Annotated in this window: 202 protein-coding genes, 1 tRNA gene and 2 pseudogenes (2 of these 205 cut by a window edge); 70 read left to right on the top strand and 135 right to left on the bottom strand. The window is 44.0% G+C overall.

All coding sequences use genetic code 11. The annotated features are described in order from the left end of the window. From GKS34_RS09495 to GKS34_RS09470, 6 genes are all read right to left on the bottom strand, one after another. On the bottom strand, nt 1–143 hold the beginning of the coding sequence (locus GKS34_RS09495; protein WP_163384557.1) for a cob(I)yrinic acid a,c-diamide adenosyltransferase. The gene continues 406 nt to the left of window position 1, outside the view; 143 of the gene's 549 nt are visible here — the first part of the coding sequence; the start codon lies at nt 141–143; its stop codon lies off the left edge, out of view. A gap of 21 nt (nt 144–164) precedes the next feature. Beyond that, on the bottom strand, nt 165–881 hold the full coding sequence (locus GKS34_RS09490; protein ID WP_290228485.1) for an ABC transporter ATP-binding protein: 717 nt from the start codon (nt 879–881) through the stop codon (nt 165–167). Nucleotides 882–954: 73 nt separating this feature from the next. After that, nucleotides 955–3,729 (bottom strand): tetratricopeptide repeat protein, encoded by a 2,775-nt coding sequence (locus tag GKS34_RS09485; RefSeq protein ID WP_163384556.1) that lies wholly within the window; start codon nt 3,727–3,729, stop codon nt 955–957. A gap of 14 nt (nt 3,730–3,743) precedes the next feature. Beyond that, the gene (gene gatC / locus GKS34_RS09480; protein WP_162419353.1) at nt 3,744–4,031 is read right to left on the bottom strand and encodes an Asp-tRNA(Asn)/Glu-tRNA(Gln) amidotransferase subunit GatC; all 288 of its coding nucleotides are present in this window, start codon (nt 4,029–4,031) and stop codon (nt 3,744–3,746) included. Next, a complete protein-coding gene (locus tag GKS34_RS09475; RefSeq protein WP_163384555.1) occupies nt 4,028–4,783 on the bottom strand; it encodes a lysophospholipid acyltransferase family protein in 756 nt (251 codons plus the stop codon). The genes gatC and GKS34_RS09475 overlap by 4 nt, the downstream gene beginning before the upstream one ends. Nucleotides 4,784–4,965: 182 nt before the next feature. Continuing rightward, complete coding sequence (locus GKS34_RS09470) at nt 4,966–6,285, bottom strand: NfeD family protein (RefSeq protein WP_435380130.1); 1,320 nt, start codon at nt 6,283–6,285, stop codon at nt 4,966–4,968. Nucleotides 6,286–6,480: 195 nt separating this feature from the next. Between GKS34_RS09470 and GKS34_RS09465 the strand changes: the two genes are divergently transcribed. The 4 genes from GKS34_RS09465 to rpmF all read left to right on the top strand — a co-directional run bounded on the left by GKS34_RS09465 (nt 6,481) and on the right by rpmF (nt 9,715). Beyond that, nucleotides 6,481–7,686, top strand: coding sequence for a DPBB and LysM peptidoglycan-binding domain-containing protein (locus GKS34_RS09465; RefSeq protein WP_240459255.1), 1,206 nt, complete (start codon nt 6,481–6,483; stop codon nt 7,684–7,686). 179 nt (nt 7,687–7,865) lie between these two features. Beyond that, nucleotides 7,866–8,888, top strand: coding sequence for a 4-hydroxythreonine-4-phosphate dehydrogenase PdxA (pdxA, locus tag GKS34_RS09460; protein WP_163384552.1), 1,023 nt, complete (start codon nt 7,866–7,868; stop codon nt 8,886–8,888). 66 nt (nt 8,889–8,954) lie between these two features. Next, nucleotides 8,955–9,506 (top strand): YceD family protein, encoded by a 552-nt coding sequence (locus GKS34_RS09455; RefSeq protein ID WP_163384551.1) that lies wholly within the window; start codon nt 8,955–8,957, stop codon nt 9,504–9,506. Between the two features lie 17 nt (nt 9,507–9,523). After that, the gene (rpmF, locus tag GKS34_RS09450; RefSeq protein WP_162344242.1) at nt 9,524–9,715 is read left to right on the top strand and encodes a 50S ribosomal protein L32; all 192 of its coding nucleotides are present in this window, start codon (nt 9,524–9,526) and stop codon (nt 9,713–9,715) included. A gap of 67 nt (nt 9,716–9,782) precedes the next feature. Here rpmF and GKS34_RS09445 read toward each other — a convergent pair whose 3' ends face one another. Beyond that, nucleotides 9,783–11,342, bottom strand: a complete 1,560-nt coding sequence (locus tag GKS34_RS09445) for a hypothetical protein (RefSeq protein ID WP_205602044.1) — start codon at nt 11,340–11,342, stop codon at nt 9,783–9,785. Nucleotides 11,343–11,485: 143 nt separating this feature from the next. Here GKS34_RS09445 and GKS34_RS09440 point away from each other — a divergent pair, with 143 nt between their 5' ends. The 3 genes from GKS34_RS09440 to GKS34_RS09430 all read left to right on the top strand — a co-directional run bounded on the left by GKS34_RS09440 (nt 11,486) and on the right by GKS34_RS09430 (nt 15,182). Beyond that, nucleotides 11,486–12,658, top strand: a complete 1,173-nt coding sequence (locus tag GKS34_RS09440) for a 2-isopropylmalate synthase (RefSeq protein ID WP_163384550.1) — start codon at nt 11,486–11,488, stop codon at nt 12,656–12,658. A 204-nt stretch (nt 12,659–12,862) separates the two neighbouring features. Next, nucleotides 12,863–14,137 carry an amidohydrolase/deacetylase family metallohydrolase gene (locus GKS34_RS09435; protein ID WP_317167971.1) on the top strand — a complete coding sequence of 425 codons (1,275 nt, stop codon included), beginning with the start codon at nt 12,863–12,865 and terminating at the stop codon, nt 14,135–14,137. A gap of 16 nt (nt 14,138–14,153) precedes the next feature. Further along, complete coding sequence (locus GKS34_RS09430; RefSeq protein WP_163384549.1) at nt 14,154–15,182, top strand: metallophosphoesterase family protein; 1,029 nt, start codon at nt 14,154–14,156, stop codon at nt 15,180–15,182. Nucleotides 15,183–15,198: 16 nt separating this feature from the next. Here GKS34_RS09430 and GKS34_RS09425 read toward each other — a convergent pair whose 3' ends face one another. Then, nucleotides 15,199–15,549, bottom strand: coding sequence for a Spx/MgsR family RNA polymerase-binding regulatory protein (locus GKS34_RS09425; RefSeq protein ID WP_163384548.1), 351 nt, complete (start codon nt 15,547–15,549; stop codon nt 15,199–15,201). A 104-nt stretch (nt 15,550–15,653) separates the two neighbouring features. Between GKS34_RS09425 and GKS34_RS09420 the strand changes: the two genes are divergently transcribed. Next, nucleotides 15,654–16,151: a DUF4168 domain-containing protein gene (locus GKS34_RS09420; protein WP_240459253.1), complete on the top strand. Its 498-nt coding sequence runs from the start codon at nt 15,654–15,656 to the stop codon at nt 16,149–16,151. 175 nt (nt 16,152–16,326) lie between these two features. Next, nucleotides 16,327–19,461 carry a DUF5107 domain-containing protein gene (locus tag GKS34_RS09415; protein WP_163384547.1) on the top strand — a complete coding sequence of 1,045 codons (3,135 nt, stop codon included), beginning with the start codon at nt 16,327–16,329 and terminating at the stop codon, nt 19,459–19,461. 149 nt (nt 19,462–19,610) lie between these two features. On the opposite strand, the gene GKS34_RS09410 is transcribed toward GKS34_RS09415, so the two are convergent. From GKS34_RS09410 to GKS34_RS09380, 7 genes are all read right to left on the bottom strand, one after another. Further along, complete coding sequence (locus tag GKS34_RS09410; RefSeq protein ID WP_163384546.1) at nt 19,611–20,150, bottom strand: hypothetical protein; 540 nt, start codon at nt 20,148–20,150, stop codon at nt 19,611–19,613. A 217-nt stretch (nt 20,151–20,367) separates the two neighbouring features. Then, nucleotides 20,368–21,771 carry a serine hydrolase gene (locus tag GKS34_RS09405; protein ID WP_317167970.1) on the bottom strand — a complete coding sequence of 468 codons (1,404 nt, stop codon included), beginning with the start codon at nt 21,769–21,771 and terminating at the stop codon, nt 20,368–20,370. A gap of 467 nt (nt 21,772–22,238) precedes the next feature. Then, nucleotides 22,239–23,198: a hypothetical protein gene (locus tag GKS34_RS09400; protein ID WP_163384545.1), complete on the bottom strand. Its 960-nt coding sequence runs from the start codon at nt 23,196–23,198 to the stop codon at nt 22,239–22,241. 187 nt (nt 23,199–23,385) lie between these two features. Beyond that, the gene (locus GKS34_RS09395; RefSeq protein ID WP_163384544.1) at nt 23,386–23,826 is read right to left on the bottom strand and encodes a DsrE family protein; all 441 of its coding nucleotides are present in this window, start codon (nt 23,824–23,826) and stop codon (nt 23,386–23,388) included. Between the two features lie 7 nt (nt 23,827–23,833). Then, nucleotides 23,834–24,241 (bottom strand): DoxX family protein, encoded by a 408-nt coding sequence (locus GKS34_RS09390; protein WP_163384543.1) that lies wholly within the window; start codon nt 24,239–24,241, stop codon nt 23,834–23,836. Between the two features lie 196 nt (nt 24,242–24,437). After that, nucleotides 24,438–24,779: a hypothetical protein gene (locus GKS34_RS09385; protein ID WP_163384542.1), complete on the bottom strand. Its 342-nt coding sequence runs from the start codon at nt 24,777–24,779 to the stop codon at nt 24,438–24,440. Nucleotides 24,780–25,035: 256 nt separating this feature from the next. Continuing rightward, the gene (locus GKS34_RS09380) at nt 25,036–25,407 is read right to left on the bottom strand and encodes a DUF6567 family protein (protein ID WP_163384541.1); all 372 of its coding nucleotides are present in this window, start codon (nt 25,405–25,407) and stop codon (nt 25,036–25,038) included. A 365-nt stretch (nt 25,408–25,772) separates the two neighbouring features. Here GKS34_RS09380 and GKS34_RS09375 point away from each other — a divergent pair, with 365 nt between their 5' ends. Next, complete coding sequence (locus tag GKS34_RS09375) at nt 25,773–26,849, top strand: nickel-binding protein (RefSeq protein ID WP_163384540.1); 1,077 nt, start codon at nt 25,773–25,775, stop codon at nt 26,847–26,849. A 119-nt stretch (nt 26,850–26,968) separates the two neighbouring features. After that, entirely contained in the window at nt 26,969–27,343 is a 375-nt protein-coding gene (locus tag GKS34_RS09370; protein WP_163384539.1) for a group I truncated hemoglobin, read from the top strand. 119 nt (nt 27,344–27,462) lie between these two features. Here the strand turns inward: GKS34_RS09370 and GKS34_RS09365 are convergent, their stop codons facing one another. From GKS34_RS09365 to GKS34_RS09310, 12 genes are all read right to left on the bottom strand, one after another. Beyond that, nucleotides 27,463–28,365, bottom strand: coding sequence for an NAD-dependent epimerase/dehydratase family protein (locus tag GKS34_RS09365; RefSeq protein ID WP_163384538.1), 903 nt, complete (start codon nt 28,363–28,365; stop codon nt 27,463–27,465). Nucleotides 28,366–28,698: 333 nt separating this feature from the next. Beyond that, nucleotides 28,699–29,781, bottom strand: coding sequence for an AAA family ATPase (locus GKS34_RS09360; protein WP_163384537.1), 1,083 nt, complete (start codon nt 29,779–29,781; stop codon nt 28,699–28,701). Nucleotides 29,782–29,898: 117 nt separating this feature from the next. Beyond that, nucleotides 29,899–31,185, bottom strand: a complete 1,287-nt coding sequence (gene hemL, locus GKS34_RS09355; protein ID WP_163384536.1) for a glutamate-1-semialdehyde 2,1-aminomutase — start codon at nt 31,183–31,185, stop codon at nt 29,899–29,901. A 7-nt stretch (nt 31,186–31,192) separates the two neighbouring features. Then, entirely contained in the window at nt 31,193–32,848 is a 1,656-nt protein-coding gene (locus GKS34_RS09350; protein ID WP_163384535.1) for an ABC transporter substrate-binding protein, read from the bottom strand. A 150-nt stretch (nt 32,849–32,998) separates the two neighbouring features. Beyond that, nucleotides 32,999–34,528 (bottom strand): glutamine-hydrolyzing GMP synthase, encoded by a 1,530-nt coding sequence (gene guaA, locus GKS34_RS09345; protein ID WP_163384534.1) that lies wholly within the window; start codon nt 34,526–34,528, stop codon nt 32,999–33,001. Nucleotides 34,529–34,606: 78 nt separating this feature from the next. Continuing rightward, entirely contained in the window at nt 34,607–35,629 is a 1,023-nt protein-coding gene (locus GKS34_RS09340; RefSeq protein WP_240459252.1) for a ligase-associated DNA damage response exonuclease, read from the bottom strand. Continuing rightward, nucleotides 35,592–35,993: an HIT family protein gene (locus GKS34_RS09335; RefSeq protein WP_163384532.1), complete on the bottom strand. Its 402-nt coding sequence runs from the start codon at nt 35,991–35,993 to the stop codon at nt 35,592–35,594. The genes GKS34_RS09340 and GKS34_RS09335 overlap by 38 nt, the downstream gene beginning before the upstream one ends. A 62-nt stretch (nt 35,994–36,055) precedes the next feature. Beyond that, nucleotides 36,056–36,529, bottom strand: a complete 474-nt coding sequence (gene greA / locus GKS34_RS09330; protein WP_163384531.1) for a transcription elongation factor GreA — start codon at nt 36,527–36,529, stop codon at nt 36,056–36,058. Nucleotides 36,530–36,670: 141 nt separating this feature from the next. Then, entirely contained in the window at nt 36,671–37,603 is a 933-nt protein-coding gene (locus GKS34_RS09325) for an NAD(P)-dependent oxidoreductase (protein ID WP_163384530.1), read from the bottom strand. Between the two features lie 189 nt (nt 37,604–37,792). Then, nucleotides 37,793–39,160, bottom strand: coding sequence for a magnesium transporter (gene mgtE, locus GKS34_RS09320; RefSeq protein ID WP_163384529.1), 1,368 nt, complete (start codon nt 39,158–39,160; stop codon nt 37,793–37,795). Then, nucleotides 39,148–39,930, bottom strand: coding sequence for a 16S rRNA (adenine(1518)-N(6)/adenine(1519)-N(6))-dimethyltransferase RsmA (gene rsmA, locus GKS34_RS09315; RefSeq protein ID WP_163384528.1), 783 nt, complete (start codon nt 39,928–39,930; stop codon nt 39,148–39,150). Before rsmA ends, mgtE begins: the two co-directional genes overlap by 13 nt. A 139-nt stretch (nt 39,931–40,069) precedes the next feature. Then, the gene (locus GKS34_RS09310; protein WP_163384527.1) at nt 40,070–40,597 is read right to left on the bottom strand and encodes a septal ring lytic transglycosylase RlpA family protein; all 528 of its coding nucleotides are present in this window, start codon (nt 40,595–40,597) and stop codon (nt 40,070–40,072) included. A gap of 185 nt (nt 40,598–40,782) precedes the next feature. On the opposite strand from GKS34_RS09310, the gene GKS34_RS09305 reads away from it, so the two are divergent. Continuing rightward, complete coding sequence (locus GKS34_RS09305; protein ID WP_163384526.1) at nt 40,783–42,009, top strand: metallophosphoesterase family protein; 1,227 nt, start codon at nt 40,783–40,785, stop codon at nt 42,007–42,009. Beyond that, nucleotides 42,006–45,044 (top strand): AAA family ATPase, encoded by a 3,039-nt coding sequence (locus GKS34_RS09300; protein WP_163384525.1) that lies wholly within the window; start codon nt 42,006–42,008, stop codon nt 45,042–45,044. The genes GKS34_RS09305 and GKS34_RS09300 overlap by 4 nt, the downstream gene beginning before the upstream one ends. A gap of 88 nt (nt 45,045–45,132) precedes the next feature. Here the strand turns inward: GKS34_RS09300 and GKS34_RS09295 are convergent, their stop codons facing one another. From GKS34_RS09295 to GKS34_RS09275, 5 genes are all read right to left on the bottom strand, one after another. Continuing rightward, nucleotides 45,133–46,341, bottom strand: coding sequence for a glycoside hydrolase family 57 protein (locus GKS34_RS09295; protein WP_163384524.1), 1,209 nt, complete (start codon nt 46,339–46,341; stop codon nt 45,133–45,135). A gap of 3 nt (nt 46,342–46,344) precedes the next feature. Continuing rightward, entirely contained in the window at nt 46,345–47,625 is a 1,281-nt protein-coding gene (locus tag GKS34_RS09290; RefSeq protein WP_163384523.1) for a glycosyltransferase family 4 protein, read from the bottom strand. Nucleotides 47,626–47,635: 10 nt separating this feature from the next. After that, entirely contained in the window at nt 47,636–49,552 is a 1,917-nt protein-coding gene (locus tag GKS34_RS09285) for an amylo-alpha-1,6-glucosidase (protein ID WP_163384522.1), read from the bottom strand. Between the two features lie 556 nt (nt 49,553–50,108). Continuing rightward, nucleotides 50,109–50,185, bottom strand: a tRNA-His gene (locus GKS34_RS09280). A gap of 77 nt (nt 50,186–50,262) precedes the next feature. After that, nucleotides 50,263–51,606, bottom strand: coding sequence for a dihydroorotase (locus GKS34_RS09275; RefSeq protein WP_163384521.1), 1,344 nt, complete (start codon nt 51,604–51,606; stop codon nt 50,263–50,265). Between the two features lie 70 nt (nt 51,607–51,676). Between GKS34_RS09275 and GKS34_RS09270 the strand changes: the two genes are divergently transcribed. The 3 genes from GKS34_RS09270 to GKS34_RS09260 all read left to right on the top strand — a co-directional run bounded on the left by GKS34_RS09270 (nt 51,677) and on the right by GKS34_RS09260 (nt 54,493). Continuing rightward, nucleotides 51,677–53,029, top strand: coding sequence for a DEAD/DEAH box helicase (locus GKS34_RS09270; protein WP_163384520.1), 1,353 nt, complete (start codon nt 51,677–51,679; stop codon nt 53,027–53,029). Nucleotides 53,030–53,342: 313 nt separating this feature from the next. Beyond that, nucleotides 53,343–53,990 carry a hypothetical protein gene (locus GKS34_RS09265; RefSeq protein ID WP_163384519.1) on the top strand — a complete coding sequence of 216 codons (648 nt, stop codon included), beginning with the start codon at nt 53,343–53,345 and terminating at the stop codon, nt 53,988–53,990. 65 nt (nt 53,991–54,055) lie between these two features. Continuing rightward, on the top strand, nt 54,056–54,493 hold the full coding sequence (locus tag GKS34_RS09260; RefSeq protein WP_163384518.1) for a nucleoside deaminase: 438 nt from the start codon (nt 54,056–54,058) through the stop codon (nt 54,491–54,493). A gap of 38 nt (nt 54,494–54,531) precedes the next feature. Here GKS34_RS09260 and GKS34_RS09255 read toward each other — a convergent pair whose 3' ends face one another. Continuing rightward, nucleotides 54,532–55,398 carry an alpha/beta hydrolase gene (locus GKS34_RS09255; RefSeq protein ID WP_163384517.1) on the bottom strand — a complete coding sequence of 289 codons (867 nt, stop codon included), beginning with the start codon at nt 55,396–55,398 and terminating at the stop codon, nt 54,532–54,534. Nucleotides 55,399–55,698: 300 nt separating this feature from the next. Between GKS34_RS09255 and GKS34_RS09250 the strand changes: the two genes are divergently transcribed. Together GKS34_RS09250 and GKS34_RS09245 are read left to right on the top strand one after the other, a co-directional pair. After that, the gene (locus tag GKS34_RS09250; RefSeq protein ID WP_163384516.1) at nt 55,699–56,190 is read left to right on the top strand and encodes a TlpA family protein disulfide reductase; all 492 of its coding nucleotides are present in this window, start codon (nt 55,699–55,701) and stop codon (nt 56,188–56,190) included. Nucleotides 56,191–56,197: 7 nt separating this feature from the next. After that, nucleotides 56,198–56,815 carry a thioredoxin family protein gene (locus GKS34_RS09245; RefSeq protein ID WP_240459251.1) on the top strand — a complete coding sequence of 206 codons (618 nt, stop codon included), beginning with the start codon at nt 56,198–56,200 and terminating at the stop codon, nt 56,813–56,815. A 54-nt stretch (nt 56,816–56,869) separates the two neighbouring features. Here GKS34_RS09245 and GKS34_RS09240 read toward each other — a convergent pair whose 3' ends face one another. From GKS34_RS09240 to GKS34_RS09220, 5 genes are all read right to left on the bottom strand, one after another. Beyond that, nucleotides 56,870–58,417: a glycoside hydrolase family protein gene (locus GKS34_RS09240; protein ID WP_163384515.1), complete on the bottom strand. Its 1,548-nt coding sequence runs from the start codon at nt 58,415–58,417 to the stop codon at nt 56,870–56,872. Between the two features lie 141 nt (nt 58,418–58,558). Further along, on the bottom strand, nt 58,559–61,012 hold the full coding sequence (locus tag GKS34_RS09235; protein ID WP_163384514.1) for a carboxylesterase family protein: 2,454 nt from the start codon (nt 61,010–61,012) through the stop codon (nt 58,559–58,561). Between the two features lie 274 nt (nt 61,013–61,286). Next, nucleotides 61,287–62,252, bottom strand: a complete 966-nt coding sequence (locus GKS34_RS09230; protein ID WP_163384513.1) for an HNH endonuclease — start codon at nt 62,250–62,252, stop codon at nt 61,287–61,289. Between the two features lie 299 nt (nt 62,253–62,551). After that, nucleotides 62,552–63,139, bottom strand: a complete 588-nt coding sequence (locus GKS34_RS09225; protein WP_163384512.1) for a hypothetical protein — start codon at nt 63,137–63,139, stop codon at nt 62,552–62,554. A gap of 121 nt (nt 63,140–63,260) precedes the next feature. Beyond that, the gene (locus GKS34_RS09220) at nt 63,261–64,760 is read right to left on the bottom strand and encodes a M28 family peptidase (protein WP_163384511.1); all 1,500 of its coding nucleotides are present in this window, start codon (nt 64,758–64,760) and stop codon (nt 63,261–63,263) included. Between the two features lie 268 nt (nt 64,761–65,028). Between GKS34_RS09220 and gcvP the strand changes: the two genes are divergently transcribed. Further along, nucleotides 65,029–67,926, top strand: coding sequence for an aminomethyl-transferring glycine dehydrogenase (gcvP, locus tag GKS34_RS09215; RefSeq protein ID WP_163384510.1), 2,898 nt, complete (start codon nt 65,029–65,031; stop codon nt 67,924–67,926). A gap of 71 nt (nt 67,927–67,997) precedes the next feature. On the opposite strand, the gene fumC is transcribed toward gcvP, so the two are convergent. The 5 genes from fumC to GKS34_RS09190 all read right to left on the bottom strand — a co-directional run bounded on the left by fumC (nt 67,998) and on the right by GKS34_RS09190 (nt 72,887). Further along, nucleotides 67,998–69,398 carry a class II fumarate hydratase gene (gene fumC, locus GKS34_RS09210; RefSeq protein WP_163384509.1) on the bottom strand — a complete coding sequence of 467 codons (1,401 nt, stop codon included), beginning with the start codon at nt 69,396–69,398 and terminating at the stop codon, nt 67,998–68,000. 103 nt (nt 69,399–69,501) lie between these two features. Next, complete coding sequence (locus tag GKS34_RS09205) at nt 69,502–70,008, bottom strand: 6TM ABC transporter family protein (RefSeq protein WP_163384508.1); 507 nt, start codon at nt 70,006–70,008, stop codon at nt 69,502–69,504. A gap of 24 nt (nt 70,009–70,032) precedes the next feature. After that, the gene (locus GKS34_RS09200) at nt 70,033–70,413 is read right to left on the bottom strand and encodes a RidA family protein (RefSeq protein WP_163384507.1); all 381 of its coding nucleotides are present in this window, start codon (nt 70,411–70,413) and stop codon (nt 70,033–70,035) included. A gap of 72 nt (nt 70,414–70,485) precedes the next feature. Then, the gene (locus GKS34_RS09195; protein ID WP_163384506.1) at nt 70,486–71,175 is read right to left on the bottom strand and encodes a response regulator transcription factor; all 690 of its coding nucleotides are present in this window, start codon (nt 71,173–71,175) and stop codon (nt 70,486–70,488) included. Continuing rightward, the gene (locus GKS34_RS09190) at nt 71,172–72,887 is read right to left on the bottom strand and encodes a sensor histidine kinase (RefSeq protein WP_163384505.1); all 1,716 of its coding nucleotides are present in this window, start codon (nt 72,885–72,887) and stop codon (nt 71,172–71,174) included. The genes GKS34_RS09195 and GKS34_RS09190 overlap by 4 nt, the downstream gene beginning before the upstream one ends. Before the next feature lie 188 nt (nt 72,888–73,075). Here GKS34_RS09190 and lysA point away from each other — a divergent pair, with 188 nt between their 5' ends. The 3 genes from lysA to GKS34_RS09175 all read left to right on the top strand — a co-directional run bounded on the left by lysA (nt 73,076) and on the right by GKS34_RS09175 (nt 76,564). Next, entirely contained in the window at nt 73,076–74,308 is a 1,233-nt protein-coding gene (gene lysA, locus GKS34_RS09185; RefSeq protein WP_163384504.1) for a diaminopimelate decarboxylase, read from the top strand. A gap of 396 nt (nt 74,309–74,704) precedes the next feature. Further along, complete coding sequence (locus GKS34_RS09180; RefSeq protein WP_163384503.1) at nt 74,705–74,944, top strand: hypothetical protein; 240 nt, start codon at nt 74,705–74,707, stop codon at nt 74,942–74,944. A gap of 90 nt (nt 74,945–75,034) precedes the next feature. Next, nucleotides 75,035–76,564, top strand: a complete 1,530-nt coding sequence (locus GKS34_RS09175) for a cryptochrome/photolyase family protein (RefSeq protein WP_163384502.1) — start codon at nt 75,035–75,037, stop codon at nt 76,562–76,564. Between the two features lie 131 nt (nt 76,565–76,695). Here the strand turns inward: GKS34_RS09175 and GKS34_RS09170 are convergent, their stop codons facing one another. The 8 genes from GKS34_RS09170 to htpG form a co-directional block, all read right to left on the bottom strand. Beyond that, nucleotides 76,696–78,162: an aldehyde dehydrogenase family protein gene (locus GKS34_RS09170; RefSeq protein WP_240459250.1), complete on the bottom strand. Its 1,467-nt coding sequence runs from the start codon at nt 78,160–78,162 to the stop codon at nt 76,696–76,698. 260 nt (nt 78,163–78,422) lie between these two features. Further along, nucleotides 78,423–78,998 carry a precorrin-2 dehydrogenase/sirohydrochlorin ferrochelatase family protein gene (locus GKS34_RS09165; protein ID WP_163384501.1) on the bottom strand — a complete coding sequence of 192 codons (576 nt, stop codon included), beginning with the start codon at nt 78,996–78,998 and terminating at the stop codon, nt 78,423–78,425. Next, entirely contained in the window at nt 78,991–79,782 is a 792-nt protein-coding gene (cobA, locus tag GKS34_RS09160) for a uroporphyrinogen-III C-methyltransferase (protein ID WP_163384500.1), read from the bottom strand. The genes GKS34_RS09165 and cobA overlap by 8 nt, the downstream gene beginning before the upstream one ends. Beyond that, on the bottom strand, nt 79,779–81,884 hold the full coding sequence (locus tag GKS34_RS09155; protein WP_163384499.1) for a ferredoxin-like domain-containing protein: 2,106 nt from the start codon (nt 81,882–81,884) through the stop codon (nt 79,779–79,781). The genes cobA and GKS34_RS09155 overlap by 4 nt, the downstream gene beginning before the upstream one ends. Before the next feature lie 38 nt (nt 81,885–81,922). Beyond that, entirely contained in the window at nt 81,923–82,648 is a 726-nt protein-coding gene (locus GKS34_RS09150) for a phosphoadenylyl-sulfate reductase (RefSeq protein WP_163384498.1), read from the bottom strand. A 118-nt stretch (nt 82,649–82,766) separates the two neighbouring features. Next, nucleotides 82,767–83,183 (bottom strand): RrF2 family transcriptional regulator, encoded by a 417-nt coding sequence (locus GKS34_RS09145; protein WP_163384497.1) that lies wholly within the window; start codon nt 83,181–83,183, stop codon nt 82,767–82,769. Nucleotides 83,184–83,624: 441 nt separating this feature from the next. After that, nucleotides 83,625–84,548: an endonuclease/exonuclease/phosphatase family protein gene (locus tag GKS34_RS09140; RefSeq protein ID WP_163384496.1), complete on the bottom strand. Its 924-nt coding sequence runs from the start codon at nt 84,546–84,548 to the stop codon at nt 83,625–83,627. Between the two features lie 690 nt (nt 84,549–85,238). Continuing rightward, nucleotides 85,239–87,122 carry a molecular chaperone HtpG gene (gene htpG, locus GKS34_RS09135; RefSeq protein ID WP_163384495.1) on the bottom strand — a complete coding sequence of 628 codons (1,884 nt, stop codon included), beginning with the start codon at nt 87,120–87,122 and terminating at the stop codon, nt 85,239–85,241. Nucleotides 87,123–87,327: 205 nt separating this feature from the next. Between htpG and GKS34_RS09130 the strand changes: the two genes are divergently transcribed. Continuing rightward, the gene (locus GKS34_RS09130; RefSeq protein ID WP_240459249.1) at nt 87,328–89,736 is read left to right on the top strand and encodes a glycoside hydrolase family 95 protein; all 2,409 of its coding nucleotides are present in this window, start codon (nt 87,328–87,330) and stop codon (nt 89,734–89,736) included. A 35-nt stretch (nt 89,737–89,771) separates the two neighbouring features. On the opposite strand, the gene GKS34_RS09125 is transcribed toward GKS34_RS09130, so the two are convergent. The 5 genes from GKS34_RS09125 to GKS34_RS09105 form a co-directional block, all read right to left on the bottom strand. Then, a complete protein-coding gene (locus GKS34_RS09125) occupies nt 89,772–89,963 on the bottom strand; it encodes a helix-turn-helix domain-containing protein (protein WP_240459248.1) in 192 nt (63 codons plus the stop codon). Further along, entirely contained in the window at nt 89,956–90,456 is a 501-nt protein-coding gene (locus GKS34_RS09120) for a hypothetical protein (protein ID WP_163384493.1), read from the bottom strand. The genes GKS34_RS09125 and GKS34_RS09120 overlap by 8 nt, the downstream gene beginning before the upstream one ends. Then, nucleotides 90,453–91,604, bottom strand: coding sequence for a DUF4934 domain-containing protein (locus tag GKS34_RS09115; protein ID WP_163384492.1), 1,152 nt, complete (start codon nt 91,602–91,604; stop codon nt 90,453–90,455). Before GKS34_RS09115 ends, GKS34_RS09120 begins: the two co-directional genes overlap by 4 nt. Before the next feature lie 46 nt (nt 91,605–91,650). Further along, nucleotides 91,651–92,175 (bottom strand): hypothetical protein, encoded by a 525-nt coding sequence (locus tag GKS34_RS09110; protein WP_163384491.1) that lies wholly within the window; start codon nt 92,173–92,175, stop codon nt 91,651–91,653. A 74-nt stretch (nt 92,176–92,249) separates the two neighbouring features. Beyond that, on the bottom strand, nt 92,250–92,498 hold the full coding sequence (locus GKS34_RS09105; RefSeq protein ID WP_163384490.1) for a hypothetical protein: 249 nt from the start codon (nt 92,496–92,498) through the stop codon (nt 92,250–92,252). A 654-nt stretch (nt 92,499–93,152) separates the two neighbouring features. Here GKS34_RS09105 and GKS34_RS09100 point away from each other — a divergent pair. Beyond that, nucleotides 93,153–93,353, top strand: coding sequence for a hypothetical protein (locus GKS34_RS09100; protein WP_163384489.1), 201 nt, complete (start codon nt 93,153–93,155; stop codon nt 93,351–93,353). Then, entirely contained in the window at nt 93,343–93,672 is a 330-nt protein-coding gene (locus tag GKS34_RS09095; protein WP_163384488.1) for a type II toxin-antitoxin system RelE/ParE family toxin, read from the top strand. The genes GKS34_RS09100 and GKS34_RS09095 overlap by 11 nt, the downstream gene beginning before the upstream one ends. A gap of 379 nt (nt 93,673–94,051) precedes the next feature. On the opposite strand, the gene GKS34_RS09090 is transcribed toward GKS34_RS09095, so the two are convergent. The 3 genes from GKS34_RS09090 to GKS34_RS09080 all read right to left on the bottom strand — a co-directional run bounded on the left by GKS34_RS09090 (nt 94,052) and on the right by GKS34_RS09080 (nt 97,103). Beyond that, nucleotides 94,052–94,261 carry a hypothetical protein gene (locus tag GKS34_RS09090; protein ID WP_163384487.1) on the bottom strand — a complete coding sequence of 70 codons (210 nt, stop codon included), beginning with the start codon at nt 94,259–94,261 and terminating at the stop codon, nt 94,052–94,054. Between the two features lie 433 nt (nt 94,262–94,694). Next, nucleotides 94,695–96,335 carry an alkaline phosphatase PafA gene (gene pafA / locus GKS34_RS09085; protein ID WP_163384486.1) on the bottom strand — a complete coding sequence of 547 codons (1,641 nt, stop codon included), beginning with the start codon at nt 96,333–96,335 and terminating at the stop codon, nt 94,695–94,697. A 123-nt stretch (nt 96,336–96,458) separates the two neighbouring features. Further along, nucleotides 96,459–97,103: a carboxypeptidase-like regulatory domain-containing protein gene (locus tag GKS34_RS09080; RefSeq protein ID WP_435380126.1), complete on the bottom strand. Its 645-nt coding sequence runs from the start codon at nt 97,101–97,103 to the stop codon at nt 96,459–96,461. A gap of 147 nt (nt 97,104–97,250) precedes the next feature. On the opposite strand from GKS34_RS09080, the gene GKS34_RS09075 reads away from it, so the two are divergent. From GKS34_RS09075 to pruA, 3 genes are all read left to right on the top strand, one after another. Further along, entirely contained in the window at nt 97,251–97,634 is a 384-nt protein-coding gene (locus GKS34_RS09075) for an ArsR/SmtB family transcription factor (RefSeq protein WP_163384484.1), read from the top strand. Nucleotides 97,635–97,640: 6 nt separating this feature from the next. Then, a complete protein-coding gene (locus tag GKS34_RS09070; RefSeq protein WP_163384483.1) occupies nt 97,641–98,336 on the top strand; it encodes a YjjG family noncanonical pyrimidine nucleotidase in 696 nt (231 codons plus the stop codon). Nucleotides 98,337–98,412: 76 nt separating this feature from the next. Next, nucleotides 98,413–100,044 carry an L-glutamate gamma-semialdehyde dehydrogenase gene (pruA, locus tag GKS34_RS09065; protein ID WP_163384482.1) on the top strand — a complete coding sequence of 544 codons (1,632 nt, stop codon included), beginning with the start codon at nt 98,413–98,415 and terminating at the stop codon, nt 100,042–100,044. 663 nt (nt 100,045–100,707) lie between these two features. On the opposite strand, the gene GKS34_RS09060 is transcribed toward pruA, so the two are convergent. The 11 genes from GKS34_RS09060 to GKS34_RS09010 form a co-directional block, all read right to left on the bottom strand. Further along, complete coding sequence (locus tag GKS34_RS09060; protein ID WP_163384481.1) at nt 100,708–102,216, bottom strand: glycoside hydrolase family 32 protein; 1,509 nt, start codon at nt 102,214–102,216, stop codon at nt 100,708–100,710. A gap of 22 nt (nt 102,217–102,238) precedes the next feature. Beyond that, nucleotides 102,239–103,441: a sensor histidine kinase gene (locus GKS34_RS09055; protein WP_163384480.1), complete on the bottom strand. Its 1,203-nt coding sequence runs from the start codon at nt 103,439–103,441 to the stop codon at nt 102,239–102,241. 129 nt (nt 103,442–103,570) lie between these two features. Further along, nucleotides 103,571–104,884 carry an ABC transporter permease gene (locus GKS34_RS09050; protein WP_163384479.1) on the bottom strand — a complete coding sequence of 438 codons (1,314 nt, stop codon included), beginning with the start codon at nt 104,882–104,884 and terminating at the stop codon, nt 103,571–103,573. Then, nucleotides 104,874–105,776, bottom strand: coding sequence for an ABC transporter ATP-binding protein (locus tag GKS34_RS09045; protein ID WP_163384478.1), 903 nt, complete (start codon nt 105,774–105,776; stop codon nt 104,874–104,876). The genes GKS34_RS09050 and GKS34_RS09045 overlap by 11 nt, the downstream gene beginning before the upstream one ends. Before the next feature lie 53 nt (nt 105,777–105,829). Beyond that, the gene (locus GKS34_RS09040) at nt 105,830–106,717 is read right to left on the bottom strand and encodes a hypothetical protein (RefSeq protein ID WP_163384477.1); all 888 of its coding nucleotides are present in this window, start codon (nt 106,715–106,717) and stop codon (nt 105,830–105,832) included. Nucleotides 106,718–106,789: 72 nt separating this feature from the next. Continuing rightward, nucleotides 106,790–107,899 carry a molecular chaperone DnaJ gene (gene dnaJ / locus GKS34_RS09035; RefSeq protein ID WP_163384476.1) on the bottom strand — a complete coding sequence of 370 codons (1,110 nt, stop codon included), beginning with the start codon at nt 107,897–107,899 and terminating at the stop codon, nt 106,790–106,792. Between the two features lie 6 nt (nt 107,900–107,905). Further along, on the bottom strand, nt 107,906–108,493 hold the full coding sequence (locus GKS34_RS09030; RefSeq protein WP_163384475.1) for a nucleotide exchange factor GrpE: 588 nt from the start codon (nt 108,491–108,493) through the stop codon (nt 107,906–107,908). 81 nt (nt 108,494–108,574) lie between these two features. After that, entirely contained in the window at nt 108,575–109,564 is a 990-nt protein-coding gene (gene obgE, locus GKS34_RS09025; RefSeq protein WP_163384474.1) for a GTPase ObgE, read from the bottom strand. A 118-nt stretch (nt 109,565–109,682) separates the two neighbouring features. Beyond that, nucleotides 109,683–110,255: an adenylate kinase gene (locus GKS34_RS09020; RefSeq protein WP_163384473.1), complete on the bottom strand. Its 573-nt coding sequence runs from the start codon at nt 110,253–110,255 to the stop codon at nt 109,683–109,685. Between the two features lie 25 nt (nt 110,256–110,280). Next, a complete protein-coding gene (gene hpt, locus GKS34_RS09015) occupies nt 110,281–110,814 on the bottom strand; it encodes a hypoxanthine phosphoribosyltransferase (protein ID WP_163384472.1) in 534 nt (177 codons plus the stop codon). A 73-nt stretch (nt 110,815–110,887) separates the two neighbouring features. Continuing rightward, nucleotides 110,888–111,805 carry an aminopeptidase gene (locus GKS34_RS09010; RefSeq protein WP_163384471.1) on the bottom strand — a complete coding sequence of 306 codons (918 nt, stop codon included), beginning with the start codon at nt 111,803–111,805 and terminating at the stop codon, nt 110,888–110,890. A gap of 177 nt (nt 111,806–111,982) precedes the next feature. On the opposite strand from GKS34_RS09010, the gene GKS34_RS09005 reads away from it, so the two are divergent. From GKS34_RS09005 to GKS34_RS08990, 4 genes are all read left to right on the top strand, one after another. Next, complete coding sequence (locus tag GKS34_RS09005; protein WP_163384470.1) at nt 111,983–113,257, top strand: OmpA family protein; 1,275 nt, start codon at nt 111,983–111,985, stop codon at nt 113,255–113,257. 70 nt (nt 113,258–113,327) lie between these two features. Further along, the gene (gene upp / locus GKS34_RS09000; RefSeq protein WP_163384469.1) at nt 113,328–113,978 is read left to right on the top strand and encodes a uracil phosphoribosyltransferase; all 651 of its coding nucleotides are present in this window, start codon (nt 113,328–113,330) and stop codon (nt 113,976–113,978) included. A 14-nt stretch (nt 113,979–113,992) separates the two neighbouring features. Next, nucleotides 113,993–114,919, top strand: a complete 927-nt coding sequence (locus GKS34_RS08995) for a calcium/sodium antiporter (RefSeq protein ID WP_163384468.1) — start codon at nt 113,993–113,995, stop codon at nt 114,917–114,919. Then, nucleotides 114,916–115,374, top strand: a complete 459-nt coding sequence (locus tag GKS34_RS08990) for a hypothetical protein (protein WP_163384467.1) — start codon at nt 114,916–114,918, stop codon at nt 115,372–115,374. Before GKS34_RS08995 ends, GKS34_RS08990 begins: the two co-directional genes overlap by 4 nt. Before the next feature lie 54 nt (nt 115,375–115,428). Here GKS34_RS08990 and GKS34_RS08985 read toward each other — a convergent pair whose 3' ends face one another. The 3 genes from GKS34_RS08985 to GKS34_RS08975 are packed head-to-tail and all read right to left on the bottom strand — an operon-like array spanning nt 115,429 to nt 118,274. Continuing rightward, nucleotides 115,429–116,388, bottom strand: coding sequence for an FKBP-type peptidyl-prolyl cis-trans isomerase (locus GKS34_RS08985; protein ID WP_163384466.1), 960 nt, complete (start codon nt 116,386–116,388; stop codon nt 115,429–115,431). Between the two features lie 28 nt (nt 116,389–116,416). Further along, a complete protein-coding gene (locus GKS34_RS08980) occupies nt 116,417–117,745 on the bottom strand; it encodes an outer membrane beta-barrel protein (protein ID WP_163384465.1) in 1,329 nt (442 codons plus the stop codon). Continuing rightward, on the bottom strand, nt 117,726–118,274 hold the full coding sequence (locus tag GKS34_RS08975; protein WP_163384582.1) for an RNA polymerase sigma factor: 549 nt from the start codon (nt 118,272–118,274) through the stop codon (nt 117,726–117,728). Before GKS34_RS08975 ends, GKS34_RS08980 begins: the two co-directional genes overlap by 20 nt. A gap of 307 nt (nt 118,275–118,581) precedes the next feature. Between GKS34_RS08975 and GKS34_RS08970 the strand changes: the two genes are divergently transcribed. From GKS34_RS08970 to GKS34_RS08945, 6 genes are all read left to right on the top strand, one after another. Continuing rightward, nucleotides 118,582–119,304, top strand: coding sequence for a hypothetical protein (locus tag GKS34_RS08970; RefSeq protein ID WP_163384464.1), 723 nt, complete (start codon nt 118,582–118,584; stop codon nt 119,302–119,304). 64 nt (nt 119,305–119,368) lie between these two features. Then, entirely contained in the window at nt 119,369–120,247 is an 879-nt protein-coding gene (gene lipA / locus GKS34_RS08965; RefSeq protein ID WP_163384463.1) for a lipoyl synthase, read from the top strand. A gap of 133 nt (nt 120,248–120,380) precedes the next feature. Beyond that, nucleotides 120,381–120,971 carry an SPOR domain-containing protein gene (locus tag GKS34_RS08960; protein WP_163384462.1) on the top strand — a complete coding sequence of 197 codons (591 nt, stop codon included), beginning with the start codon at nt 120,381–120,383 and terminating at the stop codon, nt 120,969–120,971. A 107-nt stretch (nt 120,972–121,078) separates the two neighbouring features. Beyond that, on the top strand, nt 121,079–122,779 hold the full coding sequence (gene recJ, locus GKS34_RS08955) for a single-stranded-DNA-specific exonuclease RecJ (RefSeq protein WP_163384461.1): 1,701 nt from the start codon (nt 121,079–121,081) through the stop codon (nt 122,777–122,779). A gap of 2 nt (nt 122,780–122,781) precedes the next feature. Then, the gene (gene lptB / locus GKS34_RS08950; protein ID WP_163384460.1) at nt 122,782–123,513 is read left to right on the top strand and encodes an LPS export ABC transporter ATP-binding protein; all 732 of its coding nucleotides are present in this window, start codon (nt 122,782–122,784) and stop codon (nt 123,511–123,513) included. 16 nt (nt 123,514–123,529) lie between these two features. Further along, on the top strand, nt 123,530–125,047 hold the full coding sequence (locus GKS34_RS08945; protein WP_163384459.1) for a GH3 auxin-responsive promoter family protein: 1,518 nt from the start codon (nt 123,530–123,532) through the stop codon (nt 125,045–125,047). A 334-nt stretch (nt 125,048–125,381) separates the two neighbouring features. Here the strand turns inward: GKS34_RS08945 and mazG are convergent, their stop codons facing one another. Then, entirely contained in the window at nt 125,382–126,185 is an 804-nt protein-coding gene (gene mazG, locus GKS34_RS08940; protein ID WP_163384458.1) for a nucleoside triphosphate pyrophosphohydrolase, read from the bottom strand. A gap of 75 nt (nt 126,186–126,260) precedes the next feature. Between mazG and GKS34_RS08935 the strand changes: the two genes are divergently transcribed. From GKS34_RS08935 to GKS34_RS08925, 3 genes are all read left to right on the top strand, one after another. Beyond that, complete coding sequence (locus GKS34_RS08935; RefSeq protein ID WP_163384457.1) at nt 126,261–126,491, top strand: hypothetical protein; 231 nt, start codon at nt 126,261–126,263, stop codon at nt 126,489–126,491. Nucleotides 126,492–126,556: 65 nt separating this feature from the next. After that, complete coding sequence (gene glmM, locus GKS34_RS08930; protein ID WP_163384456.1) at nt 126,557–127,948, top strand: phosphoglucosamine mutase; 1,392 nt, start codon at nt 126,557–126,559, stop codon at nt 127,946–127,948. Between the two features lie 7 nt (nt 127,949–127,955). Next, complete coding sequence (locus tag GKS34_RS08925) at nt 127,956–129,104, top strand: cysteine desulfurase family protein (protein WP_163384455.1); 1,149 nt, start codon at nt 127,956–127,958, stop codon at nt 129,102–129,104. A 34-nt stretch (nt 129,105–129,138) separates the two neighbouring features. Here GKS34_RS08925 and GKS34_RS08920 read toward each other — a convergent pair whose 3' ends face one another. Further along, a complete protein-coding gene (locus tag GKS34_RS08920) occupies nt 129,139–130,095 on the bottom strand; it encodes a pyridoxal-phosphate dependent enzyme (protein ID WP_163384454.1) in 957 nt (318 codons plus the stop codon). A 143-nt stretch (nt 130,096–130,238) separates the two neighbouring features. Here GKS34_RS08920 and GKS34_RS08915 point away from each other — a divergent pair, with 143 nt between their 5' ends. The 4 genes from GKS34_RS08915 (at nt 130,239) to GKS34_RS08900 (ending at nt 133,720) form a co-directional block, all read left to right on the top strand. Next, entirely contained in the window at nt 130,239–130,913 is a 675-nt protein-coding gene (locus tag GKS34_RS08915; RefSeq protein WP_163384453.1) for a peptidoglycan DD-metalloendopeptidase family protein, read from the top strand. A 20-nt stretch (nt 130,914–130,933) separates the two neighbouring features. Then, nucleotides 130,934–132,070: an amidohydrolase gene (locus GKS34_RS08910; RefSeq protein WP_317167966.1), complete on the top strand. Its 1,137-nt coding sequence runs from the start codon at nt 130,934–130,936 to the stop codon at nt 132,068–132,070. Nucleotides 132,071–132,074: 4 nt separating this feature from the next. Beyond that, nucleotides 132,075–133,229, top strand: a complete 1,155-nt coding sequence (gene alr / locus GKS34_RS08905) for an alanine racemase (protein WP_163384452.1) — start codon at nt 132,075–132,077, stop codon at nt 133,227–133,229. Nucleotides 133,230–133,312: 83 nt separating this feature from the next. Further along, a complete protein-coding gene (locus tag GKS34_RS08900) occupies nt 133,313–133,720 on the top strand; it encodes an META domain-containing protein (RefSeq protein WP_163384451.1) in 408 nt (135 codons plus the stop codon). A gap of 39 nt (nt 133,721–133,759) precedes the next feature. Here the strand turns inward: GKS34_RS08900 and purU are convergent, their stop codons facing one another. From purU to rbfA, 4 genes are all read right to left on the bottom strand, one after another. Further along, on the bottom strand, nt 133,760–134,614 hold the full coding sequence (gene purU, locus GKS34_RS08895; RefSeq protein ID WP_163384450.1) for a formyltetrahydrofolate deformylase: 855 nt from the start codon (nt 134,612–134,614) through the stop codon (nt 133,760–133,762). Between the two features lie 46 nt (nt 134,615–134,660). After that, on the bottom strand, nt 134,661–137,597 hold the full coding sequence (locus GKS34_RS08890; protein ID WP_163384449.1) for a DEAD/DEAH box helicase: 2,937 nt from the start codon (nt 137,595–137,597) through the stop codon (nt 134,661–134,663). Nucleotides 137,598–137,707: 110 nt separating this feature from the next. Continuing rightward, the gene (locus tag GKS34_RS08885) at nt 137,708–138,931 is read right to left on the bottom strand and encodes an FtsX-like permease family protein (protein ID WP_163384448.1); all 1,224 of its coding nucleotides are present in this window, start codon (nt 138,929–138,931) and stop codon (nt 137,708–137,710) included. 11 nt (nt 138,932–138,942) lie between these two features. Further along, a complete protein-coding gene (gene rbfA / locus GKS34_RS08880; RefSeq protein WP_163384447.1) occupies nt 138,943–139,326 on the bottom strand; it encodes a 30S ribosome-binding factor RbfA in 384 nt (127 codons plus the stop codon). Between the two features lie 145 nt (nt 139,327–139,471). Here rbfA and GKS34_RS08875 point away from each other — a divergent pair, with 145 nt between their 5' ends. After that, entirely contained in the window at nt 139,472–140,815 is a 1,344-nt protein-coding gene (locus tag GKS34_RS08875) for a hypothetical protein (RefSeq protein ID WP_163384446.1), read from the top strand. Between the two features lie 40 nt (nt 140,816–140,855). On the opposite strand, the gene rpiB is transcribed toward GKS34_RS08875, so the two are convergent. The 5 genes from rpiB to GKS34_RS08850 all read right to left on the bottom strand — a co-directional run bounded on the left by rpiB (nt 140,856) and on the right by GKS34_RS08850 (nt 146,508). After that, on the bottom strand, nt 140,856–141,290 hold the full coding sequence (rpiB, locus tag GKS34_RS08870) for a ribose 5-phosphate isomerase B (protein WP_163384445.1): 435 nt from the start codon (nt 141,288–141,290) through the stop codon (nt 140,856–140,858). Between the two features lie 10 nt (nt 141,291–141,300). Continuing rightward, complete coding sequence (gene tatC, locus GKS34_RS08865; protein WP_163384444.1) at nt 141,301–142,146, bottom strand: twin-arginine translocase subunit TatC; 846 nt, start codon at nt 142,144–142,146, stop codon at nt 141,301–141,303. Between the two features lie 13 nt (nt 142,147–142,159). Then, entirely contained in the window at nt 142,160–143,428 is a 1,269-nt protein-coding gene (glyA, locus tag GKS34_RS08860) for a serine hydroxymethyltransferase (protein WP_163384443.1), read from the bottom strand. A gap of 333 nt (nt 143,429–143,761) precedes the next feature. Beyond that, entirely contained in the window at nt 143,762–146,029 is a 2,268-nt protein-coding gene (locus tag GKS34_RS08855; RefSeq protein WP_163384442.1) for a TonB-dependent receptor, read from the bottom strand. 98 nt (nt 146,030–146,127) lie between these two features. Next, complete coding sequence (locus GKS34_RS08850; protein WP_163384441.1) at nt 146,128–146,508, bottom strand: DUF8478 family putative metalloprotein; 381 nt, start codon at nt 146,506–146,508, stop codon at nt 146,128–146,130. 158 nt (nt 146,509–146,666) lie between these two features. Between GKS34_RS08850 and GKS34_RS08845 the strand changes: the two genes are divergently transcribed. Continuing rightward, nucleotides 146,667–147,038 (top strand): UDP-glucuronosyltransferase, encoded by a 372-nt coding sequence (locus GKS34_RS08845; protein WP_163384440.1) that lies wholly within the window; start codon nt 146,667–146,669, stop codon nt 147,036–147,038. Nucleotides 147,039–147,097: 59 nt separating this feature from the next. Further along, entirely contained in the window at nt 147,098–148,021 is a 924-nt protein-coding gene (locus GKS34_RS08840; protein WP_163384439.1) for an AEC family transporter, read from the top strand. A 2-nt stretch (nt 148,022–148,023) separates the two neighbouring features. Here GKS34_RS08840 and GKS34_RS08835 read toward each other — a convergent pair whose 3' ends face one another. The 13 genes from GKS34_RS08835 to GKS34_RS08775 form a co-directional block, all read right to left on the bottom strand. After that, nucleotides 148,024–151,029: an AsmA-like C-terminal region-containing protein gene (locus GKS34_RS08835; RefSeq protein ID WP_163384438.1), complete on the bottom strand. Its 3,006-nt coding sequence runs from the start codon at nt 151,027–151,029 to the stop codon at nt 148,024–148,026. Nucleotides 151,030–151,192: 163 nt separating this feature from the next. After that, nucleotides 151,193–151,801: an NADPH-dependent F420 reductase gene (locus GKS34_RS08830; RefSeq protein WP_163384437.1), complete on the bottom strand. Its 609-nt coding sequence runs from the start codon at nt 151,799–151,801 to the stop codon at nt 151,193–151,195. A gap of 229 nt (nt 151,802–152,030) precedes the next feature. After that, entirely contained in the window at nt 152,031–152,834 is an 804-nt protein-coding gene (locus GKS34_RS08825; protein ID WP_163384436.1) for an inositol monophosphatase family protein, read from the bottom strand. Next, nucleotides 152,831–153,517 (bottom strand): 16S rRNA (cytidine(1402)-2'-O)-methyltransferase, encoded by a 687-nt coding sequence (rsmI, locus tag GKS34_RS08820; RefSeq protein ID WP_163384435.1) that lies wholly within the window; start codon nt 153,515–153,517, stop codon nt 152,831–152,833. Before rsmI ends, GKS34_RS08825 begins: the two co-directional genes overlap by 4 nt. Continuing rightward, nucleotides 153,517–153,747: a 4a-hydroxytetrahydrobiopterin dehydratase gene (locus GKS34_RS08815; RefSeq protein WP_163384434.1), complete on the bottom strand. Its 231-nt coding sequence runs from the start codon at nt 153,745–153,747 to the stop codon at nt 153,517–153,519. Before GKS34_RS08815 ends, rsmI begins: the two co-directional genes overlap by 1 nt. Before the next feature lie 11 nt (nt 153,748–153,758). Beyond that, nucleotides 153,759–154,025, bottom strand: coding sequence for a DUF493 family protein (locus tag GKS34_RS08810; RefSeq protein ID WP_163384433.1), 267 nt, complete (start codon nt 154,023–154,025; stop codon nt 153,759–153,761). Nucleotides 154,026–154,124: 99 nt separating this feature from the next. After that, nucleotides 154,125–156,239, bottom strand: coding sequence for a peptidylprolyl isomerase (locus tag GKS34_RS08805; RefSeq protein WP_163384432.1), 2,115 nt, complete (start codon nt 156,237–156,239; stop codon nt 154,125–154,127). Between the two features lie 96 nt (nt 156,240–156,335). Beyond that, entirely contained in the window at nt 156,336–157,595 is a 1,260-nt protein-coding gene (locus GKS34_RS08800; protein WP_163384431.1) for a hemolysin family protein, read from the bottom strand. Next, complete coding sequence (locus GKS34_RS08795; RefSeq protein ID WP_163384430.1) at nt 157,588–157,806, bottom strand: hypothetical protein; 219 nt, start codon at nt 157,804–157,806, stop codon at nt 157,588–157,590. The genes GKS34_RS08800 and GKS34_RS08795 overlap by 8 nt, the downstream gene beginning before the upstream one ends. 9 nt (nt 157,807–157,815) lie before the next feature. Then, nucleotides 157,816–158,358 (bottom strand): LPS export ABC transporter periplasmic protein LptC, encoded by a 543-nt coding sequence (gene lptC / locus GKS34_RS08790; protein ID WP_240459247.1) that lies wholly within the window; start codon nt 158,356–158,358, stop codon nt 157,816–157,818. 290 nt (nt 158,359–158,648) lie between these two features. Next, complete coding sequence (locus GKS34_RS08785; RefSeq protein WP_163384429.1) at nt 158,649–159,953, bottom strand: hypothetical protein; 1,305 nt, start codon at nt 159,951–159,953, stop codon at nt 158,649–158,651. Between the two features lie 11 nt (nt 159,954–159,964). Beyond that, nucleotides 159,965–161,254, bottom strand: coding sequence for a BamG family beta-barrel-assembly machinery protein (bamG, locus tag GKS34_RS08780; RefSeq protein ID WP_163384428.1), 1,290 nt, complete (start codon nt 161,252–161,254; stop codon nt 159,965–159,967). Then, nucleotides 161,241–161,990: a type III pantothenate kinase gene (locus tag GKS34_RS08775; RefSeq protein ID WP_240459246.1), complete on the bottom strand. Its 750-nt coding sequence runs from the start codon at nt 161,988–161,990 to the stop codon at nt 161,241–161,243. Before GKS34_RS08775 ends, bamG begins: the two co-directional genes overlap by 14 nt. An 85-nt stretch (nt 161,991–162,075) precedes the next feature. Between GKS34_RS08775 and GKS34_RS08770 the strand changes: the two genes are divergently transcribed. From GKS34_RS08770 to GKS34_RS08760, 3 genes are all read left to right on the top strand, one after another. Beyond that, complete coding sequence (locus GKS34_RS08770; RefSeq protein WP_163384427.1) at nt 162,076–163,167, top strand: anhydro-N-acetylmuramic acid kinase; 1,092 nt, start codon at nt 162,076–162,078, stop codon at nt 163,165–163,167. 26 nt (nt 163,168–163,193) lie between these two features. Next, nucleotides 163,194–164,420 carry a Glu/Leu/Phe/Val dehydrogenase dimerization domain-containing protein gene (locus GKS34_RS08765; RefSeq protein WP_163384426.1) on the top strand — a complete coding sequence of 409 codons (1,227 nt, stop codon included), beginning with the start codon at nt 163,194–163,196 and terminating at the stop codon, nt 164,418–164,420. 178 nt (nt 164,421–164,598) lie between these two features. Then, nucleotides 164,599–166,119, top strand: coding sequence for a sodium:proton antiporter (locus GKS34_RS08760; RefSeq protein WP_163384425.1), 1,521 nt, complete (start codon nt 164,599–164,601; stop codon nt 166,117–166,119). A 41-nt stretch (nt 166,120–166,160) separates the two neighbouring features. On the opposite strand, the gene GKS34_RS08755 is transcribed toward GKS34_RS08760, so the two are convergent. Both GKS34_RS08755 and gpmI read right to left on the bottom strand, forming a co-directional pair. Continuing rightward, the gene (locus tag GKS34_RS08755; RefSeq protein ID WP_163384424.1) at nt 166,161–166,730 is read right to left on the bottom strand and encodes a hypothetical protein; all 570 of its coding nucleotides are present in this window, start codon (nt 166,728–166,730) and stop codon (nt 166,161–166,163) included. Between the two features lie 2 nt (nt 166,731–166,732). Continuing rightward, nucleotides 166,733–168,259, bottom strand: a complete 1,527-nt coding sequence (gene gpmI / locus GKS34_RS08750) for a 2,3-bisphosphoglycerate-independent phosphoglycerate mutase (RefSeq protein ID WP_163384423.1) — start codon at nt 168,257–168,259, stop codon at nt 166,733–166,735. 252 nt (nt 168,260–168,511) lie between these two features. On the opposite strand from gpmI, the gene GKS34_RS08745 reads away from it, so the two are divergent. Next, nucleotides 168,512–168,913, top strand: coding sequence for a DUF4783 domain-containing protein (locus GKS34_RS08745; RefSeq protein ID WP_163384422.1), 402 nt, complete (start codon nt 168,512–168,514; stop codon nt 168,911–168,913). A 44-nt stretch (nt 168,914–168,957) separates the two neighbouring features. Beyond that, nucleotides 168,958–169,836 carry a carboxylating nicotinate-nucleotide diphosphorylase gene (gene nadC, locus GKS34_RS08740; protein WP_163384421.1) on the top strand — a complete coding sequence of 293 codons (879 nt, stop codon included), beginning with the start codon at nt 168,958–168,960 and terminating at the stop codon, nt 169,834–169,836. On the opposite strand, the gene GKS34_RS08735 is transcribed toward nadC, so the two are convergent. The 6 genes from GKS34_RS08735 to GKS34_RS08715 form a co-directional block, all read right to left on the bottom strand. Beyond that, the gene (locus tag GKS34_RS08735; RefSeq protein ID WP_163384420.1) at nt 169,793–171,604 is read right to left on the bottom strand and encodes an ABC transporter ATP-binding protein; all 1,812 of its coding nucleotides are present in this window, start codon (nt 171,602–171,604) and stop codon (nt 169,793–169,795) included. The two genes, nadC and GKS34_RS08735, sit on opposite strands and share 44 nt — an antisense overlap. Nucleotides 171,605–171,633: 29 nt before the next feature. Then, on the bottom strand, nt 171,634–171,975 hold the full coding sequence (locus tag GKS34_RS23405; protein ID WP_240459245.1) for a DUF6787 family protein: 342 nt from the start codon (nt 171,973–171,975) through the stop codon (nt 171,634–171,636). Then, a complete protein-coding gene (locus tag GKS34_RS08730) occupies nt 171,976–173,301 on the bottom strand; it encodes an aspartate kinase (protein ID WP_163384419.1) in 1,326 nt (441 codons plus the stop codon). Nucleotides 173,302–173,344: 43 nt separating this feature from the next. Then, a complete protein-coding gene (gene ribH, locus GKS34_RS08725; RefSeq protein ID WP_163384418.1) occupies nt 173,345–173,821 on the bottom strand; it encodes a 6,7-dimethyl-8-ribityllumazine synthase in 477 nt (158 codons plus the stop codon). Between the two features lie 76 nt (nt 173,822–173,897). Then, a complete protein-coding gene (locus GKS34_RS08720) occupies nt 173,898–174,617 on the bottom strand; it encodes a tetratricopeptide repeat protein (RefSeq protein ID WP_163384578.1) in 720 nt (239 codons plus the stop codon). A gap of 234 nt (nt 174,618–174,851) precedes the next feature. Beyond that, nucleotides 174,852–176,261 carry an alkaline phosphatase PhoX gene (locus GKS34_RS08715; RefSeq protein ID WP_163384417.1) on the bottom strand — a complete coding sequence of 470 codons (1,410 nt, stop codon included), beginning with the start codon at nt 176,259–176,261 and terminating at the stop codon, nt 174,852–174,854. A gap of 555 nt (nt 176,262–176,816) precedes the next feature. On the opposite strand from GKS34_RS08715, the gene GKS34_RS08710 reads away from it, so the two are divergent. Both GKS34_RS08710 and GKS34_RS08705 read left to right on the top strand, forming a co-directional pair. Continuing rightward, nucleotides 176,817–177,098 carry a hypothetical protein gene (locus tag GKS34_RS08710; RefSeq protein ID WP_163384416.1) on the top strand — a complete coding sequence of 94 codons (282 nt, stop codon included), beginning with the start codon at nt 176,817–176,819 and terminating at the stop codon, nt 177,096–177,098. Nucleotides 177,099–177,168: 70 nt separating this feature from the next. Beyond that, entirely contained in the window at nt 177,169–177,435 is a 267-nt protein-coding gene (locus tag GKS34_RS08705) for a hypothetical protein (RefSeq protein WP_162416436.1), read from the top strand. Nucleotides 177,436–177,783: 348 nt separating this feature from the next. Here GKS34_RS08705 and GKS34_RS08700 read toward each other — a convergent pair whose 3' ends face one another. The 4 genes and pseudogenes from GKS34_RS08700 to GKS34_RS23735 form a co-directional block, all read right to left on the bottom strand. After that, a complete protein-coding gene (locus GKS34_RS08700) occupies nt 177,784–178,623 on the bottom strand; it encodes an endonuclease/exonuclease/phosphatase family protein (RefSeq protein ID WP_163384415.1) in 840 nt (279 codons plus the stop codon). 382 nt (nt 178,624–179,005) lie between these two features. Continuing rightward, entirely contained in the window at nt 179,006–179,629 is a 624-nt protein-coding gene (locus GKS34_RS23275) for a hypothetical protein (protein ID WP_240459244.1), read from the bottom strand. Nucleotides 179,630–179,635: 6 nt separating this feature from the next. After that, nucleotides 179,636–179,695, bottom strand: a pseudogene (locus tag GKS34_RS23740) (hypothetical protein); the annotation flags it as partial. Between the two features lie 61 nt (nt 179,696–179,756). Beyond that, nucleotides 179,757–179,966 (bottom strand): annotated as a pseudogene (locus GKS34_RS23735) (tyrosinase family protein); the annotation flags it as partial. Between the two features lie 413 nt (nt 179,967–180,379). Here GKS34_RS23735 and GKS34_RS08690 point away from each other — a divergent pair. Then, a complete protein-coding gene (locus tag GKS34_RS08690; RefSeq protein WP_163384414.1) occupies nt 180,380–181,486 on the top strand; it encodes a hypothetical protein in 1,107 nt (368 codons plus the stop codon). 68 nt (nt 181,487–181,554) lie between these two features. After that, the gene (locus GKS34_RS08685; protein ID WP_163384413.1) at nt 181,555–182,496 is read left to right on the top strand and encodes an SGNH/GDSL hydrolase family protein; all 942 of its coding nucleotides are present in this window, start codon (nt 181,555–181,557) and stop codon (nt 182,494–182,496) included. Here the strand turns inward: GKS34_RS08685 and selD are convergent. The 12 genes from selD to GKS34_RS08625 all read right to left on the bottom strand — a co-directional run bounded on the left by selD (nt 182,489) and on the right by GKS34_RS08625 (nt 191,688). Then, nucleotides 182,489–183,529: a selenide, water dikinase SelD gene (gene selD / locus GKS34_RS08680; RefSeq protein ID WP_163384412.1), complete on the bottom strand. Its 1,041-nt coding sequence runs from the start codon at nt 183,527–183,529 to the stop codon at nt 182,489–182,491. The genes GKS34_RS08685 and selD overlap by 8 nt on opposite strands. A 4-nt stretch (nt 183,530–183,533) precedes the next feature. Continuing rightward, complete coding sequence (gene mnmH, locus GKS34_RS08675) at nt 183,534–184,547, bottom strand: tRNA 2-selenouridine(34) synthase MnmH (RefSeq protein WP_163384411.1); 1,014 nt, start codon at nt 184,545–184,547, stop codon at nt 183,534–183,536. A gap of 206 nt (nt 184,548–184,753) precedes the next feature. After that, nucleotides 184,754–185,626, bottom strand: coding sequence for an ATP synthase F1 subunit gamma (gene atpG, locus GKS34_RS08670; protein ID WP_163384410.1), 873 nt, complete (start codon nt 185,624–185,626; stop codon nt 184,754–184,756). A gap of 38 nt (nt 185,627–185,664) precedes the next feature. Then, nucleotides 185,665–187,245: a F0F1 ATP synthase subunit alpha gene (gene atpA, locus GKS34_RS08665; RefSeq protein WP_163384409.1), complete on the bottom strand. Its 1,581-nt coding sequence runs from the start codon at nt 187,243–187,245 to the stop codon at nt 185,665–185,667. A 34-nt stretch (nt 187,246–187,279) separates the two neighbouring features. Next, nucleotides 187,280–187,840 carry an ATP synthase F1 subunit delta gene (gene atpH / locus GKS34_RS08660; protein ID WP_163384408.1) on the bottom strand — a complete coding sequence of 187 codons (561 nt, stop codon included), beginning with the start codon at nt 187,838–187,840 and terminating at the stop codon, nt 187,280–187,282. 10 nt (nt 187,841–187,850) lie between these two features. Continuing rightward, a complete protein-coding gene (atpF, locus tag GKS34_RS08655) occupies nt 187,851–188,345 on the bottom strand; it encodes a F0F1 ATP synthase subunit B (protein ID WP_163384407.1) in 495 nt (164 codons plus the stop codon). A gap of 82 nt (nt 188,346–188,427) precedes the next feature. After that, nucleotides 188,428–188,685: an ATP synthase F0 subunit C gene (atpE, locus tag GKS34_RS08650; protein ID WP_010854327.1), complete on the bottom strand. Its 258-nt coding sequence runs from the start codon at nt 188,683–188,685 to the stop codon at nt 188,428–188,430. Nucleotides 188,686–188,727: 42 nt separating this feature from the next. Beyond that, the gene (atpB, locus tag GKS34_RS08645; RefSeq protein ID WP_163384406.1) at nt 188,728–189,750 is read right to left on the bottom strand and encodes a F0F1 ATP synthase subunit A; all 1,023 of its coding nucleotides are present in this window, start codon (nt 189,748–189,750) and stop codon (nt 188,728–188,730) included. 18 nt (nt 189,751–189,768) lie between these two features. After that, entirely contained in the window at nt 189,769–190,158 is a 390-nt protein-coding gene (locus GKS34_RS08640; protein ID WP_163384405.1) for a hypothetical protein, read from the bottom strand. 33 nt (nt 190,159–190,191) lie between these two features. Then, nucleotides 190,192–190,425, bottom strand: a complete 234-nt coding sequence (locus GKS34_RS08635; protein WP_163384404.1) for an AtpZ/AtpI family protein — start codon at nt 190,423–190,425, stop codon at nt 190,192–190,194. Further along, the gene (locus GKS34_RS08630; RefSeq protein ID WP_163384403.1) at nt 190,391–190,810 is read right to left on the bottom strand and encodes a bactofilin family protein; all 420 of its coding nucleotides are present in this window, start codon (nt 190,808–190,810) and stop codon (nt 190,391–190,393) included. The genes GKS34_RS08635 and GKS34_RS08630 overlap by 35 nt, the downstream gene beginning before the upstream one ends. 2 nt (nt 190,811–190,812) lie before the next feature. Next, a complete protein-coding gene (locus tag GKS34_RS08625; protein WP_163384402.1) occupies nt 190,813–191,688 on the bottom strand; it encodes a M23 family metallopeptidase in 876 nt (291 codons plus the stop codon). Between the two features lie 110 nt (nt 191,689–191,798). On the opposite strand from GKS34_RS08625, the gene porW reads away from it, so the two are divergent. The 3 genes from porW to uvrC are packed head-to-tail and all read left to right on the top strand — an operon-like array spanning nt 191,799 to nt 198,620. After that, nucleotides 191,799–194,453: a type IX secretion system periplasmic lipoprotein PorW/SprE gene (porW, locus tag GKS34_RS08620; RefSeq protein WP_240459243.1), complete on the top strand. Its 2,655-nt coding sequence runs from the start codon at nt 191,799–191,801 to the stop codon at nt 194,451–194,453. Nucleotides 194,454–194,461: 8 nt separating this feature from the next. Continuing rightward, nucleotides 194,462–196,774 carry a penicillin-binding protein 1A gene (locus GKS34_RS08615; protein WP_205602041.1) on the top strand — a complete coding sequence of 771 codons (2,313 nt, stop codon included), beginning with the start codon at nt 194,462–194,464 and terminating at the stop codon, nt 196,772–196,774. A 52-nt stretch (nt 196,775–196,826) separates the two neighbouring features. Further along, nucleotides 196,827–198,620, top strand: a complete 1,794-nt coding sequence (gene uvrC, locus GKS34_RS08610; protein ID WP_163384576.1) for an excinuclease ABC subunit UvrC — start codon at nt 196,827–196,829, stop codon at nt 198,618–198,620. Between the two features lie 53 nt (nt 198,621–198,673). On the opposite strand, the gene porN is transcribed toward uvrC, so the two are convergent. The 9 genes from porN to GKS34_RS08565 all read right to left on the bottom strand — a co-directional run bounded on the left by porN (nt 198,674) and on the right by GKS34_RS08565 (nt 208,796). Further along, the gene (gene porN, locus GKS34_RS08605) at nt 198,674–199,498 is read right to left on the bottom strand and encodes a type IX secretion system ring subunit PorN/GldN (RefSeq protein WP_163384400.1); all 825 of its coding nucleotides are present in this window, start codon (nt 199,496–199,498) and stop codon (nt 198,674–198,676) included. Nucleotides 199,499–199,541: 43 nt separating this feature from the next. After that, complete coding sequence (gene porM / locus GKS34_RS08600; RefSeq protein ID WP_163384399.1) at nt 199,542–201,143, bottom strand: type IX secretion system motor protein PorM/GldM; 1,602 nt, start codon at nt 201,141–201,143, stop codon at nt 199,542–199,544. A gap of 54 nt (nt 201,144–201,197) precedes the next feature. Continuing rightward, complete coding sequence (porL, locus tag GKS34_RS08595; RefSeq protein WP_163384398.1) at nt 201,198–202,001, bottom strand: type IX secretion system motor protein PorL/GldL; 804 nt, start codon at nt 201,999–202,001, stop codon at nt 201,198–201,200. Between the two features lie 56 nt (nt 202,002–202,057). Then, on the bottom strand, nt 202,058–203,152 hold the full coding sequence (gene porK / locus GKS34_RS08590; RefSeq protein WP_163384575.1) for a T9SS ring complex lipoprotein PorK/GldK: 1,095 nt from the start codon (nt 203,150–203,152) through the stop codon (nt 202,058–202,060). 111 nt (nt 203,153–203,263) lie between these two features. Further along, the gene (locus GKS34_RS08585; protein WP_163384397.1) at nt 203,264–204,241 is read right to left on the bottom strand and encodes a PorP/SprF family type IX secretion system membrane protein; all 978 of its coding nucleotides are present in this window, start codon (nt 204,239–204,241) and stop codon (nt 203,264–203,266) included. A 77-nt stretch (nt 204,242–204,318) separates the two neighbouring features. Then, nucleotides 204,319–205,092, bottom strand: coding sequence for a uroporphyrinogen-III synthase (locus GKS34_RS08580; protein ID WP_163384396.1), 774 nt, complete (start codon nt 205,090–205,092; stop codon nt 204,319–204,321). Nucleotides 205,093–205,108: 16 nt separating this feature from the next. After that, nucleotides 205,109–206,221: a DUF4271 domain-containing protein gene (locus GKS34_RS08575; RefSeq protein WP_163384395.1), complete on the bottom strand. Its 1,113-nt coding sequence runs from the start codon at nt 206,219–206,221 to the stop codon at nt 205,109–205,111. Beyond that, nucleotides 206,221–207,960, bottom strand: coding sequence for a BamA/TamA family outer membrane protein (locus tag GKS34_RS08570; protein WP_240459241.1), 1,740 nt, complete (start codon nt 207,958–207,960; stop codon nt 206,221–206,223). The genes GKS34_RS08575 and GKS34_RS08570 overlap by 1 nt, the downstream gene beginning before the upstream one ends. Then, nucleotides 207,954–208,796 (bottom strand): SMP-30/gluconolactonase/LRE family protein, encoded by an 843-nt coding sequence (locus tag GKS34_RS08565; protein WP_163384393.1) that lies wholly within the window; start codon nt 208,794–208,796, stop codon nt 207,954–207,956. Before GKS34_RS08565 ends, GKS34_RS08570 begins: the two co-directional genes overlap by 7 nt. Nucleotides 208,797–209,056: 260 nt before the next feature. Between GKS34_RS08565 and hemW the strand changes: the two genes are divergently transcribed. Next, complete coding sequence (gene hemW / locus GKS34_RS08560; protein WP_163384392.1) at nt 209,057–210,181, top strand: radical SAM family heme chaperone HemW; 1,125 nt, start codon at nt 209,057–209,059, stop codon at nt 210,179–210,181. Between the two features lie 23 nt (nt 210,182–210,204). Continuing rightward, a complete protein-coding gene (locus GKS34_RS08555) occupies nt 210,205–210,519 on the top strand; it encodes a DciA family protein (protein WP_163384391.1) in 315 nt (104 codons plus the stop codon). Between the two features lie 211 nt (nt 210,520–210,730). On the opposite strand, the gene GKS34_RS08550 is transcribed toward GKS34_RS08555, so the two are convergent. Then, nucleotides 210,731–212,179, bottom strand: coding sequence for an aldehyde dehydrogenase (NADP(+)) (locus GKS34_RS08550; protein WP_163384390.1), 1,449 nt, complete (start codon nt 212,177–212,179; stop codon nt 210,731–210,733). 268 nt (nt 212,180–212,447) lie between these two features. Between GKS34_RS08550 and GKS34_RS08545 the strand changes: the two genes are divergently transcribed. From GKS34_RS08545 to GKS34_RS08520, 6 genes are all read left to right on the top strand, one after another. Then, on the top strand, nt 212,448–212,966 hold the full coding sequence (locus GKS34_RS08545) for a GNAT family N-acetyltransferase (protein ID WP_163384389.1): 519 nt from the start codon (nt 212,448–212,450) through the stop codon (nt 212,964–212,966). Nucleotides 212,967–213,535: 569 nt separating this feature from the next. Next, nucleotides 213,536–216,784, top strand: coding sequence for a SusC/RagA family TonB-linked outer membrane protein (locus GKS34_RS08540; RefSeq protein WP_163384388.1), 3,249 nt, complete (start codon nt 213,536–213,538; stop codon nt 216,782–216,784). Nucleotides 216,785–216,831: 47 nt separating this feature from the next. Further along, complete coding sequence (locus tag GKS34_RS08535; RefSeq protein WP_163384387.1) at nt 216,832–218,853, top strand: RagB/SusD family nutrient uptake outer membrane protein; 2,022 nt, start codon at nt 216,832–216,834, stop codon at nt 218,851–218,853. 98 nt (nt 218,854–218,951) lie between these two features. Beyond that, complete coding sequence (locus tag GKS34_RS08530) at nt 218,952–220,295, top strand: Gfo/Idh/MocA family protein (RefSeq protein ID WP_163384386.1); 1,344 nt, start codon at nt 218,952–218,954, stop codon at nt 220,293–220,295. A gap of 225 nt (nt 220,296–220,520) precedes the next feature. Then, on the top strand, nt 220,521–221,564 hold the full coding sequence (locus GKS34_RS08525; RefSeq protein WP_163384385.1) for a DUF6807 domain-containing protein: 1,044 nt from the start codon (nt 220,521–220,523) through the stop codon (nt 221,562–221,564). 31 nt (nt 221,565–221,595) lie between these two features. Next, nucleotides 221,596–222,477: a sugar phosphate isomerase/epimerase family protein gene (locus GKS34_RS08520; protein ID WP_163384384.1), complete on the top strand. Its 882-nt coding sequence runs from the start codon at nt 221,596–221,598 to the stop codon at nt 222,475–222,477. A 101-nt stretch (nt 222,478–222,578) separates the two neighbouring features. Here GKS34_RS08520 and GKS34_RS08515 read toward each other — a convergent pair whose 3' ends face one another. Further along, nucleotides 222,579–223,835 carry a dipeptidase gene (locus GKS34_RS08515; protein WP_163384383.1) on the bottom strand — a complete coding sequence of 419 codons (1,257 nt, stop codon included), beginning with the start codon at nt 223,833–223,835 and terminating at the stop codon, nt 222,579–222,581. A 165-nt stretch (nt 223,836–224,000) separates the two neighbouring features. Between GKS34_RS08515 and GKS34_RS08510 the strand changes: the two genes are divergently transcribed. Beyond that, nucleotides 224,001–224,900 (top strand): SMP-30/gluconolactonase/LRE family protein, encoded by a 900-nt coding sequence (locus tag GKS34_RS08510; RefSeq protein ID WP_163384382.1) that lies wholly within the window; start codon nt 224,001–224,003, stop codon nt 224,898–224,900. 197 nt (nt 224,901–225,097) lie between these two features. Beyond that, nucleotides 225,098–226,099 (top strand): acyl-ACP desaturase, encoded by a 1,002-nt coding sequence (locus GKS34_RS08505; protein WP_163384381.1) that lies wholly within the window; start codon nt 225,098–225,100, stop codon nt 226,097–226,099. 311 nt (nt 226,100–226,410) lie between these two features. Here GKS34_RS08505 and recQ read toward each other — a convergent pair whose 3' ends face one another. The 3 genes from recQ to GKS34_RS08490 form a co-directional block, all read right to left on the bottom strand. Further along, a complete protein-coding gene (recQ, locus tag GKS34_RS08500) occupies nt 226,411–228,540 on the bottom strand; it encodes a DNA helicase RecQ (protein WP_163384380.1) in 2,130 nt (709 codons plus the stop codon). Nucleotides 228,541–228,636: 96 nt separating this feature from the next. After that, nucleotides 228,637–230,103 carry a T9SS type A sorting domain-containing protein gene (locus tag GKS34_RS08495; RefSeq protein ID WP_163384379.1) on the bottom strand — a complete coding sequence of 489 codons (1,467 nt, stop codon included), beginning with the start codon at nt 230,101–230,103 and terminating at the stop codon, nt 228,637–228,639. Nucleotides 230,104–230,374: 271 nt separating this feature from the next. Beyond that, nucleotides 230,375–230,686, bottom strand: the 3' end of a protein-coding gene (locus tag GKS34_RS08490) for a fibronectin type III domain-containing protein (protein WP_163384378.1). Its footprint extends 1,392 nt past the window's final position; the window shows 312 of its 1,704 coding nt (coding positions 1,393–1,704); its start codon lies off the right edge, out of view — the gene reads right to left on this strand; its stop codon occupies nt 230,375–230,377.

Genomic DNA, 230,686 nt, shown 5'->3' with positions numbered 1-230,686 from the left:
TCCTGATCTCTCAAGAAACCTAAATGAGCGTTCAACTCATCAATGGTACCGTAAGCATCAATCCGAAGGTGGGATTTATTCACCCGGGTACCTCCCAGAAGAGAGGTCTGACCTTTGTCTCCTGTTTTTGTGTATATCTTCATCGATTCAAAGACTGGAAAGGTTTAGACGATTGACTTATCCACTACGGTAGGGTTGGGATTGGTTTCATCTGATTCCACCAGTCCATCTCTCAAGCGGATTACTCTATGAGCATAGTGAGCAATATCGTCTTCATGGGTTACCATGATAATGGTATTTCCTTTTTGATGCAATTCATGGAATAAATCCATGATATCGTAAGATGTTTTGGAATCCAGGTTTCCGGTAGGCTCATCTGCCAGGATGATGCTCGGGTCGTTGACCAGGGCACGGGCAATCGCCACTCGTTGCCTTTGTCCCCCGGAAAGTTCATTGGGCTTGTGGTGAATCCTATCATCCAGTCCAACACTTTTTAGGGCAAGGAAGGCCTTTTCATCCCTGTCCTTCTTTTTGAAACCAGCATATATCAAGGGCAAAGCCACATTATCCAGACAAGTGGCCCGAGGTAAAAGGTTAAAGGTCTGAAAAACGAATCCGATTTCCTTGTTCCGTATTTCGGCCAATTCATTTTCATCCATATCACTCACATCTTTCCCATTTAGGATATAATTCCCGACAGTAGGCGTATCCAAACAACCGATAATATTCATCAAGGTGGATTTTCCTGAGCCGGAAGGTCCCATAAATGCCACATATTCTCCTCTGTCTACTTCGATGCTGACAGATTCCAATGCATGAACCTCTTCGGCTCCCATCCGGTAAATTTTTTGCAATTCTTTGGTTCTGATGATCTCTGGCATAATAACAAAGGATTTTAAAATGTGAAGATAGGAGATTATAGGTAAAAACAGGAATTCGGCACGTTAATTTATACTAATGGATTCTTAGATGTTCCAGTTGCAGTCTGGTAAGGTCTTCCTGTCCTATCCATTCTGACATTATCGCCAGGTTGCGGCTGGCGTATTGGTCCAATCCAATAATTCGACAATATTTTACCAATTCAATCCAGAGCAAGGGATCTTTGTTAAATTGACTGGCTTCTTGCAACAACCGGTAACTTTCCTCTGCTTCCGATACATTTTTGATCGACGCCAACACCATGGGCGTCCAATAGGGATTGCCTACTTCTGGTAAATCCAGAGAATTACAGTCAGTGGGTTGTTCCCCCTGTATTTTTTCTACATACTTCCTTATAAACCCTATTTCTACTTCGGATGTTTCAGCATTAATTGCCAATAGCAGCAAATTATCCAACGTTTCCTTTTCTAACCAGTGTCCCTTTTTGAGCACTATTTCTTTTGCCAAATACGACCTAAAGTGCTGGCTTTGCAAACTATCCAAAGCGGGAAGCAATTCTTTCCCGAGCATTTCAGGTAATCTCGCCAAGGTCTGGTAAAAGTGCAACGTGTCATTTAACACCAAGTTCCCTTCTCCGTCAAACCGCATCCAACTCGGGTAATTCACATTTTGAGTTCCCGAAATAAACCTGGCTTCTTCCTGCATTCCCCCAAAGTAAAGATAAGGCAAATGAGCCGGAGTGAATCGGGCGAAGCCTTTTAACATTGCCTGTTTCCATTCGATGGCTGCTTTTTCAAAATCTCCCTCCCTGGAAAGTACCCAACCGGCAAAGGAATGGTAATAACCTGCGTTACCGGTAAAGCGGAACGCCATCCCATTTAACTGCTTCAACAATTCGTTCACATCGCCTACCCGAAACTCCAACAATAAACAGGATTCCCTGATACTTTCCTCAACGGACAAATCAAGTTGCTGCCCTTCTGACAGCCTCCGAAGAGTCTCCCTGAATTTATCCTCCATATCCGGATCAAATCGGGTGCTTAACTGGTTACGCAGAAGGGCCCTGTTGATCAGGTTGCCAGCCTCCGTTAGAGTGTCCATCGGTAAGACATTGGGCGCAGTTGCTCCTGTGGCATTGGCATAAGCCAACCTATTAATGTGATGCTTCAGAGAAAATCCTGATTCCTCAGATGGATCCAATGCCTTTCCCTGAGCTATTTTTACTGCCAGCTGGTTAAGATATTCTACCTCTCCTCTTACTTCCATGCTATCCAGAATGGCCAATGCATCGCCTCCGCGGTTCATCCCATGATAGATCAGGGCCAGGTTATTTGAAAGATGGGTACTAGCGGGATAAAATTCCAAGCCTTTCTTCAAATAAAAAATAGCCTCATTGATGCGTTGACGCTTTTCGAGTAACTGACTCAGCAATAGGATATCCGCTACCTGAGGATTTTCTTCAAAACTCCTCACCAAGGTGTTCAATGCCAGCGTTGGTTGATTTTGACTCAAATACAAATGCGCAGTGGCAAGTAGGGCTTTATCATTTTCACGGTATCGTTCAAAGGCATTCTCATACAACACCGTCGCCTCTACGGGTCGTTGACTGGCATAATAGTAGTCCGCGGATAACTGGGTAGAGGCTGTGCTGAATTGAACGGCTACAATACCATCAGCATATACCAAAAATATCAATAAACTCAATATTCCTCCCAGGCGAAAATGGAAAAAGGGGAAAAACGGCGGTTTATACAAAATATTTCCAATCGCTTTACCGCTGTTGATTATTCCTGAAAAATTCACCCAAACGTAAAGAAAGAACAACAATCCGAATCCTAATTGGCTATAAATAAAAACATGGTTCAAAAAATCCACCATGGGGCTATTTACAGTACCCATCCCTTTAAACAGCACCAGCAGGCAAATGGAAAATGCGGTTAGATAAAAAACCTTTCCTACCCAATCGGGTCCAAAGGGCTGCGGAGTGTTTTTAATTTTGTGTACGACCACCGGATAGCCGACGATACCGGCTACCATCAAAAGTACCTGAAACGGGGGCAGTGGCCAACCCGACAAACTTCCTGTTATATCCAACAACATTAATCCCAAAAGTAAGAGGTATAGCAAACCAATGCCGCCAAAATGCCAGGCCATTTTTATTCCTACCCCTTCATTCAGTTTTCCCAAAAAAAGAAACACTCCGGTGAGAATCGCATTCCCTATATACAGCATAAACCCAGCGGCAATGGCCAGCGCCATAAGACTTGTATTTTCAGAAAATAATAAAGTTGGGTAAGGGGCATTGGCAAAATAAATCAACAGGATCGGGCAGGCAATGCCTAATCCAAAAATGACCATCGCCCGCTTGTTGACGGACAGGTCATCAAAAAAAAGGTGTATGGCCGCTGCCGGTAGCAGCAAACAAAGCAACGCGATTATCAGCCCGAAATTACTACCTATTCCGGCTATGTTGAGACTATTCACACCACTGATGGTCAACAAAAAAATGAGCAAGCCCGCGCCCACCAGAAAGGCGTTTCGTTTAAGCATGGTTAGCAACCAGACGAAAACGAGAAACAACAGCCAGATAAGCAACCCCATGATTTGGCTCCATTCAGGGAAGGAAAGGGGAGCTGCGGATACGTACTCTTCTATGAGCAGTATGTTCTGCGTAGTGAGGGAAAGGGAATCTGTTCCGGTATAGAAACTATCCAGAGGAACGGTTAGGGGTTCAGCTCGAACGATCGTGCGAATCGGGAGTTGAGAAATATCCCAAAAATACAAAACCATCGAAGCTATCCCTGCAATGAAAAGAATAACCACCAGGGTTAAATAAATAATTTTTACCAAGCCATCCGGACGCATTATTCCATTACCTTCGGAACCCGGAAATAATCAGAATCTCTTTGCGGGGCATTTTTAAGGGCTTTTTCGTGGTCCAGGTGCGTTCCCACCTTGTCTTCACGCATGATATTCTCCTCTGATGACATGGTGATCAGGGGCTCGACTTCAGAGGTATCCAGCTCATTTAATTTCTCTACCCAATCCAAAATCTGGGTCATATCCCTGGTCATTTTTTTTGCACCACTTTCATCAAACTCCAACCGGGCCAGATGTGCAATTTTTTTTAGCGAATTAATATCCAACTTCATTTGCTGTTCGTTTTTACTTTCAGGGATTTATTGTCTTTCCACAATTGCTCCTGGATAATGCGATTACATTTCTTTTTGAGTTCCCCCACATCCCGGATTCCCAAACCTTCCACCGAAAGGGGGGGGTGTATAACTACTTTTACCGGTTTGTACCGCAATAAAAACCGGCCGTCATCGGGCAAAATTAAGTGATTGTAGGATAAAGTGATAGGAATTACCGGAATTTGTTTGTCCACGGCCACTTTAAATGCCCCATCCTTAAAACGGGCCATGTTTGGAGGATTACTGCTGGAGATTCCACCCTCTGGAAAAAAAACCACGCTACTTCCTTGATCCAAGGCGTCCTTCGCCTTCTGTACTGATTCACCTCTGCTTTTCAGGCTATTTCTATTTACAGCAATGTGTAGGTTCTTAAACATGTACCCAAAAAGAGGTACTTTTCCCAGAGAACTCTTGCCAATAAATATCAGGTCAAAAGGAATTAAACCTAAAACTGGAATATCGAGGTAAGAAAAATGATTGGCTACAATTACAAAAGGACCTTTTCCTTTAAAATGGTGTAGGTTTTCCATTCTCACTTTGAACAATAGCATCCCAAAAAACACCGTAGACCAAATTCGATTGAGCTTTCTTCCCCTGGCTTTTTTCCCAGAGATCTCAATGGTAAAAGCAAAAACAGGAAGCAAAACTAAAAAAGTAAGGATAAAAACTATGGATCCGTAAATGGAATAAAGCCTCTGAATAACTTTCATGTGTCTATAATTGTTTCTTAATGGTCACATGGAATCTCGCATGATTGATAATCATACCACTGTGTGACGTTTTCGTCATGCTCGATTTCATCATAGAAAAAAGGGTTTGTTTGGGTCTCGAAAATAAAGAAAAATTCGGGACCCCTGCCGTATGGGCCGGTTTAATCCTGAGTTAACCGCTTTCAGGCTTGTACTTTTTTCACCCTGAGAGAAGTCCCCTCCGTGCTGATTACCTGAATATTTTCCCCCCTATCTATAAACTCACCGCGGGAATAGGCATCGTAAATTTCATCTTCAATAAGTACTTTTCCACTGGGCATAAGCCGGGTGTGCGAAACACCTTGTTTTCCTAACAGATCGTTACTGTAAAAAGAGGAGGTATATCCTTCCGATTTCTGTTGTGTGTCAGCCAGAGAGATCTTGCTGAAACTTTCCCATTGATTGATCTTTGGGGTAAGACTGAAAATTAATACGGTAGAAACAATTACCGACAAAATGACGGTTAGCAACGCCGTGAAGAGTTTTCCTGAACTAACGAAGGTAAAATCAAACAACTCGTTGGGCAGCATGCCCATAGTCAGACCTGCCAATACACAAATGATACCCAGAATCCCAAATACGCCAAAGCCTGGAATGACAAACACCTCCACTGCCAGCAAAATTATTCCCACAATGAAAATGACTACTTCCAGGTTGCTGGCCAAACCAGTCAGGTAATAAGGAATAAAATATAAAACCATCGCAATGCCGCTGGCGGCCAAAGGAAAGCCAACACCCGGTGTTTGTATTTCAAAATAAATACCAGCAAAGATCACCAAAATCAAAAACCCGCTGACAGCAGGATTGAGAAAAATAGCAATAATGTCCTCCGCCACTGAGGGCTCGTATTGATACACTTCGTAGTTTTCTAGCCCGTTTCGTTCAATAATTTCATCTATGGAGGCCACTTCTGCCTCACAGAACCCATTGGCAATGGCCTCGGAAACGGAAAAAGTAATGACTTCACCCGCTTTGGAAATCCCTTCTACTTCCAGGTCTTCGTCCACCATGGCTTCAGCTATTCGCGGGTCTCTGCCAGTGGCCTCGGCGGTACTCCGCATTATGGATCGCATGTAAGACTGGTATTTATCTGGAGCTGCCTCCCCCGTTCCACCCATTACTACCGTCGCCGCACCAATACTTCCTCCTCTGGCCATGTAAATGCTGTCACAGGCAATCGAAATCAAAGCCCCAGCTGACGCGGCATCCTTATCAATAAAAGAATGAATGGGGATCTTTGACTCCAAAAACAATGTCCGGATTTCATCGGCATCAGTCACAGCTCCCCCATAGGTATCCATGTGGACAATAATCATGGCTGCATTTCTATCCCTGGCATCTTCCAAAGCAAGGGTAACCTTTCGGTTCATCCTCGGATCAATATCGCTTTTCATTTCAAGGACATACACCAGCTTTACCGAATCCGTCTGCTCCTCATTCTGACCGAAAGAGAGGTGCACCATTGAAAAAAAACCAGCGATATAAAACAATGAACTAATTATCAATTTCATTTAATATTCTATTTTATATTTCCCGTTTGAATATACCAATAAAAACGATCAATGTTTCCATTGGACGAAAATGGTGTTGCAATTGATAAAATAAATATCAAATTTGCATGAATGTTGGTAAATACTTGTCAGAAAACTGTTTTTAAAATGAAGTGCTGGATTTTGATTTTGGGGATGATCAGTATGGCAATCCCTTCCAGGGGAAGCGTGCTGACAAAAATTGACTCCGTAGGGATAGAACGAATAGGGGGAAAATCCTACATTATTCATCAGGTTGAACCTCAGGAGACCTTATTTGGAATCTCCCGGCGGTACAATACCCCCGTAGGAGATATTGTCCAAAGTAATGATAATCTAAAAGCCGGCCTCAAAATAGGACAGCGAATAAGGGTGCCGTTCGTGGAAAAACTAGCTCTGCCGGCAGGAGCAAAGCTTCATCAGGTGATTCCCGGTGAAACCCTTTTTTCTATTGCCCAAAAGTACGATTCCAAAGTAGAAGACCTGATGGCGTGGAATGAGCTTAAAGGTTCGGATATCAGCGTGGGACAATCTTTGATCATCAAGGGGTTGGAGGAAAAACAAAAGCCCGTTGCCAGTGAAAAAATTGAAGAAACGGTAGAAATGGCGGATCAAACTGTTGCGGTAACTAATGAAGCGGTTACTCCCGCACCAGACAACTCCAATAGTAAGACGGCACGAAAGCCTGAAAAAGCCCCCAAAGAAAACAGAAGTGCCTCCAACACCACCACTGAAAGCAAACCACTGGTGTCCACTACGGGGAATTGGATTTCTCATCGGGTAGTGCAGGGGGAAACGCTATTTTCCATTGCTCAAAAGTACGATTCAAAAGTGGAAGACCTGATCCAGTGGAATGGCCTTTCCTCTAATAATTTACGAATTGGTCAAACCCTAAAAGTAGGAAGAGAGACCAACGCCCAAATTCCGGTCAGCCAGCTTCCGGGCCCTTCAAGGCCTGTAAATCCAGAGCCTTCGGCAAGCACTACTACCCCCAACCGACCTGCCCCCGATCCAGGAGGAGCTACATCCGTTTCCAACACCCCTTCCAATGTAGGAGCATCCACAGCCTTTAAAAACGTTACGGAAAGTGGACAGGCAGAGGTGATTGAAGGTACCGGAAATCACAAAAAATACCTGGTACTCCACCGTACAGCTCCTGTGGGAACAATCATGAGAATCAGAAATGAAGAAAATGATGTTACTGTTTTTGCAAGAGTGGTAGGTGTATTGCCGGAGACGGGCGACAACAACCGCTTGATAATCAAAGTTTCCAAAGCCGCCTTTGACCAATTGAAAGCGGTAAATTCCCGATTCAGGGTGGAGGTGGCTTATTAATGGCCTCTAAATAATTTAACCGTTATTTTTGCATCCGTTCCTCATGCAATTCAATCTTCATTTTAACTCTTTTGCCAAGGCAACAACTCGTTCCGCCATATCGGAAATGCCCTGATTCAGTATAATTGGTTAAATTGCAGGAAATCGTTGATTAGTTGGACAAACAGGTTTGATAGAAAATGAATATAAAAAAAAATAAACCCGTTATTGGCATAAGTATCGGAGACATAAATGGGGTCGGCGCTGAGGTCACCATGAAGGCCCTTCAGGACAGCCGCCTGCAAAAAATGATTACGCCTGTAATCTACGGCCATGGCAAAGCCATCACCTACTACCGAAAAATGCTGGATATGAATGACTTCAATTTTATGCAAATAAAAAGCATTGAAGACATTCATCACCGAAAGACCAATGTGATCAACGTGGTACAGGAGTCGCCAGAGGTAACCCCAGGCGTGGAAACAAGGGAAGCTGGAAAAATGGCACTGGCAGCATTAGATCAGGCGATTGTGGACCTAAAAGCGGATCAGCTCGATGCCCTGGTAACCGCTCCGCTAAATAAGAACAACATAAATAGCGAAGAAACTCCCTTTATTGGACATACCGAATACCTAACCGATGCCTTTGAAGCAACAAAAAGCCTGATGTTTATGGTCTCCGAGGACATGCGCATTGGATTGGTCACAGGACATGTTCCACTAAAGGAGGTAGTGGCTTCTATTACTTCAGCTTCCGTCAAAGACAAACTAAAAATCATGCTCAAGTCTTTGAAGGAGGATTTTGGCATTTCCAAACCAAAAATTGCTGTGTTGGGTGTAAATCCACATGCTGGTGAAGAGGGGCTTTTGGGTTTGGAAGAACAAGAAATCATCCAGCCGGTAGTCAAAGATTTTAAAGACAAGGGCAATTTGGTCTTTGGACCCTATCCTGCGGATGGGTTCTTTGGCATGATGCACCAAAAGAAATTCGACGGGGTGCTGGCTATGTACCACGATCAGGGTCTGGTCCCGTTCAAAACGGTATCGTTTGATTCGGGCGTAAATTTTACTGCCGGGCTTCCCATTATCCGTACCAGTCCGGACCATGGCACCGCCTACAACATTGCCGGTAAAAATGCAGCAGACGAAGGATCCATGCGCGCAGCTATATACCTGGCCCATGACATCATCAAACGAAAAGGTGACTGGGACCTCGAAGATTAAAATATTTAGAGGCAATATTTTAGAAAACAGAAATTTATCCCTAAATTTGCGGTCTTAATTCAAAAGATGAAATTCATAAGGAAGTTCGATATTGACATCATCCGATTGAAAGAAGAGAAGCATGCGTTTCACTTTGAAGTAGATGAAGCGTTCATGGATCATTTTGAAAACCTCAAAGAAGTTATCCATAGTGCTGATATCGGTGTTGATGTTTTACTTGATAAAAGAATAAATTTAATAGAGGCGGACTTTAAGCTGGAAGGCACCGTTCGTCTTACCTGCGACAGAAGTTTGGAAGAGTTCGACCATCCGCTGTCGGTATCCCACAAGATTGTCTACAAATACGGGCAAGAGGAAAAGGAAATTAACGATGAAATTTTCCTGATTACAAAGGATACTCAGGTAATCAATGTCGCACAGTTGATTTACGAATTCATTCTACTATCCATTCCGGCAAAGAAGATTCATCCGGATCACCTTATCGATGAAGATGAGGTAGACGAAAATGATGGATGGATCGTGTACGAGGCAGGAGAGGAAAATGGTGAAGAAGACAATAGCAAGGCTGAGCAAAACCCATTTTGGGAGGCCTTGAAAAATATTAAAAATAACGAATAATCTAAAATCACATAGATATGGCACATCCTAAAAGGAAAATTTCCAAAACCAGAAGAGATAAAAGAAGGACGCACTATAAATTAAATGCTCCAGGTCTGGCACAATGCCCCACCACGGGTGAATTTCACCTGCCCCACAGGGCTTTTTGGCTGGACGGCAAATTGTATTACAAAGGTCAGGTTATCATAGAAAAAGAGGTTTTGGCCTGATTTCCCAGGTATTCCTTTTTAAACTGCCCAGGAAACAGGTTTTCCAGGGCAGTTTTTTTCGTACCATCTATTTTTCGAGTTGGGTTTTTTTCAGGAACTTCTTCCTGATTACCTCTTGTACTGGTCTGTTTTCAATTTTGCTCTCCAGCCAGGAAATGATATCCAGGTATAAAAAAGCCCGCTTTTCGTAGGGGTGGTTCTCAAAGATTTTCAGCTTTTCCAGCAGTTCGACGAAAGCGCTTTTCAGTTCATGGTCATAAATTCTGCTCAAATTTCGTACAAACCGTACCATTTCCTTCTGGACCTGATGTAAATCGTCCATCTTAATCAAAAAACGATACACGTTCCGGATCTGAACATCCAGCTTTTCGTCCTGACCCGCTTCGTAACTGGCGATTAATTTCAAAATATGGGCGAAACACTGCAAATCTTCCCTCAATCCATCCTGGTTGTTTTGGATAACCTGATCCAGGTAAAAAATAGCCTTTTCATTATCACCATTTCCGAAATACAAACAGGCCACTTTGTAATGCAGTACCATCAGGTGGTGAATATCAAGTTTATTCCGGATAGGTTTTATGTCCCTCAGCAGTGCTGGAACTACTTTTTCCACCCCGCGGGTAAATTCTCCCTTCAAAAAATGAATGTTGACCAGATTGGAATACAAATATAAAAACGCAAGGATTCTGCTGTTGTCATCCATCACAAAATTACTGCTTTCGAGGCTATCGCGAAATTCTTCCAGCACCTTTGAAAACCGATCGTAGTACCCTAAATAAAAAAGGGTGTCTAGCAGGTAATGGTAGGCCTTCAGGTAATTCCCAGTGGCCACCTTGATCATATGAGGAGCATCATGGAATAGATCAACCCAATGTTGCGCTGCCCGGTAACATAAGGGGAAATCCTGAATAATATGAAAATACCAAACCTGAGCCTGGTAAAGGTACATTTTCTCATAAAATCCTAAAGAAGACAAATCATATGCAGGCATGTTGTGTCTGTAAAAATTCTCCAGCATGAGCCTTCCTTCCCTGTCCTTGATATAACCTGTCTTGAGGTAAATTCCATATAACTGAAGCGAAAGACTGGAAAAACGATTTTTCAGATCCACTTTTTCGGATAAGCGCGAGGATTCCTCGCTTAGTAATTCAGCCCTGTTTCGGATGCTCCGGGTAATGTGCTGCGATTCGATCACCTTCTCCATCTCCACCACTCGCAGCATCACCGTATCCAGCCCGTATTGCGCCGCCATTTGCTTCGCTTTGTCCAATACTTTCAGGCTCTGCATGTAGAGACCCTTGTTAAATAATATCCGCCCAAAATCAATTTGCTCATTGAGTTGAAGCTCTACGTTTCGGTCCGCGTACAACAACCTTAAGGACGTCAGCAGCTGCTTGTACAAATGTGCCTTCATATTTGGCATCTGCTTTTTAGACACAGGTACTTTTTTAAGCAACTGCCCTTCGTCGTAACCATCCATCTTTTCCATGGTCTCGAATAGCCTCAGAAATTTTGCATCCTGATTAGAGGACAACCTTTTGGTAAAAAGTTTGAAATTTCGCTTTTCTGAGGGAGACAGGCTGGAAATTAAATCAAACAGCGAATCTTTTTTAAAATTGGACATCATATATAAATAGACTATAAAGTCTTGTTTTTCAATTTATTATATAATTTAAAATTCAATCAGGTATCGGACATATAAAGTTAATCGAATTTAGGGAGCAAGACGAAGGTTTTACATTGAATCTCCATAAAAAAACCAACACAAGCATGGATGAGAATCACGTAATGATCTTTGACACAACCCTTAGAGATGGAGAGCAGGTCCCGGGTTGCAAACTAAATACACCTCAAAAGATCGAAATTGCCCGTCAACTGGAAGCCCTGGGAGTAGATGTGATTGAGGCAGGATTCCCTATCTCCAGCCCGGGAGATTTTAAGTCGGTAGTAGAAATATCGAAACATGTGACCGAACCCATCGTTTGCGGACTATCCCGGGGTGTAAAAAAAGACATTGAAACCGCCGCAGAAGCACTGAAATTTGCCAGAAGACCGCGAATTCATACCGGCATCGGCACCTCGGATTCCCATATTAAATACAAATTTAAAAGCAACCGCGAACGCATTTTGGAATGGGGCTCGGAAGCCGTTGCCTACGCCAAAACATTTGTGGAAGATGTGGAATTTTATGCTGAAGATGCCGGCCGAACAGATAATGAATACCTGGCAAGGGTATGCGAAGCAGTGATAAAATCCGGAGCTACCGTATTGAACATACCGGATACCACCGGCTACTGTTTGCCGGACGAATATGGGGCAAAAATAAAATACCTGGTAGACAATGTAAGGGGCATTGAAAACGTGGTGATTTCCGCCCATTGTCACAATGACCTCGGTCTGGCCACTGCCAATTCCATTGCCGCCGTCATGAATGGCGCACGACAAATAGAATGTACTATCAATGGTATTGGAGAAAGAGCCGGTAACACTTCTTTAGAGGAAGTGACCATGATCATGAAACAACATCCCCGCTTAAACGTGCACAACCAAATCCAATCCAAATTACTGAATCCCATTAGCCGATTGGTCTCTGAAAGGATGGGTATGCTGGTGCAACCCAACAAAGCCATTGTGGGTATCAATGCATTTGCCCATTCCTCTGGAATTCATCAGGATGGCGTCATAAAAAACCGCGAAACCTACGAAATTATTGATCCGGTGGAAGTAGGCGTGACCGAATCCATGATCGTCCTCACCGCGCGATCCGGAAGGGCCGCCCTGGCCTACCGGGCTCATAAAATCGGCTATCAGCTAACCAAGCTTGAACTGGACAAGGTTTACAAGGTATTCCTTGATCATGCAGATATCAAAAAGGAAATACTGGATGAGGACATTCATTCGATTATTGGAGAGGCAGGGGTCCAACAGCATCAGGAAGCCTGATTACTAAATTTTAAAAATGGGGAGCTTTCCCCATTTTTTTATTCTTACTCGTCAGGACTCCCTTTTTGAGCCCAAGCCTTCCGGAAGAAAAAGCCTCCTGGCGTCTACTGCCATTCAAAAGGTCCTGCCCCACCCTTAAAAAAACATTTGTTTCCACTGCTTTTATGCGTTAAATTATCCAACAGATTTTAACCCCGTACTTTCATGAAAATGTGGAATAAAAAAAAACAACTTGGACTGAAAAAATACCTGACAGCCTTCCTGATGTTAGGTTGCATGCTCACCGCTACAGCGCAACAATACGATCTACTTATCAAAGGAGGTCATGTAATGGATCCCAAAAATAAAATCAATGAGGTCATGGACATTGCAATCGCTGGCAATGAGGTGGCGCTAGTCGAAAAAAACATTGCTGCCGACCTGGCAGGACAGGTAATTGATGCCTCCGGGCTCTATGTATGCCCTGGGCTGGTAGATATTCACACGCATAATTTTTACGGATTGGACCCTTATGGTCAATACAGCAGTGGGTACAGTTCCATTCACCCGGATGGATTTACATTTCCTTACGGAGTGACTACCGTAGTGGACACCGGTGGGTCCGGCTGGAGGAATTTTATTCAGTTTAAAGAGCAGGTAATCGACCGGGTACGAACCCGGGTACTGGCCATGTTGAACATTGTAGGCCACGGCATGAAGGGCTCTCCATACGAGCAAAATCTCAACGACATGGACCCTAAAATGACCGCGATGGTGGCCAGGCAATACCCCGAACACATAGTAGGCATAAAGGTGGCGCATTATTCCGGACATCAATGGGAGCAGATTGATAGGCTGGTAGAAGCTGGCGAAAGAGCCAACATCCCAGTAATGGTGGATTTTGGAGGCGCCAACCCTCCCCTTTCTCTTGAAACCTTATTTATGGAAAAACTCCGGCCCGGTGACATCTACACCCATATTTTTGGCGGAGGAGGCTTTGGCAGGGAAGCCATTGTAGATAAAGGAGGCAACCTCCGTCCTTTTGTCAAAGCGGCTCAGGAAAGGGGCATTGTCTATGACGTGGGACATGGGGGCTCTAGTTTTGCCTTCAAGCATGCCATTCCTGCCATGGAGCAGGGACTTAAACCCAACACCATCAGCACCGATAGTCACATGAGCAGCATCATGAGTGGAATGAAAAATATGAACAACGTCATGTCCAAGTTTTTGAACATGGGCATGAACCTCAACGAGGTAATCACCGCCTCTACCTGGACTCCTGCGCAGGTAATCAACCGGCCGGATCTGGGACACTTAACGCCAGGAGCGGAGGCGGATATTGCCATTCTGAATGTATTGGAAGGTGATTTTGGCTTTACAGAAAAAACCGGTGAAGGTAAAATGATGGGTAGCCAGAAAATAGAAAATGAACTCACTATTCTTGCAGGAAAAGTGGTTTGGGACCTGAATGGACTCACAGCCCCTCTCTGGAACGAGTAGATTAACCGAAAATTCAATGAAAAGGAGACATTTCTTCCAAAAAGCCGGCGCACTCTCAGCGGGAATCGCCCTGGGTATTAATGAGAATCTTCAGGCCACTACTCAAGCCGCCGATTACAAAAACCAGGCTTTTACCGTGGGGATTAATGATTACAAAATCGATTACCATGTGCCCAACCTCCATCAGGCCCTTTCTATCCTGCATGTGACGGACACCCACCTCTGGCGGGACGATGAGCGAGGTAAGCCTTACCGCCAATATAGCAAGCGGATGGCTGGAGCCTACAATGAAACAAAGCATTTCCTAACCGGGGAGACTACAAACCCAGAGCAGGCTTTTGAAGCTACCCTGGCAGTGGCTAAAGAAGTAAATGTGGATGCCATTACCCTTACAGGAGACCTGTTTAGTTTTCCGTCCGAAGCAGCCATCGAATGGGCCCTGGAAAGGCTTGACGCATTGGACATTCCCTACTTTTATTCAAGTGGAAACCATGACTGGCATTACGAAGGCATGGAGGGAAGTTTACACCAGCTTCGGGAAACCTGGCTACAAAAACGCCTGTTACCCCTCTATAAGGGGAGAAATCCACTGATGTATGCGGTAGAGGTAAAGGGCATCAACCTTGTCAACATCGATAACAGCTATTATGAAATCCTTCCCGAGCAACTGGAGTTTTACGAAGAGCAGGTTCGCAAAGGCTTACCCATGGTATTGATGATGCATATTCCCTTGTATGCTCCAGCCCGAAGCCTGGGTTACGGATGCGGTCACCCGGATTACAACGCTGCCAACGACCGGAACTATGAATTGGAAAGAAGGCAACGATGGCCAGAAAAAGGCCATAGCCAAACCACCATGGACTTCCATCAGGCAGTATTCGAAAGCCCAAATTTGCTGGGTGTTTTTGCAGGCCACATTCATCGGCAAACAGTAGATTGGGTGAAGGGCATCCCCCAATTCCTGACACATCCCAATGCTGCCGGGGGATACCTGGAAGTAAATTTTCAGCCCATGAACGGTCAGGAACACCTGAAATTCACTTAAACCAAACCAATTGGATTTAAAATTTTGCCTGGATTTTTTCTTCGTCCAGGCCTGCCTGTATGCTGCCGTCTTCAAAAACGATAATGGGTCTTTTGATCATGCTGCTTTTTTCCTGTAACAAAGGGATGGCGGAAGTTTTGTTTTCGGCTGCGGATTTGGCTTCCTCGTCTAGCTTTCTGAAGGTTGTTCCCCGCTTATTGAACACCTGCTCCAACCCCAGCTCGTCGATAAACTTTCGGAGTAAATTGGAATCGGGCTTTTGCTTTTTGTAGTCCACAAATTCGTAAGGTTTGCCCGCCTCCTCAAACAGGGCAAACGTTTTTTTCATTGTGTTACAGTTTTTAATACCGTAAATTTTAGTAGACATATTAAATCCTATTTAACGTAAATTAACAAGGTATTTTCTTACTTTTGGAATATTTATTGCAATTTAAAAATGAAACAAGTTTAACAAATAAAGAAATTTGAATCATGAATTATTCAAAAGTATCCAAAGTATCGCTTTTTTCCATGTTGTTTTCCCTTTGTTTTGCCTTCGGAACATTGGCTCAACAACTTCCTCAAGGAGCACAGCAGCAGGTCAATGACAATTTCTCAGATGATGAATACGAAAAATTTGTAGCGATAAATCAAACACTTGCTCCCATGCAGGCCGAGGTAGAAGCCAAAATGGTTGGCATTCTGGAAGAAAAAGGCATGGAAGTACCCCGGTTTCAGGCATTGATGCAGGCACAACGCCAAGGCAATATCATGGATGTCACCGATGACCCCGATGAAATTACCATATTTAATCAGGCCGGTCAGGAGATTATGAAAGTTCAGCAGGAAAGTCAGCAGGAACTACAAAAACACATTACGGACAGCGGAATGGAAATCCAAAAATTTCAGGAAATGTCCATCGCTTATAACCAAAGCCCTAAAGTTAAGGAAAAAGTGGATGAGATGATGGAAGAGCAAAATCCGGAATAAAAACGAAACCAATATAAAAAAAGAGGAATTAAAATGTTCCTCTTTTTTGTTTTCAGCTCTAAATTTCTGGCAGCGAAGCCACTGTTTCACAGCTCTCTTACCGTTCGTACTACTGTTTTTACTCCCCCTCTTCTTTACTATAGGTATTTTAGGCTGGTTTTTGTTACATTTAGACATGTTTACACCTCCCATTTCCGCGAAATTTCTACTATTCACCTCGGCTGCTTTCCTAACCGTGTTCCTTTCCTGGGGGCAGGAAGTTCGTATCAGTGAAGAGCCGATCACCTATACCACCTATCCCTTTTCAGACCCAAGTCCGGTGCCATCTCTGGCTTACAAAAGAGACATCTATCCCTATTTCAAGTTCGACGGATACAGCTTGGATCCTGTCAATAAAGAATGGAATAGGGTAACCCTGGAAAACGAGTACCTAAAAGTCACCATCATGCCCGAAATCGGTGGAAGGGTCTGGGGCGCCGTGGAGAAATCCACTGGATTTGACTTTATTTATGAAAACGAAGTGGTCAAATTCCGAAACATTGCCATGCGCGGTCCCTGGACCTCGGGAGGAATCGAATTTAATTTCGGAATCATCGGCCATTCCCCTTCTACCGCCTCGCCTGTTGATTTCGTTACTTATGAAAATGAAGATGGCAGCCTTACCTGTGTGGTGGGAACCATGGACCTGCCGTCCCGAACGCAATGGCGGGTAAAGATCAATTTACCCAAGGATAAGGCTTATTTCGAGACGGAAGGCATTTGGTACAATCCCGAACCTTTGCGTCAACCCTATTACAATTGGATGACCGCAGCAGCCCACGTGGGAGAAGATCAGGAGTTTTTTTATCCGGGACACATCGCCCTACAACATAGCGGTGCCCTCATGGATTGGCCCCTACAGGAGGGGAAAGACGTGAGCCTTTATGCCAACAATGCCTTTGGCTCCAGCAAATCCCACCACATGGCGGGATCTTTCCAAAATCACTTTGGCGGGTATTTTCACGATCAGGGATATGGTTTTGGACATTTTTCCAGTTACGATGACATGCCGGGAAAAAAATTATGGTTATGGGCCCTTTCCCGGTCCGGCGGTATTTGGGAAGACCTGTTGACCGATGATAACGGGCAGTACATGGAATTTCAGGCGGGCAGAATGCTCAACCAGTTTTCGCCCTCCTCCCGACAGCCTAGTCCTCTGACCAAGGCCGGTTTTGCACCCTATACCGTGGACCGCTGGATGGATTACTGGTTTCCCGTCAAAGAGATAGGTGGTATCAGTGCTGTTAGTCAGAAAGGGGTCTTCCATGTCAAGGAGGAAAACGAAACACTTACCCTGTCCTTCAACCCGTTCGAAACCATACAGGAAAACCTGCTGGTGTACATCAACGACAAACCGGCACAAACCCTTCCTCTAATGGGGCAACCGATGGATGTGATTACCAAAAACCTGACCCTGGACGCTCCCCTTGAAAAGCTGGAATTGGTTCTGGGAACCGAAAAAGTTTATTCCTGGGCAAACAAAGATCCCATGAAATTGAGCCGTTCTTTTGATAAAGCCGGAACGGAGCCACTTTCAGCCATTGAGGAACTTTATTTCAGTGCCCGCCAGGACTATTACAGTAGAGCCTATCCTGAAGCCCAAGCCAAATACGAAGAAATCCTGCGGCAGGAGCCTGGACATCAGCAGGCCAACATTGATTATGCCGAGCTGCTCTTTCGCTTTGGACGCTACGAGCAAGCATTGGAACAAATCGCCCAGCCCCTGGCCACGGACTTCTTTGATCCACAGGCCAATTTTGTAGCCGGAAGCATTTACCGGGCAATGGACCAACCCATTGATGCCCTGGAGGCTTACGGCTGGGCTTCACGGTCCATGGAATTCCGCTCTTCTGCGTACACGGCCATGGCGGAGATCCATCTGGCCGAAAACAACCTGGAAAAAGCATCTGACTATGCCCGGAAAGCGCTGGATTTTAATGTGCACAACATCATGGCCTACCAGGTACTGGCCGTCAAACACCGGCTGGCCGGAGAAAAACAGCAAGCTGGGGAGGTATTGGAAAAGCTATGGGACATCGATCCCCTGAATCACTTTATCCGGTTTGAACAGTACCTGAACGACCCAAAACCACAGGCACTGGAAGCATTCCATGCACTGATAAATAATGAGTTCCCCTACCAGACCCACCTGGAACTAGCCGCCACTTATCTAAAATATAACCGTAAATCCGAGGCCTTACAGGTACTGGCACAAAGTCCGGAACATGCCCTGGTGGATCTTTGGATGGCCTTTCTGGACGAAGAGCAACAGGAATCGAGCCTGGACGCCCTGCTAGCCAAGCCCATTGACTTTGTGCTGCCCTACCGAAAGGAAACCCTGGAAATGTTGAACTGGGCCAGACAGGAAAGGCCTCACTGGAAGCTGGATTATTACCTGGCGCTTAACCTAATGGCGTTTAACGAAACCGAAGAAGCAGCAAAACTATTGACCGAAATTGACGAAAAGGCGGATGAAGCCACTTTCTACCTAAACCGGGCCCTTTTGCTTGATCAAAAAGGAGGAAAAGATCCCTTGGCAGATTTAAAGAAGGCCTGGGAAATGGATCCTTCCCAATGGAGGCACTGGCAGCATCTAGCCCAATATCAGGCAGAAAACGGCAATGACCAGGAGGCCTTATCCTTGTTAAGGGATGCCACCCGGAAGTTTTCCGGAAGCTACGTGTTGGAAATGGACTATATCCGGATCCTTAATAGTCTGGGCCAATACAAAAAAGCCATGGACCTACTCGCCAAAATCCACGTTTTGCCCTATGAAGGTGCCGGAGAAGGCAGAGCGCTTTTTGAGACGGTGTACCTGAATGCAGCCCTGGAAGACATACAATCAAAGCGCTGGAAGTCCGCCCGCACTAAACTAGAAAAATCCTTGGAATGGCCTGAAAACCTGGGCGTAGGTAAGCCTTTCACCACCAACGAAACGATGCAGGATTACTTGATGGGATTGGTAGCAAAAGCCCAAAATCAGGAGGAGTCGTTCCGGTCCCACATGCAACAAGTAGTAGCCGCTACGGCCGACATGTCCCCTAACCGCTCCGAGCAACTGCTGGCTTTATTTGCCCTGGAAGCCTTAGGAAAAAGGGAGGAAGCTGTTGCGCTCTGGGAGGAAATCAAACGTGAGGGAAATGAAGAAACGGTGAATTTTATTGGTAGGCTTTACGCTGGTGTCGACCAACCGATCACATCCAAATCGGGCAATCGCCGGGAAGCTTTACTGGAAAAGATAGCGGGAGTACGCAGGGATCTTCAAAAATGAGGTCAAACGTATATCCTGAGGTGGGAATATCCCTGTCCTTCCAGGTCTCCGACTAAAAAAACTAAGGATTAGAGGCGATTTCGAAGTTTTCGATTTCGGACCGGCATTGGGTGCGAACTAACGCGCTCCCTCCCATTGGAAGTCGGGCCTTAGCCGTTTTTCTCCGATTGAAGATGTTTGAGAATTCGTCTGATTTTTACTCTCACCGAAGCACTCACCTTGTCCAGGGAATCCTCACAGAGCAAACGAAATTCATTTTTTAGCTCCGGGAAAAGTTCGACAATCTCAAAATAGGCCGCAAATGCTGCGGCTTTCACAAAGGCTCGTTCGGAAGAAAGCAAGGAACGAACGGTTGGTTCCAGGTGCTCCGCCTGTGCTGCAGTCAGGGCGACTTTTGGGATAACCTGCAATAGGTGAAGCCGACTTTCCCAGAAACGAAGTCCGTCCAATTTATTTAGGAGTTGGGCTACCTGATCGGGCGATAGGGTGCCTCCCTGATCCACATGGTGCTTCAGCACCCAACTGCTGGAAACCTCCACCGCCGCCTCTGTTTCAAAAAGGCTAAGGGTAATGGGGATAAAAGACGGATCCTCCCGATTTTCTTGGTATAGGTTTTTCAAATAGGCCGTATGCGTACCGTCCCATTGAAGGAATGCTTCTTTCAGCTTCTTTTCATTCTTGTTTTCCATTTACGTTTACTTTCTGTTTTTCCGGGGGCCTGTTCCGATCGCCAATTATTTAAGGTCCGAATCTTAATAGTCTAATGCCAGAAATAGACTTGTGGTTAGCTGGAGCAGGGCTACCGGTGCCCAGATGCGTTCGGTTTTACTGGGCGTTATCGCATTCATAATGGTTCCGATACCAAATAAAGCGACCATCACCCATATGCCTACCGATGAGATGGATTCAAGCCCCGGAAACATCCGACCCGCCCTTGCCCAAGCAATGGCAACCATCCCACCTAATACCAGCGCATTGACAATGGCAACCAACCGCATTTTCGGCGGGTATTTGCCAGGGTATTTGCCACCCATAGATGCCGCTCCCCAGGGCATGCCGGCTGCCAAACCAAGCTGAAATAGGATCACGATGCCTGTCAACGTGGTGAACAAGATGAGGGATACGGTCGCTACCATTGGTTGTCATTAAATGCACTCTCAATTTACTAAAAATCGGATTGTCCGGGTTGGAAGCCCGGAAAAAAAAAAATGCGTATCCGCCGGAGCAAGCTTCCGACCAGGAGCCAAGCCGCTTGGGGAGGATTTTACCAATCCGATTGAATGTAATTTCCGATAAACTCCAGGTGTACCCGTCAAAATTCGTTGTATTTACGAATTGAATGACCACCGTGTTAATTTCTTTGTGGTACCTGGCGGTGCTCTGGTACCCGGGAATCCGTCCGGTATGCTCGTACACGTTTATGGAGGAATAGATCTCCTGCTCATCGCCGGTAAACAGGGAGCCCTCGTTTAATGCCCGAAGGAAAATACCCACATCCTCGGCGGTCGCTATCATGGAGCCGTAGTCCGTCATTTTGATATCTTCCTCCACGCCTACGTAGTATCCACTCATCAGCTCCTCCGGATACACTTCCTGCAGGGAACCGAAGGTATTTTTCAGTCCCAATGGAAGCAGAATTTGCTCTTGCATGTATTGAAATTTACCATAGCCCAGCACCTTTTCGATTAGTTCGGTTAGTAACAGGTAATTGGTATTGGAATAGGCATAGGCTGTTCCCGGTTCAAAGTCAGCCGGTAAATCCAGTACCCGCTCCAGTGCTTCCCCGCTGCTCTTCGGCGGATTGATCCAAAAATCCGGGGTATCGGTCACATTGGGGATCCGGCTCCGGTGCTGCACCAGCATGTGAATAGTAATCGTTTCGGCATGTTCCATCCTTCCGAGCAGCTCCGGGAAATAATCGACCAGGGTTTTGTCCAGGGATAGGCGCTGCGCACTTATCAATTTAGTGATCAGCACCGCATCGTATAGTTTGCCTATGCTGGCAATTTTGAACAAGGCATCGGGACGGGCGGGTAGTTCCGCTTCGCGGTTATGCCAGCCGGCGGGGTAATACTCCGGGTCCGCTCCCTCTCGGTCCACATATACTAGAATGCCATCAAAATCATGTTTCAGCGCAGCCCTTACTTCTTTCCCAACTGTATTCGGTAGTGGTGCCATCCAGGCAAACAAAAGCGTCCAGGGCACCAAATACAGTGAAATCGGGGTCCCAACGAGCAATACTATTCGGAAGATTCGTTGGTTTTTGTGCCTTTTTTTGAAAATTTTAATATCCGTATAAGGTACTTTCACCTAAATAGTTACTTCTTTATTCTACGGGGATTCCATTATTCATTTGTTTATGAAAAATGTGCGGTAAAAATCCGTGCCTATCAAATATCACCCTATTTGCATTTTTGATTTAAAACGTACGCTAACAAACATGTCGGTTTACCTACCTATCTCTCAACAGCAGTAAGTTATCGCGCTTAGACATGGATTAGCTCTGATTCGATTGATTTTAAATAGTTGTCCTTGACTCCCATCCTTGATACTAAGTCAACCTTGCAGCCTACAATTTTTTCCAAATCGTCAGTCAGATCAATAAATCGGATTAATATAGTGATGGCATCTGAATTCGTTTGTCCTCCCGTTCGTTGTAGTGATTCGCCGCAATCCTCCATGCCAGGCGATACGCTTCTTTTTGAAGAAATGAGGGGGTCTCCGAAATAAAGCCCCTGATATCAATCCTATGTTGGTTAATTTTTTGTAGGTAAGTCTTACGGCTTAGCAGCCGACTTTTCGCCCAGAATCCTGGTTTTTATCAAACTCCTTTTTGAATGGACCACATCCACCATATCCATAAAATGGTTCTCTGAGTCTAGCAAAGGAATCTGGCGTTCGTTACTAAGAAGTATTTTTTCTGACAGTTGGTCCTGAGAAATATTTTCAAGGCTTCGAATGGCATTGGTTACGATCAAATCTCCAAAAATAGTTCTGAGCTGGTTGATGTCCAGAAACCGGGCCTTTTCTAAGGTCACATTATCTTTCAGCAGGACCCATCCCTGTTCCATTTCCTGGTTTGCATCCTGGTCCAAACTTTGAATATTTTCCTTTTGAATATCCTTCAAATAATGTTGAACCAACTGGGTGATTTTCCAGGTATCAGCGGCGTTCAAATTGGTTTCCTCTTCCGGATAAACTTCCATTAATGCCTCACTGTATGCTTTGGATAGTAAGGGAAAATTATCTGACAACTGAAGTCGTAAGCTTTTGGAATCAATGTATCCAATAAATTTTTTATAAATGGAATCATAGGAGTCAACGAACACCCAGTAGTTAACGCCTCTTAATTTTGACAAAATCGTTGAAAAAATAAATAATCTAGAGGTCAACCAACCCTTTCCACCATAAATGTCAATGACTGAGTAGTCATAGCTGCCTTCTTTATTGAATTGCTCCATCAAGTCCATAACGCCACTGGAAAAATCGTCCGACTTCACTCCTTTTCTAATATCCCCTACGTATTCGTTACTCCATGATGAGGAAAATTCTTTTGCCTTTTCAAATTCCAATTCAACTCCTATTGCGCCGATCTTTGTAGTTCTCTCCAATAGGTGGGGTATGTATTTCCTCAAAAAAAATAGGATAAACAATAGGGTAATTGGCCAGATCAATTCCTGAAGCAATGGAATCCAGGTATCCATGGAGCTTAAAGGTGTAATTTGTGCGGAGTACATTGTCCATTATTTTTGTTTATCAAACAAGTTACGCAACAATAATAAACTATTTCCAGGTACTTTATTATAAAAAGGCAGCGAAGTACTTTTTTCCTATTCTAAAACATCAGTTTTGGGTTTCAGGGTCAAAACTAAAAAAACCAGCCCTCTATGTTGACTGGTTTTTTTGAGCATTCAATGAAGGGAATTAAAGGGTGATTGACTTGTACCCCAACTCCTGTAATCCAAACATGTAGATCAGGCCGTTTTCCGTAATCGGAGTTTCCTCCGGTAACAGCGTTTTATCTATTCCAAATTGCTGAATAGACAGCCCGCAGACCAGAATTTTCAGGCCATGGTCAGACACGGTGTTTTGAATCAGTTTTTTCAATTCGGCATCTTCAGAAATTTCCTTCACCAGCATACCGCAGGCCACGATTTGAAAATCTATTTTTTCACTTTTGGAATTAAATGCAATTCCGGTTTTTATACCGGCCTTCAAATGCTGGGCATTCATAACCAGCATAGCATACTTGCCATCCTTTCGGACAGCCTGCTCTGTTTCGTTGATAGCCTCAAGCGTTTGCCCATTTGCCAGACCCAGGCCCAGAGTTAGTAAGGCGATAAATGTGATCAGGTATATTTTCATTATTTTTTTATTTATTGTAAATACTGTATGCTTTTGGATTATTTATGATGAAAAACAACAACCCCCCAAAAAGGGCAACGTTTTTCCAGAATGGCCCATGAATCAACCCATTACCTAGCTGTATAGTAATGGTAATTGGAACAAGTACTAAAAACAAGGTAAGAGCCGTCCAGCGGGTAAAAACACCCAAAAGGAAAGCTGCCCCTGCAGAAAACAGTACGTAACCCGTCATTATTCCTAAGAGGTACGGATCGCCAAGAAAAGTGGCAAAAGAGCTGAAAGCAGCCGACTGTATGCGCTGTGCGACCTGCTCTGGATTGATCAGGTGTGAAATTCCAGCCGTTATAAATATCCCGCTAAGGAAAATACGGAATAGGAGAACGGAAACCCCACTCACTACCAATGGTTTGTTCATAGTTAATACATTTCATCTGTTTATAATTTTCTTTTATTGGTCAGAACTTGTCCCGCACCGAAGGTCGGGATAGCCTGTCCCGATACTAAATCGGGAGAATCTCGCATGATTTATAATCATCCCACTATGTGGCGTTCTCGTCATGCTCGATTTCATGATTTGATAAATAAACACCGATTTAATCAGGTAGTTGGTATCAAATCAGAAATCGCTGATGCAATAGGTAGGAAGGAGTTTTTCCTCTTTGCTGAGTAAAATAATGGAATGAAAGATTGGTTTTAACGCGAGATGAAAAATGTATTTCACTTGGAAAATCGAGAAAAAAGCGGAAATCAATTTGTTTTCCTTCCTTTTTATGCTGCTTTTCCAGCTTAAAAAAAGTCAAACAAGCATTTTTATTCTGTTGTTGAGTGGGTTGATTAGAAGTCTTTGTAGCCGATCCTAGTGGCAATTCCCTCTTTAATGAACAAGGAATAGCCATGATTGCGACCAGCACAAAAACAACTACTTTCCTGAACCCTAAAAGAGAGAAAATCATAACTTTAATATTATCATCTATTAATTCAGGGTTTACGGAAAACTGGGCGTTATGGTTCTTACCTACTCACAATCAGTGAAAGAAATACCTAAAAAGTACGGAAATGTGAACCAGGGTAAATTCCAGCAGGATTAGCATTTGAATACCGAAAAAGAGAATTGAAGAGGTACATGAATCTTACGGCTCCAGGTACCTCTTCAATTCTGCTTCTTTGGCCAGTTGTGCTACAGCGTATGCTTGACTTGATAAGAAACGCCTACTCGGTAAACTCGACCACGGTTGCACTCACGGTCAACGTTCGCGTGTAGTAAAAAGGCGGAATGCCGCCAATGTGCTCTTCTGTCAGTATATTGGTTAGCGTTCGCGATCCTGAGGTCAAATCGGCCTCCTCGATCATGGCAGAATAGGCTTCATTAAACAAGCTCCTTCGGTTCTTTCCGCCGAAAATAAGGATGTAATCCACCTCTGCCGCTCCTTTTACCTGTCCCAGTACCTGGAAATTGTTGCTTCCAAGATTTACCTGGGTATTGTTTTGATTTTGGTTTAATATCCAGGCCTGATTGACTCCACAGGATCCAAGTCCGAGGATCATTGCCAGTCCCAGAATGGCATTTCTTGTTTTTTTCATTTTGCGTAATGTTTAAAATTAAGAACTATTTTAACTTGCCGAAGGTATTTTTAATCAGAAAGCTTCGATGCAGCAATGGTATGGAAGACACATACCATCAAGAACCAAGAAAATCGTTGGGCTCCTCACTTTTCTTGGTTTCAAACTGTTCCAATTAAATTTCCGGGTAACCCGAGGTCCTAACGCTCAATACGGTTTAACGCCCCTAATGTTGGCCATCTGCTTCAATTTAGTTGAAAGAAGTTAAATGCCAAACACGAAAACTTGGCAGTGATGAATAGCAATTCTTTTGAGATGGGATAAAAGTAACCTGATTAAACCCTTATCTTGTGTATTCATCCAATTTAAAAATGATGCCTATATACATGGATCGACACGATCTATCTGCGGGAGTCACTGCTGAAAATGTGGCCCGTTTACACCAGGAAGACCTAAAGATTCAGGACGATTTTAATTGCCGGGGGTTGACCTATTGGTTTGATGCGGAACGAAAAACCGCCTTTTGTCTGGTGGAAGCACCAGATGCAGCATCCGTACACCGCATGCATGACTACGCTCATGGGCAGGTGCCCCACGCAGTAATCGAAGTAGATGCTGGTTTGGTTGAGTCATTTCTTGGAAGGATGGAAGATCCAAAGGCTATTTCAGGAGTTGAATTGAACCCTATAGATGAACCCGCCTATCGCTTTTTACTTTCTGCACAAATAGGATTTCATCGGCTTGAAACCTCACAGCTTAAAGGACTGGCATCATCCATGAAGAGCTTTAAAAGCCGGATCGTTGAATCAATTCATGCTTTGCACGGAACTGTGGTCCGGCAAGAAGGTCGCCATATTCTGGCTTCTTTTAAAGACGCAGGACGGTCGGTGGAATGTGGTTGGGCTGTTGCAAAAACCTTGGCTATACAATATCCCGATCTGACCCTCAATTTAGGTCTAGATGGGGGCATTCCAGTAACCGAAAGCAAATCCATTTTTGAAGATACCGTCAGATCCTCCAAAAGGTTATGTGAATCCAGACAGGGATTTTCAGTCTCTCCAGGAGTTCTCGAATTGTACGACGATTATTCTTCAAAGTCCTCTCACACAACGATGGGAATTGTAGCAGTGAGTGCATCAGAGATAGTCTTCCTTCACAGACTACTGGATTACCTGGATTTGAATTTTTCGTGTACAGAATTGAGTATCGATAACCTTGCATACGGCCTTGGATTAAGCAGATCTCAATTATTCCGGAAGACGAGGGGCCTGATGAATTGTGCGCCCAGCATTTTAATCAACTCCTTTCGACTGGAAAAATCGTTGGAAATTTTCAGCAGAGGTTCCTCGGTATCAGAAACGGCCTATTTATGCGGTTTTAACAGTTCTTCCTATTTCTCAAAATGCTTTCATAAAAAGTATGGAGTCAGTCCAAAGGATTACATCCTGGCAATGCAAGAATAACCAAATTTTAGTACACAAAACCCTTTCCTGATCAAATTTTACATCTATTTGAACAGATTCTACCTGCGACACCATAGAAGTAGCAGTACCTTTACAGAATAAACCAAAAAAACGTAGATATGTCCACATCATTATTTGAACGATTAGGCGCAGAGAAAGGCATTATTAAAATTGTAGACGACGTGGTGGAAGCACACATGAACAATCCTGTAATTTCCGCGAGGTTCACCCCCTATTTAGAGCAGCCCGAAAATTTAGCGAAGGTCAAATCGCACACGGTAAATTTCTTTATTACCGGAAGTGGAGGTCCCCAGGTTTACGCCGGAAGAACAATGGAAACCACCCACAGAGGGATGAACATAAGCGCCGAAGAATACATGGAGACCATGGATGATATCTTTCTGGTTCTTGACAAACATGGCAAGGATGCACAGACTAAAAAAGACGTGCTCGAGATCCTTTGGTCCCTCAAGGGTATGATTATTGGAAAGTAAAATGAAATAAACCTGGAAAAAAGCATAGTCGGGCTCTTAAATCCAATAGGTACTCCGCAATTAAACCAATCCGGGTAAATTGGAGCACCATTTAGAGCAGATATTATCCAAACAAGACTTTAGTCCCCATTCACGTATTTCCGCCAGTTGTGTTGTTCTTTGAATCCCAACACTTCCCGGATTTTTCGATTGGAAAACAAGGCTTCATGCGCTTCCAATTCCCGGGTAACCGGCACGCCCGGAAAAAAACGCTCGGCCAATTCCTTGCTGGGGATAATCGCGCCGTTGTGATCGTTTCCGGCATTGAAAACCTGAAACCCGAGGTCGTCTTTTTGCAAACATAAATCCACAATCTGCCCCAGATCACGAGCATCAATGTAGCAAAAGGCATTTCGGCGGCGAACTTCGGGATGTTTGAAGTAATGTGGAAATAGTTCTTGGTATTCGTGTGGCTCAATCACATTGCCTATGCGGAGTGCGTATATGTCAAAACCCGACCTTCGCTGGAAGGTGCGTGCTGTTTTCTCATTTACCACCTTGGATAGCCCGTAACTATCCATGGGGTCCACATCGTAGTCTTCTTCCAATGGTAGGGAATGAGGGTCGGTAGGTCCATCGGAAAAACAAACCCCATAGGTGGTTTCTGAGGAGGCGATGATTATCTTTCGGATACCCAGTTTTACTGCCGCTTCGATCACATTATAGGTACCCATGGTATTAACCCGAAAAGTTTCATTATCCGGGTTGATTAGGATCCGGGGAACGGCGGCAAAATGGACCACTGCATCAAATTTTGGAACACCATTTCCTGGTTCCAACTCATCCAGGCCGGCATAGGAACTCATGGCGTTAAACATCTGTCCGGAATCGGTAATGTCGGCGATAAGGTTATCCACCCCCGGACGATCCAGTGGTTTCAGGTCTACATTCATCACGCGATGTCCCTGACCGAGCAGGTAGGGGACCACGTGTTTTCCTGCTTTTCCGGATCCTCCGGTGAAGAAAATTCGCTTTTTAGTCATATGGTTTACTAGTTATTGTTTAATCCAAATTAGGCGAACCCAACGTCCGCTGTGGTTTTCGCTGAATTATTTTTTAACCGCAATTATTATTCCTGTTGCCCAGTTCTATTTTGTCACATTCAAATCGCTTCTGCGCTCTAAAAAGAATTTATGCCACCGCGTAGGGGTTCGTTTTGTATAGATTCATTGAATTTTCTATCATCATGGCATCCCTTCGGGATTTTTCATGGTACCAATCCAATAAAGAAGATCCCAACAAACCTGAATTATAAAAAAGGTTTTAGCTTATCGCTTCTTATGGGTCTATTTCCTCCCAGGAGTGATAAAGGTCGCCTACTTCTGAAAACCAATGGTTCCTTTTTTCGCCTGTTGGAAATTCCTTTTCTCATAGTTAAATATATCCGATAGGGTCATCGCATTGCTGGTGGATTCGTAGTTCATCTGGCGAAGTAGTTTATTTGCTTTCTCCGGAATCAATGGCTGAAATTCATAGTAGGCGATCATCCGGCCTTTTCTCAGCAGGGCTTTGTCAATTTTATCTATGCTGGTATTAAAGGTACAAATGATTTTAAAGTTCAAATAGTCACTGAATAGCCCGTCTGTCAATTGCAGAATAGTAGAAACCACCGAAGTTTCATTCACCTGTTCCCGGCTCGTCAGCACTTTCTCTGCATCTTCAATAATTAAAACAGCATTTTGGTTTTTGAGAAGGAAGGAAATAAAATTGGGGTGGAGCAATTCATTAATAAATTCATTCTGTATAAAGATAAAGCTCTTTTCCTGATGCCTGCTAATCAGATTCTTAATGTAAGAGGTTTTACCTGCTCCCGGAACCCCATGAAGCAAAATTAACCCCGCCTTGTCGATGTCCAATGAGGCTTCTATAAGTTCATTTATTTCGGCAAAGTCATCGTTATACAATTTTTGAATATCACACTCGAAGTTGTCTGTTTTTACCTCCTGGGTAAAAAATCCGTTATCGTTTCTGGACAAAACTTTAAAGCCTGGGGTTCGGTCCAAACCAAATTTCATTCGTAATTTATGGTTCGTCAGAATAACCCATTGTTCCAAATCCAAATCTAAAGCATCATATAGTGTGTCCACATACAATTGATCGAATTCCAATGACAGCCAAATGAGCAATTTTTTGGTTTTGCTTTTCAGCAGGTATTGGTAGGGAAAATCTTCGCTAAAGTCGGCTACTTTAGTATCCTCGGTATTCCAATGTTTAAAAACCACTCCCATCTCCTGCGCTGCCAGGTCGATCGTCTCCAGCACCATTTCCATATGTGCCCTGTCCATTTTAAGGGGAGTTTCAAATCCAACACTTGAAGGCAGCCGATCAAAGCACACCGAAAAATAGGAATACCTCTCAAATTCATTGTAATAGTTGAATGAATTTATTAATTCGGCCATTTACTGTTTTGTTGGTTAGACTTTAGGTTATGCACAATTCGTTTCAACGCTGCCGGTTAAGAAACGGTTGGGATTCAGTGAGGAGACCAGTGCTGGTTCCAATAAGTCATTTCTATCCTACAATTTTTTTAATGCCACTTCATTGGCATCCAGAATTTTATCCAGGTGCTCTTGCTCCAGGGCCGTGGATAAAAACAGGCTTTCATACTGAGAAGGTGCCAGGTATATGCCTTGCTTAAGCATGGAATTAAAATACTGACCAAACAAAGCCGTGTCGCAGGTCTGCGCATCCTGAAAGTTTCTTACTTTCTGATCCGTAAAAAACAGGCTGTACATACTGCCCAGGGCATTGATGGTATAGGGAAGTCCCAATCGCTCCAGTGTGGATTGAATGCCACCCACAAGGGTTTTACCGGTATTTTCCAGACGGGTGTAAACCGCCGGATTTTGACTCAAATGCTTCAACATGGCTAATCCTGCTGCCATGGCAATGGGATTTCCGGAGAGGGTTCCTGCCTGGTACACCGGGCCTTGCGGGGACACGTACTCCATGATTTCTTTACGACCCCCATAGGCACCCACGGGCATTCCACCACCAATGATTTTCCCCATAGTGGTAATATCGGGAGTGACGCCGAGCAATTCCTGGGCTCCCCCTGGCGCTAGCCGGAAGCCTGTCATCACCTCGTCAAATATCAGTACGATGCCTTCATTGTCGCAAATCTTCCGCAATCCTTCCAAAAACCCAGGTTCGGGCAACACGCAGCCCATATTACCGGCTACCGGTTCCAGAATTATCGCGGCAATTTCATCCCTATTTGCCTCCACTAATAATCTCACCTTATCCAGATCGTTATAAGGTGCCAGCAGGGTGTCTTTGGCAGTGCCCCTGGTCACTCCGGGAGAATCCGGATTTCCCATGGTAACGGCTCCGGATCCGGCAGCAATCAGAAAGCTATCTCCATGCCCGTGATAGTTCCCTTCAAATTTGATAAACTTTTCTTTTCCAGTATAGCCGCGAGCTACACGAATGGCCGACATGGTTGCTTCGGTCCCGCTATTGACCATCCGGACTTTTTCCACTGAGGGCACCATGTTTACGATCAGCTCAGCGATCTCCACTTCCATGGCGGTAGGAGCTCCAAACGAAGTCCCCTTTTCCATAGCTTTGATCACGGCCTCCCTTACTTCCGGGTGATTGTGTCCCAGTACCATGGGACCCCAACTGTTAATTAGTTCTATAAACCGGTTTCCGTCCTCATCAAAGACATAGGGTCCCTCCGCTCTGGAAATAAACAAGGGGTTTCCCCCCACTGCCTTAAAGGCTCTTACCGGAGAATTGACTCCTCCGGGGATAGATTTTTTGGCTTGTTCAAAAAGGTGTTCGCTTCTCTCTGTATTCATCGTCAATTTATTCTTCTATGGTCAAAACTCCTTCTTCCAGCCGTAGCATGGGTACGTAATTATTGTATTTCACATTGGAGAAATCAAAACCAAAGGTAAGCTCCCCCTCCATAAATCCGCTTTGGTTCAGGTTTTTCCGAAAATCAAAGCCGTCACTGGCATTAATCACCTCACACACCATATCAGCCAACTCGTAGCCCATATACACAAAGGAAGAAGGATATACTTTAAACTTTTCCAAATAATTTTCTCTGAATTCATCCAGGATTTCATCATTAAAATCCACAGTATTATTACCCACAAAATGGAAATTCTGAGATTCCATCATTTCGTAGTTGGCAAAATTAAAATACAACCAGCTTTCCATCACTACTACCGGGATGGCCGATCCCAGCGATTCCACCAGCCCAAAGGTTGGGGAGGCGATGTTCGGGTCATCTGAAAAAATGACGATTATATCCGCAGAAGCTTTCTCTTCGGTACCCAGTTTAAGGTTGTCAAAAAAGTCGCGCATTTCCCGGATGGTCACTTTTTGGCTTTCCACTATTTGCAGACCGGTTCTCCTTGCCATCTCGGTAAAGAGATCGGCCAACTGCTCGTCCCTGGTAGTTCCCGAATAGGCAAGCGCTATTCTTCTACCTTCAAACCTGCGGCAATAGTCAATCACTCTCTGGCTTAGCGCATTTATTGAAGGCCTGAATAAATAGGAATGATCGAATTCCCGGATATTGTCGTCAATGTTTGAGAGAGGATTGATTTGAGGGATTTCATATAGTTGGGCAAAAGAGGCCACCTGGGCTGTTTCTTCCGGATAGATGGGCCCAATGATAACATCCGCTTTCTTTAAAAAAGAATCTCTCAGAATTTGGGTTATTTTTTCACCTGATCGCTCGGTATCAAAGGTCTTGAAATTTACTTCCAGGCCCTCTGTTTTTGCTTGCTCCAATGCCAACTGAATGCCCTGATACAATTGCAAAACGAAATTATTGCTTTGCAGGGAGCTCACTCCTTCCCCACCTTCATAATTAAATGGAAGGACAATTGCCACATCTAAAACCCGATCGGTTTCAGGGGCCTCGGTTTCTCCTAAACGAGTATAAATTGAATTCCCGATTTCCTGGTAAATCTTCCTCTCGTTGGAGGACATGGAGCCCTGAGATTCCAGCTTCTCCTTAAGTGCCATCATCAATCCAATATTTTGCGGATATTGGTTGTATTGCACGGTTAGCACGCTGGAAGAACTTACTTTTAAAAAGTCATAGGTAGCCGCATAGGCTTCTTTCTTTAGGGAATCGTTACGGATGGCATCAACCAGCCGAAGGGCTTCTGACGGCGCGGAAAGCTGAAATTGGGTAAGTGCCAGCAGGTACCTGGCCTCGTCTTCCCCCTCCCAGGGTCTTCCGTCCAGCAAATCGGTTAAAACATTTTTTGTCAATTCGTACTGACGATTTCCGTAGGCAGCCCTTGCAAAATGATACCGGGCATATTCGGAAAGATTGCCATATTTCTCTCCATCCAGATAAGGCCTCAGCAATTCCATTGCCTCTTCGTGGCTTTCTTGCGCAATTAACCTTTTTGCCCGTTGGTAGTTGGTCGTGTCCTGCTGGGCAAAAAGAGAAAGCATTGGAAACAAAAGACAGGCAATGATTAGTGGTAATTTCATAGATGGGAGCTTTTTACGTTAAAGAAAATCAAACTTCATACCTGATTTTACAAAAAACCATTTTTTATACCGAACTACGAATTTAACGGTTTTTGGAGCAATTCTTCATAAAAAAACCTGATATATTCATCAGGTTTCAGATGGGGTGGATTATTCCCATTCAATGGTGGCAGGTGGTTTGGAACTGATATCGTAGACCACCCGGTTTACACCTTTGACTTTATTGATGATATCATTGGAAACCTTGCCCAGAAACTCATAGGGGAGGTGTACCCAATCAGCGGTCATGCCGTCAACCGAAGAGACTGCCCGGAGGGCAACCACCCGCTCATAGGTTCGCTCATCCCCCATCACTCCAACCGATTGGATGGGCAACAGGATGGCTCCCGCTTGCCAAACCTGATCGTAAAGACCGGCTTCTTTGAGTCCCTGAATAAAAATACAATCTACTTCCTGAAGGGTTTGTACCTTTTCAGGTGTAACATCTCCCAGGATGCGAATGCCGAGTCCAGGACCGGGAAAAGGATGCCTGCCAATGATGGCTTCAGGGATTTCCAGCGCTTTCCCTACTTCCCGAACCCCATCTTTAAATAGTGTATTTAGCGGCTCCACCACTTTCAGCTTCATAAAATCTGGTAATCCACCCACATTGTGATGGGATTTGATGGTGGCTGATGGGCCATTGACGGAAACAGACTCGATCACATCGGGATAAATGGTACCCTGTCCCAGCCACTTCACTTCCTGGATTTTATGGGCCTCTTCATCAAAGACTTCAATAAAAGTCCTTCCTATGGCTTTGCGCTTTCCTTCGGGATCGGAAATTCCCCGGAGAGCATCGTAAAATTTCTGCCTGGCATCTACACCGATGACATTTAAGCCCAAGTCCTGATAGGAATCCAGCACTTCTTCGTATTCGTTTTTTCGCAACAACCCGTTATCTACGAAAACGCAGGTAAGTTGGTCCCCAATGGCCCGGTGGATCAAAGTAGCCGCCACTGAAGAATCAACTCCTCCGGATAGTCCCATGACCACCCGGTCTTTGCCAATGGTTTTTTTCAAGGAATCCACGGTAATGTCTATAAAAACATCCGAGGTCCAATCCTGGCTGCAGCCGCAAATCTGGACCACAAAGTTTCTCAATACATTTTTTCCTTCCGTGGAATGGGTTACTTCGGGGTGAAACTGAATGCCGTAAGTAGCTTCTCCCCGAACCTTGTAGGCGGCAATCTTTACCGAAGGCGTGCTGGCAATAATGTCAAAATTGTCCGGTAATGTTTTAATCGTGTCGCCATGTGACATCCATACCTGTGATCCATGGGTCATCTCCTTAAAAAGGTCTGCATGGGTGTCCAGGTGAGAAAGATTAGCACGGCCGTATTCCCTGATTTCGGAAGGGGCCACATTTCCGCCGTATTTTTGGGCCATTAGCTGGGCACCATAACACACGCCCAAAACAGGTAATTTTCCTCTAAAAATGTCCAGATCCAAATCGGGAGATCCCTCATCCCTAACAGAGCAGGGACTACCGGAAAGGATCACACCTTTGATGTCGGAACTGAGCGGGGGAATTTTATTAAAAGGGTGAATTTCACAGTATACATCCAGCTCCCGGACACGTCTGGCTATAAGCTGGGTGTATTGGGAACCAAAGTCAAGAATTAAAATCTGTTCTGCCATGCGCAAAGGTAATCAGCCCCTGCCAATTCCCGAAACAAAAATGGGGATTTTCAGTGTTTGGCACCACGGTAGTTCATTTCACGTATCCTCCGAATCAGGAGATTCTCCTTGAAAAATGGTGTCCAATACACTGGCTTTAAGGCCCCTTCCCTGTAGGTAACGGGCAAAAACATCCTGGAAGCCATGCGTCAACAATATTTTTTCTGCACCGGTTTCCTCAATGGCCTGATTCAATCCCGGCCAGTCGGCATGATCTGATAACACAAACCCATTATCAACCGCTCTCCGCCTTCTGGCTCCCCGGATATTCATCCAGCCTGAACAAATAGCCGTCCGGTACGGTGAAAATTGCTTCATCCAGGGACTTCCGGCAGCGGAAGGAGGTGCCAAAATCAGGGCATTGGCGAAAGACGATTTGGGTATATTTTGGGTTACTTTTTCCACTTTTGGCAAATTTACCCCATCTGCTGCAAGCGCCTCATTGGTGTTCCAGATGGCGCCGTGTGCAAAAACAGGTCCCATACCTTGATCCAGATGCCGGAGGATTCGTTGCGCCTTACCCAAAGAATAAGCAAATACCACCGAGCACCGTTTTTCTTCCCCATTCTTTGCCCACCATTGGTTCAGATCCCGAAAAATCGTTTCCTGACTTTCCCAGCGATAAACTGGCAAACCAAAGGTACATTCCGATACGAAGGTATGGCAGGGGACAGGAGTAAAAGGAGTACTCATGCCGTCGGATTCTGTTTTGTAGTCCCCGCTGATCACGGTAATTTCTCCTTTATATTCCAGCCGAACCTGGGCGGATCCGGGTATATGCCCGGCTGGATGCAGTGAAATCCTCACACCGTTAAGGGTAATAACCTTTTCATAAGGAAGGGTATCCAGATGAATTTGTTTTCCAAGGCGGTATTTCAGGATTTCTTTTGATTGCTCGTGGGCAAGGTAGTGTTTCATTCCCCATCGGGCATGGTCCGCATGGGCATGCGTGATAATGGCCTTGGTTACCGGTTTCCAGGGGTCGATGTAGACACTTGCCTGGGGACAATAAATGCCCTTTTCATCAAGCCTTATCAAATTCGGCTTTAATACTGTTGGCAATTTCCTCCAATTCATCGGTAGAAAGCTTCAGCTTGGGGCGGCTGAAATTGATGTCATCCATGGTTTTTAATGGCACCAGGTGAATGTGAACATGGGAAACCTCCAGGCCGATCACGGCTACTCCGATGCGGGTACAGGGAATCACCTTCTCTTGCGCTTTGGCGACCTTTTTGGCAAACAGGTGAAGACTTGTGTACAAAGCATCATCCAGATCGTAGATATAATCCACCTCTTTTTTAGGAACCACCAACACATGGCCTTTTACCAGTGGCATGATGTCCAAAAACGCAATGTGCTGCTCGTCTTCAGCGACAATATGTCCTGGAATTTCTCTATTGATTATTTTGGTAAATATGGAAGGCATACTGCAGGAAATAAATAGTTGACAGAACAAAAAATCCCGATGCAAAGCAATCGGGATGAAAATTAATAACTGATATCCAGAATTTCGAATTCAAGGTTTCCGGCCGGAGCTTGAATCTGGGCAATCTCGCCGACTTTCTTGCCCGTCAGCCCTTTCCCGAAAGGAGAGGCCAGGGAAATTTTGTTGGCTTTCAAATCTGCTTCTTCTTCCGACACCAGAGTGTATGTTACGGTCATGCCGTTTTTTACATTTTTGATTTTAACTGTGCAAAGAATTCCCACTTTGGAAGTGTCCACTTTAGAGTTATCCAATACCCTTGCGTTGCCCAGTACATTTTCCAGTTTGGCAATTTTTAATTCCAGGTGACCCTGAGCATCTTTTGCAGCATCGTACTCTGCATTTTCACTTAAATCTCCCTTGTCTCTAGCTTCGGCAATCTGTTTGGCAATATCCGATCTGCCTTTGGTTTTCAGGTGTTGAAGCTCATCTTTGAGCTTCTTCAATCCTTCTTCAGTGTAATATTGTATGTTTCCCATATCAAATAATTAATAGCCTGATAATAAATAAAATAACGGTCTCAACTTTGAGACCGTTCCCATATGCTTCCTGTATTTTGTATCAACAAAGATAAAATAAGAATTCTTATTTTACAATTTAAGGGACCAATTATTGGGGGATCAGCCCTTCCACTCTCCTTCGATTTTGGCTACCAGCACCTGGTTGATCTTCCGGTAAGACTCATGACTCCAGCCCGCGACGTGAGGCGAAAATAGCACGTTGTTCCTTTGGGTGAGTGCTTCAAACGATAGCCGCTCTGCAGCTGTCAGTGTCTGAAGTTTTTCCTTTTCCAAAACATCCAGCGCTGCCCCCTTCAATTTACCGTTTTGTAGGGCTTCGTTCAAGGTATCCATTCGAATTACTTCCCCCCGTGCGGTATTAATCAGGTAAATGGACTTTCGAAAATCCGATAAAATTTCAGGACTGAAAAAATACCTGGTTTCTGACGTAAGAGGAACATGTATGCTCAGTACATCTGCCTTTTCCTGGATGGCCTGAAAACTGCTTTCTTTTACCCATTTATCCCCAAAACCGGTTTTGAATTTATCATAGGCCAGAATTTCCACATCAAATCCCCGAAGTCGTTGTGCAAAAGCGCTTCCCATATTTCCATACCCAAAGATGCCTACCGTTTTGCCTGCCAGCTCCTCTCCCCTGTTTCCTTCCCGGTCCCAGATACCTTTCCTTACCTGCCGGTCGGATTGCAAGTAATGGTTGAACAAGGTCAGCAGCATTCCCAGAGCATGTTCAGCTACTGCATCTCGGTTGCCTTCAGCTGCATGATATAGCGCGATCCCCTTTTCTTCCAGGTAATTCAGGTCTATATTATCCAAGCCTGCTCCGGCTCTGGCAACAAATTTTAACAAAGGGGCAGCTCGCAACAGTTCTTTGTTGATGGGTGTCTTTGATCGAATGACCAGCCCCTCATAATCTTCCAAAACAGTGAGGATCCCATCACGGTCTATATCAGGACGGTAATCCACTTTATGCCCTCTATCTTCCAGCAAAGGCACAATGCTTTCGTGCATTTGGTCGATAATCAGTATTTTCATCTGTTTATATTTTTTTTTCAGCGGTCAGATGGAATCTCGCATGCTTGATAATCATCCCTCTGTGTGTCGATCTCGTCATGCTCGATTTCATATGATTAAAATTGTTTTCTAGGGGTCATATGGAATCTCGCATGGCTTATAATCATCCCAGTGTGTGACGGGTACGTCTTGCTCGATTTCATGGTTTAATTAAAGGTTTAATAGTAAGGTGGCTACTCCAAAATATACGCCCAGACCCAGCAGGTCATTGGCAGTAGTAATAAATGGCCCCGAAGCCATGGCCGGGTTAATTCCTATCTTATCCAAGACGATAGGTGTAAGCGTGCCCATAAAGGAGGCCAATAAGACCACACTGAATAATGCAATGCTCACTACCAAGCCAAATTTAGTCTCCTGCCCATAAAGTAAAACCACCGTGAGAAATACAAACAGTGCCAGCACCAATCCATTAAGCACGGCTACCAAAAGTACCTTCAGAAAACGTTTGGTTAAGCTGTCTTCAAATACCGATTTATTTGCCAGACTCTGTACCACCAAGGTGGAAGATTGAATGCCAACGTTCCCCCCTGTAGCTGTGATTAAGGGAATAAAAAAGGCCAGGGCAGTGACGGCATTCAACCCTTCTTCAAAGAAACCAATAAAGCCTGCCCCCATCAATCCTCCCACCATGCCAATGAGCAGCCAGGGAAGCCGGGCACGCGAAAGCCGGTAGATGGAATCGGATTCTTCCACATCATCCGAAAAACCAGTCATGGCCTGAATGTCTTCTTCTGCCTGCTCCCGGATCAGGTCCAGAATATCATCTACCGTTATGCGTCCAACCAGTTTGTTTTTAACATTGACCACCGGAACTGCTTCCAGATCATATTTACGCATGATTTCTGCTACCTCTTCCCCCTCCATATAGGTAGGGACTGATATGATGTTATCCTCGTACAAATCGGCTACTTTGGTACCCGAAGATGCCAGGATCAGTTTTTTTAAGGCAATCCTTCCCAATAATTTTTCCTTGTTATCCACCACGTAAATCGAAAAAATCTTTTCCACATTTTCTGCCTGCCGGCGGATTTCTTCGATGGTCTGTACCACGGTCCAGTTGAGGTTGGCTTTGATGATCTCTTTGGCCATCAATCCACCGGCGCTGTCCTCATCATACCGGAGCAATTCGATGATGTAAAGGGACTTTTCCTTTTGTTCCAGATGGCTGATGACGGCTTCCCTGTCGTTTACCACCAATTGATTCAGCACATCCACCGCATCATCCGAATCCATGTGGTCAATCAACGTGGCCAGTTCTTCGGGAGGCATAGACGTAATCACCTTGTATTGGGAATCTTCGTCCAGCTCAATCAGGATGTCAGCCGAAAAATCGGGATCCAGCGCCCGCAATACAAAGAGTGCCTCCTCCATTTCCAACTCATCCAACAGGGCGGCTATATCGGCCTTTTTGGCATCCAGCATGGACTCCTGGATAAATTGAATGTTTGCTTCTGAGATACTCTCCCGAAGCGCTTCCAAGTATTCCTTGGAGAGTTCGAATGTCTTTATAGCTTCCAAGATGATTCCAATTTTTGCGTTAAATAAACAAACTCTTCCACCCCAAGCTGTTCTGCTCTTAAATCCAGCATTTCCATGGCTTTAAATTCATCGGAAAGACCCATTGGCTTCAGAGCGTTACGCAGGGTTTTCCTTCGCGTATGAAACGCCTGCTTTACTAACCTGAAAAATAGTTTTTCGTTGCAGGGGAGCTCCCGAACCGAATTTCTTTTCAATTGAATAACGCCACTCTGCACTTTAGGTGGTGGATCAAATACTTCCGGTGGAACGGTGAACAGGTATGCTGTATCGTAAAAGGCCTGGAGCAACACACTCAGTATGCCGTAAGTCTTATTTCCTTTTTTGGCGGTAATTCGCTCCGCCACTTCCTTTTGCAGCATACCCACCACTTCCGTCACTTGATGCTTTTCTTCCAATACTTTGAAAAAAATCTGGCTGGAAATATTGTAGGGGAAATTGCCAATTATCGCATAAGGTTCATTATAAAGAGATCTGTATTGATTATCTAGAAAGTCTCCCTCCACTATCTTGAGTGGATGTTTCGCATATTTCCCCTGAAGGAAAATTACGGACTCCTTATCGATCTCAATCAAGGTAAGCTCCCAGGGTTTTTCTACTAAAAAATCAGTCAAAACACCCATCCCCGGCCCTATTTCCAACACTTTCCGGATGCCCCCAAATCCTTCAAGCGAAGTTGCGATTCGTTCCGCCACTTGCAGGTCACGCAAAAAGTGTTGCCCCAGATGCTTTTTGGCTCTTACTTTACTCATAATGAAGGTAGTTTGCAGGGATTTAAGTCAGCAAAAGTAAGACATTAATCTGTAACGACCATAGGTACGACTAATCTCCGACGCTTAATTTCAGCAGGTCATAGCCTTCCTGTTCGAGCCAGGCACAGTCTTTATTTTCTTACTTTTTTTGAAGGGATTCTTTCAGGGTACTTTTAATGATTTCCTCGTCCTTGGTGTAGGCAATATCGTGAAAATAGCTCCTCAACCGAATATCACTGGGAACTAATTGGTACTGCTGCTTCACCCAGTCTATGGCATGATGACTGAGTAACTCCAAAGTCACGGGAACAATTCCATCGTTCACCATATCCAAATGTTCTGCAACTCCTTTGGACAGGTCAATTATCCGTTTGGAAGATTTGGGCAAGCGGTCATTGATACGCACAACAGCCTGACTTCCGTTTTTTTTATTGGTCACCTTTAGCAGGGTACCAAAGGGCAGGTGCTTGTGAGCCGCGGTGAATTGCCACATGTCGTAAATCTCCCCATTGGCAGTCCTTCGGTTATGAAACCGGGTACCATAATAACTGGCAATGCCCTCCTGGATGACCAGCAGGGAATCCGGTGCTGTAAACGGAGACTGAGCCTTTAAAGAAAAAATCAGGCAAAAATGGGCCAACAACACTATCAACACAACCTTTTTCATAAATCTCATCGCTATCAATCCTGATACTTCAGGGAGAAAAAATTTTTCCAACGTAACAAATAAATACATTTTTCTTAAAAACCCGATACTACCTCAGGTAATTTTTACGAATTAGCCTTTGCCTCGCTCCGATATTGAAGTAAATTTAGCATAAAATTAAACTTTTAGCATTTGAATTACCGCCCATGAAACTCTTACATACGGCAGATTGGCATTTAGGAAAAAGACTCCAGGACGTTTCTCGCCTGGAAGAGCAAAAAGAAGTACTGGAAGAAATTGTTGCCATTGCCGAAAGCCATGAGGTAGATATGGTCTTGCTTGCAGGAGATGTTTTCGATACGTTCAATCCCAGTCACGAAGCAGTGGAACTGCTTTACAAAACCCTTCGTAAACTATCCAAAAACGGGCAAAGGCCCATCGTCGTCATATCAGGAAATCACGACAGCACTCAATTTATTGAAGCACCCGACCCCCTGGCCAGGGAAATGGGAATTTTCTTTTACAGTAGGTACGACACAGTAATACCAACAGGAAAATCAGAAAATGGCACAGAAGTCCTCTCTTCCGACCCGGGATTCGTATCCCTGAAACTGCCCCAGTACGATTTTCCCATTCGTATCATCCTAGCTCCCTATGCCAATGAGCTGTTATTGCGAACGTACCTGGGAGAAGAAAACCGGGAATCAGAACTGAGAACAGTTTTGGGAGCCCGCTGGCGGGAACTTGCGCGTCACCATTGCGACGATAGCGGAGTAAATCTCTTTTTAGGTCATTTCTTTTTTGTGAAAGAAGGAGAAACCCCGGAACCTGAGCCAGAGAGTGAGCGACCTATTCTACACGTTGGAGGCACACAGGCACTCCATACGTCTCAAATCCCCAATCAGATACAGTACGCGGCGCTAGGTCATTTACACCGTTACCATGCCTGTAGTACGTTGCCAGTCCCGGCAGTGTATGCCAGTTCACCGCTGGCCTACTCCTTTAGCGAAGCCGGACAGCAAAAGCAGGTGGTTCTCATTGAGGTCAATCCAGGGAAACCGGCGCGCTACGAGGCCATCCCCCTCTATCAAGGCAGGCGTTTGGAAAGAAAAACTTTTGACAAGCTAACGACTGCACTGGAATGGCTGGAAGCAAATCCTCACTGCTTTGTAGAACTGACCTATGAAACTGACCATTCCATTGATGCGGAGACCAGAAGATCCCTGATGAAGGCCCACGACGGCATCATTAACCTTATTCCCCAAATCAAAAACAGAGAGACCGAATCTGATCATCAGTTGCAGGTACGAGATCTGGAAAAAGATATGCCAAGCCTTTTCAACATGTACTACCAAAGTGAAAAAGGACAGCCTCCCAATAAGGAATTGGTAGCTGTATTCAAAGAAGTCATCGCGCAAGTTGATCCCTCATGATTCCCGTAAAACTCACCTTAAAAGGACTCTATTCCTACAAAGAAACCCAAACCATTGATTTTACTTCCCTTACTGCTGCCGGGCTGTTTGGCATCTTCGGAGTCGTGGGAAGTGGTAAATCATCCTTATTGGAAGCCATCTTACTAGCCCTGTACGGCAGCACCGAAAGGCTTTCCGATAGAGGTGAAAAAAACAGCATGGTCAATCTTCAAAGTGATTCCCTGCAAATCAGTTTTGAATTTAAGGCCGGCATAAACAACGCGAACCATTACCTGGCAAGCTATCGGGTAAAACGAAACCCTAAAAATTTCGATGAAATCCGGCCTGCAGAACATCATTTTTACCTGAAAGAAAAGGAGGAATTGATTCCCCTGGAAGATAGGGCTGAGACCATCATCGGGATGAAAATGGATCATTTCAAACAAACGGTGATCATTCCTCAGGGGAAGTTTCGGGAGTTTATCGACCTGACACCCGGGCCGCGGGCAGCCATGATGAAGGAATTATTTGGACTGGAGCGATTTGACCTTTCCGGAAATACCGGAACTCTTTACAAAAAGGCCAGGGAGGAGAAGATCAAACTTGAAACCAAGCTGGAGCCATTGGAAAACCTGAATCCGGACCTGCTTGAAGAACAACAATCCGAATGGGAAAAAACCAGGCGGCTGGTACAGGAAAAAGAGCAGTCCTTCGAAAAATCGGGTAAAAAATTACAGCAAATGGAAAGTTTCAGGGAAAAACATCAGGAACTCCTTAAATCCAGGGAAACCTGGGAGGCCCTGGAAAACCAACTCCCGGAAATTGAAAAAAAGAAAAAAGAACTGAAAGAGTACCTCCAGGCCAGAACCTACCTATTGCCGTTATGGGAAAAAATAAAGGAAGAAAACCTGACCCTGGAGGAGGCTACTGTAGGAATGATAGACTGCAAGCGTTTTGAACAAGCGTATAAAGAGCAAATCAATACACTGGAAGCACAAGAGAGCGACCTGAAGAAAAAAGCGGACCAAAGGCCTCAACGAGAAGCCAAAATCAGGGACTTGCAAAAAGTACTGGAGATTCAAACCCTCACCCAGGAACTTCATACTTCTCAGGGCAAACTGGAATCCCTGCAGCCCCAGTTGGCGGACTTGCTACGAAAGCAGGAATCCATGGAAAAGCAATTGGATAAACTGGACAAGGAAACCGAAAGTTTTGATCCTTCCAGCGACCATCAAGAGCTGGCAGAACTTCAGCAGCAGGCAAAGGAATGGAAGACCCTTTTGGCTCAAAAAGAAGTTTTGAAAAGGCAAGAGGAGAATTTAAAAAAAGAAACTCGGCATTTTACCAACCGGGTGGAGGAACTCCTGGCTTCCCTGCCAGCGGATTTCACTGACTTCGACCAGTGGATGGTAGCACAGAAGGAGGTCATTAAAAAATGGGAACTAGAAAGGGAAAAATTGATTGAAAAAAAAGCGCTTCAAAACCATGCACACGCCTTAAGAGACGGGGAACCTTGTCCCTTATGTGGCTCTCTGGAGCATCCCGAACCCCTGGATGCCCATCTTTCCGATGACTCGCTGGAAAAAATTCAGGCTTCATGGCTAAATAGCCGGGAAAAACTAGACCAAACACAAGAGATAACCAGGGAGTTACTTCTGCAACGAAACAACAAAGAGCACCATTCCGAACAACTCCGGAATAAAAGCGAAGAACTGAACCTTCAGCAGCAGCAACTGGATCACCTTCAAAAAAGGCTCGCAGCAAGGGGCATTATCGATCCGGAATCTCTGGACTCCAAGCGAAAAAAACTGGAAGAAAAGGTTCAGCAGCAAGCCGCTCTGGATAAAACCATTCGGGAAGGTAGAAAAAATCTGGAACAGATCCGGAAACAAAGGGAGCAGAGCCAGAATGAATCAAGAAAGGCAGAAGAGGGGCTTTTGAGCCTTAAAAGTACGATTCAAGCAAAAGAAGAGGAGATCTCAGACCTGGAATTTGCGCATTCCTACCTAAAAACGTCGGCTGAAATCATTCGCCAAACGATAGAAAGTGTACAAAAGGACATCAAGGAAACGGCCGATTTTCTGGATAGCAAGCAGAAAGTATTGAAAGAGACCAGAGAAAAGTCCGCCACCAACCTCGCTAACTTAAGCAATTTTGAGAAAAAGAGGGAGAGTAGTACCCAAAAGCTGGCAGCGCTGAATACCGATTACGAAAAATTACTTTTGGAATATGGGTTTTCAGACAAACAGGCTTTAGAAGCACTTTTTACGAGTAAAATGGATGCTGACAAGACCGACCATCAAATTCGGGAACATGAAAAAAAATGCTCAGTAGTAAAGTCCAGAATTTCAGAACTGGAAAACATAGCCGGAGTATCTGACTTTCAGCAGCGAATATATGAGGCCCTTACAGCTACCCATTTGCAGGAAAAAGAGGAACTGGATGCCATGAAAAACAAGCTCACGCTCCTCAATCAATCCCTGCAGGAACTCCGGGAAAAACTTGTTTTAAAAGCGGAATTAACCCAAACGTTTCGTAAACTGGAAACCCGCCTTTCCTATCTGAAAGAGCTTGATCAGTTATTTAAAGGAAGTGGCTTTGTCAAATACGTAAGCAGGATCTACCTGAAAGAACTCTGCAATACAGCCAACCTGCGATTTTCCAGACTGACTAAAAACAGCCTTAGCCTGGAGATCGATGATAACAATACCTTTTGGGTAACGGATTACCTGAATGGAGGAAAAAAGCGTTTGCTGAAAACCCTTTCCGGCGGCCAAACCTTTCAGGCTTCCTTATGCCTGGCGCTGGCACTTGCCGAAAAAGTCAAATCCCTTAATCAGGCAGATCAAAGCTTCTTCTTTTTGGATGAAGGCTTCGGGGCCTTGGATCGAAACTCTCTTCGGGTGGTTTTTGAAACATTGAAGGCCCTGCGCCATGAAAACCGGATCGTGGGTATTATCAGCCATGTGGAGGAACTCCAACAGGAAGTTGCGGTATATGCAAAAGTAGAACTGGATCAGGAAAAAGGAAGTCAGGTTAGTTACAGTTTTAGCTAAAAAACCGGGCAACCCAAATTACCGAACCAACGCAGGTCGGAAAAAGGAAAGCCCGGTTTTGATTTAAATTCGAATGATAATTTAGAAATCAACCGGAAACCGCGTCTTTCTCCTCCTGTTTAAGTCTTAAAATAAAATCGCTCAACACGTTCATGTAGTTTATAAATGCCTCATAGGGGCTCTCGTAGGGGCTGAAATAAGCATGAATATCCCCATCAGAAAAAAACTTGGTACACATATAATAGAAGTGATCGCTGGTTTGCAGGTAGCGCCAATCCCGATGGATGGCCGGATCGTTGGACCTTTTCACTTTGGCTTCCAGTTCAAATAACCTGTCAAATGCCTCGTCCTGTAGATCGTTACCCAGCCAGGCAGTCAGATCCCGCTCTTCATCCGCCCAGGAAATGGGAATGGGGACGTGAATTTTTCCAACCGGTGAAGCATTGGCAATTACCTCAGAAGGAGTCGAAAATGTAAAATTGGTTTTATTGAAAACCGCCTCGGGAAGGTGCCGCATAAATTCAAATATCCCCGTTTCCTTCCATTGGTGTTCGCCAAAGGTTTCGTAATCCATAAACAAGTTGATCACCTCATCTTCTGCAGGTACCTGGTTTAGCCAGCCCATAAATTTGTCTGTTGTGAGGGGGTAATCTGACCATTTTGTTTCCCCAAACCGAAAGGCAATGTCATCACTCAGACGGAAGTTTTTAAGCAATACCTTTAATTTCGGTTCGTTGGCATTCACGTATACAAAATTAGGGCTTTTCCAACCCAGGATATGTTTGGCTCCTTCTGAAAGGATACCGTCAAAACCCATTTTTCCCACCATTTCACCAATACTATCTGAGTAAATCAACTCCGTATTTCGAAATACCCTTGGCGTGTAGCCGTTGAAATACTGCTTTATTTTTTCCTGGTGAAGGTGCACCAGGTTTTTGAACTCTGATTCGCTTTTCAGGGCACAAAGGGAGTGAGAATACGTTTCGTTTAGCAATTCCACATGGCCCGTGGCCACCAGTTCCTGAAAGCTATGCAAAACTTCCGGTGCGTAGGCTTCCATTTGGTCCAGAATGGTCCCGGATATAGAAAAACAAACTTTAAACTTTCCTTGGTATTTTCGAATGAGCTCAAGCAACAGTTGGTTCATCGGCAGGTAGCATTTTTTTGCCACCTTTTTCATGATATTTCTATTGGAATAATCATCCCAATAATCATGATCGTCCCCAATCTCAAAAAATCGGTAGGGTTTCAATCTATAAGGTTGGTGTACTTGAAAGTAAAAACAAATGGTTCTCATATCCTATTGATTTACGGTTTGCTTGTATATATCGATGACTTTTTTAGCCACATGCTCCCACTTGAGCTTTTTCAGCTCTTCCCTGCCCATCTCTTTAAACATTTTGGAAATTCCATTGTAATGAAGCAAGGCAAAAATGGCATCTGCCATGGCATCTATGTCCCAAAAGTCGACTTTAACGGCATTTTGAAGTACTTCCGCTACTCCGGACTGTTTGGAAATGATCACCGGGGTATTGTGCCTGACCGCTTCTAATGGAGAAATACCGAACGGTTCGGAGACCGACGGCATCACATACACATCGCTGAGAGCAAACATTTTATCCACATCGTCTCCTTTGAGAAATCCAGTGAAATGAAACTTGGTGCCGATCCGTAATTCCGCCACCCGCAATATCATTCGATTCAGTAAATCACCGGACCCAGCCATCACGAATCGCACATTATCATCCTTTTTTATCACCTTATTAGCCGCTTCTACGAAGTATTCAGGTCCTTTTTGAAAGGTGATTCTTCCCAGGAACGTAACGATTTTCTCCGGGACTTTTTTCTCTTCTTTGGACTTGATAATACTGGTATCCAAAACGGCATTGTGAACCACAGTGACTTTCTCTTCGGGTATTCCGTATTTGGCTACGATGGTATTTTTGGTGAGATGGCTCACTGCAATGACCTTATCCGCGGCTTCCATACCGGCTCGTTCGATATCGTATACCCGCTGGTTTACCGTCTGCCCGGAACGATCAAATTCGGTAGCGTGTACATGTGCAATCAGCGGCTTTCCACTCATTTGTTTCGCTGCAATGCCTGCGGGAAAGGACAACCAGTCATGGGCATGAATCAGGTCAAACTTTTTATTCTTTGCTATTTGAGCAGCCACCAAAGCATAACGTGAAACTTCCAGAATCAGATCTTTACCGTATTTTCCGCTAAAGGAAAACTTGTTGGCGAGTACACTGGATTCCAATTCGTCCTGATCTTTTAGCAGCCGTTCCGTATGATTGTGATATTCTTCGGGGCTGAGGTAGGGGACCAAAAATGAACTTACTTCCAGGTAGGTGAGGTTTTTCCAGATATCCCTGAATCGGCGTTCCCTGTAATCGATTTCCACATCACTGGCATTGACAAATTCAGCTAATGGATCCTCATCCCCCCATAGTTTGGGGACAACGAAAATCAGGTCTTGTTTGTGGTGGGCCATCCCCTTTACCAACCCGTAGCAGGCGGTACCCAAACCCCCGGAAATATGAGGAGGAAATTCCCATCCAAACATTAAAACTTTCATAAAAATCTTTTTAAAGATTATCGATTAAATATTTCATCCGCAGCAATTCCCCTACGCTCCATGCCTGTGATATCGCTCCTTTTGGTCTATGGGGAGGATCTCCATCGTAAATTTCAGCTATGGTGCCTACTCCGTACTGAGTCATCACCCCATCGAAGCTGCTGATCATGTTTTCGACCAACTTTTTCCCTTGTTTACCATGCAATTTCAAATAACCTTCCGCGAAATGCCCCAGCAACCAGGGCCATGCGGTACCCTGATGGTAGGCGTTGTCCCGCTCGTACTGATCTCCCTTGTAATACCCTTTATAGAGTGGATCGCTTGGTGCCAAGGTCCTCAGACCTCTATTCGTAAATAAATTATTCTTAACTACTTCCAGCACATGATCCTTCTGTTCGTTGCTTAGGGGGCTGTACGGCAATGAAGTAGCGAATACCATATTGGGCCGGATAGACCAGTCCTTTTTCTCTCCATTTACCACATCGGCCAGGTATCCCTTCTTTTCGCTCCAAAAATTTTCTACAAACGATTCTCCTACCTTTTCAGCCAGGTTTTTGGCACCTTCCTCACCGGAAAGCTCATGGTAAAACAATAAGGCATTATACCACAGGGAATTTATCTCTACCGGACAGCCGATTCTCGGGGTCACGGGACCGTCTTTGGTAACGGCATCCATCCATGTAAGCGCTATCCCTTCTTCTCCTCCACACAATAATCCGTTATCCAAAACATGGATATTAAAAGCAGTGCCCTTAGTAAATCCATCAATGATTCCTTTACACTTTTCCAGGTACCTGGAAGCAATCGTCTCCTTGTCACCGGTGAAGATAACGTATTGCTGCAAGGCCCAGAAATACCAAAGTGGGGCATCAATGCTATTCATATTGGTCATCACACCGCTTCCAACATTTGGAAAAAGGGCTCCCTTTAAATCTTTTGACATGGAATCCATCACATCCAGAAAGGTCTGTTTGTCGTCCATGGTAAGTGTCAGGCCCGGCAGGGCAATAAAGGTGTCCCTTCCCCACCAGCCAAACCAGGGATATCCTGCAATAACCCTCACTTCTCCATTCCTACGGCTGATAAATTGCCCGGCTGAATTTTTCAGACAGTTAACGAAATTGTCCCTTGGGATCCTTCTGCTAATTTCCTTTTGGAAGGATTCCTGTAAAGATTCAGGATCTGCCTCTTTCAAGCCAGCTGCCAATATGACCGATTCTCCTTTTTCAATATCAAATTCAAAATATCCCGGCACATACAGGTCTTCCTGATAATCGTAACCACGCTCAATCTCCCGGATGTACTCAATATTGTAATACCAGTCGGGTACCGGTACGAAAACATTCTCCTTAGAGATTTGGAGAGACAGGGGGTCATAAGCTTCGTAAAGCCGGAACTGTACGCCCTTTTTTATCTTCTTAATTTTTTTATTAACGTAGGTATTGGCTTTGGAAAGTCCGTGGTAACCTCTGAAAGCCAAAAAGGGACTGACCCGCAATTTGGTCGGTATCGATGCATCCACCAGGGTGTATTTTATCATGACCCTATCTGCGGTAGAGTCCAGGATGATTTCCTTTTCCAAAACCACGCCGCCTACCCGATACCTGAGCTTGGGAATGGGCTCCGAATCAAAATCCTCGAGGTATTTATGTCCGCGTGGGTAATAATTTCCGGGATATTTATTGATGCCCAGATTGAATAACGCATCTTTCTGAGCAATAGTCTCGTGCACATTAGAAAGCAATACATGCAATTGCCCGTCAATCTGAGGCTGGGGCGCCACCAAAAGGCCGTGATATTTTCTTGTATTGCAGCCGATAATCGTAGTACTCGTATAGCAACCAGAGCGATTGGAACGGATTATTTCCTTTTCCAAAGAGTAATTCAGGTTGATGAGTTGCGTCTTATCGAAATGTATGTAGCTCATTTAATCAAATGTTTGTGGTTTTTATAAAAATACTTGAATCATTTGTAAAGAAAAATAAATGATCCAAAAACTAATGCAAATAAAGTTTAAAAAAAAACCAAATAAAATTTCCCAACAATCTAAGCATAAAAAAAGGGAACGAATCGCTCCCTTTTGGTTAACTATATTACTTTGTGGATCAGGCACTTTCTTTTTGAATTTCCTCGAAATTCCTGATCGACTCCTCGAATTTCATCATATACAAATGAACCTGATTCAAATTGACATACCTGATCTGAGGAAATTTTTTTGAAGATTGAAATAATTTAAACATGACTTCTGAAAATTAATTGAATTCATACATACCCGTCTTAACAAAGAATATGCCATCGTTTTATTGCTTTGGCAACACAAAGAAATAACTGGATTCGGGACTCTTAGTTGCAAACGCTACCCTTAAATCATCCACGCACCCCTTCATTTACAAACCCTAAAACCCCTTTTGCAGCACCTGACGAAATACTCCAAGATCAAAACAAGCGTTAAAAAAAAACCCTCCTGATTTAAAGGAGGGTTTTGGGGTGAAAGACCGGGTTCGAACCGGCGACCTCTGGATCCACAAACCAGCGCTCTAACCAGCTGAGCTACAATCACCATTTTCTCCCTTCCAATTACTTTTATCGGATGGGAATGCAAAGGTAATATGCTTTTTTTAGCCAAGCAATATATTGCTAAACATTTCTTGAAAATTTCAATCGTTGCCCTTGTTGCGCTTCATGGAATGTTCCATTTTCGTACGCCAGGTGTCCGGAAACAATCGTATGTGTGATTTTGGACTGAAAGGTCTGTCCCTCAAAGGGAGACCAGCCACATTTAGATAAAACATTGTCTCGGCTTACCTCCCAGGGATCTTCCAAATCCACCAGCACCATATCGGCATGGTAGCCTGGCCGAAGGTAACCCCTCTTTTCAATTTCAAAAAGTACCGCCACGTTGTGACTGGTTTTTCGCACGATCTGCTCCAGACTGATTTTGTTATTGTGGTACATTTCCAATAAAGCTGGCAAACAATGCTGAACCAATGGCCCACCTGAGGGAGCTGATAAGTAAGGCTTTGATTTTTCTTCCAGTGTATGAGGTGCATGATCCGTAGCAATGACATCGATATGCCCATCCAAAACTCCTTTCAAAATTTTCTCCCTGTCTTCCGATGTTTTTATGGCCGGATTCCATTTGATAAAATTACCTTTGGTTTCGTAGTCTTCTTCGGAGAACCACAGGTGGTGAACACAAGCTTCTGCCGTAATTCTTTTTTCCTCCAAAGGCAGGTCCTTGTCAAAAAGCATGACCTCCTTTCCTGTACTAATATGCAATACGTGCAATTTGCTTCCATACATGCGCGCCATATCCACCACGGTCTTTGAGGCATCGTAACAGGCCTTCCAGGTTCTGATTTTTGGATGCAGTCTGGGCGGTATGTTTTCTCCGTATTCTTTTTGATATCGTTCCAGGTTATCCTTGATGATCTGATCATTTTCACTGTGAGTAGCGATCAAAACCGGGCTATCCCTGAATATCTTCTCCAGACTATCCGGGTTATCCACCAACATATTCCCCGTGGAGGATCCCTGAAATACCTTTACTCCGCAAATGGTTTCAGGATTTACTTGTTTGATGACTTCTATGTTGTCATTCGTTGCTCCCAGATAAAACGAGTAATTGGCCAGGGACTTTTTGGCGGCCAAATCGTATTTATTTTCCAGCAATTCCAGGGTCGTTGCCTGGGGTACGGTATTAGGCATTTCCATATAGCTGGTAATCCCCCCGGCAACGGCGGCCTTACTTTCCGTGTAGATCTCCGCTTTATGGGTCAATCCAGGCTCGCGGAAATGAACCTGATCATCGATCAGGCCTGGTAAAAGGTGTTTTCCGTTTGCATCTATCTCTATATCCGCTTTGTACCCCGACAAATCGCCACCCACTGCGAAAATCAACCCCTCCTTTATATAAAGGTCTCCCTGCATTATCTTACCTTCATTCACTATATTTGCATTCCGGATTAAAATTCTTTTCATACCATTGGTTTTTGAGCGGGAGGGGTTTCAAAAATCAACCCCTGAAATATTTCCATAAAATTATAAAATCATGTCCGATCGACTGCAATCTTTTGAAAATTTTAATCTTAACAAGCAACTTTTGAATGCGGTGCAGGAAATCGGTTACGAAAAACCGACACCGATTCAAGAAAAGGCCATCCCCCTGGCTTTGGCCGGGCATGACATCCTGGGCATTGCCCAAACGGGTACCGGGAAAACCGCTGCTTTTGTGTTGCCCTTATTGTTTAAAGTAAAATATGCCCAAGGGCAGCACCCCCGGGCGCTGATACTGGCTCCCACCCGGGAGCTGGTCATGCAAATAGAAGAGGCGGTCATTGGTTTTGGTAAATATACCGACCTCCGCTACGTCTGCCTTTATGGTGGACTTGGTCCCAAACCACAAATAGAAAAAGTGCAGGAGGGGGTAGACATTGTGATTGCCACCCCGGGCCGTTTTCTTGACCTGTACAAAAGAGAGGTCCTCTATACCCGGGATATCAAAACGATGATCCTGGACGAGGCAGATAAAATGCTGGACATGGGATTCCTTCCCCAGATACGTGCTATTTTGGAAATCATTCCTGTAAAACGCCAAAACATGCTTTTCTCTGCCACCTTCAGCGATAAAATCGAAAAGCTTTCGCATGAATTTCTGGAATTCCCGGAACGAGTAGAAGTGGCACCGCAGGCCAGCACTGCCGATACCATCGAGCAAGCCAAATACTTTGTTCCCAATGTAAGAACGAAAATGGACCTGCTTGAAAAACTGGTAAGCGAGCCTGGCTTTGAAAGAGGGATCGTTTTTACCAAATCCAGAAAAAATGCAGAAGAGGTCTTTCGCTACCTCAAACAGCGGCAAAGAGGAAGCATTCGGGTCATTCATGCCAACAAAGGCCAGAATACCCGGATCAACAGCATGGATGAATTTAAGAAAGGGGAGGTAAAAATACTGGTGGCAACTGATGTAGCAGCACGGGGCCTGGACATCAGCATGGTCAGCCATGTGGTGAATTTTGATGTGCCCTTGATTTATGAAGATTACGTCCACAGAATCGGACGCACAGGCAGGGCAGAAAATGAAGGCAAGGCGGTTACCTTTATCAACCCTGCTGAATGTTTCCACTTCGAAAAAATTGAAGCGATCATCCAAAAGGAAGTGACCGAACGAAGCATTCCGAAGGATATTCCCCAGCATGAAACCCCTTATGAAGAGAAACAGGCGTATGAAAGGGAAATCGATAATCAAAAGAGAGGAGAGGATCCCGAATTTAAAGGAGCCTTTCACGAAAAAAAATCCCCCACCAAACCACGAGTAGAGAAACCCAAAAAACGGGGAAACAAAAACAGCAAAGCCAAAAGAAACCGAAACCAAATGAAAACCAAGGGAAAGTGGAAAAAATAATTCTGCGCCTGGATTGTTTTTATGGGCGTGTATTATTTTTTCCTTTTTATGCTAAAAAACACTTTGATATTTGTAGATAGAAAAATGTAACTTACAAATTAAAAACTGTAAATAAACATATTTTAATATTTTATTGTTTGTATTTTTCAATAATACCTTTTTTATTTCGATTTATACTGCGATCTTTGAAGGGAAGTTCACCGTCATATTTTTAGCGGTGACATCAAGATAGCAGCAATCGGTCCTGGGTTATTTTTTCAATATCCGGGTAAAAATACAAGCGTACCTTTTCAAACCATTTCTAATTACTGTCATGAAAAAAGTAGTTTCTATCTTTTTGTTATACTTTCTCTTTATCCTTCAGTCAAATGGTCAGAGCCATTTTTTCAAAAATGCCGATTCTGAAACCATCGCTGAAAATCACGAAACCATAGCTATACTTCCCTTTCTTACAAGAGTAACGTTAAGACCGGACCAAATGAAAACCCTTTCCTCAGGAGAACTGGCAAGTCTTGAAAAACAAGAAGGGGAAAGCATCCAGAATGCCATTTCTGGTTGGTTTCGGGAACATGCTGAAAAGGGAACATTAGCGGTAAAAGTACAGGATCCGGGCATTACCAATAGAAAACTGAATGCCGCTGGAATCAACCTGGAAAATTACCCGGACTTCAACCCTGCTCACCTTGCAGCCGTACTTGGAGTGGATGCCATAGTAACAGGCAATTACGAGACCAACCAGCCCCTCGCTGCCTATAGTCAAGGTAGCAATAAGGCATTGCCAAAAATTCCCCAAGAAACCAGCCTGGCTTTCATCAACTTAATGATTTACAATGCCGAAGATGGAGAACTGCTGGTTCAATTCCATAATGGGATATACGGTTCAAAAGCGAGTTTGAATGAAGGAGTTATTCATGCCTTGTTGAAAAAAATCTCCCGAAAAATGGTATATACAAATACCTAACACCTTTGCCGGTCATACCTTCCCCAAATTTTCGTATTTTATGCTCCGAACCAACTCGATAAAGTATGGATAAATGGATGCAAGCGGCTATAGATGAAGCGACAAAAAGCCTGGACCAGGGAGGAATACCCATTGGCTCGGTTTTAGTATATCAGGATCGAATCATAGGGAGGGGCCATAACCAGCGCATTCAAAAAGGGAGTAGTATCCTCCATGGAGAAATGGATGCCCTGGAAAATGCCGGCAGGCAACCTGCTGCTGTTTACAAAGCGTGCACCTTGTATACCACCCTTTCCCCCTGTACTATGTGCTCGGGGGCCATTTTACTTTATGGTATCCCCAAGGTAGTCATCGGCGAAAACAGGACCTTTATGGGAGCCGAAAGCCTTCTCGAGCAAAATGGTGTCAGCCTAACCGTACTTCAGGATGAGATTTGCCAAGGGCTGATGCAGCGATTTATTCGTGAAAATCCAAAACTCTGGAAGGAAGACATCGGTGAGTAGTAGTGTTGGGGAACGCCTTCAGTTTGCTTACTTTTAAATTATTTCTGTCGGAAGGTATCCGAAACAAAACTCAAAACCTGCGGAAGCGATTCTCTCCAGTAAGTCCAATTGTGCGCGCCATCGCGGATTCTGAACTCATGCGGTATCTCGTTTTTCTTCAGCGCAATGTGTACCAGACTATTCCCTTCATAAAGAAAGTCGTCGTCGCCGCAGTCAAAATACCACTTTACCGATTTCAGGTCCTCGGGAGAATTCAGTTCAATCTGTCTAATGGCCTGGTGTCGGTCAAAATAGGCCTCCAGAGCTGAAGGATCTTTCACTTCTGTCTGGTTGTTTTCCAATCCCTGCTTAAAATCTTCAAAGCTGGTATTCCGTAACGCTGCACTTAGGGGACAAGCGGACGAGAACAAATCGGGACGATGCATGGCATAAAAGAAAGTGCCACCTCCTCCCATGGAAAGGCCGGCAATGGCACGGTAGCGTTTTTCTTTTTTGATCCGGTATTGAGATTCCACATAGGGCATCAACTCCTCAAAAAAGAAATTCTCGTACCTCCAATCGTTATTTACATCATTGAAATAGCCCCGGCGACCGGTATTGGCATCGGGCATAATGATGATCATCTGCGTAGCTATTCCAGAGGCAAACGCCCGATCGGCTATGTACTGCACCTCTCCAAACTGAACCCATCCGGTTTGATCATCTCCTGCCCCGTGAAGCAGGTAAAGAACCGGGTAGGAACGCTGGGAATATTCATAACCGGGAGGAAGGTAAATCGCAAATTTCCTTTCCATATTCAGGATCTCGCTTTCCATGGTCAGGGCGTCAAACACCCTGCTTTCTTGCGCGAATGCCGTGATTAAGGGGATAAAAAAAGCAATACAAACTAAACGGAAAAGTTTCATAATTAATGTGTCTATTTCAGGTATGAATAAATTTAAGCATATGACTTGACAATCTACTCAATTAGTTTCTAAACTGATAAAAAAAATAGTGCCTTTTTGCTAAAGAGACGACAGCATACCTCGCGCAATTACCAGGGCTTCGCGTTTGTAGCTGAAACGATGTTAAAAAATTGGCTTCCTAAAGTAACGCAATTCTGATCAAAATAGAATGGTGCTACCATTGAAATGCAACCCGCTTCATCCAACAAATTCATTCATTTTTCGTATAAAGCACTGATCTAACATTTAAATTCCCAACCAATGATAGCGAGTCTTTCCAGACTATTATTCGTATTGTTTCTCATAACGCTTCCCGGTTTTTCAGGCAAGGACCGTCCCGAACCCGATTTCAAAATCATTTCTTTTGAAGAGTTTGAGAGGCTGACAGCCAAAGAATCCGAGAAACTCCGGATCTTTAATTTTTGGGCAACCTGGTGTGCGCCCTGCGTTCGGGAAATGCCCTATTTTGACCATGCAAACAAGTCTAATACGGATATGGAATTGTATTTTATTTCCATGGATGATGCCCGTAGGCCCGAGCGGGTTAGCTCTTTTATTGAAAAAAGGGACATTCAGTCACCGGTTTACCTTTTAAATGATGTGGATTTCAATTCCTGGATTGATAAAGTTAATCCCGACTGGACCGGAGCCATACCGGCCACGCTTTTTGTTAAAGCGGATGGCTCCAGGCATTTTCATGAAGGAGAAATGGAAGAACCCGAGTTGCTAAAACTTATCGACCAACTAAAATAAAACCAACGTGAAAAATTTCCGAACCTTATCCCTATTCCTGTTTTCCATATTCCTTGTTTCTTCCCTTGTCCTGGCTCAGGACAAAGGCTACGTAGTGGGAGACACCGCAATGGGTTTTGATTTACAAACCGTTGATGGATCTCAGGTCTCATTGGACGGCCTGGAAAATAATAAGGGAGCAATTGTAATTTTTTCCTGCAATACCTGCCCCTACGTGCAGGCTTATGAGGACCGCATGATTGATCTGCATCAACGGTATGCCCCCAAAGGGTACCCGGTCATTGCCATTAACTCAAATGATGAGCAGGTTAGTCCGGGCGATAGTTTTGATGCCATGCAACAACGGGCGCAAGAAAAGGATTTTCCTTTTGCTTATGCCTATGACAAGAGCCAGGAAGTGATCAAAACCTATGGTGCTACGCGTACGCCCCAGGTTTACCTGTTGGAAAAGCAAGATGACCAGTACCTAGTACGCTATATTGGTGCCATTGACAATAACTACCAGGATGCCGCTTCGGTGAGCGAACCCTACCTTGCCAATGCCGTAGATGCGCTACTGGAAGGAAAAGAAGTAACCCGCAAAACCTCCAAAGCCATCGGCTGTAGTATCAAATGGTCCCGATAGCTGCTATTCTTACTCTAACTGATTAAACGTTGCCATGAAGTATGTATTGGTAGACTATTCAGTTGATCCATGATAGAGGTAAATAGCACCATAGGTCCATTGTGGGCCACTAATGCCTGGATAATTATGACGGTCCATCATCAAGGCCAGGTAACGAAAAGGATAGCCCTCGGGTAATTCAACCACATTGGGCCAGACCCTGGTTCCGGAACTGGCATCCCAGGGAGGCAGATCCATTTTCAAGGTCCCTGCTTCTTTTAAATCCGGGTAACTGTAAATAAAAATTTCCCTTTCACTGCTTCCCGAAAAACAATAGCGCTTACCGCCAATTTTATGAATCGACGTACCTGTGGAGTTTACTCTTACAGGTCCGGCAAGTGGTACAAATCCCCTATTCCAATGGTCCGATTCCAGAAGAATGGCCTTGTAACCATTTTGATTGATGCAGGTCAACATACGCCACTTACCCGCCTCCTCGTCGTAAATCAGGTGAGGATCCTCAATATCCCCCACCATGCCAAAAGGCTCGGCCTGCATGACCGAAAAACCAAATCGTGGATCTTTTTTACTGTGAATGGTTAGTAATTGTTTTTCTTCATTTGGGTCGGCATAAGCACTAAACCCCGTGGTCAGTCCTTTCCATAATTGCTCTTTCCGGTCAAAAAACACATGAGAGGCCACTTCGTTCCGCAACAAACCATCATTTCTATCAAAAAGGATCACCCCTTCCAGCCGTATGTCAAAAACCGAGGGGTCCATACTAAAGACCCCTTGTAAGGGATGGGGCAGCGCCCTTCCCCGGATAGTCATGGTGTACCATAGCCTGCCCTGATCCATCAACGGACTTCCGTCCTCATAGGTAATTGCCCGAATATCTGCCAAGCCCATACCGGCGCCAAGGCCGGCTTTTACCTGGTTGATTTGCGCAATCCCTGATTCAATTCCGACAAAAACCTGAGATTGAAATCGATGGAGGTATTTTTTCTTCCGGAGGTCCAGTTGCTGGCTAAATTCCCCTTGTCCGATAGCAAGTGGCAACCCTTCCTGCTGAAGATAGACCGTCAGGCCACTTCCCAGCATTTGCAGGATCAGCTTTCCGGACATGGTGTTCCCATATCGGGTAAGAATAGACTCGGAAAAAACCCGTAAAGAACCCCGGTAAATCTCCTGAATCATATCCCTGATCTCGCCGTCCGCATACCGAACGGTCACACGCATCTGCTCATTTCCATCACCAAAGGCAAATCCAATTTCGCCTTTACCCCTGACATCACCCAGATCCAGCACGTAAGTAGCGAAAGGGTTAAAGCCTCCAAACCAGATCCCGGTCTGGGTTTCGGCTTCCGAACGAACGACAAGCTGCCCTTTTTCCAAAACGAGCTCGGCCTCTTCTTCCATATAATGGGTGAAAGGGTGCATGGAAGCCAGCCCAATGATGTTTTTTGGATCCAATGAAGACAGTGGAATCCACTGTTCGGCATCAAAAACGAACCTTTTCACTCCCTGCCTGACAAAGCGGATGGCATCGGGATCAGGTTGAGCCTGAATCGGATAGAAGGGAGCAAAAGCCAAAATCAGGAATAAAAAAAAGCAAAATCTCATAGGGATGCGGAATTCTGGAAACTCCAATATAAGCATACTTAGCTTGAATTTGAGATGAAGATGGCTCCTTTTTTGGATCACTAGATTATCTAAAAGTAGTCCTTGCATTTGCCTCATCACCTAATAGTATCCCCATTCATATCATTTCCAGACAAAATCACCCGTTTCCACCCGCCAGTCGTTACCAAAAAATCCAGCTCCTTCCACCGCCTCGTATTCGTTTTCAAATACACCCGTTCCTATTACAGTCAGGTCGGGAAAAGCAGTGCCTGCCATAAAGTACTGGTTCGCATGCATTGCCTTTAAGCCTTTAAGCCCGGTTCCTGCCACTACGCCTACCGAGGCAATATCGCTGTCAGGTCGTGGTTGAATAAAATAACAACCCCAGCCATCTCCGCTCAGCACCCTATCCCCTACCTTCATTTCCCCATTGGAAACCTGAACAGAGCTTTTCCCAAGCAGGGTTTTCCAGGCCCGGTTGGTATCCGAATTTCCATAAAGGATCACTCCCCTGTCGGTATACTTTTCCAGTGAAAATTGGCTGTCGGAAACCATTTCTATGGATCCATTTCCCCGATAGCCGAATGTTTCGGCATCGTACCGGGCTTTGTAAAAGTTCCAGTCATTTTCTTCCGGGCTGCCTTGCGTACCATACACAAAAACCACCTGGTGGCGAAAAGCATCTTTGAAGTTCCCATACCGACGAGGTCCTTTTTCCTCCGGCCCGGGTAGGACACCGAGCTCCCAGGCTCCGCTATCGTTGCGAACCAGAACTATTTCTGAAACAGCTTGATCCAAAACCAGCTTGCTTTCATCCATTTGAATGGACAGCGGAAAGGCCACGCCCGCCATACTTAGATCCAATTGCATAACAGCCACATTCTCCGTTACACCAGAAAGGGATAGGGAATCCGCTCCCAGGTCCAGGTCCACATGACTGAGTTGGTAGGGATGGGTTTGCTGGTAGATAGTCAGCCAGTTGGAGCTGGCGGAAATCCCCGGACTGGCCGTATAAAATTCCAGGCTGCGCACCTCTTTGGATGTTGGCAGTGTATGGTTTTTTAAAAAGTCGAACAGCGGCGGCCAATCGGCGGAGTTATTCCCGTACCAATGCCCCCCGCCCGGATATTCGTAGTAAGCAAAATCCGGATGAAAATCTGCCAGAACCTGCTTCATTTGCCGGGCATGGCGCACCGGGACCACCTGATCCGCATCGCCATGATTGATATAAACACCGAAGTGCAAATAATTTCTGCTCAGTAGCCGGGTGCGTTGCGTATTGCCAGCCCTTTCAAACATTCGCTCAGTGGCTGTAACGATTTTTCGTGTATGTTCTATCCAGTCATGAAGTTCTGCGTAGCCCGCACAGGGACCGATGGCCGCCCAGTAGTCTGGATAAGTCGCCCCCAGGTACCAGCTGGCATGTCCACCCATGGAGTGGCCGGTAAGGTATATTTTTTGGGGATCCGGCTGAAAGAGGTCCTTTCCAATGTCCAGCACTTCCAGCGCATCCAACCGGCCCCAGTCTTCCCAGGCAAAGCCAAAAGGCCCCCGGTTGGTGGGCGCAATTATATGTCCCCAATCCTTGGGCGTATAGACCGCCGCCTGACCTCTGGCCTCTACCCCTGCCCCATGCGTGGAAAAGAAAAGAGCGGGCCTCAGTCCTTCCGGCACCTTGCCTGGTTGAACAGAATAGTATTGGAGGCTACCGTCAATGCCACTGATAAAGGTCCGATCATGCAGGCTATCAAAAGGCCGGTTTTTCAGCGTCAAGGTCAGCGAACTTAATTTATTTCCGCCCGCTGAAAGGAGATTTACCTGTACCTCCACTTGCTCCTCCTGTACACCCTGCAACTCAGGTATCCGGAATGGAACGCTCCTGGACGTTAGCTTTTCGATCGTCGGAAGTGAGGTACTCATTTTTCCCGTGCCCTTAACGAGGCTCTCTATCCGATAGCTGGAGGCCGCTTTTTCGGTCCCATTGATGACTTTTATTCCCGCCCATTTAAATCCTTTTTCCTCCCAAACCAGATCCGGCAGGGTCAGCTGATCAGTGCTCAACTGTAAGGGAGATTTCGGAGCGTAAAGAGAGGCCCTTATTTCCGGATTTCTGCCACTTGTTAAATAAAAAGTATTTAACCCCTTCTTAAGCCTTACGGGATGCTTGGATGTACCAAAACCAAAGTGATCTCCTTCCCGAGGCACCCCATTGATATAGGCTTTCCCATGGCCGGAGGCATCAAAAATTACAATCTTTTCAGCAGGGCTGGTGTATTCCAGGTAAAGGCCTCCGGAAGCAAGTAGGTCGTGCTTGAAAATGCCTTTCTCGTCTGCTGAAATGGCTTCCCAATTGACCCCAGAATCTCCTTTCTGATCCGCTGGCTGAAACGATTGGTCTACCAGCAGCAGCGGAATGACCGGATCGGTGGGAAATTCGCTGCGAGCATAGCGGGGATATTTTACCGGGGCTCCAAAGCCCGTAACCCATCCTTCTGTAAATACAATTTGATCAGTGTTGGTTTGTGCCCGGATGCCGGAAAATAGTCCGGATAGTAAAATCAGGACCAGCATAGGAGCTAGGGATTGCTTGCGCATGTTTGCCAGTGGTTGAAGTGGAAAGGAAACTGGAAGTGGTTTACCAGTACCTAAAAATAATTTTTATAGCTCAAAGAAAGGGATTTTCGGTTAAAAAAATGACCCGCTTTGGGAATTATTATAAATAATTTATCCCTTAAAGTCGATTTTTATTTCCATTGACCCTTCGATTACTAAGCCGTAAAAAAAGAATCCTGTATTCCCTAAAGAAAAAATAGGCAATGAGACCCTTACTGAAATATGATGTGCTGGATTTCTGTATTGAGTCTTCTTCCTATTCTTGAAATACATTTTCCCTGTGCCAGCTTAAATTACTTTTCATAGGCCAATAGCTTTCATTAAGGGGTAGGCTTAATTCTCTCTCCTCAAAAGCTTTAATACCATAATTTGAGTTTTGTTCCTGGAAGTGTTTTGATACCAACACACGGTAATTTTCATCGAATGCAATCAGTCCCCTGTCAAAAGCACGGTGAAGATTTGGGCATAAGGCAATTCCATTCTTTATAGTATCATCAAAACTTTTACTAAATGGCACAATGTGACATGCATCAATCATGGATATGGAGATGGTAGCATCTATTCGCATTCCTGAAATTGCACAAGTATGATCGTAAATTTTTGGAACTTCTCTTTTGAATAGGTTTCCGCGGATGAAAATTTCCTCATCATTTTGCTGTTGAATCAGAGCTTGGATTTCTAGCCTATATTTTTCTGATGATTCGTTTAAAATCTTGTTTTCAATATCATCAAAAAGCTGTTGCTGTTTTTCTGACGAAAAACTAAAATAGCTCCTCTTCGCTGAGAAATATTCATCAAGTAAAACCTGCTGCAATATTATGTTGCTTTTCGGATCTTTCATCAATAAAAATAAATCTTCATTTAAAACAGCGTAATCAACTGCAACATTTAAATTCGCAAAACTTCGCATTGATGCTGAAAAATGAATGATTTTTTCGAATCCTACTTTCGGAACGAGTTTCCAAAATTTATCGCTTTTTAAATGATAAAAAGGTAAAGTAAATCGACAATGATGATTTGTTGTTACTAGTAAAGCCCAGTTGGTTTTGAAGAAGGCGACTAATTCAGGGGTTGTTCGAATTCTCTTAGAATCATTGACGCAGGTTTGAAACGTTTGTAATAAAGAAATTAATAAAACAGGTTTGTGAGGAACGATACCATGTGCCCTGTCTATTATGAGTTTCTTGAAATAAAGAAGATATTTTTGAAGGGTTTTTTCCAATTTTTCGGGATTAATGGAAATAAAAAAGTAATATTTAAAGGTTTTACATGCGAAATAATACAATCATTCCGCTATTTCTTTAATTTATGCTTCCAATTATATACCTTCCTTTAAAAGAAGCGCATATATCTAACGGGTTTAATATTTTGTAGGATGCAGGTTTGAATTTGATTTATTAATCAACCTTAATTATTGAAGGTGAGTGGTGTTTTTTTCCTATCTGAAATCCAAATCACGTATTATCATCCGATTTACTCCCTACAGATAACTGAAACGTAAGTAGGATTAAATTTAAAACCCTACTCCTTCGGAGGATTGATCATGATATGGGCGCGGTGAGTGCCGGGGTCCATGATCCAGGGCATGCCGGGCGCTTCGGGCTTTAACGCCAAACCGGTGCTTTCCTGGGTAGCCCAGGGAATGTAGACCACATACCGCAGGTAGGTATTTTTTACTTCCCCATTCATGCCATCATAATCTTCAGCAGCCGCTGAAAGGGAATACAACGTGGCCCCGTCTTTAGGCATTTGAAGGTTACCAGCTTTGGCTTCTGCCTCCCGGGTATCAAAAATTTCTTTAAAGTTTTTTCCTTCTTTCCTTAACTCCCGACCACGCTCCATAAAAGGCTCGAGGTCCCGGTGATAGCAGGCTGCACTAAAACCTTCTGCTTTGGGGTCGTCCGCTATGCAAACCATTTCATTACTGCCTTCCCGCAAGACGGTCCAGTTTCCCTGACTGTCATAACCATACACCATGCTTCCTTCCCTAAGCGTTTCAGGAGCTGCCAGGACGGCAGTCTTGATCTGCATGGCTTTAGAGGGTATTTGCTGTGCTTCGGCGTGAAAAAAAAGGATCAGGGCGAAAAGGCTTAGGCAAAGGTTTTTCATGTTATGGGAAGGTTTATTCTTTGGTCTATTTATAAGTCTATTAATATAACTGCTATTTTTATAAAATCAAAAAGCCGCCGGACAATATCCAGCGGCTAATAAAAAACCATTCTTGAAAAGATTACCTGGCCAAACGGGTATTGGTACTGTCCACCGGCGTGCGATGTTCCCGATTTGCCAAATCCCAGGCGGTATGAAAGATGAGCCTGGCACGTTTCTCCATCAGGTCAAACTCGATTTTTTCTACCGTATCTGTAGGCTGATGGTAATCGTCATGCACGCCATTAAAAAAGAAGATCACGGGAATGTTATGTTTGGCGAAATTGTAATGATCGGAGCGGTAGTAAAACCGATTGGGATCATCTTCGGCATCGTAGCGGTAGTCTAGAATTAAGTTCGTGTACGTAATGTTGTTGTACTCATTAATGGTTTTGAGCTGCGAAGAAAGCATTTCGGAGCCAATCACATACACATAATCCTGGTTTTCGGCATTTTGGTATTCGTAGTCAATGCGGCCTACCATATCGATATTCAGATTATTTACCGTGTTTTTCAGTGGAAATACCGGATTCTCCGCGTAATACTCCGATCCCAGCAGACCTTTTTCTTCCCCTGTGACATTCAGGAAAAGGATGCTTCTGCGGGGACGGTGCCCGTCTGCTGCTGCTTTCGAAAATGCCTCTGCTATTTCCATGACAGACACGGTTCCGGAACCGTCATCATCCGCTCCATTATTTATTTCTCCATCGCTGTTGATGCCGACATGGTCGTAATGGGAAGAAATAACCAGTACTTCCTCCATTTTATCCGTGCCTTCGAGATAGGCCAGTACATTTTCAGTGCCCACCATCAGTTTATCCTTTTGTACCTGATACCGGACCTTTTGAGCCGGAATGGATTCCGGATTATTTTTAGCGGCCTCTTTGAGTTCCTCCACAGGGGTCTCGAATAGTTCCCCCATCATCTCCGAACTGACCATAAAGATGGGTTTGTGCTCGGTAGGTTCATCGAAGCCCAATCTCCCCCGGCCGGAAAGCGTTTTGTACCGGTTGGCTACCCGATCAAAATTGGCCTGTCCTTCCATGGTTACCAGCACTACGCCTTCAGCTCCAGCATCAAAGACCTGATCCACCACTTCCGAAGATCGGGAACCGATGGCCCAGAGTCCAACCAGTTTGCCTTCCACGTCGACTTTTGCCAGGTTTTCTTCCGAGGACAACCCCAAAAATACCAAGTCAGTCCGGACTCTTTTTTTCATATCAGCATCGCCAATAAACACAAAATCCTCATTTAGCAACAGGTCTGTTCGGCCTACCCTCAGTTCTACTTCTTCCCAACGTACGCTGGAGAGTTCGAATGGCTGCAGAAAGCTCCCTGCTACTGGTCCAGCGAGGCCTTTTTCCCTGTAAAAATTGACCAGGTATTCTGCAGCCAGCTTCTGGCCCTTTTCTCCAGTATCCCTGCCTTCCAGTTCATCGGATGCCAGGTAGCTGAGGTGTTTTTCCAAATCTTCAGCCTCAATGGTAGCGGCGTATTTTAAAGATAGGTCTTCTTGCCCCATTACGGGCAAGGAAAAAATGGCCAACAGCATTGCTGCGGCTATCATTGTTTTGTTTTTCATATGATTATAATTGTTTGTTTATGGCCATATGGAATCTCGCATGCTTTATAATTATCCCAACGTGGGTCGCTTGCGTCTTGCTCGATTTCATAATGAATGTTTAACGATTCGAATTATTGGTACTAAGTAAACCAATTCCATGCCCAACTGGTTAATAAGAGGATATTTAAGGTCAAAATAAACACCTAAATCAGCTAATATTTCTACCTTTAGGGCTCGATTCAGGACATTTTGGTTCGGCCAAAAATAATCATATTTTACTGTATATATGAAAATCAACCTTGCTTCTTCGGAAAAATTTAAAAACAGGCACATCGCTCCCTCAGAATTTGATGTCCAATCCATGTTGGATACCATCGGAGTTTCTTCGCTGGATACCCTGATTGATGAAACCATTCCCCAGAGCATACGCCTCAAAAAACCACTACAACTTCCCAAGGCATTGTCCGAAACGGCATTCCTTAAAAGTTTTAAACAAACTGCCAGCAAAAACCAACTTTACAAATCGTACATTGGACTGGGCTATTACGATACCCTGGTACCTGGCGTAATCCAGCGGAACATCCTTGAAAACCCGGGCTGGTACACTGCCTACACTCCTTACCAAGCCGAAATTGCCCAGGGACGGTTGGAGGCGCTGATCAATTTTCAGACCATGGTCAGCGAGCTTACCGGCATGGAACTCGCCAATGCCTCCCTGCTGGATGAGGGAACGGCAGCGGGTGAAGCCATGACCATGCTGCATGCCAGCAAGCCTCGGGCTAAGAAACAAGCAAATCGCTTTTTTGTAGATGAAAAGGTTTTTGAACAAACGAAGGAAATCCTGAAGACCCGGGCACTACCGGTGGGAATCGACCTGGTTTTCGGCTCATTAAATGAGCTGGATCTTACCGATCCCGAAATTTTTGGCCTGCTACTGCAATATCCCAATGCAGATGGAGAAGTCATTGATTACAGCAAGTTGGTGGAAGCCGCCAAAGAAAACAGTATTTTTACCGCTTTCAGCACCGACCTGCTGAGTTTGACTTTACTGAAGCCTCCGGGTGAAATGGGGGCCGATGTGGTGATCGGCAGCAGCCAGCGATTTGGGGTACCCATGGGATTTGGGGGACCGCATGCAGCATTTTTCGCTACCAAAGAAGCTTTTAAAAGACAAATTCCCGGACGTATTATCGGTGTGTCCGTCGATAAACACGGTAAAAATGCCTACCGGATGGCCCTGCAAACCCGGGAACAACACATCAAACGAGAACGAGCCACCTCCAATATATGCACCGCGCAGGTTTTGTTGGCCGTTATGGCCGGCATGTATGCCGTGTACCACGGACCCAAAGGATTAAAAGCCATTGCTTCCCGCACACATGGGCTAGCTGTGATGACGGCCAATTGGCTATCCCAGCTGGGCTATGAGCAGTCAAATGAGGTGTTTTTTGATACCATCCGCATTCGGGTAGACGAGGTACAAAAGGAAAAAATAAGGGCCTTTGCCTTGTCCAAAAAATTAAATTTCCGCTACGAAAAAAACCATATCCTTCTGAGTTTTGATCAGGCCAAAAACCGGGCAGATGTGGTAGAAATTTACGAGGTGTTCGCTAAATCTACCAACCTACTGCAAGTGGCGACTCCTGAAATACCCAGCGAGATAGAAGGAATCCTTCCGGCAGCGTTGGAGCGTAGCTCCGGATACCTGGAGCATGAGGTTTTTCACCGGTTTCATTCCGAGCACGAAATGCTACGCTACCTGAAACGATTGGAAAATAAAGACCTTTCCCTGGTTCACTCCATGATTTCCCTGGGTTCTTGCACGATGAAACTGAATGCCACTGCGGAAATGATCCCGGTCACCTGGCCGGAAATCGGCCAACTTCATCCCTTTGCCCCCCAGGATCAGGCGGCAGGATACTACGAGATGTTTCAGGAACTGAGAAACTGGCTCAGCGAAATTACCGGTTTTGCGGACACCAGCCTGCAGCCCAACTCCGGAGCGCAAGGGGAATACGCTGGGTTGATGGTTATTCGGGCCTATCATCAGAGCCGTGGACAGGATTTCAGAAACATCGTTCTTATCCCATCCTCTGCCCACGGCACCAATCCCGCATCAGCCGTAATGGCCGGAATGAAGGTGGTCATTGTGCCATGTGATGACAAGGGCAATATCGACGTGGACGCCTTCAAGGCAAAAGCAACCGAACACAAGGACAAACTTTCAGCATTGATGGTGACTTACCCCTCCACGCACGGGGTTTTCGAGGAAGCCATCCAGGAAATCTGCGAGCTGGTACACGAATATGGCGGGCAAGTGTATATGGACGGTGCCAACATGAATGCACAGGTAGGCCTGACCAGTCCCGGGATGATCGGGGCGGATGTTTGCCACCTGAACCTGCACAAGACCTTCTGCATTCCCCACGGAGGAGGTGGTCCGGGAATGGGGCCAATTTGTGTCGCCAAACACCTGGCTCCTTTTCTGCCGGGCAATCCTTTCATTCGAACCGGGGGGACCGCTGCTATCACGCCCATATCAGCAGCTCCCTTTGGAAGTGCCAGTATCCTGCCCATCTCGTATGCTTACATCGCCATGATGGGAGAAACAGGTCTTTCCAATGCCACCAAAATGGCCATTTTGAATACGAACTACATCAAAAAGCGTTTGGAGGGGGATTACCCCATTCTGTATACCGGTAGCAAAGGAAGAGCTGCACACGAAATGATCCTGGATTGCCGTGGATTTAAAGAATGTGGCGTAGAAGTGGAAGATATCGCCAAACGACTGATGGATTATGGATTTCACGCCCCAACGGTTTCCTTTCCCGTGGCGGGAACCCTGATGGTGGAGCCCACCGAATCGGAATCCAAAGCTGAATTGGACCGCTTTTGTGATGCGATGATTGCAATCCGACAGGAAATCCGTGAAATTGAACAAGGCAAGACAGATAGCGCCTCTAATTTATTGAAAAACGCTCCCCATACGGCAGCTACACTCCTTGCGGAAGCCTGGGACTATCCTTACAGTAGAGAAAGAGCAGCCTATCCGTTACCCTTTGTGAAAGAGAATAAGTTCTGGCCTTCTGTCGGGCGAATTGACGCGGCTTATGGAGACCGAAACCTGATGTGTAGCTGTATTCCTACGGAGGTCTATGAAGAAGAAAAAGAGGCAGTGGAGTAGGATCGTATAGGCAAAAGCCCCTTCGCAGGAAATGCTGAAGGGGCTTTTTATTTTTCTGATCAGAAAGAATATTACTTCATGCTGCCGGTCATGTCTTCTGGCTTGACCCATTCGTCAAATTGCTCACTTGTCAGCAGGTCCAGTGCAATGGCCGCGTCCCGAAGACTTGTTCCCTCTTTATGGGCTTTTTTGGCGATTTTAGCAGCATTTTCATAGCCAATATGGGTATTTAATGCCGTCACTAACATCAAACTATTTTCCAGGTGACGCTGGATAAAGGGCTTGTTAGGCTCGATACCGATGGCGCAGTTGTCGTTGAAAGACACACAGGCATCTCCCAGCAAGCGGGCAGAACTCAGCAGGTTATTGACCATCATGGGTTTGAACACGTTCAGTTCAAAATGCCCATTAGCTCCTCCTACGGAAACCGCGGTATCATTTCCTATTACCTGAGCGCAGACCATCGTCATCGCCTCTGCCTGGGTGGGATTAACTTTTCCCGGCATGATAGAAGATCCGGGTTCGTTTTCTGGTATCAATAGTTCTCCGATACCGGACCGGGGACCGGAAGAAAGCATGCGGATATCATTGGCAATTTTCATCAGGCTAACCGCCAATTGCTTCAGGGCACCGTGCGTTTCTACCATGGCATCGTGCGCGGCCAGAGATTCAAATTTATTCGGAGCGGTGATAAATGGATTGCCTGAAAAATGGGCGATTTTTTCGGCTACCTTTTCAGCATAGCCCTTTGGAGTATTTAATCCCGTACCCACGGCAGTACCACCCAATGCCAATTCGGAAAGGTGCGGTAGGGTGTTTTTGATGGCCCGCATGGCATGATCCAACTGCGCGACGTATCCGGAAAATTCCTGGCCCAGGGTCAGCGGTGTGGCATCCATAAAATGAGTACGCCCAATTTTGACCACGTCCATAAAAGCCTCCGATTTTGCCTTTAGGGTGTCTCTGAGTTTTTGCACACCAGGCAGGGTCGTTGCTGCGACCATTTTGTAGGCCGCAATATGCATGGCGGTAGGAAAAGTATCGTTAGAAGACTGGGATTTATTAACATCGTCATTGGGGTGGACCTTCTTTTTTTCGTCTTGAAGACTGCCTCCCAGCAAAACATGTGCACGGTAGGCTACTACCTCGTTGACGTTCATGTTGGATTGGGTACCGGAGCCCGTCTGCCAAACTACCAGCGGGAATTGATCGTCCAGCTTCCCTTCCAGAATTTCATCACAAACCTTAGCAATGATGGAAGCCTTTTCCTGATCCAATACCCCTAAATCCGCATTGGTAAGGGCAGCAGATTTTTTTAGGATGGCAAAAGCATGTACGATTTCCAACGGCATTTGGTGTTTGGGGCCGCCGATTTTAAAATTATTCACAGAGCGCTGGGTTTGCGCTCCCCAGTATTTTTCTGCGGGCACCTCGACGGGCCCCATGGTATCTTTTTCTATTCTGTATTCCATAAAATGGGCTATTTGACATATAAAATGATTCGACTGCTAAATTACAACAGGCAGGGCATAATCCATAAAACCAGGGTTAATCTTGCTCCAAAAACCTGAAAATTTACCAGGAAGCATTTTTTCCCGCTTTCAATCCCATGGCTTCATGAAAAAGTGCCTGGCTTTCGCGGACTTTTCTCCGAAAATGCCAAAAAGCAAAGCCATAATTGGCCATGCCAGCAAGTAGGCTTAACAATGCCAACTTCCAATCCTGAATTACGGAAAGAAAAACCACGGTAAGTGCAAAGCTAATAACTCCCCAGAATCCAAGGAGAAAAGCCGTACTCGGAAAAAAGGAATACTCAAGGGATATCAGGCATCCCTTGGCCAGAGGTGCCACCTCTCCTTTTATCAAGGGAAGAAAACTATCGGCTTTATCGATCTTTTTAGAAATCCGAAAACAATCTTCTTTAAGACTTCCATTAAACACCGCTGATTCACGCTGGGTGGCCTCGGTTCGGTCCAAAAAATTCACCCATCGGGTGATCCCATCCAGTTTTTTCATTACCTGCCTGCTGTCCATGGTAGACACAAAGGATTCACTGTATTTTGGCACCAATCTCACCATCAAACAACAAACAGATTAAAATAAAGTTTACACCGCTGCTATACAGGATATCTCCACCTTTACGTCCTTTGGAAGGCGGCTTACTTCTACGGTTTCGCGTGCTGGTGGTTCCTGTTTAAAGTACTGTCCATAGGCTTCATTTACAGTCGCAAAATCGTCCATGTTTTTTACGAAAATACTGCACTTGACCACCTTTTCAAAGGAAGATCCTGCCCTGCGCAATATAGCCTCCAGATTTCTCATCACAGCATGAGTCTCCTCCGTAATGTTTTCATTGATGAGTTCGCCACTTTCTGCATCCAGCGCAATCTGTCCGGAAACGAAGAGCATCCCATTAATTTTTACTGCCTGACTATAGGGTCCGATAGGTGCTGGGGCTTCTGAGGAATGAATAATTTCTTTGGCCATGTGCTTACTGGATTTAATGAAGCACAAATTAAACTTTATTCAGGGAATAAATCAATTTCAGGAGAAAAGATATCAGTTGGACACCAACTTAAACCCCTCTCCATGCAAGGTAATGATCTGTACTCCGGAATCTGCTTTCAGCAGCTTACGGATTTTACTTAGGTAGACATCCATGCTCCGGGCATTAAAATAACTGTCATCTCCCCAAATCTGTTTGAGTGCAAAGGAACGACTCACAGTTTCATTTATGGAAGCGGCTAATAGACGTAAGAGTTCATTTTCTTTGGAGGTCAGTTTGTGAACCCCTTCCGGCCCTTCCAGTTGTTGCTTGTCGTAATGCAAGACAAATGCTCCAAAAGTATAGGTTTTCAAGGCCGCTTTTTCTCCCTGGTTTTGGGTTCTTCGCAAAATGGCCGAAATCCGCATCAACAATTCCTCCATGCTGAATGGCTTGGTGATGTAATCATCTGCACCGATACGAAAGCCCTGGATCACGTCTTCTTTCAGGTTTTTGGCAGTGAGGTAAATGATGGGAATATTGTCCTCCACTTTCCGGATTTCCTTTCCCAGCGTAAAACCATCTTTTTTGGGCATCATTACATCCAGAATGCACACCTGAAAATAATCTTTCTTGTACTTATTCCAGCCCTCCTCGCCATCCCGGCAAAGGGTTACTTCAAAGCCCTTTACACCCAAATACTCCTTCAAAATTTCTCCCAGATTGGGATCATCCTCCACCAGTAATACCTTCGTTTTGCTCATTGTTTTTTGGGTAAGTTGATCGTGAAAATGCTTCCCTGGCCCGGCTCACTTTCCACCTGAATACTGCCTTTGTGGGCTTCTACCATTGTTTTCACATAGGATAGGCCCAGACCAAAGCCCTTCACATCATGGATATTTCCTGTTGGGACCCGATAAAACTTATCAAATATTCGTTTCTGTGCCTCTTTGCTCATACCAATTCCCGCATCCCGAATTGCCAATGAATACCCCTCCTGTTTTTCAATTACGGATACGTGAATCGAAGGCGCATGATCGGAATACTTATTTGCATTGTCCAGTAAGTTATTGAGAATATTATTCATATGGAAAGCATCCGCCTCTAAGAAGCCGCTTTGCACCTGATAATTGGTTGTAATCGACCCACCTCTTTTTTCCACCAGCAGTTCAAAATGCTTTTTGGCCTCTTCTACGGCATCTACCAGGTTAATGGATTTCATTTCTAGTTTGAAATCCTTTTTATCAAGGGCGGCGGCCTGTAGCACTTGTTCTACCTGTTGCCCCAAGCGGCTATTTTCGTCTTTGATAATTCCCAGGTACCGGGACCGAATCGATTCCTCATTCAGAAGATCCGGGTCCTGAAGGGCCTCTATCGCCAAGCTTACCGTGGAGATGGGCGTTTTGAACTCGTGGGTCATGTTATTAATGAAATCATTCTTGATTTCAGAAATTTTCTTCTGCCTGATGATTACTTTGATGGCATAGACAAAACAACTAATAATAATCACCATAAACAGCAAGGAACTGGATAGCGGCAAAAATACTTGCTGCAACAGGTAATTTTCCTTGGTGGGGAAGTAGATGACCAGAAAGTTTTCGAGTCCTAAAAGGTCACTGGGAAAAAGCTCCGCCCGAATTCCCTGAGACTTTAAAAAATCCAGATCAGCTACCTCTCCAATCCCTACGATTCGATTATTTCCATCAATAATCCCCAATTCAAAAGGCTGGTCGATGTTTCTGTTAATCAGTTGGTCCCTAACTTCCGTTCGGACCATTGCTGTATCTAACCGGCCTAGAATATGCTGGTTTCCCTGCGACAATAATTGGTGGATGACCACCTCTACCAACTCGATCTTCATGTTGGCCTGCACAATGGTTTCGGCCACGTTCCGGGATACATTGAATTCCTCAATGATATAATCCTGCCGGTTACTGGCATATTGCCTTTTACTGATATAATTGTCTTTGTTGCTTAAAAACTCCAGGTACTTTTCCTTTTCCTGAAGAAGAATGGCCAGTTCATCCGGAGTAAAGAGCGTGGAAGCCACGGTGGGTGACATATAAAAATATTTTTCTATTTGGCTAAAGCTTTTAGGCTCACCCTCCTTGGAGGCGATCAATTTACGAAAAGTAGATGAAATTTGAGGCAGGTTTTGGTCGAATAGGGAATCCACCATGGAGGGTCGGTTTACGGCTACTTGACGGTGACGGACCTGTACTTGAATCGGCTCAATGGGCTCAAGTAAGGCTTTTTGAAACAAGGTGTCTCTGGCGAGGGAGCTGAGTAATATATCACTGGCTTCACTTTTCTCTAGTCTCTCGGAGGTGGAAGCCAATGCCTGAAAGACATTTTGTTCGAATCGTTCTTCGTTGATCTTTAATACATTGCCGACCCAGTAAAACTGAAACCCTATCAATCCAAGACTGGCCAGGGTCATCAAAAAGACAATGATTTTAATACTGTTTTTTGACATGATACAAATTTAAACGATATCCACCAGGAAATCATTTCCTTAACTTTTTTTAACAGGGCACCTGAAGTTGCTTGATATCTATAAAACAACGTACCTATTCTCCTCAAAATTCCCGACTGAAACTGTCGCTCAAAATTGATTTTAAGTTTAATTTGCTTTATCTATCTTTGCGAGCTAAATCAGAACCAATGGAAATCAAAAACCAACGCTATTGCATTCAGGAAATTCCCCTGCTAGATATCGCCAAAAAATACGGTACCCCGGTTTATTTGTATGACGGAAATAAAATCCTGGACCAGGTGGAATCACTCAAGAAAGCTTTTTCCGGGGTGAAGATGAAAATCAAGTACGCGACTAAGGCCCTCTCCAATATATCCATTCTTAAGCTGATGCGAAAAGCAGGCACCGGAGTGGATGCCGTTTCCATAGAAGAAATTCAGCTATGTCTTCATGCTGGTTTTTCACCTGAAGAGATCATGTATACGCCAAACGGAGTTGATTTTGAGGAAATCAAGAAAGCAGTGGAAATGGGCGTCATGGTAAATATTGACAACATACCCATGTTGGAACATTTTGGTACTGAATACGGCCACAAGGTTCCTTTGTGCATTCGGCTAAATCCCCATATTCTGGCAGGAGGCAATTCCAAGATTTCTGTAGGACACATCGACAGCAAGTTTGGCATTTCCATATTGCAGTTGAAGCATGTTTTGAAAATTGTGCAGGCCTATGAACTACAAGTGGTGGGACTGCATGTACACACCGGATCGGACATATTGGACGCGGAAGTCTTCTTAAAAGGGGCAGAAATCCTGTTTGATGCCGCCCGTGAATTTAAAGGGCTTGAATTTTTAGATTTTGGAGGCGGATTCAAAGTAGGGTACAAGGAGGGAGATATTACCACCGATATTCAGGAGGTGGGTAAAAAGGTCTCAGCTGCATTTCGGGATTTTTGTAAAGAATATGGGAAAGATCTGGAAATATGGTTTGAACCAGGCAAATTTCTGGTAAGCGAAAGCGGATACTTACTCGTGAAAGCCAATGTGGTCAAACCAACACCCGCGACGACCTTTGTGGGCGTGGATTCCGGTCTTAATCATTTGCTGCGCCCCATGATGTATGACGCCTATCACGGAGTGGTAAATATTTCCAAACTGGATGGTCCGGAAAGGGTATATACCATCGTAGGATATATATGTGAAACAGACACAATCGCAGCTGACCGTAAACTCAGAGAAGTAAAAGAAGGAGATGTATTAGCTATAAAGAATGCAGGGGCCTACGGATATAGCATGGCTTCCAATTACAATTCCCGATACAGACCCCCGGAGGTATTGATTTTGGATGGTTCCGATTACCTCATACGAAAGCGAGAAACCTTCGAAGACTTAATTAGAAACCAGACCGTAATCGAATTATAAAAAAAGTGGGTAAAAAAATTACCCACTTTTTTTATTTATTTTTTGGTATTTATTTCAAATTTCCAACTAGTAAATCCATTTTTCATCCGTCCAAAGAATAAATGGTTTTTTGCTCAAAAAGCCATCGTTAAATATTTTTTCAGAGAATTTGCGAATTCAAATTTTATTCTATTATTTATAGAAATAAATCATGTTTGTAGTATTTCATTTAAAAGTATTCTAATTACATAAAATAATATTTCAAAAAATCAATTGCAAAAAAGATTTTATGTAAAACAGAAATGCCAGTTTAAAATTGAAATACTGGAAAGAAATGGCGGCCGGCAAGCGGGTCGGATACCCGATATCCGAAAAATAAGGTAACAAGAGAAATTTAACTTTTAACATATCATAGAAATGATGGCGTCCAAAACAAAAGCGATTATGCAGATCCACCTGGACCAGAAAGATGCGCGCATTATAGGCGAGGACCTGCTGGAATACGCTGAGACTTTAAGTGAAGCGTTGGGCATGGACACCCTTAACATCCAAAGGGAGATGCAATCCGGTGATTTAAACCATTTGATCATCACGTTCAACTATTATTTTGGAGATTACATTGAGCTGCTGGATTCGGATCATAGAATCAGTTCATGAAGGGAATCTAGCTAACACTATTTTTATTTGAAAAAAAATGTAAACAAAGGAGGAAAATGCTGCTTTATTTAAGAAAATAATAAAGCAATAATGGAGAAAACAGCACGGCTTATTTTGGGTGATCAGCTAAATCAACGACACTCCTGGTTTGGAAAACGGAACGAGTCGGTGGTTTACCTGATGATGGAAATAAGACAGGAAACGGATTACGTAAAGCACCATGTACAAAAGGTATTGGCATTTTTTCAATCCATGCGAAACTTTGCTGATTGGTTGGAAAAGCAGGGGCACGAAGTCATTTACCTGCCCATCGACCATAAAGAAAACCGGCAGCATCTGGAAGATACCATCCTGCATGTAGTCAAAAGCGAAAGGTTTAAGCGGTTTGAATACCTATTACCCGACGAGTACAGGCTTGACATACAGCTTCAAAAGATCTGTAAACAGCTAAACATCAAGACCAAGAGTTTTGATACCGAACATTTTTTAAGCGACAGGAAGTCGGTAAAAACCTTTTTCTCGGGCAAGAAAAACTACCTGATGGAATCGTTTTACCGATCCATGCGTGAAACGTTCGACATCCTAATGCAAGGCCAAAAGCCGATGGGAGGAAAATGGAATTACGACCAGGACAACCGGAATAAATACCGGGAAGAGGTCCCCGTTCCCCCTTTGCCGGCTTTTGGCCGGGATCTCAGCGAGCTTCTCAAAACCATTGAAAAAGCGGAAATAGAAACCATAGGAACCGTGGATCCTCAAAATTTTCCCTGGCCCTGCTCCAGGGAGGAATCGGTTACCTTGTTGGAATATTTCTTAGAGGAATTATTACCCTATTTCGGCACCTATCAGGATGCCATGCATAGCGGGGAGCCATTTCTTTTTCATAGTAGATTGAGTTTTGCGCTGAACAGTAAGATGCTCCACCCCTTGGAAGTAATTCAAAAAGCGGAAGACTGCCTAAAGAAAGATCCTGAAAAATACGGCATGGCACAGGTGGAGGGATTTATTCGGCAGATTCTGGGATGGCGGGAATACATGCGGGGCATTTACTGGGCAGAAATGCCTGAATTTGCATCGATGAATTTCTTCCATCATAAAAAAAAGCTACCCTCTTATTTTTGGAATGGAAACACCAAAATGAATTGCCTGAAACATGCCATCGGGCAATCCCTGGAGCATGCGTATGCGCACCATATTCAGCGGCTGATGGTCACCGGCAATTTCGCGCTGCTGGCCGGAATTGATCCGGATGAAGTGGACCGATGGTACCTGGGCATTTATGTAGATGCCATTGAATGGGTGGAAATCACCAATACACGAGGTATGAGTCAGTTTGCTGATGGAGGTATCGTGGGCACCAAGCCCTATGTTTCCTCTGCCAATTACATCGACAAAATGAGCAACTATTGCAGTTCCTGCCATTATTCAAAAACCAAAAAAACAGGCGACAAGGCATGCCCTTTTAATAGCTTGTACTGGGCATTTTATGAAAGGAACCGGGAAAAACTGGAAAATAATCCTCGCATCGGATTCGTGTACAACACGCTATCGAAAATGAAGCAAAAGGATGAAATCCTGAAACAGGCGGAAAGTTATTTGGAAAGGCTGGAGGAGCTTTAACCCGCTCCGCGGAATTTGTAATTCCGTGGTTCAGATAAAGGGAATTTGTAATCCCCAGTAGGGTCCATCTATCTGTGCTAATTTGCGTAATCTGTGGTGCAATTTTTTCACGCAGGCTAGCTGTAAATTGCCTAGCTATCTGCTTGTTTTAAACTATTCCTTCGAAGCCACCGCATTAGAAATTGGGTGATTTTCTTTTCCTTTAAGCCATAGGGAGGATACAATACACTGAGTGCCGTTCGTCCCGTTTTCTGTTTCAAAACGGCCTTTTCATTGGAAAAAGCAAGGAAACCATACTTGCCATGGGCCTTTCCCAGGCCACTTTGTCCCACGCCCCCAAAAGGAAGTCCGGGATGACCAAATTGGACCGCACAATCATTGACGACCACGGTACCCGAACTTGTGTGGGTGGAAACATGATCGGTTAGGTGGGGTTCCTCGGAAAACAGATACAGGGCCAGGGGCTTTGGCTGGGCACTGACCATGGCAATCGCCTCGTCGATGTTCCTATAGGTAAAAAGAGGCAAAATCGGACCAAATATCTCCTCTTCCATCAGCCTCATTCCGGTAGTTATGCCCTCAAGGAGGGTAGGTTCCATATACCGTTCTTCTTCATTTACCGTCCCACCCACAATGATCGTGGCACCGCCAGTCAAGGCCTCTTTCAAAAGCGACTGAAGCCTAATCAGGTGAGCGGTATTGATTAACCTACCGTAATCCGGATTGGATATAATCCCTTTGGCCCTGGGGTTGTAAAGCTCATTTATTTTTTGCGTCAGAAAGGAAATCAAAGCTTCTTTATCTGTCTCGTGAACGAGCAGGTAATCCGGCGCCAGGCAGGTTTGCCCGCAATTGATAAACTTCCCCCAAACGATCCTTTCAGCCGTCATTTCCAGATCAACTCCTTTGTCCACGATAACGGGAGACTTCCCTCCCAATACCAGGGTAACACTGCTGAGATTTTTAGACGCTGCTTCCATGACTTTTTTTCCTACCTGTGGGCTACCGGTAAAAAACACATGGTCGAACGGCTTCTTCAACAACTTTTTTGCCAGTTCTACGCCACCGTTAAGCACCGTCACTTGTTCCCTTCCGTACAACGCTCCGACCATCTTTTCAAGCAGGGAAGCGGTGTGTGGAGCCATTTCAGAGGGCTTGAGCATGACCGTGCAGCCGGCAGCAATTGCTGAAACCATCGGACCTACGGATAAATTGAAGGGGTAGTTCCAGGGGGAAAGAATAAGTGTCGTTCCCTTAGGTTCGACCTGCACATAGGACCGACTTCCCAGCAGGGAGAAGGGTGTTTTTACTTTTTCAGGTTTTGCCCATTTGGGTAAATCATGGATGGCATGCTGTATTTCAGATAAGACGACGTATATCTCCGTAATGGCTGCCTCTGTCCCGGATTTTTTAAGATCCTGATGTAGGGCCTCCTTTATCAATTTTTGGTTAGACTTGATCCAGTCCTTTAACGCCTCCAATCGGTCAATTCTGTCTTGAAGCGGAGCAGCCCTGTTCCTCAATCCAGCTTTACGCTGAAGCACAAACGATTCTTCCATCCAAGTATCGCTGAGTTCATGAATTTCATTTCCCATCATTATATTGACACTAGTTTAGCCCCTTACTTTACAAGATAAGAAAAAAAAGCGTCGGTACTGAATCCTAATAACCAAATAAAGCGTATATTAAGGTGTAAAATAAACATTTAAAAAATGCAATGGAGTATAGATGCGTTTTTTCAGCCCTATCCGAGCTTGAATCAAAACGAAAAATTGAGAGTAATTAAGACCTACATTGAAAACTTAAAAAACGAACGTAAAAAAAGGGGCTGAATGCCCCTTTTTTTTGTACCTCTGAATTAGTCCTTTTTTATAAGCCCCTCTGTTAATTTATTCAAGGCCTCTACTTTGTATTCAAAATCACCTTTTAAGGTATCTCTATACTTATTGATGTTTTCTACCATCTCGTTGATATCTTCCGGGATGATTTCTTCTAGCATTTGGCGCAGCCTCTTGGCAGTAGTAGGGCTTTTGCCATTGGTGCTGATAGCGATTTTCACATTACCCTTGGTAACAATCCCGCCCAAATAAAAATCACAATATTCCGGAGTATCTGCCACATTGACCAGTAAATACCGGCTTTTAGCATCCTGGTAGATCGTTTTATTGACCTCGGGAAAATTGGTCGCAGCGATCACCATGTGTTTTTGCTCCAGGTAGCGGGGATGGTAGGCATCCTGTATCAACCGAATCCGGGGATTATCTCGGGCGATTTCACGGATTTGGTCCGAAATCTCCACGGATACTACCGTGACGGTAGCTTGGGGACTGGACTTAAGCAAAAAGGTGAGCTTTTCCAGCCCTACAAATCCAGCTCCTACCAGTAAGGTCTCCAGTTGATGTACTTTCAGAAAGATGGGATACAGCTCATTCATTGTGTAGGGAAATCAGTTTGTGTTCACAAAGTACTTCCTCGTAAACAGCTCTCAATTTGGGACTTTCCCGGACCACTTCACCGATGATAATGATCGCAGGTGCCCCCACCTGCTGCGTTCTGGCTTTGTCCAGAATATCCACCATGGTGCCGGCCACTACTTTTTCCTCCACGGTCGTTCCCCTTTCAATAATAGCAATAGGCTTATCTACCAGGCCCTGAGCTTCATATATTCCCACTATTTCTTCCAGTTTTTTGGTGCCCATCAACAGCACCACCGTAGCCTTGGAGCGACTGGCTAGTTTCAAATCATGAGATAGCTCTCCGTTACTAGTAGTGCCAGTGATCACCCAGTAACTCTCCGATACCCCTCTTTTGGTAACAGGAATACCCGCAGCAGCCGGAACTGCTACAGTAGAGGATATACCCGGTACCACATCCGTACTGATCCCAAATTGATGGATGTAGTCCAGTTCCTCTGCCCCTCTGCCAAATACGAAAGGATCGCCCCCTTTCAACCGAACCACGTGCCCGTATTCCTGAGCATAGCGCACACAAAGCCGATTGGTGTCTTCTTGTGGGTTTTTGAGACTGCCATGCCGCTTCCCTACAAACACCTTCAGGGCCTTTTCCGGTGCGTGATTTAACAACGTACGGTCTATCAAAGCATCGAATAGCACCACATCGGCTTTATTTAATGCCAGCACACCTTTCAGTGTAATCAATTCCGGATCTCCCGGACCAGCACCTACCAACGTTACTCTTGGTCTGACCTCATTCCTCATGCATGTACTTCTTTTGATCTGAATTCGCTAATCGCCTCAAATACCCTTTCCGCAGTTAGATAGTATGCAGCGGCAAACGCTTCGGTAGGCGGATTTTGTTTGATTTGATACACCAGCTCTGCAAATGATTTGCCCAGGTTAATTTTTCCGCTGGCAATAAACTGATTTTCAAATTCGGAAACAATGCTGGCGTAACTATTGGTATTTACCCCCTCTGCTGTCAAAATGGCCTTGGCGGCATTTACCATGCTCGTGTAGGACTGGTAAATTCCATCAGCCCATTTTTCGGCTTTCAAACTATCCTCTGAGTCGGCCAGCTTTTCCCTGGCTTCCAGCAATAAGGTGGAAACCAAGTCAATCACCACACCAGCACATTCCCCCACACCAATGGCTTTGACATAAGGTTCCTCATTGCCCCAATCGATGAAATCCGACTCGGTAATATTGTCCGTTCCCGCAAGGGGCTTGAGTAACTCGTAGAAATACATCTGGCCCTTACGCTCGTAATAGGAAGCGTAGTTCTCTGCTTTTTCCCCCTGGGATTTGTAATCGTCCAGAAGGATTCGCAAAGCCTGAGGACCTCTTTTACTTGGGATTTTGATCACTTTATCTGAAAATCGGCCTTTTCCGTCACCAAAAGTGGCCCCGCCCAGCAATACCTGCAAAGCTGGCAAAACGGATTTTCCAACTTTCATAGACATGCCTTGAAAACCAATGGAGGCCATGTTATGCTGCCCACAGGCATTCATACAACCTGAAATCTTGATGGTAAGGTGTTTGTCAAGCAAAAACTCAGGATACTCATCCAGAATGACCTTCCCCATTACATCTGCCGCACCAGTACTGCTGGCAATGCCCAGATTACAGGTATCGGTACCCGGACAAGCCGTAATATCTCCTATGGAATTGTAGCCATAATCTGCAAGTCCCAGTTTTTTAAGCTCCTGGTAAAAGAACGGTAGCAACTCCTCTTTCACATCCCGGATCAGAAAGTTCTGTCTTAAGGTGAACCTCAGTTCGTCATTAGCAAAATCCTTAATAAGCTTTGCCAACTGACGGGCCTCTTTGGTATAAAAATCTCCTAAGTGGATTTTTACTCCTACGGCAAAATAACCCGCCTGTTTTTGTGGCAACACGTTGGTTAGTTTCCACCGTTTGTAGTTTTCATCCGCAGGGACGGTAAACTCAGGCAATACCGGATCCGGCAGCGATTTGGAGGCTTCAAAATCAGTTACGTCTATCGGGTACGATTGATGCTGCAGGGCAGCTTGTTCTTCTTTAACCAATTGCAAGAATTCTTCGACTCCCAATTTGGTGATAAGAAACTTCATCCGGGCTTTCATACGCTTGGCCCGTTCGCCATGCCGGTCAAAAACACGAACCACTCCTTCGATAAACGGAATCAACTGATCGGTGGGAAGAAACTCATGGACCACGTCTCCATGCCGGGGCTGGGAACCAAGTCCGCCACCCAGAAGCACTTTAAATCCTCGTTCTTCCCCGCCATTTTCTCCTGTTCTCACTTTGGCAATGAAACCCAGGTCGTGCAGGTACGAGAGTGCGGTATCTTCCGCACTGGACGAGAAGCTAATCTTAAATTTCCTGCCCATTTCCTGGGAGATGGGGTTACGCAACATGTACCGGAAGGTAGCATCCGCGTAAGGCGTCACGTCGAATGGCTCCGCAGGATCAATTCCCGCTGTTTCCGAGGCGGTCACGTTTCTTACGGTATTGCCACAGGCTTCCCGGATGGTGACATCATCCTTTTCCAGTTCGGACCAGAGCTCAGGTGTCCTATCCAGGCTGACATAGTGAATCTGGATGTCCTGCCGGGTAGTAATGTGAAGCCTTCCGGTAGAATATTTTTCGGAGACATCACAGATTCGGCTCAACTGGGAAGAAGAAACCCTTCCAAAAGGAAGTTTGATCCGGATCATTTGCACGCCCTCTTGCCGTTGGCCGTAAACTCCCCGGGCTAGCCGGAGACTTCTGAATTTCTCTTCATCTATTTTCCCGTTTCGAAAAAGGTTGATTTTATCGGCCAATTCGACGATGTCTTTTTCTACAACCGGATTCTCTATTTCTGTTCTGAAACTTTGCATGGTACTGATTTTTCGGTTTTTTTAACCTTTAATGTTGATTAGGATTTGTTGGTCATCTGACCCGGCTCGTGAAGTCCGCATTCTTTGTGGGAAGCTTCCCACCACCAGCGCCCGGCCCGTGGATCCTCACCCGGGGAAATGGCCCTGGTACAGGGTGCACAACCGATGCTGACAAAACCTTTGTCATGTAAGGGATTGTATGGAATCTTATGCTCTTTGAGATAATCCAGCATTTGCTCCATCGTCCAGTGCAACAACGGATTGTATTTCAGGATTTGGTTCGCTTCGTCCCACTCCAGCAGCGGCATCCCTTTGCGGTTGGCACTTTGTCCGGCCCGAAGACCGGTAACCCAAACACGATTCCCTTTCAGGGCACGCTTAAGCGGCTCTACCTTGCGTACGAAGCAACAAGCCCTCCTGTTTTCTACCGACTGGTAAAATCCATTGATCCCGTTTTTTTTAACCAAGTCCTGGACAGCTTCCGTCTCCGGATAATAAGCCTGAATATCCAACCGGTACTTAGCGGTAGTTTTGGCAAGCAAATCATAGGTCTCATAGAAAAGTCTGCCGGTATCCAGGGTGAAAATTTTCACCGGCAAATTGTGCCGGGCAATAATTTCGGTAATCACCTGATCCTCCTGTCCTAATGAGGTGGAAAATACCACCTCCCCGGGAAATAGATCAGTCAGTAAAGCAAGGCCATCACTGGGGGACATCTTCTCTATCCGCCGGGTCAGTTCCTTCATTTCGTTCGCTTCAATCATGTTGTTTCGGTTTTAACTAAGGGTTCGCCCTAGAGCTGAGCTATCTGATTATCGCACAGTGCTACAAGTACAAAAGTACATAAAACCTACAAATTATATAGAGTAAATGGAAAAAAATTTACTCGTTTGACAAAATATCCTGCAAAGTCTTCATTTCTAATATTTTGAGCGTTTCATCCCGCACTTCGATCATCACCTTATTCAAGCCACATTGCTCCTGATTCTCGCATTCTTCGCAGGGCTCGTAGTAATTGAGACTCACACAGGGTAGCAAGGCAATAGGACCATCCAGCAATCGGATGATGCGTGAAAGGGGAATTTCTTTCGGCTCTTTGATAAGATAATAGCCGCCACCCTTGCCTTTTTTACTTCCCAAAAAGCCCGCTTTCTTCAATTCCAGCAGGATATTTTCTAAAAATTTATGGGATATATTGTGAAATTCTGAAATCTCCTGAATTAAAATGGCACCCTGATCTTTGTGCTTCCCTAAATAGGTCAGCGCGTGAAAAGCGTATTTGGTTTTTTTTGAGAGCATGCTGCGTGCAAAAACGGTTGAGTTGATTAAAGATAATTACTTTCGGTAAAAATGAGCAGTTTATCGGATGATTTATGAAAAAAGATAGGGTCTTATGGGATTAAATCCTTCCAGTATGGTATAAGACCGGATGATTGATAATTTCCAATGAGAGGTAAAAAGGTAGGTATTTTTTTACATTGAATCAGGCGATTATAGTTTGGATTCACACGTTTTAAAAAAGATTTTTTGAATTAGGAATTTTCAGCGATCTCTCTGGCTAGCTGTGATTAGCATTTATTGCCGCTAAAATCTGCAAGGCGGAAAGCAACTAGTAATTCAGGCATGATTTATACTAAAGACAGTAATTTAATAGTTTAGAAAAAGAAGAAACAAGTATACGTCCGGTATTGCAGATCATTTAATTAGCGTTGTTATTGAACAACAACCCAATTCAAGGAATTATTTCAGAGAAAAGGTGGTCACCACAAATCCATGGTCCGAAGGGTAGGTAATTTCCTTATGGTTAATCCGAATGGTTTCACCAATATAAGCCATGTACGATGTAGATGCCAGTGGTTTTAATGCCCCTTTATAAAAAATGTAATCGATGCGGTGGGAATCTACTCGTTCTTTGACGTCCCAGGTAATACCCGGATGCCAGTTTGGGTTTGGATGCACCTCACGAAAGGAATCCCTTAAGCCTATTTCCTCCAATACCTTTGTCGCATACCATGGTACAATCAGTCCGTTATGACTGGCCTGGGTTTCCTCGTTCCAGTCCAGGTGGGAAGGCGAATTCATGTCACCCCCCAGAATCATGGGTATCGAATCGGCGGCAGCAGCGTATTTTTTAAGGTAAGGCAGAACATTTTGAATCATTTCGGTTCGCTTGCCAGCGGCTTCCCAGGCCAGTAGTTCATCGACTGATTTCCCCATCTGCTCAGGGGCATCGTCCCAGGGCAAATAGTAAAACCAGTTGGAAAAAACATTGATTTTTCGCTCATCGATCAGGACTTCGCGTCCTCCCAAATAAAACGGATGCCCGGTATCGATCCGTTTGCCAAAGGGGTGTTTGGAATAGATGGAAAGGTTGATGCTTTCGTCGTCCGGATCGGTGCCCGCAGGTGCTATCAGATGAAAATGATACCCTAAGGTCTTCGCTATATGGGGCCCGGAGCCGTAGGTTTCCACCATGAGTATCAAATCAGGGTCAATTTCCCGGATGATGTCTATTACCCGGTCAGGGCCATCGGGAAGGTCATTTCCTCCATGCAAAATGTTCCAGGCCATGACCTTCAGCGTTTTTTTACCAGTTTGTGCCCAGGCAGCTGTTTCCATGAGTAAAAAGCAGGCGAGGCAGGTGAATAGGATTATTCGTTTCACTGTGTGGTTTCGTTTAGAAATTATGCGTGCGATGGGCCGCTTATTTTTGATAAAAAACCGCCGCTGATAAATATACAAAGGTAATCCGATTCGGCCAATCGCCATTTATTTTATTTCACCGCGGTGGAAAGGGGATTGGATAGCGTTCAGAATTCCAGAAATGATAGTACCTGTGACTAATTCTAAATTCCTTAACCAAACCGCTTTAAAATAAACAAACTAAAATCCCAACTTGAACCAATTCCCCCTTGTTTAAGGGGCACAGAGCCTGTCCCGACGAGTGTCGGGAGGGATTTTTTCGAGATGTCTTCAATTCATAACCGGTTTTTTTAAATGGTTTGACGTAATAAAATCCCCCTTTTTCCCCCTTGGTAAGGGAGATTCGGATTTGTACGGATTTACGAGCACGGTAGTACCTGAGCACCTTATCAGGCCGGCGCAAGGACACCAATTCTGTTTTAAAATGCCATTTCATCAACTCCCTTCCGGCGTGAGCCTGCTGTTCGACATTTGCAATGTCGAACGCAGATAAATCAGGATTTGCAATCCTGGTTCCATGGACAAACACTGATTCGTGACTTTAAAACAGATTGGTATCAGTCATTAAATGGGCCCAAACACATGATGACATAAAAAAAGGGAAAAGTGTTTGGCTACACAATTCCCTTTTTATTATTCTTTTCCAATGTATCAAATCAACTCCACGCTTCTTTTCACAAAGGCAGTAAGCTCTTTTCCTTTCAGTAATCCCTGAGAAAGCAGGGCCAAATCGAAGGCCTGCTTGGCCAGTCTTTCCTGCTCCGCAGCATCTTCCGATTTTAAAATCCGATCAATTACCGGGTGGTTTCCGTTAACGCCTACCTTGTAATTATCCGGCATGGCTCCGTAAAAGCCCATTCCGCCACCGTTTTTGGCCATGTCCTTCATGCGTCTCATAAACTCATCCATGGTTACCGTCACCGGCAATTCTTCGGGACTGGAACCTTCTACCTCCACATTATAGGACTGGCTTCCAATAGCCTTTTCAAATATCTCTTTGACCTTTTTGGATTGCTCTTCGCTTAGCAGATTTTCATATCCTCCTTCTTTATCAATCAGCTTGTCAACGACATCAGCATCCACGCGCTTCAGGCTGGCCTTTTCCAACTTGCCTTCCAGGTGCTGGATAAAATGGCTGTCAATCGGTGAATCCATTAACAACACGTCGTAATCCTTTTTATTAGCCGACTGGATAAAGGTATCCTGCTTGTCAGCATCGGTGGCATACAGGTATACCAACTTTTCGTCTTTGCCGGTTTGATAGGGCTTGACCTTTTCCTGGTATTCGTCCAGGGTAAAATGCTCCCCATTCGTATTGGTGAGCAGGGCAAAGTCCTTCCCTTTTTCGTAAAATTTGTCCTCCGAGATCATCCCGTACTTCACAAAAAGGCCGATGTCCTTCCATTTTTCTTCGTATACCTTCCGGTCTTTTTTGAATAATTCGCCAAGCTTATCGGCTACTTTTTTGGTAATGTAATTGTTGATTTTCTTGACGTTGCTGTCCGACTGCAAGAAGCTTCGGGAAACATTCAACGGAATGTCCGGAGAATCGATCACCCCGTGCAATAGCATCAGGAATTCCGGCACGATATCTTTTACCTCATCGGTTATAAATACCTGACGGCTAAACAGTTTAATCTTGTTTCGCTGCAGGTCAAAGTCGTTCTTGACCTTGGGAAAATAGAGAACGCCGGTCAGGTTAAAGGGGTAGTCCACATTCAGGTGGATCCAGAAAAGCGGATCCTCGCCCATAGGATACAGTTCCTTGTAAAATTTCAGGTAGTCCTCGTCTTTTAACTCGCTTGGCGCCTGTGTCCAGATGGGGTTGGTGGTATTGATGATGTTGTCTACCTCTACCGATTTCCACTTTTTCTCGCCCTTATCGTCCACGCCATCTTCTACGCTTTCGGTTTTCGTTCCAAACCGGATCGGTACAGGCAGGAACTTGGCGTATTTGTCCAGAATTTCCTGCAACTTCCATTTGTCCAAAAACTCCTCGGACTCGCTGTTGATGTGCAGAATCACATCCGTTCCCCGTTCGGTTTTATCGCCGGGGCTGATTTCAAATTCCGTACTGCCATCACAAACCCACTTGGCGGGCTCCGCCCCTTCCTCGCGGGATAGGGAATGGATTTCCACCGTGTCGGCCACCATAAAGGCCGAGTAAAAGCCCAATCCAAATTTACCAATGATCTCATTGGCATCCTTGGCATCTTTGAACTTCTCCACGAATTCGGATGCGCCAGAAAAGGCAATTTGGTTGATGTATTTTTTGATTTCTTCGGCAGTCATGCCGAGGCCCTTATCCGAAACGGTAATGGTCTTTTTGTCTTTGTCAAAACTGACATCGATGGTCAGATCACCAAGTTCTCCTTTGTACTCACCCAAAGCGGCCAACCTTTTGATTTTCTGGGTGGCATCCACCGCGTTGGACACCAATTCCCTTAGAAAAATTTCATTATCCGAATAGAGAAACTTCTTGATAATGGGGAAAATATTTTCGGTATGGATTGAAATGGTACCTTTCTCCTGCATGGTATTTTTTATTTTTATGTAAACAAAGTCCTTATACTCTTCTTGCTTTGTTCAAGTCTTGTTCCAAATTCATTTTAGTGTCAAATTGTCAGTACCTGATCCGGATTAAAAAAATCCCCAGTCGATTCGCAGGAAAGGTTAAGTGATTTCCTTAAACTATTCATACTATTTTAGTAGTATGCAACATCATCAAAACCAACCCAAAATGCGACAGCTTCTTCTACTGCTAATCATCAGCATGACTCCCCTTGCTGGCAACTGCCAAATGGTGGGTAATGAAATAAGCAACTCACCAAGGATGGAACTTTGGTATACTTCCCCTGCCGACGCATGGCTGGAAGCCCTTCCCATTGGCAATGGGAGATTGGGTGCCATGGTGTATGGAGGGCTGCAGGAGGAACGTGTTCAGCTCAATGAGGAAAGCCTTTGGGCCGGTATGCCGGAAGACCCGTACCCCGAAAACGTACGCCAGCATTACGCTGAATTTCAGCGGCTGAATCTGGAAGGAAACTACCAGGAGGCCCTGGACTACGCCATGGAATATCTGGCCGTCTCCCCTACCTCCATACGTTCCTATGAGCCTCTGGGTGAATTGTATATTTCATTTGACCATCAAAAATCGGTGGATCACTACCGAAGGTCACTTGATATGGAAACGGGCCTGGTTACTGCTACCTATTCCATAGCAGGGAAAAGGTACCGCAGAGAGGCTTTTTCCTCCAACAAATACAATGTCATTTTTTACCGCTTTGAGAGCCTGGATGGAGCACCTGTAAGCAGCACGATTCGTTTTAAACGGGAGAAAGACATCGTCCAACACATAGGAGAAGAAGAAATTCTTTTCGTGGACGGACAGGTATTTGATGATCCCGATGGGTACGATGACAACGTGGGCGGTTCCGGAACGCCTGGACATCACATGAAGTTTTCTTCCCAAATCGCAGCCGTTTTAGATAATGGAACGATACGCGGAAATGAAAAAACGTTTACCATCGAAAACAGTACCGGGTATACCCTGATCCTAAGTGCGGCAACGGATTACAATCTAGCAAAGCTGAATTTTGACAGAGACATAAACGCAAAAGCAACTGCTTTACAACTACTGGAAGAAGCAAAAGCAACCCGGTACGAGACAGCCCGGGAATTGCATGTTTCTGAGCACAGTGACATGTTTAACCGGGTTACGCTTTCCTTAGGCAGCCCGCATCGGGACAGCCTTCCGACCGACAAGCGGCTGGAACAAGTGCGGGAAGGTACGAATGACAACCACATCACGGAATTGTTTTTTCAATACGGAAGGTACCTCCTGATGGGAAGTTCTGTCAACAGGGCTGTTCTTCCTGCCAACTTACAGGGTATCTGGAACAAGGAAATGTGGGCTCCCTGGGAATCGGATTTTCACCTGAACATCAATCTTCAGATGAATTACTGGCCTGCTGACCTGACCAATTTATCCGAGTCCTTTGTTCCACTATCCAACTTTATGGTAAAATTAGCGGAAAACGGCAGCACTACCGCAAAGAATTTTATTGGCTCCTCTGGCTGGATGGCCCATCATGTAAGCAATCCGTTTGGAAGAACTACGCCCTCGGGCTCGACCAAGGAATCTCAAGTCACCAATGGCTATTCCAACCCCCTTGCAGGTGCCTGGATGTCCCTTTCCTTATGGAGGCATTATGAATTTACCCAGGATCGAGATTATTTAAAAGAAACGGCCTACCCGGTTATTGCCGGTGCCGCCCGATTTATTTTAGACTTTCTGAAAGAGAATGATAAAGGGGAACTGGTCACGTCTCCTTCCTACTCACCGGAGAACGCCTATATAGATCCAACTACCGGTAAACCTACAAGAAACACTATTGCTGCCAGCATTGACATTCAAATAATAAATGACATCTTCAAGGCCTGCCTGGAAGCAGAGGAAATCCTGGGAGTGCAGCAATTGACAGCGGAAATCGAAAAAGCAAGCGCTAAATTACCCCCAATAAAAATTGGCAAAGACGGCACCCTTCAGGAGTGGTACGAGGACTATGAGGAGGCAGAGCCGGGCCACCGGCACATGTCTCACCTTTACGCCTTGTATCCGTCCAATCAAATCACCGCAGCAACACCCGAATTGTTCAAGGCGGCCGAAAAAACCATCGAAAGACGACTGGCCTTTGGTGGCGGCGGACAAACCGGCTGGAGCAGGGCCTGGATTATCAATTTTTATGCTCGTTTACAGCAGGGAGACGAGGCCCTGGATCACATCCACCAAATGATGGCCACCCAACTGGCTCCCAATATGTTTGATTTGCTGGGAAAGATTTTCCAGATTGAGGGCAATTTTGGGGCCACAGCAGGCATTGCCGAAATGCTCCTGCAGTCGCATGAGGAAGGAATCATCCGCTTATTACCGGCATTACCTGAAGCATGGGCTACGGGCCAGGTAACCGGACTGAAAGCACGAGGGAATTTTGAGGTAAGTATGGAATGGGAAGCTGGCAAACTGAAAAAAGCGACTATTCTGGCGCTGAGCGGGGGCAAAACCAAGGTGCTTTATAAAGGTAAGGAATGGATTATAGACCTAAAAAAAGAGGAGTCGGAGTCGCTCTTTCCGGAATTTGAGGACTAGGAGGAGGTAAGGGTGAAGTGCTGATCCATTTCAATTTATTGGAAAGTTAATCCAATTTTCTTATTTAGCCCCTGTTCAAAAATTCGTATCAAAGTCGATAGTTGTATATTCCCTTTTCCATTTTCAAGTTTAGAAATATAGCTTTTCTTCGTCCCTGCCTTCTCAGCCAACTTTTCCTGAGTCAGGTTTGCTAATGGATCAACCGTTTGGTTTACCCCATTATTCATTGGTCAGTGCATCAAGCCTCTCCTGAAAGTTGGGGAAGGAGGGATTTCCCATTTCTACTTTGCGATCATCTTTTAGCAAAAATGAAATAAAGGATACCTCCCCGATACCGTTCGCTTTATAAAATTCCTTATTCGGGTCGTGAATTACGGGGTGCGAAAAATTGTTCTCTCTCAATTGCCGGATCAATTTGGAAGAGTCTTTTTCTGAGATATAGAAAAGGAAGGCCACCTCCTTGTTGTTAGATATCGCAGGTTGCCAGTCCAGAGTTGTTATGGACCGGCCGACTTTATTCATATACACGGCAACTTTGTATTTGCTGTCAAACCAGCTGGTATCAAATTTAATGGAATCGCTTGGCTCAATTACGGTTAAATCGGTAAGGAAAACCATCTGTTGTCCGTCCTTGCTGGATTTGTTTGAATTACAGCTCATAGTTAGGATCAAAAGAAAGCAAAAACAGGCGCGGTTTACGATCAAATAGTTGGTTTTCATTGGGTATTGGTTTTAGCATTGAATTCTAGGTTGGAATAGATCAAAACAGGATTGTCCTGATTTTCAAGTTTTTTTAATGCAGATTTCACGACTTGGTTTCCGTCAAAAAATGCCGCATTCCGGATCAGATTTAGCGGATGGGCTGAAAAAACGATTTTGTCCGAACCCGTTATTGCCACAGGATGCTTAAAAATATCCCCCCAGCCTTCCTCCAGTTTATTTTTTATAGGTTTATTTGAATGTTGATACATTATCAGGTGATAGGATTGGCTACTACTCTCTTTTTGGAATTGGATACCGGTCAGGGAAATGGCTTTGTTTTCAAAATGATGGCGGATACTAAAGAAACCATCCGCATTTAATTGTTCAAAAGTCACCATCATATCCCTGTCCAATAGGTCCGAAGGAAAATTATAGTTTCCAAAATCCAGAATGTATTTGCATGTTAGTTTTTCTGATGTGAGCTCATAGATGCGGTTATTAAAGGATTCAACAAGAAATACGTTTTCATCCATCCCATAAAGATTCCTTTCAATCATGGGTACCATCTTCCCGGAATAATCATTCTTCAAGAATCCTTCAATTGTATTCCCTTCCAAATCTATTTTCGAAAGCCGGTATTCAGCAAGCGGGTAATTGTAACTTGAGTAAACATAGTAATGGCCATTATTTTTTTCAAAGGAAAAACCTATAACATCCAGCTGTACCGTTTCAATGATATTTCGATCCGCTATAGCAACCACCACTGCCTCTGAATAGGAACCCTTTCCCACCAAAAGTTCTACGCCTTTTTCAGATACTGTAAAGTCATAAATCCTATTGACCTGTCCTGGGCCTTCTCCGGTACTGATTATTTCACCCAGATACCGGCCACTGTGGTCAAATTGGTGCACCGCATCTCTGATTTCTTCATCAAAAACAAAAATAAAATCAGGAGTGAACTTTACCTTTAGATTGTCGGATAAAAAATTATTCCCAGTCGTCTCCAGAGGAACTATTTTGTCAATTTTATAAGGCAGGGCAATTATTTCTAAATCTTGAAACAGAATATGCTGGCTTTCCTCACCTTCAATTGTATAAGTGACAGGCTTTTCACAGGCGGCTAAAAAAATAATGAACACAAAAATGCTGTAATGTCGATTTATCATAGTAAGTGCTTTAAAATCAAATCGCTTCATCTAGCCTATCACCTGCCTATTCTGTGAGTAGCGAACCCTCCGGCAGGGCAAAGGCAACAACATTGGGCTCCTCATCTACGGTGAGTCCATAGATGATGCCATTGTCTTCATCCACAGTAAATCCGGTTAGCGGGTAGTCTAGCGAATACTGATTTAAAATTTTTCCATGGTAATCAAAGACGAACACCCTGTTCAGTTTGTCCGGATCACTGATGTTTCGAAAGCTTTTGCCCAGGTGAAGCCCGTATGTTCGTTCTTTCCCGGTACTGCGGATGTATTTTTCGGATTGTATGTCAAGGATATGCAAAAGATCCCCATTGCTTCTCTCACTTACCACCAGGTAATCTCCCAAACACAAAATATTTCTCGGGTTTGTTATGTTGGGGAAATTGTATTTTTTCCCGACCAAGGCTATCGGATCCGGAAGATCCTTTTCATCAAAAACAACGATTTCTTCGATTTCGTTTTCATCCGATGCGGGAGAACAGGCAAAGCCTAAAGCGAAAAATCCAGCTAGAAGGGTTAATTTATTGCGCATCATTTCTTGAGAATTGATTTCAAAATCAAGTTGAAAGGGAGTAGGACATCTTTGAAGCGTACTCCATTAAAAGTTAGTTAAATACAGGTATCATCATTTGGAACCCAAATGGAGTCTGCAAATTTCAACCCAATTGGGTGCGGACAGGAGTCATTCCACGAGCAACATACCCCTCCATATTCATTAGAACCCGCAATCGCCTTCTCCAACGCCAGTTCCTTTTCTGAAAACGGTGCCTCGGTACCGCTAACTCCAAACTGCCAGCCAGCAGCATACATGCTACAGCCCCAAAAACTGCCATTCCTTTTTTTGAATGGTGAATCCATTGCCTTACATCTTTATTCGAGATCAAGTAAAACCGTAAATTCGCAATATAATACGGTAATTAACTGATTACAAGCCGGTAAAGCCTGTCAGGTTTGTGAACATCAGGTAAAACATTGATTGACTGTCATTTAAATTGATAAAAAAACGAGGCCCTCAACTATTCTTTTAAAAAATGCTGAAAAAAATTACAACTAATCTGTTTTAAAGCGTATACGTAGGATTTAGGTTGAATTAAATTTCATGTGTTGATAATTGTCTTTTAGTGGCCACATGGAATCTCGCATGGCTTATAATCATCCCAGTGTGTGACGGGTACGTCATGCTCGATTTCATGTAAAAAGAAATTTGATTCGATCTCCGATCCGGCTAAAAGTGGAGCGTCAGGTCCGGATTTTTTTGAAATATAGCCAATCGGGGACGAGATTGCGATTGCTTATTTTAGGTTCGAATAGGTTGTGTTTTAACATTGTTCCGTCCGGTAACTGGTTGTCACGGCTTTATAGGAATGTACCTTGACTGCTGACTATTGGGCTTCCATTTCCGATTTTAGTGTTTTCTGACTATTTTCGTTCCTAACATTATGTCCCACTTGCCCGTATATCTAAACTAGTTGCGGCTAGGAGTAAACATAAAGCCAACGGATTAATAAAAAAATGAAGCAGCTTACGATCAATATCGCAGACAATAAATTTGACGTTTTCCTGGAGTTTATCAAGACCCTGGATTATGTGAAGGTAGCAGATGACGAAGAAAAGGCATTGGAGGAACTTCAAAATAGTCTGATCCAGGTCAAACTTATGAAGGAAGGGAAGCTCCCCAAGCAATCGGCCGAAGACTTCCTCAATGAGCTATAAGGTAATCCCCACACCTAATTTTAAAAAGTTGGCTAAAAAACTGGCCAAAAAGTATCCCTCCCTAAAAACTGACTTACAGTATTTAATTGAGACCTTGGTCGAAAATCCTGCATCCGGAACCCCTCTTGGACATAACCTCTATAAGATTCGGATGAAGATATCCTCAAAAAATAGAGGGAAGTCTGGTGGAGCCAGAGTGATTACTTTTCTTGTAACCGATGACCAGGAAGTTTATTTGCTACACATCTACGACAAGAGTCAACTTGAAAATCTGACTAAAGACCAGCTGGTCGATCTGCTCAAAAACGCTGGGCTGTAAAAAAACGTTAAACCTTTTTCTGAAACTCGTTGACTTTTTTACTAAACTACCTGGAACTCAACTTCAAATTGGTATCCCAATGCCTTTTAATGTTCCTACTGTCCGTCGGGGCACCTTTTCTTCATACCTTACTCAATCATGGTTTAGCTCCCCGTGAATCGGTTCCTCACTGGCTCAAGTCAGGTTCAACCCCATTCGGGGTTTGAGGGTATGGTCGTCCACAAGCAGTGGGCTGCACCCACGGTTAGTGTTATTTAGGCCCTTCAGGCCTGCATTTACTGAGAGAATCATTAATCATCTAAAACGGCATTTTCAAAAACTATTATTTCTTTCGCCCAATCCTATTCAAATGAATTCCAAAATTGTTTATCGACAAAGATCACCTAATCGGCTCCGAAGCCTGAGGGGCTTCAATAAAAATAACCCCGGGCGAAACCCGGGGTCTATGAGCCGTTAAATCCTGCCCCCAACCCCGCAGTGGGTTGAACCACCGCTTGCAGCTCAACACGGGTTGTTGCCATCTTGTCTCCTCTGCCGATCTGGGATCGGTTGCCTCCTCCGTCTGCTGGAGGGAATTTTTACTATCCATGCAATTCAGGTTAAAGCATAAACGAACGAATTAGCTTAACCCCAATTTCATATAACAAGGCGCTTTTTGAACCGACCGCTGCTCCGGAAAAAGTGGAGAATAATTGGCTTCTTGGTTTTTGATTGATTCAATTTCTTAACATACTGTTGAACTATCTTTTGGGAACGAAAAAATCCCTCCCAACTTTGGTCGGGATACGCTTAAACCATAAGAGAAAGGGAGACTTACTTAGGTACCTATCAATAAACCAACCTATTAACTAGTGGAAACCATCGAAAAAATCCCCCTGCCCCCTTTAAAAAAGGGGGATTTCATCAACGGTCGGATTTCTAGGTACGTAAATGCCAGCCCGCTTTCGTACACTGTCGGCAGCATTGACATTTACTAACCGTTCCTATTAAACTTATAGATACCAAATCCCCCTTATAACCAATCATTTTGCATCCAAAATCTCGCCAATCGGCTGACCGGAAGCTCCATTGGGGAGCCTGGTTTTTAGCAGCAGGGCCAGCGTGGGGGCAATATCGGTGATGGTGGCATAGCGGCTGCTGCTTCCAGCCGGAACGCCCCAACCGTAAAATACAATCGGCACATGGGTATCATAGGTATAACCCGTGCCATGGGTGGTGCCCCGGACGGAATTGGTCAGCCAGGCCGGCTCCAGAATGACCAGTACATCCCCGGAAGCCTTGTGGTTGAAGCCCATCTGCAGCAAATGCTTTCTTCCATGGTTGTATTCCAATCGCTTCAAGTCCTCCGCTGTGTAGGTTTCCTTGATCCCGTCAAAGCGCAGGAGGAAATCGGCCACTTCTTTTTGCATGTCGGCCAGCACCAGGCCCTTCTCTTTAGCCAGCTCCCGGTTTAAGAATACCTGCTCGTTGGAGTAATTGGAAATCCAGTCTCCCTCCCCGAATTGCTGATTGGTAAATCCTTTTAATTGGGTTAGCACAAAACGGGTGTCCAAACTTCCTGCGGCCACCCGTTCACTCTGCATGTAACGGACCACATCCGCTACGCCGTGATCTGCCGTCAGGAACACCAGGTATTCCCCCTCGCCGATCTCCCGGTCCAGGTAATCAAAAAATTCCGCCAATTCCCGGTCCAGGCGTAGGTAATTGTCCTCCACCTCTACCGAAGAGGGGCCAAACCGGTGTCCGATATAATCGGTAGAAGAAAAACTCATCGCCAGAAAGTCCGTCTCTCCTCTTTTGCCCAATTGCTCCCCTTCCAGAGCGGCATAGGCCAGGTCCAGGGTGAGGGTATTGCCATAGGGAGTGGTGCTGATCAGGCCCAGTCCTCCATTATCCTCCGTCAAAGCGGGCAGATCATAGGGAAAAGTAGGTGATTCCATGCCGATGAAGGGCGATTCAAACACATTGTCATCCGCTGCCCCCTGCACATAGGTTTCTACCGGAAATAGTGGTTCCCAGGTTTGGGACAAATACTTCTGAGGCAATTTTCTGTCGTTAAAGGCCTTGGCCCAATCCGGCAAGGCATCGTAGTAATAGGTGGACGTCATGAATTCCCCGGTTTTGGCATCGTACCAGTAGGCATCCCCCATGTGTCCGGCTGGCAAGGCCGCCCCTCGATCCTTAATGGCGATCCCAACCACTTTCGATCGCTTTCCGGTAGCAAACATGAGTTCGTCCGTAATGGTACTGCTCAATAGGTTTCGCGGGGAAATTTCGCCGCTTGAAGCGGTGCCTGCTACTCCTGTAACGGTACTGTCCTCTGCACAATAAATCGTTCTTCCCAATGACCGCACATACCAATCATTACCAATGATGCCATGGGTAGCCGGGGTAGTGCCCGTGTACACAGAAGCATGTCCCGGGCCGGTATACGTAGGAATATAGTTATAATGCCCATTTTCCATCACAAAGCCGGATTTCAACAGGCGCTTAAAACCGTTTTCCACAAACCTGTCCTGGTAGCGGTAAAAATATTCCTGACGCATTTGATCCACCACGATCCCAACGACCAGTTTGGGTCGTTGCAAAGAACCTGATTCCTCTTCCTGGGCAAACCCGACTTGAGAAAGGATCAATAATCCCAGAACAACTATTTTTTTCATAATGCTATTGGTTTCTGATTTGCGCAAATATACCGTATTGCTCCTTCAAGAAAAGCATGAAAAGAGCTGCAATTCCAAAAATTAGGATTAGCGGCTTGAAAGTCATTCAAAGCGAAGCCGGAATCAATCCCTGTTTTTCAGGTCTCCGTTTTTAATGGATCTGATAAATTCTGCCCAGGCAAAGGGATTAAGCAAAGGCAATGGCCTTGGGCCGTACCTGTCCAGGGTCTGCTGGGTCTGCTGGTTGGTGAATTGCCTGAAATTCTCGTTTCCGGAGGCGGGCATTTCTTCTGCCCAACGCAGAAGTAATTGGGGACTTAGGTTACCCCGGTTTAATGGCGGCTCTGCATCGATATTAACTGCGAGGATGGCGTTTTTAAACTCCTCTTCTGTAGGATAGGGCATCACCTGAACTTCCTGCAAGGCAATTTCATCCTCTACCATGGTCAAAATATAACTTAATTTATCTTCTTCGATATTCTCGGGAATGGTGATGGTCTGCCTTTTGAGGCCGATAAAAGAAAACACCACACTATCCCCAGCCAACACCGGCATGGAAAAATACCCAAACCGATTACTGCTGGTACCTCTTCCCTTTTTGGGCACGTAAATGTTCACCCCTGGAATGGCAATAGTACTATCAGCATTAAGAATGACCCCCGAAAGCTGTACCACTTTCTGTTCCGGGGCATCCTGAGCCTGGGCTTGTAAGGTTATTCCTACATAACCTATGCAAAATAGAAATAGTATTTTTATCGATAGTTTCACGCGATTCATTTTTCCTTTGGCCTGCTTCTATACATTACGACAAGAATCCAGGCCTGTTTAGTAACAAAGTCAATGTTTTTACGATAATAAGAGAAAAACCCCTGAATTCATTAACTTCAATCCGTTTAATTTGTTAAAGTTAATTAAATGCGGCTAAAAAACATAAGTTTAAACTACGGGATGCGCGTCTTCAAGGCCCTCTCAGAGGAGCCAAGAGTGCGAATCCTCCATTTGCTGATACAAAATAAGGAATTGTGTATCTCGGACCTGGAGCACATTCTGGATTTTACCCAGACGAAAACAAGCCGACATGTAACCTATTTAAAACATGCTGGTTTAATAGGAAGCAGAAAAAACGACCAATGGACCTTCTACTACATTCTTGAGGAAGCCCAGGAAGTGCTGGGGCAGATCTTGAAGTTTATCCAGAAAGATCAAAACTTATTGCGAGATCAGGAAATATACGATATCCTTTACTCCAACCGGGAATTGGCCAAAAACAAAATTGATAACAACCTGTACCGAAAGTAACTTTCCATGAAAGCCTACCGACACCTACTTTTTGACCTGGATCATACCTTATGGGATTATGACAGCAATGTCAGAGAGTCCCTTACTGAATTATATACTCAGCACCGACTGGCGGATCTGGGCGGATCAAACTTCGAAGTATTTTTTGATGCCTTTCAAGCGACCAATCTCGAACTTTGGGATCAGTTTAACAGTGGCAAGGTAGATAGAGGTCAACTACGGGCCATCCGGTTTCAGAAGGTTTTTACAAAAGCACGGCTTTCCACGGCCCTTATTCCCCGATCCCTGGAAGACGATTTTATAAGCCTTACCTCTTCCAAGACAAAAGTAATAGATCAGGCAGTGGAAATGCTGCAATACCTGGGAGAAAAATATGATCTACACATTGTCACCAATGGGTTTAACGAGAGCCAATATGCCAAATTAAAGGCCTCTGACCTCGAAAGGTTTTTCAAGATAATCGTTACTTCCGAAAGTTCGGGGTTCCGGAAACCCGATCAACGGATTTTTGCCCATACCCTGAGGGAAATTGGCACGGAATCTAAAGATTGCCTGATGATCGGGGATAATCCCAATTCAGATATCCTGGGGGCTAGAAATGCCTTCATCGATCAGGTTCATTTTAATCCCGAAAATGTTAAAAGCCCGGTTCAAGCAACTTTTACTATCCGACACTTGTCAGAACTAAAGACCTTCTTGTGAACCCTACGCTGCAGCAGTTCGTTGATAATGTGAATTCCTGATAAAACCATTTCTTTTAACAAAACATCTAAATTTTATGCTTAAAGGCTTTTTTACCGTACCCGAACCGACCAATGAACCCGTTAAAACCTACGCCCCGGGATCTGCAGAAAGAGCTTCCCTTCAGGAAGCTATTCGGACTGCACGGTCTCAGGTAAAGGACATTCCCATGTATATTGGGAGTGAAGAGATCCGGACCGAAAATACCCAACCCCTTCATCCTCCACATGACCACGGGCATGTGTTGGGGCACTTTCATGAAGGAGACAAGGGCCATGTTACCCAGGCGGTAAATGCAGCATTAGGGGCGAAACCAGCCTGGGAAAACATGCATTGGGAACAGAGGGCGGCAATTTTTCTTAAAGCAGCGGATTTGCTTTCAGGCCCCTACCGGGACCAGATTAATGCCGCCACCATGCTGGGGCAGTCCAAAAATGCATACCAGGCAGAAATCGATGCCGCTTGCGAGTTGATCGACTTTTTGCGGTTCAACGTGAAATTTATGACCGAAATCTACGCGCAGCAACCGCCTATCAGCGGTACCGGCGTATGGAACCGGACCGAACATCGGCCATTGGAAGGATTTGTTTTTGCCATTACTCCCTTTAATTTTACGGCCATTGCCGGTAACTTGCCGACTGCACCTGCCATGATGGGCAATACCGTCGTATGGAAACCGGCGCATACACAGATTTATGCTGCTCATGTGTTGATGCAGGTGTTTAAGGAAGCGGGTGTTCCGGATGGGGTAATCAACCTGATTTACGTAGATGGACCAGATGCGGGAGAAGTCATTTTTTCGCATCCCGATTTTGCAGGGTTACATTTTACCGGTTCCACTGGTGTATTCCAACATCTATGGAAAACCATTGGGCAAAATATCTCGCGCTACAAATCTTACCCCAGAATCGTGGGGGAAACAGGCGGAAAGGACTTTGTCATTGCCCACAAGTCGGCCGATCCGAAGGCAGTAGCCACGGCACTTAGTCGAGGGGCCTTTGAATACCAGGGGCAAAAATGCAGTGCCGCTTCCCGCGCCTACATTCCCGCCAATCTATGGGAAGAGGTAAAACGTTTTTTGTTGGCAGACTTGGCGTCTATGAAAATGGGAGGAACAGAAGATTTTGGGAATTTCATCAATGCCGTAATTGACGAAAAAGCGTTCGATAAAATCAGCGGGTACATCGAAGAAGCAAAAAAATCACCCAACGTGGAGCTGATAGCTGGTGGAAATTACGACAAGTCCAAGGGTTACTTTATAGAACCCACGGTACTTTTGGTTCAGGATCCGCTGTATAAAACCATGGTAGAGGAGATCTTCGGTCCCGTATTAACCCTCTACGTGTATCAGGGAGATCATTTTGAAGAAGCCCTTGAACTGGTGGATCAGACCTCACCTTATGCACTTACCGGAGCTGTATTTTCCAGGGATCGCTATGCCATCGAGTTGGCCACCACCAAACTGCGCCATGCAGCAGGCAATTTCTACATCAATGACAAGCCTACCGGTGCCGTAGTAGGTCAACAGCCCTTTGGAGGTGCCAGGGCTTCTGGTACCAATGATAAGGCAGGCTCCATGGTCAACCTGCTGCGCTGGGTTTCCCCCAGAACCATTAAGGAAACTTTTGTTAGTGCAACAGACTATCGTTATCCCTTTCTGGGGGAATGATAAAAGGAATTAGTTCACGTGGCGACCGCAGCGGATACGTGGCGGGTGCTGCGTGAAATCTATTAGTATTCCCTTACGGTAAATGCTAATCTTTACCCCCTCTGCGACTCTTTATTTAAGACGGTGTCAACGAAGAGGAGATTGGGATGGATGCCCAGATGATTGCCCTTTCAGGTGATAACCCATTTGTTTCGGAACGTACTAGCTCCCACCTATTGTACTAACCTGAGTTCGATTTTAATAGATGGCAAATTGGTTTTTTTGAACGGTTGTGTATTTGATTCCGGGCTTTTTGGAAAAAAATGTTCAACCCACTTTGGGGTTGCTGGAAGGATAGATTGGCTCATAAACCCCGGGTTTCGCCCGGGGTTATTATTGTTGAAGCCCTGCAGGCTTCGGAGTTGAATAGGAGCTTGTTTCTTGGGAAGTGATTTGGGACTTCACTGGTTTGATTGGGCTCAATTTGCATTAATCATTCTAGACACCTTTCATGGTCGTTTTTAATTCCCATAAAGACTCCAGGCCTGAAGGGCCTGAACAACAATAACCGTGGGTGCAACCTGCGGAAAGCTAACAAAAACGAACCTCCAACCCCGGACGGGGTTGAACCTTTTTACGGAACATAGATCGAACTTAGGTTACTATTCTATTAACGAACTCAGGTTACCAAATGGACTGCAGGTAGTGCAACCGGTTTTCGTCAGCAAAGCCCTTCAATTCGACTTGAGTGTACCTATGCTCTGGAAACAGCAGGTCCGTCATCACCAGCTCTCCGTCATTGATGAAAACCTCGATGGAAGACCGGTCCAGATAAATACGGAGATTCTGAACCGTTAGTTCCCCCAGCGGTGCCTGGTGTCGAGCTGGAAAACGTTCGTTGAAATCCACCAGTCCCGATTGCGTCCTGTCCAGCAATAGCGTGTCGTCCTCTTTTGCCAGAATTACCTGTTCTCCTTCGGAATTATGGAAGACGAGTCTAAAATCTTCCTCAACAGGAGACAGTTCGAGTTCAACCAGTTCTTCCTCCAGCGAAATCGTATCTCCGGAGATGTCATGGCTGCTTTTTCGTAATTTTTGCAATTCTTTTACCGGCCGGGAAGCGAGGTGCCATTCCGGTGATTTGCCCCAAAGGGATAACTCCCGAGGAAGGGTAGTAGCAGATCGCCATACATCGGTAGGCACAACATTGGCATACAACCAGTTGCTCATCCATCCAATAAACAACTTCCTTCCGTCTGAAGTGGGAATATTGGACCAGGTCACGCCGGCATAATTATCTGCCCCGTAGTCCAGCCACTGTATTTCGTTTTGATCGGTGGAAAAGGTTTGTCCGTCAAAATCTCCTATAACATATTGTGTAGCAGAGCCTCCATTCGGTCCTCCGGGATTAATGCTAACCAGTAATACCCATTTTTCCTGACCATCGGGGGTCGTCAAGGGGAAAAGGTCGGGGCATTCCCAAACGCCTCCATAAGCTGCCCAGGGAGGATTAAAGTCACTTTCATACTCCCATTGGAGTAAGTCATCAGAGGAATAAAAACTGATTTTGTCTTTTACCGCCAGGGACATGATCCACTTATCCTGGCCAGAAACCTGCATCTTACTCACCTTCGGATCCCGAAAATCCTGTATACCCGGATTATCCAAAACCGGATTACCCTTGTATTTTTCCCATGTCCGGCCCTTGTCCAGGCTAAAAGCAATCCCCTGTGTTTGGAAATCATCCCTTCCGGCATCGGCTCCTACCGGATCGTGGTAGGTATAAATCGCTACCAGCGGAGGATTATCCTTCGTTCCCAAACCGCTCGTATTTTCAGCATCTAAAACCGCAGATCCGGAAAATATCCATCCCAGTTCATCCGGTTCCAGCGCTACAGGTAGTTGCTCCCAATGAACCAGGTCGGTAGATATGGCATGTCCCCAATGCATGGGACCCCAGACGGTGCTATCCGGATAGTATTGATAGAATAGGTGGTATTCTCCATCGAAATACACCATGCCGTTGGGATCATTCATCCAGTTGGCCTTGGGACTGAAGTGATATTGAGGCCTGTGTGGCTCCTGATAGTTACTTTCGGAAGGTTCTGAAACTGTTTCCGAATGATTGGTTTGGCAAGAAAAGACCGAAAAAAGGGTCCAGGCAAATGCGATATATTTTACCAGATGTTTCATTGGCCTTTTGTATAATTTTGGGTCATTCTTCGGAATCCCTCACACCGTGCAATACAATTCGAAACGTGGTACCTTTACCCAATTCGGAAGCATTTACAAAAACTCTTCCGTTATGGTATCCTTCAATAATTCGTTTAGCCAGGGTTAGTCCCAGCCCCCAACCTCGTTGACGCGTAGTGAAGCCCGGATTGAATACCTTGGTAAACATTTTCTTTTCCATGCCTTTACCCGTATCGCTGATATCAATAAAAACATATTTTTCGCTTTCCTTCACGATGTTTATCCGAATGGCTCCCTGCCCTTTCATGGCATCTACTGCATTTTTACAAATATTCTCTATTACCCATTCGAACAAAGAGCGGTTCATTTGAGCGTAAATGTTTTCCGCATGAGAATTGAGTTCCATGCTTACTTTACTGGAAATCCGTGGTCTAAGATAACTAATAGCATCGTCTACTACCTGGTACACATTCTCCGCTTTAATCACCGGGGTGCTACCAATATTGCTGAACCTCTCGGTTACCATGCTTAACTTACGGGTATCCTTTTCTAGTTCCGTGATCACTTCCTGGTTTTCCTCAAAAACCGGAGAGTTTTTTAGGTAATCAACCCATGCCATCAGTGAGGCCAAAGGGGTGCCCAACTGATGGGCTGTTTCCTTGGTCAGTCCCGCCCAAAGCCGGTTTTGTTCGGCAACTTTGCTTTGATTAAAAAAGGCATAGGCAAGTACACCAAAGACCAAAATAACCGATAGCTGAACATAGGGATAATATTGCAGTCGGGTGAGTAAGTCTGAATTGCGGTAGAAAATAAAGGCGTCATCGGATAGCCGGATCGGCTCGTAGAGGTTCTTCATAGCCGCCAATTCTTCGAAAAGCTGATCTCTTTTTTCCGCTTCTGTGCTATTTTTCCTAAACTGGACGTTTTTGTACTCAATGGGTTCCCCGTCGGCATTGACGGTGATGACAGGAATAGATTTGTTTTCCTGAATTATAACCTGGAAAATAAAGGTAAGGTTATCGGAATTGACAGAGGCATACTCCAGTGCTTCCGCATACAAATCTACCTGCCGCTTCTCCCTGATTTTGAGTTCTTCTACCAGGGTATTGGTATAGTAGATGGAACCCAATCCGATAATGATGGAAAAGGCGAATACCCCCCATTTTACTTTTCCCCTATTTTGATAAAGGTCCAGTGAGGCCAGGTCTTGAAATTTGTTTTTCATTATTAAACGTATCTCCCAACTTAAAGAAGTTCATTATCAGAAACAATAGATCTCCCTCATTATTGCCTGTGAAACCAAAAAAATAGCTGAGAAAAGTTGCCTTGCTCTGCCGATAACGAATTCCGTGCTTTACCCGCTATCCTTTAGCCATTTCCATAACACTTTGTATCCCACCTTGGTACCATGCACCAGGATACCGATACGGTAAATCTTACCCGCCATCCAGGTAGTGGAAAGAAATCCAGCAACCAGCAGCCCAATAGATAGTGCAAGTTCCTGCCAGGGCACACCAAAACTGACCCTTCCCATCATCGCAACGGGAGAGGTAAATGGAATAATGGAGAGCCAATAGGACACCCGGCTATTGGGGTCGTCTAAGACAAAAATAAACAAGCCCATATAGGCGATTAATAGTGGGATGGTCACCGGAAACATAAATTGCTGGGCATCCGAGGGACTATCCACTGCTGCCCCTATAGCGGCAAAGAAAGCGCCATACAACAAATAGCCCCCCACGAAGTAAATCAGAAAAGTGATGGTCAACTGAAGAAAATCGATCCCCTGAACGAGCTGAACCATTTCGGCTATACTTTCTTGCCCAGTTTCAGGAAAAAGGCCTTCCTGTCCGGACATTTCGAGCATTTGTTGTTGTGGCATTTTCATGCCAAAATAGCCCATTACCAAAGAAGAAACAGCACTGATTAGGAAAATCCAGATCAAAAACTGCGTCAGCCCCACGGCACCAATACCCAGGATCTTGCCCATCATTAGCTGGAAGGGCTTAAGGGAAGATACCAGAATTTCAATAATCCGACTGGACTTCTCTTCAATGACGCCCTGCATGATCTGATTTCCGTAGACAAATATGAACGTGTAAATCAATATACCCGCTAAAAATCCAACCGCATAATTTACAATGCTATTGGAAACCCGTTCTCCGCCAGGTTCACCTACAATGATTGATTGAATGTTGACATTGGTTTTTAACGAAGACAAAACCGCCGGATCTATGCCGGATGCAAAAAGCCGAAACTCTTCAATTTTTTGTTTTAGGGAAGCTTCCAGGCTACTGACCATAGAGAGAGCAGGGGTCTCTTCACTGTAAAAAGTAATGCCCTGTGGCCTTTCCAGATTTAACTCGGGAATGTACAAAAATCCAAAACGTTGACCGTCCTGTACCAGATTTTTGGCTTCTTCAGGATTCAGACCACCGTAGGAAAAGGTATACATTTCGTTGCTCTCCAAAAAATAGGCATTATTTTCATCCACCACTTCGATTAATATAGGGGTCTCTGTGGAAGGATCCGATAGGGCTATCCAAAGAAAGAGCCCCAGAATAGTGGGAAAAATAAGCGGGGTGATGAGGGTAGCCAGTAAAAAGGATCTTTTTTTCACCCTGGCCAGGTATTCCCTTTTGATAACTAGAAAAATCTTACCTGGCATGACTTTCGTTTATTTTTTGGATGAAAATTTCCTCTATGCTGGGAATAATCTCTTCGAATCCCAGTATTTCACCGTACCCCATAAGTTCAGTAAGCAAGGTATTGGGTTGCCGCCCATTCAGGTCCATGGTAAATTCTTCATGGCCTTCCTTCATTTCCATATCTCCCCAGGGAACCACATTCCGATCTTCATTTCGAATAATTTTCACCCTGAACCGGTTGGTTTTTGCTTCGTTTTTTATGGTCTTGACCGGACCGTCCAGGATCTTCTGAGCCTGGTTTATCATGGCAATATGGTCGCAAAGCAATTCCACTGACTCCATGCGATGAGTGGAAAAAATAATGGTCGTCCCACGCCGCTTTAATTCCAGAATTTCGTTTTTAATGATTTCGGCATTAACCGGGTCAAACCCCGAAAAGGGCTCGTCCAGGATCAGTAGATCGGGTTGATGAAGCACCGTAGCTATAAACTGAACTTTTTGGGCCATGCCCTTGGAAAGATCCTGTATCCTATTTTCCTTCCACCTGCTCAGGTCCAGTTTGTCCAGCCACGCAGTAATTCGTTCTTTGGCATCCTGCTTTTTAAGCCCCTTAATTTGGCCGAAGTAGAGCAATTGCTCTTTGACTTTCATGGCTTTGTAGAGACCTCTTTCTTCAGGCAAATAACCGATATTCCGAACATGCCGCATTTTAAGTGGCTCTCCTTTTATAAGTATCTGTCCGGAATCCTGTTCGATAATCTGATTAACGATACGGATAAAGGTAGTTTTCCCTGCACCGTTCGGACCCAAAAGTCCAAAGATAAGGCCCTGTTCAACCGAGAGGTTGAAATCTTTGAGTGCCACATGAGCCCCATAGGATTTATTTAATGAACGAACGTTTAATAATTCCAATTAATTTCTTTTTTACCCATACAACCTGGCTCAGACATAATCAAGCCAAGTTTTCATTCCAAAGATACAGATCCCACGGAGACATCTATCAAAAAGGTCATGAGGTTTTTGGCATCGGCCTGATATCCCCGGCTTACATAGGTTTTTTCGCCGATTTCTTTGAGGTGACCCGGCACCTCGGTCCTACACATGGCTGTTGACTTAATTTTTACCAGATACGGAAGATCGCGGGAAGGAAGTTTAATATTAACGGTCCCCGCTCCCACCATTGCATTGACAGTCGTACGCCCGGCCATGGTGTCACCAAAAGAAAGGTTTAAGGAACCATAGTTGACGTCCAGGACCATCAGTTTCGCATTTGATAGCTGCAGGTCGTCTGCATACAGCGAACCCATATTTATGGCTACGGCCAGCGTATCCATAATTACCGAATTAGGTATCGGTTTGGAATAAGTTAGATACACATCCGCAGAAGCGGTCTTTATGATACAATTGGAAATGGGGAGATTTGCGAAATCCAGTCGCGCCTTACCTATCCCGAAATGCAGGTGGAGATCGTATAAAAAACTGGCGTCCAAGCCTACCTTCCATTCGTGGTCAAAATCATCATCTCCACTGGAAAATAGCCTATAAGAAAGGTTTTTGCTCAGGCTTTCAGATTCGACATTTTTGTGCTCCAATGCTGCGTAGAGAACACCATCAGCAAAATGGTGGGAAAAGGAAGGCAAAATGTTTACTTTTCCCAGTTCCGCATTTGCCTGAAAAGGCATGCCATCATACCCTCTTTGAATCGTGGAAACCCCCTTGTAACTGGAAAAGGAAAGGTTGACAAGGTTGATTCCCTCCCTTTCTTTCACCTCAAAATGCCTTTCAATCTGGGCCTCGGCGGAAATGATCAGGCAAGTGATCAAACTTATTGCTACAATCAATCCCTTAAACATACGGAATTAATACGATTGGGCTTCCAAAAGGTTTCTTAGAAAGAGAAAGGACCGGTTTCCGGCCAATCACTTTCAAAAGAATTCCTTTACCTTATCAAAGATGCTTTTTTCGGATTTCCCCGGATTGGGTCTGAAATTTTCCGAATCTCTGAGAGACTCTAATTTAGCCCTTTCCTCTTGGCTAAGGTCTTTTGGCGTCCACACATTCACATGAATTAGCTGATCTCCTTTGCCATATCCATTGAGTTCTTTAATACCTTTTCCTTTCAATCGCAGGATTTTCCCGGCCTGAGTACCGGGTTCGATTTTGATTTTCACTTTGCCGTCAATGGTAGGAACCTCGAGTGAAACACCCAGCGCCACGTCCACAAAACTCAGGTACAGATCATAAACGACATTATTTCCATCCCTTACCAACACCTCATCGGCTATCTCCTCGATAAGTATCAGCAGGTCACCTGGAACACCTCCCGGAGTTTCGTTTCCTTTTCCGGTCAGGCTCAGTTGCATTCCATCCGCAACCCCACCAGGGATGTTGATAGGAATGATTTCCTCTTTGATAACCAAGCCCCTGCCGTCAGCATTTGCAGGCTTTTTATCTACGGTTTGCCCACTGCCTTCACAGGCTGGACAAGTACTGGCAGAAACCATCTGTCCCAACATGGTATTGACGACCTTTTTGATTTGGCCGCTACCCTGACAAGTACTACAGGATTTAAATGTAACGCCATCGGCAATCATGTGACGCTTGACTTTAATCTTCTTTTCTACGCCGTGCGCCAACTCCCGCAGGTTAAGTTTGAGTTTTACACGAAGGTTAGTGCCTTTCTTGGTTCTGCGCGAGCCTCTACCCCCGCCGCCAAAGAAAGAGTCAAACCCTCCGCCGCCAAAAATGTCACCAAACTGGGAGAATATGTCATCCATATTCATGCCTCCGCCACCGAATCCACCGTTTCCGCTGACTCCCTGGTGCCCAAATTGATCGAATCGCTGTCTTTTTTCCGGATTACTCAGTACTTCGTAGGCTTCCGCTGCTTCTTTGAACTTATCTTCGGCTGATGGATCTCCCGGGTTTTTGTCCGGGTGATATTTGATCGCCAACTTTCTGTATGCTTTTTTTATTTCTTCAGGACTCGCACTTTTTGAAATGCCAAGAACCTCGTAATAGTCTCTTTTTGCCATAACTAATTATTTTCCAATTACCACTTTTGCATATCGCACGACTTTTCCAGCCAGTGTGTAGCCTTTTTCCACCACGTCTACAATTTTGCCTTTCATCTCTTCTGAGGGGGCAGGTATTTGGGTAATTGCTTCATGATATTCAGCGTCAAAGTCCTTACCAACCAAATCTTCCATGGGCTTCAACCCCCTGGAGGTAAGCATACGCAGTAGCTTGTTGTAAATCAATTTACTCCCGGCATGCTTTTGTTCTTCATCGTTGGAATTATTTTCGGCCTTGAAAGAACGCTCAAAATCATCCAGAACAGGTAAAATCTCCTGAATCAAATCCTGTGAGGCTGTATTTACCAGCTCCAACCGCTCCTTAGCCGTTCTTCTCCGGAAATTATCAAATTCGGAATATAACCTGACATATTTGTCTTTCAACTCTTGGTTTTCCTTTGCCAATTTGGCTGATTCAGACACTTCCGATTCCTCGGACTCATTGGAAAATTCCTTGTCCGTCTCCTGGTTTACTTCTCCTTCATTTACAGGATTTTCTGCCGTTTCCGTCTGTTCCAGGCCTTGTTCCTTATCTTCTTTCGCTCTATCTGTCATTATTATTTCTGTTTTTCAAAAATCCATTAACTATGAAACAATTAACCTGCCATATTTTTCATGTATGCCATTCTGACACGCTTACTGCAATGACTTCCAAATCAAGTCTTTGAGTTCAGGAAGTTGAAACCCCGTTACGGAGGAAATAAACAAATGGGGTACGCCTTTTGGAACTTCAGCTTCCAACGCTTTCATCAGTTCGTTATCCAGTAAATCTGCTTTGGATATGGCCAAAATTCTTCGTTTATCCAATAACTCCGGATTGTACTGTTCCAGTTCGGATACCAGGATACGATATTGCTCTCCCAGATGAGCAGCATCTGCTGGGACCAGAAAAAGTAAAATGGAGTTTCTTTCTATGTGCCGGAGAAATCGTAATCCCAAGCCTTTTCCTTCCGCCGCTCCTTCGATGATACCCGGAATATCTGCCATAACAAAGGATTGGTCCCCCCGGTAATCCACAACGCCCAGATTGGGCACGAGTGTGGTAAAAGCATAATCTGCTATTTCAGGTTTGGCAGCCGAAAGGCTGGCCAATAAAGTGGATTTCCCGGCATTAGGAAAACCCACCAGTCCCACATCTGCCAATAATTTCAATTCTAGAATAATCCATTCTTCCACCCCGTCTTCACCAGGCTGGGCATAATGCGGGGCTTGGTTGGTTGCCGTCTTAAAATGATCATTTCCCAAGCCTCCTCTTCCTCCAGGTGTAAGAATAAATTCCTGACCATCTTCGGTGATTTCACATCTGACTTCTCCCGATTCAGATTCTCTGGCAACGGTTCCGATCGGAACTTCCAGCACAATATCCTGTCCATCCGAACCTTTACGTCTCCCCCCTTCTCCGTTCTTTCCTCTTTCTGCGATGACGTGCTTTTTGTATTTGAGGTGTAGCAGTGTCCAAAGTTGCGAATTTCCTCTAAGTATGACATGCCCGCCACGGCCTCCATCTCCACCGTCAGGCCCCCCTTTAGGAACGTGCTTTTCTCTTCGAAAATGCACAGAACCATTACCACCTGCACCCGAACGGGAACAAAACTTCACATAATCAATAAAATTAGACCCTGCCACCTAGTTGTCATTTACATTTTGATTTTTTCATTTTCCAGCTCACTGTCCTTCAACTGCCCGGAAAAGAAAATGGCTAAGCGCTGATGCTTAGCCACAAACAATGATGCAAAGATACGGATTAATAATTATCTATAACAGCGCATATCTTTTGAAAAATTTCATCAATTGGTCCCACACCATGAATTTTGGCTAATTTTCCCTGCTTCTCGTAATAATTTGCCACAGGCAGGGTTTCCTCATTGTATACCTTTATTCGGTTGTTTATTTTTTCCTCAATCTGATCGTCTGCCCTTCCGGATGTTTTTCCCCTTTCTCTGATTCGCTTTTTCAGCTCTTCTTCAGGAACTTCCAGCGCTATCATCCCGGAAATTCGCGTCCCCTTTTTGGTCAATAATTCATCCAGAGCCTTGGCCTGTGCAACGGTACGGGGGAATCCGTCAAAAATAAACCCAGTCAAATCCGTCGTAGAATTGATTTTATCATCCACCATGCCAATGACTACTTCATCTGGGACAAGGTTCCCCTCATCCATGTACTTTTGGGCCAATTTTCCTAACTCCGTGCCTTCACCCAAATGTTTTCTAAATAAATCCCCGGTGGATATGTGTTCAACTTTATATTTTTCAATCAATTTCTCACTTTGCGTCCCCTTTCCTGCACCGGGAGGACCAAATAAAACAATATTCAACATAGGTTCATTTTTTTTGAATGGATTATTAGAATTCTGTTTTTTGATAAAGTTGTCGAAGATTCCTGCCCTGCCCTTTGTAATCCAATCCATAACCGATCACAAACAAATCAGGGATTTCAAATCCCGTATACCGAATGCGTATATTTTCTTTAAGCGCATTCGGTTTCAAAAACAAGCTTGCAATTTCCAGACTAGCGGGATTGCTGCTGCCAACCAGATCCAGGAGGTAGGACATGCTTTTTCCGGTATCTACGATATCTTCTACAATAAGTACGTCTTTACCTTCCAAATCGGTATCCAAACCTACTAATTCACGGACATTCCCCGTACTTTGGGTACCGGAATAGGAGGCTAATTTCACAAACGATACCTCCATCGGAAGTGTAATCCCCTTACAAATATCAGACATAAACATGAAACTACCGTTCAAAACGGCTAAAATCACCAATGATTTGCCCTTGTAATCCTCATTTATAGCCCTTGCCATCTGATTCACCCTATTAATAAGATCCTCTTCAGAGATAAAAGGCTTAAAAAAAAGGTCGTTGATTTTGATCATTTATATTCCATTTCCTTGTGCAGCAGGCCGTATATCAAAATTTATTTTCGAATAAAAGACATTTTCGAATCCATTACAAATTTTGCATTAAATATTGATACAATTTTACCATACATTCCAAATCAAAAAAAGCGGATTTTTCAGCTGGCGTATGTGGGTTTTCTTCGGCAATACCTATAAAACACCAATCCATGGGATAGGGGGATAACTGGATTTCCCTTCCGTCGCTCCCCCCGTGTGCTTCCACCTCCAATTGGTATGGGACAGCACTTTCATCGGCTTTTTGAATAATTCTGTCGAGAAAGCGCTTTCTGGGAATGTGGCTATCCCTAAGGGAAATGACGGCTCCTTCATTCAAATGGACACCATCGGTAACCCAGGTTACGTCTGCAATCAATGCCTGTCTGATGCCCCAATTTTCGTAAATAAAGCGAAGAAGAAAAGGCATGGACCCTCCACCGTGTTCCTCATAGGTACTGAATACAATTAATCCGTTTTCCAGTGTTTCGCACAATTTTAACAAGGCATACATGCCCAGTCTATTATCCAGGTAGGCGGCCTGAATATACCCGTCGGAGATCTTAATATCCTGTTCAAAGGACAGCAAGGTACCTCTTTGAATGCCCCTTGGAAAATCGTGAAAAAGATTACCGTCTTTTTCCTGAAGTTTACAACGGATGTCTCCTGCCTGATCCCTACCCTGTAACCAGGTGCCTTCTAAAATCTCAGGACCGCCTACAGGAACCAGTTGGTTTTCATACCTGCTAGTAAATCCTACGGTATCCATGTGGGCAAAAGCGGCAGTTCGTGGATTACCAAAAACCAAAATAATATTATCATGGAAATTTTGACCAAAAAAAATTTCCGGTGAAACATTCCATGATCTTTTTCGTTTTCCAATTTGGCCTATTAGGTAAGAGGATATTCTGGATTCATCACCCGAAACACTATTTAAGTGAAGAATTTCTTTCAATAAATTATCCATTGGCATAGTTTATGTTAAAATATTTTATAAATTTCGGGTCTACTATCCTTTTTATCGAAACAATTGAGATAGATCTTTAAAGTTCCCATAATTTAATATACATTTGTAACACAAACCGAGTAAAAGAACTAGTAGCAAACAAAATCAATTTAAAACACTGAATGTTGTAAAAAATTTTTTATCATGAAAAAAATAATACTATCAACACTAATGGCTGGTGCTTTAGCATTAGGTGCTAATGCTCAAGACGACTTCAACAAATGGTCCATAGAAGTAAATGGAGGGTTTAATAAACCAATGGCGCCAATGACGCCGGGTTATTATTCTCCGACACTTAACTTGGGCCATGTGGATTTGGGAGCCCGGTATATGTTCAACGAAAAATTTGGAACCAAACTTGATTTTGGTTTCGGTAGCTTTAGTAACGCTAGCGACACTCCTGATTTTTCTTCAAACTATTACCGATTAAACCTGCAAGGAGTAGCCAATCTGGGAAGAATAATGAATTGGGAAACCTTTTCTCAAACTTTCAACCTGCTGGGTCACTTCGGTGGGGGAATTGGAAGATTAACTCCCCAAGAAAATCAGTGGGCTGATTTCCAGGACAATCAGTATAACTTTATCACTGGGATGACATTGCAGGTTCGTCTAAGCGACCGCATTGCACTAAATGGAGATATTTCCAATATAGTTGCAGGAAGACAGGATGTTGCCTTTGATGGTGCGTCTTCGATCAATCCCGCCTCTGAAAATGGATACTATGGTGCTAATTCTGTCTGGTGGACAGGAACCGTGGGACTTACTTTCTACCTGGGTAGTAATCCTTCCCATGCAGACTGGTACCTGAGAGACAGTAAATATGCTACCAAAGAAGAACTAGCAACGCAGATCGGCGAGATCAAAGATATGTTGAAGGATTCCGATGGAGATGGTGTTCCGGATTACCTGGACAAAGAGCCTAATACACCAGCCGGTGCAAGGGTAGATTCTCATGGAGCAACCATGGATTCTGACGGTGATGGAATCCCTGATCACGTAGATAAGTGTCCTTTCGTTCCAGGTCCCGCTTCCTTAGACGGTTGTGCTCCTGATGATACTGAAGAAATCGATTACCTTGCTAAGGCTATCAACGATGGTTATGTGAACGTATACTTCGCATTCGATAGTGCCAAGCCACTTGGTTATTCTGCATCTTCTGCTCATTATGTTTCTAACTTTATGAAGCGTAATCCTGGAGTACAGGTAGAGCTTAAAGGATATGCGGATGAGCTAGGTCCTGAAGACTACAACATCAAATTGTCTGAAAGAAGGGCGAAATCTGTATACGATCTACTTGTAGCTTCCGGAATATCTGAATCCAGATTGAGTTACAAAGGGTATGGAGAAGATACCAGCGTAGACAAATCATCTGCAGATGCCAGACAAATGGCAAGACGAGTAAGCTTTGAGATTAAATAAGCACGAAATCAACTAAATAATGAAACCCGATCTTAATAGATCGGGTTTTTTTGTTTTAATTTGTTTCAGCATGCATATTTTAAACAAACAAAACTCAATTGCTAATCATTATCTGGCGGAGCTAAGGGATGCATCAGTCCAAAAAGACCGGATGCGATTTAGAAAAAACATGGAAAGGCTAGGTGAAATTCTGGCCTATGAGATTTCAAAATCACTTCCTTATAAGAAGTGTCGCATTTCGGGGCCATTTGGTCACATTGAAACGGATTTACTATCCGACCAACCAGTAATTATTTCCATACTTAGAGCAGCCGTCCCATTCTATCAGGGAGTCCTCAATTTTTTTGATAAGGCGGACAGCGGATTTATTGGTGCCTACCGTATGGAGGATGCTGAAAAGAAAAAGGACATTGAAATAAGCTTAAACTACCTGGCTGCTCCATCCTTACAAGACAAAACAGTGATCATGGTAGATCCCATGCTTGCGACTGGAAAATCATTCATAAAAAGTATCCAGCACCTCTTAGCAAATGGAAAACCAAAGCAAATTGAGATTGCAAGTGTCATTGCTGCGCCGGAAGGTGTTGCCTACATTCAAAAAAACCTGGACCTGCCCCATCGATTTTGGACAGGTGCATTGGATGAAAAGTTAAATTCACAATCATATATTATCCCCGGACTGGGAGATGCAGGTGATCTTGCTTTTGGTCCTAAACTTTAATAGAATTTCAGTACATGAGCTACTTACTTTTAGGAATCGGTCTGCTAGTCCTGTTACTTGGAGGGAAATTTTTAGTGGATGGTGCATCTTCGGTAGCTTCACGGCTGGGGCTGAGCCCCGGACTAATTGGACTTACCATCGTAGCTTTCGGTACCTCAGCACCGGAATTATTGGTAAGTATCACGGCTGCACTCAGAGGGGCAAGTGACATTGCCATCGGAAATGTGGTAGGAAGTAACATTTCAAACATCACACTCGTGTTAGGTATAAGCGCCTTAATCTATCCGATTTACATCGAGAAATCAACCCTGAAACTCGATTACCCATTTACGCTATTCAGCTCGTTGCTCTTTTTTGTTTTTGCATTGAATGGATTCATTTCCTTTACCGAGGGAGTCGTGTTATTGATTTGCTTTGTCTCACTAAATTGGTACTTTTTTAAAAGCATCGAGCGCGTAGAATTTTCGGAGGAGGATGCCGAGCAAATGAAAAAACAGCCGGTTTGGATCGCTATATTGCAGTTGCTGGGCGGTGCAGCGGGACTGTATTTTGGTTCAGATCTAGTGGTAGGCAATGCCACCTCTATTGCCCAGGCCCTGGGAGTCAGTGAACGGATCATTGGGGTGACGATTATTGCCATAGGAACAAGCCTTCCTGAGCTGGTCACGTCTGTCCTTGCTGCATTGAAAAAGGAAACGGCAATGGCCCTGGGAAATATTCTGGGGAGTAACATCATGAATGTGTTTTCCATCATAGGTTTTACCGCTATACTCAAACCCATTGCTGTCACTTCAAACTTTATTTCTTCGGATTTTATTTGGATGCTTGGGTTCACAATTCTCCTTCTTCCCATCATGCGTATAAATTACATCATTTCCCGACTCAACGGAGGTTTTTTAGTAGTGGGGTATTTATTGTACGTTTACCTGCTGGTTTCATGAATGAATACCTGATAACTTTTTTGGGCATCTATTTTCTTTGCCTGTTTAAATTTATTGCAGGACCTCTGCTGGGTTATGCAGCGGGCTTTGGCTTATGGGAGATAGTGGCTGTCACTGTATCCGGGATGATGACTTCTGTAGTCCTTTTTTCGTTTTTAGGAGAATGGTTTAAAAAAAACTGGACCTTAATCACTCGAAAGAAGGCAAAAAAATTTTCTAAAAAAAACCGGAGTATCGTACGTATATGGCACAAATTTGGAATTTGGGGCATTGCTTTTCTAACACCGGTAATATTGACACCTATAGGAGGAACGGTAGTCCTCACCTCCTTCGGTATCGGTAAAAAAAAGATCCTTATCACCATGCTCATCAGCTCCTTATTTTGGGCCATACTCTTTGGATTAAGTATCGAAAAGTTACTTGAAATCCCTTTTCTAAAAAAAATGTGGACATAAAAAAAGCGAACTTTGAAACCAAAGCTCGCTCTTATCATTTTCATTTTTTCAAAATTATTGGATCGCCAGAACTTCCGCTGTGAACCAAATCGGGGTAAATGGCTTTACCAGGTCAATTTGTTCACCCTTTTCGATCAGGTCCTCTCTGATGTCTTCCGGAAGGATCTGAATGGAATTGTCATAAGAGGCAAATGAGGTGGCCATTACCTCCACTTTTTCGTCTGGTAACACCCCTTTTAATCCTTCATTTAAGAACGTCAAACCTGAATTTCCAACTGAAATGGTTGTAGGCTGATTGGAAGTATAAGATTCAAAAACGGGTTCGGTTGCACCTAATTCAAACATCTCAAAATCTACCGATACATTACTTCCCAGTTTGGATTCAGATTTTGAGTCATCCCCCGGTTCCACAGATCTGAAATAAACACCTGCGGCCACTTCTTCAAACCCCTCCAGTTCATTTTCCTCAATGTATGCCTGAATCATGTCAACCTCTCTTTGTTGAAGTTCTTCTTCGGTGTACTTTTTATCGAATTTCAATTGGATTACCAGGTTCGATGCGGGTAAAATCAACTGCTGGTAACTGTAATTCCCAAAGGCCAGATAGGAAGGAGTGTATAGCATCATTTCCTCACCTTCCCTGGCCAGTCCTGCAGCATAGGTAATCGCAATTGGCCAGAGTCCGTCCTGACTGTATCTGAAAAATTTTGGTTCCTTCGATTCATCCAGGTAAGAATCGATTAACTGTCCGTCTATGGTTCTAATTTCATAATATATCCCAATATAATCTGCATTTACAAACTGAGCTGCCTCGGGGTTTTCCTGCGTTTTTTCATAGTAGAAACCAGATTGAGCCTTGGTGGCGTTGATATTATTGGAAGCGATGTATTCTTCCATTACGAGGTTGTCTCTGGTAATGGCCCGATCCAGGTCTGTTTCGGTTTCCTCTATACAAGAAGTCATTAGAACGGCGGCTAGCCCTACTGACCAGCCGAATCTGTTGGATAAAATCATGTTAAAATAGCTAAATTAATAATATGGTTTATTTATTTTTAAGGTTGAAATTCATGCGTAAGTTCACGCCTCCAATGGAAAATTGCTGGTCCGCAAAGGTAAGATTACTCAATGGTATTTTGTAAAAAGGCTCCAATGAAAAATAAAATTCGTCATTCAATTGATATTCGTAACCAAAGGAGATGTTTAATAAGCCGGCCAGGTCAGCCCCGCGGTGCCCAGACTCCGGTGTAATAACATTACTGAATTTCTGTGTGTTTGGTGCGTAATCAAGTGTTCCACTAAGGCTATTAGCTGAAAACAACGATTGCGCTTCATAGGTTTCGACCGTATTCTGTTCCAGGTATACCATGCTGGATAAGCCTGTAATCAAATAAATCCCGGTCTGCTTCTGGTCATACACCTTGTATTTTAAGTTTACCGGAATATCCAGAGAAGCAAAATTTAACCGGTAATCGGTATCAATGATATTGCTGTTGGCTCGCATATTATAGCTTGGAGACGCTGTCTCCTGTGGCAAGGACTGCAGGCTTTGCTGCGAAACGCTTTGATTGGCATATGCCAGGCCCACATCCAGCTTCAGTTTTCGGCTTAGAGATATCTCGGACATCACACCGGCACCCAGATTCATTCCGGATACTGGATTGGAGTTGGATTGAGGGCTTACCATAAGACCCACTTTAAAAGCTCCGGGTTCATTGGATTTGGCTTGGGACTCCGTTTCTTTCTCCTCTGCCTTCCACTCGGCTATCATTCTCTCAGCATCGGATGCTGACAGGGAACTCATTTCTTTGGGCCTAGATATTTTCCCAGAAAGAAATTCGGAATCGATTTTTTCCGTTACCGCTTCCTGAAACCCATCCCATGATTCGGCAAGAACCGTCGCCCAGAAAGTCCTACCTTCCGACTTCGCCTCTGGTACTTGCTCTAAAGGTCGCCTATTTGCGACTATTTCGCCCGGGTCGGAATCATACTCCTGCATGGTGATGGTTTCCTCCAAATTACCTGGATTCAAATTATTCTCAGAATGCCTTCCCAACTCCCTGGATTTTTCGGTTTCCTGGGTAGCCAGGTTACCTTTCTCCACAAAAGCCGGATTCTCAATAGAGATACTGTCCGTCAAGGCCCTGACTTTTTCATCAATTTTTTCATGCTCCGGAAAATAAATGAAGAAAAAAAGCAAGCTAGCTGCAATCCCTGCTCCTAAAAATGGCCAAAAAACCATCCATCCTTTCTTCTTTGGCTTGAAGTAGGCATTGGAAAATTTTTCCCATTCCAAGGGGTCAAAAGGCTCCTCATACGTGCTGAAGGAGGCTTTTATTTTCTCCACCAGTTTCTTATCGAACTGCTCCTTCATTTCTTATTTGATTGATTGTAATAATTTTTTCTCTTAATTTTTCTTTAGCCCTCGCCAGATAAGTTCGGCAAGTACTAGCGGGAATCCCAAGTTTCTCTCCTATTTCATGGTGTTTATACCCTTCGATTTCATACATGTTGAAAACCAACCGTAATGTTTCCGGTAGTTCTCCCAGAGACCGTAAGATATCCTCCCTGGAAAGCTCATCGATTACTCCGGGATCACAGGTTTCTGCCCCTGCTTTATCAATATCCATGGCCGAATAATGCTTGAGATTTTTTCGGTAATAGTCCACAGAGGTATTGATGATAATCCTTCGAAACCATCCTTTGAAGGAGTTTTCCAATGAAAACTGTTCCAACTTATCAAATGCTTTCATAAAACTATCGTTGACGATTTCACAAGCTTCCTCCCTGCTTCCGGAATACCTCAGCGCAATGCTCATAGCATAGCCATAAAAGTGCCTGTAAAGCCTTTCTAACGAATTTTTATCTCGTTTCTGCGCTTTCTGTATGAGGTCTTTCTCCAAAAGCCTGTCTTTAATATCAAATGGGTTCGTCCTCCAGACGGAAACCCTTCCGGAAACGCTACAATACCCTGAATAATTTTTTAACAATAAAAGAATTAAAAGGACTTAGCTTGATTATCCCTGAAACTAAAACCATTCCACAAATTTTTCACTTATTACCCTGCTATTCCTTCCCTGCCTGCCCCCATAACGGTTTCAGTCCGGCTAACTTTTGTTTGTTGGTATAATCTGATTATTTTTAGTCCTCCAACGGTAACAATGCGCACAAAAATAGCGTTTATTTCCATGATCATCTATGAGGGATAAAATGAAATATTTACTAATTCTGGCTTTGGCCCTGCTGGCTATGAATCCTTTGCATGCGCAAAGAGGAGAAGCCGGTGACTATGACTATGACAACGAAGTGTTGTTTGGTATTAACAAAAACACCAATGGAGGTCTAATCGGAGGGGTAAGTTTCAAGCTGGGTTCCCGAATTGATGATAATTTATTCCAGTTCTTTAATCTCGAACTGGCAAATGTCAAAAACCCCAAGGAAGTCCGGTATCCTACGGTTTTGGGTAATAGCTACATTTTCGGAAAATCAAATTACCTATACGCGATCAGACCTCAATACGGTAGAGAAATCCTCGTTTTTAAAAAAGCGCCGCATCAAGGAGTTCAAATTTCGCTCTTAGGGGCCATTGGTCCCTCCATCGGCCTTATTGCCCCCTATTTTATCGAATACTCGCTCAATCGCACCGAAACAGTACGGGAGCAGTACGACCCAGCTGTCCACCAAAGCAGATTTAATGTATTGGGTCCGGGAAGGCTTTTTGAAGGCATTGGCGATTCGGAGATTGCATTTGGGGGCAATGCCAAGGCTGCCATGACCTTTGAATTTGGTTTTTTTAAATCGAATGTCACGGGAGTGGAACTGGGATATCAATTAGAGGGTTTTACTAAAGAAATCCCGTTGATGCCGACTACCGAAAACAGACAGGTTTTTCAATCCGTCAATTTTACCCTTTTTTATGGGTTCAGAAGGTAGCAGGACCGGGGTTTTTGGGATGGGCTGCGTAAACATTAATTTTAGACAGATTTAAACGACCGATATGATAGAACTACCGGTAATATCAGAATCACAAACCAAAAAGAAAAAACCCGACTGGCTAAGGGTAAAATTGCCTCTCGGTAAAGAATACGCCAAAGTACGCAAGCTGGTGGACGAACATAAACTGAACACTATCTGCGAAAGTGGTAGTTGCCCCAATATGGGGGAATGTTGGGGTGCAGGTACGGCCACGTTTATGATTCTCGGAAATGTATGTACCCGCTCTTGTTCTTTCTGTGCAGTAGCTACTGGAAGGCCTCCCGAATACGATGAGGACGAACCCAGGAGAGTGGCTGAGGCCATCCAACTAATGCAGGTAAAGCATGCCGTGATTACTTCAGTAAATCGGGATGAGCTCAAGGACAGGGGAGCAGAGATCTGGTACAATACCGTAATAGAAACCAAAAAGCTTTCTCCTGAAACCACCATCGAAACCCTCATTCCAGATGTAAAAGGCAATTGGGATGCCTTGTATCGGATGATCGGTGCGGGACAGGAAGTAGTATCTCATAATGTAGAAACGGTAGAAAGACTGTATCGAAGAGTACGCCCGCAGGCAAAATACCATCGTTCCCTGGAACAGATCAAGCTGACCAAAGAGTTTGGCAAACGTACCAAAACTGGAATCATGCTTGGGTTGGGAGAAAAAAAGGAAGAAGTTCACCGGGCAATGGATGATTTGGTAGCTCATGGCTGTGATATTTTAACCCTTGGCCAATACCTGCAACCTACCCGAAGGCATATTGAAGTGGCGGAGTTCATTCATCCGGAGCAATTTGAGGCCTACCGGGAAACAGGGCTGGAACGCGGATTAAAATATGTGGAATCGGGACCATTGGTCCGATCCTCGTACCATGCTGAGCGGCACGTGAATGTATGATATAAAGCGGTTCTTTGGTAAAGGAACCGCTTTTTTTGATCGATTTATCCTGGAAAAAAAGAATAATGGTTTATTTTTTGTAATTTAAGGATGTTCCCGGTTAACGTAACCCGGATTTTAAATAGGCTTTAAAATGAACACATACAAACTATTTTTAGTACTCCTGATGGCAGGGCTGCTGTTTCATTGCTCTCCAAAAACTATGGGCGGCTTAAGTAAAGAAGAATACAATGCTTGGAAACAGAAGAAGAAAGAATTGACCCCGGAGAATTACAAAGCTCTGCTGGAACAAAATGACAGCCTTTCCGAAGAAAACGAACATCTTTCGGAAAAAGAGAGCTACCTGAATCAGGTAATCGAAAGAAAAGACAATGAAATTAATCGTCTCACGAGCCAAATTTCAAAAATAAAAGAGGAAGGCCCGAAACTAAATTCAGTCTCCAATGCGCCAGACCCCTGGGATAAAGGAGTGGTATTCAGAGTCCAGTTGGCAGCCTTCGACGATTTTGACCTACGCGAGCTCACCGAAAATGGGAGTGATCTCAAAATCATCGATCAGGATGGGTATATTAAGTACGTTCTGGGTCAGTTTCGGGACTACGAGATGGCCGATAAGTTCAAGAAAAAACTAAGGAAGATTGGCGTCAATGAAGCATGGATCGTGCCCTACAGGGATGGGAAAAGGGTGCCTTTAAAAGAAGTTCTCACTGAAGTTATCGACTAATTTTAAGCAGCTCTCTCCCTGATATTTGGGCCAATCGTTCGCTTTTTAAAAAGGATAATGGAATTTTTTTCGTAGGAACGCTGGTTTCTTTTGTAATTTACACCTGTATGGACTTTAGATGGAAACTTAAAAGTAAGGCGAGGCCAGAAATAGTAGAATACCTCAGCAATGAAATAAACGTAAACCCAACCCTGGCCAATATGCTGGTCAATAGGGGCATCGAAAATTTTCAACAAGCCAAAGATTATTTCCGTCCGGACCTGGATAAACTCCACGACCCCATGCTCATGAAAGACATGGATAAGGCCGTCCAAAGACTTGTTCGTGCCATTCAAAATCAAGAACCCATATTAATCTATGGGGATTATGACGTGGATGGAACCACTTCCGTCTCCCTATTTTACAGTTTTATTAAGTCCTTTTACTCCAACGTCTGCTTCTACATTCCGGATCGGTACAAGGAGGGCTATGGGATTTCTGAAAAAGGTGTTCGGTATGCCGCAGAAAATAACTTCAAACTACTGATTTCGCTGGACTGCGGTATTAAAGCCCTGGATAAAATTGAGCTGGCTAATGAATTGGGCCTCGATTGTATCATTTGTGACCACCATACGCCGGGCGAAACCCTCCCTCAGGCCGTTGCAGTATTGGACCCAAAGCGCAAAGACTGCCCTTACCCCTACAAAGAATTGAGCGGCTGTGGGGTAGGGTTTAAGTTAGTTCAGGCCTTCAGCGAATTTACCGGCAGGAGTCAGGCCAACCTGCATACTTACCTGGATCTGGTGGCAGTCAGCATTGCTTCTGATATTGTACCTATTACCGGAGAAAACCGGATTCTTGCCTATTATGGATTGGAAAGGCTTAATAATAACCCAAGACCCGGAATCAAAGCCCTGCTGTTAAAAGGAAAAGTAGAAAAGGACATTAATATTACGGATATTGTCTTCAAGATCGGTCCACGAATAAACGCCTCAGGGCGTCTCGAACATGCCAAAGCGTCGGTGGAATTATTGATTTCAGGGACTCTGGACGAAGCAATAAGACGTGCCGAACTCGTAGAAGACGTGAATGCGGCCAGGAAAAATTTTGACGAAAACATTACCCGGGAAGCCCTGGAAATGATAGAAAATCAGGAATTAAACGGTTCTTTTAAAAGTACTGTGTTATTTAAGGAGGATTGGCACAAGGGTGTAATCGGAATTGTGGCCTCTCGCTGCATTGAGAAATATTACCGACCCACCATTATTTTGACCGAGTCCAATAGCAAAGCGACCGGAAGTGCCCGCTCGGTTTTCGATTTTGATATCTATGAGGCCATAGAAGCCTGTAGTGACCTGCTGGAACAGTTTGGTGGCCATAAGTATGCGGCGGGTTTAACCCTTTCTGTCGAAAATGTACCGGCTTTTCAGAAAAAATTTGAAACGATCGTCAGCGAACGAGTCAGTGAAATTCATCTCAAACCAATCCAGGAAATTGACGACGAATTGATTCTGGACCAAATTAACTACAAATTTTATAATATTCTGAAGCAGATGGCTCCTTTTGGTCCTGGTAATCCAGAGCCGGTATTTTGTGTAAACCAGGTGTATGCAGAAAACGTGAGAATATTAAAAGAGAAACACCTTCGCTTTGAAATCATACAGGATGGTCAAAATACCCGGCCAGTTTGTATTGGTTTCGGTTTTGCAGAATATTACGAATTGCTAAATAGTAAAATGCGCTTTAATATCGCATTTGAAATCAGAGAAAACACCTTTAGGAACACAAGCAGCCTGCAATTGTACGTAAAGGATATCAAATTTGACTAACTATGATACTTCGGGCGGAAAACCTGGTAAAAATTTATAAGAAAAAAAAGGTCGTAAACGATATCTCTGTATCCGTGGAGCAAGGGGAAATTGTGGGGCTTTTGGGGCCCAATGGTGCGGGTAAAACCACTTCCTTTTACATGATCGTAGGGCTGATCCAGCCCAACGGGGGCAGGGTTTTTCTGGACGAAGAAGAAATCACTCCCCTTCCCATGTATCGAAGGGCTAAGTTGGGAATTGGGTATCTGGCTCAGGAAGCTTCCGTATTCCGTAAACTCAGCGTCGAGGAAAACATCATGGCGGTTTTAGAAATGACCTCACTTCCCAAAAACGAGCAGAAAGAGAAAGTAGATCAGCTATTGGAAGAGTTTAGTCTGACACATGTACGGAAGAATTTAGGTATGGTCCTTTCGGGAGGAGAGCGGCGCAGAACAGAAATTGCCAGAGCACTATCTGTAAATCCGAAGTTTGTGTTGTTAGATGAGCCATTTGCGGGGGTAGACCCCATCGCAGTAGAAGAAATCCAATCCATTGTCGCGAAGCTCAAGGACAAAAATATTGGCATCCTAATAACCGATCACAATGTCAACGAAACGCTTTCTATCACCGACAGGGCCTACTTAATGTTTGAAGGAAGACTTCTCAAAGCAGGAACGGCTGAAGAATTGGCAGCAGATGAGCAGGTTAGAAAGGTTTACCTTGGTAAAAACTTTGAGTTAAAAAGAAAAATTTAAACGGAATCCTTTCAAAATGGAAGTCATCAATACCTTTATGACCTGGATCTTCAAGAACCGTATCGGTCAGATAGAAAAATTTAAAAACAACCCGCTGGAAATCCAGCACGAGATCTTATTTAAATTAATCCATACAGCCAGAAGTACCGAATTTGGAAAAAAACACCACTTCCGGCAAATTTCCTCTTATAAAGATTTCAACCAATGGGTTCCGGTTCATGATTACGAAAGTATGATGCCGTACATACAGCAAACCATGCAGGGCCAGCAAAATGTGATATGGCCTTCCCCAATTAACTGGTTTTCCAAATCCTCCGGTACCACCTCCTCACGAAGTAAATTTATTCCTGTTTCGCCGGAAAGTCTGGAGGAATGCCACTTTAAGGGTGGGAAAGACATGCTTTCCTTATATGTAACCAATTACCCAAATACCAAGTTGTTTACTGGTAAAAGCCTTACCATTGGTGGAAGCCTACAGACCAATCACCTTGATTATAATAAAAACAGCTCCTACGGTGACATTTCGGCTGTGATTATGCGGAACCTTCCCAAATGGGCCCAACTTGCCAGAACCCCCAGTTTGGACGTTGCTCTTATGAGCGAATGGGAAGAGAAAATTAACAAAATGGCCAACGAAACCCTGAAGGAAAATGTGACCAGTCTAACCGGAGTCCCCACCTGGACACTGGTGCTGATCAAAAAGGTAATGGAAAAAACCAAATGCGATAATATCCTGGAAATCTGGCCAAATTTGGAAGTCTTTTTTCACGGAGCAGTAGCCTTTGGTCCCTACCGAAACTTGTTTCAAAAACTAATTCCCTCTCTGGAAATGCATTACATGGAAACGTATAATGCCTCTGAAGGATTTTTTGGCATACAGGACCAGATAGATAGTGACGAACTACTTTTGATGCTGGATTATGGTATATTTTATGAGTTTATCCCCATGGAAGACCTTGAAAGTGAAAACCCTACCGTCATTCCATTAGACGAGGTAGAGACCGGAATAAATTACGCCATGCTTATTTCCACCAACGCCGGATTGTGGCGATACAAAATAGGAGATACTGTAAAATTTACCTCTACCCTTCCCTATCGCTTAAAAATATCCGGGCGCACCAAACATTTTATTAATGCCTTCGGTGAGGAGCTAATTGTGGAAAATGCAGAACAAGCCATCGAAAACACGTGTAAAATTACAGGTGCCGATATCAGCAATTTTACGGCTGCACCCGTCTATTTCGGTGAAAATCAGGAGCAAGGTACCCACGAATGGATCATCGAATTTATTCAATTTCCCCGGGACAAGGATACTTTTGTACAGGTGCTGGACGAAGAACTGCGAAAAGTAAATTCCGATTATGACGCCAAACGGTATCGGGACATGGTATTGAAATTACCCATCGTCCATTTTGCATCAGAAGGAATATTCGAAACGTGGCTGAGATCCAAAGGAAAATTAGGAGGGCAAAATAAAGTGCCCCGATTATCCAATAGCCGGGACTACGTGGACGAGGTCTCCAAACTACTGTAAATCCCTGTTGATTGGAACAAAATTTAATTCTACCTTAAGCAGTGATTACAGCAGAGACCTGGTTGAAAAAACAAGCAACGAATCGTCAAAAACCCCTCTCATTTGAATGGATTTAATGAATGAAAAAACCAAACTTTTTTTATCCACATTTTACATAAGTTATACACAGACCCTTGTGAAGGTATGCTAAATACCTGATTTTCTTTATTTTAAACATTTATTAAAATTCTACAAATGTGGATAAACTAAATATATCCCAATTTAATTAAGCTTTTGTTAGGTCACTTAAGGTGGATAACCCTGTTGCCAGAATTATATTTCAAAAACTCCTTTCTCACCCCTTTTTTTTGGCTGCTTCCCAGTAAACATCCATTTCTGCCAGGGACATATCCGCAAGGGATTTTCCGGCATCTTTTGCTGCTTCTTCCAAATATTGAAACCGATGAATAAACTTTCTATTGGTGCGTTCCAAAGCCTCTTCCGGATTTACCTCCACGTATCGGGCGTAATTAATCAGGGAAAAAAGTAAATCCCCAAATTCGGCAGTCGCTGCCTCTTTATCGGGAAGCCCGGTATCCATCGCGTCCAGGGTTTCTTTAAATTCCTTCATTTCCTCTTCCACCTTCTCCCATACCTGATACTTGTTTTCCCAATCAAATCCAACTCCCCTGGCTTTTTCCTGGATACGCATGGCTTTGATTAAGGCCGGCAGGGATCTGGGCACGCCTCCAAGGACGCTCTGGTTTCCTTTTTCCTTCAGTTTGATTTTCTCCCAATTTTGCTTGACCGCCTCCTCATCCTCGGCCACAGCATCTCCATAAATATGCGGATGCCTTCGAATTAATTTTTCGTTCAACTGCTGGATTACCTGCCCGATATCAAACGCATCCTTTTCGTCACCCATCTTGGCGTAAAACACAATATGAAGTAAAATGTCGCCCAATTCTTTTTTGACCTCCTCCAGGTCCCGGCCCAGAATAGCATCGGAAAGCTCAAAGGTTTCTTCAATGGTCAGGTGCCGCAGGCTTTCCATGGTTTGTTTTTGGTCCCAGGGACATTGCTCTCTGAGCTCGTCCATGATCGTCAGTAAACGGTCGAAAGCAGCAAGCTGCGATTTCCTCTTTTCAGATGGCTGCATAAAATTGATAGGAAACTTAAAATTAGGTATGAACGTTTTGAAAGTAATACGTAAATTTGCAGAAATATATTTGATATGACAACCGTATATTTAACATTGGCATTTCTGGCTATTTTTTTCATTTTGATGTCCGTAAGGATTATTTTCCTTAAAAACGGGCAGTTTAAAGGTACCTGTGCTTCTCAAAACCCCTACCTGAATAAGGATGGTGAAACCTGTGGCTACTGTGGAAAAAAAGTAGATTCCGATGCTTCCTGTGGCAACCCCGACAACGAGGTTGACAAGGTCTTGGCCCGTTTTAAATAAAGTATTCATTCAACTGTCAATAGAACCCAACTAACTTTTATACATTCTTTCTTAAATTCTTTTCTGTGACATTAATTAAATCAATTTCAGGAATACGGGGTACCATAGGCGGTAAACCCGGGGAGGGCCTGACTCCCTTGGATATTGTGAAATTTTCCGCAGCATATGGTGCCTGGGTATTGGAAAACTCCGAAAAGAAGAAAATTGTAATCGGCAGGGATGCTCGATTATCTGGAGAAATGGTCGCTCAACTGGTGGCCCAAACCCTTCTAGGGATGGGAATTGACGTGCTTGACCTGGGACTGAGCACTACCCCTACGGTGGAACTGGCAGTACCGAGGGAAAATGCAGGAGGAGGAATTATCGTGACAGCGAGTCATAACCCCATACAATGGAATGCGCTGAAGCTTCTAAACCAGCAAGGTGAATTTATTTCTGAAAAAGAGGGGCAGGACGTACTGGAAAAAGCTGCACAGGATAATTATCAGTTTGCCGAAGTCCGTAAATTAGGAAATTATAGCAAAAATGATGACTACCTTGACTTTCACATTAAGCATGTTCTTGATTTGGAGTTGGTAGACCCTGAAGTCATTGCCGCCCGGAAATTTAAAATAGTAGTGGATTGTGTCAACTCCACCGGGGGACTAGTGGTTCCGCAGCTATTAAAAGCTTTGGGCGTAGAAGTAGTAGAAGAGCTTTTCTGTGAACCTACTGGTGATTTTCCACACAATCCAGAACCCCTTCCCCAGCATTTGCGGGACATTTCTCTGAAATTAGAAAATGGTAATTTCGATTTGGGAATAGTGGTAGACCCGGATGTGGACCGATTGGCCTTCCTGAATGAAGATGGAAGTTTTTTTGGAGAGGAATACACCTTGGTAGCCGTGGCGGATTACGTGCTTTCCTGCCAAAAAGGAAATACCGTTTCCAACCTAAGTTCTACACGTGCCTTACGAGACGTAACTGAAAAAAGGGAAGGAACTTACCAGGCTGCGGCCGTTGGAGAAGTAAATGTGGTAACTCAAATGAAATCCAGCAATGCGATAATTGGTGGGGAAGGAAACGGAGGCGTGATTTATCCTGAATCCCATTATGGGCGGGATGCACTGGTCGGAATTGGCTTGTTTCTTACCCATCTGGCGAAATTCGGCAAATCCGCTAGTCGTCTCAGAGCCAGCTATCCCAATTATTTCATCTCCAAAAATAAAATTGAGCTCACCCCTGCAATCAACGTAGACAGCATTTTGGAGAAAATTCAATTGAAATACCAGAAATACCCCATCAACACCATTGATGGGGTGAAAATAGAATTCGAAAAAGAATGGGTGCACCTTAGAAAGTCCAACACAGAGCCCATTATCCGTATTTATTCCGAATCCGAAACAGCAGCCACCGCCGAACACCTGGCTAATAAAATAATGCTGGATATCAAAGAGATCATCGCAGAGAAAAACTAATTTCCTGATGGCAGCAGCGCCTTCCTTTTATTTTGACAATGCCGCTACCACACCAATGGACGAAAGGGTGTTGGAAGCCATGATGCCCTTTTTTACGCATAATTTTGGAAACCCTTCCTCAACCCACAGCCACGGTAGAAATGCAAGGGTGGAACTTGAAAAAGCCAGGAAAAAAATTGCCGCCCTTTTACATACGAGCCCGGGAGAAATCGTATTCACCTCGGGTGGGACGGAAGCGGACAATATGGCTATTTGGGGAGCTATTTCCGCCTATGGTCTCCAACAAATTATTAGCTCACCACTAGAGCATCATGCCGTCCTTCACGTGACCGAACATGCTGCCAACCGTCACAATATTCCACGCAACCTGCTCAAGGTCTCAACCGAAGGCACCGTCAATCTAGAGCAACTGGACCAATTACTACAGGAAACGCCCAACTCCCTGGTAACCCTTATGCACGGCAATAACGAAATAGGTAATCTGAACGATCTGAAAATCATTTCGCAAATCTGCCAACGGCACGGAGCCTACCTTCATTCGGACACTGTACAGACAGTAGGGCATTATCCGCTGGACCTGCAAGCGCTTTCCATCCATGCCATTGCTGGTTCTGCCCATAAATTTCATGGTCCCAAAGGAGTGGGCTTTTTGTACATCAATTCCAATAAAAAATTACCTCCATTAATAGAAGGTGGTTCCCAAGAGAGGAACAGAAGAGGAGGTACGGAAAACATCGCGGCAATCGTCGGTATGGCAAAAGCCCTGGAGCTTGCTCAGGAGGAACAGGAGCAGCATCAACAATACATATCCGAGCTAAAGCAGTATTTTGCCTCCATGATTTTGGAAGCGATACCTGAGGTAACCTTCAATGGATTATCCGGACATCCTTCCCAAAGCCTTTACACGGTATTAAATGTAAGTTTTCCTCCGAATGAAAATGCACGCGGCATGCTCTTGTTTCACCTGGACCTGAAGGGGATATCCGCTTCAGGCGGGTCGGCTTGTAACAGCGGTGCCAGACTGGGATCCCATGTGCTCCAATCCATTGGTGCAAACCCGGAAAGAGAAAGTGTCCGTTTTTCCTTTAGTCGATTCAATACCCGGGAAGAAGTAGACTACACTATAAGCCAGTTAAAGGGACTCTATACAAACTGACCCCTATCTACGAGATGCCAAAATGTAAAATACATTACCTAAAAGGCAATTTGGCTAAATCTACATTTCCTCCTGACAATATAATACCCACCTTTTGATTTTGAAAACGGGTTTTATTGCGTAATACTGCTGCCAGGGGTACTGCACAGCTGGGTTCGATTACCAGCTTCATCCGCTCATATATCAGTCTCATCGCGGCAATTATTTCCTCATCATTAACCGTGAGAATATCCGTCACGTGTTCCGATATGATTCCAAAATTTATTTCTCCCAATGAAGTAAGTAAGCCATCGGCTATGGTATTTGGCTTCTCAACAGGAATGCGCCTGCCAGCAAGAAAAGACTTTTTGGCATCGTCCGCTCCTTCGGGTTCCGCACCGATCACCTGTGTGTCTGGCGAATAGAAATGAGCCGACAATGCCGTGCCCGCCAGTAAACCTCCTCCTCCGACAGGACTCAGTAATACATCCAGAGATAATCCCTCTTCAAAAATCTCAAAGGCACATGTTGCCTGTCCTTCAATCACATCCCAATGGTCGTAAGGAGGGATAAACACCGCCCCATAGGTATCCACCACCTTTCTAAGGCCTTCCTCGCGGGCCAGCAGGTTGGGCTCACACTCAAAAATTACTCCCCCATATTCCTTTACTGCTTGCTTTTTAATTTCCGGTGCTGTGGAAGGCATGACGATGTATGCCGGAATGCCTGCCTCAGATGCCGCACGGGCCAGCGCCGCCGCATGATTGCCAGAAGAATGGGTTGCTACTCCATTTACCCGCTGAGAGGGATCTAATTTCAAGACTGCGTTGGCAGCCCCTCTTGCTTTAAAAGCACCTACCTTTTGAAAATTTTCGCATTTAAAAATCAGCTCACAACCAGCCATTTTATCAAGGGCGGAAGAACGCATCAGAGGAGTCCAATGGACCATTAGATCGATTCTTTTCCTTGCTTCTCTAATTTTGTCTGAATTAATTTCAGGTATAGGATTCATAAGTCAAAAGTGCATATTTATTCCTTTCGCAGCAATAGCGAGGACTAAATCATTCCTTTCGCAAATGATTTGGGATTTCCGTTTCCTCCCACAAAATCCCTATATTGAAATCGTTTTTTAAATTAACCAATAGCATACCCATCATGTCAATCCAATCAGATTATTTCTTTCCCATTATGGGCGAAAACCTTACCTCTGAAAACAGCCTCATCCTGGATATGAGCGCAGGAAATTTGGCATTGCAACAAATTAATTTAATGGATACGTTTGCCTTTGATTCATTTGTGGCTGGAATTTTAGCCGATCGGGACAAAAAATACGGGATTGGCGGCTACGGCGAAAAAAGGTCCATTTACCAGCGAAGCATGGTTTTTGCTGAAAATCCCTACAGCTACCGGAACATTCACCTGGGAGTCGATATTTGGACAACCCCAGGAACGCCGGTTTTTTGCCCGCTAGACGGAAAAGTTCATAGTTTTCAGGACAATGTCGGATTTGGGAATTATGGTCCTACTGTCATATTGGAACACTTTTGGCGGGGCAAAAGGATATACAGCCTATATGGTCACCTTAGTCAAAAAGACCTGGCACGGCTAAAACCCGGGCAAATTTTTCTTAGCGGAGAAAAAATCGGACATTTGGGGCAGACGAAAGAGAACGGGCACTGGCCTCCTCACGTCCATTTCCAGATCATCTACGATCTGGGAAACAGGAAAGGAGATTACCCGGGGGTGTGTGCCGAAAACGAAAAAGAAAGCTACTTATTTAATTGCCCCGATCCCGGCCTTTGGTTGGGTAAGCCTTCTTTTCTGTATTGAATTAACTAATAGAATTGTTTATGATGAATGCTGACGCGTTAAAAAAAATAACTGCATTTAGAAAAAAATTGCATCAGACTCCAGAGATTTCTGGAAAGGAAGAGAACACTTCCGCCTTGATTAAAGCGTTTTTTGAAGAGTTGGGGCCGGATGAAATCATTGAGGATCTGGGACCTTATGGTCTGGGGGTGGTTTTTAAGGGTAAATTAAAAGGCCCAACCACCCTGATTCGGGCTGAACTGGACGCATTGCCCATTCCTGAATTTGGAAGACACCGTCACAAAAGTAAGAACCCAGGCATATCGCATACTTGCGGACATGACGGTCACATGGCCATCGTCTGCGGAGTGGGTATGCTCCTGGCTAAAAAAAGGCCTTCGAAAGGAAAAGTCGTCCTTGTATTTCAGCCTTCTGAAGAAACGGGTATGGGATCCGAGCAGGTAATCCAATCTGACAATTTCAAAAAAATTCAACCGGATTTTGCTTTTGCCCTGCATAATCTTCCCGGATATCCAAAAAATGAAATTGTACTGAAAAAAGGGGCATTCACCGCAGCCTCCAGGGGAATGACCATCAACCTTAAAGGAAAGACAAGTCATGCTGCACATCCGGAGGATGGCCTTAGTCCGGCAGAAGCCATGTGTAAATTGATTATCGGTCTTGAAAAATTGACCGAGACTATTCCTGAATTTACGTTGGTAACCGTCATTCATGCCCAATTGGGTGAGATTTCCTTTGGAACTACTCCGGGATTAGCACAGGTGATGGCCACTCTTCGAACGTTCGACAATGAAATTATGAAATTATTGACCTGCCACGCAGAAAAATTAGCTGCATTGATTTCGGAAGAACACGGTCTGGAGTTCGATATCAGCTATTGCGAGGAATTTGAGGCGGTAATAAACGACCCGGTCTCCTGGGAGCTGGTAAACGATGCCGCTAAAGAAATGAAATTTAAGACGAAACATATTCGGACGCCATTTCGCTGGTCGGAGGATTTTGGAAAATTTTCTTCCCAGACAAACACCCTTCTTTTTGGGCTGGGGGCTGGCAAAAATCAACCCCAATTACACGAAGGTCATTACGATTTTCCGGATGACATACTGACTACGGGCATTTCAATTTTCTACCGAATCATCGAGAAATTAAACCAGTAATTCTATGGTTCACACTTCCTATATTGAAATCAGTAAAAGTGCCTATAAAAACAACTTGAAGTTCATTAGGAGTCAGGTAGGTTCGCATGTGACGATTTCTTCGGTAGTAAAGGGAAATGCTTATGGACATGGCATAGAAAATGCCGTAAAAATAGCTGAAAGCGCTGGCATACGTCACTTCAGTACCTTCAGTACTGATGAAGCCATCCGGGTAAAAACCACCACTACAAAAAATAGTGAAATCATGATCATGGGTATGGTGGACAACGACAGTATCTCCTACCTTATTGAAAATGAAATCAGCTTTTATGTGTTCGATATTGACCGCCTGCAAGCAGCTATAGCTGCCAGTAATTCGCTTGGCAGAAAAGCAAAAATACACGTGGAAGTGGAAACAGGTTTTCATAGGACTGGCTTCGAGTGGGATGAAAAAAGCAAGGTGGCGGAAATGCTGATAAACAACCGGGAAAACCTGCAACTGGCCGGACTTTGTACCCATTATGCAGGAGCTGAAAGTATAGCAAACTATGTAAGGATCAAAAATCAGATAAAAACCTACCTGGAATTCAAACAATGGTTCCAGGACAAAGGCCTTCACTTTGACAAATACCACACTGCATGTTCTGCAGCTTCGCTAAGCTATCCGGAAACCATCATGGACATGGTGCGTATTGGAATCGCCCAATATGGATTCTGGCCTAGCCAGGAAACGTACATGCTTAAATTTAAGCAACTGGCTCCCAATATGAAAAATCCACTCAAAAGGCTCATTAGTTGGAAGAGCCAGGTAATGAGTATTAAAAAAGTGAAAATAGGTGAATTTGTAGGCTATGGCAACAGTTATATGGCATCCCGAAACATGACCATCGCGCTGGTACCGATTGGATATTGTCATGGATTTAGCCGAAATCTCAGTAACCTGGGAAAGGTCCTGATTCACGGAAAAATCCTTCCCGTAGTGGGCACGGTAACGATGAATGCAATTTCAGTAGACGTTACGGACCTTAAAGAGGTACAAAAAAGGGATGAAGTCGTCATCATCGGACGACAAAAAAGAAACGAAATCACTGTCGCGTCCTTCGGTGAATCCACCCAACAGGTAAATTACGAGCTATTAACGCGGTTGCCGCACGATATCCCTAGGAAAATAATCTCATAAACCATTTTTAGAATGGTCTTTGCTTGAAATAGGACAAGTTAGGGATGCTGACATCCTGTATTTCAAACAAAAAAACAACCATTATGAAGTTATTTTCAACACTTACTTCCCTATTAGTATTATCTGTTTTATTCTTTTCCTGCAATTCCGAGCCAGTCACACTCTCCGATCACGACTGGAAGGTAACCGATCTGGCAGGCAGTGCTGCAACCGATGATAAATTGGCAACGCTCACGCTTGTTTTTGAGGAGGATCAGGCTATCGGAGGATTTGCCGGATGCAATGACTTCCGGGGAGCAGCTACCTTTAACCGGGAACAAATAAAATTTTCCACCTTGTATGCTGATAATGCTTCCTGCGAGGACATTAACCTGGAGAAGAGGTACCTTTCCAACCTGGAATCCAGCACGAGCTATACCTATAGTGCCGGTAAATTGGTTCTATATGACGAAGGTGGAAATATTGTCGTAGAAATGGAAAAGAATGAATAGATGGCAGGAGCACGGCTTCATTACCGAATCTGAATTAGATTAACTGAAAATTATTGTTCGATTACCTACAACTTTAATTTTTTGGGCCAAGTGGTACTTTATAGCCTTGGAAAGTACCACTTTTTCAACATCCTGTCCTATCTGCACCAGGTCATCGATGGTATTGTGATGCCTGACCCTGGCCACATCCTGCTCAATGATAGGACCAGCATCCAGGTCTTCTGTGACGTAGTGGGCCGTGGCTCCTATTATTTTGACGCCTCTTTTATAAGCTGCATGATAGGGTTTTGCCCCTACAAAGGCGGGTAAAAAGGAATGATGAATATTGATTATACGATTGGGAAAATGCGAAATAAAATTGCCTGACAGAATTTGCATGTAACGCGCCAGAACCACAAAATCGACACCGTTTTCTTTGAGTAAGTCAAGCTGTTCTGCTTCCTGTTCGGATTTTGTGTCTTTGCTTACCGGGATATGGTGAAATGGAATGCCAAAAGCCTTCACTACTGGCTCCAGGTCCGCGTGATTGGAAATAACCAGCGGGATGTCTACCACGAACTGTCCTGAATAGTACCGGCTGAGTATATCAAAAAGACAATGAGATAATTTGGAAACAAACAGTGCCATTTTTGGCTTGGGAAAATTAAAGGACAAAGTAAAATTCATGTCGAATTGTTTCGCTACCTGACTACCGAATTGTTCTTGGATTTGATCCTTGCCTATACCAAACGTTTCCAACTCCCACTCAGCACGCATAAAGAAATCACCCATCTCCTCGTCTACGTATTGATCGATGGCCAAAATATTTCCATTGTTTTCATATAAGAACCTGGAGACGGCTGCGACGATTCCTTTATTGTCTCTACACTGAATGATAAGTATGGCGGTATGCATAACAGGGTTGGTAAGTTAGCGCGAATTTAAGAACAAATAGCTTTAATCATGCCAGCAGCGCAGAAATGTCTTCCTGAGAGAGGCTTTTTATAAAACTTTCCTCGGTACTAATCAATTCTCCCGCGAGAGCCATTTTCCGTTCCTGAAGTGCCATGATTTTTTCTTCCACCGTATTCCGGGTAATAAATTTATAGATCATGACTTTATTTTGCTGACCAATCCGGTGAGCCCTGTCGATCGCCTGAGATTCTACTGCGGGGTTCCACCAAGGGTCAAGTAAAAATACATATTCTGCCTTGGTCAGGTTGAGGCCGACTCCTCCGGCCTTAAGGGAGATAAGGAACACTTGTATAGTTGGATCTTCCTGAAATTGGGTAACCTGTGCCTGTCTGTCCTTGGTAGCACCATCTAAATACGCGAAGGGTATTTTCTCCTGTTTTAAAAACTGTTTTACAATTCCCAAATGCCGGACAAACTGACTAAATATCAATACCTTATGACCCTCACTTACCGTAGACTTAACCATGTGCATAATATCTTCCAGCTTACCAGAATCGCCCTGATAGTTTTCATCAGCCATTTTCGGGTGATTGGCCATTTGGCGGAGTTGCGTTAATCCCCGGAGTAACGTAAGGGATTTTTGGGAAACTCCGGGTATCGCCAATTCGTTTATTATTTTGTCCCTGTAATAAGCCTTGACTTCTTCATAGGCTTTTTCCTGCGCCTCCGTCATGGTGGAATAATTCACGTTGACAACCTTCTCGGGTAGATCTGTTGCCACTTGCGACTTTAGCCTCCGTAGAATAAAGGGCTTGATCATGGCATTTAATTTCAAGATCTTATCCTTATCATTCTTTTTTTCAATGGGCATCAAGAACTGTTTCTTGAATGCTGCCTGCCCCCCAAGAAGGCCTCTGTTTATAAAATTCATTTGGGACCACAGGTCCATAGTACCATTCTCTACCGGTGTACCGGTCAATATTAATTTATGACTACTATTCAGCCGAATCACCGCTTTGGATATAATGCTATCAGGATTTTTGATCGCCTGAGACTCGTCCAAAATAATATAATTGAAATAAAATGTTTTCAACACCTCGATATCGAGACGAGTAATTCCGTAGGAAGTCAGCACCAGGTCGTACTGACCGAATTGATTGCTGTCTTTGACCCGCTGGGTCCCTGTATAGATTAGTATCCTGAGTTTTGGAGTGAATTTTTTAGCTTCCAACTCCCAGTTGTAAATCAGGGACGTGGGCATTACCAGGAGGGAAGTGGTTCCCTCCGACCTTTCTTTCTCCATGGCCAAAAACGCCAGGGTTTGTACTGTTTTTCCCAAGCCCATATCATCTGCCAGGCATCCTCCAAAATTGTATTCGTTAAGAAATCGCATCCAATTATATCCGGCTTTCTGATAAGGGCGAAGCGTTCCTTTAAAATAATCCGACAATTCGTAATCATCGATGTTGGAAAAGTCCTTCAGCTTCTTTAATCGCTCACTCAACGAGAGATTGACCAGGTTCCCCTTTTCGAGCTCTTGGGCCAGAGCAATGTGGTGTTTCTTCAGTTTAAAGCTACCCTGGTCTGCTTCTTTTTCCTCCATAAAAGAAAAAATCTCGGCATAATTTACAAACCAGGACTTGGGAATAATGGCCACTTCCTTATTGGGAAGCTCAATTTCCGTCTTCCCCTTCATTAATAATTTTCTGAATTTCATAAAGGAGATTTCATAATCTCCAAAAGTAACCGTGGCCTCAACGTCAAACCAATCAATCTTTTCGGCAATTTTCACATTAATCTTAGCCGAACCAATAAAATATTTTTTGCCTTTCTCCTGAGACGCCTGGTGGATTTTTATTCCCAGATCATCCAGTTCAGGCCTGTGATTGATGATCCAGTCGTAGGCTTCCCTTTTGCTCATCGGGAACCGGCCATTCCGGACCGGCAACCCTTTGGATTTTAGAAAATCGCTGTAAAAGTTTTCCTTTGAAAGATCACGAACCACTTTATAAAAGGTGTAATCGTCTCCACTTTTTTCTAATTCCACATTGGTGGGCTTGGCCTGGTCTGCACGAAAGGTATAGTCCCCATAGGTAAACCGAAGGTCAAACACCATCTTTTCCTCGTCTTCCATACCAGTATTTTTCCCAAACATATCTACGGTAGGATTGCCAGGCAAATCACCTAAAAAGAGGATCGGCTCTGGATTGGATCGATCCACCTTGATTGTGAAACCTTTGGCAAATACATCAAAGGATGCTACCAACTGGGTTACAAATTTCTGATAATACGATTCTTCTACTTTTTTGGGAATGACAATGAATTTCTTATTCAGAAAAGGTAATAATTTTTTCCCGTCAACATCTTTCTCAAAGCTAAAAAGTCGCGAATCAACTACCAGCCAGGCTGGCTGGTGACAAATGAGGTAACTGCCCATGTATTGCCATTCCAATTTTTCACTTTGGTACTTTAGAGTGGGGAAATAGTGGGTGTTGTCTTCATTTCTTCGAAAATGAAACAAGACTGACGCTTTTTCCGGCATGATCTGAATTTCTTTCCAGACCGGGTTCCCATCATTGCCCATTTCAAACAGGCGCTTATGCTTGATATTATCCAGAATTTTGGACCGCGTTATCTCCAGCTTTCCTTCGATCAGTTTTTGAATTTCTTTATTTGCCTGAGTTGGTTGGTTTTGATCAAAAACCTTTCGCAAAAACTCTTTTGGTTTGGAATTCTTTACATTGTATTTTTTTACAATTGCTTCCTGCTGCATGCTGTCCATTAGCCGAATCAATTCCAGGTCGGTTTCATCCAAACCTTCCCCAAATTCCCTGGCATTTTGGTAGGAGATATTTTGATAGGCAAAAGATAACCTTCCCTTTTCATCCAGCTGTACAGCAAAGGATTCAAAAAGAATCCCCAGAAACTCATGGCTGAAAAGGGAATATACGATTTCAAATGGCTTGTCAGAAGCTACTTTCATGGATGCTGTTTTTGAACAAAATCGAAATTATTGCTGGCAATTTTTGAAATTGGCAGTTTGCAAATTACAGAAATATTTAAAAAAATTAAACAGATCGTCCATTTAATCACCTACAAATGCTGCGTCGTATTTACTTTCGCTGCAATTCGGGCAGGTCGGTAAGAAGCAAGCATTGTAATGACAATAACACTCAGGCTGGTGTAAAAAAAATCTGTCCATTGCATTTTTACTGGGTAGGCATCTACTACAGAAGAAGTAATCCCCAGTGAGACCAGGCCAAACCTGTCCTGCACCCAGCATATTAAAAACCCAAGGATCAATCCTACCAAAGCCCCGGAAAAGGCGATTATGGCTCCTTCTTTCAAAAAAATGGATCGGATAAACCTCCGGGTTCCTCCCATGGAAATTAGTACCGCGATATCCTTCTTCTTTTCAATGGCCAACATACTTAATGAAAAAAAGATATTAAATGAGGCTACGGCCAGAATAAAGGTGAGGGTAAGAAAAACGAAGAGTTTTTCCAGACGTATGGTCATCAAAAGACTGGCATGCTGCTCATCACTGTCCTTGACTGTAAAATCCGGACCAAGCAATTCCCGCACTTCACGCTTAACTGCCTGTATTGAAAATCCATCCAATACCATTATTTCCAAGGCACTGCGCCTATTTCCATAGTCTAGCAAACTGGCAGCAAAATCCAACGGTACAATCAGGTATTCGTCATCGTATTGTTTCTCTACGCTAAATATACCGGATGGCCGAATGAGCTCCCGATTATACATACTGCTGGGATCAATGCTTCCTGCTCTGGGCTCTCTGGGATAAAAAACCTGCATCAATTCAAATTCATCATCCAAATCCATCAACAGAAAGTACGAAAGCCCTCTACCAAGAATGGCCTGTGGCTTATCCGGTTCTCCAAGGCTCATTTCTCCCACAAGCTGTCCGTTTTCAAATCTATTCTGATCGAGGAAATTATCCGACACCCCCTTGACAGTGGCCACCACCTGATGGTCGCCATACCGTACCAAGGCATTATCTTCGATCACCTCCGTTAGAATGGCTACGCCATCCAACCTTTTTATGGAGGAAAGGAAATCTTCATCCACCGGAAAGGATTTTCCCAGGGCCGGCATTACCTTCAAATCCGCATCAAATGAAGCATACAAACCTTTAATCAAATCTTCCAATCCATTAAAAACGGACAAAACAACGACCAGTGCCATGGTACCCACGGCCACACCAATCATGGAAATCCTTGACAGGACGGTGATAAAGTTTTTCTTGGCTTTACTCCTGAAATACCGGGCCGCTATAAAATATGATAAGTTCAACCAGATAAGAATTAATTTTCAGGGTCATCTTCATCCTCCTCCGGAGCATCGGGAATATCCAGGTTGGAAATGACATCGTCCATGTGCTGGGCGTAGGCCGCCGATTCATCCAGGTAAAAAACCAATTCAGGAATAATCCGGACAGATTTTCCTATACGGTTTCCCAAAAACTTTCGGATTTGACCTTTGTTATCATTAATCCGGGAATAAAGTTGCTTATTATCGGCTAATAAAAAACTTAAATTGATTTTGGCAACTCCCAAATCCGGACTCATCAATACACGGGTTACCGTTACCATGGCTTTTCCAACCAATGGTTTACCCTCCCGCTGAAAAAGCTCTCCAAGTTCCTTTTGAATCAATTTGGAATATTTCTGTTGACGCTTACTTTCCATGCTGACATTTTTATTATTCACAAATTTAGTGAAATATACGGGTAACCTTTAATTTCGTAAATTGAGTTTTAAACAAAGATAGACCTTGCTCGAATTTTTCAAAATTAATGACCCGTTACGAATGATAGGAATCGTATTCCTTCTCATGATTTTTCGTATTCCCTATTTTCTAATGGACATACCGCTTACCCAGCCGGAATTGCTTTGGCAAATGATAGGAGAGCGTGCCGCTTCCGGGAACCTACATTATGTGGATACCATAGAAGGAACCGGTCCTTTTTCCGTTTTGGTTTACTGGGTGAACCATTTATTGGTTGGTAACTCGCTAACTTCCTTTCGGGTAATTTCCTTTCTCATCATACTATTTCAGATCTATTATACCAATGAATTGCTGATAAAAATTAATGCCTATGAGGAATCTAACTACATTCCGGCATTCGTTTTGACCGTTTTATTCCAACTATCCTTTGACTTCATGACCCTTTCGCCAGCGTTGATGGGGAGTACCTTTGTATTACTGGCCCTTGGGCATCTGCTACAACAAACGACCATCAATGCCAATACTGTTCCAGCTATCCTGTTGATGGGTTTTTGTGCAGGAGTAGCTTTTTGTTTCCATTTTGCCTATGTGGTCTTCCTCCCCTTCCTGTTTTTAGCTGGCTTGGTGATCATCGGCTTTTCTATACAGCAATTATGCCTTTTGCTTACGGCCTACCTATTGCCGCTTTCCATTTGCGCTGTGTTCTTTTTTATGCAGGAGGGATTATCAGAATTAATTACAATCTACCTTTCTCTTGGCTTTCAAACCGAGCCTTTCCAACACATCTCGCTCAATGACCTGCTATTTATTTTTTCCCTCCCTCTTGCACTAGCCCTATTTGGATATTTTAAAAACAACCTGCTACGCCGGATGAATGTTACGCAGCAAAAGCAAAATCAATTATTGCTTGTATTTCTTCTAGTTAACCTGTCTTCCTTTTTCTTGTTGGACCGCATTAGTTCGTATCAGTTTATGGCCATGTTACCCGCACTGGCTTATTTTACCACACACCTTTTTAACCTGAGCAATAAGCGCGCGTTGCAGCAAATATTGTTTTACAGCTACCTAATCCTTATTCCTCTTATTGGATACAGTTGGGTGTTTTATCAAATTGAGGAGCCTTCTTTTTATAACTATGCCGTACGTGATGAATTACCGACTGGGAATCCCTCTTCAGAAAAAATCATGGTTTTGGGAGAAAACTTCGAAAAATACACGCGTACAGGCATCGCTAACCCCTATTTAAATTTCAGACTGACCCGCCGCTATTTTGAGGACATGAATGCCATGAAAAGAAAAATGAAATTTTTAACTGACCTTCTGAAAGAATCGCCGGATATCATCATCGACGAAGAAGGATTATACCGGGAATGGGCAAGGAATATTCCCTCATTAGAAGTAATGTACAGCATCGAAGAGGATGGCATCATTCGCAAAATCAAAAATTAACATCTTTTCGAAAGAGCCTTTCGGGTTCTTTTGGACAATTTCAACAGGGTATTTTGTTCACTCTACGAGCATGCCTCCCGCCTTCGAATTCGGTATTAAGGAACTGTAAAACCATCTTTTCGACCAATTCGAAAGACACAAAGCGGGAGGGAATGGAAATCAGGTTGGCATCATTATGCTGTCGGGCAAGAACTGCCAGCTCCTCATTCCAACAGATAGCTGCCCGAATACCCTGATGCTTGTTTGCCGTAATGGCAACCCCATTTCCGCTACCACACAAAAGAACTCCCTGCTTAAATTCACCCGACTCCACCGCTTCACACAAGGGATGGATATAGTCCGGATAATCTACCGAAGCATCGGTATAAGGCCCAAAATCCCGGACCTCAAACCCTTTCTTTTTTAATATCTCTATCAGTTTTTCCTTGTAGGCAAATCCTGCATGATCTCCGCCGATGGCAATTTTTCTGGACATTATTGGTAGATTAAAATCCGTTTTCTAATTCTTCTTTCCTTCGCTTTTTCTCCAGTCTTTTAGCAATGATTATACCAGCTTCATAAAGTACCAAAATAGGCATGGCAATAAGTATTTGGCTAATCACGTCCGGTGGCGTAATGAGCGCAGACAACACCAATATAACCACGATGGCATGTCTCCGGTAAGTTTTTAACATCAAAGACGAAACCAAACCAGCCTGGGTGAGAAAATAAATGACGATGGGCAATTGAAACATTACGGCTGACGCCAATACCAACATAGATAAAGTGGAAACGTAAGAGGTAATATCAAATTCATTGGCAATGGAAGGATCCAACTGGTAATTGGATAAGAAATTAATGGAAAGTGGCGACAGGATATAATATCCAAAACTTGCTCCCATAAAGAACAGTAAGCTGACGAAAAACACGGCACCGCGTGCTGCGTTTTTTTCCTTAGCGTAAAGCCCCGGGCTGATAAATCGCCACACTTCCCAAAAAACGTAGGGAAAGGCGGCAATCAATCCTATCACCAAACTGGAAGTGATGTGCATGGAAAATTGCCCTGTCATCTGCCGACTTTGAATGATAAAAGGAAGCTTTTCGATACATAGAGCAGGAAGGGAGAAAAAATCCGATAACTGGCAAAGAACCCGGTAAGTGACAAAGTCTATTTTGGAGGGGCCAAGAATTACCTGGCCAAAAACAAACCCTTTGGCGAGGAAGGCCAGCACCATAAACACCAAAATGGCAGATATGGAGCGCAGTAAGTGCCACCTAAGTTGCTCCAAATGGTCCAGAAAGGACATGCCATTATCTTCTTCCTCTTCTTCGTTATATTGATCCAGTGCCACGTAGGTTTATTTTTTAGTATAAGGGAAATTGAACCATCCAATCATTTACTTCAGTCTTTATTGCTGCCAATTGATCGTTATCCTCATGGTTAACCAGGGAACGATCTATCAACTCAACAATCTTTTTCATATCCTGCTCCTTAAGTCCCCGGGTAGTCACGGCTGCGGTCCCAATTCGCATTCCGGAAGTTACAAATGGTGATTTTGTATCAAAGGGAACCATATTTTTATTGATGGTAATATCCACTTTCCCAAGAGTTTCCTCGGCAATTTTACCAGTTAATCCCTTGTTTCGCAAATCTATTAGCATTAAATGATTGTCTGTACCGCCTGAAATCAATTGATACCCCTTTTCTACAAAAACTTCGGCCATTACGGACGCATTTTTCTTTACCTGCACCACATAATCCATATACTCATCAGTAAGGGCTTCTTGAAAGGCAATGGCTTTGGCAGCAATGATGTGCTCCAAAGGTCCTCCCTGTGTTCCCGGAAATACGCCGGAATCCAACAACGACGACATTTTTCGTAGTTCTCCCTTGGGTGTTTTTATTCCAAAAGGATTATCAAAATCTTCCCGCATCAAGATCAGTCCTCCACGCGGTCCTCGCAAGGTCTTATGAGTGGTGGTGGTCACCACATGACAAAATTCCAGTGGATCATTCAACAATCCCCGGGCTATCAATCCAGAGGGATGGGAAATATCCGCGAGTAAGATTGCTCCCACCTGATCAGCAATGTCACGAAGCCTTTCGTAATCCCAATCCCTGCTATAGGCAGAGGCACCACAAATCAGCAGTTTGGGTTTCACGGAAACCGCTATTTCCTCCACTTTATCGTAGTCGATTACTCCCGTAGCCTCTTCTACCCCGTAAAAATGAGGATCGTATAATTTTCCAGAAAAATTGACAGGTGAACCATGGGTCAGATGCCCCCCATGAGAGAGATCAAAACCCAAAATGGCATCTCCGGCGTTAAGGCAGGCTAAAAATACTGCTGCATTGGCCTGTGCACCCGAATGAGGTTGAACATTCGCCCAGGAAGCACCGAAAAGCTCTTTGGCCCGGTCGATGGCAATCTGCTCAATTTCATCCACCACTTCACAGCCACCGTAATACCTTTTTTTAGGTAAGCCTTCTGCGTATTTGTTTGTGAGTACACTACCAGCCGCCTCCATGACTTGTTTGCTGGCGAAGTTCTCTGAAGCTATCAGCTCTATGCCTCTCCTTTGTCGGTCCTCTTCCCTGGCGATCAGGTCAAATACTAATTCATCTCGTTTCATCTGTATATAATTTTTTTTCAGCGATCAGATAGCCTGTCCCGATGTTAAATCAGAAGAATCTGGCATGCTTTATAATCATCCCGCTTTGTGACGTTCTCGTCATGCTCGATTTCATGTGGTGATCCTATCCTCCTACTGTATTTACAATCCTCTCTGAAAGTCTGAAAGAAATACTTGAAAGTAGCAATCCGGTTGATTTCAAATTCGAATGCCAAAATTACTCCTAAACTATGTATAATCCAATTGTCTTTTCAAATTGATTGATCATATATACAAGAAAAATCGGGCCACCTTTCCTCGCAGTTTGCCTTTCTCAAAACCAGACTTTTGGGGTCAAAACCTAAATTGCAGACTAAGTGAAATGTTTCTACCTAACTGCCTGACCCCGAAAGGCCGGTAAAGGGACATATGGTCCAGGTAATGCACGTCCAGCAAATTATTGGCAGACAAGGAGGCATTTAATTTCTGTTTCCATAAACTAAATTCACTCCCAAAATGAAGCCCCATGATAAAATAACCCGGTGTGGCCTCTTCCAGCTGGGCAGGCCTGTTTTGATCCAATACCAGACTTCCTGTCAGGTTCAGGTAAGGCCGTTCAAATTTCCCCAAATCGTTAAAGGTGAAACTGAGGTCCTGATTCCAGCGAAAGGCAGGAATATAGGGAAGATAGGTCTGATCCGATCTTCGTTTCCCTATAACCATACTGTAAGATGTACTTGCTGAAACCCAGGGTATTTCCGAAGGATGTATTTCAAGCAACGCCTCGCCCCCATAAAGGTCTGCATTATCCTGCTCAAACCTCCAAATCGTCAGATCTCCCATCTTTTCGTCTGTAGGAGAAAAATAAATATAATTGTTGACCCGGTTATAAAACACTTCGACTGAAATTGCGAAATCGGCCTGCCGGTAACGTACACCCATATCTGACTGAATATTTTGTTCCCTGACAAAATCAGCGCTGCCCTGCTCAAACCTGGCCGTTCCAGGGTGCGGTCCGTTGGAATACAATTCGGCCAGATCCGGAGCCCTGAAACCGGATGCGACGTTTAGTCTGAACCGCCAGGTATCCGATGGTCTGAAGGTAGCCCCGGCACTTCCCGTCATCCCGTCAAAAGTCCTGCTGAGCGTTCTGCTTTCAGGGGATCCCTCTAACTCAAACCCATAATCCAGAAAATGTTGCCCCCTGGCATCAGCAGTCACCTTTCGGTAATCATACCTTATCCCTCCTTGCACGACCCATTCCGGATTCGAATAATTGAATAGTGCATACAGGGAACGGTCATCCTTGGTGGCATCCGGAATTAATATTTCCGCCGCCTTCTCGTAATTTATAGTATTCAGATAAAACCCCTGCAACCCGAAAATCACCTCTGTTTGCTTCCCCGCAGATTTGTAATATTTCAAATCATACATAAAATTAGATTGCTTTAAACCCAAATCTACTTGATCGAATTCTGTCTCGGTCTCCTCCCTGAAATTCCAGTGGTAACCAAAAGTGGCTTTTAATTTGTCTTCACCCAAAAACACATTGCTCTCCGAATTTAAAAAATGGTCGGTTACATTCTGGAAAGGCAACTGAAGTTTCCTGTCATTACGGCTGGTCACCAGTAGCTCCTGATTCGTTTCATCAAGGATCCCCAGTTTTTGTTTCAGGTAGGTATATCGAATCCGGGTATCTCCCCAGCTCTTTCGAAGTCCCATCCCTGCTTTTATATTTTGGGTTTGAAAGCGCGTGTTTCCAATGGTACTTCCCGATCCGTCCAGGTAGTCCGCGTGAGATTCGGAAGCGCCTCTCAGAGACCAGAAAAATCCTTCTTGACCTGCTCCTTTTACTCCGGCATCCAACCTCCTTCCCAGAGAATTGCTGTACATCCGTAGATTCAAATCACCGGATACCTCACCTGCCACAGCGTCTGCCTCCTCGATCAAATTCACCACCCCAGCCATGGCCCCGGAACCATATATAATGGACGCAGGCCCTTTGATGATTTCGATTCCGGAAAGGCCCGTTTCGGTAAGCCCCAGCCCATGGTCTGCCCCCCATTGCTGATTTTCAAACCTGGCTCCCTGATAAACAGATAACACCCGACTGAAAGAAAGTCCCCGAATCACCGGCTTACTGATACCCGGACCCAATGATACCTCACTTACCCCGGGAGTCTTTGCCAGAGCAGTCATGAGACTTGGAGAAGGGTTTCTTAGTATGGATTGTCGGTCTATTTTTTCTATGGAAATCGGAGAGCTTTCTTTACTCATCACATAGGCCGCAGAAACCACTACTTCGTCCACGGAAGTGGTGGCAGACACCAATCGGATTTCAATCCTGGATTGTTCTGCGGGATTAATTTTTTTAAGCGCGGTAGCGTATCCAATGTAGGAAAATTGAATCGTAAGGTTCCGTGTGGGAAGGCCTTCCAACTCAAAAAAGCCCTGCTCATCGGAGACAGCACCCCTGCCCAATTCCGGGACGAAAACGGTTACTCCAATTAATGGTTCACTATTGGCGGCATCTTGAATGGTGCCTGATAGGGATAGGTTTTGCCCCTGGGCAAATGAAATAGATGCCAGTAGGAATACTCCCAAGGTTAGGACGTAGTTCATAAAAATCAAATTAAATAGGTGAAGAAGCAATCAATTTCAATGCAACAACAATTCGGGCACTGGAAAATGACTGTTAATGATGGCCCTTTGCTTGTCTATCAGCTTTTGGGCATACGAATAAAAAAACTACATGGAGGGCCCCTTAAGGACAATATCTCCCGAAATTGGATACCGGGACTTTCAGCAAGCAAAAATGGTCGGGGCACTTCGTAAACTGCCTGAATACCAGAAACAAATCCCAACACATCCGGTAAAAAATACTGAACATGGGTAACCATATCCAATAAAATGATCTCATTTTCCGAATGATCCCGATTTTGCTCTTCCTCTTCAGAGAGAAAAGGGTGTGCATGCCGGATGGTTTCCCCGGACTCAAGGGCATGTTCGTGGTAAAAAACTACGCTATTGACCAGCATCAGGATAACCAATACCAGCAAGCCATAGCTTACAAGAGGCACTATTTTTCGGAAAAACTTCAAGAACCAGAGATTGATTACAAGCAAAATTAAACAATATTTACCCAGTCACCAACTAAAATAAAAGATATGTCTCATATTTTATTTAGTCTTGTCTAACAAATGGGTCGGATCTTCTTCTAATTTCCAAATGGTATTTTAATCGCTTATATTTGCCGCCGATGGATTTTGATTACAGACCTGAAACGTACTTCAACGGGACTGGAGCAAGTTCACTGCTCGCCAAGCTCACCTATCCCGAAAGCCAATGGGGTGAGGAAATCTGCATATTTGCTACCGCACTGGACGGCGAAATTTTTTTTGAAATTGTCGATTTTTACGGCAATGAATACACTTTCAAACCAGCGGTGAGTAAGGCCCCCCTCCCCCTGCAGGAGCTCATCTTTTTAGTAGAATCCCTGGAGGTTGATCCAAAAACGGAAATAGGAAGTATTAACCAAACGCTCTCCGGGATTCCCATGGCAGAAAGCAAACTGTACCCCCAATTAAAAGAATACTTCTCTCAGAAACGCGCTCATTTTGGGTATCTTTAGTCGGGTTCAGCTTCTCTACACGATCATAAATTCCGTAGCTTTGCCTCCAAGTTAATCCCATGTCAAATATTCTGCTTGTCATTACCTCCATTCTTGTCGGCGTGTTGCTGCAAAGAATAAAAGAATTTCCGGTCGAGGCACCAAAAGCGCTCAATGCTTACCTTATTTACGTGGTTTTGCCTGCAGTATCGCTATTGTATATTTCCAAACTTGATTTAAACCCTTCTTTATTATTGCCCATTTCTGTGGCCTGGATTGTATTTTCTCTAAGTTGGATGTTGTTTGGGTACGTCGGTAAAAAACTAGGATGGAAGAAAAACACCATTGGTTGTCTGATTATTTGTGGGGGACTGTCCAATACGGGATTCGTGGGCTATCCGATCATTGAGGCCATATACGGGGCAGAAGGCCTAAAAATTGCCGTATTGGTGGATCAGCCAGGATCTTTTCTGGTGGTTAGCAGTTTGGCCATCATTGTGGCCTCCCTCTATGGGGCGGAAAAAATGCGAAAAAGGGATATTTCTAAAAGGATGGTGCTTTTCCCCCCTTTCCTTTTTTTTATTTTGTCCTTATTGCTAAATGTTTTTCAGGTTGAAATCCGGGGTGTCGTTCAGGATATACTGGAAAGTTTTGCTGGAACCCTCACCCCCATTGCCCTGATCGCTGTGGGATTACAGATCAAAATAAAAGTCAAGGACATTAAAGACAATTTTCTTTGGATTGGATTAATCCATAAGTTGCTTTTGATCCCATTCGTTATCTTTTTGGTGTATCACTGGATACTAGGTACAGGCCCGGAACAAAACCTGATCTTTAAAGTAAGTGTGATGGAGGCCGCAATGGCCCCCATGATTACCTCTTCTATCATCGCGACCAACTATAACTTACGACCAAAGCTTGCTTCGCTTTTGGTAGGTATCGGAATCCCCTTATCATTTTTTACGTTAACGGGTTGGTATTACCTGCTGGAGTTAATCCGATGATTTTATTCTGGATCCGGCTTTGCCTCTTCCGTAGGCTTTTTCCTATTTGTAAATCCCCTTAAAAGGTTTTTTACCTCATCCACTGCTTTTTCTTTGGTTTCTTCGACTAATTTTGTCGCTTCTTTTTCCACACTGTCTCGGGCTACTTCAGCTTTTTGTCTGACCTCTTGTTTCAGGCTATCTTCCCTTGCCTTGAAATCTGCAGCAATTTTTTCCTGAGCATTTTCTTTTTCACCAGATAAGCGACTTTTAAGTGCATTCGCAACATAACTGTCCAGACTCTCCGAAGTAGCCAGGGAAATATTGGGACTCCCATAAGTACCGCCAACAGTAATCGCCAACGGTATTGTTGTCTCCGAAAGATCTGTCCCGGCAAGGCCGGCCACCAGGCTATTTACCTGAGACCCAAATTTACTTGCCGGTACATCTACGGAAACCAGGTAATTTATCCTGCCATCAAACCCGGTGCTCCCCTGTATTTTGGTAGGATAATCCCATAATTGCAATTCAAAAGGGGCTACGTTTAACATGCCATCGACAATTTCAGCTCCGATATTCAATGGTTTTAACCGAAGGGAAGCTGCATCGTTTAGCTTTGTTAGCTTAGCAATACCCTGTATTAACGGACTGTCCCTAACGGCTGTTTCTGTTACCTTAATGAGCCCTTTTCCATCCAGGCTCGACAAAACCGGCATCATATCTTGTCCCAGCAATCCGGAAAAAGAAAATGTTGTCGAAAAGTTTCCAATGACATGCTGGGCTACTGGAGCGAAAGCTTTAACAGTAACAAATGACTGAAAAGCCTCCTGAATACCCAATCCTGAAATATCCAACTTCATGTCAAACGTCGGGTGAGCAAGATCTTTGGCGTTGTAGGTGCCGTCAAAACCAAGGGAACCTCCTAATGTATTGGTCTTAAACCCCTCCAGATTCAGCACCCCATCCTTTAGACGTACCACACCACTGGCATCCGCAAGGGACAGGTTATCGTAAATGATCCGATCTGCCTGTACACTCATGGTAAAGTCAATATCCTCAGGCAAAGCAACCACTTCCAAAGAAGTAGTGTCCTCATCGGGACTATCCGAGGCTGTCATCCATTCGTTAACGTTGAAATTACTGGAATATACATCAAGGTTTCCTTTCAAACTTTCCGTTTCCTCTCCGAAAAGGTAGGCCATGTAATCCGAAAGAGAACCACTTGCCTGTACAGGGCTTTCGCCCAATCGGGCGTCAAATTTAGTTAAGTTGATGGATTGAGGGGTGAAATTGCTAAGGGCTTCGTGTATCCGCACCCCCTGGGGATAGTCTTCATCAGCATAATAAAAATTATTGATCTGCATTTCTCCGCTGGTTTCCAGTTGTGCAAAGCGGTTATTTTTAATGGCGTCGTAACTTCCCTTTGTATCGATATCCGCCTGGATCCGACCTTCGAGCAGGGTGTTTTCCAAAGGTAGTACCGAAGCCATTTTGGCCAAATCCATTGCTCCATGCAAGGAAAAATCGTAATTTAAATCTTCCAGATCTGATACCTTCACACTTCCGGTGACAGCCTCGTCCTCTAATTTAAAACCAAAAGAAGGCACATCCACATTCATATCACGCATACGACCAGTGGAATTCGATGCTTCCGCACGGAAATTGATCTGTTCTATGGGTGCAGGATATTCACTGGTTTTTATAAATCCATCTTCTAGCCCGATCTGAGCATTGATACTAGGGATGATCTGGGCAGCACTATCGTATCTACCCTTTGCATTCATATCCAAAGAAAGCTTCCCTTTGAGTTCAAGTCCCTCCATGGGAAAAATAGAGGTCAACTCTAAAAGGTGGATATTCCCCTTCAGTCCGGCATCCATTTCATAACTCACCAGGTCTTTTAGGTAGAAGCGACCCAAAACGGGTTGATTTCCAAATTCAAGAGAAAATTGAGATAAATCAATGGTTGTTAAATCGAAATCTCCACTGGTATTTATCACTTTCAAGTCCAGGTTAACATGTTGAACCGGTCTTGGCAAGTCCGGGAATTGAAACATTCCATCATCTACCAAAAGCGCAAATTGAAATCCTGGAAAACTGGTCTCACTGTACACCCCATTGACGCTGCCTGCAAAATCCATTTCTCCAGACGTCGTCAGGTTATCAAAGGAATCAGAATAAATACCAGGAACCAGAGATAACACACTTTTAAAATCATTATTTTCGCCAGAAAAAACCAAATCCATTTCTATATCTTCTTCTGGCATTGCCAGATAGCCATCTATCTCAAAGCCAAATTCATTTAATTTTAGAAAGGCATCTTCCGCAGAAAAACGCATTTTTTCCAGATCCACATTTACCTTTGAATCCAGGGTAAGGAACTTATCAGAAAGGTACTCCACACCTTCGTAGGTAACGTTCACCACCTGAGCATCTCCACTTACCATCAGGTCATATACATCTAGGGTCAGATCGCCACTGCCTTCCAATTTCATATCGGAAAGCACCATCAAGTAATCCAGGGAACGATCATCGTAAATCAAGTCCAGGTTATCCACCTCGATATAATCTATACCCAACTGAAAAGATGAAGAGTCCGCTGCAGATGGAAGCACTTCCTCCTCCACCGCTTTTGCGATATCGTAATTGGCCTGACCATCTTCCAAAACTTTTACATAGATCTGCCCATCTTCCAAATGAACTCCTTTTAAGCTGGGATTATCATCGAATAAAACCGACCAGATATCAATATCTACCTGCATGTATCCCACATGGATCAGGGTATCCTGTTGAAAAGGGGGGTTTCCCTTGACTCCAAAATCGCCCATGGTAGCTGACAATTGTGGGAAACTGCGGAATACGCTCAGGCCTATTTCCTCCCGATCGTAATAAACCTGGGCATTCACCGATTTGGCAAGTTCCTTGTCTAACAGATCAAAAATCTTGTCTTTGAAGAAAAACGGAACTGCTGCCAAAAGCAAAAGCACAAAGGCAAATAAAGCAAAGCCGACAAATAGGAATTTTTTCATGGTATTACCAGTCTTAAAAATTAGAATATAATTATACTGTCTATGTATACGAAATCTCGCAAATAACAGCTAGGTATTACGGCTGCAAAAACAATACCGATTAACGGTTGCAATAAAAATGACACAACCTTGATAAAAAATTTCAATTCAACTGCCTGGAAGGTTAGACAGACATTAGCCTAAAATGACAGTCTCCTGACTTGGCCATAGAGATCTCTTTACTCAGATGGTAAACCGCCTCCAATAAACAAGCGTTTTTGATTAAACCTGCATCGATGGCTTTAAACCCAATTAGCTCAATTAACTTTTTCAATAAAACCCTATCCTGTGTACTGTCTCCACAAAAGTAAGTTTCCTTTATTAACTCCAACGGATCGGATTTGGGATAATCCAGCCCTAGATTGTTGAATGCTTTAAATATCTTTTGATGCCCGGTTTCCTTTCGAATAAATGTTGTATTGCAGTCCAACGTTTCATCATGGACACCATTGGTGCTATCAATATACAATTTATCAGGAGACCCATATTCCTTTAGGTAATCGCAAACCACTGGCAAAAACTCGTTTTCACAGCAGATAATAACGATATCTGAGGCTGAAATAGCATCTGCGTAATTCAACACATAATGGTTCTGCATTTTAAGAATTTTCCACTCCACTTTGCGGGTACTGAATCCTTCACGGACGCCAAATACCACATCCATTCCTCTCGCGATGAACTTATTTCCCAAGTTGGTCGCCAGGTTGGTACCTCCTAAAATTCCTATATTCATTTTATCTATATTATTATGTCAGTGAAACTAATTTGACAACTGTTTGTTTATAGGCCTTGATTAGATCAAGGGTTGGGTGATTTGGTTGTCAAAAAGAATGATACTTTAAATAATTGAAAGCTAATCAATTATACCGAAAATACAAATTATTTTTTCACAGACGGAATTATTTTTTTTGAATTATGTTTTTTGTAGTTAATCACAAATTTAATAGGTCAATTATTTCTTCCTATAGTTCAAAATGAGACTCAATCGCCAGGATCAGGTCTTCGTGTATCTTCGCATTACTGGCCAAAATCTGACCTCCAAAGAGATAATTATCTCCACCATTGAAATCACTTATCTCACCGCCTGCTTGCTTCACAATCAACGTACCTGCCGCAATATCGTAGGACTGCAAATTATACTCGAGATAGCCTTCCACTCTCCCACAGGCTACGTAACACAGATCTACAGCAGCTGAACCAAGCCTTCTAAGCCCGTGCGTGTTCCTTAGGAAATAGGAAAGCAAGTCCAGGTACCTGGCAGTTTTCCCACCGTCATTATAAGGAAAACCAGTTGCCACCAAACTATTTGCAAGCTGATCAGTCTCGCTTACCCGAATGGGTACCCCGTTGCAGGTAGCAGGTGCCCCCTTGTAAGCAGCAAAGCATTCATCCAAATTAATCTCGTACACCACTCCAGAGAGGATCTCGGTATCTTTGGCAAGTGCAATAGACACGGCAAACACCGGTATACCATGCACGAAATTAGTGGTTCCATCCAATGGGTCAACTATCCATGTCAGTTCCCGGCTCGTATCCAATTTTGTCCCTTCTTCCGTAATGAAACCTGCCTGAGGCAAAATTTCAGACAAACCTTTGACTATAATTTCCTCCGCTCCTTTATCCACGTAAGAGACCAGATCATTGAATCCTTTCTGTTCAACTTTTTCAAGGCTAAAATTTCTCCCTTCTTCCCTGATAAAAGCACCTGCATGCCGGGCAAGGCTGGCTACTTGCTGCGTAATACGCTCCAATTCAATACTTTTCATTGTTTTCCGGACAATGTGATCACTATTTCGCCTTTGAGTGTGTTTTCAGTATAATATGTTAAGATCTCCTGCAGGCTCCCTCTGACATTTTCCTCATGCATCTTGGTCAATTCCCTGCTGACACAAGCCTGTCTCTCAGGTCCAAATGCATCCGAAAATTGTTGCAGGGTTTTCAGCAAGCGGTAGGGCGATTCGAAGAAAACCATCGTACGGGTTTCTTCTTTTAGCGCCTCTATCCTTGTCTTTCTACCCTTCTTGTGAGGAAGAAACCCTTCAAACAGAAAACGGTCATTCGGCAATCCCGAATTGACCAGCGCAGGGATGATTGCTGTGGCTCCCGGCAGGCTACAAACTTCAAAATTAGCTGCCAGCGCCTCCCGTACCAATAAAAACCCCGGATCAGAAATTCCAGGCGTGCCTGCATCTGTAATCAGTGCAAAAACTGTTCCTTCTCCCATTCTGTGCAAAAGCCGGGAAATGCTCTGGTGTTCGTTATGAATATGATAACTTTCCAAAGGACGTTTTACGGCATAATGTTTCAGCAGTTTCCCGGATGTTCGGGTGTCTTCCGCTAAAATAACATCTACCTCTTGCAAGGTTTCCAATGCCCTCAGGGTGATGTCCTTCAGGTTTCCAATAGGCGTAGGTACTAAATACAAACTAATGGAAGTGCTTTCCTCCATTAGTTAATTCCATCTATGGCTTTGGCCAATTTTCTATCTTTTTCAGTGATCGTGTTGCCCTTGTCATGTGTTGTCAACTCTATTTGAACCTTGTTGTACACATTGCTCCAATTGGGATGGTGCTGCTGCGCCTCTGCCAGAAAGGCCACTCTTGTCATGAATGCAAATGCCTCCTGAAAATCCTTAAACTCAAAAGTTTGAATCAATTTATTATTTTCTTCTTTCCACATATTGTTAATTTTTATAGTGCGATTACTCCTTCAATCTCCGCTGCCTTTACATATACATCTAGGATCGATTGACTGTCAGGCATCATTGCCTTGATGGTGGCGCTAGTGTATTTGCCCTTTGATGAAACTTTCAATGTCATCTCATTACCGGGTAGTAGGGCTGCCACTTCTCCCTCCTTTCCACTCGGGACAATAAATTTAAACATATATAAGGCTGGGAAACTGGTTTGATTTTCCAGTTTTTCCTTAAAGGAAATAGCATTGAATTTACTACTCATATACCCTATCAACCATTTTTTGGGGAAATTAAATCCCTGAAACGCAAAAAATCCCATTCCTTTCAGGGAATGGGATTTAAATAGGGTTTTAAAAGCCTGTTAAAAGAACTTATACCGATAATCTTTTACTTCTGCCAATTCTTCCATGGCCATCATGATCATATATGCCGTTCTTTGGGAAGCATTATCTGTAATTTCATTTTGATAACGGGTATAATCCCCTATCTCAGAGGCAGGAATGATGCTATTCAGTTGTGCTACTATCACTCCAATGTCTTCCTGAATCGGATCTGTCATTTCTCCGGAATTCTGAAGTCCGAAAATAGCGCCCACTGCTTTGGGAGCAAAACCTACACCCGGCAACACACTCGCATTCATACGGAGGTCAGCTGTTGAGCCAATAGATGCGTCCGGGAAAACTTCCTTTATTGCTTCCAGCGTTTCCAGATCAGCAATTTTCTCTTTTATATAGGCTGCTTTTTTCTCATTCCTCAATTCCTGTGTAGCCTGGGCCTTTATTACGGGATTATTGATGCTTCCATTTCCTTCTTCGGTTTTGTTTGTAAGTAACGCCACCACGTAAGCATCATCTAATTCAAAAACCTGAGAAACGGTACCAACGGACGCGTCATTAAATGCCCATCGGATAATTTCCCTTGCTCCACCCATGTTATTCAACGAACGGGCAGTAGCTCCTACACCATTGGCTTCCATTACCTGGTAATTTTCCTTTTCGGCGTTTGCCTCAAAGGTGTTGGCGTTGGTAGAGTTGGCAGCAAAATAATCTGCATTCCTGAATATATTGTTTCTGGTGATATCACTTGCGATTAATTCCCGCTCTAACACAGCCAGTTTTCGGGTTAAGGTCTGAGGCAATTCAGTCACCTTGATGATATGGAACCCATATTCAGTTTCCACCAGCTCGTTGATGACTCCTACGGAGTTGGCAGCAAATACAGCATCTGCAAATTCGGTAACAAAATCGTCCCGAAAAAACCAACCTAAATCACCCCCTCGTTGGGACGTAGCGTCCTGCCCGTATTGCGCAGCAGCGACCTCAAAGTTTCCGGTTTCGTTCACTTCTTCCAATATTTCCTGAGCCCTGGCTCTTACCTGCTCTTTTGCCTCTCCTTCCAGTCCCTCTGTACTTAGCAATATGTGACTTGCTCTCATACGGGGATCGCCATCAAATTGCTCACTTATTTTATAGGCAACGTAACTCGAATTATTACTTAAGAAAGGACCATAAACCACTCCTTCTTTGGGTTGGTCAACGTTATTGGCAAAACTCACCGGAAGAGGATCACCCGGATTAATGGTTCTGAAGGGATTTAGAGCCTCGGAATTTCTTACAACGAACGCGGAATCATTGGTAGTTTCCTTGAGTTCTGCAACTAAGCCATTAATCTGCTCCAGCGTAGCTGCCGAATCCTCCTCGCTGGGATGAAGCGGGAACCGTACGTACTGCAATCCCCTGCTTTCTTCCACTTGAAATTTTTCCTGATTATTATTGATATAAGACCTGATTTCCGAATCCGTAACCTGGACCAGAGAGTCAGAAACTGCATAATAAGGAATCTGAATATACCTTACATCGGCAATGGTATTCGCCATTTTATGCTGAAGTTCGGCTTCCGCCGTAGTAGCGTATTCAGATGTCGCAAGTATATTGTCATACTTGATCCGTAATCGGGAATCGGCAAACAATTGCTCCTGCTGCGCCCAGAACATTTGCTGCTGAGGGTCTGCATTCTGCAGAGACTGCAGGAAGGTGATCAATTGCTCCCGGTCAAATTCACCGGTTTGAGGATTGGTAAGTTGCCTTCTAAGTTCGCCAATGATATTTTTTCCCTGGACCATATCCACGAGTTCTTCATCGGATATCACCAATCCCAATTCTTCGTACTGTTCGGAAAAAATCTTTTCGACAATCAATGCCTGCCAAGCTTGTTCCCGTATACTTGTTAATTCGTTTTCATTCGGGTTTCTACCTGTATTTTGTTGAAACCTCATTTTGGTTTGTTCAATTTTCTGAACATATTCATCATAAGAGATGTCTTCACCGGCAATTTCTCCCACGGTGGTCCGACTGGATCCCATTATCATTGAATTGGGGCCCAGAATATCTCCTCCCACCAAAAAGAAAATCAGTCCTACAGCAATCACACCGATCGCAAGTCCTGTTCTTTGTCTAATTTGTTTTATTAATGCCATTCTCCTGTTTTTTGCAGTGTCGCAAAATAATTACATCTAAAGGTAAATTCAAAATATTACCCCATCTATAAATCAAGTATTTCTGCTACACGGGTTTTATTCTATTTTTATTTTGATTGTATCTATTCGGTGATCCTGTTTGGATACCACTGTAAAAGTAAAAGGCCCGAAACTTACCGACTCCCCTTTTTGAGGAATACTTTCCGTCAGGGACAAAATAAATCCGGCCAGAGTCTCGAATTCTCCTTCCGGCAAATTCCACTCGTATTTTTCATTAATGTAGTCAATCTCATGTCTGGCGCTCAGTAGGTATTCGTCATCGGAAACTTTTTGTTCGATCAAATCATCACTATCATACTCATCTTCAATTTCTCCAAAGATTTCCTCGATGATGTCTTCCATGCTCACAATCCCACTGGTGCCTCCAAATTCATCCACAACCAGAGCAAGGCTTTTTCTATCCTTGATAAACTGAACCAGTAATTCATTCGCCAGGGCAGATTCTGGAACGATAATGATGGGTGTCAAAATATCTTCGATCGCCTTCGGTTTCTTAAAGAGCTCCAGATGATGACAGTATCCGATTACATCATCGATTGTTTCTTTATAAATGATGATTTTAGAATGTCCGCTTTCAACAAAAACTTGTTTTAATTCTCCAATCGGGTCTGTTGCTTCCACCGCTACTATGTCCGTTCGGGGCACCATGCACTCTCTTACCTTTACTTTTTTGAAATCTACCGCATTGTCAAAAATCTTGGCATCAATATCAACATCTTCCCCTTTTGGATCCAGGTAATTTTGTATAAAACTGTTCAGGTCCGTGATGGTAAAGGCAGGCCTATCTTCATTATATTCCAATTTCAGCACCTTTGTAATGACTATTTTGGATAGGCCCACCACTACCCATACTACCGGGTATAACAGGTAGTATATAATTGCAAAAGGAAAAGAAAAAACCGTCAACAGACTGTTGGGATTTAAAATAAAAATACTTTTAGGAATAAACTCCGCTGTGATCAGCACCACGATGGTAGACACGATGGTTTGCACAATCATCACCCCAGCCTGCGTATTCAACGCCTCTGGCAATACATATCCCAAGGGAGGCCCTAAAAGATAGGCCATGAAAATTCCATAAAGCACCAAACTGATAGTATTGCCCATCAGAGTAGTGCCTATGAATTGTCCAGGATTCTGAATAAACGTAGCTAAGATTTTACCGGAAATTTTGCCTTGTTTGCTCTGCAGCTCAATGTGCAGGCGATTGGCAGAAACAAATGCAATCTCCATCCCCGAAAACAAGGCAGAAAAAACCAGGCTTACCAGTACGAGGATTAAATACTGATCATCCATTGGATTTTCTATTTTTTCGTTTTCCTCCTTTTTGTTGATTCTTATTCTCCTCCTCCGATTGATTCCTTCGATACATGTGCCAGAACAAGAGCAACACGGCAAACATAAAAAACGGATAGGAAGCCATGATTCCTGCCTTCATGGTGAGGTGGGAACCTATCACCACCATGGCTGCAGCTAAGGACAAAATTATGGTACTCGTGAATTTCATTTTTCAGTTTTAAAGCGCATTATTTATTACCCCCGTTACTTTGTTGAAGGTATACTCATTGAAGCCTTCATCTGCTTCCATCCCGGTACCTTTAATGATTCGATCGGGTTCTTCCACCGTCACAAACTTTTCTGTATAAATCTTTTCCTTACCAGGATCCCAAAACAATTCCTCAGATGACAACTTTTGCTCTTTTTGAAGATTTTCTACCTGAACATCTCCCTCTCCCCTATACAGGTTGTTTTTTCGATCGTAGTATCCCCTGTCCGCACGAATAGTTGTGCTCAGTGTCCCCTCCTTGTCAAAAAAATGGATGACGATTCCCTCCGGAAACTCTGTATCCTGATTCAGGTACTCTAGCTGCTTCGCAGCCATTAGCTTAGTCCTTACGAGGGCAGAGTCACTATGGAGCAATTCTATGTTATGGCTGATCCGGTAAGGGCCTTCGTAATTTTTTAGTTGACTTTTATCCAAATCCTCCCTACAGGAAAACAACGACCCTAAGAGCAACACCGCCCCCATCCACGTGCAAAGAAATCTGATTGCACCCATTACACTAAGAATTTGGTCATTTCTGCCTATTAACGATGTAGTCTTGCACTTAATTCTTACCATATAGCCAAATGCAAAGGTACACACAATTTTAAGAGGAATACACATCTTTTCTTTGCAATGCATTCCTGTATCCTACGACGCTTGTATGAACCAAAGGTTTTGTGCCCAAGGTAAATATTTAATAGTTAGCGGGGACTAAACCTAAAAAAGGCGGTAGTTATACCGCCTTTTAATTTCGTTCCGATTAGGGAATTAACTTTCTTTTAAAGTGCTGAGTGATTGGTTCATCAGTCCCTTGTAGCCAATGCTACCGATTGACCTACCCAACAGCCGGTATTAACGGTATCCCCTACCTGAAAACCTTCCGTAAAGAGCTCCTCTTTGGAAGGGAATCTAGCTTTCGCCTGGGCCATACCCTGACTGTCACCTGCTCTGGCGTACGCATTGTAAGCGGCGATGAAGATGGAATAATCTTTCACACGGCTCTCACCTCTTCTACAATCATTGGAAGAAGACATAATCAAACCACCAATGAATGAATGGGCGTCAGATTCTCTTTCTGGGTTTAACTCGGCAGCTTTCAATGCAGATGACCTGGCCTGACTTTTTCTACCCAAATTGGCATGTACTTTTGCCATGTCCCAATGGATTTCGGCTTTTTGTTCATCTGTCTCTGCCAGGGTCAATGCTTTTTCAAACAATTCACCAGCCTTTGCATACTCTGAATTTTGCATGTACCGCATGCCTCTTACCTGAGAAGTACTGAAAGTGGGACTATCATTATCAATCGTCTCAAGCGCCAGCAAGAATATATCACTACTGGTACATTTTTCTTTAATAGAATATTGGAAGATCTGCTTGGCCAGCTTAAGATTGGTTGGATCTGCAGCCAATTTTGGCCCCATGTTGTTTTCAATGAATTCGCAGTTGATGATTTCCATCGCAGCAAGTAACTGATCCAACGTTGCCTTAGATGTGGCCACGTTGTCACCGGCAGCTTCATCTTCCTCCAGCTTAGCCATGATAAACTCATATTTGTTTATCACCTCTTCCGGGGTATAGGCCTTATTGAAGGCAAAATTTCGATAAATGGCATCAAAATACGCCGCGTTCAAGGAAGATGGCTCCAGCTTACCATGAATTTCAATAGTACGCTCAAACAGTTTAACAGCGATGTCTACTTTATCCTTATTTCCCTTATAATACTTGTAGGCATAATAAGCTTTGTTAGCAATCCATTGCGGTTCATTGTCATAAAGCTCTTTTCTCAGATCATACATGGTCAAAACTGAATCCTGATAGGTGCTGATTTCAGCCTCGTCAGTTGCCTGCTCCGCCGCACCTTCATACACTTTGACACCGTTTATATAAAGTGCCTCATTCAGATCAGGAGCATTATTAAGTAACCAGTTCAATGGTCCTTTTGCTTTCAGAAACTCTCCTGATTTCATGTAATCATTATAGGCAGCATTGTATTCCCTGGCTTTTGATTCCATCTCTTGATCAGATGGCCAATTCCAGTTATCCTGCGCCTGAGCCAGTCCAACCACGAGGAAGGACAAACATCCAATAATTGCCGATTTAATTTTCATGGTTGTCAACATCATTCAAATACTTTTTTGTAAAACCAACTGTTGTCATTTATAGATATTCCTAATGAAACTTTAAAATAATTCTCTCTCACCAGCCCGTCATTGACGGTTCCTCTTGTACCAAGCTTTAAAGCTACATTTAAGAGCGATAAACTGTATACTGGTATCGAAGTACCAAAATTAATGCCAATATCATCAATTTGGTTTTGGTTCAACATATAGGGAAGCTGCTCGTACTCTAATCCCGCCCTAAAGGTGGACCTGCTCAATACACTTCCCAACGAAAACGCATCTGGTATGTACTGCCCTCCCAGCGATAGTTTATACGCATTTCCGAGATTCCCTTCAGTAGCATTAAAGCCTCTATAATCGGTAAAATCCTGAAACTGCGCTTCAACTCCTATAGCAAATTTATTAATTTTTTCATAAGTTACACCATAACCTACCTTATTAGGTAGAAAAACACTTCCTGGGACATTGTCAGCAATCACATCTCCGGGTGAATTCGGAATGCTAGCTTGCCCCGATTCTCCCATTTTCGCAAACTCTTTTCCATTAATATCTCCAAATACATGATAAATGGCACCTAAATTTAGGTACTTTTCATCTCCCAGAGGTTGTGCATAATAAAAACTACCCTTGAAAGTAACGTCACTAAAGGTTAACCTTTCGTAATATTCAGAAGATATTCCGACACCGTTCATCTCTTCATCGAGTAGGTCAAGCTGGTTGGTCCGGATAGTTGAACCAAAGGTGTATGCCCCCTCCAAGCCCAAGCTTAACCCTTTATAAACCTGAAAACCGGATTGCAGGTAAACCTGGCTCAGCCCTCCCCTACCTTCAATGATGTTCTGAGAAGTTAGTGCTGTATTGGCAACCGGAGAATTAACCGTAATGTTATAATTCACACCCGTTAACTGGTTCAGGCCCAATCCTATAGTGAATCTTCTGGGTACAACCGGAAAGGACATGGCCACGTAGCTCAAGCCTCCTCCATCGAGTTTTTCCGAACTGGCTTCTGTCGCAGCAGATAATTGATTATAGTTCATTGCTGCTTGAAAGCTGTAAGCCCCATTCTTGACAGAGATGGCCGGATTTACATGGTTTACACTATAACTATTGCCAAAACTAATCCCCATTCCGCCCATTCCCTGATTTTGGGTGAGGCCGGAGTTATTGAAAACCCCAACCCCCAGTGAACTATAAGTGGAGGATGAAAATTGTGCAAAGCTGGAAGGATGAATGACTACAAAACCCCAGATAAACAAAAGGGCTGTCACTACTATTTTATTTTTCGACATTGTATGTTAAAATTCTGTCCAATCCGTACAGGACCAAATTGGGGATTACAAATATGTGGTCTTTTGTTAAGCTTTCAAAGATTTCAGCATCCCCACCACAAATAAAGACGTTCACCTGACCATAGGCGGCTGTAAATCGGTGTATGTATTCCTTCATCTCTCCCAAGATGCCATAATAAATTCCTGATTGTATGCATCCCACCGTATCCTTTCCCAAAAACGGCGGTGTTTGCTGCGGTACCTCCACCAAAGGAAGCCTGGCCGTATATGCGTTCATGGCCTTTGACCGTAAACCAAGCCCCGGAGAGATGGCTCCTCCTTTATACACGTTCTCCCCGTCCAGGAAATCGTAGGTGATGCAGGTACCCAGATCGATGCATAATACCGGTCCTATGGGTTCGAAAGCCCTGGCGCCCATGACAGCCGCTAGCCGGTCCAAGCCTAAGGTACCCGGTGACTGGTACTCATTCCGAATCGGCAGAGGGGTATGCTGATCAAAAAACAAAAAAGGGTAGGCAATTTCTTCTCTCAAAGCTTCCTCTGTCCACGTTACAGAAGCGATCAGCATCTTATCCCTATCTCCGGGTTTGATTTTCGGCACCAGGGATGCAAAGTCTGCAAGAGTACTGGATTCCAGGAGTTTTCCCTGATTAAAAATACCAAGCTTGATTCTGGTATTTCCAATGTCTATTACCCAATGTCTTCTGTCTGGTACCATCTCTTTCCAAAAACCCATTCAAAATTAGTCATTTTACTTTGGAGGCTGCTTGGCGAAATGCTATTTTTAAGTTTAAAAACTGGTTTTTAACAAACTTTAACCCATGATTGAACCCTATAGGTACGAGCTGATTGGCTTGATGTCCGGCACTTCAGGCGATGGACTCGACCTGGCCTATTGCTCCTTCGAGAAAAATGCCCACTGGAGCTTTGAAATTTTAAAAGCGGAAACCATTCCTTTCCCTGATAATCTGGAGCATGCCCTTCCTGCTGCACATCAGATAGATGCGGAATCGTTGGAATTCCTAAACATCGAATTTGGAACATGGATGGGGAATGTGGTCAAGAACTTTTGCCGGGAACAAGGTATTCAACCTACAGCTATCGCCTCCCACGGTCATACGGTATTTCACCGTCCGGAAAAAGGCATGACCCGCCAAATCGGAGACGGTTATGCGCTGTGGCAAGCCTCTGGAATTCCCGTAATTAATGATTTCAGAAAATTGGATGTGGTCCTGGGAGGACAGGGAGCACCTCTTGTGCCTATAGGCGATGCCTTACTTTTTCCACAATATGACTTTGCCTTGAATCTGGGAGGTATTGCAAATATTTCCCTGGAGAAAAACAGGCATCGGACTGCATTTGACACCTGCCCTTTCAATTTGCTGATGAATCATTTTGCTCAAAAGGTAGGGAAAACATTTGATACAAACGGAGATATAGCGAGGAAAGGCAACGTCATTCCGGAATTACTTACTTCCTTGCACCAGCTCCCCTACTATGCCCAAAAGGGGGCAAAATCCCTTGGGAGAGAACATGTGGAACGTGATTTTTTACCTTTGCTTGAAAAAGCGGATTATTCCGTTCCCGATGTACTCGCTACGTTAATTGAGCATTATGCCATTTGTATTTCGCATACCATCGGTGAGGAAACACAGCCATCTTCAAAGAAGCAAAAACTCTTAATCACCGGAGGGGGTGCCTACAATGCGTTTTTTATTGAAACCCTTTCCAAAAAAATTGGTTCCCACGTAACACTTACCCTGCCGGAAAATCAACTTATTGATTTTAAAGAGGCATTGGTATTCGCTTTTTTGGGTGTACTGCGCCTGCGAGGTGAAATAAATTGCCTGGCATCCGTAACCGGTGCCTCCCAGAGTTCCTGCGGTGGCACTGTTTTTGGACTTTTTCCATAAGACTGAATCTAAAAAACTTAAAACTAATGAGAGAACTTCTTAAAAAATTTGAGAATCGTCAGCCTGAAATCGTTTTTGAATGGAGTGATAGTGAGACGGAAGCCGAAGGGTGGCTGGTAATCGACTCCCTTAGGGGGGGAGCTGCCGGCGGAGACACCCGGATGAAAAAAGGGCTGGAAAAAAAAGAAGTAATCCAGCTGGCAAAAAACACAGCTATCAAATACACGATTTCAGGACCTCCGATAGGAGGTGCCAAAGCGGGAATCAATTTTGATCCTCATGACCCGAGAAAAGACGCTGTGCTCGATAGGTGGTTTAAAGTAGTTTCGCCGATATTAAAGAGCTATTTTGGTACGAGCGCTGGTATTCATATCCATGAAAATAAAGAACTGATACCTCATACCGAAAACTATGGCCTCTGGCACCCGCAGGAAGGGGTGGTAAACGGTCATTACAAATCCAAAGAACCGCAAAAAATCCGGAAAATAGGACAACTGAGACAGGGTTTAGCCAAAATCATCGAAAATCCCGATTATTATCCGGCAGGTGCTTCCAAATACCGTGTCAGCGATATGATTACCGGCTTCGGATTGGCTGCCGCAGTGAAGCATTACTATAAGCTGTGGGGAGGATCCCCAAAAGGAAAAAAGGCCATCATTCAGGGCTGGGGTAATGTAGGAGCCGCAGCAGCCTATTTCCTCGCCAAAGAAGGCGTTCAAATCGTCGGTATTCTGTCACTGGAGGGAGCCATAATTGATCAAAACGGTTTAAATGAATCAGATATTACCCAACTATTTCTTTCAAAAGAAAAAAACAAATTAGCAAGTGAGAAACGGATTCCATTTGAGGAAGGCAATGAAAAGATCTGGAATCTTTCTGCGGACCTGTTTATTCCCGCAGCAAAATCTCGTTTGGTAGACAAAGAGAAATTGGAGAAGCTAATGGCCGGAGGGGTAAAGTTAATTGTTAGTGGAGCCAATTTCCCCTTTGCGGAAAATGATATTTTCATGGGGCCGGTCAGCACATTGGCGGACGACAACCTGTCCCTTATCCCAGATTTTATCGCCAATGTGGGAATTTCAAGGTTAGCGGCCTACCTGATGTCAGAAAAAGTAGTGTTTACCGATGAGGCTTTGTTTCAGGACGTAAGCCAAACGATATACAAAGCCTTGAAAAAATGCCATCAGATGCACCCGGAAAAAAATCAAATCGCACAAACAGGCTTAGAAATTGCCCTGGAACAGCTTGCCTGATCCTTTTTGGTAAAGGAAGCTGGTCAAAAAAAGCATAATTTTTGACCGCTTCCATTAATTTATTTGCTTCCTACTGTACAAAATAACTAGTTTAGGGGAATTTAATGAAACCGGCCGTACTTCCAAGATCCTTGGAAACGCATGACTTAATCATTCTTAGAACGTTAATTTTAAGTGAATGAAGAACTATTTAGCTTCATGGTTCCTGCTATTTGGATGTGTACTTTTACTATCAACCCCACTTCAAGCACAATCTGCTTCATCTTCTGACCTGATTGTACTGACAAGCCATCAGGACGTACAGCAATCTGATGAAATCAATTCGGCGTCCATTGCCGAGCCGGCACACGAAGCAAGCCATGGCCATGCCCCGGGTTGGCTTGTCATTCCGTTCGTGACCTTGCTACTAATGATTGCTACCGGTCCGCTGTTTTATGAACATTTCTGGCATCACAATTACCCTAAAATCGCCGTCGGTCTGGCCGCCGTAGTGGTATTCTATTACCTGTTTGTACTGCACAACGTGCACAACCCTGTGCATGCCTTGGCGGAATACGTTCAATTTATCGCTTTGCTCGCTTCTTTGTTCATCGCCTCGGGGGGTATTCTGATCGATGTGGACAAAAAATCCACGCCTTTGGCAAATGTTATCCTTCTTATTGTTGGGGCATTGATCTCCAACCTTATCGGAACCACAGGGGCATCCATGTTGCTGATCCGCCCCTTTATCCGACTCAATAAAGATAACATTCAACCCTATCATATTATATTTTTTATCTTTATGGTAAGTAACGTAGGTGGGTCACTGACACCCATAGGAGATCCTCCACTTTTCCTGGGCTTTCTCAAAGGAGTCCCATTCTTCTGGACGCTGGAACATAACTGGCCTGCCTGGATACTGGCGTTGACCATTCTTTCCATTCTATTTTATTTGGTTGACAGGAAGATGGGAAAAAGTGCAGCCGTTCAGGAATCAGATGACGAAATTACGCATTCCAATAAAATAACGCTTACCGGTACCAGAAACTTCCTTTGGTTGCTGGTGATCATAATCTCGGTTTTTCTGGATCCAAACGTATTGGAATGGGTTCCTGCCATTCACTATGACGGACAAAAATTTAGTTTTATCCGGGAGACCATCATGTTTGCAGTGGCCTATCTTTCCTTCCGGTATGCCGACAAAAAAGCCCTTAAAGGAAACGAATTTAATTTTGAACCCATACGGGAAGTCGCCTTTATCTTTATTGGTATTTTTGGCACCATGATGCCCGCCCTTGAATTAGTGGGAACCTTTGCCCAATCGGAAGAAGGGGCTGCCATGATTACCTATAACACGCTCTACTGGGGTACAGGCTTTTTGTCCGGTTTTCTTGACAATGCCCCAACCTATCTCAATTTTCTTGCTGCAGCCATGGCCTCACAGGGAGCGGACATAAATGTCATCCAGCAGGTAAAGGATTTTGCGATGAATAATTACCTGGATTCTTCCTTCGAATTGATGGCCATTTCCATCGCATCTGTCTTTTTTGGTGCCATGACTTATATCGGCAATGGACCCAACTTTATGGTCAAGTCCATCGCCGAGCAGAGTGGCATTAGAATGCCTTCTTTCTTTGGGTACATATTGAGATTTTCCATTCCCATTTTACTTCCCATACTATTTATCACCTGGCTGGTCTTCTTTGCCTTTGCCGGGTAGCATGAAGAGATCAGGAAATACATTTGCGGAGGAGGGGGCTTTTATTCTATTTCTGCGTTTACTTTCAAAAGGGTGGGGGCCATAAACCATACTTTTTGGTTTCCCGAAAGCCGGTAAGTAGCCAAATCTTCCTGGGCATCCAGCCCAATTTTCCCACTTACCTCCGAGTGGTAAAACAAATTATCATTCACCGTTATGATATGAATTGATTCGACCAGCTCTCCTTTTTTCTGAACACGAATTTCTTTTATCGTCCCCTTTTCTCCGGGTTTGAGCCTGTGTACCAAAAGGCCTTCCTCTTCCGTGGTCGAATACGCCGTCGCGAAAGCTGCCTTATTTATATCCGCCTGAAAAAAAAAATCCAGTTCTTTTCTCCAGGCCTCCTGATCCGGTTTAAACCGGACTTCTTCCGATTCCTCATTGAATTGGATGATTTTGGTAACCGTTACTCCCTCAATTTTCTTGATTTTTTCCTCCAAAAAATCCGAAACCGGAAAGTAGGCATCAATTTGGGTAGGATTTGCAAATGGCTTGGATTCCTCCTTCTTACAGGAGATCAACAATAACCCCGCCACCATTAAAATCAATGAATTTCGGTACCCGCTGATCATCTTTAGCTTTTCAGGAGAATATTCCCAGTCATCTCTTCCGGCTTTTCCAGTCCGATCAACTTAAGAATAGTAGGTGCCAAATCCCCTAGCTTACCGTCATTAACTTCCAGCCGGTCGTTTTTATCCACCATGATGCATGGAACCAGGTTTGTCGTATGGGCTGTATTGGGGGTGCCATCTGGGTTGATCATACAGTCACTATTACCATGATCGGCAATGACAATCACGGTGTAATCGTTTTCAAGTGCCGATTCTATGACTGAAGAAGCGCATTCATCTACTGCCTCACAAGCTTTCACTGCCGCTTCAAATACCCCGGTATGCCCTACCATGTCCGCATTGGCAAAGTTCAGGCAAATAAAATCGGCCTCTTTTTTGGGTAATTCCTGATTGATCTTTTTTGCAATTTCATTTGCAGACATTTCGGGTTGCAAATCGTAGGTCGCTACTTTTGGTGAATTGCATAGAATGCGGCTTTCCCCTTCGAAAGCCTTTTCTCTTCCCCCTGAAAAGAAAAATGTCACATGGGGATATTTCTCAGTCTCAGCGATTCGGATCTGCTTTCTACCATTCCTTTCCAGGACTTCTCCCAGGGTATTGCGTAAATTATCTTTTTGGAATACTACAGGAATTCCAACGAAATTCTCATCATAAAGCGTGAGGGTAACGTAATTCAGGTCGAGCTTTTTCATGTTGTAATCCGGAAAATCTTTCCGGGTAAGCACCTCGGTTATTTCCCTTCCACGGTCTGTTCTGAAATTAAAACAAATCACCGTGTCGCCTTCCTCTATGGTCGCCAGCGGCTTTCCGGCATCATCCACTTGAATAATGGGACGAATAAATTCGTCAGTAACCCCATTGGCATATGATTTTCGGATAGCAGATAGCATGTCCTTGGATTTTTCTCCTTCTCCAAGTACCATAGCATCGTAAGCAAGCTTCACACGTTCCCAGCGCTTGTCCCTATCCATGGCATAATACCTCCCGACGATAGAAGCTATTTTCCCTACCGATCCCTCGCAATGATTTTTTACTTCTTCCAAAAACCCTAATCCGCTTTTGGGATCGGTATCCCTACCATCAGTAAATGCATGAATGAAAACATCTTCCAATCCATTCGCCTTGGCCGCGTCACAAAGTCCCTTCAAATGGTTAATGTGCGCATGAACGCCTCCATCAGAGACCAGACCAATCAGATGGACTTTTTTGCCGGCAGCTTTTGCTTCTGCAAAGGCTGCTCGCAAAACAGGATCCGTTTTCAAGGCCCCCTCTTCAACGGCTTTATTGATTTTAACCAAATCCTGGTACACTACTCTGCCGGCTCCAATGTTCATATGCCCTACTTCTGAGTTCCCCATTTGTCCTTCAGGAAGGCCTACTGCCAACCCTGAAGCATCCAGCCGGGAATGGGGATACTTTTCGTACAAGCTGTCGATAAAAGGAGTTTTGGCTTTATCTATCGCAGAAACTTCCGGGTTTGGAGCTATACCCCACCCGTCCAGGATCATTAATAAAACTTTTTTATTCATGACTTTTCTAATTGGTTACAATCAAACAAAAATTCCAGTGGTTTCCAAGACTACTAATCCTGTCAGCCCAACTGAAGTTTAACATACCAGGGTATGCTCATTGCCCCGCAAATATAAGAGAATTAAACATAGCGGTCAGCAAATAACGCAATAATCTAGTCCCTTGGCGCTACTAGTCCCATTCCTGCTAGGGAAGGTCTGAATTAATAAAAAAAACCCTTTTTTGGCCTGAAATTTGTTAAACCTGAAACCATGTTACGTTTAATCCCCAAACTCTTTGCGGCAGGCCTCTTCTGTTGTTGCCTCATTTCCATTGTCCAAGCGCAGGATGAAGGAAAGGCACTGACCGTTGCCCTGGAGGAAGGATCCAGTCAGGAAATAGTCAACTACCTGGATGACAGAGTCGAGATCAGCTTTAATAACGATAAGCGTGATTTTTCAAAAAGTCAGGCGCAAATTGTACTGAGGGATTTTTTCAGAAATCACCCCTCCAAAGGCTTTCAATTACAGCAGGAAGGCAAATCTAGTGCCACTCTCTCCTACCTAATCGGTACCTATCGGTCCTCCGAAGGTGATTTTCGCCTATTGATCCGTGGAATAAAGCGGAATGATAAGCCATTTCTTATTTATAGTATGGATTTTATCCGCCATTAGATTTACCTGTCTGGTTTCAAAATATTTCGTAATTTTAAACCACTATGCAGGAATACGTAACCGAAGATCGCCTAACTAAGTTTATACAAGCCGCCTTGTTGGAAGATGTGGGAGACGGGGATCATTCCACCTTGGCCGCCGTCCCTAAAGACCAGCAAGGTAAAGCGCAGCTTATCATCAAGGAGCAAGGAATCATCGCCGGACTGGCACTGGCGGAAAGAATTTTTAAATACCATGATCCGGAGCTTCAAGTGGACTTGCTGCTGGAAGATGGCAATAGGGTGCAACCGGGAGAAATTGGTCTTCGGGTATCAGGAAAAGCGGCTTCCATATTGACTACCGAAAGATTGGTTCTGAACTGCATGCAGCGCATGAGTGGCATTGCCACCAAAACGAAACAAATGAATGAATTAATAGGCCATACCCGAGCCCGACTTTTAGATACAAGGAAAACTACTCCCAATTTCCGCATGCTGGAAAAATGGGCAGTTGCCATTGGAGGAGGAAAAAACCACCGGTTTGCACTGTACGATATGATCATGCTTAAGGATAACCACATTGATTTTGCCGGAGGTATCGCTCAAGCCATTAAAGCTACCAGGCGCTACCTGGAAAAGAAACAGTTGGATTTGAAAATCGAAATTGAAACCCGTAGTCTGGACGAAGTAAGGGAAGTATTGACAATTGGCGGCGTGGACATCATCATGCTTGACAACATGTCCCCCAACATCATGCAGGAAGCAGTAGCCCTGATTGGGGACCGCTACGAAACAGAAGCTTCCGGTGGTATAGATGAGCGCTCTATCATTCCCGTAGCCGAATCGGGCGTGGACTACATTTCAGTGGGGGCACTGACTCACCACGTAAAAAGCCTGGACATTAGTCTGAAGGCTTTGCGATTTCATCAGCAAACTGCAGGTTAACCAGGTGGGCGTAATGTCCGCCTTGTTTGGCGGAGAGTTCCTCATGGTTACCTTCTTCGATAATTTTGCCTGCCTTCAGCACGTATATTCGGTCTACTTTTCGTATAGTAGCCAACCTGTGCGCGATAATAATGGTTGTTCTACCCTGCATCAATTGATCCAAGGCTTCCTGTACCAATGCTTCCGAAGCTGCATCCAGAGAAGAAGTGGCTTCGTCCAAAATTAAGATGGCCGGATCTTTTAGTATGGCCCGGGCGATAGCTATTCGCTGGCGCTGACCGCCAGATAATTTGATACCCCTTTCTCCTACCAGCGTATCCAATCCTTCTGGAAATCGTTCGATAAATTCCCAGGCGTTGGCTTGTCTGGCGGCCTGGACTACCTCCTGTTCACTGGCACCCGGGCGGGCATACAGAATATTTTCCCGGATAGAGCCACCAAATAGCAACACCTCCTGAGGTACTATTCCAATGTTTTTTCTCAGCTTGTGGGGATCCCATTGACGGATGGATTCCCCGTCTAATAAAATATCACCCTGACCGACATTGTAAAATTTGAGTAGTAACTGGATAACCGTAGATTTACCAGCACCACTGTGGCCTGCTAGGGCCACTTTTTCCCCTGGTGCAATGGTGAAGCTCAGACCGTCCAAAACCCGGAACTCCGGACGTGTCGGGTAGTGAAAAATCACTTCATCAAATGAAATTGCTCCTGAAACCCGCTTTTCTTCACTTGTAGGCATTTCCTGTTCGGCTTCTTCTTCCAGAATCTCCAGCACCCTTTCGGATGAACCGATGGCTTTCTGTACCTGCCCGTAGATATCTCCTAATCCAGCTATGGATCCACCAATAAAAGTGGTGTACAATACAAAGGAAACCAGGTCACCGATGCTCATTTCACCTGCACTTACCAGCGTAGCTCCGTACCAGATAACGGCAACAATTCCTCCAAATAGCGCGAAAATAATAAAGGAAATAAAAGCACCCCGAAACCCGGCTGCCTTCAGTGCAATAGTGACCACTCGCTCCAGCCTGTTTCGGTACCGGTTGGATTCATAGGCCTCTCCGGTAAAAGATTTGACGGTGATGATCGATTGCAGCGTCTCTTCTACCACCACATTTGCCGCTGCCAGTTCATCCTGTGTTGTTTTGGAAAGTTTTCGGATAAACTTACCAAACACCATGGCTATGATAACCAAAACAGGAATGGTGGCCAACATAAATAAGGTAAGTCTGGGAGTGGTATAAAAAAGAAAACCAATACCAACTATTAAGGTGATCAACTGGCGCAGTAACTCTGCCAGGGTGATGGAAAACGTATCCTGGAGCATGCTCACATCCGAGGTAATCCTGCTGATCAATTCTCCCGTTCGACGTTGATCAAAAAAGGTCATCGGAAGCCTTACCAGACGGTCGTAAAGGGCTACCCGTATATCCCGCATGGAGCGCTCACTCACCTGAGCAAAAAGCCAAACGCGAAAAAATGAAAAGATGCTCTGAACAAGCAGAATTCCAAGTAAGATATAAGCAATCCCATTGATGTCATTGATGATCCAGTCCTTTCCCGAGGCAGCATCAATCAGCTTCCCAGCTACAAATGGAAAAGTAAGGAGCATCAAACTGGAAAAGAAAAGGAATAACATTCCCAGGATAAAAGATCCTTTATAAGGAAGCACAAATCTGAAAATACCAGATAGCTTATCCAGGTTCTTTTTATTCAGTTTTCTTTTTTCGCTTTCGTCTAAGGGTAAACCTCGTTGTTTGGCCATCTATGTGATTTATTCAAAATCTGTCAAATTTAACTTTTCTTTCCGGTAAAAAATTTCCCCAACCGACGGATAAATTGTTTTTCTTTTTCCCAAAAAAAGGAAAACTGTCCAAAAATAAAACCATATACCAATAGAAAAACCTGATACAACGGAAGAACCAACAGCAAATACAGCACCGTCTTGAAAAACCCGCCCTCGTTTGTATTTATTCCCAGGAAATCAAATATGGGTTTTTTTACAAATAAAATCGTAAATCCTGTACATGCGAAAACCACCAACACCAGAACGACCTGCCACAAACTTTTTAGTTTCCACTTGGATTTCAACCTTTCCAGGAAATTGCGGGAATTTTCGCCTGACCTGTCCTGCATCTATTCAAAATCAAAAAGCCCCTGATTCAAACTTTTCAAGGCCTGCTCTTTATTCTTGCCGTCTATTAGGATAGAGACATTATGTCTGCTTCCCCCATAGGAAACCATACGTAGGGGAAACTGTTCCAGACTACCCATGATTTTATTTAGTACGCCAGGTTCTTCCATTATGGTATTCCCAACGATACAAATGATGGATAAATGGTGATCTACTTCCACTTTACCCAGTTTTTGCAACTCTGCCGTAATTTCCTTTAGATGGGTCACATCATCCAGGGTTAAAGAAATAGCTACCTCCGAAGTTGTAATCATGTCAATGGAGGTCCGGTATTTTTCGAAAATTTCGAATACCTTTCTTAAAAATCCATACGCTAATAGCATCCTGCTGGACTTGATCTTTAAGGCGGTGATGCCATCTTTTCCTGCTATGGCTTTTACTCCCACTGTACCTTCTCCCGCTCCGGTAATGGTAGTACCTGCGGCTTCGGGTGCCATGGTATTTAGCAATTTTACCGGTACGTTATGGAGCTGGGCTGGCCAAATAGAGGCAGGGTGTAAAATCTTCGCCCCAAAATAAGCCAGTTCTGCCGCTTCATCAAATGATAAGTGAGCAATGGGTCTGGTTTGTTCGACGATTCGGGGATCGTTGTTGTGCATGCCATCGATATCTGTCCAAATCTCCACTACGGAGGCCGAAACGGCTGCACCAATCAGAGAGGCAGAATAATCACTACCGCCTCTTTTCAGGTTATCCACTTCGTTGCGATGATTTTTGCAAATGTAACCCTGCGTGATGAAAATACTGTCCTCCGGATACCTGGCTAATATAGCCTCCAATCGCTCCCTTATCCGTGATAATTCCGGCTCGTCGTTTTCATCGATGCTCATAAACTCCAGGGCAGGTAAGAAAACTGCCGGAATCTCCAATTCCTGAAGCAAGGTGTAGAACAACTTGGTAGACAGCAGCTCGCCCTGGGCCAGGATGTCCTTGTTTATTGCTTCATTAAACGAAATCTTCAGGATAATGGTCAAAAACTCAAAATGCTCCTTGATAATTTGAACTGCTTTGGACCTACTCGCCTTGGTCGTCAACAATTCCATATAAAAATTGGTATAGTGCTCCTGCAGTTCTTCTATTTTCTGCTTTGCCTTATCTTTTTTGCCCTCTGCTAATGCCTCTCCTATGCCTACCAGGGCATTGGTTGTGCCTGACAAGGCAGACAATACCACGATCTTTTTTTCATCATCAGCTGTTATCAGGTCTTTGACCTGATGCATTCTCTCCGGTCTCCCTACGGAAGTACCGCCAAATTTCATGATTTTCATGCGAATTGCAGATTAGTAAATGAGTGATAGAATGAAAATCCCATTAAAATCCCAGCATCTTTATTGCGGTAATGGCGGCTTCATCCCCTTTGTTACCATGTTTACCTCCAGCCCGATCCAGGGCTTGTTGCTGTGTATCGGGAGTTAATACCCCGAAAATTACCGGCTTGTCATATTTCAGCCCCACCTGCGTGATCCCCTGAGCTACGGCATTGCAAATAAACTCAAAATGACGCGTTTCACCCTGAATTACACAGCCCAGGCAAATGACTGCATCGATTTTTTCCTGTTTGGCCATCCATTGCGCCCCCAATGGCAATTCAAAAGATCCGGGAACATTCTTCCTGAAAATATTTTCCCGCTTGGCGCCATAACGCAGTAGCGTTTCCAAGGCACCGCTGTAAAGAGACTCTGTGATCTCGTCATTCCATTCGGATACTAGCAAGCCAAATCTTTTACTGCCTATATCCTGAATATTACTATCGGAATGTTGACTGAGGTTTTTTAAGGTTGAAGCCATTTTGTGTGCGTTTTTTCATAAAAAAAGAGTAAAACCACTGCGGCCTTACTCTTTCTTGTTATGGAATGTATCCTTATCAATTAGAAGCGAGACCTTCCAGCCTTGCCTTATGTTTACGTGCTTCGGTGTACTCATAAGCATCGCTGTAGTTAGATTCAATTTCTCCATACGTATCGATTGCTGCCTGCAAATTACCGGCTTCTTCGTAAGCTATGGCTAATTTGAATAAATATTTCGGAGTAAAAAACTTATTAGGCTTGTAGTTAGCGGCATTTTTATATTGCTGAATCGCTTCCTGGGTTTTCCCCAACTCCAAATAAGCATCTCCAGTCAATGAATACGCCTGGGCCTGTACCAGGAAATCATCCGAGGAAAATTCTTCCAAATGGTCTACAGCGGATTGGTATTCCCCTTGGGAGAGATAAATGGATCCGACGTAAAAGTGAGCCAAATTCGAAGCATCGGTCCCTCCGTATTGGTCGATGATATCCAAAAAACCAGGTTGCACCCCATCTCCATTCAGTGCAAAATCCACACTATCTTGTTCGTAATAATACACGGCCTGAAACATTTCACCCTGGGCTTTCTCGTTTTGATTAGCCTTGTGAATCTGGTAGCCGACGATTCCTGCGATGATCAGGATCATCAAACCAATAATGCCCCCAACCAATCTGGTATTTTCTTTTAGAAACGCTTCCCCTCTTCCAAGACGAGTTGCGATTGCTTCCGGATTTTCTAAAAGCTCGTTGGATGTATCAAGTGCTGCTTTTCCCTTTCTGGTCTTTTGCTTCGCCATCATTTTAAATTTTGAGTGGCAAATATAGATGATGTTTTAATGAATAACAAAAGTAATATGCAATGTGCTCCAAAAAAGGAATTACCAGGACTAACCCAACAGGAAATCAGGGCCTTCCTGGCAATTCTTCTGAATTTCAGGGGCGACTTCATTAATTCAAAGAAAAAACGGTTATTTAAAACAAAGCCGAAACCCGAAGGGCCCGGCTTTGCCATTCCTCACCCTATTCAGAAGTTAGCTTTTCCAGGGACCTGTAATGGCCAGCGTGATTCCCGGACCTTGAATATTCACAAAATAAGTCTTTCCAGATGGAGAAAACACTCCTCCTGCAAGTTCCGAAGCATAACCTACATTTTCTGCCAGGTGATACAATTCGCCTTCCGGAGTAACCCCAACCAAAAAAGGGTGCTTGTGATCTTCACATAAGATCACGTCTCCCCAGGGGGCCACCGCCAGGTTATCACAGTTTTTCAGTATTTCCCGATCATTAGGTTCTGCAAAGAGGCTGAGTTCTCCCGGAGCATTTTTTTCCTCCGGCCTGCCTTCGTATATACTGGGAGAATACCGAAACACCTGTCCGGCACCGATTCTACCTCCATTAGTACAGGCAAAGTACACTTCCTTATCCCCCCACCAGATACCTTCACCTCTTGCAAAAACGGCCGCTCCTTTATCAAATCCCTGAAACCGAAGGTCATCTTCCGGAGATTCTACATTCTCTATATCTACCCAGGTAACCTGATGAATTTCCCTTAACGGAAATTCAGGGCCTTCGCTGTCTTCCCAATTGCGCGTGTCACGGCTTTTCTCACCTAAAATAGCCAAGGCTTGAAGCTTACCACCCTTGTGTAATTCTCCAGGACTTGTGGGTATGTATCGGTAAAAAATTCCATCGCCCCGATCTTCTGTCAGGTAAACGACTCCCGATGCCGGATCGACTGCCACCGCCTCGTGATTGAACCTGCCCATGGCTTTAATGGGGTTGGGTACAGCTCGGAGGACTTCTTCACTCGCTGGTACCTCGAATACATATCCGTGATCTTTTTCCAGGCGATCATCATAATCCCCTTTTTTCGATGTGTTTTCTTCACAGGTCAACCAAGAACCCCAGGGAGTAATCCCTCCGGCACAATTTCGTATGGTGCCAGCGAGACTCAAGTATTGGTGTTCCAACTCCCCTGTATTTTCGTTATATATAAAAGTGGTCGTACCTCCCAAAGAAGGCAAAATGCCCTTTCCGAAATCATAAAAATCCGTCGAAGCCAGGGTGCTTATCAATTCATTGTTTCGTCCAAATCCGGAATGTTCCAAAGAATCCGGACTGATTTCGTGGTTTCGAACGACAATGGTTTTTCCATTTTTTCCCTGAAAAGCTCCCATTCCATCTGCCAGACCCGGCAAATACAAGCCGTCTGACATTTTATCCCCCTTTTTGCTGAGAATTTTATAGGTAAATCCCTCTGGTAAATTCAGAATTCCTGCAGGATCCTTCTTTAAAGGACCGTATCCTAAAATAGCCCTGGAAGAGGAAGCGGCTAGGGACATACCGGGATTCATGAATTGGTAAAGGCCCATAAAACCAAGTGTGGCCATTCCGGAAGCCTTCATGAATTTTCTTCTGGATTCTTTCGCTGATTGTTTCATGTTAATTGAGGATTATAACTTTATACGATACTTATATACTTCCTTATACCCAATCATACCCGTTGAACGAGTAAAAATCCGGTTGCTGATCTGAAGTTTATCTAAATTAACAAATTATTCCTAGGTAAATGTGCTAAACGGATGTTATGAAACCATGAAACCTTTCTGCCACCCATTTTATCCGCGGGATCCCATGCGATTCAAGCATTCGCTTTCAAAGAAAAATTCCTCCATGGGCAAGTAAAAGTTGACGGAGCCAAAAAGTCGGTGATTTTTTTTATTTTTTTTTGAAATGAAAAACGGCCAAAATCGGCTAAAAAAGCGGGAAATCGCATATTTACTTTTTTAGACAACAAAAAATGCATTTTAAATTACCAAAATTGTTTTTTGTTTTAAAAACTTTTTCTACCTTAGCATCATCAAACAGCAACAAAGTCACAAAGTAGGTGAGGTCAGACTAACAGCTAAATGTTTTGCCTCCCTATTCTGAAAACCAGGTAACAGCCGGTAGGCTTTGTAAAAAAATTTATTCTTTCATATAAATAAAACAGCGTCATGTTAAAGTACACTTACGAAACAGCAGAGAGGGAATTAAAAACCTGGGTAGATCCTGAGAATGGTTCCCTAAACATCCAAATCGGAAACGAAACCGTGAACATCCCCCATCAAATTGGAGCGGAGATGATTGGCGTGATTCGACAAAAGCAAACCATCTTTCAGGAAGTAGAACGGAAGAAAAACAGTTCCTGGAGCAGGTTCATGGAGTCCTTGTCCGGTCAGAAAGTCGATCAAGGCAGGTACCATGCATTAAAAGACCAAAAGTATAAAGCAGCGTAAACAGCCGCTGCCTTTAAGACTCAGGTCGATAATTTCTTTTTCTCTTATTTTTATCTAAACAAACAGCAAAATGTTAAAGTACACCTTTGAAACCAATACCCAGGAGTTAAAAACATGGGTAGATCCAAACAACGGCAATCTCAATATTCAAATTGGGGATGAAATCGTAAACATTCCTCACGAGGTAGGAATGGAACTGGTAGCCGTAATTCGACAAAAGCAAGTCATGTACCGGGAGGTAGACCGCAAGCGACTTAGTTCCTGGAGTAAATTCATGGAGATGATCTCCGGAGAGGACAAGAACAATATTTGGAGTTCGTCCATATCGGATAATTAATACCAGAATAGACAAAATTGTCCTTTCTGAGTGTGAAGAATAGAATGATTGAGGGGAAAAAATGGCTGGTGAAGACGAATTCAGAAAGGAATTGCTTTTTTACTTATTTTTAAAATGGAGAAAGGTTGGAGCGAATAAATTTTTAGTCAGGAATCAGAATTAGGTGTGTGATCCAGGGAGGGCTGGGATGAATCCCAATCCGGATAGGTGAAGTTTTCTGAACGACTATCCTGAAAAGTATTTTTTTAGCAAAAGCAAAACAGGCAGTTTCCGACTGGAAACTGCCTGTTTTGCGTTATAAAAAAACGACTGGAATACTCCCTCCCGTTCCTGAATAGGTGGCTTTGCCTACCAGGAAATAACAGCCATAACCGGAAAATGATCCGATGGGTACTTTCCATGATAGGTATCCGTCAATACTCCGAATTTTTTAACGGAAATTTCATCACTGACAAAAATGTGATCGATGATTCTCTCGGTACTTGTACTGGTATCAAAACTATTGGTAGTGCCGTTATTGACATAAACCAGACCTGCTGCATCAAAGGTATCTTTCATTCCGGGGGCAGATTTAAGCAACTTATAGGCCTCTGTTTCCTGTCCCACGTTAAAATCTCCAGTCAATATTACAGGTAAATCACCGGTATTGATTTCATCGATTTTTTCCAGAATTAATTGAGCGGACTGGTTTCTGGCTTCCACTCCCCTGTGATCGAAATGGGTATTGAACACATAGAATGTTTCGCCATTCTCTGATTTTTCCATTTTTGCCCAGGTACATATTCTGGGAAGGGCAGCATCCCAGCCTTTATTGGGATGATCTGTTTCGGGAGCCAGCCAGAAAGTCCCTGACTCAAGCACTTTGAATTTTTCTTTGTTATAAAAGATAGCCGAATATTCGCCTTTTTCTTTACCATCATCCCTACCTACGCCCACGTAGTCGTGTACAGGCAATAGGTTTGTTAAATCCAAGACCTGATGGTGCAGGCCTTCCTGAATGCCGAAAATATCAAACCCATGGAAACGAATCAGGTTTCCCACAACCGCTTTTCGGTTATCCCAGGTATTTGGGGCATCTCCGGGGTTGTCGTATCGAATATTAAAGGTGGCTACGGTTATCGGTTCCACTTGGGCTATAGACCAGTGGCTCCACAGCAATAGCGTCAGGCAGCATAGTGTTTTTTTCATCGTGATAGGGTTTGTTTTTTTTATAAAGCACTTTTATTCCGGAAATTTAAAAAAAAAGCCCCGAATTTCTTCGGGGCAATTCCTGGTTTTTGTCAAACGACAATTAACCATTTTTCTTTTTCTCTGACTGCTTTTGCTTTTTCTCCGCTCTCTTCTCCATCATGCTCTTTGCAGGCTTCTTTTTATCCGTTTTCTTTTCTCCTTTATCCTTGCTCATGGCTGTTGAATTTTATGAAAATGTAAACAGATTTTTTGACATTACCTACTCTTTCCGGTGATATTTTTGTACCCAAATCCTCATTCCGTAACAGAAAAATTAACCGAATGAAAGCTAAATTACCAGCTCATTTTAAAATTACCTGTTTTCTAACCTTAATGGCAATTACTCCACCCGCAAATGATACAATCGTTTGTTTTGAGTGCTTTCCGGAACTCCAGGAGCAGCCAATAGCCCATCTCTGCCTTGGATTTCTATCTCAATGCTGGCCTTTTCTGCAGTTTCCTTATCCATCCCGTGCAGACCAAAGAATGATTTCACTTCCAAATGGGCCTGGCAATTAGCACAAAATTGCACACTCCACCGACTGGGCACCGCTTCGGTTCCTAAATGGTATCGTTGTTCCCCCAGCCTTGCAAAAGCCGACACCATAAACGAACCAGGGATTGGCAAGCGGTTAATTCTGGAAACTTTGACTGTTTTGGTGCTATTGCCCGACTGGTATAAGCTTTGCTCTAAGTAAGCCGGAGCTTCTTCATCCAACGATCCTTTGCTGTAGGTCATCACTAGCTGCCTTTCGATGTTGATGACATCCTGAGAGGTATAGGGCCTCTTTTTGCCATTCTCTTCTTTAATAAATGGATTCAAAGGAGAATTCAGATCCAGCCAGGTGTTTGGCGCCATTCCGGGAGTAGGTCCCTGGGCATCCACGGTGTTGGTGCCGGGGTAATCCGGAATAACCTCCAAGCTATCGGTACAATGATGAAGCTTTTGCCAGATCCACAACATTCGATATACATTGCAATGGTGAAAGTAAAAGATGGGATCCAGATAGAGGATAACGCACGGTTTCATACCCCTTTGGATTGGAATAATTAGGAGAATCTCCATTGATGTTGTCGGAAATGGATTTTGGAAAAACAAACGAAGGAAGAGGATTGTCAATTTCTTCTCCGTCTGGTTCAAATTTTTCAACTGTGAGTGCCCAGGGAATCCCATTTTCGATGGAATTTTCGCTGGTTTCATCCCAATAGGGGAGCATTCCTTCTGCGCATCCAGGCACCTGTTGCAGGGCCTCTTCCAATTTAATCAAATACGCCCTGTGCCAGGTGGGAAACAACACGTTGCCATGGGTGCAATAGCCTCCTCAATAGGAATTATTACCCCAGCCGGCACCCCTGAATGGTTCTCCGTGAAACCCTCCTAATATAAAAAAGGAATTGGGATCATCGGATGGCAGGAATTTAATACCCTTCCATGCCCCATGAGCATTTCTAAAGGAGCTTTGTTACCCTGTTCGTATTTATCTTGCAATTCTGTAGGGGAGGGCCAATTTTTAAGTCCGAATTCATAGGGATAAAACTTTGAGTGATAATTTTAATTAATATAAATTTTTTATTCTTCTATTAAAAGAACCAATGGAACTATCTACCTAAAATTAGCACTTATACCACTTTTAATTCTTTATCGAACGAATGCAAAGCCTGTTTTGGTCAATGAAACCCAGACCTTATCTTTGGTGTTCAATCAGCAGCAGTTATGAACCAAAAGCAAAAAGACAGGAAAGATTCCCTGCTTGCAGCCATTGACCGCTGTGAAAATCCATACATCCTGGCCCAGGTTGAGGCCCTTTTAAAACGGGACGCCTTCCTGCAACCAATCGGAGAATTAGCTAGAAACTACCCGATACTTCTTCACATCCATTCTACCAGGGACCTGTCGGTAAGGACCAACCTAACCAGTAAAAGCCAATCCAGACTGGTCCATTACCAGGAACTAACGGCAGCACCCTTGTTTTTTACCAGCCTGCTGATGCTGCTGATTACTGCAGCCATCCTAAATAATTTTTCCATAGGAGAAGAAGGTATTCTGTTGAACTCCTTCTTAAGCAAATTGGCCATTGCCTATTCCTTCGGATGGATACTGTATTTGGTTGACTTTATGATAGTCATCTTTATCTCCATCCAATCAGATAATAAAATCTCGCTAAGTGCTTTCATCCCCAAGGTTTTGAGCCTGGTATTCCCACCCTTAGGATTGGGATTGCGACATTTGGAAGAACCGCAAAAAACATGGTTGCCATTTTATCATTGGTCTCTTTGCAACGAGGGGCTTTTGAACCGACTGAAACAGCAATTCTCCATTCCCATGATCATTATTGCCCTATTGATTCTTCCCGTAGTGATTATCGAATGGCAATTCTACGAAGAAGTAGAGGCATTTTTGAATACTGACCTTTCCTTTGTTTTGGATATGGTCCAGGGATTTATCTGGCTTGCATTTGCGTTGGAGTTTATTTTACTCATTTCCATCACCCCGGATAAACTAACCTATGTCAGAAAGAATTGGATCGACCTGCTAATTATTCTTTTGCCATTTATCTCCTTTGTCCGGACCTTACGAATTTTCAAAGTTGCCCGACTTACTCATTTGGTTAGGGGATACAAACTACGGGCATTGCTGATGAAAGCCCGGCAAGGATTTGTTTTTGCCAGCTTTTTTTACCGTTTGTTGGCCATAAAACCCGGATTTCAGGTAAAGAAGCTGAAGAAAAAACTGGATCAAAATCAGTCGGAACGGGAAATCATCGAGGAGGATCTGGCCAAATTTGCCACCTGGATTCAACAAAAAAACCGCAATCTTTGATTTCCTCCTTAAAATCCGCTGCATTTTGGATATATTCAGGCTTTCTATCATCCAAAAAACACACGTCCATGATTGCCAGAGCCATTGTATGTTTTGCCTGTTATTTCCTGACGTTTCCACTTCCTGCTCAGAGCAGCTATTCCATTCCCAACGATTCTAAAAAAATTCTTTTTCTGGGAAATAGCATCAGCTATGCCGGTCATTACCTGACCTATGTAGAAACCTATTTGAGACTAATGCACCCGGAAAGAAACTGGGAATTCATCAACCTGGGCTTACCCAGTGAGACGGTGTCCGGTTTATCAGAGGAAGGCCATGCATCAGGGAGGTTTCCCAGACCTGATTTACATGAAAGATTGGATCGCGTTTTGAAAGCCGTTGAGCCAGATTTTATTTTTTCCTGCTACGGAATGAACGACGGCATTTACCTGCCCTTTGACGAATCAAGATTTAGCGCTTACAAGAAGGGGCAGGGAAAACTTCAACAGAAGGCCGATGCCCTGGGAATCCCCCTCGTCCACCTGACGCCACCTGTCTATGATCGAGCTCAGGATCCTGCCTATGCTGCTGTACTTAGTGTGTACGCCTCCTGGATGGTCAGCCAGCGGTATACCCAAGACTGGAAGGTAATTGACTTGTACTGGCCCATGCGGAAATTTCTGGAGGATAGAAGAGAATCAAACCCAGCATTTGCACTGACGACGGACGGAATTCACCCTGGCGAGCAGGGGCACTGGCTCATGGCAAGGAGTTTACTCAAAGGAATCGGGGAGTCCCAACATCTGGAAGCGGATCTTCATAAAGAGGTGTTTGACAGCATTCCGCTTGGTGCGGAATTACTGCCACTGGTACGCGAAAAGCAGGAGTTGACCCGGGATGCCTGGCTGACCTTCACTGGCCACGAACGACCAGGTTTAAGAGAGGGGTTACCCATGGACCAGGCCCTTTCCAAAAAGGATGAACTGATGCAAGCCATATCCACCCTTCTTTCAACCGGAAAGATCAGATAATTTCAATTAAAAAGTCAGATTTAAGGATGATCTCCCCAAAAGACTGCAGTTCCATTCCTTCCTTTATCATTTTTTCTTCAAAGTCTTTCTGATGGTCCCTGGCCACAGCCATCAGTAAGCCTCCGCTAGTCTGTGGGTCCGCTAAAATCAATTTATGTTCGGGGTGCTTGACCCTGATGCCCTCTCCGTAGCTTTCCCAATTTCGGTGGGTACCCCCCGGGATACAGTCAAGGGTAATGTAGTTGTCTACGAAGTCAAAACAAGGAATCTGCTCCCCTACCAGCCTGGCTGAAACACCGGAGCCGCTACACATTTCACTTAGGTGACCACCCAATCCAAAACCGGTTACATCCGTCATGGCATGTACTTCAGGCCAGGAAGCAACTCTTGCACCGATGGTGTTGAGTGTTAGCATGGATTTTTTGGCTAAAATCAGGTCTTCGTTATTTGCCAATCCTTTCTTTTCGGCAGTAGTAACCATACCCACTCCTAGAGGTTTGGTCAAATAAAGCCGATCCCCCACTTTAGCCCCGTTGTTCCTTTTTACCTGATGGGTAGCCATTTTGCCTGTCACCGCCAGACCAAAAATAGGTTCCGGTGCATCAATGCTGTGTCCTCCCGCCAAAGGAATGCCGGCGGAATGGCAAACTGATCTGCCGCCCTCTAGCACCTTGCTGGCCACAGAGGCTGGTAGCTTGGCTATGGGCCATCCCAATATAGCTATGGCCATGAGCGGCTCTGCGCCCATGGCGTAGATATCGCTAAGGGCATTGGTGGCTGCTATCGCTCCAAAATCAAAGGGATCATCCACGATAGGCATAAAAAAATCGGTTGTACTGACTATGGCTGTTTTCCCATCCAGATCAAAAACCGCTGCATCATCACTTTCTTCATTGCCTACCAAAAGGTTGGGAAAAGCCATTCCAGAAGGACTTTCCTGATGTAGGATTTGCGCTAAAACGGAGGGAGAAATTTTACAACCACATCCTGCCCCATGGCTGTATTGCGTTAATTTTATGGATTCCAATTTCATGTTTTTACTTGCGGTAGTTAATTAATTTTCCTGCTGTTTCTTCCATATTCTCTACGTTCAGGTGAAAGGGTCCCAATACCAAATCTTGCTTTTTCTGAATTCCCTTGCTATAAGCTCGATCGTAGTAATTTAATATTATTTCAACTGCCTCAGCCAGCTTATCATTATGCACACATTCGATAGCTTGGTTTGCGAGGTTCTTTCCTAGCTTTTTAGCAATGCCCTGAACCGCTTGGACCAATTTGTCTTTCGGAATTTGCCCGTACTCGCTGAGTAAAACATCTATACGTTTTTCCCTTGAAAGGAGCACAAGGTAGTGAGGCGATAGCTGCATGTTACGATACAGTCCCTCCACCAAATGTACTTTTCCAATAGAAAAAGATTCATCTTCCAACCAAACCGGTCGATCGGGATCTAGAGAAAAAAAGTCTGCAAACAAATCGTTTTGAAACTGCTCTGTAGAAGGTTGCCCGGTGCTTACCTGGTTGCCGAAACTGGACCCTGGGTGATTGGCAAGGGCTTCCAAATCCACCACCTGCTCATCCATTTCTCGGAGCTTTTTCAGCAAGACTGTTTTCATGGAGCCGGTGCTGCCTGTAATTACCCGTAATTGAGGTGGATTCTTAAAAAATTCCAACAAAGCGTTTCGATAGGCTTTGTAACCACCCTTCATAATCCATACATCAAAGCCGTACAGCTCTAAGAGCCAGGCCATGCTTTGCGATCGCATCCCCCCTCTCCAGCAATGAACCAGTACATTTTGGGATCGGAGAGACTCCACCTTTTCAATAAAACCAAGCATTTTTGGTCCGGTAATTCGTAATCCTGCTTTGATAGCCTCTTTTTTCCCTTGTTGCTTGTAAAGCGTGCCGATTATTTTTCGTTCCGAGTTTTCGAACAAAGGTAAATTTACCGCACCCGGAATATGACCGGAAGCAAATTCGGCCGGTGAGCGGGTATCCACCACAGGAAATTCCCGTGAACGCTTTAAAAATTCGTCTGCTTCTATTTCTTTCATGGGTTTCAAACAACCTGGCATACCGGCACTCCGATGGAAACCGGTGAAAACCAGGCATCTTGCTGTTTCCATCGTCCTTCAGCGCAATATCAAAGCATATTCAATATAGGCATAATCCTACGGAACTTCGACGAGAAGCCTATTTCTAATCCAAAAAAAAACCGATTGAGCAGCTCAATCGGTTTTTCTATTGGAATTTTGTCTGATCAATTTCCTTCCAGCGCATTGGCTCCTGCCACAATTTCTAGAATTTCGTTGGTAATGGCTGCCTGACGTGTACGGTTATAAACCAACTTCAAATCCTTAAGCAATTCAGCCGCATTATCCGTAGCCTTACTCATGGCGGTCATCCTTGCACCGTGTTCAGAGGCGTTACTATCTAAAATCGCTTTGTAAAATTGAATTTTCAATGAATTGGGCACCAGTTCCTCGATGATATACTCCCTTGATGGTTCTACAATGTATTCCTGGCTGGTTTTGGTATCGCCCTCTTCTTGTTCAATTTTACTGATGGGCAGAAATTGCTCTTTTACAACAGCCTGGGTGGCTACGTTTTTGAATTCATTGTAGACCAGAATTACCTTATCAAACTGTCCTGAAACGAAGGAATCCATTACAAATTCAGCTGCCTCTCTTACAGGTTCAAACGAAACGTCTTCAAACAACTTAGCATAATCTGAATTTATAGGAAAAGATTTTTTCTTGAAGAAATCCAACGCCTTTTTCCCTACAGGCATCACGGTAATTTGTTTGTCGGAATGTTCCTCGGTAAGGGACATGGACGCTTTTAAAACATTGGAATTAAAAGCTCCACATAACCCTTTATCAGAGGTGATGGAAACAAGGAGAAGCTTGGAAACAGGACGTTCTTCCGCATAAACGATATCCGTGCCCCCTTCGGTGCCGGAGGTAATATTATTTAAAATGGAAGTCAATTTTTGGGAATAAGGCCTCATTTGGACGATTTTGTCCTGAGCCCTTCTCAACTTGGCAGCCGCTACCATTTTCATGGCCTTGGTGATTTGCTGAGTTGAACTTACCGAATTGATTCTCTCCTTTACTTCTTTTAGATTGGCCATAACCGTTTATATCCCTCTTTCTTTCAGAATTCCTAAAATTATTTGGCAGCGTATTTTGGCGCAATTTCATCAACTGCCTTTTTCAGGAGCGTACTCATGGTATCCATGTCCGCCTTGTTGATGGCTGTAAGTACCTCGGGGTATTGTGCCTTAATAACATTATAGAAATCCTTTTCAAACGCTTTTACACTTTCCACCGGTATTTTGTCCAGTAAGCCCTTGGTAGAGGCAAAAATGATGGCTACCTGAAATTCTACCTTTACGGGCGAATATTGCCCCTGTTTCAAAATTTCCTGATTCCTTCTTCCGCGCTCGATGGTTCTTTTCGTGGTGGGGTCAAGGTCGGATCCAAACTTAGAAAATGCCTCCAACTCCCGGAATTGCGCCTGATCAAGCTTTAGCGTTCCCGCTACCTTTTTCATGGCTTTGATTTGGGCGTTTCCTCCTACCCGAGATACCGAAATACCTACGTTAATAGCCGGACGAATACCAGAGTTAAAAAGGTTGGTCTCCAGAAATATCTGCCCATCGGTAATGGAAATCACGTTGGTAGGAATGTACGCCGAAACGTCCCCTGCCTGGGTTTCAATAATAGGTAGGGCCGTTAAGGATCCGCCACCCTTCACAAGAGGCACCAGAGAAGGCGGTAAATCATTCATTTGACTGGCAATTTTATCCGACGCATTGATTTTCGCTGCTCTTTCCAATAATCTGGAATGCAGGTAAAAAACGTCACCGGGATAAGCTTCCCTTCCCGGAGGTCTTCTTAGCAACAGGGATACCTCACGGTATGCCACCGCTTGTTTCGAAAGGTCATCATATACTACCAGTGCCGGTCTACCTGTATCTCTGAAAAACTCCCCTATGGCAGCACCAGTGAAGGGTGCGAAGAATTGCATGGGAGCAGGATCGGCAGCTGAAGCACTCACAACTACTGTGTAGGGCAAGGCTCCTCCTTTTTCAAGTGAGGCAACCACATTAGCTACGGTAGAAGCTTTCTGGCCGATCGCTACGTAAATACAGAAAACGGGCTCTCCTTTTTCGTAAAATTCCTTTTGATTCAAAATGGTATCGATGGCTACAGCGGTCTTACCCGTTTGCCGGTCACCAATGATCAATTCCCGTTGGCCTCTTCCGATGGGAATCATGGCATCAATGGATTTAATCCCTGTTTGAAGCGGCTCGTTTACAGGCTGACGATAGATTACACCGGGGGCTTTTCGCTCCAGCGGCATTTCGTACAGCTCCCCTTCCAGCGGGCCCTTTCCGTCAATTGGCGTTCCCAAAGTGTCTACCACCCTGCCCAACATGCCTTCTCCTACCTTGATAGAAGCAATTCTTTTCGTTCTTTTAACGGTGTCACCTTCACGGACCGACTTGGCATCGCCAAAAAGCACGGCTCCGACATTGTCTTCTTCAAGGTTAAGCACCATGGCCTTCAAACCATTCTCAAATTCGATCAGTTCCCCTGCTTGGGCTTTGGAAAGTCCGTAAATTCGGGCTACTCCGTCACCAACTTGGAGAACGGTCCCAACTTCTTCCAATTCCGCTTGGGTTCTGGCACCAGAAAGCTGTTCTTTCAAAATTGCCGAAACTTCATCAGGTCTTACATCTGCCATTATTGTATAGGATTAGTATTGATTACTGCTAATATTAATATTTCTTCTCGTAAAGGTTTTGGGTAAAACCTAATCGTAGTTGTTGCAACTTGCTTTTTATGGATTCGTCCAGTTGCCGGTCTTCAATTTTCAATATAAAGCCTCCGATTACATTAGGGTTGATTTTCTCGATCAACTCCACTTTATCCTTTCCGGAAACTTCTTTGACGATATCTTTGAAGGAATTCCTTAATGCCTCATCCAGTTGAATGGTGGCTACTACTTCCGCACTTTGGATACCCATGTGCTCGTTATACAACCGGTGAAATCCCTGTGCCATATCTGGAAGCAAGCTTTCTCTTCCTTTTTTACTCACCAATTCAAAGAATTTCATTGAAAGCGGGCTGACGGTCTTACCGAAAAGAGCACGAATCAAAATCAGTTTTTGATCGGAAGTAATAACCGGGCTTTTGATGGCATCTATAAAGTCAGGGCTTTGCCCGGCCATACTGAGAACACCATTCATATCCTGGTGCACTTTTTCCAATATGTCATTCTCCACTGCCAGTTCCAACAATGATTTTGCGTATCGTGAAGCTACTCTGTATGCTGACATTCCGGGGAGATTAATTTAATTTAATATCTTTAACGAACTCTTCTACCAACTTCTTCTGAGCAGGCTCACTGGAAAGGTTTTTCCTCATAAGTTTTTCTGCTATAAGCAGAGACATCTCGGCAACTTGAATTTTTACGTCCATCAATGCGGCCTGTTTTTCTGTTTCAATAACAGCCTTGGCCTCTTCAATCATTTTCGCTCCTGCACTGGCCGCTTCTCCTTTCGCTTCTTCCATTAACTTTGCAGCGTATTCGTTGGCAGACTTCAGGATTTCATCCCGTTCGACCCGCGCCTCTTGGAGTAACTTTTCATTTTCGGCTACCAGGTTTGCCATTTCCATTTTAGCCTTTTCCGCTTCATTAAGGGAGGCCTCAATCGCCCCATCCCGCTCTTCCAATGCAGCAAGTATGGGTTTCCAGGCAAACTTTGCCAGTAGGAAAAACAAGATGGCAAAACCTATAGTTTGCCAGATAATCAAACCTAAATCGGGGCTAATCAGATCCATGGTGTCTATTCGTTAAGCTTGTAATTGGATTTGTTCAATTTTAAAATACGGAACCGGCCTAACGCCGGTCCCAATACTTTTTTTAGAAAGTTAAGTTGCCATTAAGTGCAATCAGCAGACAAACTACTACTGCAAACAAGGAAACCACTTCAATAAGAGCAGCAATGATCAACATCGCAGTCTGGATTTTTCCAGCAGCCTCAGGCTGTCGTGCAATGCCTTCCATGGCTTGCCCGCCGATTCTACCAATACCCAGACCTGCGCCTATCGCTACAATTCCGGCACCGATACCCGCACCCATAAGCGCAAACCCGGCAGTCAATAATAAAGAAGTCAACATACTCGTTTTTTATTTAATTAAATTGAACAAAGAAATTTCGAATTAATGATCATGCCCATGTTCCGCCACCGCTCCGCCAATATACATGGCAGAAAACAAGGTGAAAACATAAGCCTGAATGGTAGCTACCAATAACTCTATGAGATTGATAAACACCACCATCAAGGTAGAGGCCACTCCAACTGCATAGGATTCAAATACAAAGATCAAACCTATAAAGCTTAGGATAACGATGTGTCCCGCCGTAATCGCTACAAATAGCCTGACCGTTAGGGCAAAAGGCTTGGTAAACAAGCCGATAATCTCCACCGGCACAATAATAAGCAACAGGGGAAGTGGCACACCCGGAGTGGCAACTACATGCTTCCAATACTCCCTGTTTCCATTGAAGTTAGTGACAAAGAAAGTGATCATTGCCAGTGTTACGGTGACAGCAATATTACCAGTAAGATTAGCCGCGCCGGGCAAAAGGCCCAAAAGATTTCCTATCCAGATAAAAAAGAATAGGGACAGTAAATAAGGAGTGAATTTTTTGTATTTGGGTCCGATATTGGGAAGGGCAATCTCATCCCTGACAAATACCACAATGGGTTCCACAAAAGAAGCAATTCCCTTCGGGGCCCTGTTCGGGTGTTTTTTGTAATGACTGGAAGCTCCAAGCATCAGGTAAAGCGTCACCCCTATCACCAAAAACAGCATGGCCACATTTTTTGTGATGCTCACATCAATGAAACTCCTGCTTTCATCTACTGCCTGCAGCTTGTCATTTTCATCAATGTAATACCCTTCATGTTCGACACCAAAATGATGCGTTTCCGAATCCACAAAAGAGGAGGAAGAGAAAAACTCAAACCCCCTATCTCCGGAATAGACAATGACCGGAAGCGGCAGGGTAATGTGTGTATGACCAAGGGTGGCAAAGTGCCATTCATGAGAGTCCTTGATATGGTGCATGATGAAACTTGTTTTGTCTTCATCTTCACCGGAAGCTGCTATGGAAGCAGCAGAAAATGCCAGTAAAACTACTGACAATAAGAAACTTAACCTGATAAATTTGCGGAACATCAAAATATTTTTTATCCCCTATTTCGAATGAAGGCGCAAATTAGTTATTAAGCTGTACATATCAAACAATAAGTACAACAAATAAATGATAAAGAAATCTACTACAAACCAAAGTAAATTTTCATCACCTGCCCATAAAATAATAAAAACAAAGCCAATACTAAAAAGTAATCGGAGCACCGTGATCCCCAAAATCACAGATACCGAATTGAATGTTTCCAGTTTCATAAGTTTGGTTGCCAACACACCAGTACTTCCGGTAAGGATGGCAAAAAAGAGCACCATGCTCCAGAAATGCCTGTGGAACCAGGGGCCTGGAAATAAGGCCTGTCCCACCGCAGCAATCAGGGCCAAAAGCAGGGTGAAAACAATGATTTTTACCAATCCTTTTATCTGTAGGGAATTCACGGAGCGCAAAGGGGAGTTTTAATTTGAAAGGCGTTATCGATTTTCATCGGATTTAAGCGATTTAAAAAGTTGATAAAAGGCGATGGCAAGTGAAAGAAAACACCCTAGCAGTAGGTACAAAGGAAATGTCATTCCGCTTTTCAAATGGAGTTTGTAACCCAGCCAGGTCCCAAGAGCAATAATGGCTCCCATCTGAAAAGCTAGTCCAAAATATTTAACGTAAGCCGGAGTCTCAGTTTGAGGATGCTTGTTTTTTGGGGTTGACATGATCCCTGTCCACTTTTAACTGATGGTTTGTTCCCATATTGCATTTCCCGTTAAACTCCGCACCGTTTTCGATAATGAGTTTTTTGGTGTAAATATCTCCTATAATCAGCGCGGTTTTCTTAAGAAACAGGGATTCTTCACATTGGATGTCACCATTGACCTGGCCTGAAATTTCCACTTCAGCGGCTTTTACATCACCATTCACTTTTGCCGATTCACCGATAATGATTTTCTGCTGCGAATCCAGCGATCCTTCTACAGTACCTTCTACCCGGATATTTCCCTGAGAGCCAATATTGCCAACGATTACCGTTCCCATTGCTACCAAATTGCTGGAAGTAACCAGTTCATTGGTATTTCTTTTATCATCCGTATTTTTTGCCATAATTAATCAAATGTTATGAATTCCCGGGGATCTAGCGGATTTCCTCTGTACCACAGTTCCAGGTGCAAATGCTGGCCTGTGGTTTGTTCACCTGTATTGCCGATGATGGATACAATCTCACCTCCACGTACAGGATCACCAACAGCTTTCAATATTACAGAATTATGTTTGTAAATCGAAATCAATTCATTCGAATGCTGTATTCCTACTACATAACCGGTATCCAGAGTCCAACTTGCAAAAATCACCGTTCCATCGGCTATTGCTTTTACCGGCTCATTTTCCCCGGCTACCACATCTATTCCAAAATGACTCCCAGAAGGTGAGAAACTACTGGTAACCACCCCTTTCACCGGAGGGAAAAAATAATTGTCTGTAAAGGTCCCACTGCTCAAATTGCCAAAACCACCTTCTTCCAGAGGAAGGGATTCAAATTCGCTGATAATTTGCCGGGTAGCATCGCTACTCTTATAGAGGTCAATTTCAGATCTGTCTACTTGTTGTTCTCCCTGATTTTCTGCTGGTTCGGTTGGTTCCTCCTCGGCATCTGTTTCCCCGGAAAGGACCATTTGAATGTTTCGAACATACTGATCCTTGGCTTCGACCTCAAGTATCAGGGAATCTACCGTCTCTGATAAGGAATGTATCCGAACCATATTTTCGGTTTCAACATACAAGGGATCAAACCATCGGGCCAGTAATGTTTTAGACAAAAATAGGGAAAGGACAAAACAAGTCAGAAACACCAATGCAAACAATAATCCGACCCGTATCTTCGTAATATTAAAGGAAGTGATGACCGAAAAGTCTTCCTCTTTTCTGATAACAATCAGAAACTTGGTTTCAATCCAGTCATTAATTTTCTGTTTTACGCTCAATGGGCTTATTATTTAAAGATTTATCTTTTACAAAAATAGAATTTAATTCCTTTCGTTTAAATTTTTATTGCAAAAGAACTAATTTGTACCCTATTTCAAATTCATACACCTTGCACAAAACAATCCTTTTTCTGCAACCTTATATTATCCTGCTAGTCTTGCTGGCAGGGATAATTTCCTGCTCATCCCAAAAGGATACCTTTACCAATCGCCTATATCATAATACAACGGCTAGATTTAATGCCTATTATTATGCCAAAGAAAAAATTAAGGAACTGGAAACGGAAATTGAAAAGGAGTATCAGGAAGATTTTTCTCAGGTACTGCCCGTATTTTATCCCATTGACAGTAGCACCATAGAAGCGAATGAAACCCTGCTGGAGGAAGCCAGGGAAATGGCCTCCAAAGCGGTGGACTGGCATAAAATCAGCAAGTGGGTGGACCCCGCTTACCTGTTGATCGGAAGAGTGGATTATTATAAAGGCAAATTCGACGAATCCCAGAACACCTTTAAATATTTAAATGTAAACAGTACTCAGGATCAGGTCCGCCACGAAGCGTTGATTCGGCTATTGAAATCCTTTATTGACCTACGCCAGTTTGAGGATGCCAATTTTGTGGTGGATTACCTTTCAAAAGAACCGGCTATTAGCAAGGAAAATAAAAAGCTGCTCTACAAAACACTAGCCTACTACTATGAAACTCGGGGAGAAACGGATATGATTGTGCCTTCCCTATTCAAGGCCTTGGAATTTACCGATGACAAGGCGGAAATTTCCCGAATCAATTTCATATTGGGTCAGATGTATCAAATTGCAGGCTTGGATGCTTTTGCTTACGAATATTACCAAAAATCCTTATCTGGCAGCCCCAATTACGAACGCACTTTTTTCGCCCAACTGTTTTCCCAGCAAGTAGCTGAACTGGAGAAAAGCAAGGATCTGAAAAGGGTGAGAGACTACTACGACGCGCTTTATTCTGACAATAAGAACATTGATTTTCGGGATGTTATCCTTTTTGAAAAAGGTCGTTTTGAAAAAAAACAAGGAAATCTGGACGAGGCCATTCGCCTGTACTCACTAGCTGTAAAAGAACCTGGGGAGAATGAGCGGCAGAAGGGCTATATTTACCAGGAATTATCCGAGGTATTTCTCCATGAAAAGGAAGATTTTCTCAAAACCAAATATTACCTGGACAGTGCTTTGTCTAAATTTAAGGATTCTGACAGAAACTATGCTACCCTGGCATCCAGAAAAGTAATTTTTGATCAGTTTGCAGAAAATTACGAGATTTTGACCCGAAATGACAGCCTGATAGGGCTTAGCCGCCTGAGTCCCGAGGAACAGGAAACGTACGTTGATACGTATTTGGCGAGGGAAGAAAAACGATTAATTCAGGAAGCGGAGTTGGCAAGTCAAAAGAAAAACACAGGGATTTTTGACAACTTACTGGCATTTGGAGGAAGTGGCGGCAGTAGTGGATCCACTTTTTACTGGGACAATCCGGTGGCAATTCAGCGGGGTTCGCTGGAGTTCAACAAAGTATGGGGCAACCGCTCACTCACGGATAATTGGAGAAGTAGCAATCGCAGCTTTCAGGATATTTCAATTGAAGGAAATCAGCCGTTGTCATCCGAGATTGAGGAAGACGGAATCGAAGAAGATTCGCCGGAAACTGCGCTTGCCACGCAGCTTCCAGACAAAAGCAGTTTGTTGAGTCAAATACCCAATGAGCCAGAAAGACGTCAACTGATGCTGGAAGAGATGGAAAATGCCTATTTTAATCTGGGCAAACTCCTTTATTTCGATCTAGCAGAGCCTCAGAAAGCCATTGCCAATCTGGAAATGTTAATTGAAAAGTTTCCGGAAACTCCAAAAAAACCCGAGGCTTATTATACCTTATTTCTGGCACTCAGAGATGTAGACGGTGATGCAGAAAAATATGCTCAGCTGCTTAATACTGAATTTCCTGATTCCCAGTTTACCAAATCGGTCAATAATCCAGATCAGGTATCGGGTTCTCAGGCGAATTTTGAATCCGGGCAAAATTACAAAGAAGCTTATGGGCTTTACAGGGAACAAGAATATGCTTCGGCACGTAGTATCATAAGGGAAACTCTCAACAGCTACCCCCTTACCAAAAATACGGACCGGTTATTGCTGCTGGATATTTTGATAACCGGGAAACTGGAATCGGTAGAACGGTACAAGGAACGGCTCCAAAGCTTTCTGCAAAATGCTGAAGACGAGCCCTTGCGGGACTTTGCAGAAAAGTTACTTAAGGCAGTCAGTGAAGGAGAGGAAGATGTTTCAGCCAGTGAGGTGGAAGAATTGCCGGGAGAAGATACCGCTCCTCCAGATCAGGATCTGGACCAACTTACGCCCAAGGCAAAGGAGTCCCCCTACAAAGAAAATGCCTCTCAAACCCATATTTTTATCTTACCCATGGATGAGGGTATGGCTGAAGGTTCGGGTGATCTGACAGCAGCATTGGAGAGTTTTCACGCTGCAAATTTCTCGAATGAGCGATTGAGAACAGGGACAATTGCCATCACCAGAGAAACGAAGATCCTGATTATAAGTCCTTTTCCAAATGCGGAAAAATCCATGAATTACCGGGAAACGTTTTTAAGCAGTTTTAACAGCGATTCATTACCGGAGGAGCAAAAAAATAGTAGTTTTGTTATTTCAATAGAAAACTTCCAGCAACTCAACAAACGAAAGGATCTGGAAGAGTACAGGTCCTTCTATGAGCAAGCTTATTAATAAACAGTATGAGTAATAGTAAAAAAAGTACTTCTAAGCCTTTGTATAAAAAAATCATTCGATACATGTGGCTTGTTTTTGTTTTGGGATTGGTTGGAATCGTCCTGTTCATAGCTGCTGTAAATGCGAACTTCCTGGGGTTGTTTGGAGACATGCCAGATTTTGAATCGCTTGAAAACCCAGATAGTGAATTAGCCTCAGAATTGTACTCAGCAGACGGTATTTTGCTTGGAAAATATTTCAGGGAAAACAGGACTCCTGTCACCTACAATGAACTTGCTCCCAACCTTATCAATGCACTGATTGCTACGGAAGATGTTCGCTTTGAGGACCACTCTGGAATCGACCCCAGGGGCCTGTCCAGGGTATTGGTCAAAACGCTACTCCTTGGCCAAAGAGGCGCAGGAGGAGGAAGTACCTTGAGTCAACAAACAGCAAAAAACCTATTCAAGACGCGAACTAAAGCCTCGCAAGGCTTTCTGAGCAATATACCTGTCCTAAGGATGGTTATCATTAAAACCAAAGAATGGCTCGTGGCTGCTAAACTTGAAAGGGCCTATACTAAAGAGGAATTGCTAACCATGTACCTCAACACCTCCGACTTTGGAAGCAACGCATTTGGAATCAAAACCGCTGCCAGCACCTTCTTCAACAAGGAGCCCAGAGACTTGAGCATCCAGGAATCGGCAACCCTGGTGGGACTTTTTAAAGCCCCCTCCTACTACAGCCCGGTATATAATCCTGAAAACTCCCTCCGAAGAAGAAACACGGTGTTGTCTCAGATGAATAAGTATGAGTTCATTACCCAATCTCAATACGATAGCATTTCTGATATGCCCATTGAATTGGAATACAATGTGGCAGGCCATAATGAAGGCCTGGCGACTTACTTCAGAGAGGTGGTCAAAGCGGATTTGATTCAATGGACGAATGAAAACCTCAAACCTGATGGCAGCAATTACGATTTATTTGGTGATGGCCTACGGATTTATACCACCATCGATAGCCGACTTCAAAAGTATGCAGAAGAAGCGGTGGCAGAACACATGCCTGAACTACAAGAAAAATTCGAAGAGGAGATGGGAGATCGGGTTCCGTGGATAGATAGCAATAACAGACCCATTCCGGACTTTCTGGAAAATGCCGTAAAAAGGACACAGGCATATCGGAATCTGCGGTCCCAGTATGGGGATAACACTGATAGCATCGAATACAAGCTAAATGAAAAGAAAAAGATGACGGTTTTTTCCTACGAAAAAGGAGAAATAGATACCCTCATGAGTACCATGGATTCCCTGAGGTACTACAAAAAATTCCTTCAAACAGGTTTTGTTTCCATGGATCCGCATAGTGGGCACATTAAGGCTTGGGTAGGTGGTGTTAATCACAAATACTTTAAATACGATCACGTAAAGCAGGGTAAAAGACAGCCAGGCTCCACGTTTAAGCCTTTTGTATATGCTGCGGCGATTGAAAATGGCTACGGCCCCTGCTATACGGTAATTGATCAGCCCGTGGAAATCAACCAGCCCGATCAACCCACCTGGAAGCCCAGCAATGCGAATGGAGAATTCACTTTCGAACGCATGACCATTCGGGAGGCCATGTCCCGGTCTGTCAATTCCATTACTGCCTATATGATGAAAAAGCTAAGCCCAAGTGTAGTGGTTGAAACCGCCCATAGGATAGGTATCACGAGCGAATTGGAAGCGGTCCCTGCCCTGGCATTGGGAACCGTGGATGTTTCCATCATGGAAATGGTCGGTGCCTTCAGCACCTTTGTTAATAAAGGAGAGCACATCACACCTATTTACATCGACCGGATTGAAGACAAATTTGGCAACGTGTTGCACCAATTTGTTCCAAGAAAAAGACCGGCCATGAGTGAAGAACATGCCTATATAATGGTATACATGCTTCGCGGAGGAACAGAGGAAGAAGGAGGTACCAGTCAGGGACTACCAAGAAATCTCAGAGACGAAGGAAATGAAATTGGGGGTAAAACCGGAACTACTCAGAATGCCTCTGACGGTTGGTATATGGGCATAACCAAAGATCTGGTCAGCGGTGTATGGGTAGGAGGAGATGACCGTGCCATCCATTTCAGAAGTTGGCTCAACGGGCAGGGTTCCAGAACCGCGCGACCCATTTGGTCAAAATTCATGACCAAAGTGTACGAAGATCCCAATTTGGACATTACCAAGGGACCTTTTCCTAAACCAGAACGCCCATTAAGCGTAGAGATTGATTGTTCCATGTATGACTTGAATCAGGACGATTACCAGGAATTTGACTATGATGCTACCAGTACGGATTTCTGATCCGATAAGTGTGCATTGATTTCAAAAACGTAATGATTTTGTCTTTATGGACATGCATTCTCCATCTTACCTTCCAACGGAACATTATCAGCTTCCCGATCTCCCCGGGGTCTACCGATACTACAACAAAGAGGGCGTTCTTATCTACGTAGGTAAAGCCAAAAGCCTGAAAAAAAGGGTAGGAAGTTATTTTAGCAAAAGCACAGGTCTCAACCAAAAGACCCGTAGAATGGTGAGGGAAATCCAAACCATCGAAATTACCATTGTGAATTCGGAATTTGATGCCCTGCTGCTGGAAAATAACTTAATTAAAAAATCGCAGCCCAGGTACAATGTGTTGTTAAAAGACGACAAAACCTATCCCTACCTGCTGCTAACCAATGAATCATTTCCGAGAATCTACCCCACCCGAAGGGTAATCCCCTCTAAAGGGACCTACTATGGCCCATTTGCCAGTGTTAAGGCAATGAATAATGTAGTAGACCTTATTCTTTCCCTATTTACCATCAGGACGTGTAAACTAGACCTGGCACCTGAAAAAATAGCCGCTTCTAAGTACAAGGTTTGTCTGGAGTACCATCTGGGAAACTGCAAAGGACCTTGTGAAGGACTGCAGGATGAAAAAAACTACCTGGCAGATATCGAACAGGCGAGAAATATTCTAAAGGGAAACCTGGGGATTGCCAAAAGCTTTTTTAAGGAAAGTATGCAGGAAGCAGCGGCAGCGTTGGATTATGAAACTGCACAGCGCTTTAAAGAGAAACTGGATCTCCTTGAAAAATACCAGGCCAAATCATTGGTAATTAACCCTAACGCCGAGAGTCTGGATGTATTTGCAATTGTCAGTGAAGAAAAATTTGCCTTTGTTAACTACCTGCGGATAAAAAATGGTGCCATCACCCTTAGCAAAACGGTAGAACTTAAAAAGAAACTGGACGAAACCGACCAGGAGCTGCTCCTGACCGCTATTGTACGGCTTCGGGACCAGTTTCAAAGTGACGCCAGGGAAGTTTTGGTAAACGTGGAATTTGAGGATTTTCCGGAAGGCTTACACCTTACCCTGCCTAAGATTGGCGACAAGCGAAAACTGATCGAACTAAGTTTAAAAAATGCCTTGTACTACAAAAAGGAAAAGGCCCTATTGGCAGGGGAAACCAAAGACAAAAAAAACAGGGTGCTTTTGCAACTTCAGCAAGACCTATCCTTAAGCGAATTACCCAAGCATATTGAGTGCTTTGACAATTCCAACATTCAGGGAAGTAACCCAGTGGCAAGTATGGTCTGCTTTAAGGAGGGGAAACCAGCCAAGAAGGAATACCGGCATTACCACATTAAAACCGTAACGGGTCCCAATGATTTTGCCAGTATGGAGGAGGTCGTTTACAGAAGATACAAAAGGATGACGCAGGAAAAAATTCCCTTGCCCAATTTGGTCGTAATTGATGGAGGAAAGGGGCAGTTGTCTTCGGCGGTAGCGGCACTTAAAAGCCTCAACCTATATGGAAAAATACCTATCATCGGCATCGCCAAACGTTTGGAGGAAATCTATTTTCCAGGAGATAACTATCCCATTTATATCGATAAAAAATCTGAATCTTTGCGACTGATCCAACGGATTAGGGATGAGGCGCACCGATTTGCGATTACCTTTCACCGTAATTTGAGAAGTAAGGGCGCGCTCAATTCACAATTAACAGGCATCGAGGGTATCGGAGAAAATACGGCACAAAAACTTTTGAGGCATTTTAAATCCTTCAAAAACATTCAAAATGCCAGTTTGGAACAACTCACCGTCGTTGCCGGTAAGGATAAAGCCGAAAAAATCCATTCAGCCATCCATCCATAAAAAAAGCGACCTCTTTAGAAAGTCGCTTTTTTTATGGATGGAAAGCCTTTCGCTTACCATTCCCACAAATTATTTTCCCATTCCAACAGGTCGTACTCAAATTCAAGTGAGTTTAAAAAAGCCTGCAGTTCAACATTTGGATTTTCAGGATCAATCATATCTACAATTAACGCATTATCCGGGTTAGTGTATTTCCTTACCACAGATCGAAACAACCGTAGATCAAAAGCCTGACTGTAGGGCAAGTGCTTGGAGGTATTTTGAAAATTCAACCAGCGACCTTTTTCCACATCATCAAAATAGTTATAGAAATCCTTGTATCGGATAAAAGCAATGGACTTCTGCCCGGCACCAGAGTTAGTTTCTGATGGCATGACTAGCTCCAGGTATTTTACATCAAACTTTACTTCGGAACGGTGCTTGTCAAAAACAAAATCCTCTCTGAAATCCAGGTAATAAACGTCTTTCACAAAAACACTATCCCCATTTTCGGCCGTCAGAAAATTGGTCTGAAAATCAGAAATGGAGAGCGGTTGGGTAAATTCTTCATCTGCAAAAATTTCAAAGGCATTCTCATTCACAATGGCATTGTAGATATTCATCATGATGCCATCCGATTTGAGACCTCCAGTTCCGTATAGCGGAAGGTTGAATTTCTCCCTCAAATCGATTCTGCGCCACACGCCCACCTGATACATTTTGTCCGCCTCTCTTATAGGAAGTACGGAATACGTAGTATCTATTTCAAACTCGGTATCCCCCAAGTCCATATTCGGATTTTGAGTGTTGGTATTTTGCGAAAAAGCGGGCAGGGCCAACAAATTCAGCGCCAGGAACAACAGCCAAAAATTTGCGAATGGTTTATTAGATGCAATCATGTTTTCTCTCATTTAATTCTAAAACGCTCCAACCGATGATTTATTACCTGATGGAGATTTGTGAAATTTCATTTACAGGGCTTTTGATTTTGTTTCCCATGAAATTGGTCCGGGTAACCTCTCTGGCTATAATAATCAACCGGTCACCACTCTGTGCTTGGGCAAGTAGGTTTCTCACAGCAACATTCCGGCCAGTAATGTTTACACTTTCCCGGGGAACGTCATTTCTGACCAATCTAACTTCACCCGCAGTTACTTCAAAATTGGCATCATTCGGCATGGTTCTTCCAAATGTCGGCTCCGGTACAGCCCTGATTTGGAGATTTGTTAGTGCATTGGCAGCGTAAGGATTTTGCTCATTTACCTGTGTATCGCCAACATAAGGCTGAATGGAAGGAGCTGGAACCGGCTTGATATCATATTCAACGGTTCCGATTCTATTTCCCCCGCTGGAAACGGTAATGTTTACACTACCAGATGCTCCAGGTATAACGGTAACATCTGAGGGTCTGGCTCCCTTTATAGCCCGACCACCTGTAACAGAAAATTCAGGCGCATATGAATTACCCAAGGCGGGTACTTCGATCACCAAATCATTGGCGCATTCTGCGTATAATTGGTTTACTACCTCCGAGCTAACTTTAATCACAGGCTCGGCTACAAAATACTCGTAATTAATCGTGAAAACACTATCCTGACCTCCAATAGGCACGATGATTTCACCTGTTAGCGTTCTGGGAGCGAGACCACGATCATCGTAATTAGAAGCCGGGGCTACCGGAAATTGAATCTTACCAAAACCCGCTTCTACAGGTATCTCCCTACCGTCTGCAGTCATTTTTAACTCGGTTGAGGAAGAGGAAGAAGCAAGAAACATTTCTGCCTCAAAGGTAGTCCCAGCCGCTACCACATTAGAGTTAGCCGCTACTTGAGCCTTTAATTTATCTGCTTCGAAAATAAAAGATCCGAGGGAGTTGGTAATCGCAGTCAACGCTTCACTTTCGATGTTCAACACCTCATTCTGATGCTGACTGATAATGGCCAACACCGCTCCTATCGGAGATTTTACATAATTAAGGTTGACATAATCTTTGTAGTTGACATCCACATCATTCTTAAACAGGTCGATTTCACTGGCATCCTTGGCAATTTTCTCAAAGGAGCTGGAGATCTCTAACTCACCCAGGATTTGGTTGAGCTCTTCCGGAAATGCGTTCAGTCTTTCCTGCATTTCATACCCGAGCCGATTATTGTTGAATAGGTTCCCTGGTATATCCGTGTTTTTAAGTGCCGAGGTTTTAAAATTTCCCTCATCATTAATTGCATTCGATTGCTCTATAAGCAAATTTTTAGCATCTTCCAGGTAATTGTATAGATCCGAGCTTTTTTCCCTGATTTCCCTGGCGGCTTCCACTTTGGGGATGTCCACTGGGTTATTTCCCTGTTGTTCTACTGTAGATGAAATAATATTTACAGAGAATTGGTTTTTCTGAATATAATTCGTTGAGGTACGCTCTAAACCATCATTTATCAGAATAAACTTCTGAAGGATTTGGTTACTCACCTGTAGTGCCAATAGAGCAGTGAGAACCAGGTACATCATACCGATCATCTTCTGCCTTGGTGTTTCTTTACCACCCGCCATAAGCTATTTTATGTTTTCTGAGATTAAAATAAATAAGAACTGCAATCAACGAAACTACCCTTTCATAGCTGAAAGCATGCCACCGTACACCTTGTTCAGGGAATTGACATTTTGGTTAAGTTTCGCCAGTTCGGTTTTAAAAGTTTCTGTTTCTTTTCCAGCTTCAGCGATGCCTTCCATAGCTGCTGTAACGTTGGAATAAAATTTACTAATGGTTTTTGCATGCATGTTGGAATCTTTCAATTCCTCTTCGTACACGTTATTTAACGCTGAAAGACTTCTTGTTACATTTACAACCTGGTCCCGGTACGCTTTTGCATCCTCAGAAGCGGAAGACATTTCAGCCAGGGCAGAAGCTGTTTTGCTGTAAGAATCGTTGATGTCCACCAGAGATTTGGAAGCTTTCTTCACATTTTCAGCGTATTCCTGAGTGGCAACGGTAGCATCTGAAAGCGTGCCTAATTTCTCGGTTGTGCTGGCCAGGTTTTGCATGCCTTTGCCTAAACTTTCGAGAAGTTCAGGACCAATTTTGGCCTTTTCAAGCAACTCATCCATTTTTTGAGAGGTTTGATCAGAGCTAGACCTAGTGGCCCTTGCTGGAGATTTCCCACCGTCTTTACCGGCAAGTTCCGGATAAACCTTGGACCAATCCACTTCCTCGCTTTTTGGCTCAAATGCAGATAAAAAGAAAATCAATGCTTCCGTAGTCAGACCTACGCCGATCATCAGGGATGCAAATGGCCAATCCAAAATCTTAAACATGGCTCCAAGAATTACTACTGCAGCTCCAATTCCATAAATTTTAGGCATGATTGAGCCATAAAACTTATAAGCAAAGGTGTTATTTTCTGTTGACATAATTTTAAAAAAACTTTAAGTAAGGAATCGTTTGAGGTATATGTGATTAAGCTAATTTATCTTCTACTTCTTTTATTGGACTTAACGTCCATGGAACCTGACCTTCCTATATAAGTCATGGCGGTTCGAAAACCAATGTGGGCCGTCTGAACATACTGGTATTCGTAATTTCGGGCACTGGTTTCTAAAAAGTGGGCAACATCTTTCCAGGAGCCTCCTCTAACTACTTTTTTGGTCTCGGTAGTATCTTTGTAGGTTGGATTCATATCCCAAATCAGGGCATTGGCTGCTGGATTGTAGGCATCTTCGACCCATTCCGCTACATTCCCTGACATGTTGTACAATCCAAAACCATTCGGAGCGAAAGCGTCTACTGGCGCTGTGTAGGCAAATCCATCATCGATGTAATTACCCCTTCCGGGTTTGAAATTAGCCATTAGACATCCTCTTCTATTCTTTAGATAGGGACCACCCCAAGGATATTTGGCTATTTCTTTTCCGCCTTTGGCTGCGTACTCCCATTCTGCTTCAAAGGGGAGCCGAAATTTTGGCATGTCAAATTCAGATTCGTCATTGGCGTTCATGTGATAGGACTTCCATTCACAAAATTGCTTGGCCTGATCCCAGCTGATTCCTACTACGGGATAATCATCAAAGGCAGGGTGATCAAAGTAATACTCCATCAGTGGATCACCATAGTGATGAGTAAAACTAGTCGACCAAACCGTAGTATCCGGAAGCAACTCCTCCAATACAAAATCCGGAGCTTCCGCCTGAGTAGTGGGCGTGCCCAGGGCAAGCTCACCCATGCGTACCGCATCTAAAAATTGCCGGTATTTATTATTGGATACTTCGTACTTATCCATGTAAAACTCCGATATTGTTACCTGCTTGTTCATGGAAGACATGCTTAGTGCGATGTCTTCGTCGGCCTGACCCAACCAAAAGGTTCCCGCCTTTACGGGCGCCATTTCATAGGGCAGCGCTTGTTGCCAACCTGAGCGTTTGGGAACACCTGTAACTTCACCTCTTCGGTTGAGTTTTTCACTGGACGTACCTTTGTTTCCAAAAAGTCCACAACCCTGAAGTAATGCCATTATTACCAGACCCGAAATCAGGGTAAAAAAGCGCTGATTCATTTTTTTAAACATAAATGACATTAAATTAACTACATTCATTTTCAACCATTTAAACAAATAACCAATTCGAAATTTAACAGATTTTATCAGAAAAACACAAGGATTTTTTTAATTAAGTTTCAACTAGTCGAATCTAAATCTCGGTGTTCTCTGAATCATCCTTTCTATTTGTTTCGAAACCTGAGGTAAATTGTAGGTTAACATAAACTCATGGGATGAAGGGGACTTTGCTTCCAATCCGCCGACTACCAAATCAAATGCATAACCCAACCGGAGGGAATTATCTCTTAACAGACTGTATCCCAACAACACGGATGCGGACTCCTCACCTCTGTAAGCCAATCCCAAACTTATTTTTTTGTTGTACGTGCCTATAACGCTAAGGTCATAAGAAAAATTATTCAGGGCTATTGATTTTACCAATATACTAGGTTCAACGGTTAATTGAGCAAAAGTGTTTATGCGATACCCCGCTAATACATAATGATGATTTTCCAACCGATTTGCCAGGCTACCATCCCCAAAATCAAATCCCGGCTCATTTAGATTTCTGCTACTCAGTCCCAGGTAAAAACTACCCCTATCGTAGAGCAGGCCTACCGTTAAGTTAGGGCTTCCCTGGTTTTCATTACCAGCAGAGGGAATGGTCGGATCTGGATTAACGGGGAAAAATTCATCGTATCGGATCGTACTGGAAAAAAACCCCCCTGCTGCTCCCATACTCAACACACCCCGACCAATGGGTAGGTGGTAGGCCAGAGAAAGATTTACCTCCTGATTGGTGAAAGGGCCAATGGCATCGTTTACCGCTACCAACCCAAACCCTACCGGAATGTTTTTGAACCGTCCGGAGGCAGAGAGTAGCTGGGTTGTAGGAGCTCCCCCGGCACCTGTACTGGTCGTATAGTCCAGCCATTGGCTTCGATGGAGGGCGGAAATGCTGTATCCTGCATCTTTTCCTGCAAATCCCGGATTGTAAAAAAGACCATTATACATGTATTGGGTAAACTGTGCATCTTGCTGGCTGAATGCTTGGGAATTAATTCCCAGAATTGCAGCGCCAAAAAACACACATAATAGCAGGTAGAATCTTATGGTCATGTGTAAAAGACATTAGGCAATGGAAAATCTATTCTACACATTTAAACTGACTTTACCTTAAAAAAGATTAAAAGAAATCAGATTTTGTTCGCTTTTTTTATGTATAGCTCCAGCGCACCCGTCATACTGGGAGCATTTGGCAGGGGAGCTTCAATGTCAAGAATTAAGTCCATTTCCTTTACCGCCTGCGCAGTGGTAGGCCCAAAAGCAGCTATTCGGGTATTGCCCTGTTCAAAATCAGGAAAATTTTGAAAAAGAGATTTGATTCCTGAAGGACTGTAAAATGCCAAAATATCATATTTGATGTCTTTCAGGTCTGATAAATCCGCAGCTACCGTGTGATAGATGATTGCCTCTGTAAATTCAATATTGTTTTTGCTTAAAAAGTCTGGAATATCTTCTTTCCGGATATCCGAACAGGGAAACAAGTATTTTTCTGATTTATGTTTTTTAAAGTAATCAAATAGGTCGGCGGCAGTCCGGTTTCCCACAAACAATTTCCGCTTCCTGATAACAATGTATTTTTGAAGGTAATGGGCAGTCTGTTCTGAAATACAAAAGTATTTCATATCGGCAGGCATTTCGATCTTTAACTCCTGACAAATCCCAAAAAAATGATCGATGGCATTTCTGCTGGTAAAGATTACCGCAGTATGCTTTAATATTTCAATTTTTTGCTTTCTGAAATCCTTGATAGAAACCGGTTCTACCTGGATGAAAGGCCTGAAATCAATTTTGATTTTGTATTTCTCAGCTAATTGAAAATAAGGCGACCGTTCATCAGCGGGTTTCGGCTGCGATACCAAAATGCTTCTAACCCGGTTTAATCTGTCTTTTGTTGATTGCGTCATTTTACATTTATTTCCTTTACCCTAGGAGCAATTTACAAATCACCAAAAAGGGGATTAATTCAGAGGTGCAAAGGTAAGAAAATAAATGATAATTATTAAAACCATTTTTTTTGTACATCCAGATGGATAACCCCATAATTCCCAGGGTATACACTCCTAGAAAAGAATAATAAAGGATTTCGAGGTCTATCGCTCCAGGTATCAAATGGTTGGCATAGAATACAACCGTCAGCCCCAGAACCATCAACAAACCAAATCCGCTAACTTTCAGCAAATAGAAAAAATGAGGAAGTGCCACCTTGTGTAAATCAAAAATAAACGTATGCATTCCCAACCACAGAAACTTAAAAAAAGTAAGCAGGGTCAACACCAGGCTTATCACCAGCCATAGATAAATCATCGTCCTTATGTCCTTTTCGAAAAGAAGCCCAAACAACTCTATTTCAAATAAATGAATACCCAGTAGCGTCATCAGCCCAACTCCAAGATTTATAACAATCAAATAGAAAAGCAATTCAGCAGAGTAGATTTTTGAAAAACTTACCGATTCCCAAAGGTCATCAAAAGCAAAAATTCCAGCAGGGTTCCAGAAAATGCCGAAAATGGAAGGAAATAACAGCCTGAAAAGTGCTATAAAAAACAACAATACCACTATGGCAATAAAAAAAAACTCCCTCACTTCATCTTTCTCTCTTTTACTTAGCTGCCTGTCTGAGGTCCTGGGTATTTCCGCTGGGGAACCAAAAAACCCTTTTTTGACGGAAAATTCACCAAGGTCAATTCCCTGCTTTCGGGCAGTAATTTTCACCTTTCCATTGGAGTCAGAGCTTGATTCCAACACATTGCTCTCAAAAAATAGCAGCGTATCCCTATCGGCTATCATCCATAATTCTTCTCCAATGAATAATCCGGCTTCACTTGGAACAGCAATTCTCCATGTAGCTGCCGGAAAGGAACTCGGTTCTACCCATACAAAAGCTGCTTCGTTTGGGGCCAGACTAAATCCCTGTTTTTGAAGCTGGATATCCGGATCATAGTTGAGTAATACCTGGGCGGTCCCAAGGGTCGCCCTTCCCTGAAAAATGCAGAGAAAAACCAACACTAAAAATAACTGAAAGCTTCTTTTCATTAAAAACGACCGGTAAAACCAAAATGGATCCTTGAGTACGAAAAACCTATAGGTTGATTGGAGGCCTCGCCCAAAGCGTAAACGAAAGTAAAGATACCCCCGTTGGTTTCCAAACTTAATCCTCCGCCAAAGGCTACTGGCCATTCCGTCGGTCGCTTTGTGACCCTGTTTTCCAACATCCCCAGGTCCGAAAACAATAAAAAATAAGATTCATCGCTGATATAATACCGGGGCTCTATCGTGAAATAAAGATAGCGGCTGGCAAAGAAATAGTTTTCGTTAAACCCCCGAATGCTTTGCAAGCCTCCTAAACGGAATAAATCATTCAAAAATAAGTTGGAATTGTACATTTCCCCACCATTCGCCGCCAATTTGGTGCTTAATTTCCGCTGCCACTGTATATACCTTTCCACATTTCCCTGAAGGTAATACTGGATGGTATTTTTTTTCGCATCTTCGTACAGGGCCTGCGGTAATGCGGTGTTTTCTACCAGTCTTTTATTTCCTATCCCAGCCATAAACGAACCCCTCCATCCACTTTTTGGCATCAAAATATCGTCTACATCATTGAAATCAATGGTAGCACCGTAATTATTAAATCGGAAATCGGCAATATCGGGTAGTTCACTCGCTGCTTCATACCTGCTTACATCCAATAAATCCCCGGCCTCCCTTTTGCCGAAAAAACTCAGGTAGGTTTTTGGAGCTAGTTGTAAGCCGATTTTTACGTTAAATTCCCGATTTAAAAAGGTCGTGTCTTCTTTCAAGAAGGAAAAAGCCAGGCCCAGGTCCAATTGAGAACCAAGAACAAAAGGCTCTTTGGCCTCGACTCTCAGGTTTTGCGAATACTGGCTGAGTCGCTGCCAGTTTAGCAAATAGTCCCTTCCTTTACCGGAAACATTGTACAACTGCACATCAAATTGGCCGGTTACCAACCATTTATTCGCCTCTACCTCGTTTGGAAGCAGGCCTATAATTCCATCCAGTGTGTTAATTTTTCGGTCGTTTACGGGTAAGTAAACGGTCGCCTCTTCGTTTTGAAAGGAGAGTTCGGGACTGCCATCTAATCGGATATAAGGGATATTCCCAAGCACGACCAAGGCCTGGTCCAGCTTTTTTTGCGAAAAAGGTTCTCCAGGTAGCAGTTTTAATTTTCTGGCCAGGTAAATCGACTGGGTTCTGGAATCCCCCGTAATCTGGAGGGTGTCAAATGCAATCCAGGGTCCCTTTTTTACTTTAATACGCGCCCCCACCTGGTTTTCACTTACCGTCAGGCTGTCCAGATTTACAGCAATAAAAGGATAGCCCTGATTTTGCCCTGCCTCCAAAACTTGCCCAATGAGCTGACTTACGTCTCCAAACCTGAAAGGCTGCTCCTGAAAACGAATCCGGCCAAAACCAGATTTACCCAGCATCCAGGGTTCCAGATTCCCTTCTTCCAGATACAGCCAATCAAATTGCGGGCCGGTCTCTACCAGAAGGCGAACGTTTCTTTCATTTAAAAAAACCAGGCTGTCTTCCACATTCAGGTATCCTTGCCATTGCAGGGAATCGGTCAGCCTGTTTGTAAGTTGGTAAATGGCCAAACTATCAGGCAATTCGAATTCCGAATTTTGTAACGACCGCCCATTATCCGAAATTTCCAGTGTCAGCTTATAGTTTGTATGCTGAGCCTGCACCGAAAGAACAAGTCCCGTTAGCAAATAATAAAAAAACAGCGCATTAAAGCGTTTTACCAAACGCCTCTTACCTTCATGGGAAAGGTGTAAACCGCATCCATTGCTGTGATAAACAAGGTTTTTCTGTCTCCTGCACCAAAACATACATTTGCCGTCCAATTTGCATCTATGGGAATGTGCCCGATTTGATCCCCCTTGCTGTTAAAAATAGTTACTCCCTTTCCTGTCAGGTATAGGTTTCCTCTATTATCGATGGTCATCCCATCGGAACCCATTTCCACAAACAACTGTCTGTTGGTAAGGTATCCGTCTTCTTCAATATCGTAAACATAGGTTTTATCATCACCAATATCTGCGACATATAGCTTTTTCCCATCCGGAGTTCCTACCAAACCGTTGGGTTTCACCAGGTTTTCATCCACCCTGAAAAACTGTAACCCATCCGCACTCAGGTAGTACAGGTGCTGCCCATCCTGCTGCATTTCTGGATCTCTATCCCAATAGTCCCTGGCATACAAAGGGTCCGTCAGGTAAATGCCGCCTTGAGGGCGAATCCATAAATCGTTGGGACCATTTAATTTATTGCCTTTAAAATTTTCCAGAAGCACCTCGTGATTTCCGTCCATATCAAAGGACCACAACTCGTTTTCCTTATCAGCACAGGCTATCAAGTCTCCCTGACGGTTAAAATACAATCCGTTTGACCTCCCGGCCTCATCCGAAAACACTGATATTTCACCTGTAGAAAATTTCCACTTGTAAATTTTATTGTTTGGCTGGTCCGTAAAATAGACATTCCCTTCCCTATCCACGGCGGGTCCTTCCGTAAAACTGTAGCCCTCTCCCACTTTTTTTACCTGCGCGTCCTTGGATACAAGACTCTTTTTTATGTCCATTTGAGCGAGAGCTATTTGGACCGTCAGTAGGAAAATAAATGAAAGCAGAAAGGTTATTTTGGACGAATTCGTTTTTATCAACATGGGGTTGTTTTTTCTATTAGAGTCAAAAATAAGTCAATTCTTTGCAAAAACTAAAACCGGGTCCGAAGAATCTTTAGCTTTGTACCTGGAATTGGATCCATTATGCCAAAAAGGTAACACAAATCTTTGAATTCGTATCGGTCCAAAACTTTACCTTTATTCATACCACAATACGCATGGCTGGCATTTACATTCACATCCCCTTTTGCCTACAGGCCTGTCATTACTGTGACTTTCACTTCAGCACCAACCTTGCAAGTTCCTCCGTATTGGTAAATGAACTTTGCCGGGAGCTGGTACTGAGAAAATCCTACCTGCCAGAAAACAGCCCAATTGTTTCCCTTTACTTTGGGGGAGGGACGCCCTCTATTTTACCTGCTATAGAGATTCAAAAGATTTTGCAAACCGTGCAGGAAAATTATGACTGCCAGCTGCAGGAAGTCACCCTGGAGGCCAATCCCGATGATTTGGAAGAAAAAAAGCTGGAAGCCTATTTAAAATTGGGGATAAACCGACTTAGTATCGGTATTCAGAGTTTTAACGATGAAGTACTTCGCTTTTACAACCGCTCACACAATGCCGTTCAATCCCTTGCCGCCCTTCAAAAAGCCCGATCCGCAGGGTTCAAAACGTTAACCATGGACTTAATATATGGATACCCTCACCCTGATCATTCCATTTGGCAGCAGGACCTGGCACAGACCCTGAAGCTAAACCCGGACCACATCAGCGCCTATTGCTTGACCATAGAACCAAATACAGCCCTGGGTGTCTGGGAAAAAAGGGGGGAATTTGATGCTGCTTCTGAAGATTTCCAGGCCGAGCAATTTGAAACCCTACAGCAAACCCTGACTCCGGCAGGGTATGTTCAATATGAAATTTCCAATTTTGCCAAAGACAATGCCTTTTCCCTCCACAACAGCAACTATTGGAAGGGCGTACCTTACCTAGGCATAGGCCCAGCCGCCCACTCCTTCGACGGGCTGGACCGGGGATATAATGTAGCCAATAACGCCCGGTACATCAAGCTACTGCAAAACAAACAGCTCCCTTTTCAGGAGACCAAATTATCAAAAGAAGACCGCATCAACGAATACCTGCTTACCTCCCTTAGAACCATTTGGGGTGCAAAGACCGCTTACCTGATGGACAAGTACGATTGGGATATCCTTTCCGAAAGGAAAACGGAGTTGAAAAATTTCCAATCGCAGGGATTGATCCTTTTGGATAAGGATACCATTGCCCTGAGCGACCGGGGAAAATTACTGGCTGATTACCTGGCTTCAAAGTTATTTATCTGAAGGTTTCCCCTTACCTTTATCCCATGAAGAAATATCCGACAGGAAGCCAGCGAACCAATACTACCGCTCCACTGAAAGAAGTGTTCGAGGAGCTCCTGGAGGCCTATCGCCTTAAGGATACCTTCTCAGAGAAAACGGTGATTCAGGAATGGGAACAGCTAATGGGCAAAACGGTGGCCTCTCGAACACAAAACCTTTCGATCAGGCAAAAAGTACTGTATGCCAAAATCAGTTCCGGACCGCTGAAAAAAGAGATGATGATGAACAAATCAAAAATCCTCCTTCTGATAGAAGATAAATATGGAAAAGGGGTGGTAAAGGACGTAGTATTTCTGTAAAGCCTAATCCAGCCTGGATGGAAATCCACTTTCCTTTACGTATGATAATTCTAAATCGCATTGCCCCGACCTCGCATCTCGTTGCGCACGTCGCGCGAATCCCATCCAATTCTGTAATCTTGCGTTCGACTAGGGAAAATTAAAAATCGGTAAGCCTATCCGGCTCCTTTCGTGAACCGGATAGTTGTAATTTATAACAGCTCCTCTGGTCTTACGCTTCCCATTTCTCATCCACCTTTCTCAGGATCCCAAGGGGATTTTCGTCCTTCAAGGCTTCTGGCAACAGCTGTTCGGGCATGTCCTGATAGGCCACCGGCCTGGCAAATCGATTGATGGCGTGGGTACCTACCGAAGTACTCCTGCTGTCGGTGGTAGAGGGATAGGGGCCTCCATGCTGCATGGCGTGTCCCACTTCTACTCCGGTTGGAACTCCCTTAAATAATACCCTGCCACACTTTTCTTCCAACAGGCTGAGAAAAGGACGATTATTTTCAAGTTCGTCCACTTCAGCCCAAACCGTACAGGTTAGCTGGCCTTTCAGCTTCTCAGCTAACTCCTTTAACTGGGCTTCATCCTCATAGATCACCATGATCCCAAAAGGTCCAAAAACTTCGTCCTGAAAGGCTTCATTTTCGAGCCAGTCCTTTGCTTTCACCTTCGCAAGGGCAGCATTTCCGGTCAGCAATTCGGATGGCTTTGAAGAGAGTAACCAGGTCAGTTCTTTGGATTGAGATAGCGTTTCCAGTGCCTGATAATAGCTATGGCATATCCCTTCATGCAGCATGGCAGCACCACTCACTTCCTTCAAGTGGCTTAAAACTGCTTCGGAAAAGGCTTCCTCTTTTGATTTAGGAATAAAAATGAGGCCCGGATTCGTACAAAACTGACCTACGCCTAAAGTTAATGACCCTGAGAAGGCTGAGGCAGCGGACTCCAGTTCGTTAGAAAGGTAACCTTCAAAGGCAACGATTGGATTCACACTACCCATTTCTGCAAAAACGGGAATGGGATTCTCTCTGGCATTGCAGGCGTCAAAAAGGGCTTTGCCTCCCCGAAAGGATCCGGTAAAGGCAACGGCTTTTGCCAGGGGATGGACTGCCAGTTGCTGGCCTGTGTCTATTCCCCCTTCTACCTGTTGAAACGTTCCTTTAGGTAATCCGCTGATTCTTACGGCATTTTTTATGGCCTCAGTCACCATACGGGAAGTTTCCGGATGGGCTGGGTGTGCTTTGTAAATAACCGGACAGCCTGCAGCCAATGCAGATACGGTATCCCCGCCGGCCGTAGAAAACGCCAAAGGGAAATTGCTCGCTCCAAATACCACCACCGGACCTAACGGCTTCAACATCCGGCGTATATCTGGCTTGGGCGCCGGTTTTCTCTCCGGATCTGCCCGATCGATGGTGGCCTCTACCCAACTTCCTTCCGCTACCAGCTGTGAGAATAGCCTGATCTGACCCAAGGTTCTGCCCAGCTCTCCGGTAATCCGGCCTTCCGGTAAGTGGGACTCCCTGGCAGCAGTAGGAATCAAATCATCACGAATTCCATCTATCTGTTTGGCCATTTCCTCCAGGAAATCGGCCATTTTATTTTTCTTAATGGATTTTAAAATCAAAAATGCCTGCTGGGCATCCTGAAAATTGACATCAATCTGACTCATCTTATTTTATGGGTTTAATTGGTTGATTCATTTAAAAAGGTGCTGTCGCACAGCAAAAAACCACTCTGTATGAATAGCTCAAGTTACAGGTTATTCATGGCAGAAGCAACAAAATCGTATAGAATGCACTTTGCATTTCCACTCATGCCTATTGTACATTATTCCTTTCAGCCTATTAACTTTTGATTTTCTACGCTTCCTATGGTAAATTTAGACCGGTTTAGGTAATGCAAACCTATTTTAATAAACCACTAACACTCTTGCTGCTATGAATTTTCCTGCTCCTTCCGATTTTGAAGGCGTTCGCTTTTCAAACCATCTTGAAGCCGGCGATATCGGTAGTATTATCGCTTTACACGGTAAACTCTATTTCGAAGAATATGGGTTTGGTCTGGGATTCGAAAAATACGTCGCCAGGACCTTTGCCGATTTTGTCTGCCAGTTTCAGAAAGGCAAAGATGAGATCTGGCTCGCAAAAGAAAACCAACAAGTAAAAGGGTGTATCGCGCTGGTTCATCGAGGAGCCCGGGAAGGACAGCTAAGGTACTTTATTACCAGCATAGATTACCGAAAAAAAGGATTGGGAAGATTTCTTTTCGGCCTGTTTATGAACCATGTCCGGGCTAGTGGCTATTCTCAAATCTATCTGTGGACTACTTCTAATCTAAAAGCGGCAGCACATCTTTACCTACAGGAAGGATTTTACATTACTGAGGAAAGGCAATCCGAAACCTTTGGTATACCTCTGTTAGAACAAAAATACAGTTGGAAAGATCTCAGACGATGAAGCAACCAACGCCAACTTCCATTCAGAATACACCAATCTTGTTGTTTTGCCTAAACAGGCAAGCAGCGTCTTAACGAAAGCCTTTTCAATATTTGAAATGGAAAACTCTCCGCATGAAAATCAAAAGACAAAAATTTGGTCTCATGTTTTTATGACCTATCTTTTTAATTTATTTAAAATTATTTTTGCGAAATAATCTTTTACCGAAATGGATTTTACTTGTTAAAATTCTTATTTTTAAAATTAGACTATTGATTTTTTAAAAAAAAACGAAATAATTTTCTTGCCCAATCTTTTTTCTCTATAATTAGATCTCAAAGAAAATGAATAAAGGAAAAATTACGATTTAAACGGTTGATTCCGTTAGCATTTACCTTGTGAGTGCAATCGATTCCATAAAGCATAATTCTTCCTTTCTAGAGTCAAGAAATTTGGTCCATTTGTTGACCAATGCACTAAAATGAAAGTATAGATAAGCCAAAATAGACATGCCTATGTAAAACACCACGAAAAGTTTGGTAATTAACTTCGATAATTACCCATCCAATTAATTTAACCCAAAAATTATTATGAAAAGAAAATTACCCAATAGCCGGCTGGTGATGTCCAAATCTTCAGTAGCGGCGACACTGTTCTTTTTGTTAAGCACGGGTCTGATGGCTTCGCAAAACAAACTGGACAGAAGGCTCAAGAACCTAGCAAATGACCTGCCTGTATTGGCAGCAAATACGAATCTTACATCAGCACCTGTTATCACTCCCTTTGATGTAACCGTGTCTGGAACAGTCACGGATTCAAATGGAGAACCGATACCTGGCGCCACCGTATCCGTTCCGGGTACTTCTATAGGTACTGCCACTGATATCGACGGAAAATACAGCATCACCATTCCGGATGATGCATCTCTTGTGTTTTCATTTATTGGCTTCGAGAGCCAGACGATTCAAGTTAACAACCAATCGACCATTGACGTGACGCTTGAGGAAAGCACCCAGGCCCTGGATGAAGTCGTGGTAGTGGGGTATGGTACCCAAAAGAAAAAGGACCTTACCGGTGCCGTGGTAAACGTGCAGGCCGAAGAAGTGATGAAGTACAAACCGACTAGTGTTTCAGAAATTCTGCGAACAACGGTTCCCGGCCTGAGCGTAGGGTACGCGACCAATGCCCGTAACGTACCTGACTTCAACGTGCGAGGCGATAACTCCATGAAAGCGGATGATGGTGATGAACGAGCCGCCAATAGGCCGTTGATTGTTTTGGATGGCGTGATTTTCCAGGGCGACCTGGCTGAAATCAACCCAAATACCATCGCAAGCGTGGACGTACTGAAGGATGCCAGCGCAGCCGCCGTTTACGGTTCACAAGCTACCAATGGTGTGGTTATTTTCACAACTAAAAGAGGTTCTTATGGAAAGCCACAGATTACAGTTAGCTCAAGAGTGGGGATAATTACCGGAGCCAGACGGCAGCAAACCTATAAGGGAGGAGAAGAAGTCCTGGGATGGTTGACGGACATGAACGAAACCATTACGAACTCCATCACCGACCCCTGGACCCGATTCAGAGATTACAACGATATAGATCCTCAGTATCAGGACGATTGGTTGGCGGCTAACGGTATCCCAGGCGAAACAGATCCCGAAGCCATCCGAATGGCCCGGGTAAACAACTTCGGTTTCTGGGATATCGAATTGGAAAACTACCGAAACGGTGTCACTTATGACTGGCAGGACTTTTTGTTCCACACCGGTGTGAGACAGGATTACGATATCAGTGTTTCCGGACGAAACGAGCGGGTTTCTTACTATTATTCCTTAGGATATAGCGATAGGGAATCGGTTCAATTAGGCGAAACCTTTGAAACCATTACTTCCCGATTAAACTTGGACGTAAACCTGGGTGAATTTATCAGCATTGGTACCAACACTCAGTTTACCTTTCAGGACGAAGGGCAAGAAGCGATTGATAATGGCGGCTACCGGGTGTATTCGCCTTATGATCAGCCTTGGGCGAATGGGGAGCCCAGAATCCGGGAAAATCTAAACGATCAGGCAGCTGGCTCCAATATCAGCAACCCCTATCAGGATCCCGCCTGGAACACGAGGAGCCATACTCGCTTTATGATCAACCCGACCCTCTATGCCCAAGTGACTCTTCCTTATGGATTTAGTTTACGCACGGATTATACCCCTAGGTTTGATGTGCGAAAAAGGTTTGATTTTGATGAAAATGGAAATCCCCAACGTGCGGTAGATAGAGCTGAAAGAAGGTACAACGATTCTTTCAGGTGGCAATCCAATACCATCCTGAATTGGGATAAGGCGTTTGGTGAACATCGCTTAAGCTTTACTGGACTATATAATACCGAAAAAAATCAATTCTGGGAAACCAGAGCAATAACCAATAATTTCTCGCCAACGGCAGGTCTGGGTTACCATGCGGTACAACTGGGATTGAATCCTACCATGTCTTCCTATGATGAGGTGAATTCCAGAACCGGCCTGATGGGCAGGATCAACTATGCATTTGGAGACCGGTATAATTTTTCTGCTTCTTTGAGAAGAGATGGTTTTTCTCGGTTTGGAATTGAGAATATATTTGGCAACTTCCCTTCCGTATCCGCCGCCTGGACCATTACTAATGAAGATTTCATGCCCCAGGGTGCAGCCCTTAGCTATTTGAAATTACGTTTAAGCTATGGGGTGAACGGCAACAGTAGCGGACTGGAAGATTACAACGCCTATGCCCAACTGAGCAATAGCCTTTACTTGAATTACGATGGTGGCTATTTTGCCGCTCCACGCACCGAGATTACGCGAATTGCCAATCCCTTTCTTTCCTGGGAGCGAAATGCTTCCTTTAACATCGGAATTGACTATGGGTTTTTCAACGACCGCGTAAGTGGATCGCTGGATATGTATCAGTCCGAAACGCGTGACCTGCTACTCGACCAGAAGTTACCGGATTTGACAGGATTTGGATCCGTAAAAACCAATGTGGGTAACCTGCAAAACAGGGGTTTTGATTTGGGAATCCGCTCGATCAATATTTCCAGAGCAGATTTTGTTTGGACCAGTAACTTCAACGTGACCTATGCGGTCAATAAAATCACAACACTGGGCAACGCTCCCATAGCGATGACGGATTCGCAAGGAAATCTCGTGCAAAGAGAGCCCGATGACTTGCAGAATGGCTGGTTTATTGGTGAAAACAAAGACATTATCTGGGACTGGGATTTGGATGGCGTGTACCAAATGGACGAAGCGGACGAAGCAGCAGAATACGGATTATTCCCTGGCGATTTCCGTTTCGTGGACCAGGATGGAGATGGAGATATCGACATTGATGACAAAGTGTTTCTTGGCTTGAGACAAAACCCCTGGTACATTACTTTCCGAAATGATTTTGAGTGGAAAGGATTCGATTTGGGATTGGTCTTCCTTGGTAAATTTGGCTGGAAAGGTGGTACGAGCGAGCCCTTCAATAATTCGCAACAATACATAAAAAATCACAACTGGTACACCATTCCTTACTGGACGCCTCTTAATGGTCAAAACAATTTTGCCCGAATCAACTCCATCAACTTGGGCGGTGGGGATAAATGGCTGAACCGCGATTACATACGTTTACAAAACGTTTCTGTGGGATACAACTTCCCTGCCGGAATTCTGGACAGAATAAAGGCTAACCGGCTACGATTGGCCTTGAACATAGAGAATGTGGCTGTATTTACCCCTTGGGAAAGAAGCCTTGGCGACCCTGAGTCCGCTCGAGAAATGCCAAGAACGTACTCGCTCAGTTTGGATTTTACTTTCTAGACATAAAGGTTGAGGAAATTAACTATTAACCTGAAACGAATCAAAAAATGAAAAATATAAATAAAATAAAAGGAATAGGCCTTTCCATACTTCTTCTGGCATCCGTTTCCTGTTCAGAGGAATTCCTGGATCAGAAACCATTGTCTTTTCTGAGTCCGGAAAACACTTACCGGGATGCTGCGGGCTTACAAACCGCATTGGATGCAGGCTTACAGGGAGTAATGTCTCAATGGAACGGAGATACACGGGAGCTGATGTTCAACAGCAACATGAGCGATGCTTCAGTAGTATCCGCTACGGATAAGCCCGATGCCTTCGTGGATTTGCGAACCTATGCCACGCCCACCAATGCACGAAATAATGATGCCGGGCGTGCACGCTCTTTTTATGCGGACAACTACAACCACATCAAGAAAGCCAATACAGTGATCGACTATATCGATTTACCGGAATGGCCGGACGGGGTTAACGATGCGGAAAGGAATCACCTGTTGGGTTCTGCTTATTTCCTGCGTGCCTTTTTCTACATGCAACTCACCATGGATTTTGGTAACGTAGCCTTTCCCTTAAATGTGGTATCGGAAGCGCGCAGGGATTTTAAGGCATTCAACATGCAGGGTATCTGGGACCAAATGATTGTGGATCTGGAATATGCCGTACAACATGTAAAACCTAAAAGCCAATTGCCAATAGGACAGGCTCCCAAGGATGCGGTCCGGATTTTGTTGGCCAAATATTACATGCTAAACGAACGCTTTGCCGATGCCGAGCAACTCATGGACGATGTGATCAATGGTGGGGAATCCCAGCTTTTCACAGATGACATGATCCCCTCCGGCGTTACCCAGGTAGAAGTAGCCAATACCGATAATCCCAATACCGGAAATCCATTACCCGGAAGATCAGGCTATGCACCCGCTGATGCGGTCAATTACCTTCATATGAACGATGGCGCCCAGAAAACCAGCAATCCAGAGGGAATCTGGTTGGTAGTAAACGAACCCTTTATCCTGGGATCACAAGGAAGGTCCGCTAGGGTTCGTGCCTGGGGACCCAATTTCGTCAGTACCAATCTGGGGGTATGGGAACCAGGTACCACGCGGATCGGAACAGACGTACAGCAGTCTACCAGCGATGAACGGGGCCGAATGATGAAAAAATGGGGTAGAGGTCAGGGATTTGCCCGTCCGACTAACTATTCTCAGTACGAAATCTGGAATTTCAAGGGAACGTTTGACGAGCAGGATTACCGACACAAGGACCTAAACTGGTTTGAAATGGAAGATGTATTGTATGACAATCCTTCCCTTCAAGACGATGGAAGTCCCTATTACATGCAACCGCTACGTTTGTATGATGATAATGGCAACCTGACTTGTTTGGATACCATCCGTTGTTGGTATGGATATCCCCGATACAAGTTCTACTCAGTCAATTTAGAATCACGTCCTGACAGACAGGATGGTGGTAAAATGGACATGTACATCATGCGTATCGCAGAAGCCTACCTGGTACGTGCCGAAGCCCGGTTCTGGCAGGATAATCTTGCCGGCGCAGCCGAAGACATCAATACCATCCGCCAGCGAGCAAATGCCATCCATATGTATACGATCGCCGATATGCAAACCGAAGGTATCGGAGCGGTTCTGGATGAGCGAAATAGAGAGTTATTCGGTGAAGAATACCGGCACGATGAACTCGTCAGAATCTCTGTGATTCTGGCCAAAACCGGTAAAATGGCGTATAACGGTAAAACGTACTCCATCTCCGGTGACGACATCGAAGAGTCGCTGTCTGCCGACAGTTTCTACTATGACCGCATGATGGAGAAGAACAATTTCTTCCGAGATGAGGTACCATGGGCAACGTATAATACCACCAAGTATACCATGGATCCCAAACACATTTTCTGGCCGGTATACCAGCCCTACCTCGTAGGAAATGTAGAGGCTACGCTGAATCAGACTACCGGCTACAATGGTGCAGAAGATAACATTGTACCTTTAACACACGTGGTGCAACCTGCCGGCATGTCCAACGAAGACCCCATGCGGGCCATCGGAGAGTAATGCCGATCATATAAAAAATTCACCCGGAGGCATGTGCAGTCGGGTGAATTTTTTAATTTACACGGATAATTTAATTATAAACTCAAATACAGCCTATTATGAATAATGAATCGTCCAGACGGACATTTCTGAAAAAATCCGCTATCGCAAGTTCTGCGGCCTTCGTTGCCCCCACCATACTTTCATCAAACGTATTTGGCGCCAATGACCGTGTCAATGCAGCAGTATTAGGAGTAAACGGAAGGGGCAAAAACCACATTCAAAGTCTCATGAACCAGGAAAACGTTCAGGTAACCACCCTTTGTGACCCGGATATGGACCTGCTAATCGAGCGGCAAAAAAGTTTCAAGGATACTTATAATAAAGACGTCGCACTGGTACAAGACATGCGAAGGGTGTTCGACGATCCGGATATTGACGTGATCAGTATCGCTGCGCCTAATCACTGGCATGCTTTGGCCACTATCTGGGCTTGCCAGGCAGGAAAAGACGTATATGTAGAAAAACCCGGCTCCCACAATATATGGGAAGGTAGGAAAATGGTTGAAGCAGCCCATAAATACGATCGCGTAGTTCAGCATGGCGTTCAGCTACGAAGCTCCCCCGCCATCCAGGAAGCAGTTCAATTAATGCGGGACGGATATATTGGAAATGTGTATATGGCTCGTGGGATTGTATTTCGTTGGAGACCCAGCATAGGAGACAAAGGATTCTCCCCAGTTCCCGATGGCCTCGATTACGACTTGTGGACCGGTCCGGCTCCCAAGCAGCCATTTACCCGAAACCTGGTACATTACAACTGGCATTGGCATTGGGATTATGGCAATGGCGATGTGGGCAATCAGGGTATCCATGAAACGGATTTATGCATGTGGGGACTGGACGTGGGGCTACCTACCAAAATCACTTCTATGGGAGGTAAGTTCCTGTGGGACGATGCCAAAGAAGTTCCTGAAGTGCTCACTTCTGTATACAACTACCCGGAAGAGAACAAAATCATCCAGTTTGAAGTAAGGCCTTGGTGTACCAATGAAGAAGGTGGTGCGACAGTGGGTAATATTTTCTACGGAGACAAGGGGTATATTGTCGTGGATGGATATGACAAATACAAATCGTTCCTTGGTAGGGATCGAACTCCAGGGAAATCCGGATCTGATGGAGGAGAATCCGGAACCGGTATGGACCGAGGAGCAGGAGGAACCGACGGGCACTTTGCCAATTTTATTGAGGCAGTAAGAAAGCACGACCGATCCATCCTCAACGGACCGGTAGAGACGGCGCATCTGTCCTCCGGTTTGGCCCACTTGGGAAACATTGCTTACAAGCTGGAACGCGTGCTTACATTCAATCCACAATCAGAGATGTTTGTGAACGATCCAGAAGCCGATAAGATGCTGACCCGGAATTATCGCGAAGGCTTTGAAGTTCCCAGCCAAGTCTGAGTGGCGAGGCGGAAGCTAACAAACACTTTCGGGAGATAGCTAAAATAAACCTGTCTGGATACATGCATCCGACAGGTTTATTTTTCCACCTTGTAATAACAAACTAATTATAAAAGTCCAAATGTAAATTTCGATATGAAATCGAGCATGACGAAAACGTCACACAGTGGGATGATTATTAATCATGCGAGATTCCATCTGACCGCTAAAAAAAATTATAAACAGATGAAATACCAGGCGATACTATTGATCTTGATAATGAGTAGCAGCACGATGCTTTTCGGTCAAAAAATGAAAAAAGAGCCCATTGAAATTAAAGTGAATGAGGCAGAGAAAAAAGTAGATATCATGGTAGGGGGAGACCTTTTCACCACGTACATGTATCCGGACAATATCATGAAGCCCGTATTATGGCCTGTCATGTCGCCGGAAGGGAATATGTTGACCCGAAGCTATCCCCTTATTAACAAAGAAGGAGATCGTACGGACCATCCGCATCACGTGGGGGTGTGGCTAAATTACGGCGACGTAAACGGGTATGACTTCTGGAATAATTCGGAGGCCATTCCCCAGGAAAGAAAGGATGGATACGGAACCATCTTTCACCAATCCATAGAAAAAGCAAAGGGAGGTAAAGGCAAAGGGGTACTGGAAACCACTTCCCTATGGAAAGCTCCAGACAATACCACCCTGCTGGAGGAAGAAACAACATTTACGTTCAGCGCTATGGAGGATATACGTATCATTGACCGCTCCACCAGCCTCACGGCCGCCGTCGATGAGGTGAATTTTACGGACAATAAGGAAGGGATGTTTGCCATTCGAGTAAGCCGGGAGCTGGAATTACCCACCGACAAACCAACTGAATTGGTCGATTCCCACGGTATCAAAACCCGCGTGGAAAAAATGGATAATACCTTGGTTAAAGGTAATTACCGGAGCTCAGAGGGAATTGAAGGAGGCGATGTATGGGGTACCCGGGGAAGATGGATGAAGCTTTCCAGCGAAATTAACGGAGAGCCCGTTTCCCTGGTGATTATTGATCATCCCTCCAATGTAGGCTACCCTACTTATTGGCATGCCCGGGATTATGGTTTGTTTGCTGCTAACACTCTTGGTCAAAAAATCTTTTCAGAGGGAAAAAATGAACTGAATTTTAGTTTGGATAAGGGCGAAACAGCCACCTTCAATTACCGGTTGGTCGTGGCTTCTGAGGATTTATCAGATGCACAAATAAACGAGCTGGCCGATGAGTACGCAAAAAAATAAGGATACTGCTAATGTTAAATTTTCGAAAAATATGACGGGGACTAATTCTTCCAGACGCAGCTTCCTACTAAAAAGTATGGCGGCAGGACTCGGTTTATCCACATTGGGACAACTCCCTCTGGCTGCTTTTGCCAAAAAATCAAATATGAAACTGGGGCTGGTAACCTACCAGTGGGGCAAAGATTGGGACCTTCCAACCTTAATAGCTAATTGTGAAAAATCTGGCTTATTAGGTGTGGAACTTCGCACCGAACACGCACATGGAGTGGAAACCAGCCTTTCCTCCAGGCAACGGAGAGAGGTAAAGAATCGCTTTGCTGACAGTCCGGTCACCTGCCTTGGTTACGGATCTAATTTTGCCTACCATTATACAGATCAGGATGAAGTTCGTCAAAATATAGAAGGCACTAAGGAGTACCTCCATCTGTGCAAGGATATCGGTGCTTCCGGAATAAAGGTCAAACCGAACGGCTTGCCAGAGGGAGTTCCAAAAGAAAAAACCATCGCACAAATAGCGGCTTCATTCAATGAAGTTGGAGCATATGCAAAGGATCTGGGACAAGTGGTGCGTGTCGAAGTGCATGGAAAACTTACCCAACAGCTGCCAAACATGAAGGCTATCTTCGAACAAGTTACGGAGGATAGTGTAAAAATGTGTTGGAATTGCAACGATGAAGACCTCCTACCTCCTGGTTTGGAAGCAAACTTTAATTCTGTAAAGCAATGGTTTGGGGACACGGTACATATCCGTGAATTGAATGTCGGAGATTATCCTTACCAGAAACTCATGAATCTATTCAATGCTATTGATTACGAGGGCTGGATGCTATTGGAGGCGCGTACCACACCTGCCGATCGGGTGGTAGCCATGCAGGAGCAATTGGAAATTTTCAATTCCATGACAAAAGCGTAAATCTGATTCGTTCTGCACGAGCGGCACGATCTTATTGCTTTCAAGTAAAAATTCAAAGGGCCACTTTCGGAATGATCCGGGTGGCCCTTATTCATTTTCTATCAGCCGGCATTAGCGGCATATTCCTCTACAGCTTGCCAAACGCGGAACAAATTTTTATAGCAAACTTTTTCGATATCTTCCTTGCTATACCCTCGTTTCAATAATTCGGCTATCAAATTAGGATACATGGATACGTCCTTTAGTCCGGTTGGCAAGGTATCTCCCACCCCGTCAAAATCAGATCCAAACCCCAGGTGATCAATTCCTACCATTGCCATGATGTGATCAAAATGGTCGGCCACCTTTTGCACGGAGGGAAAGGGGTTATTCGCTGCGACGTATTCGGATATGTATTCCTGCGCTTCCGGATCGTTTCGGCTTAGTTGGTTTTCAGCCAGCCAATTTACGATATGCTCGCGTACCGCGTCGTTACCTTCACGAAAATCCTGATCAACAAAACTCCCTCCAAAATTGATCATGATCACGCCACCGTTTTCCGCCAGCCGTTGGATCATTTCATCCCCCATATTTCGTTCGAATCCCGGGGTAAAATGCCGTGCAGAGGAATGGGAAGCAATCACCGGCACCTGACTAACCTCCATTACATCGTAAAAGGTATCATCTGATACATGGGAAATATCAACCATTATACCCAGGCGGTTCATTTCCTTAACTACTTCCACACCAAATTCGCTAAGCCCCCCATGGATGTAGGTAGTGTCATAGGAAGAATCACCAATCAGGTTATCTTTACCATGAGTTAGGGTAATGTACCGGATACCGCGCTCGTGAAAGTAAGCGAGATTATCCAGGTCATCCCCAATTGGGGCTCCGTTTTCCATACCCATGGGGAGGGATATTTTTCCTGCTTCAAAATTTGCCTGTATATCTTCCGGGCTATACGCCATGCCAAATTTATCCGGCCAGGTATCGGCCAACCGTTTGGTCATCAATATCAAGGAATCGGCCAATGCTTTAGCTCCTCCCATTTCCTGGTATCGGGCAGGGATATAAATGGACATAAAGGGCGCATCCAGCCCTCCCTCTTTGGATCGGGGATAATCAAAATTGCCTCCCTCTGTCCTTTCAGAAACATCCAGTATTTCCCGCTGAAGTGTAAATCCTCCCACTTTCATGCGGTAAGGCAAATCCACATGCCCATCTACCATAATGGTATTTCGGGCTAATTCCTGGGCGATCGTCAGTCGTTCTTCGTCCGATAAAGCCGTATAGTCGATTGTTTCACTGGACTCTGGACCGCAAGAAAAGCCCAATAGGATCAAAAAGACTATTAAAATCTGTGTACTTTTTTTCATTTTCTGTAATTTTTGTTGTCAGTGGTTATCTTATGTGTAAATTATGAATCAAATATACAGATCTTTCAGTTTTCACCTACTGTGCTGAAAAATTCATTTTCCAAAGAAAATTAAGTATTCAGGAAAAAATTAGCGAAATTTGTTCTTTAACCAAATACTACACCCATGAAGTATTCAACAAACCCCGGTACACCTACCCTTTATGCATTCGGCATTCTCCTGTTTTTGGGGATTAGCTGCAGCCCCTCTTCCACCAACGAGGAGCGTGAGGAAACAACCATTTCGGAAAATACACAACAGGAGCCGAGTATGGAATTACTTTGGGAAACATCCGAAGACCTTACTACCAACGAATCCGTCCATTACGAAGAAAGCGATGGCGTTCTTTACGTAGCTAATATAGAGGGAGGACCGGATGAAAAAGATGGTGTGGGTTCCCTGTCAAAAGTAAGCATCGATGGAGAAATTCTGGAAAGAGACTGGGTTACTGGTCTGAACGCTCCAAAAGGAATGGTCGTAAAGGGAGATTTTCTTTACGTAACCGATATCGACCGCCTGGTAGAGGTAGAACTCGCTACCGGGGAAATAAACCAAACCTTTGAGATTGAAGATGCCGTTTTTCTAAATGACGCCGCCAGTGATGGCGAAAAGGTCTACTTTTCTGACATGAGAACCAATACCATCCACTACCTGGAAGAAGGCAACATCCACACCTTTGCCACCGATCAAAACAGCATCAATGGACTTCAGGTAGGAAGTGATGGAACGGTATATGGGTTGGATAGTGAAGGTTTGAAACAATATAGCAGTGATGGAAGTTTTGAAATTATCAATGCTGAAGTGACGGGTGGAGACGGATTGATCGTGATCGATGAAAACACGTTTATTGCCAGCAGATGGGGGGGGGAAATATTCCTTATCCAAAACGGTGAAGCTACTAAAATTTTAGATACCACGGCAGAGGAATCCAATACGGCAGATATCGGATTCATCCCTGACGAAAATATCGTTTTGGTACCTACCTTCTTTAAAAATAAAGTGGCAGCCTACAAACTTTCTTACTAACGATTTTATCGAATATTCTTTCAAGAATGAATGAATATTCCACTGTTTTCGTTAACTAGTTATGGAAAGTTAAGTTGCTATAAAATAGTAGCCTTTACCATCTATCTATCGTCATTGTTGTAAAATTGGAGAGTAGATAAGGTGTTATTGTTTTTGACGAAAAAACAAATTGACATCCTAAAGCGAACGTATAGTTTATGAATAAGTCAGAAAATATCAACTACGAACTTGAAAAAAATGCTGAAGTTATTAGTCAGCTAGATGATTTTGTCACCAAAACCGTCGGAACCACACTAATGGATCCGGACGATTGTTGGCAGCCCACCGATTTTCTTCCGGATATGTCCCAGCCCGATGCCCTGGATCAGGTGAAACTCTTGCGGGAGAGGGCCGCTGGCATACCTGATACGATCATTACTTCCCTTGTCGGAAATATGATTACAGAGGAAGCCCTTCCAAGCTATCAAACCTACTTCAACATGCTGGAGGGTATCAATGATGAGGGCTCCCTGACGAGTGAACGTGGCTGGGTAAAATGGACAAAAGCATGGACAGCGGAAGAAAACCGGCACGGAGATTTGTTGAACAAATACCTTTACCTTTCCGGTCGTGCCGATATGAGGAAAGTAGAGCAGACCATTCACCGGTTAATCTACAACGGATTTGATCCCAGATCTGAAAAAGATCCCTACCAGGCCATTATCTATACCTCCTTCCAGGAAAGAGCAACAAAAATCTCCCACGTCAACACAGGTAAACTGGCGGACAAAGCAGGGGATTTAGTGTTAGGGAAAATATGCAAACAGATTGCCGGAGACGAAGCCAGGCATGAGAAGGCTTATAAAAGCTTTATGACGGAAATTTTCCAGATTGATCCTAACGGAGCCATGCTCGCATTTGAAAAAATGATGCGTAAACAAATTGTCATGCCAGCAGTTCTAATGGGTGAAGGAGGTAAAAATCCATCCCTATTTGACCAGTTTTCAGCCATTACCCAAAAGGTAGGTATTTATACTGGTTGGGATTATGCACGCATTATCGACCACTTGGTCAAACTTTGGGACGTAGAAAAAGTAACAGGATTAAATGATGTGGCCGCCAAAGCACAGGAATACCTGGCGGGTTTGGCTGCAAGGTACTCTCGCCTGGCAGATAGGATGAAAACCCCTGATGAAATAAGTTTGGCCTGGCAGAAATAAGAAAAAGGGCTAAAAAGTAGAATTAAAATGCCCCTTAAGTAAATTGCAAAATATAAGTTAAAAAAGTTGCTTAATCACCCATATCAAAGGTACATAAAGAGGCTTCAACATAAAATACCCCGATTGGGGTATTTTTTTTGCATTTTCCCTATTTCCTATTGATTTTAAACGGACTAACCGTCCCTGTACCGCTTCCTGGCACTTGATAGGAATCCTGACACATGGCTGACAATAGGTTGTGGAAAATCCCAGACTATCACACAACCAATCAGTAGGAAATTTCAAAAAACCGGAAATATGGGATTAGGACGTCATTCTTGCCTATTTTTAGCCAGTAATCCCGCTTTGAGCTCAAAATAACTGTATGTCTCCCCAAAGTGGGCTTTTAGTGGATTTAAGAATTTGGTTTGTAAATGGGAGGCGGCAGCTTGAATTTCCAAAATCTGCTTTTCTGATAAAAATGCTTCCGATTTCATTTCTCCAGACTCCAGCAGTCTCAGTAAATGCCCTTCGATGGTACTCTGTGCCAACCCTCTCTCCCGGGCAATTTCAGCTATTGGGTTGCCTTTCATAGCTAAATCCAGGGTTTCTTTAATAGAAGAGGTCATTCCGCTTTTCACCTTTTTCTCCTTCTTCTGGGGGGCTTTACTCCTGGAAATTGTAGGGTTTTCCAGAAGATATTGTTGAATGACCTTCAAAAATGAAGCACCGTATTTTTCCAATTTCAGATTACCTACTCCATTGATTTTAAGCAACGCTTGCTCGTTTTCCGGCAAATAGCCAGACATTTCTACCAAAGTCGCATCAGAAAAAATGATGTAAGGGGGAACATCTTGCTCTCGGGCCAACTCAGTTCTCAAAACTTTTAGCTTCTCAAGCAACTTTTCGTCCTTCTCTCCTTGCCCCATTCCCTTTCGGAAATCTTCCTTTTCCATGGACAGGAAAATCTTTTCCTTTCCTTTTAATTTATTCCAAGCCTTATCCGTAAGCTTTACCACCGGCCGCAAGGGATCCTCCTGATGTAGATACCCTTCGGTGATCAACTGGTGTCCCAACATTTTCCAAAACTCCGTGGAACGATCCTTCCCAATACCAAATACTGAAAGCCCTCTTTGCCAGTCAGAAATTTTTGCGGATTGAGAGCCCCTCAAGACCAAAATGACATGTCCCAGTCCAAATTGCTGCTCCAGTCTTACGACGGCTGAAAGCATCATTTGAGAAAAAATGGTCATGTCTTCCTTTTTTTCGTTTTGGAGGCAGGTATCGCAGTTCCCACATTCCTCCGGGTACTCTTCTCCAAAATAACGAAGTAAATATTTCCTTCGGCACTCCCTGGTTTGGCAGAACCGCACCATCGTTTCCAACTTGGCCTTCATATGCCGGACATACACTGGATCTTCTGCCTTTTCCAGCATCCGGGAGAGGGTGATGCTATCCCCAAAGCTGTAGAACAGCAAGGCTTCTCCAGGCAGACCATCCCTGCCGGCACGTCCTGTTTCCTGATAATAACTTTCAATATTTTGGGGCATGTTGGTATGCACCACAAAACGGACATTTGATTTGTCTATTCCCATTCCAAAAGCGACGGTTGCCACGATTATCCGCACATCATCCCGAATAAATCGCTCCTGATTGGATTGGCGGGTTTCTTTATCCAAACCTGCATGGTAGGGAATTGCCGGGTAGCCATTGATGGTCAATCTTTCCGCAGTTTCCTCTACCGATTTTCGCGACAAACAATACACGATACCCGAGTCTTTAGGGTGTAGGGAAAGAAAATCCATCAGTTTCCCGAATGCATCCGATCGAAGACCGACCCGGTAAGTAATATTAGGCCGGTCAAAGGAGGCAATGAACCATTGAGGATCCTTTAGTTGTAAACGGGCGGCGATATCTTTCCTGGTCTGCTTGTCTGCTGTGGCCGTTAGCGCCAAAAATGTTGTTTTGGGGAAAATACGCCGAAGTTCACCCAATTTCAGGTATTCCGGCCGGAAATCATGACCCCATTGGGAAACACAGTGAGCCTCATCCACCGCCACTAAAGAAAGATCGATTTTTCTCAATAAATCCAGGAGTGGGTAAGTTCCCCCAAATAGTCTCTCCGGAGCAACATAAAGCAATTTAATCCTTCCATTACGTACCTCCTCCGAAATATACCGCTGCTCGGCAATATCCTGGGTAGAATTCAAAAACGCAGCAGGAATCCCCTGGGTATTCATGGCGTCCACCTGATCTTTCATCAATGCAATCAAAGGGGATACCACCAGCGTGAGACCGGGAAATATCATGGCCGGGACCTGGTAACAGACCGATTTTCCTGCCCCGGTAGGCATAAGGGCGATGCAATCTTTTTTCTCTAGAACCTGCTCAATAATCGCTTCCTGCCTCCCGCGGAAGGAAGAATATCCATAAAAATGTTTTAAAACTTCCAGTGGTTGCATGGTCCAATCAGGTGAGGTAGAAAAAGAAACTGAACCTTGAATTTACTACAAATTCAAAACCCAGTCAACTCTCTACCCGTAATCTACCGGCAATGCTTATCTTTTTAGAACTTTCAGGATTTGCCTTTGATTTCCCCATCGTACATGAAAAAAGTACACTCCCGTTGGAAGGGGCTTTATTTTACCTGGCAGCTCACGGTTCAGGCTTTCCAGGTCTTTGTTTTTTAGCGACACCGCTTCCCCAAAGGAACCATATACAGCTAAATCAATGAGCTCACCATTGTACTTTTCCTGATTCAAAATAGAAATCGTTGCTTCACCTCCCCAATTGGGGTTGGGAAAAAACATCCATCCGGAGGATTCAAAATCGGTTGCAGGAATATCCAGGGCCAATACTTCTCCGATGAATTTTTCATCGCCATTAACATCTACCTGCACCAGGCGATAGTATACCCTGGATTTATAAAGCGGTAAATTTGTATCCCACCATTCATAGCTACCTATTTCCGTACTGCTACCAGCTCCATTGATATGGGTGAGAGGCTCGAACAAATCAGGAGTACCTACTGCCCTTTCCACAGTAAAATAACGAAGATCCATTTCCTTACCTGTGGCCCAGGTAAATTTTACCTTCCTGAGCTCGTTGTGGTACTCAACCTTCTGATCCAGCAGTTCAACCGGAAGTACCCCACAGGGAAAAAACTTCCCTTCCTCAATTTCTTGAGCTCTTCCTCCTTCTTCAGGGGGAGGGAAAGCCCCGCACACAAATATTTTGGAATTGTCATCTGCAATAATCGTTGCACTTCCATCTACGAGTACATCCCTGCCTACGTAGACCTCACTTGTACCACCAATGGTTATTCCGGTATCCCCCCGAATGTCAATATCAAAGTCAATCACTACCTGTGAATCTCCGTAGGTATTAAATTGATGTTCTCTTCCTCCGGTAACTAATAAACTCTGGGTCCGAAAAAAACCGGTAACATTGATTTTGGAGGAATTCCCCGAGTACTCCGTTGGCCCTTCGCTGGTAATGGCTCCCCCTTCCAACACCTCCAGCACAGCCTTGTTTTCAATATTTATGGAAGACACCGTCACCATACCCAAGCCATCACCTCCCAAATTCAGGACGGTTGGAGTCGACGTTCCTCCCTGCGAAATGGTCAAGGCTCCGGTTACATTAATAAAGGATTCACCCTCTAAGTAAAATAAGATGTTTTTCTGACCTTCAATGGACAAATTACCGGAAAAGGTGACTACAGCTTCATTTCCTATAGTTAGCGACGCAAAACTGCCACCGAATTCAACCTCTCCAGGAATTACCAGATCATCGTTAATGATTACCTCCACATTGCATCCCGTAGGGGCAAAAGGTGGCCAGTCTCCACTTTCAGCGCAATTAATTGGCTCATTCAGAGGGGTTTTATTCCAGCAATTCCCATCCGCCCAGGTCTTCGAACATCCGACTGCAGTAGGAGTATATTCATAAACCTGTGCGTGCACCTGCATCCCAGACAGAAGCATGCCTAAAAAAACCGTGAAAATCTGAAAATATCGGAGCATGAAAATCGCTGGAAAGAAGGGTTTCGAATACACTTATATGCATTACATATTTACGAAAGTAAAGGATATTCCTATCTTTTACAAACAATATCAAACTTTAAATGCATTTTTATAGATTTGAATCCCATTTTATTAATCTTATAATTAAACACTTGGTTTCAAACAAAATTTTCTCCTCCACAATCCTACCCAACCACATGAATTTTGATAACACAAGCGCTAAAAAAAAATTGATATAGATAAATCTACGCGGCAGGAAAGATCACTGCATTTATACCTTTAGGATTTTTACCCGGTAAACTTGTTCCCCATAGACCAGCTCCAATACACAGACTCCTTTTGACGCTTTCTGGATCACTTGCTGCAGCCACTGATCAAGGGCCATTCCGACTTCTCCTTCAAAGGAAACCGATGCGGTTGCGTGTGAAAAGCGGGCACTTACCGGCCCGGATACAAAACCAGAGGTCACTTTTACTTGTAAATTTGACCCGTCGCTGGGATTAGGGTAGGCCGTCCATTGAATTTCATCCTGGCTTTGATTGTCTACTTTTACAGATATCACTTCGCTAACCGTACTGTTTTC

The organism is Cyclobacterium jeungdonense, assembly GCF_010994275.1.
Lineage (GTDB): Bacteria > Bacteroidota > Bacteroidia > Cytophagales > Cyclobacteriaceae > Cyclobacterium > Cyclobacterium jeungdonense.
Note: the sequence above shows the minus strand (reverse complement) of the source record. Positions and strands in the feature narration are given on the sequence as shown.

Bases quoted from the DNA above. Each gene is read 5' to 3' on its own strand.
- GKS34_RS09490 (WP_290228485.1), bottom strand. From the start codon at position 881: ATGCCAGAGATCATCAGAACCAAAGAATTGCAAAAAATTTACCGGATG.
- gatC (WP_162419353.1), bottom strand. From the start codon at position 4,031: ATGAAGTTGGATATTAATTCGCTAAAAAAAATTGCACATCTGGCCCGG.
- GKS34_RS09475 (WP_163384555.1), bottom strand. From the start codon at position 4,783: ATGAAAGTTATTCAGAGGCTTTATTCCATTTACGGATCCATAGTTTTT.
- GKS34_RS09470 (WP_435380130.1), bottom strand. From the start codon at position 6,285: ATGGTGCACCTCTCTTTCGGTCAGAATGAGGAGCAGACGGATTCGGTA.
- GKS34_RS09465 (WP_240459255.1), top strand. From the start codon at position 6,481: ATGAAGTGCTGGATTTTGATTTTGGGGATGATCAGTATGGCAATCCCT.
- pdxA (WP_163384552.1), top strand. From the start codon at position 7,866: ATGAATATAAAAAAAAATAAACCCGTTATTGGCATAAGTATCGGAGAC.
- GKS34_RS09455 (WP_163384551.1), top strand. From the start codon at position 8,955: ATGAAATTCATAAGGAAGTTCGATATTGACATCATCCGATTGAAAGAA.
- rpmF (WP_162344242.1), top strand. From the start codon at position 9,524: ATGGCACATCCTAAAAGGAAAATTTCCAAAACCAGAAGAGATAAAAGA.
- GKS34_RS09445 (WP_205602044.1), bottom strand. From the start codon at position 11,342: ATGATGTCCAATTTTAAAAAAGATTCGCTGTTTGATTTAATTTCCAGC.
- GKS34_RS09440 (WP_163384550.1), top strand. From the start codon at position 11,486: ATGGATGAGAATCACGTAATGATCTTTGACACAACCCTTAGAGATGGA.
- GKS34_RS09435 (WP_317167971.1), top strand. From the start codon at position 12,863: ATGAAAATGTGGAATAAAAAAAAACAACTTGGACTGAAAAAATACCTG.
- GKS34_RS09430 (WP_163384549.1), top strand. From the start codon at position 14,154: ATGAAAAGGAGACATTTCTTCCAAAAAGCCGGCGCACTCTCAGCGGGA.
- GKS34_RS09425 (WP_163384548.1), bottom strand. From the start codon at position 15,549: ATGTCTACTAAAATTTACGGTATTAAAAACTGTAACACAATGAAAAAA.
- GKS34_RS09420 (WP_240459253.1), top strand. From the start codon at position 15,654: ATGAATTATTCAAAAGTATCCAAAGTATCGCTTTTTTCCATGTTGTTT.
- GKS34_RS09415 (WP_163384547.1), top strand. From the start codon at position 16,327: ATGTTTACACCTCCCATTTCCGCGAAATTTCTACTATTCACCTCGGCT.
- GKS34_RS09410 (WP_163384546.1), bottom strand. From the start codon at position 20,150: ATGGAAAACAAGAATGAAAAGAAGCTGAAAGAAGCATTCCTTCAATGG.
- GKS34_RS09400 (WP_163384545.1), bottom strand. From the start codon at position 23,198: ATGTACTCCGCACAAATTACACCTTTAAGCTCCATGGATACCTGGATT.
- GKS34_RS09395 (WP_163384544.1), bottom strand. From the start codon at position 23,826: ATGAAAATATACCTGATCACATTTATCGCCTTACTAACTCTGGGCCTG.
- GKS34_RS09390 (WP_163384543.1), bottom strand. From the start codon at position 24,241: ATGAACAAACCATTGGTAGTGAGTGGGGTTTCCGTTCTCCTATTCCGT.
- GKS34_RS09385 (WP_163384542.1), bottom strand. From the start codon at position 24,779: ATGATTTTCTCTCTTTTAGGGTTCAGGAAAGTAGTTGTTTTTGTGCTG.
- GKS34_RS09380 (WP_163384541.1), bottom strand. From the start codon at position 25,407: ATGAAAAAAACAAGAAATGCCATTCTGGGACTGGCAATGATCCTCGGA.
- GKS34_RS09375 (WP_163384540.1), top strand. From the start codon at position 25,773: ATGGATCGACACGATCTATCTGCGGGAGTCACTGCTGAAAATGTGGCC.
- GKS34_RS09370 (WP_163384539.1), top strand. From the start codon at position 26,969: ATGTCCACATCATTATTTGAACGATTAGGCGCAGAGAAAGGCATTATT.
- GKS34_RS09365 (WP_163384538.1), bottom strand. From the start codon at position 28,365: ATGACTAAAAAGCGAATTTTCTTCACCGGAGGATCCGGAAAAGCAGGA.
- GKS34_RS09360 (WP_163384537.1), bottom strand. From the start codon at position 29,781: ATGGCCGAATTAATAAATTCATTCAACTATTACAATGAATTTGAGAGG.
- hemL (WP_163384536.1), bottom strand. From the start codon at position 31,185: ATGAATACAGAGAGAAGCGAACACCTTTTTGAACAAGCCAAAAAATCT.
- GKS34_RS09350 (WP_163384535.1), bottom strand. From the start codon at position 32,848: ATGAAATTACCACTAATCATTGCCTGTCTTTTGTTTCCAATGCTTTCT.
- guaA (WP_163384534.1), bottom strand. From the start codon at position 34,528: ATGGCAGAACAGATTTTAATTCTTGACTTTGGTTCCCAATACACCCAG.
- GKS34_RS09335 (WP_163384532.1), bottom strand. From the start codon at position 35,993: ATGCCTTCCATATTTACCAAAATAATCAATAGAGAAATTCCAGGACAT.
- greA (WP_163384531.1), bottom strand. From the start codon at position 36,529: ATGGGAAACATACAATATTACACTGAAGAAGGATTGAAGAAGCTCAAA.
- GKS34_RS09325 (WP_163384530.1), bottom strand. From the start codon at position 37,603: ATGAAAATACTGATTATCGACCAAATGCACGAAAGCATTGTGCCTTTG.
- rsmA (WP_163384528.1), bottom strand. From the start codon at position 39,930: ATGAGTAAAGTAAGAGCCAAAAAGCATCTGGGGCAACACTTTTTGCGT.
- GKS34_RS09310 (WP_163384527.1), bottom strand. From the start codon at position 40,597: ATGAAAAAGGTTGTGTTGATAGTGTTGTTGGCCCATTTTTGCCTGATT.
- GKS34_RS09305 (WP_163384526.1), top strand. From the start codon at position 40,783: ATGAAACTCTTACATACGGCAGATTGGCATTTAGGAAAAAGACTCCAG.
- GKS34_RS09300 (WP_163384525.1), top strand. From the start codon at position 42,006: ATGATTCCCGTAAAACTCACCTTAAAAGGACTCTATTCCTACAAAGAA.
- GKS34_RS09295 (WP_163384524.1), bottom strand. From the start codon at position 46,341: ATGAGAACCATTTGTTTTTACTTTCAAGTACACCAACCTTATAGATTG.
- GKS34_RS09290 (WP_163384523.1), bottom strand. From the start codon at position 47,625: ATGAAAGTTTTAATGTTTGGATGGGAATTTCCTCCTCATATTTCCGGG.
- GKS34_RS09285 (WP_163384522.1), bottom strand. From the start codon at position 49,552: ATGAGCTACATACATTTCGATAAGACGCAACTCATCAACCTGAATTAC.
- GKS34_RS09275 (WP_163384521.1), bottom strand. From the start codon at position 51,606: ATGAAAAGAATTTTAATCCGGAATGCAAATATAGTGAATGAAGGTAAG.
- GKS34_RS09270 (WP_163384520.1), top strand. From the start codon at position 51,677: ATGTCCGATCGACTGCAATCTTTTGAAAATTTTAATCTTAACAAGCAA.
- GKS34_RS09265 (WP_163384519.1), top strand. From the start codon at position 53,343: ATGAAAAAAGTAGTTTCTATCTTTTTGTTATACTTTCTCTTTATCCTT.
- GKS34_RS09260 (WP_163384518.1), top strand. From the start codon at position 54,056: ATGGATAAATGGATGCAAGCGGCTATAGATGAAGCGACAAAAAGCCTG.
- GKS34_RS09255 (WP_163384517.1), bottom strand. From the start codon at position 55,398: ATGAAACTTTTCCGTTTAGTTTGTATTGCTTTTTTTATCCCCTTAATC.
- GKS34_RS09250 (WP_163384516.1), top strand. From the start codon at position 55,699: ATGATAGCGAGTCTTTCCAGACTATTATTCGTATTGTTTCTCATAACG.
- GKS34_RS09240 (WP_163384515.1), bottom strand. From the start codon at position 58,417: ATGAGATTTTGCTTTTTTTTATTCCTGATTTTGGCTTTTGCTCCCTTC.
- GKS34_RS09235 (WP_163384514.1), bottom strand. From the start codon at position 61,012: ATGCGCAAGCAATCCCTAGCTCCTATGCTGGTCCTGATTTTACTATCC.
- GKS34_RS09225 (WP_163384512.1), bottom strand. From the start codon at position 63,139: ATGAAAAACCTTTGCCTAAGCCTTTTCGCCCTGATCCTTTTTTTTCAC.
- GKS34_RS09220 (WP_163384511.1), bottom strand. From the start codon at position 64,760: ATGAAAAACAAAACAATGATAGCCGCAGCAATGCTGTTGGCCATTTTT.
- gcvP (WP_163384510.1), top strand. From the start codon at position 65,029: ATGAAAATCAACCTTGCTTCTTCGGAAAAATTTAAAAACAGGCACATC.
- fumC (WP_163384509.1), bottom strand. From the start codon at position 69,398: ATGGAATACAGAATAGAAAAAGATACCATGGGGCCCGTCGAGGTGCCC.
- GKS34_RS09200 (WP_163384507.1), bottom strand. From the start codon at position 70,413: ATGGCCAAAGAAATTATTCATTCCTCAGAAGCCCCAGCACCTATCGGA.
- GKS34_RS09195 (WP_163384506.1), bottom strand. From the start codon at position 71,175: ATGAGCAAAACGAAGGTATTACTGGTGGAGGATGATCCCAATCTGGGA.
- GKS34_RS09190 (WP_163384505.1), bottom strand. From the start codon at position 72,887: ATGTCAAAAAACAGTATTAAAATCATTGTCTTTTTGATGACCCTGGCC.
- lysA (WP_163384504.1), top strand. From the start codon at position 73,076: ATGGAAATCAAAAACCAACGCTATTGCATTCAGGAAATTCCCCTGCTA.
- GKS34_RS09180 (WP_163384503.1), top strand. From the start codon at position 74,705: ATGATGGCGTCCAAAACAAAAGCGATTATGCAGATCCACCTGGACCAG.
- GKS34_RS09175 (WP_163384502.1), top strand. From the start codon at position 75,035: ATGGAGAAAACAGCACGGCTTATTTTGGGTGATCAGCTAAATCAACGA.
- GKS34_RS09170 (WP_240459250.1), bottom strand. From the start codon at position 78,162: ATGATGGGAAATGAAATTCATGAACTCAGCGATACTTGGATGGAAGAA.
- GKS34_RS09165 (WP_163384501.1), bottom strand. From the start codon at position 78,998: ATGAATGAGCTGTATCCCATCTTTCTGAAAGTACATCAACTGGAGACC.
- cobA (WP_163384500.1), bottom strand. From the start codon at position 79,782: ATGAGGAATGAGGTCAGACCAAGAGTAACGTTGGTAGGTGCTGGTCCG.
- GKS34_RS09155 (WP_163384499.1), bottom strand. From the start codon at position 81,884: ATGCAAAGTTTCAGAACAGAAATAGAGAATCCGGTTGTAGAAAAAGAC.
- GKS34_RS09150 (WP_163384498.1), bottom strand. From the start codon at position 82,648: ATGATTGAAGCGAACGAAATGAAGGAACTGACCCGGCGGATAGAGAAG.
- GKS34_RS09145 (WP_163384497.1), bottom strand. From the start codon at position 83,183: ATGCTCTCAAAAAAAACCAAATACGCTTTTCACGCGCTGACCTATTTA.
- htpG (WP_163384495.1), bottom strand. From the start codon at position 87,122: ATGCAGGAGAAAGGTACCATTTCAATCCATACCGAAAATATTTTCCCC.
- GKS34_RS09130 (WP_240459249.1), top strand. From the start codon at position 87,328: ATGCGACAGCTTCTTCTACTGCTAATCATCAGCATGACTCCCCTTGCT.
- GKS34_RS09125 (WP_240459248.1), bottom strand. From the start codon at position 89,963: ATGAATAATGGGGTAAACCAAACGGTTGATCCATTAGCAAACCTGACT.
- GKS34_RS09120 (WP_163384493.1), bottom strand. From the start codon at position 90,456: ATGAAAACCAACTATTTGATCGTAAACCGCGCCTGTTTTTGCTTTCTT.
- GKS34_RS09115 (WP_163384492.1), bottom strand. From the start codon at position 91,604: ATGATAAATCGACATTACAGCATTTTTGTGTTCATTATTTTTTTAGCC.
- GKS34_RS09110 (WP_163384491.1), bottom strand. From the start codon at position 92,175: ATGATGCGCAATAAATTAACCCTTCTAGCTGGATTTTTCGCTTTAGGC.
- GKS34_RS09105 (WP_163384490.1), bottom strand. From the start codon at position 92,498: ATGGATTCACCATTCAAAAAAAGGAATGGCAGTTTTTGGGGCTGTAGC.
- GKS34_RS09100 (WP_163384489.1), top strand. From the start codon at position 93,153: ATGAAGCAGCTTACGATCAATATCGCAGACAATAAATTTGACGTTTTC.
- GKS34_RS09095 (WP_163384488.1), top strand. From the start codon at position 93,343: ATGAGCTATAAGGTAATCCCCACACCTAATTTTAAAAAGTTGGCTAAA.
- GKS34_RS09090 (WP_163384487.1), bottom strand. From the start codon at position 94,261: ATGGATAGTAAAAATTCCCTCCAGCAGACGGAGGAGGCAACCGATCCC.
- pafA (WP_163384486.1), bottom strand. From the start codon at position 96,335: ATGAAAAAAATAGTTGTTCTGGGATTATTGATCCTTTCTCAAGTCGGG.
- GKS34_RS09075 (WP_163384484.1), top strand. From the start codon at position 97,251: ATGCGGCTAAAAAACATAAGTTTAAACTACGGGATGCGCGTCTTCAAG.
- GKS34_RS09070 (WP_163384483.1), top strand. From the start codon at position 97,641: ATGAAAGCCTACCGACACCTACTTTTTGACCTGGATCATACCTTATGG.
- pruA (WP_163384482.1), top strand. From the start codon at position 98,413: ATGCTTAAAGGCTTTTTTACCGTACCCGAACCGACCAATGAACCCGTT.
- GKS34_RS09060 (WP_163384481.1), bottom strand. From the start codon at position 102,216: ATGAAACATCTGGTAAAATATATCGCATTTGCCTGGACCCTTTTTTCG.
- GKS34_RS09055 (WP_163384480.1), bottom strand. From the start codon at position 103,441: ATGAAAAACAAATTTCAAGACCTGGCCTCACTGGACCTTTATCAAAAT.
- GKS34_RS09050 (WP_163384479.1), bottom strand. From the start codon at position 104,884: ATGCCAGGTAAGATTTTTCTAGTTATCAAAAGGGAATACCTGGCCAGG.
- GKS34_RS09040 (WP_163384477.1), bottom strand. From the start codon at position 106,717: ATGTTTAAGGGATTGATTGTAGCAATAAGTTTGATCACTTGCCTGATC.
- dnaJ (WP_163384476.1), bottom strand. From the start codon at position 107,899: ATGGCAAAAAGAGACTATTACGAGGTTCTTGGCATTTCAAAAAGTGCG.
- GKS34_RS09030 (WP_163384475.1), bottom strand. From the start codon at position 108,493: ATGACAGATAGAGCGAAAGAAGATAAGGAACAAGGCCTGGAACAGACG.
- GKS34_RS09020 (WP_163384473.1), bottom strand. From the start codon at position 110,255: ATGTTGAATATTGTTTTATTTGGTCCTCCCGGTGCAGGAAAGGGGACG.
- hpt (WP_163384472.1), bottom strand. From the start codon at position 110,814: ATGATCAAAATCAACGACCTTTTTTTTAAGCCTTTTATCTCTGAAGAG.
- GKS34_RS09010 (WP_163384471.1), bottom strand. From the start codon at position 111,805: ATGCCAATGGATAATTTATTGAAAGAAATTCTTCACTTAAATAGTGTT.
- GKS34_RS09005 (WP_163384470.1), top strand. From the start codon at position 111,983: ATGAAAAAAATAATACTATCAACACTAATGGCTGGTGCTTTAGCATTA.
- upp (WP_163384469.1), top strand. From the start codon at position 113,328: ATGCATATTTTAAACAAACAAAACTCAATTGCTAATCATTATCTGGCG.
- GKS34_RS08995 (WP_163384468.1), top strand. From the start codon at position 113,993: ATGAGCTACTTACTTTTAGGAATCGGTCTGCTAGTCCTGTTACTTGGA.
- GKS34_RS08990 (WP_163384467.1), top strand. From the start codon at position 114,916: ATGAATGAATACCTGATAACTTTTTTGGGCATCTATTTTCTTTGCCTG.
- GKS34_RS08985 (WP_163384466.1), bottom strand. From the start codon at position 116,388: ATGATTTTATCCAACAGATTCGGCTGGTCAGTAGGGCTAGCCGCCGTT.
- GKS34_RS08980 (WP_163384465.1), bottom strand. From the start codon at position 117,745: ATGAAGGAGCAGTTCGATAAGAAACTGGTGGAGAAAATAAAAGCCTCC.
- GKS34_RS08970 (WP_163384464.1), top strand. From the start codon at position 118,582: ATGAAATATTTACTAATTCTGGCTTTGGCCCTGCTGGCTATGAATCCT.
- lipA (WP_163384463.1), top strand. From the start codon at position 119,369: ATGATAGAACTACCGGTAATATCAGAATCACAAACCAAAAAGAAAAAA.
- GKS34_RS08960 (WP_163384462.1), top strand. From the start codon at position 120,381: ATGAACACATACAAACTATTTTTAGTACTCCTGATGGCAGGGCTGCTG.
- recJ (WP_163384461.1), top strand. From the start codon at position 121,079: ATGGACTTTAGATGGAAACTTAAAAGTAAGGCGAGGCCAGAAATAGTA.
- lptB (WP_163384460.1), top strand. From the start codon at position 122,782: ATGATACTTCGGGCGGAAAACCTGGTAAAAATTTATAAGAAAAAAAAG.
- GKS34_RS08945 (WP_163384459.1), top strand. From the start codon at position 123,530: ATGGAAGTCATCAATACCTTTATGACCTGGATCTTCAAGAACCGTATC.
- mazG (WP_163384458.1), bottom strand. From the start codon at position 126,185: ATGCAGCCATCTGAAAAGAGGAAATCGCAGCTTGCTGCTTTCGACCGT.
- GKS34_RS08935 (WP_163384457.1), top strand. From the start codon at position 126,261: ATGACAACCGTATATTTAACATTGGCATTTCTGGCTATTTTTTTCATT.
- GKS34_RS08925 (WP_163384455.1), top strand. From the start codon at position 127,956: ATGGCAGCAGCGCCTTCCTTTTATTTTGACAATGCCGCTACCACACCA.
- GKS34_RS08920 (WP_163384454.1), bottom strand. From the start codon at position 130,095: ATGAATCCTATACCTGAAATTAATTCAGACAAAATTAGAGAAGCAAGG.
- GKS34_RS08915 (WP_163384453.1), top strand. From the start codon at position 130,239: ATGTCAATCCAATCAGATTATTTCTTTCCCATTATGGGCGAAAACCTT.
- GKS34_RS08910 (WP_317167966.1), top strand. From the start codon at position 130,934: ATGATGAATGCTGACGCGTTAAAAAAAATAACTGCATTTAGAAAAAAA.
- alr (WP_163384452.1), top strand. From the start codon at position 132,075: ATGGTTCACACTTCCTATATTGAAATCAGTAAAAGTGCCTATAAAAAC.
- GKS34_RS08900 (WP_163384451.1), top strand. From the start codon at position 133,313: ATGAAGTTATTTTCAACACTTACTTCCCTATTAGTATTATCTGTTTTA.
- purU (WP_163384450.1), bottom strand. From the start codon at position 134,614: ATGCATACCGCCATACTTATCATTCAGTGTAGAGACAATAAAGGAATC.
- GKS34_RS08890 (WP_163384449.1), bottom strand. From the start codon at position 137,597: ATGAAAGTAGCTTCTGACAAGCCATTTGAAATCGTATATTCCCTTTTC.
- rbfA (WP_163384447.1), bottom strand. From the start codon at position 139,326: ATGGAAAGTAAGCGTCAACAGAAATATTCCAAATTGATTCAAAAGGAA.
- GKS34_RS08875 (WP_163384446.1), top strand. From the start codon at position 139,472: ATGATTTTTCGTATTCCCTATTTTCTAATGGACATACCGCTTACCCAG.
- rpiB (WP_163384445.1), bottom strand. From the start codon at position 141,290: ATGTCCAGAAAAATTGCCATCGGCGGAGATCATGCAGGATTTGCCTAC.
- glyA (WP_163384443.1), bottom strand. From the start codon at position 143,428: ATGAAACGAGATGAATTAGTATTTGACCTGATCGCCAGGGAAGAGGAC.
- GKS34_RS08855 (WP_163384442.1), bottom strand. From the start codon at position 146,029: ATGAACTACGTCCTAACCTTGGGAGTATTCCTACTGGCATCTATTTCA.
- GKS34_RS08845 (WP_163384440.1), top strand. From the start codon at position 146,667: ATGGATTTTGATTACAGACCTGAAACGTACTTCAACGGGACTGGAGCA.
- GKS34_RS08840 (WP_163384439.1), top strand. From the start codon at position 147,098: ATGTCAAATATTCTGCTTGTCATTACCTCCATTCTTGTCGGCGTGTTG.
- GKS34_RS08835 (WP_163384438.1), bottom strand. From the start codon at position 151,029: ATGAAAAAATTCCTATTTGTCGGCTTTGCTTTATTTGCCTTTGTGCTT.
- GKS34_RS08830 (WP_163384437.1), bottom strand. From the start codon at position 151,801: ATGAATATAGGAATTTTAGGAGGTACCAACCTGGCGACCAACTTGGGA.
- GKS34_RS08825 (WP_163384436.1), bottom strand. From the start codon at position 152,834: ATGAAAAGTATTGAATTGGAGCGTATTACGCAGCAAGTAGCCAGCCTT.
- rsmI (WP_163384435.1), bottom strand. From the start codon at position 153,517: ATGGAGGAAAGCACTTCCATTAGTTTGTATTTAGTACCTACGCCTATT.
- GKS34_RS08815 (WP_163384434.1), bottom strand. From the start codon at position 153,747: ATGTGGAAAGAAGAAAATAATAAATTGATTCAAACTTTTGAGTTTAAG.
- GKS34_RS08810 (WP_163384433.1), bottom strand. From the start codon at position 154,025: ATGAGTAGTAAATTCAATGCTATTTCCTTTAAGGAAAAACTGGAAAAT.
- GKS34_RS08805 (WP_163384432.1), bottom strand. From the start codon at position 156,239: ATGGCATTAATAAAACAAATTAGACAAAGAACAGGACTTGCGATCGGT.
- GKS34_RS08800 (WP_163384431.1), bottom strand. From the start codon at position 157,595: ATGGATGATCAGTATTTAATCCTCGTACTGGTAAGCCTGGTTTTTTCT.
- GKS34_RS08795 (WP_163384430.1), bottom strand. From the start codon at position 157,806: ATGAAATTCACGAGTACCATAATTTTGTCCTTAGCTGCAGCCATGGTG.
- lptC (WP_240459247.1), bottom strand. From the start codon at position 158,358: ATGGGTGCAATCAGATTTCTTTGCACGTGGATGGGGGCGGTGTTGCTC.
- GKS34_RS08785 (WP_163384429.1), bottom strand. From the start codon at position 159,953: ATGAAAATTAAATCGGCAATTATTGGATGTTTGTCCTTCCTCGTGGTT.
- bamG (WP_163384428.1), bottom strand. From the start codon at position 161,254: ATGTCGAAAAATAAAATAGTAGTGACAGCCCTTTTGTTTATCTGGGGT.
- GKS34_RS08775 (WP_240459246.1), bottom strand. From the start codon at position 161,990: ATGGGTTTTTGGAAAGAGATGGTACCAGACAGAAGACATTGGGTAATA.
- GKS34_RS08770 (WP_163384427.1), top strand. From the start codon at position 162,076: ATGATTGAACCCTATAGGTACGAGCTGATTGGCTTGATGTCCGGCACT.
- GKS34_RS08765 (WP_163384426.1), top strand. From the start codon at position 163,194: ATGAGAGAACTTCTTAAAAAATTTGAGAATCGTCAGCCTGAAATCGTT.
- GKS34_RS08760 (WP_163384425.1), top strand. From the start codon at position 164,599: ATGAAGAACTATTTAGCTTCATGGTTCCTGCTATTTGGATGTGTACTT.
- GKS34_RS08755 (WP_163384424.1), bottom strand. From the start codon at position 166,730: ATGATCAGCGGGTACCGAAATTCATTGATTTTAATGGTGGCGGGGTTA.
- gpmI (WP_163384423.1), bottom strand. From the start codon at position 168,259: ATGAATAAAAAAGTTTTATTAATGATCCTGGACGGGTGGGGTATAGCT.
- GKS34_RS08745 (WP_163384422.1), top strand. From the start codon at position 168,512: ATGTTACGTTTAATCCCCAAACTCTTTGCGGCAGGCCTCTTCTGTTGT.
- nadC (WP_163384421.1), top strand. From the start codon at position 168,958: ATGCAGGAATACGTAACCGAAGATCGCCTAACTAAGTTTATACAAGCC.
- GKS34_RS08735 (WP_163384420.1), bottom strand. From the start codon at position 171,604: ATGGCCAAACAACGAGGTTTACCCTTAGACGAAAGCGAAAAAAGAAAA.
- GKS34_RS23405 (WP_240459245.1), bottom strand. From the start codon at position 171,975: ATGCAGGACAGGTCAGGCGAAAATTCCCGCAATTTCCTGGAAAGGTTG.
- GKS34_RS08730 (WP_163384419.1), bottom strand. From the start codon at position 173,301: ATGAAAATCATGAAATTTGGCGGTACTTCCGTAGGGAGACCGGAGAGA.
- ribH (WP_163384418.1), bottom strand. From the start codon at position 173,821: ATGGCTTCAACCTTAAAAAACCTCAGTCAACATTCCGATAGTAATATT.
- GKS34_RS08720 (WP_163384578.1), bottom strand. From the start codon at position 174,617: ATGGCGAAGCAAAAGACCAGAAAGGGAAAAGCAGCACTTGATACATCC.
- GKS34_RS08715 (WP_163384417.1), bottom strand. From the start codon at position 176,261: ATGAAACAATCAGCGAAAGAATCCAGAAGAAAATTCATGAAGGCTTCC.
- GKS34_RS08710 (WP_163384416.1), top strand. From the start codon at position 176,817: ATGTTAAAGTACACTTACGAAACAGCAGAGAGGGAATTAAAAACCTGG.
- GKS34_RS08705 (WP_162416436.1), top strand. From the start codon at position 177,169: ATGTTAAAGTACACCTTTGAAACCAATACCCAGGAGTTAAAAACATGG.
- GKS34_RS08700 (WP_163384415.1), bottom strand. From the start codon at position 178,623: ATGAAAAAAACACTATGCTGCCTGACGCTATTGCTGTGGAGCCACTGG.
- GKS34_RS23275 (WP_240459244.1), bottom strand. From the start codon at position 179,629: ATGTTGTGGATCTGGCAAAAGCTTCATCATTGTACCGATAGCTTGGAG.
- GKS34_RS08690 (WP_163384414.1), top strand. From the start codon at position 180,380: ATGAACCAAAAGCAAAAAGACAGGAAAGATTCCCTGCTTGCAGCCATT.
- GKS34_RS08685 (WP_163384413.1), top strand. From the start codon at position 181,555: ATGATTGCCAGAGCCATTGTATGTTTTGCCTGTTATTTCCTGACGTTT.
- selD (WP_163384412.1), bottom strand. From the start codon at position 183,529: ATGAAATTGGAATCCATAAAATTAACGCAATACAGCCATGGGGCAGGA.
- mnmH (WP_163384411.1), bottom strand. From the start codon at position 184,547: ATGAAAGAAATAGAAGCAGACGAATTTTTAAAGCGTTCACGGGAATTT.
- atpG (WP_163384410.1), bottom strand. From the start codon at position 185,626: ATGGCCAATCTAAAAGAAGTAAAGGAGAGAATCAATTCGGTAAGTTCA.
- atpA (WP_163384409.1), bottom strand. From the start codon at position 187,245: ATGGCAGATGTAAGACCTGATGAAGTTTCGGCAATTTTGAAAGAACAG.
- atpH (WP_163384408.1), bottom strand. From the start codon at position 187,840: ATGTCAGCATACAGAGTAGCTTCACGATACGCAAAATCATTGTTGGAA.
- atpF (WP_163384407.1), bottom strand. From the start codon at position 188,345: ATGGATCTGATTAGCCCCGATTTAGGTTTGATTATCTGGCAAACTATA.
- atpE (WP_010854327.1), bottom strand. From the start codon at position 188,685: ATGTTGACTTCTTTATTATTGACTGCCGGGTTTGCGCTTATGGGTGCG.
- atpB (WP_163384406.1), bottom strand. From the start codon at position 189,750: ATGTTCCGCAAATTTATCAGGTTAAGTTTCTTATTGTCAGTAGTTTTA.
- GKS34_RS08635 (WP_163384404.1), bottom strand. From the start codon at position 190,425: ATGTCAACCCCAAAAAACAAGCATCCTCAAACTGAGACTCCGGCTTAC.
- GKS34_RS08630 (WP_163384403.1), bottom strand. From the start codon at position 190,810: ATGGCAAAAAATACGGATGATAAAAGAAATACCAATGAACTGGTTACT.
- GKS34_RS08615 (WP_205602041.1), top strand. From the start codon at position 194,462: ATGAGTAATAGTAAAAAAAGTACTTCTAAGCCTTTGTATAAAAAAATC.
- uvrC (WP_163384576.1), top strand. From the start codon at position 196,827: ATGCATTCTCCATCTTACCTTCCAACGGAACATTATCAGCTTCCCGAT.
- porN (WP_163384400.1), bottom strand. From the start codon at position 199,498: ATGATTGCATCTAATAAACCATTCGCAAATTTTTGGCTGTTGTTCCTG.
- porM (WP_163384399.1), bottom strand. From the start codon at position 201,143: ATGGCGGGTGGTAAAGAAACACCAAGGCAGAAGATGATCGGTATGATG.
- porL (WP_163384398.1), bottom strand. From the start codon at position 202,001: ATGTCAACAGAAAATAACACCTTTGCTTATAAGTTTTATGGCTCAATC.
- porK (WP_163384575.1), bottom strand. From the start codon at position 203,152: ATGTTTAAAAAAATGAATCAGCGCTTTTTTACCCTGATTTCGGGTCTG.
- GKS34_RS08585 (WP_163384397.1), bottom strand. From the start codon at position 204,241: ATGACCATAAGATTCTACCTGCTATTATGTGTGTTTTTTGGCGCTGCA.
- GKS34_RS08580 (WP_163384396.1), bottom strand. From the start codon at position 205,092: ATGACGCAATCAACAAAAGACAGATTAAACCGGGTTAGAAGCATTTTG.
- GKS34_RS08575 (WP_163384395.1), bottom strand. From the start codon at position 206,221: ATGAAAAGAAGCTTTCAGTTATTTTTAGTGTTGGTTTTTCTCTGCATT.
- GKS34_RS08565 (WP_163384393.1), bottom strand. From the start codon at position 208,796: ATGGACATAAAAAAGAGTCTTGTATCCAAGGACGCGCAGGTAAAAAAA.
- hemW (WP_163384392.1), top strand. From the start codon at position 209,057: ATGGCTGGCATTTACATTCACATCCCCTTTTGCCTACAGGCCTGTCAT.
- GKS34_RS08555 (WP_163384391.1), top strand. From the start codon at position 210,205: ATGAAGAAATATCCGACAGGAAGCCAGCGAACCAATACTACCGCTCCA.
- GKS34_RS08550 (WP_163384390.1), bottom strand. From the start codon at position 212,179: ATGAGTCAGATTGATGTCAATTTTCAGGATGCCCAGCAGGCATTTTTG.
- GKS34_RS08545 (WP_163384389.1), top strand. From the start codon at position 212,448: ATGAATTTTCCTGCTCCTTCCGATTTTGAAGGCGTTCGCTTTTCAAAC.
- GKS34_RS08540 (WP_163384388.1), top strand. From the start codon at position 213,536: ATGAAAAGAAAATTACCCAATAGCCGGCTGGTGATGTCCAAATCTTCA.
- GKS34_RS08535 (WP_163384387.1), top strand. From the start codon at position 216,832: ATGAAAAATATAAATAAAATAAAAGGAATAGGCCTTTCCATACTTCTT.
- GKS34_RS08530 (WP_163384386.1), top strand. From the start codon at position 218,952: ATGAATAATGAATCGTCCAGACGGACATTTCTGAAAAAATCCGCTATC.
- GKS34_RS08525 (WP_163384385.1), top strand. From the start codon at position 220,521: ATGAAATACCAGGCGATACTATTGATCTTGATAATGAGTAGCAGCACG.
- GKS34_RS08520 (WP_163384384.1), top strand. From the start codon at position 221,596: ATGACGGGGACTAATTCTTCCAGACGCAGCTTCCTACTAAAAAGTATG.
- GKS34_RS08515 (WP_163384383.1), bottom strand. From the start codon at position 223,835: ATGAAAAAAAGTACACAGATTTTAATAGTCTTTTTGATCCTATTGGGC.
- GKS34_RS08510 (WP_163384382.1), top strand. From the start codon at position 224,001: ATGAAGTATTCAACAAACCCCGGTACACCTACCCTTTATGCATTCGGC.
- GKS34_RS08505 (WP_163384381.1), top strand. From the start codon at position 225,098: ATGAATAAGTCAGAAAATATCAACTACGAACTTGAAAAAAATGCTGAA.
- recQ (WP_163384380.1), bottom strand. From the start codon at position 228,540: ATGCAACCACTGGAAGTTTTAAAACATTTTTATGGATATTCTTCCTTC.
- GKS34_RS08495 (WP_163384379.1), bottom strand. From the start codon at position 230,103: ATGCTCCGATATTTTCAGATTTTCACGGTTTTTTTAGGCATGCTTCTG.